Raw genomic sequence first — 227,377 nt, 5'->3', positions numbered from 1 at the left:
CGGCATCAACCCCCTTCAGCGGCGAAGATACCAGCGGTTCGGATGTCGCCAGCGCGATCCCCTCATAGGCGCGGGTGGCGGAAATGCGATCAAGAACATCGGTGTTCAGCCGGGTAAGTGCCCGGTATTGCCAATCGGGCCGCGCGGAAAGGAAAACGACGCCGTTCTCATCGGCAAGGGCCACATCTGCATCGGCGGCACGCCAGATGTCCTCTAACGGGCGCAAGTCCAGCTTGACGACCAGAACGCCTTGGGTGTCTGCCGCATCGATCCGGGTTGAAAGGAAATATCCCGGTACGCCGGTTGTGACCCCGATTGCGTAGAACTGACCCTGTCCTGTTTCCAGCGCTTCCTGAAAATAGGGGCGGAACGCGTAATTCTGCCCGACGAAACTGCCCGGCCGGTTCCAGTTCGACGCGGCAATCGTGTCGCCCTGCGCGTTGATCAGAAACAGATCGCCCGCCTGGGCATGTACGGCGACCGTTTCCAGATAGGTGTTTGCGGCTTGCAGCGGGCCTGTCCCGGCCAGCGCATTGCGGACACGAACATCCTCGGCCGCGACAGCGGGAAGGGATCGCAGGCGTTCCACTTCTGTCTCGACAGCGCGCGCGGTCAAAAGCAAGGTCTGGTCCAGTTCGGTGCGCGCTGCCCGCAGGGCAAGGTGCTGCGCGGCAATCCAAACCAGTACCGCGGCAAGACCTGCAACCAGAAGCGGCCGGATCAGTGTCATGGTGTCAGGTTTCCGATGCGTGTCCCATCCCTGCCGGATTTGCCGGTTAGGTCTTTTCCTGACGCGCCTGCGCCCAGTTCATGCCCAGCAAAAGAACGATCAGAACCGTTCCTGCAATCTCGACCGTAAGGTCGGGCCAGAACAGTGCCACCACACCCGGCACCAGCAGCAGCCGCATCCAGACCGGTATCGGACGCCACAAGAACCCTTCCAGTACCGCAGCAAAGGCCACGAGGCCCAGAATGGCAATGACGCCACTGAACAGCACGTAGGGCAGCGGGCCGCCAAGGATGATTTCCTCGTTGAAGACCATGAACAGCGGTATCAGATAAAGGCCTTTGGCGTATTTCCATGCTTGAACGCTGGTCTCCATGGGTTTCGATCCCGCAATCGCGGCCCCGGCAAAGCCGGCCAGCGCGACAGGCGGTGTCACATTGCTGTCTTGTGAATACCAGAACACCACCAGATGCGCGATCAAAACCGGCACGCCAAACTGTTCGGTCAAAGCCGGACCAACCAGAATGATAAGCACGATATAGGCAGCAGTAACCGGCAGGCCCATACCAAGGATCAGGCTGGCAAGAAGCACGAGGATCAGTGCCAGAACAAGGTTGCCGCCCGAGAAGGCGATCATCATGGCCGAGAATTTAAGCCCCAGCCCCGTCAGGCCGACAACGCCAACGATAATGCCTGCCACGGCACAAGCCACCGAAACAGCGACCGCGTTGCGCGCACCCAGATCAAGGGCCTCAAGTGTCAGCGCGATACCACGGCGGCAAAGCGCAACGAAACCTGCCAGTGTCGGCCCTGACGCTGCGAAGGTCCACAGCGCCCGCGCCGAGGCGGCGGCGATGATCGACAGGATGGCATAGAAACCAACCCGCATGGGCGAATAGCCCGCAACCAGCAACGCCACCAGCGCGACCAGCGGCAAAAGGAAATGCCAGCCCTCCGCCATTACTGCGCGTACGCTTGGCAATTCTTCGGCGGTCAGGCCGGTCATCCCTTGTTTGACCGCCGCGATATGAACCAGCAGATAGACCGTGCCGAAATAGAGGATCGCGGGAAAGATCGAAACCAGCACGATATCGACATACGGCACGCGGGTGAATTCGCTCATCAGAAAGGCGCCTGCGCCCATCAGGGGCGGCATGATCTGTCCGCCGGTCGAGGCCGCCGCCTCGATCCCGCCGGCCTGTGCGGGCCGGTAGCCCAGTTTTTTCATCAGGGGGATGGTGAAGGCGCCGGTTGTGACTACGTTTGCGATCGCCGAGCCGGAAATCGATCCCATACCCGCACTGGCGATGACTGCCGCCTTGGCAGGGCCGCCCCGCTGTTTGCCTGCGGCGGCATAGGCCAGATCGATAAAGAATTTGCCGGCACCGGTAACCTCAAGAAAGGCCCCGAACAAAACAAAGATAAAAACGAACGTTGCCGCCACACCCAGCGGGATGCCGAAAATCCCTTCGGCCCCCAGTGTCATCTGGCTGGCAACACGATCAAGCGAATAGCCGCGATGATTGAGGATGCCGGGCATCCAATCGGCCAGAAACGGCAATTCTCCCCGGTTGCCCGCAAAGGCGTAGGCGATAAAGAAGGCGCCGATCAGCGTCATGCCAAGCCCCACGGCGCGGCGCGCGGCCTCGAGCACGACAATAATGGTCAGGACCCCGATCCAGACATCGATGTCGCGGGGAAAAACCTGATTGGCGATGGTATCAATATTGATCGGAACCCAGGCGCCCGCAAGCACACCCAGCAGGATCAAGGTTCCGTCGATGACCCAGCCCAGCACGCCGCGTGCCTTGTGGCGGCCGAAAACCGGATAGATCAGGAAGCAGAGAACAAGAACGAAACCCAGGTGGATCGGCCGTTGGAAAAACAGGCCCAAAGGTTGCACACCGGCCGCGTAAAGCTGAAACAGCGACAGCGCGATCCCGATCACCGTGATGGCACGCAGCACGATCCGCGGCGGCGTCACCTCTGGCGGGCTGATTTCGGTTGTTGCAGTCATTTGTCCACGTCTCCTGTTAGTGCGATCTGCACTCGTTCGCGCGGGGCAACCGCCGAGAGGGATACGATTTGTTCACCCACCTGTAACCGGTGGTCGACGCTAGCAAGTCCGGGGCGCAGGATATAGGCGTCACCGGGCACCGGTTCGTCGATATTCAGGATGAAATACCCGCCGGCACCGTCTGAAACCTGCCTGCCGCGACCGGGGATATGGCCTAGTCCGGCCGCAAAATCAGGCAGGTGCGACTGCACCAGGACCATGCGACCCTCGCGGTTTTCGTAGCAGTCCGAGACTTCGAACCCTTCGACGGAATGATGCCACAACACGCACCACCCTGTGCCTTCGGGTACTTTGATGCGCGCGATCTCGGTTCCGTCATCGGCGCGGGTGGCAACAAGGTCTTGGGCGGCAGCAGTCACAGGCAAAAAGAGGAGGGCACAAAGCCCTCCTCGGATCGCGGGTGTCATTCGCGCAGGTCATCCGGCACGTTCGCGCCGACCTCGTCGTAATACCGCAGCGCACCGGGGTGCAGCGGGATTGGCGTTGCGCCCATCGTGAACTCGATTGTGGTCTCGTTGGCCGCGGGGTGCACGGCCTGAAGCTCGGCGATGTTTTCGAACATGGCTTTTGTCAGCGCATAGGCCAGATCATCCGACATCTCGGACGAAACGGTCAGCACGTTGGGGATGCCAAGAACCACGATGTCGTCTGCCACACCGTTATAGCTGCCGCCGGGCAGGGTGGTTGTCGCAAAAGTCGCATCTGCGGCCATTGCGGCGTCAAGTTCGGCCTGCGTCAGCGCGATGATGACGATGTCTTGCGTGGTGGCAAGGTTCAGGATCGACGATGTGGGCGCGCCCACGGACCAGAACCCGGCATCGATATCGCCGTTGGCCAGCGCATCTGCGGTTTCGTTGAAATTCAGGCGCTGTTCTTCGATGTCATCATAGGTGATGCCGTTCGCCTCAAGAATGGCGGCGGTGTTGACCTCGGTGCCCGATCCCGGCGCGCCGATCGATACGCGTTTGCCGCGAAGGTCTGCAAGCGTCGTGATCCCGCTGCTTTCCAGAGCCACGATATGCACCATGTTGGCATAGAGCGAGGCAAGCCCGCGCACCATATCGAGTTGCTGGCCTTCGAATTTTCCGGTTCCGGTGTAGGCCTGCGCAACAGTATCGGCCAGCGCGATCGCCAGATCAGCATCGCCGGTGGCGATCAGTCCCATGTTTTCAACCGATGCGCCGGTGACTTCTGCCGTCGCGGAATAGCCTTCGATGTGGTTGTTGATGATTTCGGCCAGACCGCCGCCGACCGGATAATAGGTTCCGCCCGTACCGCCTGTTGCGATTGAAAGCTGATCCTGCGCCACAGCGGGCGCGCCAAGGCTCATCCCGACAATCGCTGCCGTTCCAATCAAGCCCAATGGCCAGTGAAATACGTCTTTTAGCATGTAATCCTCCCAGATCCGGCAAATTGCCTGTGATGTCCCGCGACTCTTCCGCGGGTCCGTGCTAGTTTATCAAATTGCAAAAGCGATGGGGCTGTTTTCGGCGGGAACAATGCAACTTCTTCGCAATAAATCGCCAGCTCTGGCGCAGAATTCTGCCACCGAAATATGCGATGGGTCACACTGGCGCATGGGGTTTAATGGCTGGCGGAAGTGGCCGTTCCACACCGGACTGTCCGGTGTGATGATTCCGCGTTCTGCCCCTAGCATCAACACAATCGGGTTCGCTCAGGCCTTCTGTTTGACTTGCGGTCGGAGTGATTGGATTGCGGGCAAGCGCCCGAGGGATCTGGCTAATTTTTCTCGGAATTTGCAAGACGCGGCGATTTCAGGTTAGCATGAGAAACAACCCGGGCGTGTTCGGCAAAGGACAAAGGAGTGCGTAGCCCGAGGTTGTTAGATTGGGATCCGATCCGCACTCAAATGGAGGGCTGACGTGTTCAAATTGATTTTGGCACCGGTTGATATCGCGCATGCAGATAAACTTGGTAATGCGCTGACCTGTGCGGCAGATCTTGCGAAGATGTATGGCGCATCGCTGGGTTATGTGGGTGTCACGTCTTCAGCACCAAGCAGCGTGGCGCGCACACCGGGAGAGTATAGCCGGAAGCTGCAGAACTTCGCGAAATCGCATTCGGACAAGCACGGGATCGAGATTACGGCACATACCGAGATCGCACATGATCCGACAGTTGAAGTTGATGATGCCCTGATGCGGGCCATCGACAAGACCGGCGCTGACCTTGTTGTCATGGCCAGCCATGTGCCGGGTGCGCTGGAATATATATGGCCGTCCAACGGCGGGAAACTGGCCGAGCATGCGAAATGTTCGGTGATGCTGGTGCGCGCTTGAGAGCACGTCTTGCAGCGGCGCAAATTTGAATACTCTGTCTTAAAGGGAGGTCGACAATGGCCGATGAAATGACCAATCAGGGAATACCTGCGCCGGAAGGTGACGCGCATATCATCGAAACCGACTACGAGATCGGTCAGGATAATATCGAAACAAAGATCGGGCCTTTCGGTCTGGATATTCACAATCCGGTGTTTCTGATTTCTGGGCTGTCCATTGTGGTTTTCGTGTTTTTTGCACTGGCCCTGCCAGCGCAGGCCGAAGCAATTTTTGGCGCACTGCGGCCTTGGTTAACCTCGACATTTGCATGGTTTTTCCTCGGCGCCGGCAATATTTTCGTCATTTTCTGTCTGTTCCTGATCGTCAGCCCCTTTGGCTCCGTCCGGCTGGGCGGCAAGGATGCAACGCCGGATTACGGATATCCGGGCTGGTTCGCGATGCTGTTCGCTGCCGGTATGGGGATCGGGCTGATGTTCTATGGTGTGTCCGAACCAATGAGTCATTTTTCGACCTCGCTTGGCGGTATCACGGAAGAGGGCGGGGTACGCACCGACTGGGCGCCATTGGGTGGCGCTGCGGGCGACGCGCAAGCCGCCATCAGTCTGGGTATGGCGGCCACGATCTATCACTGGGGTTTGCACCCTTGGGGCATGTATGCCGTTGTGGCGCTGGCTTTGGCGCTCTTTACCTATAACAAGGGTCTTCCGCTGACGATCCGCTCGGCCTTTTACCCTATTCTTGGCGAACGTGTGTGGGGATGGTGGGGACATGTGATCGACATTCTTGCCGTCTTTGCGACCCTCTTCGGTCTGGCCACATCGCTGGGTTATGGTGCGACACAGGCGAATGCCGGTCTTAACCTGCTGTTTGGCATACCTGTGGGGGTCACAACCGAAGTGGTGCTGATCAGCGCAATCACCGCCGTTGCACTGATATCGGTGGTCCGCGGGTTGGACGGCGGCGTCAAGGTGCTGTCAGAGATCAATATGGGGCTGGCCTTCATTCTTCTGCTGTTTGTGCTGCTGGTCGGGCCTACGGCTGCGATCCTGGCGATTTTCTGGGATTCAATCGTGTCTTACACGCAGAACGTTCTGCCGCTGTCACAACCCTTCGGGCGGGAGGACGCCAACTATTCCCAGGGCTGGACATCGTTTTACTGGGCGTGGTGGATTTCCTGGTCGCCTTTCGTGGGCATGTTCATCGCGCGGGTCAGCCGCGGGCGCACAGTGCGCGAGTTCATTATCTGCGTATTACTGATCCCGACCTTTGTCTGTGTGTTGTGGATGAGCGTATTCGGCGGCACCGCGATCACCCAGTTCGTCAACGATGGGGTAACAGCCGTCAGTGAGGCGCCGCTTGAACTGAAACTGTTTGAGATGCTCAAGGAGCTTCCGCTGGCGTCGATTACATCCTTCATCGGTATCATTCTGGTGGTTGTATTCTTCGTGACCTCTTCGGATTCGGGATCATTGGTGATCGATACCATCACGGCGGGCGGCAAAATCGATGCGCCCGTTACCCAGCGGGTCTTCTGGTGCTGCTTTGAAGGCGCGGTGGCGATTGCCTTGCTGATCGGGGGCGGTCTGGCCTCGTTGCAGGCGGCTGTCCTGTCTACAGGTCTGCCTTTCACGGTCGTTCTGCTTTTGATGTGCTGGGCGGTGTTCAAAGGCCTTGTCGAAGAACGCCGCGCAATGTGAGGCAAAAGAGGCCTGATAATCTGCGCCGCAACCTGCGCACCGCCCGGATCACGCAATGGCCCGGACGGGGCGCAGAGCGGTGATTGGTGCAGCCTACGGCGAATGACTGGTCAGAGCCCATTTTTGCACGATGCTGCGCGGCGAACGAATGTCCGCAATGAACCCAAATTACCGGATGCTGTACCCGGCACGAATGACCGGATAGAGCCCAATGTGTCGTGTGTCACGGTTTGCACTAATGTCCGCTTTCGGTCTCAAATTCGATGTTCAGTTTGGACTACGCTGCAGCTACAAGCGCTCGCCCAATTTTCTCAACATGCACGTAAATCCGTGCCGCAGCTCCGCCAAATACATTTCTGTTGGGAAAGGCCTTTCGTACTTCAACCAACGGACTTGCCTTCTTCGAGAGGTGTCTTTGGCGGAGCGCGACGTCAATCTTAAGCCTCCGGGGCGATGTTTTGGTTGAAGCGAAACCGGTTTTGCGGATCGTATTTGGTTTTTACCGCGACAAGCCGTTCATAGTTTGGACCGAAACTGGTCCGCGTCAGTGCGGCGTTGTCCTCACCATGGCCTGCAAAATTCAGATATGCGCGCCCATGATGTCCAAAGCGTTCGGAATTGGACCAGCCCTCACGGGCCCAGGCGATGTTGGCCTCATCATCGGCGGGATTGGACCAGACACCATCCAGTGAATACATCCACCCCATGGACCGATCGCCGAACGCGGTCGCCTCCGCTGATACATTCGCAGTCGCCCCGCCGAAATTCCACAGCGACGAGAGTGTGTTATCCGACGGCGCGGCGATTGCGTTGGCCATGGCCAGATCAATCATCTCATCTGTCAGGTCAGTCAGGTAGCGGGCTTTCCAGTAACAGCGAAAGTCTCCGGCGGGCATGAGCGTGTCAAACAGCTGCTGCACGTCGCAGTAGTTCATTCGCCCGGAAAAGTCGGCCGACAATTCGCCAAGCTCACGAAGAGGCTGAAGAAGCGCCTCACCTTCAGCGGCGTCACCGTTGTACACGCAGGCGAGCGTCACGATCCGCTTCCCCCAGTGTTCCTCGGGGAAATCCTCGCCCCCTGCGGTGGCAAACTCGCAAAGCGATCCAACTCTGTCACCGTGTTTGGCCATGAAGTCGCGCCATGCCCGAACTGGCTCGGGCCCGTCTTCGACGAGATAGATTGGGGCTGCGAACATGACCTCCGGGCCGCAAGTGTGCAGCGCGAATTCGAACTGCACGACGACACCGAAATTGCCGCCCCCGCCCTGCAGAGCCCAGAGCAGTTCTGGGTTCTCGTCGGAACTCGTATGGATCAGATCGCCGTCTGCCGTAACAACGTCAGCGGCCACAAGATTGTCGATCGACAAACCGTGTTGAGCGCGCAGCCAGCCAATGCCCCCCGATAGCGTCAGTCCTGCGACGCCCGTGTCGGAAATCAAGCCACCCGGTGTCGCAAGTCCATGTACCTGGGTTGCGGCATCTACATCACGCCACAAAGCGCCGCCCTGAACCTTTGCCAGACGGGCAGAGGCATCAACTGTCACACCCCGCATAAGCGAAAGGTCGATCATGACACCACCGTCGCAGACCGCATGCCCTGCAACATTGTGTCCGCCACCTCGAATGGCAATGGGCAGGTCATGGGCTACCGCGAGCTTGACTGCGGCCTGCACGTCGCCGGCTGTCCTGCACTGGGCGATCAACGCAGGGCGGCGATCAATCATCGCATTCCAGACACCTCGCGCATCGTCAAATCGTGCGTCTTCGGGGCCAATCAACTCGCCGCCAAATGCATGCCCCGGCATATCTAATGTGTTCAGTAAGTCTTCCACTTTGTGCATCCTTTCCAAAACCTGAACCCAGACTAGCGCACCCTATCCGCCGGACAGAGTGGCATTGCCGCCAAAGAAGGGGCATACTGGACACGTGACCAAGCCAGATTTGCCAATACCGTGCATAATTGGACAAGGATGTAACATGACCCCGCCTAGCAAGCCCCTGATCGTGCTGCTCGCTGCACCAGAAACCTCATCGTCCGTTCTCTACGGATTATATGATGTCTTGCTATCGGTAGGTGCCGTTTACCCTGAATTGATATCAGGATCGCCGGGTGACGAACTACTGGACATCAAAATTGTGTCGGCAGACGGAAAGCCATTTCATTGCATCGGAAATATTCCGGTTGAACCGCACATAGCGACCAACAGTCTGGGCACACCTGATGCCGTCGTTGTGTGCGACATGTATACGTCGATCTATGACGTGCCGAAGGAGCGATATCCCCGGGAAATTGCCTGGTTGCGAGACATGCACAGGGACGGCGCGTTGATAACGTCGGTCTGCTCGGGCTCGCTCCTTTTGGCGGAGGCGGGGCTTTTGGACGGGCGCGAGGCGACAGCCCATTGGGCATATCGGGATATGTTCCAACGCCATTACCCTAAAGTTGCCTTTCGCAATGAGTCCATCTTGTGCCTGTCAGCCGAAGCTGACCGCATTGTGACGGCAGGTGGGGTCAGCGCCTACCATGATCTGGCAATCTATCTGATCGCCAAGTTTTGCGGTTACAAGCATGCCATCGAGACAGCAAAAGTGTTTCTGATCAGCGGCCACTCCGAAGGCCAGTCTCCATATTCAGTGATGACCCGTCCGATGGAAACCTCGGATGCGCAAATCTCTGATTGCCAAGTTTGGATCGCGAACAATTACAACGTGACCAAGCCGGTCGAAAAAATGGTTGAGCGATCAGGTCTGAACCCTCGGACTTTTTCACGCCGGTTTCGGTCCGTTACTGGTTTCCCCCCGATTGAATATGTTCAGGCGCTCAGAATAGAAGAAGCAAAGCAGATGCTGGAAACTGATGCCAAATCTGTAGATGATGTCGGTGGTTCAGTCGGGTACGAAGACCCAGCTTCCTTCCGTCGGGTGTTCAAACGCGGCGTGGGCCTGTCTCCGGCTGCATACCGCAAAAAATTCCAGCGTATTTCACAAATTGCTAGGCCAATTGCCACAAGGTGATTCCGAGAACCTCTTTGCTGACAAGATTGACATGATCTTGATGCACAGAAGCTTTCAAAGCAGTCATTGGCGCACGCGCAGCTAAAGGCAATTTTGTCCGCATTGCAGCCGCTGGCGTCGAATGCAGCAAAAGACCGGCCTGACCCTATCACTGTCGTCGACATCAGCCGCAACACTGCAAGACCCGCAACATGCTCAACGGATCACGAAGACTGACTGTTTGGCATGGCGTGCCACGCGGGCGGCGTTTGATCCCAGAAGATAGTCTTTCAGTTCGGGATTGTGCGCGCCGACAACGATAGCATCCACATTCAGCTTGCGCGCGGTTTTCAGAATCTGGTCGTAGATTTTTCCCCGCGCCACGTGCAATTGGGGCCCAAGCTCTGGCGGAACGTTGCTTTGCGCCCAGGCCCGCAGCGCCGCGCGCGAGGCTTCCACCGCAGTTTCGTTGTGATCGGCTTTCAAAGAGGCGCTGACAATCGCCATGCCGTCATCTGGAACAACATTCAGGATATGCAGACTGGCGCCCTGACTGGTTACCATCTCGACCGCGGCCTTGGTGCAGCGCACCGCGCCATCCGGATCGTTGATGTCAAGGGCAAGTAAAATTGACTTGAACATGGTATCCTCCTCAGAACGCGGGTTGGGTGGCACGGCGGCTTTGGATCAGCACGATGCCCATCAGCAGGATCAAGGCAGGGATGAAGAACAGTTCTTTGGGCAGACGCTCATTCTCGATCTGTACCTGCGTGACCTGAACGGGAGTGTCGCCGTAGAAATCATACTCGTTGCCCAGGCTTTCAAAAAAGGGCGTACCGGGAAAAGGTTCGTCCATTGCAAGCGTATCGCCGTCGGGCAGGATCGTGAGACCCTGCGCAGAAAGTGCGCCTTCGGCGTCATCTGCAATGGCGGGCAGTGTGATGGTCGTTGGCCGGATCGCAGCCGTGTCGAAATCGGGCCCTTCCACGATCACCCGCAACTCCTTGCCGGTTTCTGCACTGGCCATCAACTCGAGCGCGGCAGGTCCGCTGGCCGAGGTGTATTTGTCGCTGACCTGATCAAGGAAGAAATCAGGCCGGAACAGCATGAAGGCGATGAAGAGCAGAACAACGGTTTCCCATATTCGGCTTTTGGCGATGAAATAGCCCTGGGTTGCCGCCGCGAACAGCAGCATCGCAATCAGCGATATGAAGAACACCAGAATAGCCTTGGCAAAGCCCACATCAATCAGCAGCAGATCGGTGTTGAAGATAAACAGGAACGGCAAGAGCGCCGTGCGAATATCATAGGAAAAGCCCTGCACACCGGTTTTTATCGGATCGCCCCGGCTTATGGCCGCGGCGGCATAAGCTGCCAAGCCCACAGGGGGCGTATCATCCGCCAGAATGCCAAAGTAGAACACGAAAAGGTGCACGGCAATCAGCGGAAAGATAAAGCCCGCCTGCGCGCCCACCGAGACGATAACCGGCGCCATGAGCGAAGACACAACGATATAATTGGCGGTAGTCGGCAAGCCCATTCCAAGGATGAGTGACATGATCGCCACGAGGATCAGAAGAACCCAGATGTTGCCGCCGGCGATCACCTCGATGACCTGACCGATCACCTGATGCGCGCCTGTAAGGCTTATCGTGCCAACGATGATGCCCGCGGCCCCCGTGGCCACACCGATCCCGATCATGTTGCGTGCGCCAAGGATCAGGCCCTGGACGAAATCGTTCCAGCCGGCCACGGTTGAACCGCCAAGACCTTCGCCGCGAAACATCGCCTTGAGCGGACGGTGTGTCAGCGCGACAATGATCATGAACACTGTAGCCCAAAAGGCCGAAAGCGAAGGCGACAGGCGTTCAAGGCTGTCGGTGCGCACCATAAGGTTCCAGACCAGAATGAAGATCGGCAACGCGAAATACGCGCCACCCAAAAGGGTCGGCGTCAGGCGCGGCGCTTCCAACGGTCCGTCGGGATCATCCATCGCCACATCCGGATAGCGCGAGGCGTAGTACACCAGAACGACATAGAGCAGCGCCACAACCACAAGGCCGCCATAGACGCTTTCTGTCATGAACCCGTCGAGCACGCCGCGCAGAAGGATCATAGCGTAGGTCAGCGCGCCGAGGAACAAGAAGCCCGAGAGAAAGAGTATGAGGATCAACACAGGACCGATATGCCGGCCTGCTTTCTTAAGGCCCTGCATCTGCATTTTCAGCGCTTCCAGATGCACAATGTAAAGCAGCGCGATATAGCTGATCACCGCCGGCAGAAAGGCGTGTTTGACCACGTCGATATAGGGGATGTTCACATATTCAACCATCAGAAAGGCAGCCGCGCCCATCACAGGCGGTGTAAGCTGGCCGTTCGTGGAAGACGCGACTTCCACAGCGCCCGCCTTTTCGGCCGGAAAGCCGATGCGCTTCATCAGCGGGATGGTGAATGTGCCGGTTGTGACTGTATTTGAAATCGAACTGCCCGAGATCATCCCGGTGAGCATCGATGACAGGACCGAAGCCTTTGCCGGCCCGCCACGCAGGGCGCCAAGCAGTGCAATGGCAACCTTGATGAACCAGCTGCCGCCACCGGCGCGGTCCAGCAATGCGCCAAACAGTACAAAGAGAAAGATCATGGTTGTCGAAACACCCAGCGCCACGCCAAAGACGCCTTCGGTCTGCATCCAGTAGTGGCCAAGCGCCTTGGACAGGGATGCGCCACCATAGTTGGTAATATTGCGGGCCCATTCCGAATAGCCGCCGAAAAAGGCGAAAGCCACGAATGCACCGGCAATGATCACCAGCGGCAGGCCAAGTGAGCGGTACACAGCCGTGAACAGAACCAGCATGCCGATCGCTGAAACGGTGATGTCTGTCGAACTCCACAAACCCGGTCGATCACCGATTTCAAAGCGAAAAACGATCAGGTAGAGGCAAGAGGCGACGCCAAGGATGATCAGCACCCAGTCATAGGCCGGGATGCGATCCTTGGGAGAAGATTTGAAAAGCGGGAAAGCCAGCGTTGCCAGCATGATAGCAAAGGCGAGGTGCACAAAACGCGCCTGTGCGACAATATTGGCAAAGAAGTTCATCCCGGTGGCCTGAGCCAGAACACCGGGTACTTTGGACGCGATGTAAAGCTGAAACAGGGACCAGACGATACAGGTTCCGATAATCAACTTGGCCTGCCAGGCCGCCGATGGATTGCGGGCGCCAGTATCAGCCTCGGCCACCATATCGTCCGCAGACGGTGCGTTTTGCATCTCAGCCATACTGTCCCCCGTTTGGCTATTTTCTTTTGTTATGAAAACAGGATCACCCGGCCCAAGCCGGATGATCCTTTTTTGGGTCGCGCAATTCTACTCGATCAGGCCGAGTTCTTTATACGCTTTCATTGCGCCATCATGCAGCGGAGCGCTAAGCCCGTCTTTTACCATCTGCGCAGGCTCAAGATTGGCAAAGGCAGGGTGCAGGCCACGGAAATCGTCGATGTTTTCCATGACCGATTTGGCAACAATATAGACAACATCTTCCGGAACATCGGCCGAAGTCACGAAGGTTGCGCCAACACCGAAGGTTACGGTGTCTGAATCAGTTCCTTGATACATGCCGCCCGGGATTGTCGCGACACGGTAGAACGGGTTGTCGGCGACAAGCTTGTCGATCGGTGCACCTGTCACGCTGACCAGTTTGGCATCGCATGTTGTGGTGGCTTCCTTGATGGCGGCGGCGGGATGGCCGATCGTGTAGATCATCGCGTCAATGTTGCCATCGCAAAGCTGCTTGGCCATTTCCGAGCCTTTGTATTCCGTCGCAAGACCCAGATCGTCCATGCCAATGCCAAAGGCATCCATCACAACTTCCATCGTGGCGCGCTGGCCCGAACCGGGGTTGCCCACGTTGACGCGCTTGCCCTTGATGCCCTCAAAGCTGTCGATGTCGCTGTCACCGCGCACGATCAGTGTAAAGGGTTCGGGGTGAACCGACATCACGGCGCGAATTTCGGGGAAAGGATTGTCCGCAAATTTCGATGTGCCGTTATAGGCGTGGTATTGCCAGTCAGATTGCGCGACGCCAAATTCCAGTTCGCCCGCCTTGATCGTGTTGATGTTGTAGACAGATCCACCTGTGGATTCGACAGCGCAGCGGATGCCATGCTCTTTGCGCGATTTATTGACCAAGCGGCAGATCGCGCCGCCTGTCGGGTAATAAACGCCGGTGACGCCGCCAGTGCCGATCGAGATGAACTGTTGTGCGACGACCATCGATGCTGCGGTCATTGCGCCAAGCAGCACGGCACCGCCGATTTTCAGTTGTTTACGCATGTGTGTAGTCTCCCTAGTTTTAGTTTCACTCGGACCAGTATTCCCCGAGTTCCTGGTTTTTCGCGTCGACCCTTTGGATCGCAGCGGTTGCATCTGCCTCAGAGCCGGCGACAATCATGGCGATCAATGTTTCGATCAACACGAGTGTCACCGCATATGAGGAGAAGAATTGCGGGCTTTCTGAAGGAACAACAAAGCCATAATTTGCACTGGAGAAAGCCGGGCACTTGTAAGAATCAGTGACGAGGATCACGTCAGCCCCGACATCACGCGCCTGCCTTGCCGCGATCACGGCGCGCTGCGCAAAAGGGTTTTTTGTGACGATAAACACCACGTCACCCTGTCCGAGCGCCGCAATGCGTGAACCCAGAGAATCGCCCGAACGCCCGGCGAGGTACCAGTTGGGTGCAAAGTAATGCGCCAGATAAGCCATATATTCGGCAATCCCCGTTGAGGCCAGCGCCCCGAACAGAACAACCTGTCGCGCCTCGCGCATCAGCTTGGCCACATCGGCCAATCGCGCTTCGTCGGTCTGGGCGGCAAAGCTGCGTATATTGCCGATGCAGGCCTCGCTTTGGCGTTGAAGCATTGTTCTGACCAGCGACGGATCAGCGCGCAGTTTCTCGGCCTTGTCGGAAAGGCTGGTCACGTGCAGGCCCAACGAACGCCGCGAGGCTTCTTTCATGTCTTCGAATGTGGCGTATCCCAACGCGCGTGCCAGACGCGAGAAGGTCGCGGGTGAGACTTTGCTGTCAGAGGAAATCGCGCGCAGGCTGCGGCTGGCAATATCCAGCGGATTGGCCAGAACAAAGTCGGCCGCTTTTCGCAGTTGTCCGGACAAGCCGGAATAGCGTTCCGACACCCGTTCCTGAAGCGATTGTTGCTGTCCCATGATCCCCCTTTGAAACACAGGCTGGCAAGTGTTTCACGCATTGTCAATCGCTGAAATATATGTTTCAACGACCCCATGCCCTTCACAATGGGCTTTGGGCCACGATCAAAATGCGCGCCAGACTTCTTCTTGATCCCTTCATCATGGTAGCGCCTTATGGTGCGCGCCCAGACAAGCCGGATCGCCCCAAGGCACCGACGGGCATGGATGAAATCGCGCCTGAGATTCGCAGTATTGCTGCTGCCTTCACCTCACTCAGGGCTGCACCGCACAGCGCTACGCAAAAGAAAGCCTTCGCCTCATGACACATGTATTCCCACGCAATTCCAAAGCGCCGCCGATTAAAGTCGCGCGCGGCGACGGTGCGTATCTTTATGACACAAACGGCAAGGCCTATCTGAATTGCGGGGATGCGGCGGTATCGTGCTTGGGCCATGGCGATCCGCACGTCACGCAGGCGATAAAAGATCAACTGGATCAGGTGGCTTTCGCGCATTCGGGGTTCTTCACCTCGGAACCTGCAGAACGGCTTGCGGACAAGCTCATATCGCTGGCGCCGGGCGCGTTGGACCGTGTTTATTTCGTCTCCGGCGGGTCCGAAGCAATGGAAGCGGCGCTGAAACTGGCGCGTCAGTATTATCTTGAAATTGGCCAGCCAAACCGTCATCGCGTCATCGCACGGCGGCAAAGCTATCATGGCAACACGCTTGGCGCGCTTGCCACGGGTGGCAATGCATGGCGCCGCGCGCAATTCGCGCCCATGCTGATGGATGTCACGCATGTCGCCCCCTGTTATGCCTATCGCGGAATACAAGAAGGCGAAACAGAAGCCGCCTATGTGGACCGGCTTCTGCTTGAAATCGAAGATCAAATTCAGGCGCTTGGCGGCGAAACGGTTATGGCTTTTGTCGCGGAACCGGTGGTCGGGGCCACGCTTGGGGCGGTGCCGCCCGTTGGTGATTACTTCGCCCGCGTGCGCGCACTGTGCGATCGCTATGGTATCTTGCTGATCCTTGATGAGGTGATGTGTGGCATGGGGCGCACCGGCACGCTTTTTGCCTGCGAACAGTTTGGGGCTGATCCTGATATCTGCGCGATCGCCAAGGGGTTGGGCGGCGGCTATCAACCTATCGGGGCCACGTTGTGTACCAAGGAAATCCATGACGCCATCCGGGACGGTACAGGTTTTTTCCAGCACGGGCACACCTATCTGGGCCATCCGGCGGCCTGCGCTGCAGGCCTTGCCGTGCTGGAACGCCTTGTGGATGACGATGTTCTTGGACGCGTCAACACAGCGGGGATAAAGTTGCAAACGGCTCTGCAAACCCGATTTGGGCAGCACCCGCATGTGGGTGACATCAGGGGCGTGGGGCTGTTTCAGGGCATTGAACTGGTCTCGGACCGCGCCAGCAAAGACCCGTTTCCGCACAGTGAAAAACGACACGCGAGGATCAAGGCGGCCGCATTTGATGCCGGCCTGATCTGTTATCCGATGGGCGGAACGATTGACGGGAAAAGCGGCGATCACGTGCTTATTGCCCCTCCGTTCATTATTACCGAGGCGCAGGTGGACGAACTTGTAGAGAAGTTGGCAAGTTCACTGGAGACTGCCCTTCCCAATTGAGTTCCTTGTCTTTGTGGACTCAAGGTTGCTCAGGTACATTTGGTCTATTCGGGTTAGCGGAAAAAACAGTCGTATGCTGTGGAATAAATCTTCCTAAATGCCTTTGTCGTGCGACTTCAGAACATCAGGGTAATTGGATGGGAAGCGCCAGATTATATCGTTCGGTTCACGTACGAGCCCGCGTTCTGCCGGGTTTTTGTCGGTCAGAAGTGATATGAACAGGTCGCTGCTCGCCCATGGAGACGACTGAAAGTACCAGTGGCCGTTGCCGGTGTCGGCGGCTTCGGCATCTGTCACATCTATCACGTGAAGATTGTCGAGACTGGCCAGCCCTTTGATCAATCCAGGTTCCACTACACCCGTTTCAGAGGTCTGGCCGATACGCTGCCTGCCATAAATGAACTTCGAGACCGCAAGGGCAGAATCCGTTTGGGACTGATAAAAGGTAACGTCCTCGACTGCATCCAGAAGACCGTCTTCGAGCGATTGAGGCCCAAAGTGCCGCGATCAAATCTCGGACGGCCGAAATTACTATTGGTAAAACAAAGCCCGAAAGCGCAATTGCAAGACGCGGCTAATGCGGCCTTGGAGGCCAAATCGCGAATTGAGTATTCCCGTCGGTCAGCCCCGACGAATTTCCAACAGGTACTTGATGCGATCTAGATGTCTTTCACCAGCCGCAGTGCGTCGTAAATCGCAGCATGTGTATTGCGCGCTGAAACAGCATCACCGATGCGGAAAAGCTGGAATGCACCGTCAGGATTGCGCATTGTCTTTTGTGCCTCGCCCGCGATCAGCGCGTCGTGATCCACGGCCCCTTTGTTGGTGCTGAAAGGCTTGAGGTCAAAGTAAAGCTCGTCCAGCGGCATGGTACCATAATTCACGACGATCTGGTCATAGTCCCGGGTTTCGGTGTGATCGCTGTAATCGGTGCCGATTGTCGCGGTCAGCTTGTTTCCCCTGCGAACGACGCCCGTCAGCCGCCGGGTCACGGTAAAGACCACGTCTTTATCCTGCAAACTGCGCATGTAGGGCACCAGGTTCATCGCCATGACTTCGGGCGAAAACGTGCGGTCGGGCGTCATGATCTCGACCTTGAGGCCGGCGGCGGCTGCCACCTCGGCGGCCTGCAGGGCCGGGTGATCGCCGCTTTCATCGTAAATCAGAACGTCGCCTGCCGGTTTGACATCGCCCGAAATGATATCCCAGGCAGAGATCATATGGTCCGCCTCGCGCCCGGTTTCGAAAAGCTCCAGATTGGGCAAGCCGCCTGTCGCGACGATCACCACATCAGGCTTTTCGGCGCGCACCTCTTCGACCTCGGCCCAGGTGTTGAAGTGAAAAACCACATCGCGCGCGGCGCATTGCGCCATCCGCCAGTCAATGATGCCGATCATTTCCCGCCGCCGCGGGTTCTGCGCGGTCAGGCGGATTTGCCCCCCGGGTTCCGGCTGCGCCTCAAACACCACCACGTCATGTCCGCGTTCGGCTGCCACGCGGGCGGCCTCCAACCCGGCGGGGCCGGCACCGATGATCACCACTTTGCGCGCAACGGGGGCGGGGTCGATCTGATGTGGCATCGAAAGCTCGCGCCCCGTCGCCGCATTGTGAATGCAAAGTGCGTCGCCTGCCTGATAGATCCGGTCAAGGCAGTAAGTCGCGCCGACGCAGGGTCTGATGTCTTCTTCGCGCCCTTCCATGATCTTTTTCACGATATGCGGATCGGCCATGTGCGCGCGCGTCATGCCCACCATGTCAAGCTGTCCCGATTGCACGGCGTGGCGCGCGGTGGCGACATCCGGGATACGCGCGGCATGAAAGGTCGGCATGCCGGTTGCTTTGCGGACTGCGCCCGCAAAATCAAGGTGAGGCGCGCTTGGCATACCCTGAACCGGGATCACATCGGTCATCGCCGGGTCGGTATGAATACGCCCCCGGATTACGTTGAGAAAATCAAGCTGGCCTGTGGCGGCAAGCGTCTTGGAAATCTCGATCCCTTCCTGCGGTGTGATCCCGCCTTTCTGGGCCTCATCCGCAGTATAGCGAAAACCAACGATAAATTCATCGCCCACCCGCTTGCGGATCGCAGCCAGCACATCAAGGGGAAAGCGCAGGCGATTTTCCAGCGTATCCGCACCGTAAGGTCCGGTCAGATCATTTGTCAGCGGAGACCAGAACTGATCCAGCAGATGGCCATAGACCTGCAATTCGATCCCGTCCATTCCTCCGGCTTTCATGCGTTCCGCAGCATCGGCAAAATCGCCTATGATCCGCTCGATGTCCCAGTCTTCGATCAGCTTTGGGAACGCACGATGTGCGGGTTCGCGGTGTTTCGAGGACGACACCGATGGCAGCCAGTCCCCTTTGTTCCAGGCTGTGCGGCGTCCCAGATGTGTCAGCTGGATCATCACGGCACAATCGTGCGCGTGGCAGGCATCCGTGAGGTTGCGTATCCATGGCACCACCTCGTCGCGATAGGCGAGGATGTTGTTGAAGACCGGCGGGCTGTCTTTTGACACCGCGGCCGATCCGGCGGTCATGGTCAATGCAACGCCGGCCTTTGCCCGTTCCGCATGATAGGCGCGGTACCGGTCCTTTGGCATCCCGTCTTCGGGATAGGCCGGTTCATGGCTGGTCGTCATGATGCGGTTCTTCAGTGTCAGATGCTTGAGCTGAAAGGGTTGGAGCAGAGGGTCTTTGGACATGATCGGGCTTTCGAAGTGCTTGTTGTGAATTTCCTGCGGGCACAGGTCTGGCGGGGTCCGTGTTCCTGACGACTTGCATCGCATTAGAACCTTGCCGGATCAATCCATTCGGTCCAAGCTTTGTTTTCGAGCATACACGCCGGCCGCCTTATCAGCCGCAAACTGAGAGTAAGACCGAGCAATTATCGCTCATAGTCAAACTGCCGGCTGTCTCGAACGGTCCGGTGACGGACAGGATTGCGCTGGGGTTAGCTGGACGGAACCTCCCAAAAGATTTTTAGCAGATCTTGATGCAAAAGGTAGCAACGAACCGCAGACCGATAGCTTTGCTCAGAAAACCCCCATACCAAGACCCGCACCCATTGCGGAGCCCAGATCGCGACAAAGGGCGAGTTGCTCTTCGGGAATGGTTTTGTCGGCCAGAATTTCGTCCGGCGTTTGGGCATGGGTGCAGATAATGAGATGCGGCTGCACTTCGCGAAGGCGCCACCCCTGCGCAATGCGCGCGGTTTGGCGCGCAGCGTTTTCGCCATCGGACCCCGCACAGACCATCTGGGCATAGGGCCGACCCTCAATCCGACCCAGAACCGGATAATAGCACCGATCGAAAAAGTCCTTCATGATGCCTGCAATTGCCGCCAGATTTTCCGGCGCGCAAAATATGTAGCCATCGGCCTGCAGCAGATCATCAGGTTCTGCGTCACGCGCAGTCTTCAGGTCAGTATTGACCTCTTTTTTCGCGGCGATTGCCGCAGCCTCGGCCATTTGCCGGCTGCCGCCGGTTTTGGAATGATAGACGATGAGTAGCTTGGTCATGATAGGATAAACGTATACGCCTGCCTGCCGACTTCCAAGATGCCGCGTGGAGCGGGATCGCACCCAACAACGAGAATGATATTCGTATTGCAGATTTCGGACTGGCAGAGTTTCCGCGAAGACATGCGCCATCAGTTTTTGCAGGAGGTGGAGCAATCAACTTTTCTGAAACTGAGTTTTCGACGCATTTGCTATCGCGTGCCAGGTTGTTGACCTGCATCAACGCTGCCGCGATCCGGATCGCGCATCTTGTCCGGTGTAGAGAAAAGGAGTCTGGAAATGCTGAACGTTTCGAAACCATCGGCCAATCGTTTAGATCTCGAGCTTTCGGGAGCTATTGATGCAGAAGAAATGCGCTCGGCGCTTGATCATCTTATTGAGCAATCGGAAGGCATCGAGAACGGCAGGATGCTTTACACGATTTCTAACTTCGAGATGCCGACCTTGGGTGCCATGGCCGTTGAATTCCAGAAGTTGCCAAATCTGTTCAGCTTGATTGGCAAGTTCGACAAATGTGCGGTGCTTTCGGATACCGCCTGGATCCGGACTGCCGCCGAGATCGAGGGTGCCGTGATCCCGTCACTTGAGATCAAGAGCTTTCCGCTTTCTGACAAGAAAGCCGCAGAAGACTGGCTGGAAGACCGGGGCACGGGCGAAAGCGAAGAAGAAGAGAATTTTCCCGTCTGAAACGGCTCCTGCAAAGTCATCATCCTTTTAGCGCTGATCTCAGATAAAAAGACTGGAGCGATCATGGTGGCCCCTATGCGCCGTTTTGTTTCGCGTTCATGTCGGTCTAGCCGCCGTTTGTAACCGTCACTTGTGGGTTATCAGGTCTGACCCGGGAAAGTTCCGGAAGTCTCGGATCAGACATCCGTCTGTCTTTACGGACTTTTGAAATGGAACAAGAAGGCCCTGTTTCACGTTTATCAACAGTAAGCTATTCAGGAGACCCGCAATGTCCGCGCCAAATACAAATGTCGAAAAGCAGAAACGCCGTCACTGGCCTGTCCTTTGGGGGATCGGAGCAGTCGTGGTATTCGCGGCCATTCTATTTCTCATGAATGTCTATTCCTCCCTGGACGACGATGCCGACTGGGTGGATGACGACGCCCAGATGATCGACGAGTCTGCGCCGACGGTCGGGAACTGACTTACGCCTTCTGATCAGAACGCGAATGTATAATCGGAACTATTCAGTGGCCCGATAGTTGTGTTCGAAAGAATTACATTGGAGATTATCATGAAACGGATCACCACTGCCCTATCCCTGACAACGCTGATTGTCGCTGTTCCGGCCTTTGCGGCATCGAACACGTCGAAAGATTGTGAGGCCAAATATTCAGAAGTGTCCGAAACCTGGACGACAGCGCAATCCCAAGAAACAAAACCAGAGGACGTTACAGTACCGACGACCGAGGGCACTGTCGAGGTCACAAACAGCGACGCCAAGCCAACAGAGAACTGGTTTGGCAAACCGCCAAGCGACAAGACGATTGACGGATACCTCGCCGCTGCGAAAGAGGCGATGGACGCTGGCGATGAGGCGGCATGTCTGGCACAACTGAAGAATATTGAGGATGCAATGGCTGCCGAAGTCCAACAATCGACTTCTGATTAAAGCGATCTTCATAGCGAACGACCTCGGTGATCGCGAAATCAATGGACGCTGCGGCTTGATCGAATAGCAGCGTTTCTTTCGAAAAAAGATCACATATCCGTCTCACTGGAAACAGCGATCTGCCAAGCCCCCGAAAACACGGGTACTTTGCGCGGTAAAATCTCAGCGTCTGTTTTTAATGAAGTGTTTGGCTGTGCTGCCAGTCTTAAGCTAGCCAATCTCGGGTCTGATTTCCCTGTTTGCAGCGAATTAACAGGGAAATGATTATAATTGCGCCTGATTAACAGGATGATTGGGGATGATCTTTGCGATAGAGTGTGATTTTAGTTCGCAATAACAGATAGTTGTGGGTAAAAAACAATCTTTCCTGTTAATGTGCGGAACAGGGCGTAAGAATAACGGAACAGGGCCTGTTGTTTGACCGAACAGCTGGTCAGATTGCGCGTAACAGGGGAATGTGTGCCATGATCCGAAGTATCGTGAACGGGGCACGAGCAACATATTGGGGTTGTCGGCACCAATATACTTTGGTCATCCCACCCCTTAGAATAAGCGGGCGCGCACCGGCGATTGCAGACAAAGGTTTTTGGCGATGACACAGCATGACGACAGCCGACCGCTTACCATCACGTATCGAAAGATCAATGCGATCAGCCCGGACCCTCGCAATGCGCGAACCCATCCCAAGCGGCAAATCGAGCAGATCAAAGCTTCGATCACCGAATTCGGTTTCGCAAATCCCATACTAATTGATGCCGATGGCCTGATCATTGCCGGTCATGGGCGCCTTCGTGCCGCCAAGGACTTGGGGCTCGACGAGGTCCCAACGATCGTTTTGAGTGGTTTGACCGAGGCGCAGACACGCGCACTGCGATTGGCCGATAACAAGATTGCATTGGGCGCAGGTTGGGATCTGGAGCTCTTGAAAGATGAACTGTTTGATCTCTCGTCGGCAGAACTGGATATCGATGTTTCTCTCACAGGCTTTTCTGTGGGAGAAGTGGATGTGATCCTTGCGGACGAGACCGATCCGGATGAAGAGACTATTCCGGCGGTACCCGTGGAACCGCGCACGCGGATTGGTGATATCTGGGAGTTGGGTGAGCATCGGATCGGGTGTGGCGACGGGCGTGATCTGGAGTTTCTCAAAGAGGTTGTAGGGCAGGGCGCCGCGGTGGATGCCGCCTTTCTAGATCCGCCCTATAACGTCAAGATCAGCGGCCATGCAAATGCCAAGGGGCGTCACCGCGAGTTCGCCATGGCCTCTGGAGAAATGACCGAAGTGGCATTTCGTACGTTTTTAGAAGAAACTCTTGAAGCTTGTGCGGCGGTGTCGCGCAGCGGTGCGGTTCATTTTGTCTGCATGGATTGGCGGCATATTGATTAACTATCCCAAGCGGGTGCAAAGGTCTACGACAGCAGGCTGAACATTTGTGTGTGGAACAAGTCCAACGCCGGTATGGGATCACTCTACCGATCCAAGCATGAGCTGGTATTTGTCTATCGGGTCGGTTCGGAGCAACATCTGAACAATGTCGAGTTGGGCAAACACGGTCGCAACCGGACCAATGTCTGGAACTATGCCTCCGCTAACTCGCTGGCAGGCAGCCGGAGCGAAGATCTTGCCCTGCATCCGACCGTAAAGCCCACGGCGATGGTCGCGCACGCGATCCAGGACGTCACAAGGCGGGGTGATCTGGTTCTTGATATCTTCCTGGGGTCGGGCACGACCTTGATTGCCACCGAGCGCGTTGGTCGGAAGTTCCGGGGCGTCGAGCTGGATCCCGGATATGTGGACGTGGCCATCGAGCGCTGGCGCGCCATGACCAACAAGGAACCCAAGTTGCTGAACAGGGCTGGTGCATGACCGCCGATGATGGATCAAAGAAGCCGTCTAACAAGACCCGTTTCAAGAAGGGGCAAAGCGGCAATCCTAAAGGACGCCCGAAGGATGGCGCGCCCGCGCCAACAGGCTCGGCATTCGAGGTCGTCTTCGACCGAACACTGACCATCCGCAAGGACGGGATCGCGCAGGACGTCAGTGTCGAAGAGGCACTTCAGCATCAGACCTACGAAATCGCCAATGAGAAGCCTGCGTCGGGTGGCATTTCAAAGTATCGCATTCTTGCCGCGCCAGCCTCTCGGAGAAGTTCATCCAAAGAGGTCGAGACGCATGGGGCGTGATCCGAACCCCGAACGCCCCGTAACGCTCAAGCAATGGGAGGCGGTCTTTGGATCGCCTCCACCGCCATATCTGTCCGTGCGCTTTATGCAGAAGGCCCTGGCCTATGAAACGCAATGTAAAGCGCTGGGTGGAATGCCAGCTGTAACCAGACGTGCGTTAAAACGCATCTCCAAGGGGGAGCCCGCATGTTCCGCGCGCGCCATCAGACTGCAACCAGGCGCGCACCTCGTTCGGGAATGGAATGGCCGCGTGTATCAGGTGCACGTGGTTGACGGTGGCTTTGAACTGGATGGCAAAATGTGGAAGTCGCTCTCGGCCATCGCCAAGCACATCACCGGGGTGACGTGGTCGGGTCCGCGCTTCTTCGGGTTGAACAGCCCTGCAGGGCGGCGGACATGAACAGGCTCCGCTGCGCCATCTACACGCGCAAGTCATCAGAGGATGGGCTGGAACAGGAGTTCAACTCGCTGGATGCACAGCGTGAAGCCTGTGCCGCTTATATCGCCAGTCAGAAGCACGAAGGCTGGGTGCTGCTGCCGGAACACTATGATGATGGCGGGCTTTCCGGCGGGTCTCTGGAACGACCGGCGCTACAAAAGCTGCTGCAGGATATCGCCGACGGCCGGGTGGACCAGATCATCGTCTACAAGATCGACCGCCTGACGCGGTCGCTCGCTGACTTCTCGAAGATCGTGGATACGCTGGATGCGGCGCAAGCCTCGTTTGTCTCGGTCACCCAGTCCTTCAACACGGCGACCAGCATGGGGCGCCTGACGCTGAATATGCTGCTGTCGTTTGCGCAATTCGAGCGAGAAGTCACAGCGGAGCGGATCCGCGACAAGATCGCAGCCTCAAAACGCCGGGGCCTTTGGATGGGCGGGCAGGTGCCGCTTGGCTATGATGCGGATGGCAGGACGTTGAAGGTCAACGAGGCCGAAGCTCCGATGATCCGAACGCTGTACGATCTCTATGAGCAGCTCGGAACGGTCCGGAATGTAAAACATGCGGCTGACCGGTTGGGGTTGCGCAGTCGGCAGAGGAAGGGTTCAAATGGATCTATAACAGGCGGGATCAGCTTTGATCGCGGCCCTATCCACCACCTGCTGACGAACCCCGTCTACGCGGGCCGCATCCGTCACAAGACAGAAGTGCACGATGGCCAGCATGAGGCGATCATCGATCCGGACCGTTGGGATCAGATCCAGCAGGTGCTGCAGAGCGGTGCTGCGAAGGGCAGGGCGCGTAAAACCGCGAAGCAGAGATCATTGCTGTGCGGTGAGTTGTTCGATGAGACGGGCGACCGGCTGACGCCATCGCATTCAAAGACAAAGGCAGGCGTCCGGCTTCGATACTATGTCTCACACCGATTGATTAAAAACAGCGGGGAAGGAAACCTCGACGGCTGGCGGTTGCCCGCTCAGGAGTTGGAGGTCAAAGTTGCCGATGTCGTGCGCCAGCATATGTCAAAGGCATGCTTTGTCGGTGGTGTCCTCCCAAATGCCTCTGCCGAAGCGATCAGAACAGCGCGTATTGTGGTGCACAGCATTTTCATAGGTCGACAACCGAAAGGCCCGCGCGCTTGCGGTACACTCAATCCAATGCCTAAGTGAACCATGTGAGCGATAGACAGTCGCCGCGACAACACCATTTTTCCGGAACTCCTGGATCGCGAATGCATAATCGTGGACCAGAGCCCTGATTGGAAAAATGCGTCAAGATTTTGAAAAGCTCTGAAGTAATATCGAAGTGGGTTTTGTGCCAATGACAATTAGAAATCAGCGTATTTTGGCCACCATACCAGAACAGGGCAGCGGCATCGAATACGGGCCATTGCACCGAACCTTGGTTCCTAAATCTGGGTCTCGATCCATACGGTATGTCGATTTCGCACCTCGAGATGTTTTGGTAAAAAAGTATGAAAGCGATCCGAATGTCGACGTTGAACTAATTCCGGATATCGACATAGTAACGGATGGTCGTAGAGTTGACGAATTCATTGATCCGGATAGCCTTGATTTTGTCGTTGCCTCGCACATCGCAGAGCATGTCCCTGATTTGGTCGGATGGATTCAAGCCAACTTAAACATTCTGCGGATCGGCGGACGGATCGCAATTGCTTTTCCGGACCGACGATACTGCTTCGATCTTGCCAAACAACCGTCACAAACATCGGATTTGATCGCGGCCTATCTGGAAGAGCGGACCAGACCATCGTTCCAGCAACAATGCGATCATTTCTTCAATATCCGACAGGTTACACCTTCGCAGGTTTGGAACGGCGAAGTGACACCGAAAACCGCACCCTTAATTCACCAACCACACAAAGCGGTCGACATATTACGCGCTTTGCAAAAGCGTTCTGATTATGTGGATGTTCACTGCTGGAAATTCAGTGATACGGAATTTTTTGATACGATCAACACTGTCCGGGCATTGTTCGATTTGCCCTTCCAGATTGTCAGTCTTTTCCCGACCCAGTGTGGCACAACGGAGTTCTACGCGACGCTTGAAAAGACTTGAGAGCGACCTTAGTGGACATACGGCCTGCAAGGGCGCTGTCAGACGGATTAGAACTCGTATCAGTTTGACTCAGAATCCAGGAACTTATGTGGCAAAAAGCTGACGCCACCCAGTCAGAGTAGTGGCTCGGCTGATCGTGAAATCGTCTCTGCTAGAGCGCTCGCACTCCTGATTGAAATGGGTGCAGACGGAGGCATGAATGGTGGCGATTTCTTTGGAGATCCCAAAGGACAGTCGTGCGCGGCAGTCTGAACCAAGGCCCGCCAAGAAGATTTAAACGTGGTAAGTTTCGTGGAGGAGCGTGCGAGCTTAAATCGAATTACTTCGGAAAAATCGTCATACATGCTACGCAAGCACGCCGCCCCCACTCCACTTTAAATTGTGGCAAAACTATGTCTATCCCGTTCTAGGAAACAATCTGTTTTCAAAACGCGACTTATAGTGCTGATTTTCTTCATGTGGTTCGGGGTCAAAATGGAATCTCGAACGGCTCAAAGTGGCAATACTGGAATTGACGGTTTTCGACACTTCGCCCCCAATTATCAACTGGCGCAAGGTGCAGCGAACGTCAGCCTGGTGAAAGCAGTCGTTCAAAAGCAAAGCTTCGAATTTCCCGTTGTGAACGGCTGCTTAACGCGACGAACCGGTCATCAGAGAAAAACTGTCGAATGCTTGCTTCGAGCCCAATTCGACTGATGCTGCGAGATACGTGCACACCTGCAATTCGGCAGAAAGCGGACATTCTTTGCGTTTGCGAGAAATTCCAAGAAACGGATAGGTATTTGATCAATTCTAAACTATTTCTGATCCCGCCATTCGCAACAATCAGCGCGCGATAAATCATAGTCGCGAACGTCAGAGCTTGTAACTTGGTAGCAACTGGAATGCATCCCGCAGTGCATTACCCCATCCGGTCGCAATCGTTTGATACACTTCATCCTCTTCATTGATCCGTTTCGTGCGTCCCGTATCAAAGGACTCGTTTTCATACACCTGCAGATCGAACGGTAACCCAACCGAAAGGTTTGATTTTACAGTGGAATCGAAGGACACTAACAACAGCTTTATGGCATCATCGAAGTCCATTTGATGGTCATAGGCGCGGACAAGTATCGGTTTACCATACTTCGTTTCACCGATCTGAAAGAACGGGGTATCTTCGGTTATTTCTATAAAATTGCCTTCCGGATATATCATGAAAATCGTCGGTTTGCCGCCCTTGATTTGGCCGCCCAGAATTATTGATGCACCAAATTGATCGTCAGACGTTTGACCCGAGGTGGAAGAACCCGCGATAACTTCGCGCAAGGTGGCACCGACCAAACGCGCCACTTGAAACATGGTCGGTTCTCGAAGGATGCTTGGATTACGATCCTGTTCGGATACGGAACGTTCTTCCAGCAAGCTGATGAGAGACTGCGTGGTCGCCAGATTTCCTGCCGTCATGATTGTGATCGCGCGCTCGTCCGGCACCTGCCAAGTGAACATTTTTCTGCTGACCGCAAAATTGTCGACGCCAGCGCTGGTGCGGGTGTCGGCCATAAAAACAAGCCCGCGGTCCAGTCGCATTCCGATGCAATATGTCATTTCTTCTATCCATTGGAAAACCCAAGCATCTCTTTACTGCTGGACCTGCAAAGATACCATGAGAGTTTCATCCGCGTTGCCTATGCGCAGCCCCTCTATGGGGGCGGCATCACGTGCGTCGCGACCAACAGCGATGCGCACGTATCTTTCATCCGGCGACACTCCGTTTGAGACGTCAAAGCCAACCCATCCGAGACCCTTGATACAGACCTCCGCCCAAGCGTGGGTTGCGTCCTGAACCACCTGTTCGTTGATCATTAGGTAGCCGCTAACATAACGCGCTGGCAGCCCGGACAGTCGCGCCGCGGCGATAAAGATTTGCGCGTGGTCCTGACAGACGCCGCTGTCACCAAGCAGCGCGTCTTCGGCACGCGTGTCCACTGCAGTGCTACCGGTTTTGTAGGGCAAGGCCTTTAGTATCGCCGCAGAAAGCGTGTGCAGACTGGCGAGTTGCATATTGAGGTCAAACGAGACCTTCGGCAGCGCCTTGATCGCGGCCCCCGGTTGTGTGAGAGGGGTTGGCTGGCAAAAGTGCCAAAGCGGCGCGCGGCCATAAACGGGGCCAAGCACGCCCGTGTCGTTGAGCGTTTTCACGTGCCCGCTTGCGCGAATGCTCAGCACGGTTTCGCTCGGCTCGATGCTTACCAGATCGACGTGGTTGCCATAGTGATCAACGTAGCTCGTCTCAATCTTGCCGCCCGTGATTTCTACCGACCAATCCACAACTTCTTGCATGACAGAAGACAAAGGATATAGCCGCACCTTTTGCAGCGCGTATTCCACGGGCGCGCTGTAGGCATACTCGGTCGTGTGGCTGATGCTGAGATCCATTATCCTGTATATCTATAGTCGACTTCGATCTGCTGCGCGAGGTTCGCGGTGCTGTCTATCAGCGCGTTGACAAACTCGTGCAGCCCCTCATTAAAGATAGAATTGATGTCTCTGTTTACCAACTGCGAACACAATGCGTTGGCCAAGTCATGTGACGCAGGTGTTGTTCCGTATTCTTCAGCCAGGTGCGACAGGCTGTTGACGATCTGCCCAGCACAGAATGCAAGCGACCTTGGCATGCGTCGATCCAGAATTAGGAATTCGGCGATTGCGGAGGCAGTGAAGTCCTCCTCTACCGCCCAACGGAACGCACGATGGGCCGAAACAGAGCGCAGGATGGTCTCCCATTGCACATTGTCCAGCCTACTGCCGACAAAAGACGGAGCAGGCAGCAGCGAATAGTATTTCACGTCAATAATACGCGCGGTGTTGTCCATCCGCTCGACGAAGGTGCCAAGGCGGCAAAAATCATAGATATCATTGCGTAGCATCGTTCCGTGCAATGCCCCACGCACCAGCCCTGATTGCTGACGGATGGTCGCAAGAACCGCAGGCAGTTCTGTCTGAGGTATCTCGTCTTTCAAGAGATCTGTGAACAGCATCCAAGACTCGTTAACTGAGGACCATACTTCTGTCGTCAATGCGGTCCGAACCATTCTGGCATTGTCCCGAGCAGATTTAATGATCGACAGAACTGAACTAGGGTTGGTGGGTTCGCGAAGCAGAAAATTGACCACTTGTGCGCTGTCATAACCGTCGCAAGCCGCCTCATAGGCAGATTGGGCGGCCAGTGTCGTGATCACCGATTGCCACTCCGCTTCAGCAGTGGTCGACCGCGTCAATGCGATGCGAAAGCCAGCTTCTATCAAGCGCGCAGTGTTCTCTGCCCGCTCAAGTGAGCGGAACATCCAGTAAAGTCCGCCTGCGGTTTTGCCCAGCATATTAGTCTTCCAATACCCAAGTGTCTTTGGTGCCACCGCCTTGGCTTGAATTGACCACGAGCGACCCTTCTGTCAGAGCCACACGGGTCAGTCCGCCGGGGGTAATGTTCACACCCTTAGGCGACATCAGCGCAAAGGGACGCAGATCAACGTGACGGGGCGCAAGGCCACTTTCTGTAAATATCGGAACTGTGGACAGCGAAAGCGTTGGTTGCGCGATGTAATTGTCGGGCCGCGCGCGCAGTTTGTCGGCGAAATCGGACAGCTCTTTTTTACTGGCCGCCGGGCCAACCAACATTCCATAGCCGCCTGAGCCATGCACTTCTTTCACCACCAGATCGGCGAGGTTATCCAGCACGTATTTTAACTGCTGCGGCTCCGAACAGCGGAAGGTATGCACGTTTTTGAGGACTGCAGGTTCGCCCGTATAGAACTTGATGATATCAGGAAGGTAGCTATAGACAGCTTTGTCATCCGCCACCCCCGTTCCCGGCGCATTGGCGATCGTGATATTCCCCGCACGATAAACATCTATGATGCCCGGCACTCCCAACATGGAGCTGGAATTAAACGTTAACGGATCGAGATATTCATCATCCACCCGACGATAGATTACGTCGATCGTCTTGTATCCTTTAGTGGTCCGCATGGCGACATGTCCGTCAACGATACGCAAGTCATGCCCTTCGACCAGCTCCACACCCATTTGATCGGCCAGAAAGCTATGTTCATAATAGGCGGAATTATAAATGCCCGGCGTCAGGATCGCCACGCAAGGCCGATCCGCGCAGCCAGCGGGCGCAGAGGCTTCAAGCGAGCGGCGCAAGTTCTTAGGATAATCGCTTACAGATTGCACCCGGATGCTACTGAAAAGTTCCGGGAACATCTGCAGCATGGTTTCGCGGTTTTCCAGCATGTAGCTAACACCCGAAGGCGTGCGCGCGTTGTCTTCAAGGACATAAAAATCGTCCTCGCCGGTGCGCACAATGTCGGTGCCAACGATATGAGTATAGACGTCTCCCGGCGGGCTGAAATCAATCATCTGCGGCAAGAAAGCGTCATTCTGCGCGATTAGTTCCGTCGGGATAATACCTGCCCGCAGGATTTCTTGACGGTTATAAATGTCATGCAAAAACGCGTTGATCGCATAGACACGCTGTTCAATCCCTTGCGACAACTTTGTCCATTCGCGCGAAGAGATAATCCGTGGGACCAAATCGAAAGGGATCAATCGTTCCTCGGCATCCTGTTGACCGTAAACGTTAAACGTAATGCCTGAGCGCCGAAAAAAAGCCTCAGCCTCTAGTGATTTCGTAGCGAGTCGGCCGTTGTTCTGCTTGGCAAACCACTCATCATAGCCTGAGTATGGGGAGCGAGGGACCCCAGAGGCGTGCATTTCACTGAAAGGGGCCGCGTCTGTTTTCATGAGTTAACCTTAGAAGATTGCCAGGGTTATGCAACGCGATGACCATTTAGGGGGGGGTGGAAATTTCTGATGCTGAATTCTTAGCCATTTGCAATGTTTGATATGCACCTCTTTAGGCACGCAAAGATCTGCCCCTTTTGAGTGGTCCAGTTTGAAAGTTAGTGCATGATTGGTCTGGTTGCCATCGGGACGATGGTTTCCGGAGCCGGTGGGCGGTAGCCCAAAGCACTATCTGGTCGTTTGGTGTTGTAGTGTTTCCTCCATTGTTCGATCAGGATTTGTGCTTCGCGAAGCGAGTAGAAGACCTCACCATTCAACAGCTCATCCCGGAGCCTTGCGTTGAAGCTTTCGCAATATCCGTTCTCCCAGGGCGACCCCGGTTCGATGTAAGCGGTATTGGCCCCGACGGCTGCAATCCAGTCTCAGACGGCCTGAGCAATGAACTCGGGGCTCAAAATCCTCTCCAGCCTTATCGGCTGTTCCACCGCAGCGTCGTGCGTTTTGTGGCGGTGATTTTGAAGGCGCAGAGCGAGATGCGGCGGCCGCTTCGGATTTGCGGCCAAACGAAGCCGGTCACATGAAAATGCGTGCGCTAGCGCTGAAGGAACTGCAATTGGCGGAGCAAGCCGAAGCCTGCCTCATCGCAGCGCGTAAGTTTTCTTCGGAGCCCACCCAAGCACATGATCACGGACATACGGCCCATGCCCACGCCCATTGACACACGCCTTTTAACTCTGACTCAGTGGCTGTCACCCGCCTTTCCGACAGGGGCCTTCGCCTATTCGCATGGCATCGAAACTGCGATCCACAAAGGCTGGATTGCCGACGAGAACTGTCTGGAAAACTGGCTGCGTGATTGCCTGAAGGATGGCTCGGGGCGCGCTGATGCGATCTGGCTGCGGCTTGCCCATTCCTCGGACGATCCCTTGGAGATCGACGCCAAAGCGCGCTCCTTTGCCGTTGCCCAAGAACGCCTGCGCGAGGCTGACAGACAAGGTGCCGCCTTTGTCGCCACGGTGAACGCAGTTTGGGACTTGGACCTTCTCGAGATGATCTTGCCCGTTGCCGTCGGCCGCGCCGCCCGGTTGACAGGGCTCGACGTCGATGCGACCGTCGCGCTCTATTTACAGGCCTTTGTGACAAACCTCGCCTCGGCGGCCATCCGCCTCAGCCCGATTGGACAGACCGCTGGTCAACGGGTGATTCAAAGACTGCAAGTTCTCTGCCTTGAAGTCGCTGAAGAGACGAAAACCGTCGATGCGGACGACGTTTATAGCAACGCCTTTTTCTCTGACATCGCATCCATGGTCCACGAAATCCTCGAACCAAGGCTGTTCCAATCATGATGAAACTCAATGGTCCCCTGCGAATTGGCATCGGTGGTCCGGTCGGCGCGGGAAAAACCACACTAACCGCGCGTCTGGCCGAACTTTTAAAGGACAATCACTCGATCGGCGTCATCACAAATGACATATATACCCAAGAGGACGCCGACGCTTTGATGCGTATGCAAATCCTGCCTTCAGATCGGGTGATTGGTGTCGAAACCGGCGGCTGCCCCCATACGGCCATTCGTGAAGACGCCTCGATCAACCTTGCCGCCGTGGCAGAGATGCGCCAGCGTCACCCTGACGTCGAGGTCGTCCTGATTGAATCGGGAGGCGACAACCTTTCGGCGACCTTCAGTCCCGAGCTTGCTGATCTTACGATCTATGTCATTGATGTCGCGGCCGGCGAAAATATCCCGCGCAAGGGTGGTCCCGCCATCACCCGATCCGATATCCTTGTCATCAACAAGACTGACCTCGCACCGCATGTTGGTGCCTCGCTGGACGTGATGCGCACAGACGCCGAGGTGATCTCCCAGTGGTATTCGCGTGCTTGAAGACGGGACAAGGGTCAGATCAGGTTGTATCGCACCTCAGATCACTGTCGGGCATTTGACGCCTCGTCGAAAGACCGATTCCATATAAGCAGGATCAAAGGAACATCAACCAAAACGCTTGCAGGGGAGGGCTTTTTATACATTTTCCCCCTGCTTGGATCCATAGGCGCTGATGTCAGACAGTTCACATTCGTCTAGCAGAACCCAGTAGTAAGCAACTTGGTATAGCGGCCATTGTCGCGGCTTTTATTCGAACAATGAGCTCCTAATACTGTCACCTTCGGACATACGACTAAGGAGGAACTCGTTCCAGTAACCGCTTTGCGGACGAAGCCGCCGTTTCACCATTGTAGCAGCCCAGGTTTTTGAATTTCGAAGCCTTTTGCGGATGGAAACACAGTGCGCATGTTAGCAATGATTTCTATTTCGCTTTCCAACATGGGTTGGATTGAGTCCCACCAGTTTTTGAAGGCGGAGGTATCCCGATGAGCCTGTACAGCAGCCTCATCCCTAAATACTTCGTAAAAATAGAAACGGTTCGGATCGGCGGCATCCACCATGACCTGAAATTGAAAAACCCCTAGTTCTTCACTGACCACACTTTGTGCTTCAAAGATACTCGCGTCCAAAAAGGCTTGTCTGCATTCGGGCCTGATGTTGATCGCGAATAAGTTTCCATGCATTGCGTCAGACATACTTGTTCCCCATTACTTGTCCACGGTCCACTGCCTGGCTAAGGCCGCAGCACGTGCTCATCACGATCATCAATCATTTTTTCTTTAATTTCTAGCTTATCCCGCCTTCCGGCTGGCGTCAGCTTTATTCCAGCCCAGAGAGTTGGACAACTCAAGCGACATAGCCTTCAGTATTCGACCAATTTCTTCTCGCTTTGTACCGCTCAACACCCGCACAGAAGCTGTGGAGCCGATAGAGAGCGTGGCGCCGGGTCCCGTTTCGGCCAAGATGGTCGCGACTGAGCAGATTCCGCGTTCGAGCTCCTCCAAGCATTCGGCATATCCGCGTTTACGAATAATTTCGAATTCCTTCTCTAAATCCTGAAGGCAGGTGATGGTACTGTCCGTGTACTTTTTTAGCTGTCCTTTCAGTTTCCTCTTTGACAACAGCTCGGGTGAGAATGCAGCAATCGCTTTGGAGCACGAACAGGCGTGCAAAGGCCGTTTGCCTACGCCGGGATGCATATAGGACACGCCGTTCTCAGGGGTGGCCACATGTATGATTTCAACCCGATCTCCACGTAGTCGCGAAAGAAAGAATGCTGCGCCGTGATCCGTCGCGGCTAAGGCCAGAACTGGCGCGATCACTTCCACTAGTGCCTTATCAGAAAGGTCTCGGTGCGTGATCCGCTTTAAGCGAGTACCAATGATGAATTGTCCGCGTGTAGATGACGCCAGCAGTCCGACAGAGACAAGGTCCTGTACTAACCTGTAGGCAGATGGTTTGGGCAAGTCGGCATGCACGCAAATCTCGGCTACGGTTGCTGCGCCCTTCTGTCCGACAATTTCGAGAATGCTAGTCAAGCGTTCCAGGTGCATAATTTTTGCCTTGTGAGAATCTATTTATCGAACTACGAGACTCGAAGCGGAATCGCAAGGGAGGAATGTGATGATGGACGGTGCATGTTGCGGCCCGGGCTATGCAAGCCCGGCAGAGGCCATCAAGGCCCCACGCGAAAAACTGCTTTATACGATTGCCATCTACACCGGGACCGGCATTCAGAAGCCGGACTATCTTGCAACGGTTGACGCGGATCCCGACAGCCCGACCTATTCACAAGTCATTCACCGGCTGGAAATGCCCGGCATCGGAGATGAGCTACACCACATGGGGTGGAACGCCTGCTCGTCCTGCAATGACGACGCGGGGATGAGCCGCAAATACCTGCTGGTGCCGGGTGTGCGGTCCAACAACATCCACGTCATCGACACGGCTACCGATCCCTATGCGCCGCGCCTTCACAAGGTCATCGACGGGGCGGAGATAAAGTCAAAGACTAATCTCAGCGGCCCCCACACCGTGCATTGCCTCGGGAGTGAAATCATCATTTCGTTCCTTGGTGACGCGAATGGCGAAGCGCCGGGCGGCTACCTGCATCTTAACAAAGAATTCGAGATTCAGGGCCGCTGGGAAGAAACCATGGGCGACATCCCGTTTTCCTACGACTTCTGGTACCAGCCACGGCACAACGTCATGGTGTCTTCCGAGTGGGCCGCGCCCAACACCTTTATGCCGGGCTTCGATCTGGAAGAGGTCGGGCACCTGAAATACGGCCGCCGCCTGCACATCTGGGATTTCGAAGCTCGTAAACCGGTCGAAACCATGTATCTGGGTGAAGATGGGCTGATCCCGCTGGAGGTCAAATTCCTTCATGACCCTGACAGCAGCCATGGTTTCTGTGGCGCGGCCTTGTCGACCAACGTGATCCATTTCTGGAAATCAGAGGCGGGCAAGTGGGAATGGGAGAAGATCATCGACGTTGATAACGAACCGCATCCTGAATGGCCCATTCCGGTGCCGGGCGTGATGTCAGCGATCCTCGTGTCGATGGACGACAAGTATCTCTACCTCAACAACTGGCTACACGGCGACATGCGCCAGTATGATATCAGCGATCCGCACAACCCGGTGCTGACCGGTCAGGTCTGGATGGGCGGCCTGCTGGGCAAGGCACCCATGGTCAATGGCGTCAAGGTCGCGGGTGGACCGCAGATGTACCAACTCTCGCTCGACGGTAAGCGGCTCTATGTCACGACATCGCTGTTCTCGACATGGGATAACCAGTTCTACCCCGAGATCCGCACGCAGGGCGGTGTCATGCTGATGATTGATTGCGACGTGGAAAACGGAGGCATGAAGATAAACGAGGAATTCGTTGTCGATTTCGGTCAGGAGCCCAACGGGCCCAGCCGCTGCCACGAAACCCGCTACCCCGGTGGCGATTGTACAAGCGACATTTGGCTGTGAGCGCGACGCGCACCATAACAATCGCCAATAGGAGCGACGCGAACTATCAAGTCGAAACGCGCCGCCCGCTGTTGGAGACATTGCGCGAGCAAGGGGTAGATCTGCCCTATGGCTGTAAGTATGGCGGCTGCATAACATGTGCGGCCAAGCTGACCAAAGGTGAGGTCGATCAGCGGCGTCAGGTGGCGCTCAACAACCGACAAATCAACAATGGTTATGTCCTGCTCTGCGTCGCCCGTGCCGTCACCGACTGCACGTTGGAGATTGGCGTCGAAAGTCACGACAAACTTTACCGGAACCCCTTTCTCGACCCGCTGGAGCCACATGAGCTTAAGGCGGACATTGCCACCCCCAAGGAGCGTTGAAATGCCTGCAACCGCGCTTGATGACCTTTACGACTACGACCAGAAATACCTCGCTGACATCCTGAAGTCGGTCAAAACCATCGCGATGGTCGGTGCCAGCGCGGACAAGACCAAATTCAGTTATGGGGTGCTGCGCGTGCTGCATGAAACCGGCTACGATATGATCCCAGTGAATCCGAACCCAAATCTGACCGAGATTCGCGGCATTCCGGTAGTTCATTCGCTCGAAGAGATTAATCGCCCCGTTGATATGGTCGAAGTCTTTCGTCCCAAGGAAGAACTTTATGCCATTACCCAAAAGGCGATTGCCATCGGGGCCAAGGTAATCTGGGGGCAGATCGGTGTTTACGACGATGCCGCTGCGAAGCTGGCCGAGGACGCAGGGCTCAAGGTGGTGATGAACCGCTGCCCCAAGATCGAGCTGTTCCGCCCGTTCTGGAAGCCGCGTCTCGATCTGGCGATATAAAGACAAACGGCCTCTCACGCGGCGCGTGCGAATTTGGTTGCCCGGCGCTGGCGATAGACTGGCATTTGAGCGCTCTGGTCGCGAAGTACAGAAACTTACGGAAAGGGAAAGGCATTATGGCCCAAAACATCACCAAGAGTTCCAAAGACTTGGTCAAGGCTGCACTGGCCGCCGTCCCTGCGATCAGTGCGGAAGACGCGCTGTCGCTGGAGGGCAGTTCGGATCACGTGTTTGTTGACCTGCGCGACGGAACCGAACAGGCCAAAACCGGCATCATCCCCGGTGCCGTGGCCTCGTCCCGCGGCTTGATGGAATTTCACGTTGATCCCGAAAGCCCCGCCCACAAGCCCGAATTCAATCAGGACAAAACTTATGTTTTTTACTGCGCCTCCGGCGGACGGTCTGCCATGGCAGCGCTGGTGGCCATGGAGATGGGCCTCTCGCCGGTTGTCAACCTGTCCGGCGGCGTTGGCGCTTGGAAAAAAGCCGGGGGCACATTGGAGTAAATCATGGATGGTACAATGGAAAACAATCAACTCATCCTGCTCTCGGACCAGGACGGTATCTGTGTTCTGACGTTGAACGCTCCCAAATCGATAAACGCCCTTTCAGAGGCGATACTGGCTGCAATGTCCGACATGCTGGACGCAATCGCGGCGGACGGTAGCATCAAGGTTGTGATCCTGCGCAGTGGCGGCAACCATTTCTGCGCAGGCCACAACCTGAAGGAAATGACCGCACACCGCGCCGACGAAGACGGTGGGTTCCAGTATTTTCAGGACCTCTTTGCCAAGTGCTCGGCGATGATGTTACGCGTCGTTCGTCTGCCACAGCCCGTGATAGCCGAGATCAAGGGAATCGCCACTGCGGCGGGCTGCCAGTTGGTGGCGTCCTGCGATCTGGCCGTGGCCGCAGAGGATGCGACATTCGCCACGTCGGGCGTGAATATCGGCCTTTTCTGCTCCACGCCAATGGTTGCGCTATCGCGCAACGTGCCGCGCAAGATGGCGATGGAAATGCTGCTGATGGGTGAGTTTCTGCCTGCCACCCGCGTCGCCGAGATGGGTCTTGTTAATCGTGTCGTGCCATTGGCAGAAGTCGAGGCGAAGACCATGGAAATGGCCCGCATCATTGCCGACAAATCACCTTCTGCTGTCAAGATCGGCAAGCGTGCCTTTTATGAGCAGGCCGAAATGTCGCTGGAAGAGGCCTATGCCTTTGCAGGCCGCACTATGGCCGAGAACATGATGGCGCGCGACGCCGAGGTCGGAATCGGTGCTTTCACCCGCAAGGAACCCATGCCAGAATGGACAGGCGAATGACGTTTGATGGGCCGGAGCTGGCGCGCAATGCCGCTAATCACACGGCACTGTCCCCCGTTTCGATCCTCAAGCGCGTTGAGCGGGTACACCCGGAACTGCCCGCGCAGATCCACGGATCGATCCGGCGCAACTGGGGTGAGGTCGCGGAGCGGTGCAAGCGGCTGGCCTCGGCTTTGGCCAAACGTGGTATCGGCAAGGGCGACACCGTTGCCCTGATCGCGCCGAACATCCCAGAGGCGCTGGAATGCGCGCTGGCGTTGCCGATGCTGGGCGCGGTTCTGAACGCGAACAACACGAGGCTCGATGCCGAAACCATCTGCTATATCTTGGATCATGGCGAGGCAAAGGTCTTGCTGGTGGATACCGAATTGTCAGCGATGGCCGCCGAGGCGGTCGCCCAGTCGGGTCGAGATCTTCTGATCGTGGATATCGAAGACAGCGAAGGACCTGGCGGCGACAGGATAGGTGCTCTCAGCTATGACGACCTGCTGGCCGAGGGCGATCCGGACTTCGCCTATACTCTGCCAGATGATGAGTGGGACGCGCTGGCGCTGAACTACACCTCCGGTACGACAGGGCGGCCCAAGGGCGTCGTCTATTCCCACCGCGGCGCATGGACGAATGCGGTCAACAACGTTGTCACCTGGGAAATGTCGCATCACCCTGTCTATCTTTGGACGCTGCCGCTGTTTCACTGCAATGGCTGGTGCTTCCCGTGGACGATCACCATGCTGGCCGGTACCCATGTATTCCTGCGCGCGCCGCGTGCTGACGCAATTTATGATGCTCTTGCCGATCATGGTGTGACCCACCTGTGCGGTGCTCCGATCATCATGTCGATGATCAGCGGTGCGGAACAGAAACGCGACTTCCCGCAGAAGGTAAAAATGATGACCGCCGCCGCGCCGCCGCCTGCCAGCGTCATAAAGGGGATGGAGGCGATGGGCATCTCCATCACCCATGTCTACGGGCTGACCGAGGTGTATGGCCCGGCAGTGGTTTGCGCTGAAAAGCCTATTTGGGCCGACCTGCCTGCACAGGAAAAGGCCGAACTAAAGGCGCGACAAGGCGTGGCTTATGAGCTGGAGGAAGACGTTCTGGTTCTCGACCCAGAGACAGGCTCGCCCGTCCCTTGGGACACTCAGACGCTGGGTGAGGTCGTGTTTCGCGGCAATATTGTGATGAAGGGCTACCTGAAGGCTCCTGAGGAAACGGCGAAGGCTTTCAAGGACGGCTGGTTCTGGTCGGGCGACATCGCGGTGCAGCATTCCGATGGATACATCGAGATCCGCGACCGCTCCAAGGATATCATCATCTCGGGAGGCGAGAACATCTCCTCCATCGAGGTGGAAAAAGCGCTCTATTCACATCCCGCCGTCAGTCTTGTCGCTGTTGTGGCAATGCCTGATGAAAAATGGGGCGAAGTGCCCTGCGCCTTTGTCGAACTGTCGGGCAAGGCGACCGAAGAAGAACTGCTGGCCCATGCCAAAACCCGCCTTGCCGGATACATGCGCCCCAAGAAAGTCATTTTTGGCGAATTACCGAAAACCACCACCGGAAAAATCCGCAAAAACGAACTCCGCGATCTGGTCCGCTCGAAACGCTGACCCTTACCTCTGATTGGATACCCATTATGAGCACGAACTACGAACTCAGCTTTGCCAATTTCAGCTTTAGCACTCAGGTCCGGGAATCTGGCATTGTCAGACAAAACCAGCTTGAGCCGGGCAGGGCGGTTTCGTAGCCTCACCGGATGACCTAACCTGATCCATTTCGCTACTTCAAAACCAGTCCCGAAATCATCCGCCTGGCGTTTATGCTCTATGTCCGGTTCCCGCTGTCGCTGCGCAACGTGGAAGATCTGCTGCATGAACGCGGCATCGATGTCAGTCATGAAGCGGTGAGATGCTGGTGGCATCGCTTCGGTCCAATGTTCGCGGCGGAGATCCGAAAACGGCGGGTTGCTGGCGTGAAATCGAGCAAGTGGCGTTGGCATCTTGACGAGATGTTCGTGAAGATCAACGGCGAGCGACATTATCTTTGGCAGGCCGTCGATCATCAAGGCGAAGTTTTGGAAAGCTACGTCAAAAAGGTGCGCGATAAGAAAGCTGCCTTGAAATTCTTAAAGAAAGCAATGCGTAAGTACGGCAATCCTGAAGTTATAGTGACGGACGGGCTGGCATCGTACGGCGCTGCGCTCAAAGAGATTGGCGTCGCAGACAAGCAGAAAACAGGCCGCTGGCTGAATAACCGAGTGGAAAATTCACATCTGCCTTTCCGACGACGAGAACGGGCGATGCTCCGCTTCCGGCGCATGCGAAGTTTGCAGAAATTCGCCGCCGTTCACGCTTCCGTCTACAATCATTTCAATCAGGAACGCAGCCTTTCAAATCGAACGAATTTCAAACTCAACCGTGCCGCCGCTCTGGCTGAGTGGCGCGGTCTCTTTGTGAATTAATGGACAGTGTCGCTGTCCTTGCAGAGACGGGTTCGAATTGGTCTGACACCACCTCTCCAATTGCGGCCAAACAATAATTGAGGCCTTTTTGGCGTACCAGCCTCGTGTCTCGCGCAAATTATCTGGTTCGCGGCCTTTGTTTCAGGCAAGTGTTGGAAAACGCAACACCCGACAAAGGGAAGAGACAGCTTGGACTACGGTCTTTTGATGGGTGCGCTGGGTGTGCTTTTCCTGGCAGGACTGGTGGCTGACCAGCTTGGTCACGCTACCCGCTTGCCGCGTGTGACGATGCTTTTGCTATTGGGTTTGCTGGTCGGCCAATCTGGCTTCGACCTATTGCCCGAAACATCAACTGAATGGTTCGAACCGCTTTCAATAATCGCGCTGACAATGGTTGCGTTTTTGCTCGGCAGTGAGTTAACTGGGGAGAACCTGTCGAGACACGGGCGTGCAATCTTTGCAATCTCGCTGTGTGTCGTTTTGGGGACTACAATAATCGTCTGGGGCGGCCTCACGCTGCTTGGCCTGAATCCAGGACTCGCACTTTTGCTGGGTGCAATCGCGACCGCCACGGCTCCCGCCGCTATCGCTGATGTCATCCATCAATCAGGGATTCGAAACGGTTTTTCGGAAACTCTAAGCGGTATTGTGGCAATCGACGATGTTTGGGGCCTCGTGGTGTTCAGTTTTTGCCTTGCTCTCGTGCATACGTCTGATGGCTGGTCTGAACCCCTTCTGGGTGTGGTGCGTGATATCGGTGGCGCGATCCTTCTTGGGGCCGCCGTGGGAGTGCCAGCGGCCTATTTCACAGGACGGCTCAAGCCGGGGGAACCGCTTCAAACCGAAGCCATAGGCGTGGTGTTTTTGACAGCGGGGATATCGATACTGTTGGAGGTGTCTTTCCTGATCGCCGGAATGACCGCAGGTGCAGTAATCGCGAATTTCGCGCGACACCATGAACGCGCATTCAGTGAAATCGAGCATATTCAATGGCCGTTCATGCTGCTCTTTTTCCTGCTCGCCGGGGCCTCCCTAAAAGTGGACGCCCTGTGGTCGTTAGGGTGGATCACCGTGGCTTATGTAGCGTTGCGTATCGTTTCGCGCCTGATGGCCGGTGAAATAGGAGCACGAATAGGGCGAGTTCCGGTCACAGAGCGGCACGCTTACGGGCCCGCTCTCTTACCGCAAGCTGGGGTTGCGGTAGGTATGGCGCTGGTCGCGGCCGAGGCGATCCCGCAATGGGGCTCGACGATCATGACGCTCACAGTTGCTGCCACTGTAATATTTGAAATCATCGGCCCACCGTGCACGCTGTTGGCCCTTCGTCATGTTGAGTCTAACAATAAATCAAACGACTGACGGAAGGTTTCGTAAGAGCGAAGTAGACCAAAACCGCCATTTAGCTTGAAAGGCCGTGCTCGTTCAGCATCGGCAAAAAGTGGTGCAGTTAAGCAACACGCACGATCGCGACAAGACTAGCCTCTGCAACCTTCACGTAGTGCCCTCAAACCAGCGCAGGTGCACTCAAATTAGTAAGTCGCTGGCCAAGCTCTTCGCTTCACGTTTCCAATACCGGCTGCCTCGTTTTGTGATACGACCCAGGATGGTGCGCCCGCCGGTGCTGTGTTGTCGCGGAACGAGCCCCAGCCAAGCCGCAAAATCTCGCCCCCGATCATAAGCCTCGCCGGTCCCGACAGCTGCAACCACAGCCGTTGAGATGATTGGCCCGATGCCCGGAATGGTCATCAGACGTTGGCAGCTTTCCTCGGTCTCGCTGACCTCTTTGATTTCAGATGTGGTCATATCGATCCGTTTATCCAGCCATATCCAATCCTGTTGGAGCCCCAGGATCAATCTCCGCATCCGCAAGGACATCTCGTCGCCGCGATTGCTAAGAATGGCTTCGAGCGAGGCGCGCAGAGCCGCGACACTACGTCGGACAGTGATCCCCTGTTCGATCAGAAAGGCCCGGATCTGATTCATTGCTGCTGTCCGACGTGACACAAGCCGTGACCGAACGCGATGCAGCGCCTGGAGATCAAGCTGCTCCTGCGTCTTCTCCGATACCGTCTTGAGATTGGGACGCAAAGCGGCTTCTGCAATAGCTTCAGCGTCATTGTAGTCGTTCTTCTGGCCCTTGTTGAAAGGCTTCACATAAATCGCGGGAATGATCCGGGGCTCGAACCCCATCTTGCTCAGCGTTCGGCTGTCCGCCCAGACGGATGTTTCGTTGCCGTGCAGCAGTTCGTCCCAGACCTGGCTATCGTGGGTCTTGGCAGTGGTGGTCTCCAGGCTGTGGACGATGCCGCTGTCTGCATCGACGCCAACATGGGCCTTCATGCCGAAGTACCAGTCATTACCCTTCTTGGTGGATGACATCTCGGGATCGCGGGCCTTGGCTTCATTCTTGGTCGAGGACGGCGCATCGATGATCGTCGCATCCACCAACGTGCCAGAGCGCAGCGTGACGCCCTTGTCGGCAAGATAGGCATTCACCTCGGCAAACAGCTTCTCGGTCAGCTGATGCTTCTCCAGCAGGTGCCGGAAGTTCAGGATCGTTGTTTCGTCGGGGATGCGGTCATCGCCAAGCTCGATACCGGCAAACCGGCGCATGGCCTCGCTGTCATACAGGCTCTCTTCGGCCATCGGATCGCTCAGCGCGTACCAGCTCTGAAGGAAATACACTCGCAGCATCGTCTCCAGTGGCATCGGTGGCCGACCACCCTTTGACCCAACCTTCGGATAGTGCGGCTCGATCAGCGCCAACAGACGACCCCAAGGCACCACCGCATCCATCTCCGACAGGAACTTCTCGCGGCGCGTCACCTTCTTCTTCACCGCATCACCAAGGCCGGGAATGGCAGGCTGTTTGGGCATCGGCGGGCTCCTCTCTCATCCGCAGAAACCATACCAAATCACGCCAAAATGGGGGAGTTCTTCAGAGATTCCTTAATCTCCCATTCTTCCGCAGCCAATTCCGCGGCTGCTTTTTCAAGGAATTCCGGGGCAGCCCATTCGAACACGTCAAAGTCGTTTTCGATGTAGCCGTGGCTCAGCATGAAGTCCTTGTTGATCTGGAGGGCTTCAAGGTTGTACGGCGAAAGTGTCGGCACCATATCCACGTGCTTGATGCCGTTGTAGGTATCCTCGGCATCAAGGTAGTAGGTTCCCTTGTTGAGGATGACCGCCGCCGCGTGTTTGTGCTCATTGGACCAGCGCCCAACTTTAATCATGGCCTTCATCATCGCGACAATGATTTCAGGGTGCTCTTGGCAGGCAACATCGGAAACCGTCATGGTTGCGGGCACATTCGCCCCCTGCAACGTCCAATCGGGATAGTTGGCAAGGTTCTCAATAGCCTTCACCTTGCTCGTTTGCTCCTGAAGATGCTGGAACACCTTGCTTTGGGTGTAGATTGCGTCGATTTTGCCTTCAAGGAGCGGCATTTCCAGTGGGCGGAACCCCAAGTCATGTTTGATGTCGCGCTTGAGCCACAGCTCCGACGGGTTTTCCATCGGCGTAAGCATTTCTGGCTTGTCGTACCAATCGTCAGGGTATGGAAAATCAACGATCTCTACGTCATCGCGGGTCATGCCATTCATTCGCAGCATCAGTTCGATGCCTTGCTCTTCTTGAAAGCGCCACCAGTCATTCTTGATGACATTCATACTTCTAGAAAGGCCAATTCTCTTACCTTTCAAATCTGTCATACGGTAGATGTCGTCTCTAGACCGAACCAGCATGCATCCACCCTCGTAGACATGCGTTGTCCCAATTAGCTTGGTGCGACGGATGTCGGCCTGCGTGTGGATTGCCGGACCACATCCACCATAGCGCATCAGATTGTCCAGATTGTGGACGTAGTGTGGATACCAGTCGTTCTCGACGGTGGACCGAAGGTATTTATAAGCGACGCCAATTTTCTTCAGTTCCTCTTTCACCCAACCAATTTCCTGATCCACATTGCTGGGCGAAATCAGGGGGCAGTTTGTGTAGTAGAACTCGTTCCAGTCGACCTCGACAGAACGCATTTCTTTTCCCTTGATTGTCATCGTCGCCATTTTGCACTCCTCCTCTCGTTTTACGTTTTTTCCGCAGCTACCGCGTCAAAATGATGCGAACCATGCGTTGACCAGATGCGTATAAGCCGAACCACCACTGACCTTCGCTCACCTCAATTGACCGTGAGAGCCCTTTCTCAGGCATATGCCACTTTGGTGTGCATGGGCTTTAGCGCATAGCCATGACCCAAGATTACCCTGTGAAGGTGGTCACAGGGAACGACAGGAAGGGACAAAGAATAGACATTTTGGGACACTGGCGATATCTTAAGTTTATGCCCCTTTCGTTTGCCTCACCCAAATCGTTGCTCCGCATCTCCACGGTCCATGGCTTGCCGGATGTGCTGCGTGACCTAGGAAAGGATCCATCAATCATCCTTAATGACTTGGGCTTTGAGAAAACTCTCTTTGACCATGCCGACAATCGCATAACACTCGCTGAGCGTGGCAGACTACTTGAGAGTTGTGCGAAGGCGGCGGGATGTCCACATTTTGGCCTATTGGTTGGTGAGAGGGATGGCCTTGACCAACTTGGAATAGTGGGCCTTCTGGCGCGGCATGCACCCGACGTCGGGACCGCACTGCGGCGACTGATCCGACACTTCCATCTCCAGGCGCAGGGAGTTGATATCGGCCTCGCTGTCGATGGTGGGCGGGCACTTTTCTCCTATGCAATCGCTGAAAAAGGCGTCGCCGGGATCGATCAGGCCGGCGATGGAGCCGTCGCGGCACAATTCAACATCATGCGCGAACTCTGCGGTCCAGATTTTAAGGCGCTTGCAGGGTGGTTTGTTCGCCCGCCGCCTAACAACAAAGAGCCCTACCGCGACTTCTTTCAAATAAGTTTGAAGTTTGATGCTCCAATGTATGGCCTGGAATTCTCATCAAGTTGGCTCACGCGCCGCCTGCCTTCGACGGATGAGGCGCTCGCGCAGCTTATCGCTGAGAAAGTATCAACGTTAGAGAAGCAGAAACCCGAAGATTTTCTGGAGAGCGTACGAAGATTGATACAGACTGCATTGGCCTTTAACCATGTGGATGCAAAGCATATTGCGTCAATGCTTGGTATGCACGTTCGAACCTATGCGCGCCGTTTGAGGGTTAACGGTACAAGCCATCAAGAGTTGCTGGATCAGACACGAATGGCCTTGGCATTTAGGTTGCTCGAACACTCAGCCAAAGATATCACCGAGATATCTGAATTGCTAGGATACTCTGAGGCTCGTGCCTTTATCCGAGCGTTCAAGCGCTGGACCGCGACCACGCCTGCACGGTGGCGAAGACACCAGGCAGCATAAATGGGCTGTGAAGCTTCGGATGAGTTTGACCAGGTTTTCAGAAGTGGAGATTCCTTGCTTGGGACAGCGTAGAACTTCGCTCGCGAGGGCAGGTGTGCAGTAGTCGCATCAGGCGGCTTAGTCCGCTGTGTGAATTTGTGCACAATGCGGCGAATGGTAGGTTTGAAATGCTCGGCGAGCGTATCAGCACGATGTATATCGACAAGCTTGACGGCAAGATCGGTGGCGATTTCTTCGACAAGATGGCGGGCCAATGGCGCGAGGAACAGCGGCGCTTGCAGCACGACATCGAACGTCACGAGGAGGCCGAGCAGTCCTACATGGACGAAGGCGTGCGGATTCTCGAACTCGCCCGCAATGCGCAAGCCCTGTTCGAACGGCAGCCCGCCCGCGAAAAGCGCCGCCTGCTCAACTTCGTACTTTCGAACTGCTCTTGGGAGAATGGTGAGGTGGTCGCCACCTTCCGTCAACCCTTTGATCTCTTGGCGGAAACTACGGCCACTGCCGACCGTTCAAGTGCGGGCAACGGCGTCAATTCATCGAAAAACGAGATTTGGCTGGGATGGTAGGATTCGAACCTACGATCTACTGTACCAAAAACAGTTGCCCTACCGCTAGGCCACATCCCAACACAGGTGGCTAATTACGCCCGAACATCTGGCAATTCAAGAGCACATTCGTAAAAATTTCGAAGTTACTCTTCCCGCGCGTCGAGTTTCAAAAGGTCTTCTGTATTCTGGTCGTTTCGTTCGTCGTTGATGATGTGTTCCAATTCGCCTTCCGCATCGGCTTTTACATTTTCAACAGTGATTTCCGGTTTTGCAGCAGGTGCCGTTGCCTCGGGTTTCGGGGCGGTTTTCGTGTCCTGGTCGAAATTGACAACACGATAGGTCGGTTCGGGCATTTCAATGCCGGCATTTTCAAAGGCGGTCAGGGCAACGCGCATGGCTTCTCCGCGCGCCAGGACAAAGCTGGTTTCGGTCTGGTCGATCCACGCGGCCAGTTGCAACACAACGGTACTGTCGCCGAGGTTTTCGACCCACACATTCGCCGCCGGTGTGTCCAGCACAAAGGGCAGCCCCTGTAAGGTATCCAGCGCTAGTTGCCGTGCCATGGACAGATCGGTGCCATAAGCCACACCCAGATCAAACACGAACCGGCGTTCGGGATTGCGCGAATAATTGACGATGCGGCTTTTGAAAACGGTCGCGTTCGGTATCCGGATGTGGTTGCCGTCAAAGGACAAAAGGATGGTCGCGCGACTGGTCAGGCGGATCACATTGCCGGTATCACCTTCGATTTCAACCGTGTCGTTGGGGCGAAACGGCTGGCGGATCGACAGCATGATCGATGCTATGAAGTTTTCGACAGTATCCTTGACGGCAAAGCCGATTGCCAGACCAACGATACCGGCGGCCCCCAATATGGTCGACAGCAATGCGCTTGCCCCGATGATATCAAGCGCGACCACCAGACCCGCCAGAACAAAGGCCAGCCGTACCAGTTGGCGATAGATATCAGCGATAAATGCGTTGGGCGCGATCCTTTCCCAAGGGCGTTTCAGGCGAGCAAGTGCAAATCCGAGGAAAACAACGGCGGCAAAGGCGATCAGGGCCACGCCGGCCAACGGCAGAAAGGCTACAAACTGGTTCAGCCGTGCCATAAAACGCTGTGCGGCCGGGTTCAGCCGTTCCACCACATCGGTGGTTTCAACGACTTCGTTTTCTATCGCCACAACACCCGCCACCCGGCCTGCGATCGTGTTCAGGCGCGTGGCGGTTTCGCCGTCCAGCGTTGTGCCGCGCAGGGTGACGATGCCGGACGATACGGTTACCGTGACGTTTTCAAACCCGTCGAGTTCCGCCAGAATTCCGCGAATGCGATTGGCAATTGCGGCGTCCTGCGTCGCGCTGTCTTCTACAGATATCGTGCCTTCGGGCTGGATCGTCGTTTGCGCAGACGCAACGCCAGAAAGGACAACAAACAACACTACCCAGAAGAAACGCATTTGAAATGCCCGTATCGGCGTCAGGAATGCAGTAAGCCTAGCGCAGGTATGCGGCAGTATAAACCGGTTCGATGGTGTCAAAGTGCTGTTTTGACAAGAACAGCCCCGGCGCGATGTCCGGCGGCCACCATATCATGAGCCTTGGCACAACCGGCCAGATCAAAGACTTGATCTATCGGACAGGTCAACGCGCCATCGGACAGGGCATCGCCCAGTCGCGCAATTGCAGCAGAACGCTGGGTATCTGTCAGGATGTAGATCAGCGCCATTTCCAAGGTAACGGCCTTGAACATCAGCGGATAGAAGGGAAGAGCGGGCTCCATCTTCTTGGCAGAGCCGTAACAGACTATGGTGCCGTTTTCGGCGATGACGGTCGCATCCAGTTCTGCGTTGACGCCAAATTCAACTTCGATGATGCGCTTTACCGGGCCCTTGGCGGCTTCCAGCACCTGATTGGCCAGATCGGGGGCGGTGTAATCCAGAACGGTATCGGCCCCGGCATCCAGAATCCGCTGGTGCGCGCGGGGGTGGGCCGTGGCGATCACATGGGCACCACCCCATTTTGCCAGCTGGACGGCCAGAAATCCGACGGTTCCGGCGCCGCCCTGTATCAGCAGGGTTTTTCCAGCGACGTCACCGCCACTGAATACGGTGTGGACCGCAGTCAATCCCGGAATGCCAAGGCACGCGCCGGTTTCAAAAGACACGTCATCGCCAAGCGGGACGGCCTGTTGCGCCGGCAAGGTGCAAAATTCGGCCGCTGTTCCGAAGGCGCGGCGCCACTGGGCGTTCCAGACCCAGACCCGACTGCCGATCCGGTCGCGGTTCACGCCTTCGCCTACGGCGCTGATGATGCCGGCACCGTCACTGTGCGGAATGATCATCGGATAAGGCAATTCGGTGACACCCGCACGCGCACCGGCGCGCGCCTTGACGTCGGACGGGTTGACCCCTGAAAACCGCATTTCAATCTGTACTTCGCCCGCGGCAGGAGGTTCGGCCGCCATGTCTTGCAGGTGCAACACGTCCTTTGCAGACCCAAAACGCGTGTAGGTGATTGCTTTCAATTGAACCTCCTTCAGGTCGGGTCACATCATCGGATTCGGCGCACACTAGCAATGCGCGAGTGAATTGCTAGTCTGTTGCCAGCAGAAAGGAACAGCCGATGCAAGCCTTGCGCACACCTGACGCGCGGTTAGATAACCTGTCCGATTATCCATTTGCGCCGCATTATGTTGATGTACCTGACCCTGATGGCGGCAGGTTGCGATTGCATTATCTGGATGAAGGATCATCGCTCGCAGCGCCTGTTCTGGCCCTGCACGGAGAGCCGACTTGGTCTTATCTTTACCGCCATATGATCCCGATCTGGGTGCAGGCCGGGCATCGGGTGATTGCGCCTGATCTGATCGGTTTTGGACGGTCCGACAAACCTGCGGATCGCAGCGATTATACATATCAGAGGCATGTCGACTGGATGTCCGCCTTTGTTCAGGGCCTGAACCTGACCGGCATCACGCTGGTCTGTCAGGAATGGGGCGGATTGATCGGTTTGCGCCTTGTGGCGGATATGCCGGACAGGTTCGCCCGCGTTGTCGCCGCCAATACCGCTTTGCCAACCGGAGATCACCCGATGAACAAGGCGTTCCTGAACTGGCGCGCGTATTCGCAGGACACCCCTGTGTTTCGCAGTGGCCGCATCGTTTCGGGCGGAACGCAATCGAAACTGACCAAGGCGGAAGAAGCGGCCTATGACGCGCCGTTTCCCGATGCCAGCTACCTCGCGGGTGCCCGCGAATTTCCGATGCTTGTGCCGTGCCGGCCGGACGATCCCGCGTCACAGCCAAACCGCGTGGCGTGGGAAGGGTTGCGCCAGTTTGACAAACCGTTCCTGACCGCATTCGGGGCGGATGACAGGGTTATGGCCGGTATTGAAAAGGTGTTTCAGAAAAAGGTGCCGGGCGCGCAAGGCCAGTCCCACGTGATTTTGCCGGATGCCGGCCATTTTCTGCAGGAAGACGTGGGGCCGGAACTTGCCTCGATCGTAAACCGCTTTATCAGCGGGTAAGGCGCTTAATCCCGGATCTCATCTGGTGCCACGCCCCAAAGCGCGTCTTTTTTGGCCCATCCTTTGAAGCCACCGGATGACAGGCGGCACCAGTCCGGGTTGCATTCGCCCAGCCGCGCCACCACACCCAGTTCAAGCGCGGCCGTAATCGGCGTCGTCTCATCCGGACGGCTGTGAAGGGTCAGCATATCCTTATCAATGATCACGGTGCGATTGCCCGACAGCAAAGAATAGTGAATCCACCCGCCAATTCCGTCACGATCCTGAACGCGACGCCAGTGACCGTATTCGGCTGTGATTTCCAGCGGCATATCACGGCGCGTAAACACCCAGTCGATCCGATGGCTGAGCGAAGGACCGCGCCGAACGTTGCCTTCTGCGGCTTTCATCGAAACAAACCGCGGCAGCGGCAGATTGGTAACGGGGCCTCTGACAGCCACGTCGCCAGATTGCGCCAGTGTTGCCGAAGCCGCGCCAAGACCAGTGACCAGACACAGCATCAACGCGATGGCACGACCCAAAGGCCTGCGCATGGTTATGCCGGAAAAAGTGCCTGAATTCATGTCTGACCGTCGATTTCTGTGCGAGGTTCTTGTGCCCCGTCTTTACATCGGCCACCATGCCACAAAGCGGGTGAACAAGGAAAGCCCGAGGAAGGATAATGATGCCAACAGAACGTCTGAGTGTTGTTGTGACGCGACGGTTGCCCGAAGCGGTAGAAACAAGATTGTCTGAACTGTTCAACGTGCGCCTGCGCAGCGATGATACACCGATGAGCAGGACAGAAATGATCGAGGCGCTGCAAAACGCGGATGTTCTCGTGCCCACGATCACCGATACCATCGACAATGCGTTGATCACGCAGGCGGGTGACCGGTTGAAACTGATCGCGAACTATGGCGCAGGGGTTGACCATATCGATGTGGCAACCGCGCGCCAGCGTGGCATTCTGGTGTCAAACACACCGGGTGTTCTGACCGATGACACCGCCGACATGACGATGGCGCTGATTCTGGCCGTCACGCGCCGCATTCCCGAAGGTCTGGCCCTGATGCAGTCCGGAGAATGGACGGGCTGGGCGCCAACGGCCCTTTTGGGCGGGCGCGTCGGTGGGAAACGGCTTGGTATTCTGGGAATGGGCCGCATCGGACAGGCCGTTGCAAGACGTGCGCGGGCCTTTGGCATGCAAATCCATTACCACAACCGCAAACGGTTGCGCCCCGAAGTCGAAGATGCGCTGGAAGCGACCTATTGGGACAGTCTGGATCAGATGGTGGCGCGCATGGACGTGATCAGTATCAATTGCCCGCACACGCCCAGCACCTTCCACCTGATGAATGCGCGGCGTCTGAAGCTTTTGAAACCCTCGGCTGTCATCGTCAACACGTCACGCGGCGAAGTGATTGATGAAAACGCGCTGACCCGCATGCTGCGCGCCGGTGAAATCGCGGGTGCCGGTCTTGATGTCTACGAACACGGAACCGAAATAAATCCCCGATTGCGCGAACTCAAGAACGTGGTGCTGTTGCCGCATATGGGGTCGGCCACGCGCGAAGGGCGCGCTGAAATGGGGGAAAAGGTTCTGATCAATATCAAAACCTTTGACGACGGACATCGCCCGCCCGATCAGGTCGTACCGTCCATGCTGTAGCAAACGCCCTGAACGAAAGGACGACCCGATGCGCCTCACTATGACGTTCCTTTGCCTTTTGCTTGCCAGCGCGGGATGGGCACAACAGACGGCCGATTCCGTGCAACCGGAAAGCAGTATTGCCGGTGTGTTCGAAACATCATCCGATGTTGTCCAGCGGGCGCTGGCTGCCAAGTCGTCGGGTGAACCGGTACAATCTGATGCGTGGATGGTGGCCGCTGCCAACCCTCTGGCGGTCGAGGCCGGCGCCCGTATCTTGCGCGCAGGTGGAAATGCCGCTGATGCAATGGTGGCGGTGCAAGCCGTTCTGGGTCTGGTTGAGCCGCAATCCTCGGGCCTTGGCGGTGGTGCGTTTCTGGTCTGGTATGATGCAGCCAGTGGCAAGCTGACAACGCTGGACGGGCGCGAAACCGCGCCTTTGGCGGCCACACCGACCCTGTTTCAGGATGATAAGGGTGAACCGCTCGGGTTTTTTGATGCGGTTGTGGGCGGCAGATCGGTCGGAACGCCGGGCACGCCTGCCTTGATGGCGCTTGCCCATCAGAAATGGGGCAGGTTGGATTGGGCGCAACTGCTGGCGGAAGCTACGGAACTTGCACGAAACGGATTTACCGTTTCGCCGCGCCTTGCCGGTCTGGTGGATCAGGATGCTGAACGCTTGTCGCGATTTGCGACAACTGCGGCCTATTTTCTGCCGGGTGGAACGCCGATTAAGGCGGGTGATGTTCTGAAAAACCCTGAATATGCCAATACCTTGCAAGCGTTGGCCAACGCAGGTGTGCTTGCCTTTTACAGCGGATCGCTTGCGGGTAGTATCGTCGATACCGTGCGGTCGGCCCCCGGCAACCCCGGTGTGTTGTCGACACTTGATCTTGCGGTTTACGCCGTCAAGGAACGCGAGGCCGTCTGCGCCCGATATCGGGTCTATCAGGTCTGCGGTATGGGCCCGCCTTCGTCCGGGGCGCTGACAGTAGGCCAGATACTGGGCATGCTGGAGCCGTTTGATCTGGCCGCGCTGGGGGCAAAGAACCCCGAAAGCTGGCGTCTGATCGGCGATGCATCTCGTTTGGCTTTTGCGGATCGGGGCCGCTTCATGGCCGACAGTGATTTTGTTCCCGTCCCGACCAACGGGCTTGTCGCACCGGGCTATCTGGCACAGCGCGCGAAACAGCTAGGCGGGCCGATGGCATTGACCGATGTGGGCCCCGGCAGCCCCGAATTCGATCATGCCCTGAACTGGGCCGATGATACATCAATCGAATTCCCGTCCACCTCGCATATTTCGATCGTGGACGGACAGGGCAATGTCCTGTCGATGACCACAACCATCGAAAATGCCTTTGGATCGCGGCTTATGGTTGGTGGGTTTCTTCTGAACAATGAATTGACCGATTTCTCGTTTCGCACCCATGTCGATGGTGTTCCGATTGCGAACCGGCTGGAGCCGGGAAAACGTCCGCGTTCCTCGATGGCGCCAACGATTGTTCTGAAAGATGGCAAACCGGTTCTGGCTGTCGGGTCACCGGGGGGAAGCCGGATCATTGGCTATGTTGCCAAAACGATTATTGCGCATCTGGATTGGGGACTGGATGTGCAACAGGCGGTCTCGTTGCCGCATGCGATAAACCGCTTCGGCACATTTGATCTGGAAGATAGCACCGACGCGGTCGCGCTTCAGGGCGCGTTGGAGAGCATCGGGTTTGACGTATCTGTGCGTGATCTCAATTCGGGATTACACGCGATTTCAATCGGCGATCAATTGACGGGCGGTGCCGACCCGCGCCGCGAAGGCATTGCGCTGGGCGAATGATCGCGGTTTAGGGGGAACGCATGGTTCAGGCGACAACATTACCGCGTAACGAAGATGGTATCAGCACGGCGCTGGGCATTCTGAAACAGCGCTTTGGCGAGCAGTTTCACACCAGTCAATCCATGCGCGAACAGCACGCGCACACAACGACATGGATCACAAACCAGTCCCCTGATGCGGTGGTCTTTCCCTCCAGCACGTCAGAGGTGGCGGGAATCATCGAAATCTGTGCGGCCCATAATGTGCCGGTGGTTCCCTTTGGAACGGGCACGTCTCTGGAAGGCCATGTGAATGCCCCGGCGGGGGGCATTTCTGTGGATGTCAGCAACATGAACCGCATTCTGGCGGTCAACGCCGAAGATCTGGATTGTGTGGTGCAACCCGGTGTCACGCGCGAACAACTGAACACTCATTTGCGCGATCAGGGCCTGTTTTTCCCGATTGATCCCGGTGCCAATGCTTCACTGGGCGGCATGGCGTCCACGCGCGCATCAGGCACAAATGCCGTGCGCTATGGCACGATGCGCGACAATGTCATGGCGCTTGAGGCGGTGATGGCCGATGCAACGGTGATCCGAACCGCAACGCGCGCCCGCAAATCTTCGGCCGGTTATGATCTGACGCGGTTGCTGGTCGGGTCCGAAGGCACATTGGGCCTGATTACGGAAATCACCCTGAAACTGCACGGCATCCCCGAAGCGATATCTTCGGCGCGCTGTTCCTTTCCAACGGTCGATGCGGCCTGTCAGGCGGTGATTGCGGTGATCCAGTGCGGCATTCCGGTGGCGCGGATCGAATTGCTGGATGCCCTGACGGTGCAGGCGGTGAACGCCTATTCAAACCTTGATCTGCCGCACACGCCACTGCTGCTGCTGGAGTTTCATGGCTCTGAGGCAAGCGTTGTCGAACAATCGCAAAGCTTTGGCGACATCGCGGAAGAGTTCGGCGCCAGCGATTATACCGCAACGCGCACGACGGAAGAACGCAACGCGCTCTGGCAGGCCCGCCATGATGCCTACTGGGCGACGTTGAAACTGCGTCCCGGCGCACAAGGCATTTCGACAGACGTTTGTGTGCCGATTTCACGGCTTGCCGAATGCGTGGATAAGGCACAATCCCGATTGGCTGAACTGGGCATTCTGGCCCCGATCGTCGGCCATGTCGGGGATGGCAATTTTCACTGTCTTTTGCTGATCGACCGCGACAATCCGGCAGAGGTGGCCAAGGCGGACGGATTTGTCGGCTGGCTGAATGATCTTGCCATTTCAATGGGCGGAACCTGTACGGGGGAGCATGGTATCGGACAGGGCAAGATACCCTATCTGGTCAAGGAACTGGGGCCGGCAACGCGTTACATGCAGGCGATCAAGACGGCGCTTGATCCGCAAGGGATCATGAACCCCGGCAAGATATTCGTGTCCGATTAAAAGCAGATATGTGCGTGAAAGCGCACAGGCTTCTTTTTGCCAAAAATACGGATACACACCAGTCGCCACGGGCAGCCGGCAAATTGCAAGGCGGTGACGCGGAATGCATTTTTGCGCGCGCAGGTCGGTTTCGCGCATTCATGGGTCGGGGGAACCGTGTGGTGCGGCAGGGCGGTTTGGCATTGTGGCGCCAACATACTCTTTAGGGAATCGCGGAATTATGAAAACGCAGGTCAAAGCATTGGTCGTCGGCGGCGGGGCCGTCGGGACATCTATTGCCTATCATCTGGCCAAGGCCGGTTGGGACGATGTCATGTTGCTGGAACGCGACGAGTTGACATCGGGATCAACATGGCATGCTGCGGGGTTGCTCCCGTTGTTCAACATGTCCTTTGCGACAACGCATATTCACAAGTATTCCGTGGACTTCTACAAATCGCTCGAGGCAGAAACAGGTCTGAACGCCGGGTTTGCGGTTGTCGGAAACCTTCGTATGGCGCAGACAGACGAACGCATGGACGAATACATGCTTTATGCGTCGACTGCTGAAACCTGTGATGTTCCCTATCAATGGCTGACCCCGGACGAGATCAAGGCGCGCTGGCCGCTGATCCGCACCGACGACCTCAAGGGCGCGCTTTATCATCACACGGACGGGTACATTAACCCCGCGGACGTGACGCAGGCGATGGCCAAGGGCGCGCGTCAGCGCGGCGTGATGATAGAACGCAAATGGCAGGCCGACGCGTTCCACTGGACCGGTACACATTGGGAAGTGACCTGTTCCAAGATGGTCGAAAAGGGTGGCAATCTGGTGGTGTCAGACGAACAGATCGTCATCACCGCCGAACATGTTGTCACCGCTAGCGGCAACCACGCACAGCGCACTGCCAAGATGCTGGGAATCCGGATGCCCGCCATTCCGGTCGAACACCAGTTCATCGTGATGGATCAGGATCCGGATCTGGTGAAGTACCGTGCCGAAGGTGGTGCGGAACATCCGGTTGTGCGGGATGCCGATGCGCAATCTTATGTGCGCGAGGAACGGGGCGGCTGGATTCTGGGCGTTTACGAAAAAAATGCGCCTGCCTGTTTCGAATATGGCGTGCCCGACAGTTTCCGCGCCGATCTGTTCCCGCTTGATCTGGAGCGGATCGAAAACCAGTACATGGCAATGATCCACCGCATACCGTCCTGCGAGGAAAGCGGACTGAAGGACGATTTCAACGGCCCGATCTGTTACACGCCGGATGGCAATCCGCTGGTCGGACCGGCACCGGGGCTGCGCAATATGTGGCTGGCCGAAGGATTTTCCTTCGGGATCACGGCGGCCGGTGGCACAGGCTATTATCTGGCGCAGATGATGGTGGATGGCGAGGCCGAGATCGATATGGCCGCGCTGGATCCCAAGCGTTATTCCAGCACCTGGATGACAACCGAATTTGCCGCGCGCAAAAACGAAGAATGCTACGATCACGTCTACATTCTGCACCATCCCGACGAAGAACGCCCCGCCTGCCGCCCGTTGCGCACATCGCCTGCCTATGACCGGCAAAAGGCGCGTGGCGCCCAGTTCGGATTTGTGAACGGGTGGGAGCGGCCAAATTATTTTGGCCCGCTGGATGCGCCGGAAAATTTCGATCACGATGCGCGTTCGTTCCGTCGCGGCGGCTGGTGGCAATATGCCGTGGACGAGGCCAAGGCGGTGCGCGAAGGGGTGGGCCTGATTGATGCCACCGCGTTCACCAAACATGTGGTAAAAGGGCCGGGCGCTACTGCGTTCTTGGACTGGTTCACCTGCAACAAACTGCCGCGTGTGGGCCGGATCAACCTGACCTATGCGCTGACGGCGGCGGGCACCACACGCACTGAATACACCATCGTGCGACTGAAAGAGCACGAGTATTATCTGGTGTCCGCGGGTGCATGGACAGAATATGACGCCGATTTCCTGCGCAAGGCCGCCGAGGACAAGGCGGACGCGTTCGGGTACATCGAAATTCAGGATGTGACCACGCAATGGGGTGTTTTCGCCATTGCCGGACCGAAATCGCGTGATGTTCTGGCCGAGGTAATCAAGGATGGCGATCCGGCCACGGCGCTGTCGAACAAGCGTTTCCCCTGGCTTTCGGCGCAACGGATCGAACTTGGTATGTGTCCGGTGAATGCAATCCGCGTGGCATATACCGGCGAACTGGGCTGGGAATTGCATCACCCGATCGAAATGCAGAACTATCTGTTCGATCTGCTTGAAAAGGCGGGCGAAAAACACGGTATGAAACTGGTCGGAGCACGGGCGCAAAACTGGTTGCGTCAGGAAAAATCTTACCGCGCCTTCGGCACCGAACTGGGCCGGGATGCGACCCCAATCGAAGCGGATCTGCCAAGATTTGTCGATCTGTCCAAGGACTTTCACGGCAAGGCCGCGATGGAAAAAATCGGCATCCGTTCGAAATGCGTGACCTTGCTGATCGACGGACCTGACGATGCAGACCCGTGGGGACGCGAGGCGCTGTACCACGGCGATACCCGTGTCGGGCGTTTGACGTCGGGCGGATATTCCGTGGCGTTCGAAAAATCCATCGGCATGGGCTATGTCCCGCCGGAACTGGCTGTGGCCGGCACCACGCTGAAGGTTAAAATGCTTGACCAGCTTTGGGACGCGACGATCACCGAAGACAGCCCTTATGATCCGTCAAACGCGACCATTCGCATCGACGGATAGCCGACCCGCCTAAGACGCCACAGGAATACGGCCCCGACTATTCATCGGGGCCGTTTCAACATCACGCCTTCAACGCGTCGTAACAGGCCAGCGCCTTGGCCGCGTACATCAGCGACGGGCCACCACCCATCTGGATGCTCATCGACAGCACATCGCTGATTTCTTCGCGGGTGGCCCCGGCTTTGACCAGCGCTTCGGTATGCAGGGTGATACAGGGTTCGCACCGGTCTGCGATGGAAATCCCCAAGGCGATGAATTCCTTGACCTTGTAGTCCAGAACACCTCCGTCCTTGGCCGCTTTGCCCAAGGCACCGAATGCCTTGGCGGTGTCAGGGATTGCGCCGTTCAGATTGCGCAGTTCGGTGCGAGTGTCGTCCAGTTTGTCTTGCCAGCTCATATCGTGATCCTGTTTGCCATTTGGTCAGGAAATGAATGCGCAAAACGGAATGTGATCGCCTTGATCTAAGTCACGCAGGGCGAACAAAAATCAGGGCAAGGTTGTTGGCAGGCATTTCGATGGCCGCGCGCAAGTCCAAACCTGCGGACTGGGCAAGATCGATCACATCGAAATCATCCTTGTAGCCGATATCCGGATCCTGAGAGACAAGGCTGTCATGAAATGACAGGTCACCCTGGCTGGTGAACTCTCCGGCGCGGGTGAATGGCCCGTAAACAAAGAACAAGCCTTGCGCGGCCAGGGCCTTTGCACTTTCACGGATCAGAATCTCTGTTTCCGCGTGACTGATCAGGTGAAGCAGATTGATCAAAAGGATCAGGGATGAACCGGCATGTTCTGCAGCCCATCCGGGGTGCGTGGCATCCAGACGTTGCGCGCGGCGCACGTTGGATACCTGCGCTTCTGCGATATAGGCATTGATGCTTGCGAGACGATCATCTGCGATATCGGTCGGTTGCCAGACAAGATCGGGCCGAACTGCCGCAAAGCGCAGAACATGCTGTCCGGTGCCGCTGGCGATTTCCAAAGCGCGGCCGTCTTTTGGCGCATAGATCCCGATCACGTCACATAATGCATCCGCATTGCGCAAAGCCGCCGGCGCTGACAATTTTTCGCCCAAGGCCGCGTGCGCAATGCTGGCCGTGTGCGGTGGCTTGCGTTCAGGCATCAGGAAAACCGTGCCGGCGACAGGGCGGCAACGGTCTGCGCATCCAGCACCGGTTGCACGCCTGTGACCAGATCGGCGACCAGTTGCGATGCCGCCGGTGCTGTCTGAAACCCGTATCCCCCTTGTGCTGCGCACCAGACGAAATCTGGTTGAACCGGATCGCGGCCCAGCACCAGTGTTCTGTCGGGGGCAAAACTGCGCAGTCCCGCCCAGTTGGTTTCAACCCGGGTGACCGGGGTTGTTACCATCTCTTCATAGCGGGCAAGACCTTCGGCCAGCACCATATCGTCGGCGTAGGCATCATGGGGTTCAACCGGGTCTTCGTCTGCGGGCGAGACAAGCAGTTTTCCGGCATCCGGCTTGGCGTACCATGTTTCACCTGCACCAAAGAACATGGGCCAGCCTGAAACATCATGCCCGCCGGGGGCCGGAAGGCGTGCCATGGAACGGCGATGGGGGGTGATCCCCAGCGGGGCAATGCCTGCCATCCTTGCAATCGTGTCGGCCCATGCGCCTGCCGCATTTACCAGAATGTCGGCGCGGTGCGTTTGTGTGTTTGTGGTAACGATCCATTTTCCGTTGGCGCGCGTGATCTGCGAGACCGTCTCGCCGGTCAGAACCTTTCCACCGGCCTGACGGACCGTGCGGGCAAAATCCTGTATCATCCTGTCTGTGTCCAGATCCCATGCCTCGGCGTGGTATCCGGCGCGCACAATCCTGTCCTTGTTCAGGATCGGCACAAGTTCGCATGTCTCGGACGGGGTCAGAACGTCCAGATCCAGCGCAACCCGATCCGCTTCAAACTGCGCATCATCGGCTTCCCGTGCCAGTATCAGCAACCCGCGCGGCGATATGTATCCCCCGTTTGCCGTTCTGTGATAATCCGCACTGGCGACGCTTAACGCGACGGTCGGGGGTAGGCCATAGTTGGCCTCGAACAGAGCCGCCGACCGGCCCGAGGCGTGATAGCCCAGCGCGCTTTCACCTTCCAGAACGGTCACGGTGCCATGTGGCGCAAGCCGCGCGGCGGCCGAAACACCGGCAATACCGCCCCCGATTACAATAATGTCGCTCATATCCTGCCTTCAGTGTACAGCGGTGGAACGGCAAATGGGTTGCATGGTCTTGGCGTTGCCGCAACCGTTAACGTTGTTTTTAGCGATCTGCGCCAGCAACGTCAGGTGCTTTCTGTGCGGCTTAGACGTTGAACTTGCAGGCCAAGGGGATATAGACAGCAGAACTTGGCCAGAAAGGCGAACTGCTCACATGACAATGCTAGGCACTTTTATCAAACCGATGCATCCGGAGGGCCGGAAATTCGTGGCTATCTTTGCCGCAATCACGGTTTTTCTGTTTCTGCTGACGCCGGTTCTGGGATGGATTGGTGTCTTGCTAACGGTGTGGTGCTACTATTTCTTTCGTGACCCCGCACGAACGACACCGGTACGCGACGGGTTGATCATCAGCCCGGCAGACGGTGTCGTATCCCTGATCGAACCCGCCGTACCCCCAGCTGAGTTGGGCATGCCAGACGCGCCGCTGACGCGTGTCAGTGTTTTCATGAACGTCTTCAACTGCCACGTTAACCGCGCGCCGATTGGCGGCCGGATCGTCGCGGTGGCCTATCGCCCGGGCAAGTTTCTCAATGCGTCGCTGGACAAGGCAAGCGCGGACAACGAACGCAATTCGCTGTGCATTGAACTTCAAGACGGGCGCCAGATTGCAGTGGTTCAGATTGCCGGACTGGTGGCGCGCCGGATTGTGTGTTTCGTGGACAAAGGGCGCGCGATTGATACGGGCGAAAGGTTTGGCCTTATCCGGTTTGGATCGCGCGTGGATGTGTATTTGCCGGATGGTGTGGCCCCGATGGTCAGCGTCGGGCAAAGCATGGTTGCGGGTGAAACGGTTCTGGCGGATCTGGCGTCAACCGAAACAGCGCGCACCGCGCGGACGGGGTGAAGCATGTCTTTTGAAGGACCGCCCACTAAAACCGAAATGCCGATCGTTCAACTGCTACCCAATCTGGTGACGCTTGCAGCGATTTGCGCCGGGCTTACCGCCATCCGGTTCGGGTTTCAGGGCCAGTTTTCGACGGCCGTCCTGTTGATCCTTGCGGCTTGCGTACTGGATGGTATCGACGGGCGTCTGGCCCGTCTGCTGAATTGCGAAAGCCCCATGGGCGCCGAGCTAGACTCGCTTGCCGACTTTCTGAATTTCGGGGTGGCGACCCCCATTCTGATATATCTGTTTACCTTACAGGATATGCCAAAGGCGGGTTGGTTTGCCGTGCTGCTGTTTTCGGTCTGCTGCGTGATCCGTCTGGCGCGGTTCAATGTTGGCAAAAAGACAGACATTGATGCCAAGAACGGCAAATACTTTGTCGGGGTGCCGGCACCGGCGGGCGCGATGCTGATCCTGTTGCCGCTTTTCCTGTCGTTTCTGGATGATGACGGCGCGCATCTGCCCAACGAGGTGATATTCGTCTGGATGGCCACTGTCGGTTTGCTGATGATCAGCCGCATCCCGACCTATTCGTTCAAATTCATGACCGTATCGCGGGAAAACGTGAAGTATTTCCTGCTTGGCTTTGCCTGTGTTGTTGCGGCCCTGCTGAATTATCTGTGGCTTACCCTTTCAATTGTTGCTGCGGCTTATTTCGTCAGCGTCTTGTGGGCATGGCTTTCATCATGGCGCCGCGCCGCAGATTAGGCGCGCCAATAAAAAAGGCCCCGTTTCGCAACGGGGCCTTTTCTGCAAAGCGTTTGGTATCCCGGATTAGTTCGGGATGTCGCCTTCGATCCCTTCAACATAGAAGTTCATGCCAGCCAGTGTGCCATCATCGGCCACTTCGCCTTCGGCCAGCCAGTCGGAGCCGTCCTGTTTCTTGATCGGGCCTGTGAACGGATGGTATGACCCGTCCGCAATAGCGGCCTTCATTGCCAGCGCTTCGGCTTTCACGTCTGCGGGTACTGCATCGGAAATCTCGCCGATACCAACCATGCCCGGGCCAATACCGTCCCATGTGTCCATGCTTTCCCATGTCCCGTCCATCACGGCCTTGGTGCGCGCGATGTAGTAAGGTGCCCAATCATCGATAATGGATGAAACACGCGGGAACGGGGCATATTCGCCCATGTCCGAAGCCTGACCAAAGGTCACTACGTTGCCGGCTGCCTGCGCCGCTGCCTGAGGGGCTGTTGAATCCGTGTGTTGCAAGACCACGTCGGCGCCCTGTTCAATCAAAACCTTGGCCGCATCCGCCTCTTTTGCCGGATCAAACCAAGTGTAGGCCCAGATGATCTTGAATTCGACGTCAGGGTTTACCTTCTTGGCGTGGATATAGGCGCTGTTGATACCGCGGATCACTTCGGGGATCGGATAGGAGCCGATATAACCGATGATATTCGATTTGGTCATCTTTCCGGCAATGTGGCCCTGAATGGCACGGCCTTCGTAGAACCGCGCGGAATATGTGGAAACGTTGTCCGCGCGTTTGTAACCGGTCGCATGTTCGAATTTCACGTCCGGAAATTTCTTGGCCACGTTGATCGTCGGGTCCATGTATCCGAACGAGGTTGTGAAAATCAGATCGGCGCCGTCCAGTGCCATTTGCGTCATCACCCGCTCGGCATCCGGGCCTTCAGGAACACTTTCGACAAATACGGTTTCAACCGCATCGCCGAATTCTTCTTCGACAGCCAAACGGCCCTTATTGTGTTCATATGTCCAGCCGCCATCGCCGACGGGCCCGACAAAGACGAAACCGACCTTGGTCTTGTCTTGCGCCATTGCGCCGGTGGCCAGACCCAGCGCGACAACGGCACCGGTCAGGAGTTTTGTGAGTTTCATTTAGACTTCCCCATTTTGTAAGTTGGCCCCATGAACCGGGGCATCGTTGTGCCCCTAGTGTGAGGCGTGGAAATTACGGCCAAGCGAGGCAGGTGCGCTGCTTTTGTCCGCGGAAAGGATCACCAGAACCAGAATGGTTATCAGATACGGTGACATTGCCAGATATTCGACAGGAATGGCAACGCCTGCCGCCTGAAGATTCAGCTGAACCACGGTGACACCGCCAAACAAATAGGCACCCAGCAACGCCCGCCACGGTTTCCAGCTTGCAAACACCACCAGCGCAAGCGCAATCCAACCCACACCGGCCGTCATGCCCTCTGTCCACTGTGGCACCCGGATCAGGCTGATGTAAGCGCCGCCAAGGCCCGCGCAGGCGCCGCCAAACATGATCGCCATGAAACGGATGCGCACCACCTTGTATCCAAGTGCATGCGCGGCATCATGGCTTTCGCCGACCGCGCGCAGGATCAGACCGGCGCGGGTGAACTTCAGCATGGCCCACACGACAGCCGTCAGGGCGATGCCGAAATACAGGATCGGATCATGACCAAAAAGGATAGGGCCGATCACGGGCAGATCGCTGATCACCGGGATATCCAGACGTGCCGTGGGCGGCGGTTTGACACCGACATAGCCCTGACCCAAAAGCGCGGACAGGCCAAGCCCGAACAGTGTAAGCGCCAGCCCTGACGCCACCTGATTGGCCAGCGCCACTTGCGTCAACAGCGCAAACAGAACAGACAGTAGCGCGCCGCCGATTGCCGCGGCGAAGAACCCCAGTATCGGTGATCCGGTTTCAACCGCGATGGCAAAACCGCTGATGGCTCCGACGATCATCATGCCTTCGACACCCAGATTAAGCACACCGGATTTTTCGACAACCAGCTCGCCGATGGCGGCCAGCAGGATAGGCGTTGCCGCGACCATAAGGGATGCGATCAGAAGAACAGGATTGATGGCTGACAGGTCCATTAGGCAACCTCCCCTTGGCGCAACCGGATGCGGTAATTTGTCAGAAGATCAAAGGCCAGCAGGAAAAACAAAAGCATCCCCTGAAAGACCTGAATGGCGGCGGCGGGCAGTTGCAGATTGGATTGTGCGATCTCGCCGCCGATATAGGTAAGCGCCATCAGCAATCCGGCCAGCAAAATGCCCACCGGATGCAGCCGGCCCAGAAAGGCCACGATGATCGCGGTAAAACCGTACCCTGCGTTAAAGTCGATGCTGACCACACCGGATGGGCCCGACACTTCGAACAATCCCGCCAACCCGGCCAGCGCGCCGGATGCGCCCAGACAGAACAGGATCAGGCGCGCCGGGTTCACGCCGCCAAACCGTGCGGCGCGCGGCGCCTGACCTGTCAGTTTGATCTGAAACCCAAGCATGTGCCGGTTCAGCAGCACATAGGCGAAAATCACCGCGATAAAGGCCGCGACAACCCCCCAGTGCATACCGGACCCTGCGATAATCTCGGCATTATGCGCACTTTCATATTGTTGCAGGTTGCGACTGCCCGGAAAGCCGAACCCTTCGGGATTTTTCAGCAATCCCAAAGACATCGATGCCAGCAACTGTTCGGCCACATAAACCAGCATCAGAGAGACCAGAATTTCATTGGTGCCGAATTTCACCTTCAGAATCGCCGGAATCATTGCCCAGGCCCATCCGCCAAACGCACCACCAATCACCATCAGGGGAAAGATGTACCAGGCTTCCAGCGGATAAAAGGCAAGGCCCACGCCCGCGCCGACCAGAGCGCCGATAATGTATTGGCCTTCTGCACCGATGTTCCAAATGCCGGCGCGAAATCCCAGTGACAATCCGATGGCAATCAGGATCAGGGGCGCACCCTTGATCAGCAATTGCGGACGGTAGAAAAACGCGAATTCCCCAAACAGCGGATCCCAGAATATCGTTCGAATGGCGATAAACGGATTGTTCCCCAGCGCCCAGAACAGCAGGCCGCCAAACACCATGGTTGCCAGCACCGCCACGAGGGGCGTCGCCATCGACCATGCACGCGATGGCAGCGGGCGTTTAACAAGATGGATCATCGGGCACCTCCGGTGCTTCTTCTGTTCAGAAATATCCCCGCCGGAGGCGTCTTTGATCGGCGCCACTTCAGGTCAGTAACAGGCTCAAACATGGGCCACCTCCATCCCGTGGGCCCCGCCCATCATCATTCCGATCTCTTCCACGGTCAGACCCGCAGCAGGGCGGATATCAGACAAACGCCCTTCGTTCAGGGCAGCGAACCGGTCGGAAATTTCCATCAGTTCATCCAGATCCTGCGAAATGACAACCAGTGCTGCCCCGCCTGCGGCCAAATCCAGCAAGGCTTGCCGGATTGCAGCCGCCGCAGAGGCATCCACCCCCCATGTCGGCTGGTTCACCACCAGAACTTCGGGGCGCTGCAACACCTCGCGCCCGATCACGAATTTTTGCAGGTTGCCCCCCGACAGCGCCCGCGCCGCGTTGGCGGCACCCGGCGTGCGGACATCAAAATCCTTGATAATGCGCTCGGCAAATTCCTGCGCCTTGCCCCATTTCAGAAACCCGTTATTCACCAGCTTCTCGCGCACAGCACCTGTCAGCATGGCATTTTCGATCAGGCTCATATCGGGTGCTGCGGCATGACCCAGCCGTTCTTCGGGCGCGCTCAGCAGTCCCTGGCGGCGACGTTGCGCCGGCCCCATCTGGCCGATGCCAATGCCATGCATCTGCACCATGTCCGGATCTGTTCTGATCTCGCCAGACAGCGCGGCCAGAAGTTCGTCCTGCCCGTTTCCCGCAACCCCGCCAAGCCCCAGAATTTCGCCTGCCTGAACCGCAAAGCTGATATTCTTAAGGGATGTACCAAAGGCACCGGGGGATTTCGCGCTCAGGTTTTTCAGTTCCAGTGCGACCGCTCCCATGTCGCGCCCGGCACGTGTCGGCGTTTTCAGGATCGTGCCGACCATCATTTCGGCCATGTCGCGTGCGGTTGTATCGGCTGGCGTGCATTCGCCAACGACCTTTCCCAGACGCAACACGGTTGCATGGTCACAAAGCGCGCGGATTTCTTCCAGTTTGTGCGAGATATACAGAATTGCGGTGCCTTCGGCACTCAGCTTGCGCAGGGTCTGGAACAGGATATCGACCTCTTGCGGGGTCAGAACCGATGTCGGCTCATCCATGATCAACAGTTTCGGATCCTGCAGCAGGCAGCGGATGATCTCAACGCGCTGACGTTCGCCTGCTGAAAGATCACCGACAACACGGTAGGGATCAAGAGGCAGGCCATAGCGTTCTGACACGTCTTGGATCTGGGTGGCCAGATCCCGCATCTTTGGCGGGTTTTCCATGCCCAGGGCGATGTTTTCGGCCACGTTCAGCGCATCGAACAGCGAAAAATGCTGGAACACCATCGCAACACCGCTGGCGCGGGCTGCGCGCGGTTCGGGGGGCGCAAAATCGGCTCCGTTCATTTCCATCGTGCCGCTGTCGGGTTTGACAAGGCCATAAATCATTTTGACCAGCGTTGATTTTCCGGCTCCGTTTTCACCCAGCAAGGCGTGGACCTCGCCAACACCGATGTCAAAAGACACATCGCTGTTGGCCACAACACCGGGATAGGCCTTGGTCAGCCCGCGGATACGCAGCAGGGTATCGGATGGTTTCTTTGTCACGCGCGTCTCTCCTGTCGGGAGGTGTCATTTCGGTTTTCTGTTATGAAATCAGCGGCTACGCCAATCGCGATCCGCGCCGGATGTTTACCCAGTTCCGGGTCCCCGATCGGGCATGTGATCGCGTCGATCTGCGCCGGGCTGTGCCCCAGCGCGGCAAGCCGTTTGCGAAACCGTGCCCACTTGGTTTTCGATCCGATCAGGCCACAGAATCCAAAGCCCCGCAGCAACAGGCGATGACACAGTTCCAGATCAAGCGTGTGGGAATAGGTCAGGATCAGATGGCTTGCGTCCTCTGGGGCGTGTTCAGCCAGACGGGCCGGATCGGCCGCGGGCACAACGCTTATATGATCAGGGATGTCCGCTGGAAACCGGTCTGCGCCGGTGTCGATCCATGTCATTGCCAGATCGGGCAGGGGGGCCAGCACCGCGACGATCGCGCGGCCCACATGCCCTGCACCCCAGATCCAAACGCTGCGTTCGGCGCGATGTGCAGGCTCGATAAACCATCCCTGAACCAGTTGTGGCGTAGGACGGACCCCTTGATTGCGCGCGTCCGCCAACATCCGTTTTACGGCCAGTGGCATGTCGCCCGGTCCACGCGCGATCACTTCATTGTCCAGCGTTTCAATCCGTGCCGCATCGTAAAATTCGGTCAACACCCGCACCGCACCGCCACAGCATTGGCCCATGTCGGGGCCCAGCGCGTGGCGGGTCAACGTGTCGCTGGTCAAATTGCGGCTGGCGCGGGCCAGTTCGTATTCCAGCGCTCCGCCGCCGATGGTGCCGGATTGCCCGTCCGCCCAAACCAGCATGGCGGCGCCGACTTCGCGCGGAGAAGATCCCTTGACCTCGGCCAGCACGATGCGGGCCACGTGCCCGTGGCGTGCAACCGCATCGCGCAGGGATTGTACGTCAAACGCCATTCTGCACCGCCTTGAGCGTGCTGAAAACACACTCTGCAGTTGCCGGCGCATCCAGTGCCGGATACCGGTCGCCGCTGGTGCTGATGGCATCGCTCAGCGCCATGAATGCCGATATCCCCAGCATAAAGGGCGGTTCGCCGACTGCCTTGGACCGGTACACCGTATCCTCGCGGTTTTCTGCATCCCACAATGCGACATTGAACTGGTCGGGACGATCCGAACAGGCCGGGATCTTGTAGGTCGATGGGGCGTGGGTGCGCAATCTGCCCTGATCGTCCCAGACAAGGTGTTCCGTCGTCAGCCAGCCGGCCCCCTGCACATAAGCGCCTTCGACCTGCCCGATATCCAGTGCAGGGTTCAAGGATGCGCCTGCATCATGCAGGATATCGGCCCGCAATATCCGGTTTTCACCGGTCAGGGTGTCGATCACCACTTCGGTCACAGCCGCGCCATAGGCAAAATAGAAAAACGGCCTGCCCGTGCCCTTGATCCGGTCCCAGTCCAGATCGGGTGTCTTGTAAAACCCGGTGGCCGACAGGCTGATCCGGTTCTGATAGGCCAGCATTGCCGCCTCGGCAAAGGTATAGCGCGTGCCGCCCACATGCACATGACCATCTTCAAACCGGACCTGTTCTGACGTGCTTTGATGCAGTTCGGCCAGAAACGCGCTCATCCTGTCGCGGATCGTGTCACAGGCCGCCTTTACCGCCATACCGTTCAGATCACTGCCCGAAGAGGCTGCCGTTGCCGACGTGTTGGGCACTTTGGCCGTATCCGTGGCCGTGATCTTGATCTTGTCCACATCCACTCCGAACCGCGCGGCGGCCACCTGCGCCACCTTCTGAAACAGACCCTGACCCATTTCGGTGCCGCCGTGGTTCATGTGCACCGATCCGTCCTGATAGACATGCACCAGTGCACCCGCCTGATTAAGATGGGTCAGGGTAAAGGAAATCCCGAATTTCACCGGTGTGAGCGCAATGCCTTTCTTCAACACGGGGCTCGACGCGTTCCATTCGGCAATGGCCGCGCGCCGGGCTTCATAATCCGAGGATGCGACCAGTGCGTCGGTCATCTCGTGCAAGATGAAATCCGTGACCGGCATGTGATAGGGTGTTGTCTGCGCTTCTGACCCTTTGGTTTTCATCTTTTCGGAAATACTTCCGCCGGAGGCATCTGTGCTCAACTCCCGCGCCGCCTTGTAATAGTTCGCGCGCCGCACGGCCAGCGGGTCCAGCCCCAGATGGTGGGCGATATGGTCAATCACACGTTCAATTCCCAAGACCCCCTGCGGCCCGCCAAATCCGCGAAAGGCGGTGGCCGACTGGGTGTTGGTTTTCAACCGGTGGCTTTCAATCCGTGCGGCCGGCAGATGATAGGCGTTGTCCGCATGCAGCATGGCGCGGTCTGCCACCGGAAGCGACAGGTCCAGCGCCCAGCCGCAGCGCGCGTATTGCACGAATTCAACACCATCGATGCGCCCCTGATCGTCAAACCCGGCGCGATAGGAAATGCGGAAATCGTGGCGTTTACCTGTTATCACCATGTCATCGTCGCGGTCATAGCGCATCTTGCATGGTTTGCCGGTCAGCTTTGCCGCAACCGCACAGGCGACGGCCAGCGCGTTACCCTGGCTTTCCTTGCCGCCAAATCCGCCGCCCATGCGGCGTGTTTCAACCCGTACGCCGTGCATCGGAACGCCGATGGCATTGGCCACCTTGTGCTGAATTTCGGTGGGGTGCTGGGTTGAGGAGTGGATCAGCATATCGCCGTCTTCCTGCGGCAACGCCAGCGCTGCCTGACCTTCCAGATAGAAATGTTCCTGCCCGCCCATTTCGATGGTGCCATCGATCCTGTGGGCCGCATTGGCTATGGCGCTGTTTGCATCGCCTTTGCTGTAGATGCGTGGCCCGTCTTCAAAGATTGATCCTGCTGCAATTGCGTCGTCGATGGTCAAAACGGGTTTGGTTTCTTCGTAAGTTACGTCACCCAACCGGGCCGCCTTGCGTGCGGCCAGATGGCTGGTTGCAACCACGGCGAACAAAGGCTGGCCGACATAGTGCACAGTGCCTGTGGCCAGTAATGGTTCATCATGAATGGACGGCGATACATCATTCTCAAACGGCAGATCATCGGCTGTCAGCACGGCGACAACGCCCTGTGCCGCACGTACGGCGGACAAATCCATCGATGTGATCTTGCCCTTGGCGACCTTACTCAGACCAAAAGCCAGATGCAGCGTGCCCGACGGGGTCGGGATATCGTCGACATAGCGCGCCGCCCCTGTCACATGCAGGCGCGCGGCGTCGTGGGGCAGGGGCTTGGCAACACTCATGATGTTACCTCAAGCACGGATGTGGCTGTGCCCTGAGCTTCGTTGAAATACCGTACCAGCATGTTTTTCGCGGTTTCCAGCCGGTATCCCGCCGAAGCGCGCATATCGCTGAGCGGTTCGAAATCCTGCGCGAATGCGGCGGTAGCTGTCTGGATCGTGTCTGTCGTCCAGGGCTGGCCGATCAGGGCAGCTTCGGCACGGGCTGCGCGTTTTGGAATTCCTGCCATCCCACCAAATGCGATTCTGGCGGATTTGATCTGTCCGTCTTCGGCCGAGATGTTAAAGCATCCGCAGACGGCTGAAATATCCTGATCAAACCGTTTGCTCAGCTTGTAACAGCGCAGCCTGTCCTGGCCGCGCGGGATAATGATCGTTTCCACAAATTCGCCCGGTGCGCGGTCCTGCTTGCCATAATCGACAAAGAAATCTTCCATCGCCATTTCGCGCCGCACATCCCCTTTGCGCAGAACAAGCGTTGCGCCGATCGCGATCAGGGCCGGCGGGTTATCTCCGATGGGGGATCCGTTGGCGATGTTCCCGCCCAGAGTGGCCGCATTGCGCACCTGTTCGGATCCGTAGCGCCGGATCATTTCGGCGTAAGACGGGTAATGCAATTGCATGGTTTCGCCAAGTTCCGTCATGGTCACAGCGGCCCCGACGCGGATCGTGTCATCGGTAATGTCAAACCGCTTCAGATCCCAGCAGCGGTTCAGAAACGCCACATTCCCCAGATCCCGCAATTGTTTTGTGACCCACAGGCCAACATCCGTGGCCCCGGCGATCAATGTGCCGTCGGGGTGTGCCTGATACCACGCCGCCAGCGCATCGCTGCTTTCCGGGGCAAAAGCTTGCGGTGACGCGTCCAGCGTTTCGGGCTGGTCGTCCAGCCACTCTGGCGGGTCTGCATCTTCGACAGATTGCGCGGCACGGATGATCGGGGCGTATCCGGTGCAGCGGCACAGGTTGCCCGCCAGAACGTTGTCATGATCCGTGCGTCCCTGCGTATGACCGACCACCATCGATGTGATAAAGCCCGGCGTGCAAAACCCGCATTGTGATCCGTGGCAGTCGATCATGGCCTGTTGGACCGGGTGCAATTCACCGTTTGATCCCTGCATGCCTTCGACCGTGCGTATGGCACGGCCGTGCAACTGGGGCAAAAACAGGATGCAGGCGTTCAGTGCCTTGTGGCCCCTGTTATCGACAACCATCACGGTGCAAGCGCCGCAATCGCCTTCATTGCAGCCTTCTTTTGTGCCGGTCAGGCCCCGGTCTTCACGCAGCCAATCCAGCAATGTCATGGTGGGGTCCACACCCGACAGCGCAACAGGACTCCCGTTCAGAAGAAAAGTAATGTCCACTTTTGAAACTCGTCGCTTTACCCCGTTGGACTTACAGCAGCAGACGATCCTTTGATGCGACGTAAAAAGATGTCTGTGTCTTGTTTTTGTTCTCTCACGTTAGGGACCGATAGGGCAATCTGGCAAGAAAAACATATCAGCCGCGGGGCCATCTTGTTCGATCCGGTCGAACGCGCAGGCGCTGGTTTGGGCAATTAGTCGCTTGAAAACAGGTATTTGCCGCTTTCGCAATTATTTGTGAAATCAACAGCACTTTCTTGAAAAGCGGAATAATCAGAGAAACTTTCCTGTGTGGCTTCCTTTTTTGAACATGCCCCTTTCGTTCGGACGACCGTTCGGGATAGCGTGCTGTCATGTCAGACAGCCCCCGATTCATCCACCTGCGCGTTCACACCGAATACTCCCTTCTGGAAGGGGCCGTGCGGTTGAAAAAGCTGCCTGATCTGTGCCGCGCAGCCCAGATGCCGGCCGTTGCGATCACCGATACCAACAACATGTTTGCCGCGCTCGAGTTTTCCGTTGCGGCCAGCGGTGCGGGCATCCAGCCGATTATCGGGTGTCAGGTGGATCTGGCCTATCAGATTACCCTGCCCGGTGAACGGGTCAAACCACCTGCGCCGCTTGTGTTGCTTGCTCAATCCGAGGTCGGATACGAAAATCTGATGAAGCTGAACACCTGCCTGTATGTCGGCAAGGGGGATCAGTTGCCCCAGGTCACGCTTGAGGAGCTTGAGGCGCATTCAAAAGGTCTGATTTGTCTGTCCGGTGGGCCTGACGGACCTGTCGGACGGTTGTTGCAAGCCAATCAGCGCCCCGCCGCCGAGGCGCTGATGACGCAACTGGCAAAGATGTTTGATAGCCGCCTTTATGTCGAATTGCAGCGCCATCCGGGGGAAGACGGGCAACCTGAAAACGAACGGCTGACCGAACGCGGGTTTGTTGAAATGGCCTATGCGATGGATCTGCCGCTGGTGGCGACCAACGATGTCTATTTTCCCAAATCAGACATGTACGAAGCCCATGATGCGCTGATCTGCATTGCCGACGGCGCTTATGTCGATCAGCAACAGGATCGCCGCCGCCTGACCGCGCAGCATTATTTCAAATCCCAGCAGGAAATGGTGACGCTGTTCGCTGATTTGCCGGAAGCGATTGAAAACACGGTCGAAATCGCGCAACGCTGCGCGTTTCAGGCTTATCGCCGTGATCCGATCCTGCCCAAATTCGCCGATGACGAGGTCGAGGAATTGCGACGGCAGGCGCAGGACGGGTTGAAAGAACGCCTTAAGGTTATTCCCCACGCGGCCAGCGTGGAAGAGTATGAAAAACGGCTTGAATTTGAGCTGGGCATTATCGAGGGCATGGGCTTTCCCGGCTATTTCCTGATCGTTGCCGATTTCATCAAATGGGCCAAGGATCACGATATTCCTGTCGGTCCGGGGCGCGGGTCCGGTGCGGGATCGCTGGTGGCTTATGCGTTGACCATCACCGATCTGGACCCGTTGCGCTATTCGTTGCTGTTTGAACGGTTTCTGAACCCTGAACGTGTCAGCATGCCTGATTTCGATATCGATTTCTGTATGGATCGCCGCGAAGAGGTGATCCAGTACGTGCAGGGCAAATACGGGCGTGATCGCGTGGGTCAGATCATCACGTTCGGGGCGCTGCTGTCCAAGGCGGCGGTACGTGACATCGGGCGCGTGTTGCAGATGCCTTACGGGCAGGTGGATCGTCTTTCCAAGATGATCCCGGTCGAAGGTGTCAAACCCGTCAGTATCGAAAAGGCGCTGAAAGACGAACCGCGCCTGCGCGAAGAGGCCCGCAACGAAGAGGTTGTCGCGCGGTTGCTGGAATATGGCCAGCAGGTCGAAGGTTTGCTGCGCAATGCATCAACGCACGCTGCCGGTGTCGTAATTGGCGACAGGCCGCTGGATGCGCTGGTGCCGCTCTATCAGGATCCGCGATCCGATATGCCTGCGACGCAGTTCAATATGAAATGGGTGGAACAGGCCGGACTGGTCAAGTTCGACTTTCTGGGTCTGAAAACCCTGACCGTGATCCAGAATGCGCTGGACCTGATCAAGGCATCGGGGCGGCATCTGCACATCGCGGCGGACGGGACAGAGCTATATGACCCGCCCGAAGTTGCGATTGACGATATCGGGGCGATCCCGCTGGATGACGAGGCATCTTACAAGCTTTATGCCGCAGCCAAAACGGTTGCGGTGTTTCAGGTGGAAAGTTCAGGCATGATGGATGCCCTGAAGCGGATGAAACCCACCTGTATTGAAGATATTGTGGCGCTTGTGGCGCTGTACCGGCCCGGCCCGATGGAAAACATTCCGACCTATTGCGAGGTCAAGAACGGGTTGAAGGAACGGGAGAACCTGCACCCCACTATTGATCATATTCTGGACGAGACCCAGGGCATCATCGTTTATCAGGAACAGGTGATGCAGATCGCGCAGGATATGGCGGGCTACAGCCTTGGCGGTGCCGACCTGTTGCGCCGCGCGATGGGCAAGAAAATTCAGGAAGCGATGGATGCGGAACGTCCCAAGTTTCTGAAGGGATCGGCCGTAAACGGGGTGGATGAACCCAAGGCGATCGAAGTCTGGAACCTGCTGGATAAATTCGCCAATTACGGGTTCAACAAATCCCACGCCGCCGCCTATGCCGTTGTCAGTTATCAGACCGCTTGGCTCAAGGCGAACCATCCGGTTGAATTCATGGCCGGTGTGATGAACTGCGATCTTCATCAGGCCGAAAAGCTGGCAGTCTATTTCGAAGAAGTGCGCAAGGGGCTGAACCTGCCGTGGGTGCCGCCTTGCGTCAACCGGTCTGAACCGACGTTTACTGTGGTTGACGGGGCGCTGGTATATGCGCTGGGCGCGTTGAAGAACGTTGGCGTCGAGGCGATGAAACTGATCACCGAAGGCCGTCGCGTTGACGGTGTGGAAAAACCCTTTTCCACATTGTTCGATCTGGCGCGGCGGGTTGATCTGAAGCGGGTCGGCAAACGCCCGCTGGAAATGCTGGCACGCTCGGGTGCTTTTGATCAACTCGACAGCAACCGCCGCCGCGTCTTTGATGCGCTTGATCCCCTGGTTGCCTATTCGGCGGCGATCCATGAACAAAAGGCATCAAATCAGGTGTCGTTGTTTGGTGAAGCGGGCGATGATCTGCCCGAACCGCGCCTGATGCCGGTAGAAGACTGGTTGCCGGCCGAACGTCTGAACGAAGAATTCAAGGCCATCGGGTTTTATCTGTCCGGCCACCCGCTGGATGACTACATGGGTCCCTTGAAGCGCAAGGGCGTGATGACGCTGGACGATGTTCGGGCGCGCGCTGAAAGCGGGCCGCATCTGGCCAAAATGGCCGGCGTTGTGGCGGGGCGGCAGGAACGAAAATCGGCCCGCGGAAACCGTTTTGCCTTTGCGCAGCTTTCAGACACCACCGGCGCCTACGAAGTGACGCTGTTTTCGGATACGCTTGAACTGGCGCGGGATCATCTGGAAACCGGATCAAAGGTTGTGATCACCGTCGAGGCGACGATGGAAAGCGACCAGTTGAAATTGCTGGGCCGTTCGGTCGCGCCGATTGACGCGGCTGTCGCCGATATCGGCGGCATGGGCCTGCGTATTTTCGTTGATGACCCCGCCGCGATCACATCGGTTGCATCGGTTCTGGATGGTGCGATCAAGGCGACGAAAACGGGCAGCAAGGGGCCGATACAGTTCTGTCTGATGAACCCTGAACTGCCCGGAGAAGTCGATATTGATCTGGGGCAGGATTTTCCTGTGACGCCGCAGATCAAGGGCGCCATCAAAAGCCTTGGCGGCGTTCTGGAAGTTGAGGAAATCTGATCTACAGCCGCCGTTTTTTGCCTCAGGATGGACAAAACAGCGGGTTTTAGGCTAAACACCCGCCTTGTTAACCACAAAAGTGGGACCTGGGGTGTATCAAAAAGCAATTCTTGCGTCCGTTTGTCTGGCGCTGACAGCCTGTGGCGATCCGCTTGCGGATTTTGAACGGCTGTCGGATGTGCCCTTGGCCGAAGACCCGACCGGCGCCCAGATCGTAACTCATGAAGCAGACACGCCGCCTGCACTTTTCGGCGGGCTGTTTTCACGCGCATCCGCAGACACCGCAGCAACGGAAAGCGATGCTTCGACGGCAGGCGACACATTTTTGCTGGTCCGCAGCACTGCGGATGCGTCTGAGGTACCTTTGGGCAGCGCGCTGCCATTCGGGCAGGTGGCCAGCGTCTGTGCCGCCAAGGGCACGAAACTGGGAAAAGAGATCGACAGGTTCCCAAAACGCGGATCAGGCTATCGGCTTTATGATACGAACCCGACAACAACAGCGCCGCGCACCTTTTATGTGACGGGTTTTCGTGACGGCTGCCCGCGCCAGTTTACCGCCGCGCTGGCCATTTTCGGGGCTCCGTCGATGCATGAACAATTGCGCTATGGCCTGCCGAGTGACGAATACCCCTATAGCGACACCGACAAGGCTTATGAGGGGATCAAGGCCAGAATGTGCGGCAAACCGAAGGGCAAACCCTGCGGTTCCAGAATCAAATCAGTTGAACGCAACACGGTATTCATCAGCACCTATGAACGGTTTGGGGATACGGCGCGCTGGTCCGATATGCTGGTTCACAACGGTGCCGTTCTGGCCAAAACGATCAAATCGAACTGAACATTCAGTAATGCGGCGGCTTTTCGTCGGCCAGCGCCACAGCGCCGGTTTCAGAGGCTTCACGCTCGCCCTCGCGCTGCATCAACATGGCAACGCGGCGTGTCAAGGCCGCAATTTCCGTTTCCTGCCGCGCGACAACGTCGCTTAGATCATCCAGCGCGCGGGTCAGGTGGGCAATCTGTTCTTCTAGATGTTGCATCTGCGGCGCTTAACATAGCGCTGCGCCACCGCCAAGTGGGCGCGGATATGCGCCAGCCTGTTGCTCCTGCGCGCCCCATCCGGTAGAGGGCGAGGCGAACCAACCCCCGCAAGGACCAGAGCATGGCCAAGGTTAAAAAACAGCCCCGCCCCAAGGCCGAACCGCCCAAGGGATTCCGCGACTATTTCGGGGCCGAGGTTACGACCCGTGCCGATATGCTGCGCCAGATTGCCGAGGTCTATCATCGCTATGGTTTCGACGCGCTGGAAAGCAGCGCTGTGGAAACGGTAGAAGCGCTGGGCAAGTTCCTTCCCGATGTGGACCGCCCCAATGAGGGCGTTTTTGCATGGCAGGAAGATGGCGATGACAGCGGTGACTGGCTGGCGCTGCGCTATGATCTGACGGCCCCGCTGGCGCGGGTTTATGCCCAGCACCGCAATGATCTGCCAACCCCCTACCGCCGCTATGCAATGGGCCCCGTCTGGCGCAATGAAAAGCCGGGGCCGGGGCGGTTTCGCCAGTTTTACCAATGCGATGCGGATACGGTTGGCAGTGCGTCCATGGCTGCGGATGCCGAAATTTGCGCCATGCTGAGCGATACGTTGGAGGCTGTCGGTATCCCGCGCGGGGATTATGTGATCCGCATCAACAACCGCAAGGTTTTGAACGGGGTGATGGAAGTGGCGGGTGTTCTGGACCCGTCCGATCCTGAAAAATTCGCGCATGAACGCGGTATCGTGCTGCGCGCGATTGATAAGCTGGACCGGCTGGGCATTGACGGTGTGCGTGCGCTTTTGGGTGAAGGGCGCAAGGACGAAAGCGGTGATTTTACCAAGGGGGCGGGACTTGCTGAACGACAGGTAGACCTAATCATGTTGTTTGTCTCTGCTTCAGATGCCGTTGCGGGAAAACTTAAAGCAAATGCGCAGGGCTGGGACGGTCACAACTTACTGGAAAAGGGTTACACTGATGCAAGTGAACAAAAATCTGGATTTGCGTGGAATATTGAAGTCGTAAACCACCTGAGTGTGATTGTTGGCAATTCAACCACAGGGCAGCAAGGCGTCGATGAACTTGAACAGATCGCCGGTCTTCTCGCCGCCCAAGGCTACGGCCCCGACCGTATCATCATCGACCCGTCTGTTGTGCGCGGCCTTGGCTATTACACCGGCCCCGTTTACGAGGCTGAACTGACCTTTGACATTCAGGATGAAAAGGGGCGCACCCGGAATTTTGGATCGGTCGCGGGGGGCGGGCGTTATGACGATCTGGTCAAACGCTTCACCGGTCAGGAAGTGCCTGCAACCGGGATTTCCATCGGGGTGGACCGTCTGTTGGCGGCGCTGCACGCCAAGGGACGGATTGAAACAGCGGCGCAGGGGCCGGTGGTTGTGACCGTGATGGATCGTGACCGGATGGCCGATTATCAGGCCATGGTCGCCGAGTTGCGCCAGGCCAATATCCGCGCCGAAGTATATCTGGGCAATCCGAAGAATTTCGGCAACCAGCTGAAATATGCAGACAAACGCGCCAGTCCGGTCGCCATTATCGAAGGTGGCGACGAAAAGGAAAAAGGCGTTGTGCAGATCAAGGATCTGATCCTTGGCGCGAAGATCGCACAAAACGCGACACTGGAAGAATGGAAAGAACGCCCCAGCCAGTTTGAAGTGCCGCGCGACCAGTTGATCGCAAAGGTGCGCGAAATATTGGACGGCCAGGGCTGATGCCCTCCCGCGCCGCCACATTGGCCCGCGCCGCGGATTTGCGCGCGCGGTTTGAAACGGCAGGGGCCGTGCCAGTGGAAACGCCTATCCTGCAACCGGCGGGCACCTTGCTGGACCTATACGGAGAAGACATCCGCGCGCGGGCTTATGTCACGTCTGACGCATTGCGCGGCGAACAGATGTTGCGGCCTGATTTCACCGTGCCGGTGGTGCAGATGCATATGGCCCACGGGGCGGAACCGGCGCGCTACACCTATGCGGGCGAAGTGTTCCGCCGTCAGGAACAGGACCCCGACCGCCCCAATGAATATGTGCAGGTCGGATACGAGGTGTTCGACCGTGCCAATCCGGCAGGTGCGGATGCCGAAGTGTTTGCCCTGATCGCCGACATTCTTGCGCCTTTGTCGCTGCGTGCGGTGACAGGCGATATCGGCTTGCTGATGGCTGCCGTGCAAGGCTTGCAAACAAGCGATGCGCGCAAGGCGGCGCTGCTGCGCCATATCTGGCGCCCGCGCCGGTTTCGCGCCCTGCTGGATCGGTTTTCAGGCAAAACGCCTGCCCCGAAAACACGCAGCGCATTGTTGAAGAAAAAAGACCCGCTGGCCAAATCCGGCCCAGTGATCGGGCTGCGCAGCGTGCCCGAGATCAAGGCGCGCATCGCCGCCCTGCGCGAAGACGCGGCCACAGCGCCGATTTCAAGCGGCGAGGTGGAGTTGATCGACGCGGTTCTTGCCGTGCGTGAAACATCGCCTTTCGCGCTGGAGCAATTGCGCGATATTGCGGTTGATCTGCCCGCCATCGGCGCTGCCGTGGGGCGGATGCAGGAACGGCTGGACGCGCTGGATGCACGCGGTATCCCGATCGGACAACTGGAATTCGATGCCAGCTATGGCCGCACGCTGATGGAATATTATGACGGGTTCGTTTTCGGGTTCTATGCCGCAACACGCCCCGATTTGCCTGCGGTGTCCAGTGGCGGGCGCTATGATGCGCTGACGCGGCAACTGGGGCAGGGTGCGGAAATTCCCGCCGTCGGCGGCGTCATGCGCCCGGGTCTGATACTGGAACTGGAGGCGGCGACATGAGCGTCAAGCTGGGTGTGCCGTCCAAGGGACGGTTGATGGAAAAGACCTTTGACTGGTTCGGCAAACGCGGGATTATCCTGTCGCGCAGCGGATCCGACCGTGAATATGCGGGCGCAGTGGGCGGCATTGACGGGGTTGAACTGGTATTGCTGTCTGCGGGCGAAATCCCGCGTGAACTGGCCGCGGGGCGCATCCATCTGGGCGTGACCGGCACCGATCTGGTGCGCGAAAAACTGGCCCGCTGGGAACAGCAGGTCGAAGAGGTTGATCCGCTTGGCTTTGGCGAGGCGGATCTTATTCTGGCGGTGCCCAAGGCGTGGGTGGATGTGGATACGCTGGATGATCTGGACGGGGCGGCGGCGGCGTTTCGGGCCGTGCACGGTTTCCGGATGCGGATTGCCACCAAATACCATCGCCTTGTGCGTGACTTTCTGCGCGATAACGGCGTGGCCGATTATGCGCTTGTCGACAGTCAGGGCGCGACCGAAGGCACCGTGAAGAACGAAACCGCCGAAGCGATTGCCGATATCACGTCGACAGGTGAAACCCTGCGCGCCAATCATCTGAAACTGCTGGGCGACGGGTTGATCCTGAAATCACAGGCAACGCTGTTTCGCAGCCGCACGGCACCATTGTCGAACGCGGATCGCAAAACGCTGAAATCCCTGATGGATCAATTGGGCGCCTGACGCCTAAAGCACCCCGATTTCGGCCAGCGCGCGGTTCAGTTCCGGTGGCAGAACCTCTTCGGTCTTGCGCCCTTTGGGCAGGTCGGGCGGCGCGTCGCCGGGCGGCAGATAGCGCCAGCCCTGAAACGGACGTTTAATGGCCGACTGGGTGCGGTGCAACTCAGGCTCCAGCACGATGGCGCAGCGCCGGATGCCATCCTGACCGATCACCTCGTCCAGCCGCAGGATGCGCTGGCGGCACTGGATCAGCCCCTTGATCACCCAATAGATCGATCCGCCGTTCAGGATCTCGGCCTCGCGTTTGGGCCACATGCGGGTAACGTGGCGCGGCAAACCATCGGTGGTCTGCGCCCGCTTGGTGCGGTGCCAGTCGGCCAGATCCTCGACATTTTCGGTGCCGACCGACAATTTTATAAGATTTACGTACTTATCCACAGAGTCGTCCCCAAGCCACACCCCATATAGTAGGTCATTCCAGAGCCAGTGCAAACTGTTGTGCAGATTGGCCTGTTCGCGGTAAGGTGTACGCCCGCCATCCCGAAGGAATCGCCCGATGACCCGTTTCGCTGCCCCCATTGCCGAGCAAATCTGGGATATGAAGTACCGTTTCAAGGACGGTGACGGCACGCCGCGCGATCTGACAGTGGAAGACACTTGGCGCCGGATTGCCCGCGATCTGGCGCAGGTCGAGGACGACCCGAAGGCGTGGGAAGACAAGTTTTACGCCGCTTTGGAAGATTTCAAATACCTGCCCGCCGGTCGTATCACCGCCGGGGCGGGCACGGCGCGGCGCGTGACCCTGTTCAACTGCTTTGTCATGGGCACGATCCCTGACAGCATGGGCGGCATTTTCGAAATGCTGAAAGAAGCGGCGCTGACGATGCAGCAGGGTGGCGGCATCGGTTATGATTTCAGCACCATCCGCCCCAAAGGCGCCGATGTTCTGGGCGTTTCGGCGGATGCATCCGGCCCGCTTTCGTTCATGGATGTGTGGGATGCGATGTGTCGCACGATCATGTCGGCGGGCAGCCGCCGCGGCGCGATGATGGCGACGATGCGCTGCGATCACCCCGACATTCAGGATTTCATCACCGCCAAATCCGATCCGGCACGGTTGCGCATGTTCAATGTGTCGGTTCTGATCACCGATGCATTCATGGACGCGGTCAAGACCGACGGCCCCTGGGATTTGCAGTTTGATGGCAAGGTCTATCACACGGTTCAGGCGCGCGATCTGTGGAACCGGATCATGCAATCGACCTATGATTATGCCGAACCGGGCGTGATCTTTATCGACCGGATCAATGCGGCCAACAACCTGAACTATTGCGAAACCATCGCCGCAACAAACCCGTGCGGGGAACAGCCGCTGCCGCCCTATGGCGCCTGCCTGCTGGGATCGATCAACATGGCGCGGCTGGTATCGGAACCGTTCGGGGAAAATGCCGCGCTGGACGAAACCGCGATGACCGATCTGGTCGCCACCGCCGTGCGGATGATGGACAATGTCGTGGATGTGTCCAAGTTCCCGCTTGAGGCGCAGGCGCGGGAAGCACAGGCCAAACGTCGGATCGGGCTGGGTGTGACCGGGCTTGCCGATGCGCTTTTGATGGTGGGTTTGCGCTATGGTTCGGACGAGGCGGCGCGCCAGACCGAGGACTGGCTGCACGCGATCGCCCGCGCCGCCTATCTGGCGTCAGTGCAACTGGCCAAGGAAAAGGGCGCATTTCCATTGTTTGACGCGGAAAAATATCTTGCGACCGGCCATATGCAGGCGATGGACGATGATGTGCGCGATGCAATCCGCGCACATGGTATCCGCAATGCGCTGCTGACCAGTATCGCGCCGACCGGAACGATCAGCCTTTATGCGGGGAATGTCAGTTCCGGGATCGAACCGGTCTTTGCCTATGCCTACACCCGCAAGGTGTTGCAAAAGGACGGTTCGCGCACGCAAGAGGAAGTGGTGGATTACGCGGTGCGGATGTGGCGCGAGAAATTTGGTGATGCGGATCTGCCGGAGTATTTCGTGAACGCCCAGACACTGGCGCCTCTGGATCATGTGAAAATGCAGGCGGCGGCGCAGAAATGGGTCGATTCATCGATTTCCAAGACCATCAACTGCCCCGAGGATATTTCGTTCGAGGCGTTCAAGGACGTCTACATGGCGGCGTGGGACAGCGGGTGCAAGGGATGCACCACATACCGGCCGAATGATGTGACGGGATCGGTTTTGAGTATTTCTGGACAAATGAAGGATTTGCCGGACCTCGCAACATCTGCCGAGCGGTTGAAATGGGCGCAGGAAAAGGCGGGTTTCAAAACACAGAAAGAAGCGGCTGAAGCCATTGGAGTTGCTCGCAGCAGGTACTCCAACTGGGTAACGCCGAATGTCGACCAGCAGTTATCCAAGGAGGGCGCAGAAGCTGTTGCAAACGCATTTAACATCGATGCTGGTTGGCTTTTGTTTGGATCAAATGATGCCCCCGAAGTCATCACCTCGGACCCGGGCGAACCGCAGCAGCCGCATGGCGATGTGATCTACATGTCCGAACCGCTGGACCGGCCCAGCGAGCTTGAGGGCAACACCTACAAGGTGAAATGGCCCGACAGCGAACACGCGCTGTACATCACAATCAACGATATCGTCATCAACGGCCATCGCCGTCCGTTCGAAGTGTTTATCAACTCCAAGAATATGGAACATTTCGCGTGGACCGTGGCGCTGACGCGGATGGTGTCGGCCGTATTCCGGCGCGGCGGGGATGTATCTTTCGTGGTGGAGGAACTGAAAGCGGTGTTTGATCCGCGCGGTGGCGCGTGGATGGGGGGCAAATACATCCCGTCCATTCTGGCAGCGATCGGCGGCGTGATCGAACAGCATATGATCGCGACAGGGTTCATCGCCGGCGAAGGCATGGGGCTGAAGGTGGACCCGAAGGCCAAGGTTGTGGGGCTGGATGCGCCGCGCGGCAAGGCGTGCCCGAGTTGCGGCCAGTTCGAAATGCACATGCAGGAAGGGTGCATGACCTGCGGCGCCTGCGGCCATTCCAAATGCGGATGAGGGCAATGTGACAGACCTGAACCTCACGCCGCATTAAGGCATCCGCGCAACACCTTTGATTTCTGACACAAATCCGGACTTTTCGCGACGAATCACTTGCGCTAGGGTCTTTTCAATAAAAAAAGACGAGGCGGACATACAGGCGATGAAGACGGGCTTTCGAGGCACGTTTGTCATATCCTGGTCGCAGACCGAGGTGGATGGGCTTGAAGCGGCCCCTGTACAGTCGCTGACTGTGGGGGCGGCGTGGGCGTGGCGCGGAGACGCGGTGCGTGTGGACGGACCATCGGACCTTTTGCGGCTGGATCGGGCGGACGGAGAGACAAACCTGCGCAAGCGGGCGGCACATATGGTGCGCAAGCTGGTAGGCGCGGCCGTTTCCCACACGTCAAATCTGGACGAGATCGAGGTGGACGAGCCGCTGATGGACAGCAGTTTTGTCGTGACGGACGGGGCGCAAAGCTACACGGTGACAGTGATCGAAGTTGGCCCGGGCGCGCGCCCGCTGTTGATGTTTCTGGACGAAATGCCGCCGCGCAATACCGATCTGTGGATCGTGCACCACACGCTTGATACTTCGATGATGAGTCCGATGGGGCCGGCGACGGGCGGGGTGATCTGCTTTACCCCCGGTACGCGGATTGAAACACCAGACGGACCGCGCCGCGTGGAAGAGTTGCGCGAAGGCGACCGGGTGAGCACCAAGGACAATGGCGCGCAGGATATCGCATGGATCGGCAGCCGCCGGATGACGGGCGCGCGGCTTTTTGCAATGCCCAAACTGCGCCCGATCCGGATCCGGGCCGGCGCACTGGGTGTCGAGCGGCCGGATCAGGAATTTCTGGTGTCGCCGGAACATCGCATGCTGATCAAGGGCGATATCGCGCAGGCGCTGTTCAACACGCCCGAGGTGCTGGTATCGGCCAAGGATCTGATCAACGGCAACACCATTTCCGTTGATCTTTTTGTGCGGGAAGTAACCTATATCCACCTTCTGCTGCCGCGCCATCAGGTCATCTGGGCCAATGGCGTGGAAACCGAAAGCTTTCATCCGGCGAATACGGCGCTTTCGACGCTGGAACACGGGGATCGTGTGCGTTTGCTATCAGAATACCCCGATCTTGAATATGATCCCCACACCTATGGCAGCTATGCACGGCGCAATCTTTCGACGTCCGAAGCGGCCATACTGGCCCATAGCGCGGCATAACGCGGACAGGGTGTTGACTCTGTCTTGGGCGCGCGTATAAGCGCGGCTTCATTGGTGTTGGTGGCCCCCGCAAGGGGATGCCTGTCGGGGAAAACCCAGAGGACAACGCCCTTCATAGTCGCCGGTCCCTCGGCGTCGTCTTAAGAAGGAGATCAGCCGTGACAAAACGCACGTCTGCCAAACATAAACTTGACCGCCGGATGGGCGAAAACATCTGGGGTCGCCCCAAATCCCCCGTCAATCGCCGTGAATACGGCCCCGGCCAGCACGGCCAGCGCCGCAAGGGCAAATTGTCCGATTTCGGCATCCAGCTGCGCGCCAAGCAAAAGCTGAAGGGCTATTACGGCGATCTGACAGAAAAACAGTTCCGCCGCATTTACGGAGAAGCCGAGCGCGTCAAAGGTGACACCGGTGAAAACCTGATCGGTCTGCTGGAACGTCGTCTGGATGCGGTTGTGTATCGTGCGAAATTTGTGGCCACCGTCTTTGCGGCGCGCCAGTTCGTGAACCACGGCCATGTCCGCGTGAACGGCAAAAAGGTCAACATCCCGTCCTACCGTGTGAAAGAGGGCGACGTGATCGAAGTGCGTGACCGCTCCAAGCAGATGGCGGCGGTTCTGGAAGCGATCCAGCTGGCCGAGCGCGATGTGCCGGATTATCTGGACGTCGACACAAACAAGCTGACCGCGACATTCGTGCGCACGCCCAGCCTGGGTGATGTGCCTTATCCGGTCATCATGGAACCAAACCTCGTGGTCGAATTTTACGCCAAGAACTAACCGTTTCTGCGTAACGCATTACAAAGGCCGCGATGGATTACCATCGCGGCCTTTTTCCGTTTTGGGATGGCATTGCCGGATTTCCATTGTAAGAACGGCGCGTAACAAGGATGCTGCCGCATGACAAAAATCACCCCGCAACCGGGAATAATGAAGATTGCCCTGTATCAGGGTGGGGCCGCGCATGTCGAAGGCATGTCGAACGCCGTCAAACTGTCATCGAATGAAAACCCGTTGGGGGCGTCAGATGCTGCGACGGATGCCTACCGTCGCGCCGCCTATGATCTGCACCGGTATCCGTCTAGTGATCATCTGGCCCTGCGCACGGCCATCGCCGAGGTTCTGGGCCTGGATGCGAACCGCATAATCTGCGGTGCGGGATCTGACGAGATCATCGCGTTCCTGTGTCAGGCTTATGCCGGCCCGGGGGACGAGGTTATTCACACGGAACACGGTTTCGCGATGTACCGGATTTCCGCGCTGGCTGCCGGCGCCACACCGGTTGAGGTGAAGGAACGGGATCGGGTGACAGATGTGCAGGCAATTCTGGCGGCCTGTACAGATCGCACGAAGCTGGTGTTTATTGCCAATCCGAACAATCCCACCGGAACGATGATCGGAATTTCCGAAATCGAACGATTGGCCAATGGTCTGCCTGCGCAAACGCTGCTGGTGCTGGATGGGGCTTACGCTGAATATGTTGACGGATACGACGGCGGCGCTGCATTGGTGGACCGTCACGAGAATATCGTGATGACGCGCACCTTTTCTAAGCTTTACGGTTTGGGCGGATTGCGTATCGGTTGGGGGTATGGCCCTGCTGGCATCATCGACGTTCTCAATCGCGTGCGCGGACCGTTCAACCTGTCAAATGCCGCGCTGGCCGCGGCCGAAGCTGCGATCCGTGATGTTTCGTTCGCCAATCAGTGCCGCGCTGAAAACACCCGTTGGCGTGCCTGGCTGGCCGAAGCGCTGGCAGAACACGGTGTGCCGTCTGATACATCCTGCGCCAATTTCATTCTGGCACGCTTTGCATCCCAGGAAGAAGCGCAGGCCTGTGATGCCTACCTGCAATCGCAGGGGCTGATTGTGCGTCAGGTGGCCGGTTACAAGCTGCCCAATTGTTTGCGGATTACCGTCGGAGACGAACGCGCCTGCCGGCGTGTTGCCCATGCTGTGGGACAGTTCAAAGGGGGCGCAAGATGAGCGTGATTTATGACCGCATCGCACTGATCGGGTTGGGATTGATCGCGTCTTCGATGTTCTGGGGGATCAAACGGGCCGGGCTGGCGCGGGAAGTGACCGGTTATTCCAGATCGCAGGAAACCAGAGAAACCGCGCGCCGCATCGGCCTGTGTGACAGGGTGTGCGACAGCGCGGTTGACGCCGTCAAGGATGCGGATCTGGTGGTTCTGTGCGTGCCGCCCGGTGCCATGGGCGCAGCTGCCGAGGAAATTGCACCGGCGTTAAAGCCGGGGGCCACGGTTACCGATGTCGGCTCCGTCAAGCGCGAGATCATCAACGCGGTTCAGCCGCACATTCCGGACGCGGTGCATTTCGTACCCGCGCATCCGTTGGCAGGTACGGAACATTCCGGCCCGGAATCCGGATTTGCCGAACTTTTTGACAATCGGTGGTGCCTGATCGTTCCCATCGAAGGGTCTGATCCCGATGCGGTTCAGCGTCTGACCGATTTGTGGCTGGGTCTGGGATCTTATGTCGAAACGATGGATGCGGATCATCACGATCTGGTTGTGGCCGTCACGTCGCACGCACCGCACCTGATTGCCTACACGATGGTCGGCGTGGCCGATGATCTGCGACGCGTCACAGATAGCGAAGTGATCAAGTTTTCTGCCGGGGGTTTCCGTGATTTTACGCGCATTGCGGCCAGCGATCCGACCATGTGGCGCGATGTTTTTCTGAACAACAAAGACGCAACGCTGGAAATTCTGGGCCGCTTCACCGAAGAGCTGTTCGCGCTTCAACGTGCAATCCGAATGGGCGATGGTGAGCATTTGCATGCGTATTTCACCCGCACGCGCAGCATCAGACGCGGCATTGTCGAAGCGGGTCAGGATACGGATGCACCGGATTTCGGCCGCGCCAAAAAGAAATCATGAAGGGCCTGATCTTCATCCTTATGCTGTGGGCCGGTCTGGCACAGGCTGCCCCGGACGTGTCGCCGCGTCCGGTCGCGCGCGGCAGTTTTGATCCGGTGCGTGCTGACCCCGTACCGGTGCGCCCCAAATTGCGGCCGGTTTCGGAACAGATCATTGCAACGCGCAATGTGGGATTGGCGACGATAGACCTTCCGATTTCATTGCGCCCGTTTGCCCGTTCGCCCGAACTGGAACAAAAGGTCATGGGCAAGCGCCGTGCCTTGAAAAAGGGGGCAATGTGCGGTGAAACCGCGCTTCAGGGCGAAGTTGTCGGCTTTGTGCCCAGTGAAACCAAGGGATGCGGTATCAAGGATGCGGTGCGCATCCGGTCGGTTTCGGGGATCGTGCTAAGCCAGGCGGCGCTGATCGATTGCCCCACGGCGCAAGCCCTGCGCAAATGGGTCGACAAAGGTTTGACACCCGCGCTTAAGTCACGTGGGAATGTCGCCCAGATCAAGGTGGCGGCGCACTATGCGTGCCGGACACGCAACAGCCAGCGGGGCACACGCATTTCAGAGCACGGTAAAGGCCGGGCAATCGACATCTCGGGGTTTGTGATGCAGGACGGATCCGAAATCACGGTGCTGAAAGGGTGGCGTGATGACAGCACCAGCCGCGCAATGCGCAAGATGCACAAGGCGGCGTGCGGTCCCTTTGGGACGGTTCTTGGCCCGCAAGCCGACAGGTTTCATCAGGACCATTTCCATTTCGATACCGCGCGGTATCGCAGCGGAACCTTTTGCCGCTAGCGCAGGAAAAATCTTGGGGCGGGGCCAACCGGAACCGGGCCCAAAAAGATGTAGCCGTCGCGCAAACCCAGTTCCACATCCAGCGTTTCGCTGTTGCCGCTGAGTTTTGCAAGCAATCCCACCACGTCTTCTGTAGCGTCGATGATCTTTGGCGACACGCTGCCGGACTGTTTGGCAAGAGCAAGCATGTCGCGCCAGTTGTCGGCCTTGATTGCGACCTGTCCGGTCGGCATGCTGCCGGCATCAATGTCAATTGCGCCTGTGGCCAGCAACCGCAATTCGCCCCAATGGCCCTCAAGCAGCTTGAGCGCGATTGCGCGCGGTTGCGGGCGTGACTGTTCCAGCGCTGTCCTGTCCCAGACGCGATCAAACGTGACCGTCATGTCCAATGCCAGTGTATCAAAGACCAGAGGCCAGGAATCGGGTAACCGCATCGCGGCGCGCGGGATGCTGCCGGGCTGAAAGCCGGTGGCAGACATGTTCATCCGGTATTGTTCAGGGCGCTCGGTCTGTTGCGCCGAAATGACCAGATCGGATGCCCCGAACAGGGTGCCGCCTTCTTGCACGACCCCCCATTGTCCTGCCAGAAGCGACAGGTCCTGAACCTCAAGCTGAGTGCCCGGTTTCAGGCGCAAGCTGGCTGTTGTCTCTGTCGTTGTCAGATCCAGTGACTGATCCAGATAGGACAGGCGTTGGGGCGTCTGCGGAAAGGTGATCGTCACATGCCCGGGCCACCAGGTTGGTGCACTGAGTGTCAGATCATCTGCCTGCCACGCAACGCCCGTGCCCGGATCCGCCAGTGCTGGCTGGTCCAGCGCCGTTGTTACCCTTAGCGGATAGCCGGTTGTCGTGGCGTTGGCGTATTCTGCCTGCCATCCGTTGGCGCGCTGGCCATCAAACCATGCCGCCAGTCCGCTGCGGATCCCATAGGCCGTCAAAGCCCAGTACCCGGACCAAAGCACCGCCGCCAAAACAAGAATTTTCACGATCAACTTCACTTGCACACCTTTTCCCTGCCGTCGGATTGTTATTTATAGGCGCTGACAGGGAAGGGCCAGCAACATGACACTCTGGGTATTCGGATACGGATCACTGCTTTGGAATCCCGGCTTTGACGTGGCAGAGCAACAGATGGCGACGCTGCATAACTATGCGCGCTCATTTTGTATGCGATCAATCCACCACCGCGGAAGCGAGGCAGAGCCCGGGCTGGTTCTGGCGCTGGACGAGGTGCAAAATGCAAGATGCGAAGGCGTTGCGCTGGCCGTTCCGGACGGGCAGGACGAGGCCGTGCTGACATATTTGCGCGAACGCGAACTGATCTCGTCAGCCTATCTTGAAAAGATGCTGGATGTGACGTTGCAGGATGGTCGTCAGGTGACGGCGGTGGCTTATGTGATCGACGCGGATCATGTGCAGTATTGCGGTAACCTGCCACTTGAGGAGCAGGCCCAGATCATTGCGCGCGCTGTGGGCGGGCGTGGCCCCAATACCGAATATCTGTACAATACATGGGACCATCTGTTGGGTCTTGGCCTGCACGATCCCGATCTGGAATGGCTGTCGCGGCGGGTCCGTGCGCTGGCCACATAAACCCTTGGCGCTGCCTGCCGTTTATCTGTAGGGTTCGGGCAGAGCAGAACAAGTGTCAGGACCGCATCAGATGGCGCCGACAGGCCGTGATATAAGACCCCAGTTTTCACAACCCGTTCGTCAGATCCTGCTGATGCTGATCGTGCTGGGCCTGTCCGGCTTTGGCGCGTTTGTCGCATTGCCGCGTGTTTTGCCGGTGTTTCAGGCCAACCCCTATCTGAACGGCTTTATTCTGATGGTGTTCCTGATCGGGGTTGTGTCTTGTTTCTGGCAGGTGTTGCAACTGATCGGATCGGTGCGCTGGATCGAAAGTTTTGCCAGCGATGTGATGGTCCAGAACGTCAAGGCGCCCCCGATGCTGGCACCGTTGGCGGCCCTTTTGCGCACCCGCGGCGCGCGGATGCAGGTGGGCGCATCTTCGACCCGGTCCATTCTTGATTCCGTTGCAACACGGATCGATGAGGCCCGCGAGATCACGCGCTATATCGTCAATTTGCTGATTTTCCTTGGCCTTTTGGGCACGTTCTACGGATTGGCAACCACGGTTCCGGCGATGGTCGATACGATCCGCAGCCTTGCCCCCGAAGAAGGCGAGGCCGGGGTCGAGGTGTTCAATCGCCTGATGACAGGTCTGGAGGACCAGTTGGGCGGCATGGGCGTTGCGTTTTCGTCGTCTTTGCTGGGTCTGGCCGGATCGCTGATCGTGGGGCTGCTGGAACTGTTCGCAGGTCATGGCCAGAACCGGTTTTACCGCGAACTGGAAGAATGGCTGTCTTCGATCACCCGTGTCGGATTTTCATCCGGCGACGAAGGCGGCGGTGATCACGGCGTGATGGCGGGTGTTCTGGAAAACCTGAACGAACAGATGGAAGCGCTGCAACAGATGTTCACCCAGTCCGATATCAGCCGGTCGATGGTGGATGAAAAGCTGGGGTCTGTGGCGGATGCGATGCAGGGACTGACCGCGCAGATGGACGGAGGCGCCAGTGCCACAGCCGCGCTGGAACGCGTCGCGGACGGGCAGGAGCGTCTGATCGAAATGATGATCGCGCACGGCCCCGGAGAAGGGCTGGACGCGGAAAGCCGGATGCGCCTGCGGTCGATCGACGTGCAGATGTTGCGTATTTTGGAAGAGATTTCTGCGGGCCGTCAGGAAGCGATGTCGGAACTGCGCACAGATATCGCATCGCTTAGCCGGGCGATCACGCAATCGCGTTCGCTGGTGCGGATGCGCAAACCCACAGACCCGCAGGAGAAATAACCGATGGCCTTGTCGCGGCGCACAGGCCAGCGGTTTCAGGGCTCGATCTGGCCCGGCTTTGTTGATGCAATGACAGGCCTGTTGCTGGTTATGATGTTCGTGCTGACCATTTTCATGGTGGTGCAATTCGTGCTGCGCGAAACGATTTCGGGACAGGAAAGCGAACTGGATATCCTGTCGTCCGAAGTTGCGGCGCTGGCGCAGGCATTGGGTCTGGAAGAACGGCGTGGCCAACAGCTTCAGGCGCGCATGGGCGCGCTGACCGAAACGCTGAACAACCGAACAAGCGAATTGCAAAGACAGGCGGCGCTGATCGCCAGTCTGACCAGCGAACGTGACAGTCAGGCCGCAGCGCTTGAAGATGCGCAGACCCGTATCACCAGCTTTGAGGCGCAGGTTGCGACCCTGTTATCCCAGCGTGAAGATGCGTTGGGCACAATTGCCACGCTGGAAAGCGAACAGGATCGGCTTCTGTCCGAGAAAGAACAATTGCTGGCAGAGCAAGGCCGGCTGATGTCGGAACAGGACGCGCTGAATTTGGCCTTGGCACAGTCCCGTTCCGAGGTTGATGCCCAAAGCGAGGCGGCGCGTCTGGCCGCCGCCCGCCGCGAGGCGCTCGAGGCGCTGGTGGCTGATCTGCGCGCGCAAAACGCTGATGCAACGGCGCAGGCAGATGCGCTCAGCACGCAGTTGGATGAAACGCAACAAGCCCTGAGCGAGGAAGAAGCCGCGCGTCTGGCCGAAGCGGCGGCGGCCGAGGCCTTGCGTAAGCGTCTGGAAAACGCGGATGCCGAACTGACCGCGATGACCCTGTCGCTTGAGGCGCAACGGCAAGAGGCCGAAGATACGCTGACCTTGTTGGCCGCCGCGCGCGCCGCACAAGAAGAACTGGACGCGCGTCTGTTGGCGGCGCTGGGCGAAGTGGACACATTAAAATCCGATACCGCCGCTGACGTGCAGGCGCTGAAAGACCAGTTGAGCGAAATGATGGCGGCGCGACTGGCCGCTGAAGAAGAGGCCGATACCCAACAAAGCCTGGCCGAACGACGCGCCGCCTTGCTGGCGGCGGCCAACCAGACGCTAGCACAGGAAGAGGCCGCATCTGCAGAAAGCCAGCGCCAGACCGAATTGCTGAACCAGCAGGTCGCGGCCCTGCGGAACCAGCTGGGCGAATTGCAATCCCTGCTGGATGAGGCGCGCGCCCGCGATGTGGCGGCCAATGTGCAATTGGAATCGCTGGGTGCAGAGTTGAACACGGCGCTGGCCCGCGTCGCCGCCGAAGAACGCAAGCGCCGCCTGCTGGAAGAGGCCGAGCGGATCCGGCTTGAAGAAGATCGCAAGCGGCTGGAAGCAGAACGCAACCAGCTGGTTGACCAGACACAGGATTTGCAGAAATACCGGTCCGAGTTTTTTGGCCGTCTGCGGGACGTTCTGGGCAATCAGGAAGGCGTGCGGATCGAAGGCGACCGTTTTGTGTTCTCGTCCGAGGTGCTGTTTCCGCCCGCCAGTGCCACATTGTCTGATGAAGGCCAGCAGGAGATCGCCAAGATCGCCACGATCCTGCAAAGCGTGGCCGACGATATTCCGCCCGAAATCGACTGGGTGATCCGCGTCGACGGACATACGGACAACCAACCGTTGTCGGGCTTTGGCGAATTTGCCGACAACTGGGAGTTAAGTCAGGCCCGCGCGCTTTCTGTTGTGCGCTACATGACAGGCAGTTTGGGTATTCCGCCGGATCGGCTGTCTGCGAACGGTTTTGGTGAATTCCAGCCCGTCAACACCGCAGACACACCAGAGGCTTATGCCCAGAACCGCCGGATCGAATTGAAGTTCACCGAAAAATAGAACCTAGGCGCAGGGTTCTGCCAATATTTGCATTGCCACCTGTGCCTCGCTTGACAGTTTCGCGCTTTGCGCCGTTTCCAGAACCAACGCCTTGCCGGTCGGGACGATCTGCCTAAAGGGCTGAACAAGATCGCCTGCGTCCAGCGCAGCTTGCACAAGACAGCGATGGCCCATCAGAACGCCGGCGCCGTTGCGTGCTTCCTCCAGTGCTAGGCTGTAAAGGGAAAACTGCGGACCACTTGCGATATTGGAAAGGAAACATCCGGTATGGTCAGCCCATAGTGCCCAATCGCCAAACCAAGTCGCATCATGCAACAGCACTTGGGAAGACAGTTGGTCTGGTGTGGTCAGATGCGCTGCAATTTCGGGGCTGCACACCGGAAAAATGACGTCAGGACAGATCACTGTTTCGCCCGCGCAGTGCGACGGTTTTCTTATGAACAGGCTAAGGTCAAACAACTCGCGGTCCAGGTTGGGCGGCGTTTCTACGGCAGACACCGACAATTTCAACCCGGGCAAGGCCGCGCGCAGGCGGGGCAATCGCGGGGCCAACCACAACTGAGCGATACTGGGCAGCAGAGCCAGATGCAGGGTGGGTTGTGGCGTTGTTGCGCGCAAGGCCCTTACGGCGTGGCCCAGTTCGTCAAAAGCCGCGGAAAACTGCGGCAAAAGATCGGCGCCTGTCTTGGTCAGCCGAACCCCTTGCGAACGGCGTTCAAAAAGAAGTGTCCCTGTCCACCCCTCCAGCGTGCTGATGTGCTGAGAAATAGCACCGGGTGTGACACCCAATTCTTCTGCAGCGCGGGCAAAACCGCCCATTCGACCGGCCGCCTCAAAGGCGCGTAATGCGTTCAACGGTGGGCCTTTCGGGCGGGGTGGGGAAACTGACATAATCTAGCCTTAGTTTTTCTAATGACAAAAATACATAATCTGGTTTGCGTCCGGCGCATAGTAATTTCAAAATGAGTCAGACCTTAGGAGACATCCCATGAAACTTGCCCCCCGAGATTGGGTTCCCACCGAATGTGAAGCCCGCGTTCAGGACATAGCGCAGCGCACCCGGCCAGCGCCGTCGCGTGACGTCGCCGCGCGGATCACGGCACTGGCTGCGGAAAACCGGAAAATCCACGAGGTTGATTGCTTTAACCTGAACCCGGCCACAAACGTGATGAACCCCAAGGCCGAGGCATTGTTGGCCTCGGGTATCGGGTCGCGTCCGTCGCTGGGATATCCTGGTGACAAATATGAAATGGGCCTTGAGGCGATAGAAGAGATCGAGGTGATTGCCGCCGAGCTTTGTGCCGAAGTGTTTGACGCGAAATTTGCCGAAATACGCGTTCCGTCGGGTGCGATTGCAAATTTGTGCGGGTTTATGGCCACCTGCAAACCGGGTGATACGATCATCGTTCCCCCCGCATCAATTGGCGGGCACGTCACCCATCACAGCGCAGGATGCGCCGGCCTATACGGGTTGCGCAGTGTGGAGGCCCCGATCAATGCCGATGGCTACACGCTGGACGTAGACGCCCTGCGCGATCTTGCACGGGCTGAACGCCCCAAACTGATCACAGTGGGCGGCAGCCTGAACCTGTTCGAACACCCTGTTGCCGAAGTGCGCGCCATCGCGGACGAAACCGGTGCCAAGGTTTTGTTCGATGCGGCCCATCAATGCGGGATCATCGCGGGCAAGGCATGGAAGAACCCGCTGCATGAGGGCGCGCATCTGATGACGATGAGCACCTACAAAAGCCTGGGCGGTCCGGCAGGCGGGCTGATCGTGAGCAATGACGCGGAACTGGCGCGCGCGCTGGATGCCATTGCGTTTCCGGGCATGACTGCGAATTTCGATGCTGCGAAGTCGGCTGCGCTGGCCGTGGGAATGCTGGATTGGCGCGATCGCGGGCCTGCCTATGCGGCTGAAATGATCGCTGTGTCCAGAGCGTTCGCCGGTGCGCTGGACCGTGCAGGATTGCCGGTGTTTGCCAAGGATCGCGGATTTACCCGTTCGCACCAGTTCGCCATTGCAGCGGCGGATTTTGGTGGCGGGCAGGCAGCATCGAAAACCTTGCGCAAGGCAGGGTTTCTGGCCTGCGGGATCGGGTTGCCGATTGCACCGGTTGCCGGCGACATGAACGGCCTGCGTATCGGCACACCGGAACTGGTGCGCTGGGGGGTAGGCGTGCAGCATGTTGATGAACTGGCTGATCTGATCGCGACAGCCCTGCGTTCAAACGCCCCGGAACACCTGGCCGCCCGCACATCGGCGTTTCGGCAAAGGTTTGACCGGTTGCACTTTGTCAACTGAACCAAAGGCACGGTTGCCAAAACCGGCTGTGCTTTCTAATCTGGGCTTCAGGTCACAGACAACAACGGGAGGGCACCAGCTGAACATGCGCATCATCCGCCGACTTCAGCATGGTCCCCGCCAAGCCCTGTAAATCCGTTTGCAGGGCTGGCCCGGGAACACATACCCCACTGGTCCGCCTAAAACCGCGCTTTGCGGCGTTCTTTTTATGACCAGAGATCAACATGACACTTATCAACACAAATGCTTTGGGCGTGACCCTTGGCTTTCCCTTGTTTGCAGACCTGAACCTGACCATCTCAAAAGGCGACCGGATCGGGCTGGTGGCTGCGAACGGTCAGGGGAAATCAACATTGCTGGCCGTGCTGGCCGGAACCCTTGAAAACACCAGCGGCGATATAACCCGTGCGCGCGGATTGCGCGTTGCCCATGTCGCACAATACGTGCCCGAAGATGCCCTGAAGCTGACCTTTCATGAACTGGTGCTGGCCGCCTTGCCGCCGGAACAGGCCGATTATGAAAGCTGGCGGGTCGATGTGGTGCTGGATGAACTGACAGTGCCCTATGAACTGCACCACACGCTGCTAAGTGAACTGAGTGGTGGATGGCAGCGAACCGCACTGCTTGCCGCAGCTTGGATCACCGCGCCGGATGTTCTGTTGCTGGACGAGCCGACAAACCATCTGGATTTGCACCGCATCGCCTTGTTGCAAGATTGGCTGCGGGCCCTGCCGCGCGAAATGCCCGTTGTCATCACATCGCATGATCGCGCTTTTCTGGATGCCACGACCAACCGCACATTGTTCCTGCGGGCGGAACGGTCGCGGGTTTTTCAACTGCCGTTCACGGCTGCGCGCACCGCACTGGAAGAGGCCGACGCGGCAGATGCGCGCCGTTTTGCCAACGATCTGAACAAGGCGCAGCAATTGCGCAAACAGGCGGCAAAGCTGAAAAATATCGGCATCAATTCCGGTTCCGACCTGTTGGTGACCAAAACCAAACAACTGACAGAGCGCGCGGAAAAGATGGAGGCGGCGGCCAAACCGGCCCATCAGGACCGCAGTGCGGGCGACATCAGGCTGGTGAACAGCGGCACACACGCCAAGGCGCTGTTCACTTTCGAAGATGTTGCGGTTGAAACACCGGACGGGCGGCTGCTCTACCGCACCGGACGAAAGTGGCTTAGTCAGGGTGATCGCGTTGTGGTGCTGGGAGCCAACGGGACGGGCAAGACACAGCTTGTCCGGTTGATCTGGCAGGCGCTGAAAGGTGACAGCGACGTGATTAAATGCGCGCCATCGGTTGTGTCCGCCTATTCCGACCAGCATCTGAGCCAGTTGGATGATGCCGACACGCCAATGACAGCCGTTGCCGGACAGTTTGATGTGGGCGACCAGCGGGCACGTGGTTTGCTGGCCGGTGCGGGCGTGTCCATTGCGATGCAGGACACCAGGATCGGGGCATTGTCGGGCGGGCAGAAGGCACGACTGGCCATGCTGGTGTTACGGTTGAAGAACCCGAATTTCTATTTGCTGGACGAACCAACGAACCATCTGGACATTGAAGGGCAGGAGACGCTGGAAGCCGAACTGATTGCACACGGAGCATCCTGCCTGCTGGTCAGCCATGACCGCAGTTTCCTGCGAAACGTGGGCAACAGGTTCTGGTGGATCAAGCGCAACACGCTGATCGAAGTCGATGACCCCGAAGCGTTTCTGTCCCGGGAGATGGGCGGGGAATAGCGCGGGTACTGCCGCGTTGATAAATAAAAAAACGCTGCCGGGGTCAAACCTCGGCAGCGTTTGTTTCTTTGGTTATCGCGAGCGACGCCGCGACAGTTCTATTCCGCTGTCAAAAGCGGCGGCTTGTTACCGGACAGGCGCGGATTTTCCGGGCCTTCGATGGTCAGATGCAATTTGCCGTCTTTCAGGCCAACCTTGACCAGACCGCCTTTGGCAAGTTTGCCAAACAGCAGTTCTTCGGCCAGCGGTTTCTTGATGTTTTCCTGAATGACACGGCCCAGAGGACGCGCCCCCATTTTGTCATCATAACCCTTGTCGGCCAACCATTCCGCAGCGGGTTTGGTCAGTTCGATATGAACATTGCGATCCATCAGTTGCGCTTCGAGTTGCAGTACGAATTTCTCGACCACTTGCAGGATTACATCCTTGGGCAGCGGCGCGAAACTGATCACAGCGTCCAGACGGTTACGGAATTCCGGCGTGAACGTGCGTTCGATCGCGGCAGTGTCTTCGCCGGTGCGACGGTCACGGCCAAATCCGATGGCCTCTTTCGCCTGTTCTGCCGCGCCCGCATTTGACGTCATGATCAGAACGACATTCCGGAAATCCACCGTGCGACCGTTGTGATCGGTCAGTTTGCCGTGATCCATCACCTGCAACAGGATGTTATAGACATCCGGGTGGGCCTTTTCCATTTCGTCCAGCAACAATACGCAGTGCGGGTGCTGATCGACACCGTCGGTCAACATACCGCCCTGATCAAACCCGACATAACCGGGGGGCGCACCGATCAGGCGCGAAACGGCGTGTTTTTCCATGTATTCGGACATGTCAAAGCGCAGCAGTTCAACGCCCAGCACATCGGCCAGTTGTTTCGCCACTTCGGTTTTGCCTACACCCGTCGGCCCTGCGAACAGGTAGTTGCCAATGGGTTTTTCCGGTTCGCGCAGGCCCGCGCGGGCCAGTTTGATCGCGGATGACAATGCCTCGATCGCCTTGTCCTGTCCGAAAACCACGCGCTTCAACGATCCTTCCAGATCTTTCAGCACGGCGGCATCGTCTTTCGACACGTTTTTCGGCGGGATCCGGGCAATCTTGGCGACAACGGCCTCGACCTCTTTTGTGCCAATCGTCTTGCGCCGCTTTGCCGCGACCACGAGGTGCTGCGCTGCGCCGGCTTCGTCGATCACGTCGATTGCGCTGTCGGGCAGTTTGCGGTCGTTGATATAGCGTGCCGCCAGTTCGACACTCGTCTTGATGGCGTCGGCGGTGTATTTGACACCGTGATGTTCTTCGAAATAGGGCTTCAATCCTTTCAGGATTTTCACAGCATCCTCGACCGTTGGTTCGGACACGTCGATCTTCTGGAACCGGCGGCTAAGTGCGCGATCCTTTTCGAAATGCTGGCGGAACTCCTTGTAGGTGGTGCTGCCCATTGTACGCAGCTTGCCGCCCTGCAAGGCCGGTTTCAGCAGGTTGGACGCATCCATCGCGCCACCTGATGTTGCGCCCGCGCCGATCACCGTGTGGATTTCATCAATGAAAAGCACCGCGTCCTTGTGTCCTTCCAGTTCGGACACAACCGCTTTCAGCCGTTCTTCGAAATCGCCGCGATACCGTGTTCCGGCCAGAAGCGCGCCCATATCAAGCGAATAGATCGTTGTATTTGCCAGAACCTCGGGCGTTTCGCCGGACACGATTTTACGCGCCAGACCTTCGGCAATCGCGGTTTTGCCCACGCCCGGATCACCCACCAGAAGCGGGTTGTTCTTGCGGCGGCGGCACAACACCTGAATGCAACGTTCGACTTCGGCATCGCGACCGATCAGCGGATCAATGTCGCCTTCGCGGGACTTGGCGTTCAGATCAACGCAGTATTTCGCCAGCGCGCTTTCTTTTTGCTCGCCTTCCGTCACGCCCTGAGGCTCTTCTTCGGTTTCCGGCGCGCCCGAAACGGGCCGCGCTTCGCCGAACGCGGGATCTTTGGCAACGCCATGGGCGATGAAGTTCACCGCATCATACCGCGTCATGTCCTGTTCCTGCAGGAAGTACGCGGCATTGCTTTCACGTTCCGCGAATATCGCGACCAGAACATTCGCACCCGTTACTTCGGTACGACCCGAGGACTGGACGTGGATCGCCGCGCGCTGGATCACGCGTTGGAACGCGGCAGTCGGCACAGCTTCGGACCCGTCGATCTGGGTCACAAGGTTTGACAGATCATCGTCGATGAATTCGTTGAGTGTGGTACGCAGTTCGTCGATGTCGACGCTGCACGCTTTCATCACCCGCGTGGCATCGGGTTCGTCCAGCAGCGCCAGAAGCAAGTGTTCCAGAGTTGCGAATTCGTGACGCCGCGCGTTGGCCAGCGCCAAAGCGGAATGGATTGCCTGTTCTAGTGTATTCGAGAATGAAGGCACTTTGTGCTCCTCTTGTATTCTGGGCCGGGTAGGACTGTTTTGCGGTATCGCCCCGAACCAACCATGACCTCATACTGTTAGAGTTTGGTTGATCCGTTCCCGGCTTCAAGTTTTTTCTTTGGTTTTGCGGTAACAAAACACGTGATTGCGTCTTTTCTGTGCGTCAAAGACGCATCAAAATCGGTCTTTTCGTGCCCGAATTTCGGTAAAAACTGCTGCTGGATCTGCCCCTTGCATACCCAGATGGGCCTGCACGGATGGAACAGCGGCCCGAAGGAACGGGTTTGTAGCCAGTTCCAACGCCAAAGCCGAAGGCACGGTGGGAGTTTGGGCGGCACGGGCCGCGGTGATTGCTTCACTGCGAGATATAAGCGCGGGATTGTCGGGTTCAATGGTCAAAGCGAACGCGGCGTTGGCGGCAGTGTATTCGTGGCCTGAATAAACTATGGTTTCCGCAGGAAGTGCCGCCAGCTTGGACAGGCTGGCCCACATCTGCGGTCCGGTGCCTTCAAACAGACGCCCGCACCCCAGTGCCATAAGGCTGTCCGCGGTGAACACCGCCGCGCTTTGAGGAAAGTGAAAGGCGATGTGCCCTACGGTGTGGCCGGATACATTAATCACGTATCCGGTATCTGCGCCGATACGCACCGTGTCGCCTTCCGCGACTTCGATATTCAGGTCAGGCAGGCGATGGGAATCTGCCGCGGCGCCTATCACTTTTGCATCGGGGTAAGCGGCAAGCACCGCGCCCAACCCCTGCACGTGATCGTCATGGTGGTGCGTGATCAGGACATGGGTCAGTTTCCAGTTGCGTTGCGTCAATGCGGCCAGGATGGGCGCGGCTTCGGGAATATCGACCAGTGCGGTTTCGCCTGAAACCGGATCGTGGGCCAGAAACGCGTAATTGTCCTGCAAGCAGGGGATCGTGATGATATCAAGAGGCATGGTGTTTCGCCTTTTCGTTGCTACATTGAGGTCAGAGTGACGGAACCAAACGAAAGCTGCAATGCATCTTGATGTGCAAGACCTGCGGAATTTCTACTATCGCAGCGCTTTGGGGCGCGCGGCCCAAAAGGCTGTGCGCGACCGGATGCTGGAGTTCTGGCCCGAGGCCAAAGGGCAGACAGTTGCAGGGTTCGGTTTCGCCGCACCGTTGCTGCGTCCGTATCTGGCGGATGCGCGTCGCGTCACGGCGCTGATGCCAGCACCGCAAGGCGTTATGGCGTGGCCCGCAGGGATGCCCAATGTTGCAGTGCTGACCGAGGAAACATTGTGGCCGATCGAAACCGGGCACATTGACAAGCTAGTATTGATGCACGGGCTGGAAACTTCGGAACACCCATCCGAACTTCTTGAGGAATGTTGGCGCGTGCTGGGGCCGGGGGGCAAGGCGTTGTTTATCGTTCCGAACCGCGCCGGTCTTTGGTCGCGCAGTGACAAGACGCCGTTCGGGTTCGGGCGGCCATATACGCTGAGCCAGCTGGAAACGCAGTTGAAGAAACATCATTTTCTTCCCGAAACACATGGTGCGGCCCTTTATCAGCCACCGTCAACACGGCGATTCTGGCGCAAGGCGGCTGATCTTTGTGAACGGGTCGGGCGCAAGGCACCTGTTGCCATTGCCGGTGGTGTCTTGATGGTCGAGGCGACAAAGAGGGTGCACCCGCCGACCGGTACGGTGATCCGGGATACCGCGCGAAACGCGCTGGGCGTTCTGGAAGGGATGAAGGAACGGGCCCCCAAACCGGTTTGAGACTGGTGCGAAACAGGGCAAAGAATCGTATCAGGCCAGCGGGCGCGCCTGCTGACAGGGGATGCCGCTGATACGCACCAAACCGTCGAATCCTTGCGGATCGCAACAAAAAAACTTGCAAAATCTGTTGCGCAAACCGTCGCAGGCGGGCTAAAGCCCTTTTTTTATAGGGCGCAGAGCATTTTGATGTTATCGCTATACCATGTTGCGGGGTGAGGTTGGCTCTGCTACATCCACGCTGATTTTGACGCTTTGGTGGGTATCAGGGCGCGCTAACCTCCTCGGGCCGCGCATACAGTCGCGCGGAAAGGGGCCAGATGTCGGAAGGGTCGACGTGTCTGAACCAGCTTCGATTTCATCAAGCATCGCTTCACGCTATGCTGCAGCCGTTTTTGAACTTGCTACTGAATCCAAATCTATCGCCAAGATCGAATCCGATCTGACTGGCCTGAGTGATGCTTTGGCGGGCAGCGACGATTTCAACGCGCTGATACATTCGCCGATTTACACCCGCGATGAACAGACCGGCGCCATAGCCGCGATTGCCAAGAAGATGTCCCTGACACCATTGATGGCAAACACGCTGGCCGTGATGGCGCAAAAACGCCGGCTTTTCGTGCTGCCACAACTGGTGCAATCCCTGCGCAACCTGATCGCCGAAAGCAAAGGTGAAGTAGGCGCAGATGTGACAAGTGCAAAGGCGCTGACAAAGGCGCAAACAGACAAGCTTGCCAAAACGCTGAAAGCGCAATTTGGCAAAACCGTAAATATCAATGCGACCGTCGATGAAAGTCTGATCGGCGGTCTTGTCGTCAAGGTTGGTTCGAAAATGATCGATACGTCGATCCGTTCCAAACTCAATTCCCTCCAGAACGCAATGAAAGAGGTCGGATAAATGGGTATCCAAGCAGCAGAAATTTCTGCGATCCTGAAAGACCAGATCAAGAACTTTGGTCAAGAAGCAGAAGTCGCCGAAGTCGGCCGTGTGTTGAGCGTTGGTGACGGGATTGCCCGTGTCTACGGTCTGGATAACGTGCAGGCCGGTGAAATGGTCGAATTTCCCGGTGGCATTCAGGGCATGGCCCTGAACCTTGAAGCTGACAATGTCGGCGTTGTGATCTTCGGGTCCGATCGTGACATCAAGGAAGGCGACACCGTCAAGCGCACGAATTCCATCGTGGACGTTCCAATCGGTGACGAACTGCTGGGCCGCGTTGTGGATGGTCTGGGTAATCCGATCGACGGCAAGGGCCCGATCAAGGCGAAAAAACGTGGCGTTGCCGACGTGAAGGCGCCGGGTATCATCCCGCGCAAGTCGGTTCACGAACCGATGGCAACCGGATTGAAATCGGTTGACGCGATGATCCCGATTGGCCGTGGCCAGCGCGAACTTATCATTGGTGACCGTCAGACAGGTAAAACAGCCGTGGCGCTGGATACGATCCTGAACCAGAAGTCGATCAACGACGCTGCCGGAAAAGACGAAAGCAAGAAGCTTTACTGCGTTTATGTTGCGATCGGCCAAAAGCGGTCGACCGTGGCGCAGCTGGTCAAGAAGCTGGAAGAAACCGGCGCGATCAAATACTCGATCGTTGTGGCCGCAACCGCGTCCGAACCGGCACCGATGCAGTTTCTGGCACCCTATTCGGCAACAGCGATGGCCGAACATTTCCGCGACAATGGCCGTCATGCGCTGATCGTGTACGATGACCTGTCCAAACAGGCCGTGTCCTATCGCCAGATGTCCCTGCTGCTGCGCCGCCCGCCCGGCCGCGAAGCCTATCCGGGTGACGTTTTCTATCTTCACTCGCGTTTGCTGGAACGCTCGGCGAAACTGGGTGATGACGCGGGCAACGGATCGCTGACGGCGCTGCCGATCATTGAAACGCAAGGGGGTGACGTGTCGGCCTTTATTCCGACCAACGTGATTTCGATCACAGATGGTCAGATTTTCCTTGAAACCGAACTGTTCTATCAGGGCATCCGCCCGGCTGTGAACACTGGTCTGTCGGTTTCGCGTGTGGGATCTTCGGCACAAACCAACGCAATGAAATCTGTTGCGGGCCCGGTCAAGCTGGAACTGGCGCAATATCGTGAAATGGCGGCGTTCGCGCAGTTCGGTTCCGATCTTGATGCTGCGACACAGCAGTTGCTGAACCGTGGCGCGCGTCTGACAGAGCTGATGAAGCAGCCGCAGTATTCGCCGCTGACCAACGCAGAAATCGTCTGTGTGATCTTTGCCGGAACCAAAGGCTATCTTGATAAAATCTCGGTCAAGAATGTTGGTCGCTTCGAAGCGGGCCTGCTGGGGCACTTGCGTGGTAAGCACAAGGACCTTCTGGACATGATCACCAACGAAGACCCCAAAATCAAAGGGGACGTCGAGGACAAGATCAAGGCTGCGCTGGACGAATTCGCCGCTGACTTCGCTTAAGGGAGGGATGCAGGCCAATGCCAAGTCTTAAGGACCTTAAAAACAGGATCGAGTCGGTCAAATCGACCCGCAAGATCACCAAGGCGATGCAGATGGTTGCCGCGGCCAAGTTGCGCCGCGCGCAAGAGGCTGCGGAGCAGTCGCGCCCATACACGGAACGCTTTAATGCCGTGATGGGTGGCCTTGCGGCGTCTGTCGGGAAATCGGATAACGCGCCGCTGTTGTTGCGTGGAACGGGATCCGACCAGACGCACCTTCTGGTTGTGATGACGTCAGAGCGTGGGCTGTGCGGCGGGTTCAACACCAACATCGCCAAAATGGCTCGGGTGCGTGCGGGTGAATTGCTGCAACAAGGCAAGACCGTCAAGATCCTGACAGTCGGCAAAAAAGGCCGCGACCAGTTGAAACGCGAATATGGTTCACATTTTGTGGGCCATGTCGATCTGAGCGAAGTCAAACGTGTCGGCTATGTCGATGCGCAAAATATCGCCAAGGACGTACTGGCCCGTTTTGACGCCGGCGAGTTTGATGTGGCGACGATCTTTTTCTCAGAGTTCCAAAACGTTGTGACGCAGATTCCGACGCAAAAGCAGGTTATTCCCGCTGCGTTCGAAACGGATGCTGATGATGTTGCAACTGGGTACGAGTATGAACCCAGCGAAGAGGAAATTCTGGCCGATCTGCTGCCGCGCGGTGTTGCGACACAGATTTTTGCAGCCTTGCTTGAAAACGGGGCGTCCGAACAGGGCGCGCGGATGTCTGCTATGGACAACGCCACGCGCAACGCGGGCGAGATGATTGACAAGCTGACGATCCAATATAACCGGTCGCGTCAGGCTGTGATCACGAATGAACTGATTGAAATTATTTCGGGCGCGGAAGCGCTCTAACGAGAACCGGAGACAAACGACATGGCAAATGCAGTCGGAAAAATCACCCAAGTTATCGGCGCCGTCGTCGACGTGCAGTTTGGCGATCATCTGCCAGAGATTCTGAACGCCCTGACCACCGACAACAACGGCAAGACGCTTGTGCTGGAAGTGGCGCAACACCTTGGTGAAAACACAGTGCGCACGATCGCGATGGACGCCACAGAAGGCTTGGTGCGCGGTCAGAAAGTAACCGACACGGACGGTCCGATTTCGGTGCCGGTCGGAAACGCGACCCTGGGCCGCATCCTGAACGTTGTTGGCGAACCCGTGGATGAACAAGGTCCGGTCAAGTCGAAAGAAACACGTTCGATTCACCAGGACGCCCCCGCATTTTCTGAACAGGCGACTGAATCGCTGGTTCTGGCCACTGGGATCAAGGTGATTGACCTGCTGGCCCCCTACGCAAAGGGCGGAAAAATCGGCCTGTTTGGTGGTGCCGGTGTGGGCAAAACGGTTCTGATCATGGAACTGATCAACAACATCGCCAAAGTGCACTCGGGCTTTTCCGTGTTCGCGGGTGTTGGTGAACGGACCCGTGAAGGCAACGACCTTTATCACGAGATGATCGAATCCGGCGTTATCGTTCCGGACAATCTTGAAGAGTCCAAAGTGGCGCTGGTCTACGGCCAGATGAACGAGCCTCCCGGAGCGCGGATGCGTGTGGCCCTGACGGGTCTGACGCTGGCGGAACAGTTCCGCGACCAGTCGGGAACCGACGTTCTGTTCTTCGTGGACAACATCTTCCGCTTTACGCAGGCGGGTTCCGAGGTTTCGGCCCTGCTTGGCCGTATTCCTTCTGCGGTTGGATACCAGCCAACGCTGGCCACCGACATGGGTGCGATGCAGGAACGTATTACATCGACCAAGGCCGGTTCGATCACATCCGTGCAAGCCGTTTACGTGCCTGCGGATGACCTTACCGACCCGGCGCCGGCAACTTCGTTTGCGCACCTTGATGCGACAACGGTTCTGTCGCGTGCGATTTCCGAACTTGGTATCTACCCCGCGGTTGACCCGCTGGATTCCACGTCGCGTCTGATGGACCCTGCTGTTGTTGGTGAAGAACATTACGGCGTTGCCCGTGACGTTCAGGGTATCCTGCAGCGCTACAAATCCCTGCAGGATATCATTGCGATCCTGGGCATGGACGAACTGAGCGAAGAAGACAAACTGACCGTTGCACGCGCGCGGAAAATTCAGCGTTTCCTGAGCCAGCCGTTCGACGTGGCCAAGGTGTTTACCGGTGCAGACGGCAAACAGGTGCCGCTGGAAGAAACCATTCAGTCGTTTAAAGCGGTTGTGGCCGGCGAATATGATCACCTGCCCGAAGGTGCCTTCTATATGGTTGGCGGCATCGAGGAAGTGATTGCAAAAGCCGAAAAAATGGCGGCTGACGCCGCTTAAGGAGAGCTGAACCGATGGCAGACACAATGCAATTCGATCTGGTGTCACCAGAGCGCCGCCTTGCGTCGCTTCAGGTTGCATCGGTGCAAATTCCCGGCGCGGACGGGGACATGACGGCGATGCCGGATCATGCGCCCGTCATCACCACGTTGCGTCCCGGTGTTCTGAGCGTGAACGGCCCGTCGGGCACGACCGAATATCTTGTGACCGGCGGCTTTGCGGAAATCTCTTCCGAAGGCGCTTCGGTGCTTGCTGAAAAGGCGATGGAGGTCTCCGAAGTCAAGGCGGCGGATATCGATGCGCTGGTCGCGGAAGCCACTGAAAGTGCGGCCGGATTGTCTGGTGAAGCCAAGGATGCGGCGGATAAGTTGCTGGCGGATCTGGCAGCTTTGCGGACAGCGGTGGGCGTTTAAGCGCTGACCGGGTATGCAGCCCTGTAACAGTTTCAAGGCCCTGCCGGTTGCGGCGGGGCCTTTTGTTATTGCGGATGCGAGTTGTATCGAATTGTTGAAAATGCGATTTTTGTGCAAAGATAATCAGGAACATTGACATGAAGACCCTTCTGAAAAAAGCTGTGCCACCTTCTCTCAAGCGGTATGCCGCGGAAAGAAAGCGATCACACGCGCGGGCAGCGTTGAAACGGATTTCAGCACGGGGTGTGACAGTGAAAACCGTGATTGATGTGGGTGCATCCGATGGGCGGTGGTCCCTGGCCGCCATGGATTATTTTCCCGACGCAAACTATCTTCTGGTCGAAGCAAATCCGGTGCATCAGCCAGCGCTGGAAACCTTTTGTCGCGTACATGCGCAGGCTAATACGAACTTGCCGCCGCGAGTGATAAGACGGGGACGCTCCGTTTCGACGGGAGCGTTCCGTTTGGAGGGTCGGCTGATCCGGAAAATCCGGAAACGGCCATTGAAGTAAAGGCCGTGCGTCTGGATGATTTCGCAGCTCCGAACGGGCCATATGAAGCCCCGTTCTTCCTGAAGCTGGACACCCACGGGCACGAAGTCCCTATTCTAGAAGGCGCTGAAAACGTGCTGGCCAAGGCTTCACTGGTCGTGATCGAAGTGTATTGTTATCAGCTTACCCCCACATCACTGCTGTTTGACGAAATGGTGGCCTATATGCGGGCCAAGGGCTTTGGGGTGGTCGATATGTCCGATCCTTTGTGGCGCCCGCAAGACAAATGTTTCTGGCAGATTGACCTGTATTTCGAACCGCTGACGATGCCGTATTTGCAGAAAAACACATACGTATAAGGCTGTTTCACGCTGGTACGCTATTTTTCAGGCGTGATAGTTCCGCGAAACATACCTTTTTAAAGGCCCAATTTTGTCCAAATCCGCGGATAATCTGGCGGTCGGGCAATGATTGACTGGTTTTATGAAACGATTGCGCAACCACCTGGTTGGTATCGATCAGGGTGAAACGGCTATGTTCTCGGAGTTTGAGAACGGAGGCACCATGTGGACCGGAACCGGCCCGCGTGAGCGCCGCAAAACCGTTGCGTTTTCGGAAAGTTTCCGTGTCCCCCCCGCGGTTCATGTTTCGATTTCGCTGTGGGATGTGGACGCGGAACAGAATATCCGTGCTGACTTATCCGCCGACAACATCACCGAAATCGGGTTCGATCTGGTGTTTCGTACATGGGCCGACACCCGTGTCGCGCGCATCCGGGCCGCCTGGATGGCGATGGGCGAGTTGGCGCATGCGGATGATTGGGAACTGTACTAGGGCAAGGCGTGCAATTCCCACTCAGCTGACCAGTGCTTGTCTTCCAAGAACCCCTCCACTAAGTTTTGATCATGTGTTTTCGGCGAGGGGCTGAACATTTTGGATTTTTACAAGAATTTTGCATTCTTCGGCGATTTTCTGCGTCCTGTTCAAACTGATAAGCCATTGATCCGGGTGGGCGATTTCAAGGATGGTGGATATCTCGTACCAAACGATTTCTCAGGTATTTCGGCGTGTTACTCCCCCGGTGTTTCCGCGCAATCTTCTTTTGAATTCGATATCGCCAAACACGGAATCCCATCATTCATGGCAGATGCTTCGGTTGATGCGCCGCCGATTGATGTACCGGGCGGGCAGTTTGTAAAAAAGTTTCTGGGACCCGAGGATGACGGTGAATTCATGTCGCTTGCGAGTTGGGTGAACCAGACCGATCCGGACTCCGACTCTGATCTACTGCTGCAAATGGATATAGAAGGCGCGGAATACAAAACACTGGCGGCAACGCCAGCGGAAGTCTTGCAAAGGTTCAGGATCATCGTGATCGAGTTGCATCATATCCCTTCAAGCCTGACAAAGCCTGCCTTTTTCAACCGGGCAAAGGCGATGATTGATGCGCTTTCCCCCGATTTCCAGTCGGTTCATCTGCATCCCAACAATGTGTCAGGTGTTGTGGAAATTGAAGCGGTTCAAATTCCCCGAGTCGTGGAAGCCACATTTCTGCGCCGTGACCGCGTTGTCAACGCACGGCCCGTATCAGGGTTGCCTAATGCGCTGGATTGTCGGCACAACCCGCATCGTCCTGCGTTAACACTACCCCAAGAATGGATATCTCAACCGACCGGTTGATAAACCGGGCCTTCGTCTAGCCGAGCGCGTACATTCCGTCATAAATCGGCTCAAGCGTTTCGGCATCAAACAAGGATGAGACAGACGTTCCGTTCCAGATGTTCAGGATCGCCTGCGCGAACAGGGGGGCGGTGGGCACGATACGGATGTTTGCGGCGCTTTTTACCGCTGCCGTGGGCTGAATAGAGTCGGTGATAACCAGAGATTTCATTACCGAATTTGTCACACGTTCCACAGCGGGTCCGGACATGACACCGTGCGTGATATAGGAATGCACTTCCTTCGCGCCGTTTTCCAACAGCACTTCGGCCGCCTTGCACAGCGTTCCGGCCGTGTCGCACATGTCATCTACGATCAGGCATACCTTGTCTTTCACGTTGCCGATTACCGTCATTTCAGCGATTTCGCCGGGTTTTTCGCGGCGTTTGTCAACGATCGCCAGCGGCGAATTGATCCGCTTGGCCAGTTCCCGCGCGCGGGCCACGCCGCCCACATCCGGGGACACAACGGCCAGATCGTCCATCCGGCCTTTGAACTGCGTCTGGATATCCAGCGCAAAAATGGGGGACGCATAAAGGTTATCGACCGGAATATCGAAAAACCCCTGAATCTGTGCCGCGTGCAGATCCATCGTCAGTACCCGTTCAATTCCCGCCTCGACCAGCATGTTCGCAACCAGTTTCGCAGAAATCGGCGTGCGTGCCTTGGTGCGTCTGTCCTGGCGGGCATATCCGAAATAGGGCAGAACAGCAGTAATGCGCGCTGCCGAAGACCGGCGCAGCGCATCTGACATGATCAGCAGTTCCATCAGATTGTCATTGGCTGGGTTCGAGGTCGGCTGAATGATGAACATATCCTCGCCGCGCACGTTTTCGTACACTTCGACAAATATTTCGCCGTCATTGAACCGTTCAACGCGGGCATCGACCAGCCCGACATTGGACCCGCGATACATGCTCATGCGGCGGGCGATGGCTTTGGCCAGAGGCAGGTTTGCATTCCCCGCGATCATCTTGGGTTCGACTATGGCTGGCATTTGATGGATTCCCCGTGGCAGCGGTGGTTATGTGACAGAATCGTGATGTTGACACCGCTTAGCACGGCCTTACGGTCCGTCCAAGATTTAGGGGAGCAAGAGAGACAAGATGGCCCATATAGATTACTTTTTCGCAACGATTTCGCCCTTCACCTATCTGTCCGGTACAAGACCGGCCGAAATCGCTGAAAAACACGGCGCAACCATCACGTACAAGCCGCTGGATATCATGAGGCTGTTTGCGCGCACCGGTGGCATCCCGCCCAAGGACCGGCATATCTCGCGTCAGGAATACAGGTTGCAGGAAATCCCGCGCCGCGCTGCGCGTGCGGGCAAACCGATCAATCCCAAGCCAGCGTTCTGGCCGACCAATCCGGCACCTTCGTCTTATGCGATCATTGCAGCGCAATCGGCAGGCGGTGGTGATCTTTCAAAACTGGTTGCGTCGCTGACAGCCGCCTGTTGGGCCGAAGAAAAAGACGTGGCACAGGATGATGTGATCAAGGCCTGTTTGTCAGAGGCGGGGTTTGATCCGTCGCTTGCTGACAGCGGGTTGCTGGCAGGGGCGGAAACTTATGCCGCCAATCTGGAAGAGGCGGTGAACCGCGGGGCGTTCGGCGCGCCGTTTTTCATCACCGATGATGATCAGCGGTTCTGGGGCGAAGACCGTCTGGATGATCTGGAAGCGCATCTGGCTGCACGCGGCTGATGCCAACGGGTGAATTGGGCGGGCATCCCGCCTATTGGCATATGTACCCTGACGGGCCACGCGATGTTCTGGCGATACATTGCTCGCTGGCGCATTCGGGGGCGTGGACTGGACTGGCGCAGCAGTTGCAGGACATCGCATCAATCACCGCCTACGATCTGCCGATGCACGGACGATCGGGCGACTGGGATGGTCATTCAGACCTGCATGATGTTGCGACCGAAATGGGCGCGGCAATGCTGACGCACGGGATGGACCTTGTCGGCCATTCCTTCGGCGCGACGGTCGCCCTGCGGCTGGCAACGCTTTTCCCTGATCGGGTGCGCAGTCTGACATTGGTTGAACCGGTGTTTTTTGCGGCGGCCAAGGCGATCGCCCCGGACGCTTATGACGCCTATATCGCAGAAGAGCGGGCCATGTTTGGCAATCTGGACGCCAACAAAGAAAGTGTGACGCGCAATTTTGTGCGGGCGTGGGGGGATGGGCGGCGCTGGTTTGATCTGCCGGCCCAGACACGGTCTTACCTGTGTGATCGGATCATCTTTATCCCGGCGACAAACAACAGCCTGAACCTCGATGTTCACGGTCTGCTTGCCCCCGGTGTGATCGAACGGGCGGCGATGCCCGCGCTGCTGGTTCAAGGGGCTGCTGCCCATCCGATCATGGATGTGATTTGTCAGGCTCTGGCGCAGCGATTGCCGGATGCAACGCGCGTCACAATTCCGGGGGCAGGGCATATGGCCCCGATCACCCATGCAGGTCTGGTCGCAGATTCAATCCGTGACCTGTTCTCGCACGCGCCCTAACCCTTCAATATGTCCACGAACCGGTCGATCTGGTCATGTGTGATCGACCAGTCGCAGACCAGTCGCGCGGTCAGCAACTCTTCGGGATCATTTCCGTCAAGCTGGCCTTCCCAGACATAATAGATGGCCCCGGCATCGTGCAGACGCTGGTGCGCTGCACGTGGAAAATCGGCAAAAATCATATTGGCCTGCGGTTCATACAGCAGTTGCGCACCCGCATTGGCTAACCCGTTGGCCAAACGCGCGCAATTGGCATTGGCCGCGCGCGCACTGTCCAGCCACAGATCATCGCGCAAATAGGCTGCCATCTGCGCCGACAGGTAGCGATGTTTGGAAAACAGATGCGCGCCGCGCTTGCGCCGCAATTCGAATTCCCACGCCTTGGAAGGATCGAACAGGATCACCGCCTCGACCCCCATAAGGCCGTTCTTGGTGCCGCCAAAGCTGACCACGTCCACACCGGCCTTCCACGTCATGTCGGCGGCGCTGCACCCCAGCGCAACCTGTGCGTTGGCGAAACGCGCGCCGTCCAGATGTACCGGCACATCAAACGATTTTGCCACATCGCACAGCGCTCTGATCTCATCCAGAGTGTATACCGATCCACGTTCGGTCACTTGTGTGATCGAAACCGGCCCGCGTTGTGCGCCGTGCACGCCACGTGTTTCTTCGCGCCCGATGGCCGCGTTCAGGGCCTGTGCGCTCATCTTGTCGCGATCGCCGACAAGGGTCAGCTTGGCCCCGCCGGAATAGAACTCCGGCGCGTTGCACTCGTCTTCCTGAATATGGGCCACGGGCGAACAGAACACGGTTTGCCAGGGTTGGCCAATCGTGGCCAGCGCGATGGAATTGGCGGCCGTTCCGGTGGCCACCAGATAGATCGCGGCCTCTGGCGCTTCGAAGATTTCGCGCAGGCGGGTGCGCACGTCCTGCATGATGGGATCGGCACCATACGGCTTTGCAAAGCCTTCATTGGCTGTGGCCAGTGCGTCCATAACCTGTGGATGCACGCGCCCCGCGTTGTCAGATGCAAAAAACATCAGGTCGGCTCCTCGATAATATAGTCTTCCCACTCGTCTTCGGGGGTTTCAAACTCGCTGACCGTGATGTCCTGCGCGGATACGCCGGCATCATGAACGGTTTGGGGGTCACCCGAAATCAGGGGATGCCAGTCAAACAACGGTTTACCCTCCCACAATAGTCTGTAGGCGCAGGTTTGTGGCATCCAGTAGGCGTGCGTATCCAGATTGTCCGGTTTCAGAACAATGCATTCCGGCACGAACTGGTGGCGGATATCATATTGCGCGCATCGGCATGTCTCGTCATCAAACAAACGGCAGGCGACGCGCGTCAGAGCAACCTCGCCTGTGTCTTCGTCTTCAAGTTTGTTGAGACAGCATTTGCCGCAACCGTCACACAGCGCCTCCCATTCGGGCTGTGTCATCCGGTTCAGGGGTTTGAACTCCCAGAACCGCCTGGCCAGCCCGTCGCGTTCGATCGGGTCTTTCATAAGGCGTCCAGAATGCTACGCGCCCGGGCACAGTCCGCTTTCATCTGGTCTGTCAGCGCGTCAAGTGAATCGAATTTCTGTTCGCCACGCAGGTATTCGACCAGAGCGACTGAAAGATGTGCACCATATAAATCACCGGAGAAATCGAACAGAAACGTTTCCAGATTGGCGCGGTTTTCCCCGAACATCGGGCGCACGCCAAGGGACGCCGCGCCTTTATATTCGCCCTTGTGAGGGCCATCCAGAACATCCACCAGAACCGCATAAACGCCATATGCAGGCGGGTGCAGCCCGTCGATCGACATATTGGCCGTGGGATATCCCAGATCACGCCCACGCTGTTCCCCGCTGATGACGGGGCCTTCGATGCGATGCCAGTGCCCCAGCATGGCTGCCGCGTCGCGTGGCCGTGCATCGCTTAGCGCCTGACGGATCGCCGTGGATGACACGCGCGCAACGCCCTGCTGGATCAGCGGCGAAATCGTCACGCCAAATCCCATGTCCTGCCCGAACCGCACCAGATCCTGCGCATTGCCGGCCCTGCCTTTGCCAAAACAGAAATCCGGTCCGACGATGATATGGCACAGGCCCAGACCGTCACAGATCACGTTGCGGGCAAATTCTTCGGGGCTCAGCCCGGCAAGTCCGGCGTTAAAGTTCAATTCATACAGCAGATCGACGCCCAGTTTTTCCAACCGGCTTGCGCGCGCCTCGCTGCCCATCAATCGAAACGGCTTAGCGTCCGGGGCAAAGAAAGCACGCGGATGCGGTTCAAACGTCACAATACCCAGTGGCGCATCAGGCACAGTTTTTCTGGCAAGATCGATAACCGCCTGATGGCCCAGATGGACACCGTCAAAATTGCCGATAGCGGCACAGGCGCCGCGATCCTGCGGCTCGACAAATTGATAATCCCGGACAATTCTCATGGCGCTTGGGTAGCCGCCTGTTTGCACGGACGCAAGACGCAGTTGCACCCGGGTGCGTCATCGCACGGCGCCATTTTCATCTTTTCATAAATACTTGTTCCTTACGCAGCCCGGATCGGGACGCGCGGTGTGGAACGCCGGGGCCGGATCAGTCGAACTTGCGCGACGGTGCCAGAACGGTGGCCTCGCCGATCAGAACCTTTTTGCCGTCAACCAGACAGCGGCAATCCAGTTTGACGCGGCGCTTTGAAAAGTCGATATCGATCACTTCCACCTCGGCTTGAACCCTGTCGCCGGGGCGGACAGGTGCCAGAAATTTCAGGGTCTGGCCCATGTAAACCGTGCCGTGACCCGGCAATTGTTCTCCGATCACCGCAGAAATCAGGCCAGCCGTCAGCATGCCATGCGCAATCCGTCCCTCAAATATCGTATCCTGAGCGTATTCATCATCCAGATGAACCGGATTACGGTCTGTCGATACTTGTGCGAACAGTTCAATGTCATGGTCGGTCACGACCTTCTGCAACGAGCGGATCATGCCCATTTCAATGTCTTCGATACAGATCGTGCCGCGGGGCATGTTGTCCAACATATCGCCCTCCTGAATTCCGAAAGTAATATTAGGGCCTGTTTTGGGGCCGATTGCGTAACTTTATTACTTTGCAGATGCAGAAAGGCAAGCTTTTTTTGACTACCGCAGTTTTCCGATTGCATAGGTCGGATTGGACATTTCCTTTTCAAGATAAGCGGTTAGCGCATCCGGGTCCGGCTGGTGCGACGTTTTGGTTTCTATGGCCGCCAGCCCGCCAGTGATGAAAAGAGAATCGATATCTTCACCCATTGCGCCACGAATATCGGTCAGAATGCCGTCTCCGATGCCCAGAATCGCGTTGTCGCGGGGCAAATTCCCGATTTCGGCCAGTCTGCGGCGGGCCAGATCGTAGATTGGTGGGTGGGGTTTGCCGAAATACAGGCTTTCGCCGCCCATTTCGGTGTAAAGCTGCGCCAATGCTCCGGCGCACCATTCGCGCACTTCACCCCGATCCACGACGATATCAGGGTTTGCGCACAAAAGTTTCAGACCTTTTTGCTTTGCGTACAGAAAGTCGGGGCGGTTCACATCCGGGTCGGCCATCGGGTCGAACGGTCCGCAACATACAATCCCGTCGGCCTGATCCAGCGGGACGCGTTTTATGTCGACAGGATTGTCCAATAGATGGATCGGTTCGAAAAATGCAGCATCTCTGTCCCATTCACCCATGAAATAGACATTTTTGCCAACCGCACCCTGAAACATCGCCGATCGCGCGGAATCCCCGGATGTTGCAATGGTGTCCCAGGCATCATCGGGCACGCCGAAGGATTTCATCTGGCTTGCGACACCAGCGCGGGGTTTGGGCGAATTTGTGACCAGAACAACAGCGCCCCCTTTGGCGCGATACGCCTGCAATGCCGCAACAGCCTCGGGCAACGCTTTCACGCCATCATGAACGCACCCCCACAGATCCACAAACAGGGCCTCATAAGTGTCAGAGATGTCGGACAGGGCAGAGATAATCTGGGTCATTCAAACCTCGGGATTTGGACAAAGGGGAAGGCGCCTGTTCTGCATAAAAGAACCATCAGGCCGGGGCCACCAGAAATATCCCGCCCGGACCACATGGGGCGCATTTGGAACACTGGCGATGTTTTGCGCAGGGAGCGGTCATACGGACTCTTCAAAAATGGGGCGTGTCGTGGCAGACTGTTGTCAATAAGCCAAAAAGGCAGCAGGCATTGGAACAGACGTATCCGAAAGGCTGGTTTGATGTCGCGCCAGAGGCATATGCCGATCTGGGTGCGATGCTGTATTTGTCGGGTCTGACAAAAACCCATAACAAACGGTCTTTGACACAGGCGATTTACGCTTTTGAAACGCCGCTGCGCCTGCGCCAGTATCATATCTTTCGACAAAACGGGTTTCCGCGCGGGTTCGTAACGTTTGCAGGCCTGTCGGATGATGCGGAGCGGAAGTATGCGATCGAAGGCAAGCCTTTGACCGACAAGGATTTCGCCAGCGGTTCGTCCTTCTGGATCGTGGATATGGTCGCGCCTTTTGGTCAGATCCGTCAAATTGTTGACATACTGAAGCGTGAAATTCCCCACGAAAGAGTCCGTACCAATCGAATGGACAGTGACCTGACGCGCGAACGGATCGTCGAGTGGACCAGAACAGAAGACGGAACGGTACACATGCATCTTTACAAGAAAGCGGCGTTCAAACGTTTGCTGGATCGCGGGGCGTGATCTGATGGTATCGGTAGCCCCGCCTGGCGCGATTGATATCGATATCACCGGTGACAGCACCGGGTTTGTCACGGGTGAGCCACCCAATGACGCGACCGGCGATCTTGACGCCACTGTCACGTTCAATAATCCCGGTTGGAGCCTGTGGTTCACCACATGGGATATTTCCGATGACCCCGGGATCGGGACGGCCACGATCGATGGCACGACCGGCGAATGGACTTATGTCGTTGATCCGGTCGAGTTTGACGCATTGGACAACGGAGAGATCGTTTCAGACACGTTTGAAGTCACGTTCACGGCCTTTGCATTCCCGCCGGGGGGCGGGATCAACAACCAGACGGAAACGTTGCTGGTCACAGTGACGATCGAGGGCGTATGCTTTTGTGCGGGAACGCTTATCGACACACCGTCCGGGGCCGTTGCGGTTCAGGATTTGAATGTCGGGGATCTGGTGGCCACGGTTGACCACGGCCCACAACATGTCCGGTGGATCGAAAGCAGTGCTGTATCGGTTCAGGACCTGAATGAAAAAACGGCGCTGCGCCCGGTCCGGATTGCAGCGGGCGCGTTAGGGGCCGGGGTGCCGCAACGTGATCTTTTTGTGTCCCAGCAGCACCGCATTCTAATGGCGGGGCCGGCAGTAGAGTTGTTGTTTGGCGAAGCCGAAGTGCTGGTGCCGGCGAAAAGCCTGATCAACTGGCCTGAGATCGAGATTGTCACGCCCGTTACACCTGTTGAATACTTTCACATCTTGCTGGACCGTCACGAGGTGTTGTTGGCCGAAGGGGCCAAAGCCGAGAGCCTGTATTTGGGCGAAGAGGCGCTGAGTGCGATGGGGTCCGAAGGATTGCAGGAACTGGCGGCAATCTTTGCCGATACCCCCGGTGCGATGCCCACCGGATTTGGCGCAGCGGCGCGGAAAATGCTTAAGGAATTTGAGGCCGCAATGCTTCAGCCGGTTTAAGACCTGTTGGTTGCCGCAGCAAAAAGGGCGCGCCGATCAAATCATGCACGCCCCGTTTGTCTGCATTGAAAGGTTAAACCTTCAGGTTCGGGATAATCTGTTTCTTGCGGCTCATGATCCCCGGAAGAACTACGCTGTCGCCGGTTGCATCCGCGTTAAAGCTTTTCTTGGCGACATTGCGCACCAGATCATTGGGTACCAAAAGCGTTGCTTCTTCGTTCAGGATATCGACAACAAACAGCAACACCTGATCGGCGCCGTCTTCCTGTGCGACACCTGTCATCGCGGCCATCAGCGCATTCTTGCGGTCAAGAACCATTTGGGGCGAAGTGGTTTCCAGAACCGATACGCGGAACTGTTTTCCGCCAACTTCGTATTCCTTGGAATCCATGCGCAGCAATTCCGCTTCGGAAAAGGAAGAAACGTCCGATTTCGCCGCGAACATTTCGGCCGCGTATTCGGGGATCGACAGGCCAAGATCAGCGGCAAGCGACTCAGCCAGCGCCTTGTCAGTCGGCGTTGTTGTCGGGCTGCGGAATTCAAGAGTGTCTGACAGGATACAGGTCAGCATGGCGCCTTTGGCCCAGTCGGGCATCTTGGCGGCGTCATCCCCCATCAGATCGTGCATCAGCGTGGCGGTGCAGGCCAGCGGACGGATGGTGATATCAATCGGGCCTTTGGTTTCCAGCCCGCCGACCAGTTTGTGATGGTCGATGATTGCCAGAATGTCGGCATCGTTGATGTTGTCGGGCAATTCGGCGGGGTTGTTGGTGTCTACGATCACCACCGGTGTGTCGGCTTTCAGATCCGACATGATCGCCGGTTTTGGAAGATCCCAGCGTTTCAGCATGAACGCGGCCTCTGTATTGGGTTCGCCCAACAGGACAGCTTCGGCCTTTTCGCCCTTGATTTCGTTCAGATACCAGGCCCAGATAATCGGGCTGCCGGTGCTGTCTGTGTCTGGGGATTTGTGTCCGAATACTTGGATGGTCATAACGTGTGTTCCTGAAATAAGGGTCGGATTTGGCCGCCTTATACGGGGGCGAAATCAGGTTGTCACGGTGTGGATGGGGACAAATGGACGCTGCCCGCAACATCGCCTAGTCTGCCGTGTATGAACCGCGAAAGTGATCTCTATCCGCCGATTAAGGCTCTGCTAGAACGGCAGGGTTATACCGTCAAGGGCGAAGTCGGGGCGGCGGATCTGGTGGCGCGGCGCGGCGATGACCCGCCTGTCATCGTCGAATTGAAATTGCGGTTCAGTCTGAGCCTGTTTCATCAGGCCATTGCCCGCCTGGCCATCACGGATCAGGTGTATCTGGGGGTGCCCAAACCCAGTGGCAAAACCGCCAAGCGTGCCACCAAGGACAATCTGGCGCTTTGCCGCCGATTGGGGCTTGGCCTGATTGTCGTGCGCGATGGCAAGCGGGCCGAAGTGTTATGCGACCCAGGGCCTTACGCACCGCGCAAGTCAAGGAAACGCACGAACCGCCTGTTGAAAGAGTTTGACCGGCTGGACGGGGACCCCAACGCAGGCGGGGCCACGCGGTTCGGTATCGTCACCGGATACAGACAAGAAGCGCTGCGCTGTGCGGCCCATCTGGCAGAGCATGGACCCAGCAAGGGATCGGATGTGGCCCGTGCCGTGCAGGTGTCTGTGGCAACGCGGATCATGGCCGACAACCATTACGGCTGGTTCGAACGGGTGCGCACGGGTGTTTACCGGCTTACCGATCAAGGCGCGGACGGGTTAAAACACTGGGCCTATAGCTGGGGCGATGATGGCGTTGATTAAAACGTCTGACGCGTCAGGGCGTAACCTGCGTTTTCCAGCAATTGCAGAACGCCATTTTCGCCCATGAGGTGCGCGCCGCCAACGGCAACAACAATCAAATCGCCTGATGCCCCCTCAATTATTGGCATCCATGCGGCATTACGCTGGATCAGCAACAGGTCTTCCAGTTCGCCGAACAGCGCGTCAACCTCGGCTGTTGGCAGGTCAAGTAGGGTGTGGGCCAGATAACGCGAAAACTCCCATGCTTCTGCGGGGCTTTGTTCGAAATAGGTTTCCTTGAGAGTGAAAAGAGCATCTTCGGACACTTGATCCGGCATCACGCTCAGGGTCAGCATCCTGATCTGTTCTTCCAGCGTGTCGCCATTGAACAAGCCGAACAGCATATCGAACGGTTCCAGCGCGCGCATCGGCACGTTGGCTGCGGTTGCGATATCACCGATCATATGATCAAGACCGCGCGCCCCTGCGACAGCCTCTTGCATGGCGCAACCGGGAATGCCCATCAGCAAAGACAGATACCATGGCTGGAATTTCGAGGCCATGAACGGCGGGATGCGACGGGATGCTGCCGCTGCGGACAAGCGTTGCCAATCTTCTTCCGGCATCAGTTCGGGCAGGGTGGGGCCGTCGGTCAGAAAAACCAGCGCAGGATTTGTGGTGATCGCCGCTTGCAGTTTCTTTTCTTCTTCCGGCGTCGCTTCAAGCAGGATCAGGTCTGCGCTTTCGATCAGGGGCCGCAATCCGTCCATCACCGGTTCCAGCCGAGGATCATAGACATGGATGGTGCCGATCACATGGACTGTCCGCGCGTCTTTGACCGCACGCCAGTGATTGCCGGTGGCAAACGGGATGTTCTGGACGTTGCGGGCCAGATCATCGGCTTCGCCTTGGGGCATCTGCAAGCGCAAGTCGCCTCCGCCACATTGTGCGGCAGCGATCAAAGGCACAGCCAGAAACAGCAGTGTCACGGCAAAACGAAAGATCATGGCAATTCCTTGAAATTCAACGAACTCAAGGCTACGTGCGAAGATAACAAAGCTCAACAGAAAGCAATGTTGAACTTGTTCAAATTTTTGTCGCTCGCAGCTTGACTCGGGCCTCCGGCATCCTTAGCTACACCTCGTTATCACTCGCATGGGGTGAGTGATAACGGCCCTTCGGACTGCGAAGGGTCAATGGGAGAAACTTTGAGCCTTAAGGAGCTGCAAAGATGGCATTGAAACCGCTTCATGACCGTGTGCTGGTTCGCCGCACAGAAAGCGAAGAGAAAACCAAGGGCGGATTGATCATCCCCGATAGCGCAAAAGAAAAGCCCAGCGAAGGCGAAGTTGTCGCCACAGGCGAAGGCGCGCGCAAAGACAGCGGCGAACTGATCGAAATGGCTGTAAAAGCCGGTGACAAAATCCTGTTCGGCAAATGGTCGGGCACCGAGGTCACACTCGACGGCGAAGAGCTGCTTATGATGAAAGAAAGCGACATCATGGGGATCATCTCCTAAGTCGCGCACCTTCTATTCAATGAAACACTAGACATTCAGGAGCATTCAAATGGCTGCTAAGGACGTCAAATTCGACACAGATGCCCGCAACAAGATTCTGCGCGGCGTAAATATTCTGGCGGATGCCGTAAAGGTAACGCTGGGCCCCAAAGGCCGTAACGTGGTTTTGGACAAATCCTTTGGCGCACCGCGCATCACCAAAGACGGTGTATCGGTTGCCAAGGAAATCGAACTGGAAGACAAGTTCGAAAACATGGGCGCGCAAATGGTCAAAGAAGTGGCCAGCCGCACCAATGACGAAGCAGGCGACGGTACCACAACCGCGACTGTTCTGGCTCAGGCCATCGTCAAAGAAGGCATGAAATCGGTTGCCGCCGGCATGAACCCGATGGATCTGAAGCGCGGCATCGATCTGGCAACAGCCCGTGTTGTCGAAGCGATCAAAGCAGCGGCGCGCGACGTGTCCGACAGTGCGGAAGTTGCGCAAGTCGGAACAATTTCCGCCAACGGCGAAGCGGAAATCGGCCAGCAAATCGCAGATGCGATGCAAAAAGTCGGCAACGAAGGCGTGATCACCGTTGAAGAGAACAAAGGTCTGGAAACAGAAACCGATGTTGTCGAAGGCATGCAATTCGACCGTGGCTATCTCAGCCCCTATTTTGTCACCAATGCGGACAAAATGACTGTCGAACTGGAAGACGCGATCATCCTGCTGCACGAAAAGAAACTGTCGTCGCTGCAGCCAATGGTTCCCCTGCTGGAGCAGGTCATCCAGTCGCAGAAGCCACTGTTGATCATTTCGGAAGATGTCGAAGGCGAAGCGCTGGCAACTCTGGTTGTGAACAAACTGCGCGGCGGTTTGAAAATCGCAGCTGTCAAAGCACCCGGTTTCGGCGATCGCCGCAAAGCGATGTTGCAGGACCTTGCGATTTTGACAGGTGGTCAGGTGATTTCCGAAGATCTGGGCATGAAGCTTGAATCCGTCACAATGGACATGCTGGGTTCTGCGAAGAAAGTGCAGATCACCAAGGATGAAACCACCATCGTTGACGGCAATGGCGCCAAAGCCGAGATCGAGGCACGTGTTGCCCAGATCCGCGGCCAGATCGAAGAAACCACTTCCGATTACGACCGTGAAAAACTGCAAGAGCGCGTTGCCAAACTGGCAGGCGGTGTTGCTGTGATCCGTGTTGGCGGCATGACCGAAGTCGAAGTGAAAGAGCGCAAGGACCGCGTTGACGATGCCCTGAACGCGACCCGCGCGGCCGTGCAGGAAGGTATCGTTGTCGGTGGTGGCGTTGCACTGATCCAGGCGGCGAAGAAACTGGACGGACTGGAAGGCGCAAATGCCGACCAGAACATCGGTATCAACATCGTTCGCAAGGCACTTGAAGCACCGCTGCGTCAGATCGCCGAAAACTCGGGCGTGGACGGTTCGGTTGTTGCTGGCAAGATCCGCGAAAGCAATGACCCGTCGTTCGGCTTTAACGCGCAGACCGAAGAATATGGCGACATGTTCAAGTTCGGCGTGATTGACCCGGCCAAGGTCGTGCGCACAGCACTGCAAGACGCCGCTTCGATCGCTGGTCTGCTGATCACAACCGAAGCAATGGTTGCTGACAAGCCTGCCAAAGACAATGCAGGTGGCGGCGGCATGCCCGATATGGGCGGCATGGGCGGCATGGGCGGCATGATGTAAGCCAGCCTTTGGCACTGTGAAGTAAGGGAAAGGCCCGCCGGATTGGCGGGCCTTTTTCCGTTTGGCACCGCATCTATCGCGCTGCTGCGGCGCGCAAGATTTACGGTGGCGAAACATGCCACCCAAGCCAAAGGCAAATTGCGCCCTGTGCCGGTTCGCGTATGGTAAACCAACAAACCGAAACAGGGGGCACATAGATGGGTGACAGGCTTGGCGTTGTGGGTCTTGGCCGGATGGGTCGCGCAATAGCGCAGCGTCTGGCGGGGCAAGGTGCGGACGTTGCCGCGTGGACACGTTCAGGCATCAGCACTGCCGAGGCAGCGCGCTGGGGTGTGACGCCTTGCATGACGCTGGCTGATCTGGTCACTCGGTCAGATGTCATTTTGCTTAGCTTGTTCGATGAAAGCGCCGTGCGCGACGTGATGCATTCCCTGCTGGAATCAGAGATTTCAGGCAAGTTGATCATTGATACATCAACGGTCGCACCAAAGGTTCTTCAGGAGTATCTGGACAGAACCGTTTCGGCTGCCGGGTCTTTGATGGACGCACCCATATCGGGCGGACCTGAACTGGTTCTGGCGGGACAGTGCGGCGTCTTTGCCGGTGGAACCGCACAGGATTTCGCTCGCGCCGCGCCTGTCCTTTCGATGATTGCAGGGCAGGTGCATCACGTGGGGCCGTTGGGCAGCGGGCTGGCCATGAAAATCGTGAACAACAGCGTGTTGCAAGGGCTTTGGGCGGTCTTGGTGGATGTGATGCAGATCGCAAAACGATCTGGTTTGGCGCTGGATCAGGTCATGCCGGTGCTGGCGGGCGGGCCTGCCGGCGCGCCCATGCTGGCTGGACGCGTGCCTAGAATTCTGGGGCAGGATAAATCTGTCGGCTTTGATATTGATGGCGCCAGCAAGGATGCGGACGTGTTCGTAAGCGCCGCGCATGATCTGGGCCTTGATGTACCAACATTGCAGATCGCGCAGGAATGCTGGCGCGCCGCACAGGCAGGCGGGCAGGGACCCGACGATATTGCTGCGTTGATTTCAACTGCCTACGAAAAGGCCTGAGCCCGTGCGCCTGATCTTGCTGACCACCCTGACCATGATGGCCTTTGCTGCGAATTCCGTGCTGAACCGCATGGCAGTAGACGGAATGCACATTGATCCGGGCAGTTTTGCGTTGATCCGCGTTGTTTCGGGTGCGGTCATGTTGGGTATGATCCTGACGGTGCGCGGTGGCCCCGTACAGATGCAATGGCGCCCGCGATTGATCGGGGCCTTTTCGCTGTCGGTTTATATGGTGGGTTTTTCCCTGGCGTATCTGACACTGGACGCCGGGCTGGGCGCACTGATCCTGTTTGGCACGGTCCAGATCACCATGCTGGGGCATGCTGCGCGCCAACCAGGGGGATTACGCCGCCAACAACTGGTTGGCGCGGCACTGGCGTTTGGCGGGTTGGTCTATGTGCTTTGGCCCGGGCTCGGTGGACCACCCTATCTGAGTGGCGCGATGATGATGATTGCAGCGGGGCTGGGCTGGGCCGTTTACACGATAGCAGGGCGCAGCGCGACCGATGCGCTGGGTGCGACAGCTGCCAATTTCCTGATCGCGGTTCCGTTGCTGACATTGCTTCTGGTCGGGGGCGGCACATCAGTCACGTTGATCGGCGCCGGTCTGGCCATCGTTTCGGGGGCCGTTACATCCGGTTTGGGATATGCGCTGTGGTACAGTATTCTGCCCAGGCTGGACACCGGGGTTGCCGCTGTCGTGCAGCTTAGCGTGCCGGTGATCGCCATTATCGGCGGCGTTTTGTTTCTGGGCGAGGCGCTGACCCTGCGCCTTGTTTTGGCATCGATCGTCGTGCTGGGGGGGATTGCAATTGCCGTTACCACGTCACCTGTTCAAGCGGATCGTAAAGCGGCGCCTGCGCAGGACTGAACGCCAGCAGGCCAAGGCTGTCGGGTTTGTGGGGCAGGGCCGCCAGTTCGATGGCAGTGACCCACCGCCGGTCCGTGACGATGCCTTCGGGGTCGCACCAGTCATCGGATAAGTCTGCGGTTTCAACGGTACAGCGGAAAAACACCTCGACCTGATGAAAGCCGCTGTCAGGATCATGAAATTCGTTGATCATGCAGGGTGCGCCGACACGCACGCGCAATCCGGTTTCCTCGTGCACTTCGCGCGCCAGATTATCGGGCAAGGACTGGCCCGCGTCGGCACCGCCACCGGGCGCGCACATCAGGGGGCTTTTGCCGTCGGGCCATGCGTTCACAACCAGCAGGCGGTTTTCGTGTACTATGATGGCGCGGGTGGCCAATCGGACGGTTGTGGGGCGCATCACGGGCCTTTCATCGATAAGCGTGCACAAGAGGCCTTTTGTAGCGCTGCGTTTGCGACTATCTCAACCCCATGCGGATGGTGTTTGCCTTTTTGATGTTATGGCCCGGTGTTGCGGCGGCGGATTGCGTCGTTTTGCTGCACGGGCTGGCGCGTACGGATACGTCTTTCGTGTTGATGGAAACCGTGCTTGAGGCAAACGGCTATTCCGTCGTGAATGCCCAATACCCGTCAACCGAAGCATTGGTTCAGACTTTGGTGGCCGAAACCCTGCCAAAAGCGATTGCACAATGCGATGATGACACGGTGCATTTCGTGACCCATTCAATGGGTGGCATTCTGGTGCGCCAGTTTTTTCTGTACGACAAACCCGCCAAACTGGGGCGCGTCGTCATGTTGGGGCCACCCAATCAGGGCAGCGAACTGGTTGATATGTTCGATGATTACAAATCCTTTGGCTGGTTCAATGGCCCGGCCGGCAAACAATTGGGCACCGGACCCGACAGCCTGCCGCGCAAATTGCCGCCTGTCGATTTCGAACTGGGGGTCATCGCAGGTGATCAATCGCTGAACCCGTTTTTTTCCAGCGTGATCGAAGGCCCGGATGACGGCAAGGTCAGTGTTGCATCGACCAAGGTTGCCGGTATGGCGGATCATATCGTTTTGCCTGTGACGCACACGTTCATGATGAACAATCCGACCGTGATTGCCGAAGTGATCTTTTTTCTGGAAAACGGGCGCTTTGATCCGGATGTGTCCTGGACCGATGTTGCCCGGGAAACGGCGATCGGCATCGGGTGCGAGGCCGGAATATGTCTGGATGGTGCGCGCGGTTCCGAAACGCCCCCGGATGAAACAACGGGTAATCCATCCGGTCCGCCAGACGATGGGAACTGATGTTTGTTTTTCCATTCAGGGTGCCAGTGTGCTGCGCCCCGATGGCGTTTGCGACAACGCCGAACTGCATCTTGAAAGCGGTTTGATCTGCGCGGATGCGCAACGGCGCAAGATTGATTTGCGTGGTTATCTGGTGCTGCCGGGCATTGTGGACATTCACGGCGACGGGTTCGAGCGGCACCTTGCCCCGCGCCGTGGGGCGATGAAACAAACGGCGGAAGGGCTGATCGCGGCCGAGGCCGAGTTGGCCGCAAATGGCATCACCACAGGTGTCATGGCCCAGTTTCTGAGTTGGGAAGGCGGATTGCGTGGTGCGGCATTTGCCGATCAGGTCTTGTGTGCCATCCGCGACACCAGAGCCAGCCATGTTACGGACCTGATACCGCAGTTGCGGTTTGAGACTCATCTGTTGGATGAATACGCCAGTCTGCCCGAAGACATTGCGCGCTGGCAGGTGCCTTACGTTGTCTTCAACGATCATCTGCCCCATGACAGGTTGGCAGCGGGTAAACGCCCCCCACGTCTGACAGGGCAGGCGCTCAAGGCGGGACGCAGCCCCGAGGCGCACCTTGCGTTGATCGAGGGCCTGTTCGCGCGCACGCACGAAGTCGGCGCGGCGCTGGACCAGTTATGCGCTGATTTGCGGGCGCGCGGCATCCGGATGGGAAGCCATGACGATGCAAAACAACAGGGTCGCAGGCAATGGCACGACAGGGGCGTGCATATCGCGGAATTTCCCGAAACGGTCGAGGCTGCGGAAACCGCAAAGGCCGCTGGTGACGCTGTTATTCTGGGGGCGCCGAATGTGGTGCGGGGTGGTTCGCATAACGGCAACGCCAGCGCCGTGGATCTTATTGCAATGGGATTGTGCGATGCGCTGGCATCGGATTACCATTATCCCTCGCCCCGCCGCGCGGCGCTGATGCTGGCGGCCAGCGGCCTTACCGATCTGGCGGGTGCATGGCATCTGGTGTCTGCGGGGCCAGCGCGTGTTCTGGGATTGACCGATCGCGGCACGCTGGTTTCGGGGCAGCGCGCGGATCTGGTGGTGCTGGAACAAGGTTCACACCGGGTTGTGGCAACCATGGCTGCGGGGCGGTTCAGCTATCTGTCCGGTGATGTTGCGACGCGGTTCATGGCTGCATAACGCGACAGTCAGACCGGCATTGCCGGGGCCATTCAGGTTTTGGTACGGACAACCCGATTGACGTGGCCCATTTTGCGACCCGGTTTGGTTTCGGCCTTTCCGTAGAGATGCAGGGCGGTGTCCGGTTCTTTGGCCAGCAACGGCACACGATCCATATCGTGGCCAATCAGATTTTCCATCACGATATCTGCAAACCTTTGCCCGTCGCCCAAGGGCCAGCCGGCAATCGCGCGAATGTGCTGTTCAAACTGATCCGTGGTGCAGCCGTTTTGTGTCCAGTGGCCCGAATTGTGTACGCGCGGCGCGATTTCATTGACGATCAGGCCCTGAGACGTGACGAACAATTCAACGCCAAGTACGCCCACATAATCGAGTGCATTCAATATGTTCGCGGCCAGAAGAATGGCATCTGTGCGTTGCGAAGCGCTCAGCCTTGCGGGCACGGTTGTTGTGTGCAGGATACCATCGCGGTGCACGTTTTCGCCCGGATCAAAACAGGCCACATCACCATGTACCCCACGGGCGGCAATAACCGAGACTTCGTAAGAAAAATCAACGAACCCTTCCAGAATGGACGGCGCACCGGCCATATCATCCATGGCTTGCGCAACATCATCGGGCGATTTGATCCGCGCCTGCCCTTTGCCGTCATATCCAAAGCGGCGGGTCTTCAGGATGGCGGGCGCGCCAATTGTCGCGAGTGCAGCGGACAAGGTTTCTGCATCGGTTATGTCGGCAAAGGGGGCGGTTTTCAGACCCAAACCTTGCAGGAACGTTTTTTCGGTCAGCCTGTCCTGTGAGACGCGCAGCGCCTCGCGCCCGGGTCGGATCGGGCGGTGGGATTCCAGAATATCCAAAGCCGCTGTCGGGATGTTTTCGAATTCGTAGGTGATCACGTCGACTGCGTTGGCAAATTTGATCAGCGCATCGCTGTCTTCATACGCCGCTTGGGTGACGCAATGTGCAACATCGCCGGCGGGCGGGTTTGCGCCCGGTTCGAATATGTGGGTTCTAAAGCCGAGTCGCGCGGCAGCAACGGACAGCATACGGCCCAGTTGACCGCCCCCCAGAATTCCGATGGTCGCGCCTGTCTTCAGTGTCTCAGTCATCTTGGGGCACATCCGGGATCGAAGCAGAAAGTGCGGCGCGCCATGCATCAAGCCGCGTGGCTAGTTCTGCATCCAGAAGAGCCAGAATGCCAGCCGCCATCAATCCTGCATTGGCTGCACCGGGTGCGCCGATTGCCATGGTCGCCACCGGATAACCGCGTGGCATTTGCAGGATCGAATACAATGAATCCACACCCGAAAGTGCGCGGGTCTGAACCGGAACGCCAATCACCGGAACGCGGGTTTTCGATGCCATCATACCGGGCAAATGTGCGGCTCCGCCTGCGCCGGCGATAATCACCTGCAAACCGCGTTCTACGGCCGTTTTGCCATAGTCCCACAACCGGTCCGGCGTGCGGTGGGCCGACACGATGCGCGCCTCATAAGGGATATCCAGCGCGTCCAGAATGTCTGCCGCTTCTTTCATCGTGGCCCAATCCGACTGGCTGCCCATGATCAGGCCAACATGAGGAGATGTCATCGCGGCTATGCCTTTCGCCCAAAGTAAGAGCGGGCACTATAGCCAACGCAGGCAAGGGTGCAATCGGGTTTGCGCCTGCAAGGCAGCGGCTATTCAGGCAATGATATCGGGCGTCAGGCGGTCTTCGATCAGGGCGATTGTATCTTTCAGGCGCAATTTGCGTTTTTTCAGCCGTTGCAGGGTCAACTGGTCGGCCGTTCCCTTTTCAACAAGCGCTGCTATCGCATCATCAAGATCGCGATGTTCGCGCCGGAACACAGCCAGTTCCACCCGCAACACATCGTCGGTTTTCATTGAGATATCGATTGGGGCGTTCATCGCTGCCTGATTCCCGGTATTTGTCGGACAACCCAAGATAGTCATTCATTGTGATTTGGCAAAGACCTTGTCTGGCGCGATGTTTGACCCCATGTTTCTATCAAAGCGGTTGCCGAAACGGGGCCGCAACACACCGTCGCTTTTGCAAAGGACGCTTATATGACGAAACTGACACTTGGGGGGTATCCCCATCTGCTGGGGTTCGAGCAACTGGAACGTTTGCTGGAACGTACTGCAAAATCCGGAAACGAAGGCTATCCGCCGTTCAATATCGAACAGACTTCGGATTACTCTTATCGCATAACGCTGGCCGTGGCCGGGTTTGGTGAACATGATCTGTCGATCACCGTGGAAGACCGCCAACTGGTCATTCGGGGCCGCCAAAGCGAAGATAATGACGGTCGCGTGTTTTTGCATCGGGGTATTGCAGCGCGACAATTCCAACGCTCGTTTGTGCTGGCTGATGGCGTAGACGTCGGCGAGGCGATTATGGAAAACGGTTTGCTGCATGTCGATCTGACCCGCTCGAAACCGGAAACTATTGTACAGACGATTGCGATCAAGAAAGGGTAAGCCATGAACAGTCCATTTGAATTACCGGAAAGCGATAGCCGGATCGTCTATGTGAAAACCGTCGAGGTGGCTGACCTTCCGGATGCTGTGCGGCGTGAAGCAGGCGATCTGGAACATTTGTATGCCGTACACCGCGAAGACGGGGAACAACTTGCCCTTGTCGCAGACCGCAAACTGGCCTTTGTGTTGGCGCGTCAGCATGATCTTGCGCCAGTGGCGGTTCACTAAGAACGGTAAATCCGGGCGCGCTTTCGCCATATGACGCGAACATGATCTTGTGATTGCGCGGTGCGCCCGGTCGTTGCCAACGTGATGCCTTTTGCGCTAGCACGGCGCAAAGGATGCGGCACATGCAAGACCAGACCCCCGCAGTTGCGATATTGCCTTATGGCCAATCCCCGGGGGGGCATCTGGATCAGTTTCCGGCAGACGAACTGCATTGGCCAATTGGCCAGCCGGACAGGATGCGCGGCCAGCCGGCAAGTGCCTTGGCGTCCACAGACCATCTGATTGTCTACCCAAGGACCAGCACCCATTTTCGACCGGCCTTTGGCACGCGTGCGCAAGTGTCGATGATGGTTGTTGAACCCGAAGCGATCCATGCAAAACATCTTTGGTTGTTACGCTTTTCCCACCGGCGTTTTTTTCGTGTGCTCAGTTACAACGACGCATTGCTGGCGCAAATACCGAACGGCGTTTTTGTACCCTATGGCACCACGTGGGTGCCGGACTGGCGCGACTTGACGCTCCGGAAAACAAAATTAACGTCTCTCATCGCCTCGGCCAAACGCAGCCAGCAGGGCCATCGCCTGCGTCACCAGATCGTTCAGATGGTAAATGACGAAGGGTTTGACGTCGATATTCTGGGACGCGGTTACCAGCCTTTTGCGCAAAAATCAGACGGGCTTTTGCCCTATCGGTATTCTGTCATTATCGAAAACATTCAGGAACCAAACTACTTTACCGAAAAGCTGATAGATGCGGTTCTGTGTGAAACGGTACCGATTTATTGGGGCTGCCCGAATCTGGACAAGTTCATGGATGTGTCCGGCATGATCCTGTGCCGCGACGCCGAAGAGATCAGGCAGGCGCTGCAACATGCTTCGCCGGAAGATTACCAAAAGCGTCTGCCTGCGTTGCGTGCCGTCAAAGACGTCGCTGATACGTATGGCGATCTTGAAAAACGGGCCGCGCAGGCATTGCTGAACAGTCTTTAGGCTGCCAGACCGTCGCGCAATACGCGGCGCAAAATCTTGCCGGATGCGGATTTCGGTATGGCGTCGATGAATGAGACGTGGCGCACCTGCTTGTAATGCGAAAGATGCTCGGCCACGTGCGCCTTGACCTCGTCTTCGTTCAGAGACTGCCCGGAGGTCAACACGACAAAGGCCATCGGAACCTCGCCCGCTTCGTCATCGGGAATGCCGATCACGGCGGCGTCTGCGATTGCGTCATGTGCCATCAAAGTTGCCTCAAGCTCGGCCGGGGCAACCTGAAAGCCTTTGTATTTTATCAATTCTTTCAGGCGATCCCGGATGAACAGGAACCCTTCGTTATCAAAGCATGCGATATCACCAGTGCGCAGCCAGCCATCCTTGTCGATGGTCTGGGCGGTTGCGTCTGGATTGTTAAGATACCCTTTCATCACCTGCGGGCCGCGCACCCACAATTCACCTTCCTGGTTCGGGCCAAGGTTCTGCCCGCTTTCAAGGTCGACGATCCTGCATTCCGTATTGGGAAGGGTCTGACCGCATGCGCCCTCTTTGGGGTTATGTGGCGACATGACATGGGATCCGGGGCTTAATTCGGTCATGCCATATGCCTGGACGGCGATACAGTTCAGGCGGTTGGCCACGGCATTTGCTAGGTCTGCGCCCAGGGGCGCTGCGGCTGATCCGACATATTCGACCGACGACAGATCAAACTGGTCGATCATCGGGTGTTTGGCCAGCGCAATTGCAACTGGCGGAACAACCCAAAGCGCGCGTGCCTTGTGGTCTTGCGTCAGTCGCAGGAACAATTCCAGATCAAAGCGGGGCATGGTGATGATGCACGCCCCTGCCGCAAGGTATGAATTCAGAAGCACCATCATTCCGTAAATGTGAAAAAACGGCAGGAAAGCGGGCGTTGTGTCGCCTTCTTTCATATCCGCAACCGCCAGCACCTGATCCAGATTAACGACAAGGTTCCGGTGGGTCAGCATGACACCCTTCGGCAAGCCGGTGGTGCCCGATGAATAGGGCAGAACAACCACATGATCGTTCACGTCCACAGGCACCTGTTCGATCAGGGGCGGCCCCATCAAATCATCCAAAGGTGTTGCACTTTCACTCGTTCCGATGACCACGATTTCCTTGACGCCGGTGCCGTCAACGGCCGCCTTTGCAATGTCAAGAAACGCCGGGATTGTGAGCAGCATTTCGGAATTGGAATCAATCAGCTGATGCCGGGCTTCGTTTGCTGTATAGGTCGGGTTTATGGTTGTGATTGTTCCGCCCGCCCAAGCCACGGCATGAAACACGACAGCATAGGCCGGCATATTGGGGGCCATGATAGCGATGGTGTGGCCCTTGCCGAAACCACGCTCTGTCAACCCGCCGGCAAGGCTTTGGATATCAGAGATCAATTGACCCGCGCGCACCTGTTCGCCGCTGACGCCGTCAATAATGACAATTGCATCCGGTCGCGTTTCCAGCCCTTCGAAAACGCGCTGTGTGATCGTCCGGTCAACAAGCGGAAGATCTGCCATCGGGCTTTTGTAGATTGTCATGTGAACCCCCATTTTTTACCAAATATGACACAGTTTTCAGCTGTGCTGGCAAAAAATTTTCGGGGTACAATAGGCCCCCCGCCCGGCTGGGCGAAGGGCCTTGGAAATCAGGCTTTGATCAAGCCCATGCTTTCAAGTTTCAACAAAACCTGATGGGCGCAGTTGTCAACGTCGACATTTTCGGTTTCCACGCTGAGTTCCGGGTTTTGCGGAACATCGTAGGGATCGGAAATGCCGGTGAACTCCTTGATCTTGCCTTCGCGTGCCAGCTTGTAGAGACCCTTGCGGTCACGGCGTTCGCATTCTTCGATGGACGTGGCCACGTGAACTTCGACGAAGGCGCCGAAAGATTCAATGTCTTCACGCACAGCGCGGCGTGTTGTGGCATAGGGGGCGATCGGTGCGCAGATTGCGATGCCGCCGTTCTTGGTGATCTCGCTTGCGACATAGCCGATGCGGCGAATGTTCAGATCGCGGTGTTCCTTGGAAAAACCCAGTTCGGAGCTCAGGTTCTTACGGACAACATCACCATCCAGCAGTGTTACGGGGCGACCGCCCATTTCCATCAGCTTGACCATCAAGGCATTGGCGATAGTGGATTTTCCCGACCCCGAAAAACCGGTGAAAAACACGGTAAAACCTTGTTTGGAACGGGCAGGGCGCGTGCGGCGCAGTTCTGTCACAACCTCGGGAAAGGAAAACCATTCTGGAATTTCCAGCCCTTCGGCCAGCCGGCGGCGCAATTCGGTGCCGGAAATATCCAGAACCGTGTCGCCTTCGGGAACTTCATTGGCGGGATAATATTGCGCTTTTTCCTGCACATAGACCATGTGTTTGAAATCAACCATTTCAAGGCCGATCTCTTCCTCGTGGGTTTTGAACAGGTCCTGCGCGTCATAAGGGCCGTAAAAATCTTCGCCCTTTGAATTCTTGCCGGGGCCTGCATGATCGCGGCCAACGATAAAGTGGGTGCAGCCATGATTGGCGCGGATCAGACCATGCCAGACGGCTTCGCGCGGCCCAGCCATCCGCATCGCCAGATTCAGCAAAGACATACTGGTGGTGGCAGCCGGGTACTGGTCCAGCACGGCTTCGTAGCAGCGCACGCGGGTGAAATGATCGACGTCGCCCGGCTTTGTCATGCCGACAACCGGATGGATCAGCAGGTTGGCCTGCGCTTCGCGCGCGGCGCGGAATGTCAGTTCCTGATGGGCGCGGTGCAAAGGATTGCGGGTTTGGAACGCCACGATACGGCGCCAGCCGACCTTGCGGAAGTAGGCGCGCAATTCGTTCGGTGTATCGCGACGCGCACGGAAATCATAATGGACAGGCTGTTGGATGCCGGTCACAGGGCCACCCAGGTAAATCTTGCCTGCCTGATTGTGCAAGTAGTTCACGGCCGGATGCGCATCGTCGTCAGCGCCAAACACCATTTCCGCCTCGCGGGCCTTGTCTGGCGTCCAGCGGTCTGTGACGGTCATTGTGGCCAGAATAACGCCTTCGGCATCACGCAGCGCAATGTCCTGTCCGACCTCGATGCTTTCCGCGAATTTTTCGTTCACATCCAGCGTAATCGGCATCGGCCAAAGCGCGCCGCTTTGCAGACGCATGTTTTCAACGACTGAATTGTAATCGTCCTCGCCGAGAAAGCCCTTGAGCGGATTGAACCCGCCATTCATCAAAAGCTCCAAATCGCAAACCTGTCTGGGGGACAGATCCCAGCTGATCAGATTGCCTGCCTCCACCTTCAATTTCTGGGCGGATTCATATGAAACATAAAGCTCGGGAATAGGAGCGAGGTTACTCAACATCGTCATAGGATACTCTTTCGTTTTAACAACCGACTGGCGTAATTGCCCGTTCGCGCGCGGCTTAGCCGGTGATCATGGCAAAAGTCTAGCGTGATACGGTAATTCTTGGGGCGTTGTGGTAAATTGGCGCGCCCAGTGCACATTCACTCTTCGTTTTCAGCCAGAAATCGCTCGGCCTCAAGCGCGGCCATGCAGCCCATGCCTGCGCTGGTGACGGCCTGACGATATTTATAATCGGTCAGATCGCCCGCAGCAAAGACGCCGGGGATCGAGGTGGCGGTGCTGTCAGGCTTGGTCACGACATAGCCACCCATGTGGGTTTCCAGTACATCCTTGACCAGTTCATTCGCCGGCGCGTGTCCGATGGCGACAAACACCCCCTTGGCGGGAATTTCGGTAATTTCACCTGTTTTGGTATGTTTGACCCGAACCGCTTCGACACCCAAAGGCGCGTCCGTACCGATGACCTCTTCCAGTGTATGGAACCAGAGGGGTTCGATTTTCGGGTTTTTCATCAACCTGTCGATCAGGATGGCTTCGGCGCGCAATTCGTCGCGCCGGTGGACCAAAGTTACCTTTGACGCGAAATTGGTCAGGAAAAGCGCTTCTTCCACCGCAGTATTGCCGCCGCCGATTACCACGATTTCCTGCCCGCGATAGAAGAAGCCGTCGCAAGTGGCGCAGGCGCTCACGCCAAATCCCTTGAATTTCTCTTCCGAGGGCAAACCCAGCCATTTCGCACGGGCGCCGGTGGCCAGAATAATCGCGTCTGCCACGTACACTGTGCCGCTGTCCGATTGTGCTACAAAGGGGCGTTTGGAAAAATCGACTGACGTGATGATGTCGCCGATAATCTCGCAGCCCATCGCCTTGGCATGATCCTGCATGCGAATCATAAGATCGGGGCCTTGCACTTCGGTATCGCCCGGCCAGTTTTCCACTTCGGTCGTGGTTGTCAGTTGTCCGCCGGGTTCGATGCCCTGCACCAGTATCGGGTTCAGCATCGCACGCGAGGCATAAACGCCCGCCGTGTATCCCGCAGGGCCGGACCCGATGATCAGAACTTTGGTTTTGCGTGTTTCGGCCATGTGTTTTTCCCCGGTATAGATTTACGTGCTGGCAGCGGCCCGTTGCATATAGCGGCCCGGTCCGGGGGCGAAAAGCCCTTAAATCTGTCTGTATTGCATGGCTGCCCTGCATGTGCGAAAGCGCGTGGTGTTAAGAATGTTGCGCGCAGACGAAAGATTATTGCGCGCACCTGCGGTAGTGCTATAACAAACGCAAATTCCACTGGGGGTAACATGGCCGGAACGCGCCTTGATCCGATTGATCGCAAGATTTTGGCCGAATTGCAGGCTGACGGGCGCATGACCAATGTCGAATTGGCCAAGCGGGTCGGCATTTCTGCACCGCCGTGTTTGCGCCGGGTGCGCACATTGGAAGAAAACGGCTTTATCCGCGGGTATCATGCAGATGTGGATGCCCGCGAACTGGGCTTTGAAGTGCAGGTTTTTGCGATGGTCGGCCTGCAAAGCCAGGCCGAAGTCGATCTGCGCGCTTTTGAACAGCGCTGTCGCGAGTGGCCGCTGGTGCGCGAATGCCATATGCTGAACGGCGAAGTGGATTTCATACTGAAATGCGTCGCGCCCGACCTCAGCACTTTTCAGACATTTCTGACATCCGGTCTGTTAACAACTCCGAATGTGGCCAGTGTTAAAACATCGCTGGTTATTCGCGGGGCCAAGGATGAACCCGGCGTACCGTTCGACGTACTGGAAGCGCGTTTGGAAAAATCTGCCTGAACTGCGTCAGATCGCAGAAGCATCGTGATAACGGGCACCCGGCGCGTGCGGGTAGATCATCGGGCCAAAATCGGCGAGGTGGTGTATGTGATCAAACATCGACAGATAAATCTGGCGCAGGTTGTGTGACACTTCAGTCGATGCGCCAGTACCGGGGTGGTAGCTTTCCACTTCAAGCCCACCGGCAAAAATGATCGCATGATGTTTCAGGCAAAGATGAAACAGTTCGATCGGGGCGGGGGGCGTGACGTCAATCACGTTTTCCCCGTCAACGAAACCGCGCAGGGGGGTCAGCATTTTTTGCGCCCCGGCAGATGCGCGCAAATGATCAGGCGTATGCAGAATACGTGCCGCAGGCCCGGCCATCATGTAAGAGCTTGGGCGCGAGATGCCAAAAGCATCTGCCATCACCCGCGTCATATGGGTGATGCTGCTTTGGGATGACGGGCGGTCGGGGCGAAATGTCGTGGATCCGATCCACTGGACAGGGGATGCGTTTCCGCGGCCTGTCAAAATCTCGTCTCCGGGTAGCAGGTCTTCGATCGCCACTTCGCCGGTCGGCGTGGAAATCAGCGTGCCGCGGGCGAAAGCAGACACTGCTGCCTCGAAAAGCGGAATGGCGGGCGCGATGTGGGACGATGTTTCGATATCGCCGCGTGCATTCAGACAGGCGACTTCGTAGCGGCGCAGTGCGGGCGCTGCCTGCTGCGAAGACCGCCCGTCGAATGCACTGGGGCGCGGTTTCCGGCCATACATCGCCGGATTGATACTGGTACCAGCCGGAGAGACGGCTGCGGAGGGTTCCGCCCGAGAGAAGGCGGTGGAGGGACGCACCGAAGCTTCGGCGCTTGTGGGGGTCTTCATGCGATTACCTTTGCAGGTTATTCGCTTCTTTCGCCGGCCCCCACCGGATCAACGACAGAAGCAAAAGTTAGCTTCAATGTCTTGCGTTAGACTTAAAGTCGTCCGGATTCGGGTAAACTGTCAAAATTTTCGAACCATTGTTTTTCAAAACGGAAACAATTGTCGGGAAATGCATTTTTTGTTTCCTGTTGCTGCGAATGGCTTGCCATAATTTGGCCAAGCGGCTGGTTCGGCACAAAAAAACCGCCTCCGAATCAACGGAGGCGGGTTTCCACTCGTACTCGGGTCACAGGTAACACCTGCGCCTCGCAAGGCACCTGACCCGAGTGTAACGGGGCATGTGCCGTCAGGCGGTTTTCACTTTGGCCAATGGCGCGGAACGCTTGGCAATGAATGCAGCGCGGCGTGCGCCGCGAGCCCAGGGCATGCATACTTCTGTGGATGCGGCTGCCGCGGTCACTGATTTGATGAACCGTTTATTCGTTTTCATGATCTGCTCCTTGCTCTCAATAGGGACATGACGTCTTGATGCGTCCTGATTGCGAACAGAATGCCCGCGTAATAGGGCAAGGATTTGACGACAACGGATTTTATTGAAAAATCTTCTGGCACACCTTCCTGAATAACGCAGCCGTTGTGGCGAAGGCTTTACTGAACTGAAAACATTACGAAAAAATAAACGCGATCAGGGAATACCACGAGATTTTAGTGTTTCAGCTCAAGCAATAGGGCGTCAAATAGGCATGAACCGCCACGGTACTGCCCCAGTTCAAAGTGAAATGGCAGCGATCAGGCGTCCGTAATCCGCTTCCTTGGCGTGTACGCTGCGCCGATAGGAAAAAAAACGGTCCGCATCCGTATATGTGCAATGGCGTGTCCATTCCGCATGTCCGACACCCGCGCGCCTTAGCCTGTGCAGGCCAAATGCGGGAAGATCAAATTGCATCCGATCGCCCGCGCCATTGGCAAAGAAGCGCGCGTTGTCGTGATCATCGGCCAGGAATTCATCCAGAAAATCCGGCCCGACCTCGTAAGCAGACTGGCTGATACATGGGCCTATTGCGGCGTTTATGTTTTCGCGATTTGCACCCAAGGCTTCCATCGCTTCGATCGTCGCTTCCAGAATACCGTCCAATGCGCCGCGCCATCCTGCATGGGCTGCACCGATAATGCCGGCCTTTGGATCGTGAAACAAAACCGGCTGGCAGTCGGCCGACAATACGGAAAGCGCCAGTCCGGGCGTCGCGGTAACCATCGCGTCGGCGCGCGGTTTTTCGGACAGGGGGTCGGTCAGGGTCACGACATCTGTGGAATGAACCTGATGCACAGATACCAGATGGTCATGGGCAACGTTCATCGCGTCCGCCACGCGCGCCCGGTTGATCGCTACCATGTCGGATTGATCCGAACTGCCCGCGCCGCAATTCAATCCAGAAAAAACCCCCGAAGATGCCCCGCCACGCCGCGTGAAAAACCCATGGCGGGCAGGGGTCAAAGCATCTGCGGTAATGATTTCAAGCGTCATGGATCCAGTCCGGGCGGGGGCGGGCCGTTTGTCGGGAACAGGCCCAGCGTCTTGAACAGGTTTCCCATTTCTGTCGGGTGCGTCAACCTGTGATGGGCTACGATCACGTCCTTGCGCGCCTGACAGCCGGTTTTGGCCAGTGCTTCTGCACGTTGCGAGATGCCAAGCCGTTCCAGAAAGATGCCCTGGGGGGTGACGCGTGTATGGGCACAGGGCACGTCCGCGCATAACGCTTCGAAGTCGACATGTGCCGTCAGATCGGCCTGACCGGGGGCCGACAGGGGATCGACATATTCATGCGCTCTTACGGCCTGCAACGTGTCGCCCAATGTCCGCCAGTCGCCATAGTCAATGATCAATCCCGCACCGCCAAAGGTTTCGATCCGGTGCCCGATATCATCCAGAATGGCCTGCGCGGGGCGGCAGGTTTCGATCAGATCGCCGTCTTTGGTATCTTCCAGACGATGATCCAGATCCGCCCATTTACCGGGCGGCCCCAGCCCAAAGGCAAGTTTTCCGTCAGGGGCGCCGATGCAGCGTTCACGCCACCCCGGTCCGGTGCGCACAAACTGGCGAATGGGCAGAGCATCAATAAATTCGTTCGCGACAAGAAAAAGTGGCGCATCCGGCAAGTGATTGGTTGTTTCGATCCAGTGTACGGCGCTGCCCAGCAACATGTCCCGTTGCTTTTGTCGTAGCACGGGGCTGGCTTCGATCAGGGTGATCTGCGCGGCGTCCAGAAAACCGGGGACGGATTTCGTGGCCCGCAGGATATCGGCCATGAGCGTCCCCCGTCCGGGGCCAAGTTCGGCCAGTGTGAAGGGGGCAGGGCACCCCTGATCCATCCAAGCCTGAGCCAGAGCCAGCCCGATCAGTTCGCCGAACATCTGGCTGATCTCGGGCGCGGTCGTAAAGTCGCCCGCTGCGCCCAAAGGATCACGGGTTGTGTAATAGCCCAGCGTTGGGTGCAACAAACAATCCGTCATGTATTCAGCGACGCTAAGCGGCCCTTCGCGGGCAATTCGATCCAGTAAATGCGCCTCAAGCGTCATGGTGTCGCCGTGCGTTTCTGATCAGATACACCCCCAGCACGATCATCGGCAGGGACAACAATTGCCCCATCGTCAGGCCGTACCCCCCGATATGCAACGCAAGGCCCAACGGATTGCCCGGGGTGATGAACTGTGCATCCGGCTGGCGGACAAACTCGACCGCAAACCGGGCCAGACCATAGCCGGCAAAGAATGCGCCTGCGATGCGCCCGGGCGATTTCAACCCGTCGCGCCGCCAGACCAGCCAGATCAGGACAGCGCCAAGGATCAGACCTTCCAGCACGGCCTCGTAAAGTTGCGATGGGTGGCGGGCGCACAGGCCTATCACGCCATCACATGACTGGGCCGCTTCACCGGGAAACACAACGCCCCAAGGCAGATCGGTCGGGCGGCCCCACAATTCGGCATTGATGAAGTTGGCAAGCCGTCCCAGCAACAAACCCGGCGGTACACCCAGCGCCATGATGTCGGCAGCGGACAATTTGCTGATGTTGTGGCGCTTTGTGTAAAGAAATCCGGCAAGTATGACACCCAGCAGACCACCGTGAAAGGACATGCCGCCTTGCCAGACCTGCAGGATCAGCGCCGGGTTTTGCAGGTAGTAACCCGCCTGATAAAACAGAACATAACCTAGCCGGCCGCCCAGAATGACGCCCAGTATCACCCAAGTCAGCAAATCTTCGATCTGCTGCGGGGTCATCACTGCCTTGTTGTGGGCCCATAGTTGTGGTGTTCGAACGGCGCGCAACACCAGACGCCAGCCCGCAACGATACCCACGATATAGGCCAGCGCGTACCAGCGCAGCGCCAGATGGAAGCCAAAGATGTCGATGGCAAAAATCTCGGGCGAGATGTCAGGAAAGGGAAGAACAGCGTGCATATGCGTCTGAATGCCTTTGGCCGTGCGGGGAAGTCAACCTTGTGGTCGATGCGCACAATGCCCATATAGATCGCAACGGTAAAGGAGTGCACGCAAATGCAGACCCGCAACAAAATCATGGACGATATTTCGCAGTTGATGACCAATGCGATGGGCGTGGCGCAAGGCGCAAAGGACGAGGCGGAAACGGCTATGTCTTCGATGATCGATCGCTGGTTGGCCGATCGCGATTTCGTGACCCGCGAAGAATTCGATGCGGTCCGCGCAATGGCGCAAAAAGCGCGGGAAGAGAATGAGGCACTGAAGGCGCGGCTTGATGCGCTTGAGGCCAAAGGCTGAGCCGCAGCGCCGTTTGCGCGTTCATTTCGTGATCTGAAACAGTGAGGCTGGAGCTGTCCATATTGTGGGCAGTTTTCCGACCTATCCACAACTTATTGCGGCTGTCCCCAAAATTGGGGGTTGCCAGATGCAGTTGCACACTCCACCATATATAGTATGGGACCGGGGGTTCGCCCCGGCCCGTAGAGCAGGCACCTAGCGCTTGGGGCGCTGCCGCCCCACATCGCTAGAAGCGATCATAAGAGGTGGCACCATGGCCCTTTCCGAGCAGTATCTGGAAGAAGACCTTCACCCTATCGACATCGTCGAACATCTGGCCGAACACCACGAATGGGATTTCGATCGTATTGGTGATGACCAGATCGCCATGGCGGTCGAGGGACAATGGCGGACCTATTCGATCACGCTGGCTTGGTCCGGCTATGACGAGACTTTGCGAATGGTGTGCTCTTTCGAAATGGAGCCGCCAGAAGACAAGCTACCGCAGCTTTACGAGTTGCTGAATTCGGTGAACGATCAATGCTGGGCCGGGGCGTTTACCTACTGGCCCGAGCAGAAGCTGATGGTTTACCGGTACGGCTTGGTTCTGTCCGGCGGGCAGGTCGCCGGTCCGGATCAGATTGACACGATGATAGGCGCCGCAGTGAACAGCGCAGAACGCTACTACCCGGCTGTGCAGCTTGCAGTCTGGGGCGGGAAAACTGTCCGCCAGGCGATGCAGGTCGCCATTGCAGAGGCCTACGGGCGCGCGTAAAACTGCCCCCTGAACGGCACGCCGGATCAGGGGGCAACTATGAACATGAAAATCGTGGCAGACCGGGGCCTTGTGCTGCTGGGCTGTGGAAAAATGGGGTCTGCGATGCTTGCCGGATGGCTGGCCGGCGGATTGCCCCCTCAATCGGTCTGGGTGAATGATCCTTACCCATCGGATTGGCTGAAACGGCAAGGCGTGCATCTGAACACTGATCTGCCCAACGCTCCGGCCATCGTTCTGGTGGCTGTCAAGCCGCAAATGATGGCCGAAGCATTGCCGACACTGGCGCAGATGGGCAACGGCGCAACCTTGTTCGTGTCCGTCGCTGCGGGAACGCCGATAGCGTTCTACGAACGGGTTCTGGGCGCGGATACCCCGGTGATCCGCGCCATGCCGAACACACCTGCGGCAATCGGAAAGGGGATTACGGCATTGATCGGTAACGCAAATGCGGATGCGTCAAGCATGGCGCTGGCCGAAGCGTTGTTGCAGGCTGTCGGGCAGACCGTCCGCCTGGAAAGCGAAGCGCAGATGGATGCGGTGACAGGCGTCAGCGGGTCAGGCCCCGCCTATGTGTTTCATCTGATCGAAACACTTGCGGCAGGTGGTGAGGCGCAGGGATTGCCCGCAGATCTTGCCATGCAGTTGGCCAAGGCCACTGTCGCGGGGGCCGGTGCGCTTGCTGAAGCCGCCGAAGAAACGCCCGCACAATTGCGGGTAAATGTGACCAGCCCCAACGGCACGACCCAAGCTGCGCTTGAGGTTCTGATGGATGAAAAACAAGGTTTTCCCGCCTTGTTGCCCAGGGCTGTCAAGGCAGCGAGCGAAAGATCGAAGGAGTTGTCGGGTGGCTGAGATTGATTTTGAAGACTTCCTGAAAGTGGATATTCGCGTCGGTCGCATCGTGCGCGCCGAACCCTTTCCCGAAGCGCGCAAACCGGCTTTCAAGCTGTGGATTGATTTCGGCGAAGAGATCGGCGAACGAAAAAGTTCGGCCCAGATCACAAAGCACTATGATCCCGACACCCTGATCGGGAAATCGGTCATGGCCGTGGTCAATTTTCCGCCCCGCCAGATCGGACCGGTCAGATCGGAGGTACTGGTGCTGGGCGTATCGGACAATAACGGGGATATTGTTCTGATCGCGCCGGACAAGGACGTCCCCTTGGGCGCGCGGATGCACTGATGGATATCTTGATATCTCGCCCGTTGCCTTCGGCGGTTCTGGATGCGCTCGAGCCGGATTTCAACGTGGCCGTGCGGGCGCAAACCACACCCCTGACACCTGATGAACTGCGCAAGGCTTTAACCGATTACGACGCGGTCATGCCAACATTGGGAGATTTGTTCTCGGCCGAGGTTTTTGCCGATGTTCCAACGCCCCGCTGCCGGTTGCTGGCCAATTTCGGTGTCGGATACAACCATCTGGATGTAAGTGCCGCCAGAGCGGCTGGTGTGCTGGTGTCCAACACGCCGGGGGCTGTCACCGATGCCACCGCCGATATCGCGATGACACTGATGCTGATGGCTGCAAGACGCGCGGGCGAAGGCGAACGGCTTGTGCGATCTGGTCAATGGGAAGGCTGGCACCCGACACAGATGCTGGGGCTTCACCTGAGCGGAAAAACCGTTGGTATCGTCGGCATGGGCCGGATCGGTCAGGCTATTTCGCAACGCTGCCATTTCGGGTTCGGAATGCAGGTAAAATATTTCAACCGAAGCGAAAAAACGCTGAGTTTTCCGGCAGAACGTATCGCCACTCTGACAGATCTGGCCGCGCAGGTTGATGTTCTGGTGCTGGCTGTACCGGCGGGGGCCGCAACACATCATCTGGTTGATGGGAACATTCTTCAGGCAATGCGGTCCAGCGCACATCTGATCAACATTGCCCGCGGTGACGTGATCGACGAAAACGCTTTGATTACAGCGCTAGAGGACGGCCAGATCGCCGGTGCCGGGCTTGATGTTTATGAATTCGAACCCAAGGTGCCCAAAGCGCTGATCGCGTTGGAAAACGCGGTTCTGCTGCCGCATCTCGGGACATCGGCACTCGAGGTGCGTGTATCGATGGGGATGATGGTGGTGGATAATCTACGCGCGTTCAAAGACGGCAAGCCGCTGCCAAATCCGGTGTGACATCAGACAGGTGCGTCGCCGGTGGCGGCGCGCCAATGTCGTCGGCACAGCGACACATAGGTTTCATTTCCGCCGATCTGTACCTGTGCCCCGTCGGTCACTACCTTACCGTTTGCGTCCTGCCGGATCACCATCGTTGCCTTTTTTCCGCAATGGCAGATGGTGCGCACTTCACGCATTTCGTCAGACAGGGCCAGCAATTCGGCAGAACCGGGAAACAGCGCGCCGCGAAAATCGACCCGCAGCCCGTAGCACATGACCGGCACGTTCAGATCGTCGACGGCACGGGCCAGTTGCCACACCTGATCTTTCTCAAGAAACTGGGCTTCGTCCACAAACACGCAGGCAACGGGGCCGAATTGCATCCGTGATTGCAGTTTCGCAAACAGATCTTCGCCCGGAGCAAATGTGTCTGCAGGTTCTCCTATGCCGATCCGCGATGCGATTCGTCCCTCTCCGGCGCGTTTGTCGAACTGGGCGGTCAAAAGATAGGTCTGCATACCGCGCTCGCGATAGTTATGCGCAGCCTGCAACAGAACCGTCGATTTACCGGCATTCATGGTGGAAAAATGAAAATACAGCTTGGCCATGCGCCCAGTTACGATGATCGGCCCCGCCCGGCAAGTCTATCCAGGGTGGGGCCGATGCTGGTGTCGCAAAATGCGATGGGAACAGAACCGTTACAAACTCTATTGTCACCAAACAACGCATCCAAGGGGGACACCGGCAGGAACCGCCGGATGCAAGGAAACGTCTCTGGTTCAATAGACCCGCGCATCACCTGCCCAAAAGCCGGACATGCCGACCCTTACAAACAGGTAACGCGACGGGCCCCACCCTGAAACCGATGTAGTGGGCACCGGCAACTCGTACCTTCCCGAAAACCTATGGGACGGTTTATAAATGACATTTCCCTTGAAACAGATTAATGGGAAAAGACTTTACGGTTTCCCCGCTTGGGGTCTTGTATCGGGGTTGTAACAGGGAGCGTTGTATGGCCGGTATTGGCAGTTATCTGAAAAAGCACACAGAAGCTTTGGTGAAAGATGTGGGAATTGAACCCGCCTGCACCTTAACAGGAAAATCCAAGGCGACATTGGGGCGCTATTATTCAGACAATCCCGAACACGCGGACCGGTTTATGCCAATTGATGCCGTTGCCCTGCTGGAAGAGGCATCGGCCTATCCTCATGTCACTTCGGCACTGGCCGAACTGAAAGGGATTACCCTGTCTTATGATGACAGGCGTCCCAATGAACAACGCAAAGGCGGGATCAATACGGATGTCATCGCGTTAAGCCAGCGCTTTGCGATGCTGATGGCCGAGTACCAGCAATCCATCGAAGACGGGATTATCACCATCAACGAAGCCAAGCGTTTGCTGAAAGAAACGTCGATGCTGCAACAGGTTCTGATCGATATGAAGTTGCACCTGGAAGAAGAAAGCGGCTGACCCTGTACGTCAGTCGCGGCGTTTCACGATGACCGACCCGACCGAATAGCCTGCGCCGAAAGAACAGATCACGCCCAGATCACCATCCGCCAGATCGTTAGAGAATTTCGAAAAGGCGATGATGGAACCGGCCGATGATGTATTGGCGTAGTCTTGCAGGATGTTGGGCTGTTCGCCCGGTTCCGGCGCGCGGCCCAATACTTTCTTGCCGATGAAATCATTCATCGTTTTGTTGGCCTGATGCAGCCAAAGCCGTTTAAGATCAGATGCTTTTATGTTTTCGGCGTCCATGTGGGCCGCGATGTGCGCGCTGACCATGGGCAGCACTTCCTTGAACACTTTGCGGCCGTTCTGCATGAATTGCATGTCGCGCCTGTCTTTTGTGCCATCGGGGCGCGAGCGGCGCAAAAAGCCGTTGTTGTTGCGGATGTTGTTGGAAAATTCAGTGGCGCAGCGGGTCGAGATGATCTCGAAGCAGGGGCCGCCCGCCAGGTCGGCGCGTTCAATCAAGGTGGCCGTCGCGACATCGCCAAAAATGAAATGGCAATCGCGGTCGCGCCATTCAAGATGGGCGCTGCAAATCTCGGGGTTGATGACCAGTGCGCTGCGGATGCTGCCGGATTTGATCATGTCCGCAGCGGCCTGAATTCCGAAGGTTGCAGATGAACACGCGACATTCATGTCAAAGGCAAAACCGGCACAGCCAAGCAGGTTCTGGATTTCGACCGCAATGGCCGGATAGGCGCGTTCCATATTCGAAGCGGCGCAAATGACCAGATCGACTTCGGATGCGGATCGACCCGCCTGAGCCAGCGCTTTTTGCGCGGCATCAACGCCCATTTCCGCCATCAGGGATGGTTCTTCATCGCTGCGCTGGCGCAGCAGCGGGTGCATGATCTCGGGATCCAGAACGCCCGACTTGTCGATCACGTAGCGCTGTTTGATGCCGCTGGCCTTTACAATGAACTCTTCGGAAGAATGTTCCTTGGCCTCTGTCGTGCCGGCCGCAATCTCATCTGCGTGTCGGACATTGAACAGGTCCGCATAGGCGTTAAAGGCGGCCACCAGTTCGGCATTGGTGATGATTTCACTGGGGGTGAACACCCCGGTGCCGGTAATGGCAGCTTTGTACATGAAGTGGCCCTTGCGTGAGTTTCAGGCAGAGTAATGCCCCTGTCTGGGGGGCGCAAGTTGCGTTGGCCCGGCGGTGGTGTTCGCCGAGTGGTCACGTTTGGGTCGGCGCGTGCGCAGAAGCCTTATTGTGTCGCTTCCAGAGACAGTTTTTGCATCAGGCATTTATTGAGTATTAATAGATGGTTAATTGGGCGAAAATAGCACATCATTTCGCCATATTTGGAACACAAATGCTTCTTTTTCAGGAACAGCACGGATATAAATAAGCGTTAGAGCATTCGATTCGTTTGCGTTTGCTTTGGTAATGAGTGTCAAAGGATTAGTGTTATGAGTATTATGAAGTTTGCCGCATCGACGGCTGTGGCCGCCCTGATTTCAACAACAGCCTGGGCCGGCACAATCTCCACACTTGAATATAACGGGTCTGCCGCTGGCTATCGCACGGTCACGCTTGATGCGGTTCCGGTTACGGTTGCGAACAACCTGACAAATGTTTCTGCCGGCGGGTTCGATATGAACGACACGACCGGCGGTCTTGGCAGCAGCTTTATCGCGTGGTGTCTGGATCTTGGCGCCTTCTTGGGCACAAGCGGGTCGCATGACTATATGCACACGTCCAGCCCGTTCCAGAACGGTGGCGTGAACCTGATGAACGCCGGTATCGCGCGCATTCAGGCGATGTTTAATGCCAATTACGGCAATCCTCTGGTTACGACGGATCGTGATACAACCGCCGGGTTCCAACTGGCATTGTGGGAACTGGTGTATGACACCGACTACGACATCGAAACCGGTGCTTTCCAGGCCAGCGCAAGCGATGCGGTCGAAGATATTGCAGGTGAATTCCTGACGGCGGCCCAAAACTACATTGGCGGCGACCGCTGGCGCCTGACGTTCCTTGAAAGCATGGGCCAGGGCAGCGCGCGCAAGCAGAACCTTGTCACCGTGTCGCCTGTGCCGCTTCCGGCCAGTGGCATCATGCTGATCGCAGCGGTCGGTGGATTGGTCGCAGCCCGCAAGCGCCGCAAGGCCGCGTAAACGCGATTGCCATAGAATTAGAACAAGGGCTGCCCCAGTGGGCGGCCCTTTTTTTCGTCAGCCGCTATCTGGTTGGCACGGAATACAGCACATACCCATCGCGCCGCGCCACTTCGATGGCGCCGGTGTCGGTGACAAAGACGCCCAGATTTTCAGTTGTTTCCGGGCAACCAACAAAATCTGCCGCATCGTCAAGAAACTGGTTGGTATACGCGTCCTCGCCGATGCGGCGGCAGGCATCCCCGCTAAACCGGTACCCGTCGCCAAAAAAGGGCAGGGTCGTTTCAGGCGGCGGGGTTGGTTCCTGCGCGCAGGCAGCGACAAGCAAGGCAACAGGCAAGGCAAGAAACGGGCGCATTGGGAAAACTCCTTTGAAGTGACACAAAGCAGTTTAGCATGGGTTTTGAAAAAGCGGATAGGGCTCGGCAAAGTCTTGCGCGTGTAATTTACGGGGCACAGAACCGAACCTGACTGCGGATAATTCCGCAGACCGGCAAAGACCAAACGTTTGCAGAGTTCAAATCAGCCCTGCAACGGCTTCACGCCAACATCCCCGTCCGCCTGTGCGCGGATTGCCAGCGCGGCAGCGTGTGAACCGGCCGCCGTGGTGAAATAGGGGATGCGGTCAAACAATGCGACCGAGCGGATGGATTTGGAATCCTCGACCGCCTGCGCGCCCTCGGTCGAGTTCATCACCAGTTGGACACGGCCATCCTTCATCATGTCAACGATGTCCGGGCGGCCTTCGTAGACCTTGTTGACGACGCTGCACTCCACGCCCTGTTCCGCCAGCCAGCTTTGGGTGCCACGTGTGGCGACAAGGCTAAAGCCAAGGCCGGTCAGGATTTGTGCCGCCTCAAGCATATCCGGTGTCTTGTCGGCGTCCTTGATCGACAGAAACGCACAGCCCGATGTTGGCAGGCTCATGCCTGCGCCCATCTGCGCCTTGAGAAACGCGCGCGGGAAATCGCGATCCCAGCCCATCACTTCGCCGGTGCTGCGCATTTCCGGGCCCAGAATTGTATCGACGCCGGGAAAGCGGGCAAAGGGCAGAACGGCCTCTTTCACCGAAAACCACGGCATGTTGGGATCGGCAAGGCTGAGCGGGTCGCCCAGCGGCAACACGTCATCATAAGCGGCATTGGCATCATAGGGCGCGCGTTGCGGGAAATCGGCCAGCTTTTCGCCCGCCATGATCCGCGCCGCGATAGAGGCAATGGCGGAATCCGTGGCCTTGGCGACAAACGGAACGGTCCGGCTTGCACGCGGGTTCACCTCGATCAGATACACTTCGCCGTCCTTGACAGCGAACTGGATATTCATCAGGCCGACAACATTCAGCGCACGGGCCAGCGCATGTGTCTGATTGTGCAATTCGGCAATGATGTCGGGGGCCAGCGAATAGGGCGGCAGTGAACAGGCGCTGTCGCCAGAATGAACGCCCGCCTCTTCGATATGTTGCATGATACCGGCGACATGCACGTCAGTGCCGTCACAGATCGCATCAACATCGCATTCCACAGCGCCGGACAGATAGCTGTCCAACAGCACGGGGCTGGACCCCGAAACAACCACAGCTTCGGAAATATAGCGTTCCAGCTGTGCCTGATCGCGCACGATCTCCATCGCACGCCCGCCCAGAACGTAAGAGGGGCGGATGACCAGAGGAAACCCGATATCTTTTGCGATTTCAAAGGCCTGAGCATCGGTTGATGCGATGCCGTTATGCGGTTGCTTCAGGCCAAGCCCTTGCACCAGTTGCTGGAAACGTTCGCGGTCTTCCGCCAGATCAATGGCATCGGGGGTTGTCCCAAGGATCGGGATGCCTTCGTCTTGCAACGCATTTGCAAGTTTCAAAGGTGTCTGGCCACCGAATTGCACGATCACGCCGTGCAACGTGCCGTTTTCCTGTTCGACCCGCAGGATTTCCATCACATGTTCAAAGGTCAGCGGCTCGAAATAAAGCCGGTCAGATGTGTCATAATCAGTCGATACTGTTTCCGGATTGCAATTGACCATGATGGTTTCGTAACCGGCATCGGTCAGCGCATAACATGCATGGACGCAGCAGTAATCGAATTCGATCCCTTGGCCGATCCGGTTGGGTCCACCACCCAGAATGACCACTTTTTTCCGGTCCGACGGGCGCGCCTCGCATTCGACTTCTCCGAACACGGGCGTTTCGTAGGTCGAATACATGTACGGGGTCTGCGCCTCGAATTCGGCAGCGCAGGTATCGATCCGTTTAAAGCAGGCGACAACGCCCGCAGCGCTGCGCGCCTTGCGCACCGCCTGTTCGGATTTGCCTGCCAGCTTGGCAAGGCGTGCATCGGTGAATCCCATCATCTTGAGGTGGCGCAGGCCCTGTTCGTCATCGGGCAGGCCGTTTTCGCGCACTTTGGCCTCTTCATCGATGATTTCGCGAATGCGCGCCAGAAACCACGGATCAAACATCGTAACCGCATGGATATCCTGATCAGAGGTTCCCAAACGCATGGCTTGCGCGATAACCCGGATGCGATCTGGCGTTTGCTGGCTCAGCGCTTTGGTGATGGCGGCAGGATCAGGTGCGCCGGGTATGTCAATCTCATCAAATCCGGTCAGGCCGGTTTCCATCGAGGCCAGCGCCTTTTGCATGGATTCATGAATTGTGCGCCCGATCGACATGGCTTCGCCGACGGATTTCATCGCCGTGGTCAGGTGCGGTTCTGATCCGGGGAATTTTTCGAATGCAAAGCGCGGAATTTTGGTCACGACGTAGTCGATCGTCGGTTCAAAGCTGGCAGGCGTGACTTTGGTGATATCGTTGTCCAACTCGTCCAGCGTATAGCCGACGGCCAGTTTGGCCGCGACCTTGGCAATCGGAAATCCCGTTGCCTTTGAGGCCAGCGCGGAGGAGCGGGACACCCGCGGGTTCATTTCGATCACAACCATACGACCATCCACCGGGTTGACGGCCCATTGCACGTTCGATCCGCCGGTTTCCACGCCAATCTCGCGCAGCACGGCAATCGAGTGATTGCGCATGATCTGGTATTCCTTGTCGGTCAGCGTAAGTGCTGGCGCAACGGTGATCGAGTCGCCGGTATGCACGCCCATCGGATCGACGTTTTCGATGGAACAGATGATGATGGCGTTGTCGGCTGTATCGCGCACCACCTCCATTTCGAATTCTTTCCAGCCCAGCAGGGATTCATCGATCAGGATTTGCCCGACAGGCGATGCATCCATGCCCGAACGGCAGTAAAATTCGTAATCGTCGCGGTTGTAGGCCACACCGCCGCCCGAACCGCCCATGGTAAAGGCAGGACGGATAATGGCCGGTAGGCCGATGTCATCCAGCGCTTCCAGCGCAATGCGCACCCCAGCGGCCAGATCCTTGGATCCATCGGCCTTTTTAGGCGCGGTTGCGATGGTGGCTTTGGGATTTTCAATGCCCAGACGATCCATTGCTTCGCGAAACAATTTGCGGTCTTCGGCCATTTCGATGGCTTCGCGCTTGGCGCCGATCATTTCGACGTTGTACTTGGCCAGCACACCCATTTCTTCCAGTGCAAGCGCAGTGTTTAGCCCGGTCTGCCCGCCCATCGTGGGCAGCAATGCATCAGGGCGTTCCTTTTCGATGATCTTGGCCACAATCTCGGGGGTGATCGGTTCGATATAAGTGGCATCCGCCATGCCCGGATCTGTCATGATGGTGGCCGGGTTGGAATTGACCAGAATAACCCGATACCCTTCTTCGCGCAGGGCCTTGCAGGCTTGCGCGCCGGAATAGTCGAATTCGCAGGCCTGTCCGATTACGATTGGCCCTGCTCCGATGATCATAATCGACTTGATGTCGGTTCTCTTCGGCATGGCAGCGGCCCCTTTTTTGACAGATGTGCGGTTTACATCGGATTTCCGGACACGCCCCCAAGCGCGTCCAAATTGTCGTGGGTTATAGGCATGAAGGGGGCAGGTGCAAGGGGGAATACAAAAGCTTTTGCGTTCATTCATGTGGCGCCAATGCAGCGCGCCTGTGGAGCGCGTGATTTTCAGTGGCGCGCGGCAGGCGCCGCTGTGACGCGGGCGGGAACGATTGGCAACAAAAAGAAGCGGATGTGCGGCTTATTGTGCGGCGTGATGCAGGCGGGGGATGTGACCGGAATAAAGGTAGTCGCGCGTCAGTGGCACAGCATCGCGCTGATGCGACAGCTGAAACTGAAACACGGCCTGCTGTTGTTCTTCAAAGGCCATGATGCACACTGTCAGGTAGTAGCGCCACATACGGACGAACCGATCATCGTAAAGCGCGCGAACCTGATCGATTTGCGCATCAAACCGGTTGCGCCAGTGGCGCAGGGTCTTGGCATAGTGCAGGCGCCAGACCTCGATATCGCACGTCCAGAGGCCGGATCGTTCCATTGCCGGGGCAAGTTCGGACATGGAAGGTACGTAGCCACCCGGAAAGATGTATTTGTGGATCCAGGGCGAATGGGCAATCGGCGGCCCGCAGCGCCCGATTGTATGGATCAGCGCAACACCATCCGGCGCAAGCAGCGCATTGATCTTGTCAAAGTAATCCCGGTAATGGGGAACACCGACATGTTCCAGCATGCCGACACTGACAATCCGATCAAACGGGCCGGTCAGGTCGCGATAATCCATCAGCCGGATCGTAATCCGGTCAGATAGCCCGGCCTGTGTGACGCGGGTTCTGGCCGTTTCCAGCTGGTTTTCGGACAATGTCACTCCGGTGACTTTTACACCGTAGTCGCGCGCCAGAGTCAGTGCCATGCCCCCCCAGCCACAGCCGATGTCAAGAACATGCTGGCCTGGTGATAAAAGCAGCTTTTGCGCGATGTGGGATTTCTTGGCGCTTTGGGCGTCGTTCAGGCTCATCCCGTCGTCGGCGAAATACGCACAGGAATATTGCATGTCGTCATCCAGAAACAGCCGGTAAAGATCATCGGATATGTCATAGTGATGCGCGACGTTGGATTTGGCACTGTGAGCAGTGTTACGTTGCACCAGATCTCGCATGGCAAAACGCGCGCGATCCAGAATGCGGATCCAGAACGGAAACGCATCGGGGCGGCGATTGCGCAGAATTAGACGCAACAAATCGCCCAACGCATCGTTCTTTATGGTGATCTGCCGGTTCATATATCCTTCGCCCAAGGCCAGTTCCGGCGTAAGGCACAGGGCGCGTAGAATTTTGTGATCGTGCAATATCAGCAATACGGGTGGTCCGCTGCCGTCGCCGTAGCTTTGCGTGCGGCCATCGGGGTAGGTGATCTGCAAATGACCCGTCTGGATCAACCGCTTGATCATCGTGTCAAAAACCGGTTCCCACATATCGCCCCCTTTCATCCGGTTCCCCGTTTTGCGGGGTCTGGATTGAAAACGTTCGGTTTCGGCGCGCTAATATACACCCAAACAACAAATTTTCCAATTCCGGGTTGCCCCAACGCCGTGGTGCGCTTGACTTCTACGCGCAACCAAGGTGTATCGGCGCGACGCCGTTGACCCCGAAGGGAACCGATCAGATGCATGCCTATCGCAGCCACACCTGTGCCGCTTTAACCGCTGATAACGTCGGCGATACCGTTCGCCTGTCCGGATGGGTGCATCGTGTGCGTGATCACGGTGGCCTTTTGTTCATTGATCTGCGCGACCATTACGGCATCACTCAGGTGATGGCAGACCCCGACAGCCCGGTTTTTGCCGAGATCGAAAAGGTGCGCAGCGAATGGTGTATCCGGATTGATGGAAACGTGATGGCGCGCGACCCGTCATTGGTGAACCCCAAGCTGCCCACTGGCGAGATCGAGGTATTTATACGGGATATCGAAATCCTGGGACGCGCCGAGGAACTGCCTTTGATGGTATTCGGCGACCAGGAATATCCTGAAGAAACCCGCCTGCGTTACCGGTATCTTGATCTGCGGCGCGAAAAGCTGCAGCAGAACATGAAGCTGCGATCAGATGTTGTTGCGTCGATGCGCAAACGGATGTGGGACAGCGGTTTCCGCGAATACCAGACCCCGATCATCACGGCCAGCAGCCCGGAAGGTGCGCGTGATTTTCTGGTGCCGTCGCGGCTGCATCCGGGTAAATTCTATGCCCTGCCGCAGGCGCCGCAGCAGTTCAAACAGCTGATCATGGTCAGCGGCTTTGACAAGTATTTCCAGATCGCGCCGTGCTTTCGCGATGAAGACCCGCGCGCGGATCGTTCGCCCACCGATTTCTATCAACTCGACCTCGAGATGAGCTTTGTCGAGCAGCAGGATGTGTTTGACACGATCCAGCCGGTTCTGACCGGTGTGTTCGAAGATTTCGGCGGGGGGCGCAAGGTGGATCAGCACTGGCCGCAAATCTCCTATCGGGATGCGGCGCTGTGGTACGGTACGGACAAACCGGATTTGCGCAACCCGATCAAGATGCAGGTGGTCAGTGAGCACTTTGCCGGTTCGGGTTTTGCAATTTTCGCCAAATTGCTGGAACAGGAAGGCACTGAAATTCGCGCCATTCCCGCGCAAGGCGGCGGGTCGCGCAAATTTTGCGACCGCATGAACGCGTTTGCGCAAAAAGAAGGCCTGCCCGGTATGGGTTATATCTTCTGGCGTGATCAGGGCGAGGGAATGGAAGCCGCGGGCCCGCTGGCCAAAAACATAGGGCCGGAACGCACCGAGGCGCTGCGCCGGCAACTGGGTCTGGGTGTCGGGGATGCCGCGTTTTTCCTTGGCGGCAAACCCAAAACCTTTGAAGCGGTCGCAGGGCGCGCGCGGGTCGAGATCGGGAATGAATTGGGCCTGACCGATAAGGACAGGTTCGCCTTTGCCTGGATCGTCGATTTCCCGATTTACGAACGTGACGAAGAAACCGGCAAGATCGATTTCGAACACAACCCGTTTTCGATGCCGCAGGGCGGAATGGACGCGTTGAATGGTGATCCGCTTGAGGTTCTGGGATACCAGTATGATCTGGCGTGCAATGGCTATGAACTGGTCAGCGGCGCGATCCGTAACCACAAACCCGAAATCATGTTCAAGGCGTTCGAGATCGCCGGTTATGGCGCGGACGAAGTGCGCAAGCGCTTTGGCGGTATGGTCAACGCGTTTCAGTATGGCGCACCGCCTCACGGCGGCTGTGCGGCGGGCATTGACCGGATTGTCATGTTGCTGGCGGACGAGGCGAACATTCGCGAAGTTATCATGTTCCCGATGAACCAGCGCGCCGAAGACCTGATGATGAATGCGCCGTCTGACCCGATGAGCGATCAGTTGATGGAACTGGGGTTGCGGATCATTCCGCAGGACTAGGGCGTATTGAAGGCTTGGCGTGTCCGCTTTTTCAATCTAGCGTCGCGCCATGATGGGGAAATCCAAATCCGATACGGCCCGCCCTTTGGGTGCGCCTGTGCCCAACTGGCATGTTCCGCCCGAACCGGACAGAACTGCTGTTCTTAAGGGGCGGTATTGCCGGCTGGAACCGCTGGATGCAGAACGTCACGCGGCGTTGTTGTTTCGCGCCTATGAAGGGCATGACAGCCTTTGGGATTATCTGCCTTACGGCCCGTTTTCGTCGGCGTCGCAATACCATCGCTGGGTGCGCGAAACGGTGGCAGATCAGGCGCATCTGTTTTATGCGGTTTTCGATCTTGAAACGGAAATTTGCGGTGGTGTCCTCAGCTTTTTGCGGATTGCGCCGGCTGCCGGTTCGATTGAAGTGGGCAACATCAATTTTTCACCTGCGCTACAACGCACGCGGGCAGCGACTGAAGCGCTGTTCCTGACAATGCAGTGGGCATTTGAAGCCGGATATCGCAGGTTCGAATGGAAATGCAATGCGCTGAACGCGCCGTCTCGGGCGGCGGGTCAGCGGTTGGGGCTCAGCTTTGAGGGAGTTTTCCGGCAGGCACTGGTCGTCAAGGGGCGCAATCGCGATACCGCGTGGTTTGCGGCAATCGATGCAGAGTGGCCGGCGCTGAAAGAAGCGTTCGGTATGTGGCTTGATCGGGCGAATTTTGATGCCGACGGTCACCAGATTGAACGTTTAAGCGATCTGACCGGTTTGGTCCGGGTAACATCCGATCCGACACTGTAAGCGCGTCATCCTCTGGTAATTCGATCCAACACTTTCGCACGCTGTCACATGGCGATTTTCTGATCCAGCCGGTCCTGTACCAGCCCGGCGATCTGTGCGGTGTTTGCCGCCACCGGGCGGCCTTGGGAACGGGCGCGTGCAAGCGCCTTGGCGGCATTGTGCAAAGGGGCATCATTTGCACTATGGGCGACGCCGCTGACAAACTGCGCGATGTAATCCAGTGTCGCATCATCGGCGTTTTCGCCCAGCACCTCTGCGACATGGGCCATGTCATCGCGATATGCGATGGGATCGGGCACCACTGTTTCATCCGGCACAACGCGCAGCCCTGCAGGGCGTCGGTCTTGTGGCATGCGCGCCAGTACCATGTTCTGAAACAGCGCCAGTGACGTGATCGGTTTGGGCATAAAGCCGTCCGCACCTGCAATCCGCGCGACAGCCCTGCCATTTTCGTCACCGGATGTCGCGAAAATGGCGGCAACGCGCGGGGTGGCCTCGCACAACTCGCGGATCAGATCGGCGCCGGAGCCATCGGGCAGCCCCAGATCAATGATCGCCACAGACGGGCGATAAACCTTGAGGTGGCGGCGGGCGGATCGCAGGCAATCGGCGCGACGGATGCGCGCACCGCTGCGCAGACATAACAGGCGCATCGCCTCGCAGGCAAAGCGGCTGTCTTCGACAACAAGAACGGTCAACCCGGTCAACGGACGCGATGCAGTAGGCGCAGCGGGCGCAACGATAAATGGGGCCATTTCATCCATGAGCAGATTCCTTTTGAGCAGCGGCAGATGGACAATCGTTATGCAGACTTGCCTAACAGTGGGTTAACGAAGGCGTGCGATTTGCCGCTGCCGGATAGGCTTGCCCTTGGGCGGGGTGGGCGGCATAAGCATCCGCAACCTGTTATCTTTTCCATCAAGGAGACTGCCATGATCGGACGTCTGAACCATGTTGCCATTGCCGTGCCCGATCTTGAGGCGGCTTCGGCCCAATATCGCGACGCGCTGGGCGCACAAGTGGGCGCTCCGCAGGATGAACCGGATCACGGTGTGACGGTTGTGTTCATCGAACTGCCGAACACCAAGATCGAGCTGTTGTATCCGCTGGGTGAAAACAGCCCGATCCAGGGCTTTCTGGACAAGAACCCGTCAGGCGGCATTCATCACGTGTGTTACGAGGTCGACGATATTCTGGCCGCGCGTGATCATCTGACCGCCAGCGGCGCACGTGTTCTGGGCACCGGAGAGCCCAAGATCGGGGCGCATGGAAAGCCTGTCCTGTTCCTGCATCCCAAGGATTTCAACGGCTGTCTGGTCGAGCTGGAGCAGGTCTGAACCATGGGTATAACCTCGGCCATCGTGCTATATGCCGTTTTCTGGTTCCTGACCTTTCTGGTCGTGCTGCCAATCCGTGTCAAAACCCAGGGCGATCTGGGCAATATCGTTCCGGGGACACATGCGGGTGCGCCCGAGGTTCATAATCTGAAGAAAAAGGCGTGGATCACCACCGGTGTTGCCTTTGTTCTATGGGTAATCGTGGCCGGTATCATCCTGTCGGGATGGATCAGCGTGCGCGATCTTGACTGGTTCGGGCGGATGGGTCCGACGCAATAATCGCATGATACAAATGCGTGAACGTTGCGGCCCCTAAAATCGGGATCAGCAGATTGATCACGGGTACGGACAGGGGCATCGCCATCAATGTTCCGGCCAGCCAGATTTTTCCGCTGTGACGGGCGCGCAGGGCGTTGGCCTTGTCCCGGTCCAACCTGCGCATCGCGGCCAGGGTAAAATATTCGCGCCCCAGCAAGAAACCGTTCATCCCCCAGAAGATGAAAAGCGCGACCGGCGAAAGCACGATGTAAAGAATAATCGCCAGAATATTGGCGGTGATCAGAACCCCCAGAAAATTGACCGTGTCTCGCACCGCATCCCAAAACGGCACTGGCTGCGCGGGCGGTAGGAGCGGATAGGATTTGTCTTCGACAGCCTGTGCGACTTCGTCCAGAAACATGGACGTGATTGCCGACGCGACCGGCACCATCAGAAACACTGACAGGACCAGCATCAATAGAACAGAGGACCAGCTGACCAGATCGTCGATCCAGGTGACTTCTCCGATCAGCGGCAGGAACACCTGTTCACCAATCAGCCAGTCAAGCAGCGCAACAAAGCCTGCTGTTGCGCCGATCAGAAGTGCCAGTGTCAGGCCAATGCCCATCCAAAGAACGCGGCGAAAGCGGGGATCGCCAAGCTGCGCCAACGCCTTGAAGAACGCGTTAAGGATCATGTGTCTTGCCAGGTCGTGATGGCGTCCAGATCGGGGCGGGGGCGTTCGGGCGGTGCGGAGGTTTCGGTGCCGATATGGATGAAACCCGCAATCCGCTCATGCGCTTCAAGCGCCAGCCCTTCGGTCATGAACGTGCGATCATGCGACGGCCAGCCCGACAGCCAGTTCGCGCCCCAGCCAGAGGCAAGCGCCGCGTTCAGAAGGGCCAGGCATACCGCGCCGGTTGAATAGGTCTGTTCCAGCGGCGGGATCTTGTCGGACGGTTTGGGGCTTTCGATCACGGCAACAGCCAGATGGCCGGTGCGGATGGGCGCGTGACCTTTGTAAATCTGGTCATCTGGCAGGCCCAACGCATGTCCACGCGCCTCGGCCAGACCAGCAAGGCGCAAAATGGCGGTGCGGTTCAGCACGATAAATCGCCACGGCTCCAGTTTGCCATGGTCGGGCGTGCGCGCGGCGGCCGTCAGGATCGGCAGAAGCTCGGCGCGCGATGGCACCGGCAAGCCCAGCGTTTTGGCCGGACGCGAGCGCCGGTTCAGCAGAAAGTCCAGTGCAGCAGAGTTTGGATCGGGCATAAGGGCGCCTTTTAGAATGCGATGGATCGATCTTGGGCATGCCTTGCCGGAATTCAAGGTGTAACCGGGGCAGATGCACAAACCGGTGTTGCATCGCAGGGGATTACGCTCCGCCCTTTTCAGGCGGGGCGGTCCGGTTATTCGGTCGGGCCGAGGGCGGACAAACCTTTCAGGATATCAATGGCATAGGCCAGTTGATAATCTTCTTCGCGCAGGTCTGCGGCGGCTTGGGCTTTTTCACGGTCAGCTTCAATCTGGCGGCGCTGATCTTCGGTCAGGCTGTCATTGTTCAGGCTGCCCCGCAAATCGGCCTCTGTGCGGCTGAAGCGGTTTGTTTCCTCTTCTTCCTCTTCGGCGTTCGGGTCACGACGGGGTTGTGCGACGATGATATCGGGCGAAACCCCCAGCGCCTGAATGGAACGACCCGACGGTGTGTAATACCGCGCGGTTGTCAGACGCATTGCACCTTCACCACGCAGCGGCATCACGGTCTGTACCGATCCTTTGCCAAAGCTTTTGGTGCCCACGATGATGGCGCGACGATGATCCTGCAACGCGCCCGCCACGATTTCCGAAGCAGATGCAGATCCGCCATTGATCAAAACAACAATCGGTTTGCCCATCGCCAGATCACCGGGGCGCGCGTTAAAGCGATCGCCGTCTTCCGGGTTGCGCCCGCGCGTGCTGACGATCTCGCCGCTTTCAAGAAACGCATCCGAAACGGATATCGCCTCGTTCAACAGGCCGCCCGGGTTATTGCGCAGATCCAGCACAATGCCGTTGACGTTGTCCATACCGCCCGCAGCTTCGACCTGCTCGGCCAGTCCCGCTTCCAGGTTGGGAGTGGTCTGATCGTTGAATGTCGTGATCCGCAGAACAACGGTATCGCCCTGAATACGACTGCGCACCGCGACCAGTTTGATGGTGTCGCGAATGATCGACACGTCGAACGGCTCGGGTTCGCCCTCGCGCACGACAGTGATCAGGATTTCCGAACCGACAGGTCCGCGCATCATATCCACAGCTTCATCCAGGGTCAGACCCAGAACGCTTTCACCATCGACATGTGTGATGAAGTCGCCGGATTCGATACCGGCCTCGTCTGCGGGGGTGCCATCAATGGGCGACACCACCTTAACAAAGCCTTCTTCCTGTGTGACTTCGATGCCCAGGCCGCCGAATTCGCCGCGTGTCTGAACCTGCATGGCACTGGCATCTTCCGGCGACAGATAGCTTGAATGGGGATCAAGCGATGTCAGCATGCCGTCAATGGCAGCTTCGATCAGTTCACCTGCATCCACCTCTTCCACATATTGCGCGCGGATGCGTTCGAATATGTCGCCAAACAGATCAAGCTGCTCGTATACATTTACGGTTTTTGCCGCTTCCTGCGCCACCAGCGGGCCCGCAATCTGGGTTGCAGCGACAACACCTGCCAATGTACCGCCAATTGCGGCCATAGCGAATTTCTTCATCTTGATCATCCATCCTTTTCGGTTTGGAACCACGTTTCCGGGTCCACGGGCTGATTGCCCTTTCTCACTTCTATATAGAGCGTTTCTGAACGGTCAGTTCCAGTGCCTTCACCGCTTAGTGACAGGATTGCACCAATTTCGGGCGTTTCTCCCCCCATCAGACCGACAGGCGCGTCCTGTGGAATGACCTGACCAACCTCTCCGAACACCTGATCCAGCCCGGCCAGCACAAACAGCATGTCAGACTGCGGTTCGAGAATCACCACATTGCCCAGATCGAGCAAGGGTCCGAGATAGCGGATCGTCGCTGCCGTCGGGCTGGTGACCAGCGCGCGGGGACGGGTGGCAAGGATCAGGCCCGGGCGTTTGATCCCGGCGGCGTCCGGTTGTCCGGCACGATGCAAAATGCGCCCCTGAACAGGCAATTTCAGCGTGCCTTGCTGGATCGAGATATCTGTATCAGGATCACTGACCTGATCGGCGTTGATTTCGACCAGCCCGCTGGCAAACGCATCCAGCGTTTCGGTCGAAGCGATCAGAACGGCGGTACGCACCGGATCTTCGGTAAAGCGTTGCGGCAGATCGGTGCGGTTTGCCACAGCCTGACTCAGCTTCAGGCGCGCCTCTTGCACGCCGTTCAACCCTTCCAGCAGGTTATCCGCGCTGTTTTGCTGCAACAGGCGCAGGGTACGGACTTCGTCCAGATCGCGGCGCAGGTCTGCCGCGCGGGCGTTCAGTGCGGGGGTCACTTCGGAAAGGATCATGCCGGAACGCGCAGTTCCTATGGGGCCGGACGGGTGCAGCAGCAGAACGGGAGACGGGGTGTTTCCGATTGTTTGCAACGCGGCCAGCAGGGCCGCGATTTCGGTATTGCGCGCCTCAAGCTGAAGGTTCAGTTGTGCTTCGCGGGTCGTGGCGCGGCGTAAACCTTCACGCATCGCCTCAAGCCCGCTTTCATAGGCTTTCACGGTTTCAGTCAGGGCGCGGATGCGATCACGTGCGCTGTCCGCCTCTTGCAATGAAACCGATGCCGCCTCAAGCGCGTCAGCCGCCGCGCGGGCATCTGCTGACAGATCACTTTGTGCCAGCGACATGCAGGGCCAAAGCAGGGCCGTGATCAGGGCAATCACACGTTTCATTTGATCAGGCTCTTGCCGGTCATTTCGACCGGTGTTTCCAGTTGCATCAACTCCAGCAGAGTTGGCGCGATGTCTGATAGCCGACCTTGCCTAAGCTGCGCGCCTTCGGGGCCGCCGATCAGGGCAACGGGCACCGGGTTCAGGGTATGTGCCGTGTGCGGGCCACCTGTTTCAGGGTCGATCATCGTTTCGCAATTGCCGTGATCCGCCGTAAGGATCATGGCGCCGCCCGCCTGTTCCAGCGCCGCAACCACACGGGCCAAACCCTGATCCACCGCTTCGCAGGCGGCGATGGCGGCGTCCAGATCGCCGGTATGGCCGACCATGTCGGGATTGGCGTAGTTTGTGACGATCAGATCGTAATCGTCCTGAATGGCCTGCACAAACTGATCCGTCACATCGGGTGCGGACATTTCTGGCTGCAGATCATAGGTTGCCACTTTGGGCGATTGCGGCATGAAGCGGTCTTCGCCGGTTTCGGGCATTTCCTTGCCGCCGTTCAGAAAAAACGTCACATGCGGATATTTTTCGGTTTCCGCCAACCGGAACTGGCGCAACCCATGCGCGGCGACCCAAGCCCCCAGCGTGTTGACGATTTCGGCCTTGGGATAGGCCGTGGTCATGAAGGCGTTATGGGCTTGGGAGTAGTCGACCATGCCCAGCATCGCCGCCCATTTTGGCCGTTGACCAACCTCGAACGCGTCAAAATCCGGCTGGCCAAGCGCCGCCAGAATCTCTCGGGCGCGATCGGCGCGAAAGTTGAGGCAGAACAGCCCGTCCCCATCTGTGGCGCCCGCGTACCCGTTCAGGACGCTGGGGGTTATGAATTCGTCTGTTTCGCCGCGCGCATAAGCTTCGGCAATGGCGGTTGTAGCATCGGCGCAGGGATGCCCTTGCCCGTAAAGGATGGCGTCACTGGCGGATTTGACACGATCCCACCGATTGTCGCGATCCATCGCAAAATAGCGCCCGGTCAGGGTTGCGATCTGCACACCTGCGGGCAATCCGCCCAGCAATTCGGTCACAAAAGGCGCGGCTGATTTTGGCGCAACGTCGCGGCCATCGGTCCAAAGGTGCAGGATAACGGGAACGCCCGCATCCCTTAGCGCCCGTGCAGCGGCCTGAATATGGGCCAGATGCCCATGTACACCGCCATCGGACACAACGCCCAACAAATGCGCAGAGCCGCCGGTGTTTTTAAGGGTTTCGACAAAATCCAACAACGCGGCATTACTGAAAAAACTGCCGTCTTCGATGGCCAGATCAATCATCCCCAGATCCATCGCCACAACCCGTCCGGCCCCGATATTGGTATGGCCGACTTCGGAATTGCCCATCTGGCCGCTGGGCAGACCCACGTCGGGGCCATGGGTGGTAAGAACATTGTGGGGGCAGGTCGCCATGATCCTGTCGAATGTCGGGGTGTGGGCCAGCGCCGGCGCATTGCCTGTCGTTTCGGCCCGCTGCCCCCAGCCATCCAGAATGCACAACACAACGGGTTTGGGGGCAGGCATGTAGAAGGCTCCGGTGGATTGTTTTGCGCCTTCTACCGTGTCCGCCGCTTGGGGTGAACCGCTTTTTCAGGACCGGCGTTGTGCTGCCTGCAAATTACAGGGGTTGCGCTCCGGGGGTAAGGATATGGCGCAGCAATGCCACCGGATGCGCCCGCAGGCTTAGACGCATGGCAACGTAATCCTCGACCACCTGTTCGCCCATCGTCATTTCGGGAAGATTGGCGGCGGGTTCAACGATGCCTTCGCCTTCGATATCGCCTGCGAACAGCGGCAGGGGAGTGTCGGTTGTGATCGCCTTGGCCTCCCACAGGGCGGCGCGGCGGGACAGGTCCAGCCCGGCGAACACGTCCGCTTCGGCCAGCCGTGCCAGCACCGGCGGCGACAGCCCTGCGCGGCGCCACACATCCTGCACCGAACGATACCCGTTGCCGCGCGCCGCCGTGATCCAGCAGGCGTCTTCCTCGCTTAGCCCCTTGATCTGGCGAAACCCCAGGCGCAGGGCCAGACCGCCATGCCCGTCGGGCTCCATCACGTTGTCCCAGTAGCTGGAATTGATACATATCGGGCGTACAGTCACATCATGTTCGCGGGCATCGCGCACGATCTGGGCGGGGGCATAAAAGCCCATGGGCTGGGAATTCAGCAAAGCACAGGCAAAAATGCCCGGATGGTGGCATTTTATCCAGGCAGAGGCATAGACCAGCAGCGCAAAAGACGCCGCGTGGCTTTCGGGAAATCCGTAAGAGCCGAACCCCTCGATCTGGCTGAAACAGCGGTCGGCGAAATCTTCATCATAACCGTTACGCTTCATGCCGCGCAGGAACAGGTTGCGAAATTCGCTGACATTGCCGTGTTTCTTGAACGTGGCCAGCGAGCGGCGCAACCGGTCGGCCTGATCGGGGGTGAAGCCTGCACCGACAATGGCGATCTGCATCGCCTGTTCCTGAAACAGCGGCACACCCAGCGTCTTGCCCAACACGTCGCCCAAAGCGTCTGATGGAAAGCTGACCGCCTCTTCGCCATTGCGCCGCCGGATGTAGGGATGCACCATATCGCCCTGAATGGGGCCGGGCCGGATGATGGCCACTTCGATCACCAGATCGTAGAAATTGCGCGGACGCATCCGCGGCAGAAAATTCATCTGCGCGCGGCTTTCGACCTGAAATACCCCGATGCTGTCGGCGCGGCACAGCATATCATAGACTTGGGGATCTTCGGGGGGCAGGGTGGCCAGCGTATGATCGATCTGGTGATGCTGGTGCAGCAGATCAAACGCCTTGCGGATACAGGTCAGCATTCCAAGGCTCAGGACATCGACCTTGAGAATGCCCAATGTGTCGATGTCATCCTTGTCCCAGCAGATCACCGTGCGCCCCTCCATCGTGGCGTTTTCGATCGGAACCAGTTCATCCAGCCTGCCTTGGGTGATGACAAAGCCGCCGACATGCTGGGACAGATGGCGGGGAAAGCCGTTGATCTCATGAACCAGATCCAGCATTTGCCGCAGCCGCCGGTCGGCCGGATCAAGACCGATCTCGCGCATGCGTTCCTCCTCCAGCCCCTTGGTGCTGAAAAAACCCCAAAGCTGAGAGCTGAGCGCTGAAATGGTATCTTCACTCAGCCCCATGGCGCGTCCGACTTCGCGGATGGCGCGTTTGCCGCGATAATGCACGACGGTGGCGCACAGGCCCGCACGATGGCGGCCATAGCGTTCATAAATATGCTGGATCACCTCTTCGCGGCGTTCATGTTCGAAATCGACATCAATATCAGGCGGTTCATCCCGCGCTTCGGATACGAACCGTTCAAAGACCATGGTCCCGATCTCGGGGCTGACGGATGTGATGCCAAGACAATAGCACACCACCGAATTCGCAGCCGACCCGCGCCCCTGACACAGGATGTTGCGCGAACGGGCAAAGGCCACGATGTCGCGCACTGTCAGGAAATAAGGTTCGTATTTAAGCTTGCTGATCAGATTCAGTTCGTGCTGCAACATCGCGCGCACCTTATCGGATGCCCCGCCCGGATAACGCCAGCGCAGCCCGTCGGAGGCCAACCGCGCCAGCCGTTGTGCCGGTGTTTCCTGCGCCGTGCCTTCTGATGGGTATTCATAACGCAACTGGTCAAGGCTGAAGCCCAGTCTGGTGCCGAGGGTATAGGCCCGTTCCACCGCGTCTTCGTGGCCTTGGAACAGGTGCCGCATTTCGGGTTCGGATCGCAGGCGCTGTTCGGCGTTTGCCAGTGCGTCGCGTCCCAGATCGTCCACCTTTCGCCCAAGGCGCACGGCTGTCAGTACATCGGCCAATTTGCGCCGCGCGCCGTGATGCATCCGTGGCGCGGCGCTGGCCAGGGTGGGCAGGTTCAATGCGCTGGCCTGCCGGGTCAGCGCGGCAAAACGGGCGCTGTCCTGCCCGTCATAATGCGGGCAAAGCAGTATATGCAGGCGGTCGGGGGCGTGTGTCTTGATCTGCCGCGCCGCCGGCTCCCAATCCCCCTGTGGCCAGATCAGCAATTCCAGCCCTTCGCTGCGGTCCAGCAAATCTGCCAGTTGCAGATCGCAATCGCCCTTGGTGGTGCGCAACCGGCCTGTGGACAGAATACGGCACAGATTTCCCCATCCGGTCCGGTCTGTTGGCAACACCGTCACGGGGGGCGCATCGGTAAATACCAGCCGCGCGGCAGGGATCAGACGCGGGGCATTATACACCGGAAACGACTGCGGTTTGGGCAGATGAGCGGGGCAGGGCGGCCCGATCAGCCCGTTCGCGGCGTCCCAGTCCTGCCGTGCGCGCACCAGCCGCATGATATGACGCGCTTCGGTGTGGGCACGCACGATCCCGGCCACCGAATTGTCATCGGCAATGGCAATGGCGGGCAGATCAAGGGTCGCCGCCCGGCGGATATATTCCTCGGGGTGGGACGCGCCTGTCAGGAACGTGAAATTGGACGTGATCGATAATTCTGTGAACATGGAAATCCATTTTATTCACCTTTTGTTCTTTTTCCGAGTCCTTTTGTGATTTGCGCAGGAAACGGGTCGCGCGGGCCTCAAAACCTGTGGCACACCATGACGAAAGGAGAGTGCCATGATCACATTTTCAGCCCTGCCAACCGATATCGTCCGTGCTTATCAATCCGGTGCGCCGGATGCCTATGGCGCGCCTGCCGAACGTGCTGTTTCAAATGGGGCCGGCAATCCGTGCCGTCATTGCTTGCGCAACATTCCCGAAGGGGCCGATATGCTGATTCTGGCGCATCGTCCGTTCGACGGGTTGCACCCTTACGCCGAAACCGGCCCGATTTTCCTGTGTGCCGAACCGTGCGAACGGCACACCGACAGCACTGCCCTGCCGCCGGTTCTTACCACATCGCCGGATTATCTGATCAAAGGATATGGCCGCGATGACCGGATCGTTTACGGAACAGGTGCTGTGGTGGCGACGACCAGACTGGCAGAACATGCGACCCGCATTCTGGACGACCCCAAGGTGGCCTATGTCCATGTCCGCTCGGCCCGCAACAATTGTTATCAGGCGCGTGTAGAGCGCAAAGCCTGATCTGCAAGCGGCTACATCGTTTCCAGACAATGCCGGCGAAACGCACGTTTGAGCATGTCCAGTTCGGCGCGCAACAGGTCCATTTCGGCGCGGATGTCATCCCCCAACGCGTCCCCGGCAATCAGGCAGAACTGGCCCAGTTGATCCTTGGTTCTGCTATCGTGGATCAGAAAGGTTTGCACACCATCCGAAATCGCATCGGCGGGCACCGGAATACGCAATCGCCATAACCCGGCGTCCTGATCCTCGACAATTTCGACGTCTGCGACGACTTGGGCCAGATGCGTGACTTGGACATCCGGCACCGTGTTGTTGCCGGATTTCGGGGTCAAAACACCTTCCCAGATCCCCTGAATCATGCGGGTCTTCGTCAGTTCAAAATCGCTCATTCCGGCCTCAATCAAAGGGCTGCGCGGGGGCGGCGGTTAAAGGTAAGATCGCGGATGACCACCTGGTTCATTTCCGGACCTTCAAAGATCAGATCAAGCCACGCCTTTTCGATGCGCTTTTCATTCAGTTTGGAATAGGCCAGATCAAACTCGACCATGACATCCTGTTCGTGCAGGGGCAGTTCGCGCACGATCTGTTCCGTGTTCGGCCCGTGTTTGATGTTGAGGCGGGCAAAAATTTCCAGCGGCTTTTCGATTTCCAGAATTGTATCCATCCGCAACAGATGTGTGCGTTTCAATCCCGCCACGGCCGCCTGTGGCAGATCAATGACCAGTGACAGAAACGAGCCGTCAAATTTGAAAACGTCCAACCGTACACCGTAAGGGGCAAGATCGGCCTCGCGCTGGTTGCGCAACTGGCGCAGGGTCAGTTCAGAATAGGCGCAGTCGTGAAACAGCGTCACCTCGTTGCCCAGCATGGATTTGGTCTGCACAGAAGACATGCCGGCCTGCGCCAGCGGCCCGCGCCACAGTTCGGGGCGCCATGCCCAGTCGGCATCGTGGGGTTTGGGAAACGTGGTCGATCCGACACTGGGCAAGGCCAGCCGATTTTCCGCCTTGTGAATCAAGCTGTCCAGATGGGATCGCATCAGCCGGGCCTGCTGGCGTTGCGCCCGCAGCGTGCTTAAATTCGTATCGCCAGCATGGCTGGCCGCCCGCGCCCAGCGGCGCATTTCACGCCGGTACAATATCTTGTCGATCAAGCTGTCGCCCTTGTACGCCATACGTTGTCTTATTGCCTTTTGCCGATGACTTGTCAGCACTTAACGGAACGTTTCCGGCCAAATAAACCGACAATTGTTCAATCTGCGCGTTTTGTTCAGTTTGTGTTGCTGGATACGGGTGTCGGCGCTGCAATGCGCTGGTTGGCCGAGTTGGATTTCGTTTGCGTGGCAAGCGCGTTCAGAATGGCTGCGCCCCTGGGGCCGCTGGCCTTGCCGTCGACCGGTGCGTAAAGGGCAAGCCCGACCATGACATCATTCACCAGAAACGCGCCGCGCCAATGCGTGTCGCTAAAGCCTTGCAAACCGGTTTCGCCACGGGACTGAACCAGCGCAACGCCTTTTTGATCTTTCGCCTGAAGCACCTGCGCATTGTCCAGAACTGAAACAAGGTCAGCGGCGCGTGGCGCTGGTGTGCCCGCTTTCTGGGTGACGACAGTTGCGGTAATCAACGCCAGGGGCACATTTGCAGTCCTGCCTGCCCCGCCCAGCGTGTCGCAGCGTGCGATCAGCGCAAAACCGGGCTTCAGCGATCCGGCATCAATGCAATAGCCCGGCGGCGCCGTCAGGGCGATGGCCCCGTCGCCCATTACAGCGGCGCGCAAAGCCGAGTCGGGTTGCGGCGGTGTCGTTGACAAAAATCCCATTTCCGAGGCTGGAACACAGGCCGCCAGCGCAAGACTGGCGGCCAGAACCAGACCGCGATCAAAGGTCCATATAGACATGCTTTTCGGCCTTGCCGCCTGGATGGGTCACTGCGCCTTTGTAGGTTTCACCAACCAGTTGGGCGTATTTCCAAAGTGCGCCGCTGGCGTAGATCGTGTCACGCGGGCCTTTCCAGTCGGCTTTGCGCGCGGCCAGTTCTTCGTCGCTCAGTGCAACTGTCAGTGCGCCGTTGGGCGCATCGATCGTGATCATGTCACCATCTTTGAGCAGGGCAATCGGCCCGCCATGCGCCGCCTCGGGGCCGACATGGCCCACGCAAAAGCCACGTGTCGCGCCAGAGAACCGCCCGTCTGTGATCAGCGCAACCTTTTTGCCCATGCCCTGGCCGGACAAGGCAGCGGTTGTGGCCAGCATTTCACGCATGCCGGGGCCGCCTGCAGGGCCTTCATTGCGGATGACCAGCACTTCGCCTTCCTTGTAGGTGCGTGCCTTGACGGCTTCGAACGCGTCTTCTTCACATTCGAACACGCGGGCGGGGCCGGTGAACACGATTTCTTCGTCCGACATGCCGGCAATCTTCACAATCGCACCGCCGGGGGCCAGATTGCCTTTGAGGCCGACGACGCCGCCGGTTTTGCTGATCGGCTTTTCAACCGGATAGATCACGCGGCCATCCGCCTCGCGGTCGATCTTGTCCAGTTCCTCGCCCATCGAATAACCGGTTACGGTCATGCAGTCTTCGTGGATCAGGCCAGCCTTGCGCAATTGCTTCATGACCACGGGAACACCGCCCGCTTCGTACATGTCCTTGGCCACATATTGGCCACCCGGTTTCAGATCGACGAAATAGGGCGTGTCGCGGAAAATCTCGCACACGTCATCCAGAAAGAAATCGATCCCGGCTTCGTGCGCCATGGCAGGCAGGTGCAGACCGGCATTGGTTGATCCGCCGGTACAGGCCACGATGCGGGCGGCGTTTTCCAAAGATTTGCGGGTGACGATGTCGCGCGCGCGAATGTTTTTCTCAAGCAGGTTCATCACAGCCTCGCCCGAGGCGATCGCATACTGGTCGCGCGATTCATAGGGCGCGGGCGCGCCGGCGCTGTTGGGCAGGGCAAGGCCGATTGCTTCGGATACGCAGGCCATCGTGTTGGCCGTGAACTGGCCACCGCACGCGCCCGCCGACGGGCAGGCAACACGTTCCAGAACCGCCAGCTGTTCATCCGAATAGTTGCCGGCCTGATGCTGGCCGACCGCTTCGAATACATCCTGAACGGTGACATCTTTGCCGTCCAGACGGCCCGGCAGGATTGAGCCGCCGTAGATGAACACCGACGGCACGTTCAGACGGATCATCGCCATCATCATGCCGGGCAGCGATTTGTCGCAGCCCGCAAGGCCGACAATCGCATCGTAACAATGGCCGCGCATGGTCAGTTCCACGGTGTCGGCAATCGCTTCGCGGCTGGCAAGGGAAGAGCGCATGCCCTCATGGCCCATTGCGATCCCGTCTGTCACCGTGATTGTCGTAAACTCGCGCGGTGTACCGCTGCCAGTTTTCACGCCCAGCTTCACAGCCTGTGCCTGACGGTTCAGCGCAATGTTACAAGGGGCCGCTTCGTTCCAGCACGTGGCAACGCCAACCAGAGGCTGATGGATTTCCTCGTCGCCCAATCCCATTGCATAATAATACGACCGATGCGGCGCGCGCGCCGGTCCTTCTGTCACGTGACGGCTGGGCAGGCGGGATTTATCGAAGTGGCGCTTTTGCATGTTGGGGACTCCCTGAAAACTGGTTTTTATCGGAATACCCAAGGGTCCGGACCACCGCAAGGCCATTGCCTTGTTCCGGCACGATCCTTGCAATGGGCGTCTGTGATCGCTAACTCACTATTCCGGCACTGGTTCTGTAAAACTGATCAAGAGTCCGGCGCACCCAGATCGGAGTTGGCCTGATGGATCGTACCTTGTTCGCGTTTATCTGGAAGTATTCCAAACGTGACCAGATCATTCTTTTGCTAGTAACGCTGCTGACCTTTCCGTTTCTTTACGCGACCCTGGAATTACCCAAGCGGATCATCAACGATGCGATCGGTGCCACGTTCAGCACCTTTGATGCATACGGCGTGGAACTGACCCAGGTCGAGTTTCTGCTGCTTTTGTGTTTTGCGTTTCTTGCGGCGGTTCTGGCGCACGGATTGCTGAAAATGCGATTGAACACGATGAAAGGCGTCTTGTCCGAACGCCTGTTGCGCCGGTTCCGCTATCAATTGATCAGCCGAATCCTGCGCTTTCCCCGGCCGTATTTCCGGCGCACATCCCAAGGCGAACTAGTGTCCATGATCACATCCGAAGCCGAACCGATGGGCGGGCTGATGGGGGATGCGGTGGCGCAACCGGTGTTTCAGGCGGGCCAGATGCTGACGATTCTGTTTTTCCTTTTTGTCCAAAGTTTCTGGTTCGGGTTGGCCTCTGTTGCCCTGATCCCCTTGCAGGCATGGCTTATTCCGATGCTGCAACGCCAGATCAACCAGTTGAACAAGGCGCGCATCGGAGAAGTGCGGCATCTGGCGTCCGAAATCGGGGAAAGCGCGGCCGGCATCGGTGATTTGCGGATCAACGGCGGCTGGCGATACCGTCTGGCCGGATTTACGGACAGGTTGGGCCGTCTGTTCGATATCCGGTTTCAGATCTATCAGAAAAAATTCTTTATGAAGTTTCTGAACAACTTCATCACGCAGTTGACGCCGTTCTTTTTCTTTTCTGTCGGTGGGTACCTTGTGATCAAGGGTGAAATCACGGTGGGCGCCCTTGTTGCGGCTTTGGCGGCTTACAAGGATCTGTCCGCACCCTGGCGCGAGCTGTTGTTGTATTACAATCAGGTGCAGGACATGTCCCTGCGCTGGCTGTTGATTGCAGAACGGTTTGCTCCCAAGGGCATGATTGATGAATCGCTTTTTGTTGGCCGTCCGGACGAAATTCCGCGGCTCTCCGGTGCGATCTCTCTCAAGGATGTTACGGTGCGAGACGGGGACGGGAACCCGGTGCTGGAAGATATCAATCTGGATATTCCCGCGCATGCCCGCGTGGCCGTCAAATCGTCAAGCCAGGTCGAACGAACGGCTTTTGCCGAATTGCTGACGCGCGAAGTGATTCCATCGCGCGGCAAAGTGATGATCGGCGATCAGGACCTGAACGAATTTCATCAGGCCGTGATTGCGGCGCGGATCGGTTATGCCCATTCTCAGCCCTATTTGTTCGATGGCACATTGGGGGAAAACCTGCTGATGCCCCTGAACGTGATGCCGCATGGCTTTGCCTTCGCGGATGAAAAGAAGGAATCCGAGGCAAAGCGTACAGGCAACAGCGTTGACCCGTTCGAGGCCGACTGGCTTGATCCTTCCCTTGCAGGCCTGTCCAGCCCGGACGAAATCGGTGCGTGGTGGTTCAAACTGGTTGAAACGATGGGGCTGGACGATGGCATGTTCCGTCGTAGCGTGCGGTCCACATTTGATCCCGAACGACATCCCGATCTGGCAAAGGCGGTGGTAGATCTGCGGCCCGTCGTGGCTGAGCGGTTGAAAGAGGCCGATCTGGATCAATACGTTTACCATTTCGATCCCGACAGTTTTAATCCGTCGATCCCGCTTGGGGGCAATCTTATGTTTGCGTCCCCGTTGCAGGATATCAGCCAGACCGGGCTTGCTGCGAACACCAAATTCATGACGCTTGTGGATGAACAGGGGCTTGCAAACGACGGCATCGCGATTTCTCAGGCTGTGATCGACACTCTGGATCAGACCTTTGGCAGGGACGGCACCGATCACCCCCTGTTCCGGATGCTGGGGATCGAGGAAGACCTGTACGAAACACTGATCCAGATTGCCGAAAAGCGCCGCACGCAGGGGGCAGAAAGCCTGACCGCAGAAGAAAACGCGCTTATGCTGACGGTTCCTTTCGCGTTGACCGCGGAACAGATCGGCCCAAGTTTTCCGGATCGCTACAAGCGCAAGATTGTCGAAATTCGCAAGACACGCGCCGCCGCCCTGCGCGAACAGGTTCAGGATATTTTTGTCGAGATTTCACCCGATACATACCTGCCGCGCCTGACGTTGATGGAAAACGCGCTTTACGGGCGGATATCGCGCGTTGCAGGGGCCTATGCGGAAGAAATCGAAGATGTTGTCGCCACCGTCCTTCTGGAAAACGGACTGAAGCGCAAAGTGTCTGAAACGATCTATGATCTGGAAACGGGTCTGGGCGGCGCCAATCTGCCCAAGGTCATTCAGGAACGCGCCGCGTTCAGTCGCGCCGGCATTAAACGCCCGGACATCCTGATCTTGGATCGCGCGCTGGCCAGCCACGATGACAAAAGCCGCGTTACCACCCGCGAAAAGTTGCGCGAACTGCTGCCCGATACAACACAGATTTTCATGGAAGCGGAATTCAGAAACCCCGACAGCTACGATATTTTCGTCGAGATAAAGAACGGGCGGATCGGGACGGTTTCGGACCATGATTCAAGTTTTGACACTCTTGCCGGTTCAGATGATTTGCAACGCAAACAGCGCATCATCGCCAATACCGAACTGTTTTCCCGTCTGGATCGAAAAAACCAACGCCTGTTGGCGTTCAGTGCGCAATGGTACGAGGCCAAGGCGGGACAGCGTATTTTTTCGGTCGGACAAAGGGCAGACGCCGCGTATCTGTGTTTGTCGGGTACAGCGGAATTGCACTGGCCCGAAAGCGATGGCAGCAAAAGGCCGATTTCAACGGTTCTGCCGGGGCGCGTGATCGGCGATCTGGCGATCGTACTGAACGAGCCGCGTACCCTTGACCTGATCGCAGTGACAGATGCGAGGTTCCTGCGTATCGGCGCACAGGAATACCGCGCAGTCATCGAAAGTGACCCGGCGGTGGCGATGAACCTGCTACAGACAGTTGCAGGACATTTGAATGGCGCAGCGGAACGGTTGCGCCATGCGGGCATCAGCCCCGAAGACGAGGCCGAACGAACAGAGGCGCGGTAAACCAAGGCACCGATGAACATCTTGCAGTTATCATACGCGCGCCATGAATGGCTGGTTGCGCCGGCGCGAGCCCAGTCAGAGCTTTGGCGGCTGGTCTTGGGGCTTGCGCTGGGCGCCTTCGTCATGACGGGTTTGAACATCTTGTTTCTGACAGGTGTCGAAACCGCGATGCCGCCTGAAAAAATGGGTGATTTTCTGGAAGGGATGCAAACCGCAACGACGCCGCTGACGGCGCTGGTGTCGCTCGCAAGCTTCGGGTTCATGACGGCAGGTGTCTGCGCTGCTGCCTTTGTCATGCACGGACGTGCGCCTTCGGGCCTGATTGGCCCGTGGCGGATCGCACATGCTGATTTCTGGGCGGTGCTGAAGGCGCTGGTAATCCTGAATGCTGTTATCCTGATCTTGCCACCCTGGGGCATGGACCAGCCTTTGGTGCCAAACCTGCCCGTTGGAACATGGGTTGCACTGCTTCCACTTTCTCTGGCTGTGGTGCTGATCCAGACCAGTGCCGAAGAAATCCTGTTTCGCGGATATGTACAGCAGCAACTGGCCGCACGGTTCAAAAGCCCGTGGATATGGATGGTTTTGCCATCTGCCCTGTTCGGGCTGGCCCACTATGTTCCAGCCGAAACAGGTGCGAATGCAGGGCTTATTGCGCTTTGGGCGGCGTGTTTCGGGCTGCTGATGGCAGACCTGACGGCCAGATCAGGCACATTGGGTCCGGCCATCGCGGTGCATTTTGTCACCAATGTATCGGCGTTGCTGTTTACGTCCCTGCCGGACACCCTGTCGGGGCTTTCGCTTTATACCGTTCCGTTTTCTATGGCGGACGAGGCGGCATTGCGGGTTTGGCTCCCGGTTGATTTTGCGATTATGATCGTGTCGTGGCTTGCAGCACGACTGGCTTTGCGGCGCTGATTGCATTTATTGGCGCAGGGCCTTATCTGAATTCCGACACAGGCCAGACAAGGCAGAGAAATGAACTGGATTACAAACTACGTCCGGCCACGGATCAATTCGATTTTTTCGCGGCGCGAAACGCCCGAAAACCTTTGGCATAAATGCGATGAATGCGGATCGATGCTGTTTCATCGGGAATTGTCCGACAATCTGAATGTCTGCACCAATTGCGGCCACCACATGGCGATTTCGCCGCGGGACCGTTTTGACAGATTGTTCGATGGCGGCATTTACAGCGAAGTCTCTGTGCCGGCGCCCAAGGTTGACCCGCTGCAGTTTCGTGATCAGAAAAAATATCCGGACCGGATGAAGGCGGCGCAAAAGGCGACCGGTGAAAAAGAAGCGATGCTTGTTGCATCCGGAGAAATCGGCCGGACCCCGATTGTGGCTGCGGCGCAGGATTTTTCCTTTATGGCGGGCTCTATGGGTATGTATGTGGGCAATGCCATCATTGCGGCTGCCGAACAGGCGGTGAAACTGAAACGTCCCCTGATCCTGTTTTCTGCGGCAGGCGGCGCGCGTATGCAGGAAGGTATCCTGTCCCTGATGCAGATGCCGCGTACGACAGTTGCAGTGCAGATGCTGAAAGAGGCGGGATTGCCCTATATCGTGGTGCTGACCCATCCCACTACCGGGGGTGTGACCGCGTCTTATGCGATGCTGGGCGACGTGCATATCGCTGAACCCAACGCGTTGATCTGCTTTGCCGGGCCACGCGTGATTGAACAGACCATTCGTGAAAAACTGCCTGACGGGTTCCAGCGCGCGGAATATCTGCTGGATCACGGCATGCTGGATCGCGTGACATCGCGCACCGAACTGCGCGAAGAACTGATCACGATCACCCGCATGCTTTTGGGGCTGACACCGGCAATCAAAGGTGATCTGCCCGCGCCGGATGCGCCTGATGCGCCGGATAGCAAGGGCAAGGATGCGCCAGAAAAACCCAAGGCTGACAAAGCGAAATGAACGCTGACAGTTCGGACATCATCCTGCAACGGATGATGGCGCTTCACCCAAAAATCATGGATTTGACGCTGGATCGCATGTGGCGCCTGCTTGTCGCGCTGGATAATCCGCAGGAAAAACTGCCACCTGTCATTCATGTGGCGGGGACCAATGGCAAAGGCTCCACGCTGGCCATGATTCGCGCCGGTATGGAAGGCGCGGGTCTGTCGGCGCATGTTTATACCTCGCCGCATCTGGCCCGGTTCCACGAACGCATCAGGCTGGCAGGCAATCTGATTTCCGAGCCTGATCTGACGGTTGCGCTGGATGAATGTTACGCCGCCAACAACGGCGAAATGATTACCTATTTCGAAATCACAACCTGTGCCGCCTTGCTGGCATTTTCGCGTGTTCCAGCTGATTATACCCTGCTTGAGGTTGGATTGGGCGGGCGGCTGGATGCCACCAACGTGATTGCAAATCCGGCACTTACCATCATCACACCGGTTTCGATGGATCACGAACAGTATCTGGGCGATACGATTGCCAAAATCGCCTTTGAAAAGGCCGGGATCATCAAACGCGGAGTGCCGTGTGTTGTCGGGCCGCAAACGGAAGACGCGCTTGGCGTGATCGAGGATGTCGCCGCGCGCAAGGGGGCACCGCTTCTGGTTTACGGCCAGCACTGGCATGTCGCGCGCGAAAGGGACAGATTGATCTATCAGGATGAAACGGGCCTGCGTGATTTGCCGCTGCCCAATCTTCTGGGCAAGCACCAGATCGAAAACGCGGGTGCTGCGCTGGCGGCGTTGCGCCATCTTGATCTGGGCGATGCCGCCTGCGAGGCAGCTGTGACCAACGCATATTGGCCGGCGCGGATGCAGCGCCTGACGGATGGCCCGCTTTCGCGTGTCGCACCCAATGCCGAGCTTTGGCTTGATGGCGGTCACAATCCCGCCGCCGGTCATGCCATTGCCGATCTGCTGTCAGGCTTGCCGCCACGTCCGACTTACCTGATTTGCGGGATGCTGAACACCAAGGACATAGCAGGTTATTTGCGCCCCATGGCGGCACAGGCTGAAACCCTGATTGCGGTTTCCATCCCGGGTGAGGCGAATACACTGGATGCTAAAGATACGGCAGAGGTGGCAACTCGGGTCGGCATGACGGCGAAAACCGCGATGTCTGTCAAAGACGCGCTGACCCAGATCGCGCAGCAGGATCCCGAGGCGCGCGTGGTGATTTGCGGGTCATTGTATCTGGCGGGTTCGGTTCTGCGCGAAAACGGCTAGGTCAACGCTTCAGCGGCCCCAGTCTTCGGCCTGCATTTCGCGCAACCGAGAGGCTGTGCGTTCAAATTCAAACGTGCCTTCGCCTTCGACATAAAGCAATTCCGGTTCGGCGGCCGCGGAGCACACCAGCCGCACTCCGGCCTCGTATAATGCATCGATCAATGTGACGAACCGCTTGGCCTCGTTGAAATTGGATCGTGACAGGCGCGGGATGTCTTCAAGCACCAGCACTTTGGCGGTTTCCGCCAGCGCCAGATAATCGGCTGCTCCCAATGGTTTGCCGCACAGATCGTAAAACGTGGCGCGGGCCACGCCATTGCGGAACGCAGGTATTTCAACCTCGCGGCCTTTGACGTGCAGTGTCAGGGGGGTGGCGGGGCCGCCCGTCAGATCCTGCCACACGGCGCTGATCGCGGCACGGGCTTCGGTGTTGATCGGTGTGAAATAGACCTGCGCCCCTTCCAGACGGTTCTGGCGGTAATCGGTCGGGCTGGACAATTCCCATACCACCATCTTGTCTTTCAGAAGCTCGATAAAAGGCAGAAACAACTGCCGGTTCAGACCGTCCTTGTAAAGATCATCCGGCACGCGGTTGGACGTGGTGACAATCACAACCCCTGCCGCGAACAGCGCCTCGAACAGGCGCCCGACGATCATGGCATCGGTGATATCGGTAATCTGCATCTCATCGAACGCCAGCAGCCGGACCTGTGCTGCAACATCCGCTGCAACCGGCGCAATCGCGTCTTCCACGCCGGATTTTCGGGCAACATGCATAGCAGCGTGAATTTCCTGCATGAAGGCATGGAAATGGACCCGCCGCACGGCGATATCAGCGTCTTGCAGAGTTTCCACAAACAAATCCATCAGCATGGATTTGCCGCGCCCGACACCGCCCCAGATATAAAGACCTTTTGGCGGTGGCGGTGCCTTTTTGAACAGGCTCTTGCGCACCGGTTCGGCCAGCGCGGCGCGCATACGTTCGAATTCGGGCAACACGGCCTCTTGCGCTGGATCGGCGTGTAAAGTGCCGTCCGCGATTTTGGCTGCATAATGATCCTGAACGCGCGTCATCAGATCGGGATAACGTGGCGGTGGACAATTGGAAAGTGTGTGTTCGGCGCGCCGCAAAAGAGAGTCATTAGAATTTCTGATGTGAAACGGCAAATTTATTGATTTGACCGCTGCACGCCAAACAACAAAGCTGCCCAAAGCGAGCAGGAGCATGACATGCAGACCAGTGCACGGTTATTCAATCCGGTTCTGATTGTCGGCTGCGTCATTATCATCGTGAGTTTCGGCATCAGGGCGACATTCGGTGTTTTCCAGATTCCCGTGGCCGCGGAACTGGGTTGGCTGCGCACCGAGTTTTCGCTTGCCATCGCGATCCAGAATCTGGCGTGGGGTATCGGGCAGCCGATATTCGGTGCGATCGCCGAAAAGATCGGTGACAAACGCGCCATCGTGATCGGGGCGCTGGTTTATGCTTTGGGTCTGGTGCTGACCGCCTTTTCCACATCGCCGCTGGGCCACCAGATCTATGCCTGGCTGATCGGATTCGGTATCGCGGGGACCGGGTTCGGGGTTATTCTGGCCGTTGTCGGGCGGGCGGCCACGGATGAAAACCGTTCCATGTCGCTTGCGATTGCGGCGGCGGCAGGCAGTTTCGGGCAGATCGTCGGGCCGCCGGGGGCGGAATGGCTGCTTGGCCTGATGTCATGGCAGACAACGTTTATCGTGTTTTCCGGCCTGATCCTTGCGACACTGTTCACCTTGCCGTTTTTAAGCGCGCCCCAACCCGTGAACAAGGCCGAGATTGAGCGATCAATGGGTGCGGTTCTGGGGCAGGCGTTTCGCGATCCGTCTTATATCCTGATTTTTGTAGGGTTCTTCAGTTGCGGGTATCAGGTGGCATTCATCACGGCGCATTTCCCTGCCTTTGTCACGGAACTCTGCGGCCCGATCGAACCGGGCGGGATGCTGTATTCCATGGGGATCACAACCACATCGGCGCTGGGCGCGATTTCGATTTCGTTGATCGGTGCGGCCAATATCGTGGGAACTCTTATGGCAGGGTGGGCCGGCAGCCGCTTGCCCAAGAAATATCTTCTGGCCGGTATTTACGTTGGGCGTACGATTGTTGCGGCTGTGTTTATCATGTTTCCGATCACGCCACTGACAGTCATCGTTTTTTCAGTGACGATGGGCATGTTGTGGCTGGCCACGGTGCCGCTGACATCCGGGCTTGTCGCCTATATTTACGGGGTTCGGTACATGGGCACGCTTTATGGGTTTGTGTTTCTCAGCCACCAGATCGGTAGTTTTCTGGGGGTCTGGCTGGGCGGACGATTGTATGACGTGTACGGGGATTACACACTTGTCTGGTGGATCGGTGTTGGCGTCGGCGCCTTCAGCGCCATCGTTCACCTGCCGATCAGGGAAAAGCCTGTTCACGACCTTCAGTCAGCCTGATTTCTGATCCGTCAGGACAGCCCTTCGCGTAACACATCGCTCATCGCGGCCAGAACAGCATCTGTATGGGTGTAAGTCAGGCCATGGCCGGCATCTTCAATCACTTCCTGACGGGCGTTCCTGCTCCACTCGGTCAGTTTTCCGACGGCACTTAGCGGGATGACATCATCGTGGCGGCCCCACACTGCCAGAACCGGAATACCGGCTGAATGAATGATGCGATGTTCGTCTTCAAGCGGTACGGCCAGAATGCCACGTAGACTGCTCAGGACGGCAGGTACAAAGCCCTGATATTTCAATTCCGCCTTTTGAAGGGTCGTTATATTCTCAACTGAACTGGGCAGATTCTTTTCCGTGTTCACGCCTTTGCGGTGGAAATATGGAAACAGCGCAAGCATCAGCCATTCGCCCGCGATCCGGGTGCGGACACAAAAATCGTACAATCTGTTCCGAATAATGGCGATGCCAGCAGGGGCAATCAGGATCAGGTGCCGGATATTTTCAGGGTGACTGGCGGTAAAGGACGCAACGATCGCTCCGCCCATGGAATAGCCCAACAGTGTAATGTCGTCGCTGACCGCCTGATCTTCCAGAAGATCTTCCAGTTGTGTGTTGAAGAATTGGCCGGTTTGAAGCCCGGGGGGGCGATCCGAATACCCGCGCCCGTAAAGATCGTAGATCAACACGCGATACCCCATCAAAGCAAGGCCCCGCCCCATACCACGCCACACATAGGACGGTGTTGTCAGCCCGTGTACACAGACGGCCACCGGACCGCGGACAGGGCCCAGCCATTCATAATGTGTGACACCTTGGGATAGTGTAACAAAGCGTCCCGGGGCGGCCTTGCGTTCCTCCGGGCCCATTTTGCGGCACATTTCCTCGCGGGCGAAAGGCAGTGCGACAAGTGCCCCCAGAATGATCAGCAGCACGCCCCAGAAGAAAATCATGCAGCGGCCATCCATTTTTCCAGAATGTAGCGGCTTGTCATCAGGTCCAGATGTGCGCCGCCACCGTTCTTGAAAAGGGTGATATCGTCTTCTGATGTGCGCTTGAACGCGCCCATGTCGTAATAGTCGGCCACCAGATCGGATTTCGTGATCACACCGGCCTCGATCGGGATTTTCAACTCTCCGATGTGGCCGATTGTCGTGTCATAGCTGTCTACAAAAATCCGGGCGCGCTTCAGCGCGGTATCATCCGCTTCGCGCATGTCCGGGCGGTAGGCTCCGATCATGTTCAGGTGCTGGCCCGGTTGCAGCCACTCACCCTTGATCAGCGGGGTTGTGGACATCGTCGCCGTCACGATGATGTCTGCGCGGCGCACGGCATCCTCCAGATCGGTGACAACTGTCAGGTTCGGCAAATCTGCGGCCATGGCTTGCGCAGTCGCGGTCGTGCGGTTCCATATCTCGAACCTTGCGTCCTTAAAGGCGGGGCCAAAGGCGGCGTGAACCGAACGGCCCACTGTGCCCGCGCCAACGATCAGGATTGTCTTGCTGTCGGCGCGCGCCAGTTTTTGGGCGGCCAGCAGGCTGTCCCCGACAGTTTTCCATTTTGTCACCAGATGGAAATCGATCAGCGCCTCTAGCATGCCTGTTTCATCGGCATAAAGACAGACAGCGCCATTGATCATCGGCCTGCCTTGCGCGGGGTTGTCAGGATAGATGGTGGCGGATTTCACGGCGACGCCCATGCCGTCGATCCACGCGGCGCGCGACAGCAACGTGTCCTTGCCCCGATAGAGAAACGTATCGCCGATATCGGCCTTTGGCAGCTTATGGCCCTGTTCCAGAGCGAGCGCCAGTTCCGACCAGTCCAGCAGGGCATCGCCGGCCTCGAAAGGGATTTGTGTCAGGGTCATCTTATGCGGCCTCCCTTGGGGTCAATAATCCATGGCTGACAAGCGCATCAGCCCAGCCTTGCGGGCCATCGAACAAATGCGTCTGCCATCCGCGCGATGCAGCCATCGTGATGTTGTCGGTCCGGTCATCGGCGAACAGCAGCGCAGAAGGCTCTATGCCACAATCCGCTTCTACCATCCGGTAGATTTCGGGATCCGGTTTGATCACCTTCATGTGGCCCGAAATATACTGGCGGTCGAATTCCGTCAGAAACGGATATTGCGTGGCTGCGTAATCAAAGCTCTGGATGCCGAAATTGGTCAGGGAAAACACCGGAATACCTTTGGCGCGCAGTGCCGATTTAAGACGTACCGAATGATCAATCGCGGGCGAGGCCAGTTCTATCCAGTGATCGTGCCACATCCTAATTTCAGTGCGCCATTCCGGGTATTCTTCGGCGGTGGCATAAATGGTTTCGGTAAAGTGCCCGCCCAGATCAACCCTGTCGTTCATGCCGTGCAGGTCCACTTCGGCGAACATGGCTTGGCGGCGGTCGGCGCCGATCACGCGATCGTAAAACCGTTCCGGTTGCCATTCGATCAACACGTTTCCGATGTCAAAGATCACCGCTTTTGGTTGCATTTCCGTCCTGCTTTCAAGGGTCGCCATGGCGATTGTGTCATGCGGGTCCGCCCCGCGCTGCGGCGCGTAATTCGCGTTCCAGCGCCTCCAGAAAACGGGAGCGGTCGGCCTTTGTAAAGCCTTTCCCGCCGCCTGCGCGAAACGGATCGGCGGCGCGCAAATCGGCCATCAGATCCCGCGTGGCCAGCACGTTGCCTATGTTGGCCTGTGTCAGCGCTTCGCCATTGTGTTTCAGAACACGCGCCCCGGCCTCGACGCATTTGGCGGCCAGCGGGATGTCTCCGGTGATAACCACATCGCCTGCGCCGCAGCGATCGGCAATCCACATGTCGGCGACATCGGGGCCGGCATCAACAATGATGTTCTGAACCAGCGGGTTTTGCGACGGGCGCAGGCCGCCATTGGATACAAAAAAAACCTGCATGCCGTGGCGTGTCGCAACTTTTTCGGCTTCGGCTTTCACCGGGCAGGCATCGGCATCCACATAGATGGCCATATTGTTCAGTGCTCCGTTTTTTGCGGCGTCAACATCCGTTGAACAGGTCAACAGCGTGTATTCAGTAACCTTCAGGCGGCGTAAAGCGCCTGTGCGTGAAACGCCATGTGATCTTCCATGAACGTCGATACGAAGAAATAACTGTGGTCATAGCCTTTCTGCATCCGCAATGTCGCTTCTTGCCGACGTTCCGCGCAGGCGGCGGCAAATGCCTCTGGTTTCAGAAGATCGATGAACTGGTCGTCGGTGCCGGTATCAATCAGGATAGGGCCGTCAAATCCTGTCTTTTGCATCAACAGCGTTGCGTCATGATCTGCCCAAAGGCTGTGATCTTTGCCCAGATAGGCCGACAATTGTTTGCGGCCCCAATCGCTGGCTGTCGGATTGCAGATTGGCGCAAAGGCAGAAACAGAGCGGAACCGCCCGGGCAGGCCCATCGCAAGGGTCAATGCGCCGTGGCCGCCCATGGAATGGCCGGTAATGGCCTGACGGTCCATATCGACGGCGAAATGTTCGCCGATCAGCGCGGGAAGTTCCTGTGCGATATAGCTGTGCATCTGGAAATGGGGTGCCCAAGGGTCTTGGGTCGCGTCCACGTAAAACCCGGCCCCCTTGCCAAGATCATACGCCTCGTCGTCCGCCACATCCTCGCCCCGCGGCGAGGTGTCGGGAAACACCAGCGCGATGCCCTGTTCGGCGGCCCAGGTTTGCGCGCCCGCCTTGACCATTGCGTTTTCATGGGTGCACGTCAGGCCCGACAGGTACCACAACACTGGCACCGGCCCGTCCGCGGCCTCTTCCGGCAGGAACAGTCCGAATGTCATGTCGCAGGCGCAGACATCGGATGTGTGGGTGTAAACACCTTGGCGGCCGTTAAAGCACCGGTTTTCTGATACAGTTTTCATCCTGTCATCCCTTTCTGTGTTCCCCTATCGCTATCGGGTGATGTGCGATGCAGCAAGGGTTGAACGGCAGGTCATTGCCGCCCAAACGCAGGTTTTCAGGGCGCAACCCATGCAATCACGGCCGAAACGGTGACGATGCTGACGGCGGTCGACAGAAGAATGGCTGCCGAAACACGGTGCGGCGCAACGCCGTAATGCTGCGCCAGAATATAGACATTTCCGGCCACGGGCAGGGCCGCAGCCGAGATGACAACAGCGGCCGAATAGGCATCGATCGGAAAGATAAACAGGACGGCAACGGCCACGAATGCCGGGTGCAGCACCAGTTTGCAAAAGGTCAGCCATGCTGCAACTTCGATGCGTTCGGCGGATTTGGACGCCAGAGATGCACCGATGGCAAACAGCGCGCCCGGGGTTGCGGCGCCACCGAGTATGGCCAGAAAATCGTTCATCGGGGCGGGGATCGGAAGCGAAAAGGACGACCACAAAAGACCCAGTACAATCGATACGATCATCGGATTCTTGATCAGGCCGACACCGATTGTGCGAAAGATGCCAAGGCTCATGCGGCCATCGCGCCCGCCGGTGATAAGAATCACGATCAGGCTTGAAAACACGATCAGATCAACCGCCAAGACAAGCATGACCGGACCTGCCGCGTCCGGGCCTAAAAGCAGAACCAGCATGGGAATGCCCAGAAAGCCGACATTGCCGATCACGGCGCATTGCGCCTCGATCGCGGCGGTTTCAATGTTCAGGCGACGGATAAACGCCACCATGGTGGCAATTCCGTAGACAAAGGCCGTGGCCCACAGGTATCCCGCGATCAGCTTGCCGTTAAAGACCTCGGACAGGGACAGGTTTGCGGCAAATCTGAACAACATGGCCGACAGTGCAAAATAAAACACGAATTTGGTCAGATAGGCGGTGGCTTCCTCGGTGAAGAACCGCGTTTTTCCGGCCCAGAATCCCAACCCGATCAGTGCAAAAAACGGCAATGTTTTCAGAAATATCTCGACCATGGGTCATGCAGTATATTTTGCGTGCTCCGCCTGCAAGCCCGCCTAGCCGCTGCCGATCAGCACACCTGCGGCAAAGACCAGCGCGCCCCCCAGAACCACCTGAAACGCAGCACGGAAAAACGGGGTATCCATGTACTTGTTCTGGATCCATGCAATTGCCCACAGCTCGATAAACACGACGATGCAGGCGATGATGGTCGCCGTCCAGAAATCCGGAATCAGATAGGGCAGGGCGTGGCCCAGCCCGCCGACCGTTGTCATGATACCCGACGCAAACCCGCGTTTCAAAGGAGAGCCGCGCCCCGACAGTTCACCGTCATCAGACGCAGCTTCGGTGAACCCCATTGAAATACCGGCGCCCACAGACGCCGCCAGCCCGACCAGAAAGGTTGTCCAGGTGTCCTGGGTGGCAAAGGCCACGGCAAAGATCGGGGCCAGCGTGGATACCGATCCGTCCATCAGCCCCGCAAGGCCCGGTTGCACCCATGTCAGAATGAACTGGCGCTTGGCGGTCGCATCTTCGCTGTCGCGTGCATCGCCCCCCAGATGTTTGTCTTCCAGTTCTCCGGCGACTGTCTGATGGCCTGCTTCGGCAGCGGCCAGATCGCCCAGCAGTTTGCGCGTGGCGGCATCCTGTGTTTTTGCGGCGGCATTCAGATAAAACCGTTCCGCATCGCGTTCCATCGCTTCGGCTTCGGCGCGGATGCGCTCCAGCCCCAGGTTTTCAACCAACCAGACGGGCCGCCGTGTATAATATCCTGCAACATGTTCGCGCCGGATCAACGGGATGGTCGATCCAAACCGTTTTTCATGCAATGCGATCAGGCGGGCGCGGTGCCCGTCTTCTTCCTTGGCCATGCCGTCAAAGACGGCGGCACTGTCAGGGAAATCAGCGCGCAGGGTTTCCGCGTAGCCGCGATAGATTTGCGCATCGTCTTCTTCGGACGAAATCGCCAAAGCGATGATTTCCTGTTCGGACAGGTCCGAAAAACGTTTGCGCTGCGATAGGAACCGCATGGTTCGCTCCTGTAATTTAGAATTGTTCTAATGTTATTCCGCTGCGAATTCGGGTCAAGTGCGAAATCAATTTTGAGGTGTTGTTGAAAGTGAACCCGTCAGTTTAAACTGTCAGCTACCAAAGAAGGGGATACCATGGGTGAAGCCGTCGATATTGTGCGCAAGGGCCGCAAATACGATCAGGTCGTTGCAGGGGCACGGCAGGTGTTTATGGCCGATGGTTTCGAAGGCGCCAGTGTAGATGACATCGCCAAAGCTGCCGGTGTGTCAAAGGCCACGCTTTACAGCTATTTTCCCGATAAACGGCTGCTGTTCATGGAGGTGGCCACGATCGAATGTGACCGGATGGCAAATGAAGCTGTCGAACAGATCGAGGCCAGCAAGGAGCCGCGTGCGGCGCTGACTGTTGCCGCATCAAAGCTGGTGCCCTTCCTGCTGTCGGATTTCTCGCAAAGTGTGTTTCGCATTTGTGTTGCCGAGCGCGACAGGTTTCCCGAACTTGGTCGCGCATTCTATGCCGCCGGCCCCAAAATGGGGCATGACCGGTTGGCGGAATACATGCGCGGCGCTGTCGAGCGCGGAGAACTGGACATCGAAGATGTCGGCATGGCGGCCGACCAGTTTTCCGAATTGTGCAAGGCAAAGCTGTGGATACGGGCGGTGTTCGGGATCCAGTCAGAGTTTTCAAAGGCGGAAATCGCGCAAGTTATTGAAAATGCGGTAGACACGTTTCTGGCGCGGTACGGGGTCTGAAGGCTAGGTTTTGGTCCGTATTTTCAACGTGTTGTCGATTTCCTTGACTTCGAATGTGCCTGCTTTGCGGGCAAGTGTGCTTAGGTTGGGGCATCCATAGGCACGTGGATCAAATGACGGGTCATTTGCGTTTAACTGTTTTCCCACCTGACCCAGCGGCACCCAGCCGCCATCGGCGCCCGCGGCTTCGATGGCAGATCTCAAAAGTGGCCGGGCCTTGGATGGCGGGTTGCTTTTCTCTTTTTCCGTTGCTGCCTGCTCGTCCGTGGCAACCAGATTTTCAACCAGAATGAATTTTTTGTACGCTTTTCGCAAAGCGGCAGGGGTTTTGCTTTCGCCAATTCCAAAAACATCAATTCCCTGCTCGCGGATACGACTAGCCAGTCTGGTAAAATCGCTGTCGGACGAGATGATCACGAAGCCGTCGAAGCGACCGGAATGCAGGATATCCATGGCATCAATGACCAATGCTATGTCCGAGGCGTTTCTTTTGGTCGCGCCGGCAAATTGCTGATGGGGAATAATGGCGTGTGATGCCAGTATTTCCTTGGTCCAGCCTTGCGGGCCGCCGCCCTGAAAGTCACCATAGATACGGCGGATGCTGGCTTCGCCCATCGATGCGATCTCAAGAAAGATCGCATCTGCGTGTTTCGCCGACATATTGTCAGCGTCGATCAGCACGGCCAGAAGCGGTGTATCGCGCAGGCTCAAAACTCTACGACCGCCCTTATGCTTTCGCCCTTGTGCATCAGCTCGAACCCTTCGTTGATCTGGTCCAGTGTCAGCTTGTGGGTGATCATCGGGTCGATCTCGATTTTGCCGCTCATGTACCAATCAACGATTTTCGGCACATCGGTGCGCCCCTTGGCGCCGCCAAAGGCGGTGCCGCGCCAAACGCGGCCCGTGACCAGTTGGAAGGGGCGGGTCGAGATTTCGGCACCCGCGGGGGCCACGCCGATGATGATGCTTTCTCCCCAGCCCTTGTGCGCCGCCTCGAGCGCGGTGCGCATGACGGTTGTGTTGCCGGTGGCATCAAACGTGTAATCGGCACCGCCACCTGTCAGTTCGACCAGATGCGCAACCAGATCGCCCTTGACCTTGGTGGGGTTCACAAAGTCGGTCATGCCGAAATAGGTGCCGACCTTGGCCTTGTCGTCGTTCAGATCGACACCCACCACCTGATCGGCCCCGGCAAGGCGCAGGCCCTGAATGACGTTCAGGCCAATGCCGCCCAGTCCGAAAACCACACAACGTGCGCCGATTTCGACCTTGGCCGTATTGATCACCGCGCCGATACCCGTGGTGACACCGCAGCCGATGTAACAGATCTTGTCGAATGGCGCGTCCTTGCGCACTTTGGCCAGCGCAATTTCCGGCACGACGGTGTGGTTGGCAAAGGTCGAACAGCCCATGTAGTGGTGGATCGGTGTGCCATCCAGCATCGAAAACCGCGTGGTGCCATCGGGCAGCAGGCCCTGGCCCTGCGTGACCCGGATTTTCTGGCAAAGATTGGTCTTGCCCGACAGGCAGTATTCGCATTCGCGGCACTCGGGCGTGTAAAGCGGGATCACGTGATCGCCCGGTTCCAATGTGGTGACGCCTTCGCCCACTTCCAGCACAACACCGGCACCTTCGTGGCCCAGAATCGCGGGGAATATCCCTTCGGGGTCATCGCCAGAACGGGTGAATTCATCGGTGTGGCACAGGCCGGTGGCCTTGATTTCAACCAGAACCTCGCCCTTGCGCGGGCCTTCAAGGTTCACTTCCATTATCTCAAGCGGTTTGCCGGCTTCCACGGCAACGGCGGCACGGGTGCGCATGTTGTATCCTCCCCTTTTTCTGTTGTGGCGACCCTGTGACAAACGCGGCGGTATTTCAACTGTTTGCTTCCGGAAAATAACCCAAGCGGCAGTTTTCTGTTGGTTCTGGCGGGGTGGGTTGTGCGCCGGCTGGCCTCGACTCGGGGGGCGACTCGCTCTAGATAGAATGAGAACAAAAATAGAACATTTGTGATCTGATGCCGCAATCCCGTGTCCTGTCCCTGTGGTTTCCGCGCCTTGGTGCGGAACGGCTGATGCGCCGTGCGCGCGGGCTGTGGGATATGCCATTGGCGGTGGTGACCGAAACGCAGAACATGCAGGTTCTGTCTTCGCTGAACGGGCAGGCGTTGCAGGCGGGCCTGAAGGTGGGGCAGCCGGTGCGCGATGCCCATGCCATGTGTCTGGGGCTGATCACGCGGTTGCAGGATCGCGAGGCCGAAGCTGCCTTTCTGACTGTTTTGCGGCGTTGGGCCGGAAAATTCAGCCCGTGGGTCGCTGAACACCCGCCCGATGGTCTGGTGATCGATCTGACAGGGTGTGCGCATCTGTTTGGCGGGGAAACGGCGCTGTTGCAGGTGGTTCAGGATGATTGCGCCGATCTGGGATTGCATGTGCGGTGCGGTATAGCAGACACATTGGGGGCCGCCTGGGCGCTTGCACGTTATGCAGGGCAGGCCACCGGATCACATCGCAGCGGCGATGCCATCGACCAGGAGGCGCGCGCGACCCGTTCGCGGGCCGGAAAGCGGCGGCACTGGACCAAAGGCGGGGCGGCACCGGCAGGCGCGCCGGCGCTGCTGGCCGGATCTGGGTGCATTGCGCCCCCCGGCCAGAATTACAGCGCGCTCAGCCCGCTTCCGGTTGCCGCACTCAGGCTGGACGGGGACACCACCGCGCAATTGTCGCATCTGGGGCTGCGCCGGGTCGGCGATCTGTTGGGCCAGCCGCGTGCCGGTCTGGCGCGCAGGTTCGGGCGCGGGCTGGTGTTGCGGCTGGATCAGGCGATGGGCAGCGCCCCGGAGCCGATTTCACCGGCACGCGCGCCGGATCATTTTGCCGTGCGCCTGACACTGCCTGATCCCATCGGGCTGATGGATGATCTTGTTGCGGGGCTGGACAGGGTGTTGCCGCGGTTGTGCGATCATTTGAAGGCAAAGGAACGCGGTGCGCGTGTGGTGCGCTTACAGGTATTCCGGGCCGATCAGGGGGTGCAATCGGTCGAAGTTGCGCTGGCGCGGGCTTCGTCCAGCCCCGACCGTATCCGCCCGCTGCTGGTGATGAAACTGGACCGGATAGAGGCCGGTTTCGGGATCGATATGTTGCGCATTGAGGCGCTGCAAACCGAGGCGCTGCACAATCGCACGGCGGTGGGCCATCTTGAGGCGGGGCGCGCTGTGAACGCGCGTTTGGCGGCCAACACCGCGCTGGATGATCTGATCGGGCGGATCGGGGCGCGGGTCGGGCTTGACGCGATCACGCGCTTGCACCCCGCGGCAAGCCATATTCCGGAAAAAACCCAAAAGATCATGGCGGCGGCATGGTCTGCCGCTGATACGAACTGGCCCGATCAGGGGCCGCGCCGTCCGGTGCTGATGTGGCGCCCCGAACCCGTGCGCGCACCGGACCAGCCTGCGGTTCCGGCGACGTTTCGATGGCGCGGGCGCACGCTGCATCTGGCCTGTGCCACCGGGCCGGAACGGATCGCGCCGGAATGGTGGCTGGATGATCCCGACTGGCGCAGCGGAGTGCGCGATTACTGGGTTGTCACCACCCGGAATGGGGAACGGTTATGGCTGTTCTACGGGCATGGCGGCACGATGTCGGCCGGCTGGTTCTGTCAGGGCAGTTTCGCCTGACGTTTATCCGGCCAGCCCCAGTTGCCGCGCCATATCCGACACCTGTTCGCGCAGAAACGCATCAAAGCGCGCAGAGGGTTGGCGCACATCGAAGGTCTTTGCCAGCGGATCCGGTGCGGTGCGTTTGCTGTCTGACAAGGCTTCGAGTGTGGCATGGGCGCAGAACGGCACGTACACTTCCGAATATCCGCCCTCATGCACCAGAACAAGACGCCCGTTGCACAGGGCTTCGGCGGCATCCCTGATCCGCAATGTCATCTGCCTGAACGTGTCAGCCGTGGCCAGCATCCGCGCCATCGGATCAATTGCCGATGCATCAAAACCGCAGGCCACGATGATGATATCGGGCTGGAACCGGTCCAGTGCGGGGCGCACGATTTCGTCCATCGCCGCCAGATAGGCGGTGTGGCCGGTGCCGGCGGGCAGCGGCACATTGATGTTATACCCGTCACCCGCGCCGGTGCCGCGATCGGCGATCGCCCCGGTATCCAGCGGGTAATTGCCTTCCTGATGCAGGCTGATTGTCAGCACATCGTCGCGATCAAAGAAAATCGCTTCGGTCCCATTGCCGTGGTGCACATCCCAATCCAGCACGGCAAATTTCTGCCCCAGCCCCTTGGCGCGTGCCGCTTCGATTGCGATGGCGATGTTGGCCAGCAGGCAGAACCCGTTGGGATAATCGGGCAGGCAATGATGCCCCGGCGGGCGCGACAGGGCATAGGCATTGTCAATCTCGCCGCGCAGAACGGACTCGACCGCGGCAACGGACAAACCGGCAGACAGGGCGGCGATGTCGTATCCGCCTTTGGCAAACGGTGTGCGCAGACCCAGCTCGCCACCACCCGCGTCCGACAGGGTTTTGAATTCATCAATGTAGTGCGCCGGATGCACCCGCAGCAGATCGTCCCGGCTGGCCGGTTGCGCGCCGCGCATGTCCAGATCTTGCGTGATGCCCGTCACTTCCATCAGATTTTTCAGGCGGCGCTTGGTTTCCGGGTTTTCCGGTATGCCGCCTGCCGCCAGCGGTTGCACCAGATCGCCCACCGGCAGCGTGTAGGCATAATTGCCCCCGCCGTGCCAGAAACACCGTTCATCCCAGAAAAATCCTGTGCTCATCTTAACCTCATGCCATTGATCGTTTCGGATATGCCGTGTCAGCCCCGTTTTGGCATCGAACGGTACACACCTTCCGGCAAATTCAACGCGGCAGCAAGATCGCGCACCTGCACATGTGACAAGGTGATGCGCCTGACCGTGTCGTGGCGCGGATCAAACTGTTCGATGGTCACGCATTCTTCGAACGCGTGTACGGCAACGTCTTCCTGCAAGGGGGCGGCACCTTCGTCCACAAGGGTGATCACGGTGGCGTCAAATTCGTGCTCGATGGAAAACATGGCGCACCTTTCTGTGTGTCAAACGGAAGCGTCGACCGTGTTATCAGGACTGGCGGCCAATGCAACGCGTGCTAAAATAAGCAGAACTGATTGGTGGACTGAATCGATGCGTAGATGGCTGATGTCTTTGGGGGTTCTGGCAACCCTCGCCGCGTGCGGCGAGGTGGTCGTGACAACCAATACACCCACATCCCAGACACAGCAGGCACAACCTGCCGCGCCGGTCGCGCCTGCACTAAGTGCGGATGCGGCCGGGCGCACATTTGCGCGCGTGGTCGGCACGGTTGAACCGGTGGCCGAACGGGAATGCCGCGCGCGCACCCGCGGGGTGAATTGCGATTTCAGGATTGTCGTGGATGATCGCCCGGGGCAACCCTCTAACGCCTTCCAGACACTGGATAAAAACGGCAGGCCCGTGGTGGCATTCACGATTGCGCTGATCCGGGATGCGCGCAACGCGGACGAGCTTGCCTTTGTGCTTGGGCATGAAACGGCCCACCATATCGCAGGCCATCTGGCGCGCCAGCGCGACAATGCGATGGCCGGTGCCGTGATTTTCGCCGGGCTGGCCACGTTAACAGGTGCCGATCCGGCCAGCGTTCAGACGGCGCAGGATCTGGGCGCCACCGTGGGCGCACGCAGCTATTCAAAGGAATTCGAACTTGAGGCCGACGCGCTGGGCACGATCATCACGGCCCGTGCTGGCTATGATCCACTGCGCGGTGCTCTGTTCTTTACCCGCATTCCCGACCCGGGAGACCGCTTTTTGGGCACACATCCGCCGAATGCAGCACGGATCGAAACGGTTCGCCGGACGGCCGCACAGCTATAATTCCCTTAAAATTGCACAAAATTGCGACGCTGGTGCCCCGCCGGCGGGTACCATCCTTGATCTGAGTCAAGGCGCGTTACCGCGCGGTTCTCTTAGTATGGGTCTTAATGTAAGGTCCACAACAGGGGCGAAACGCCAATGCAACACGAAAACGTATTGAAACGACACGCGGCCTTGGTCGATCATATGGCCACAGCGCGCGGTGTTGATCTGGAAGAGGCCACGATGCGTGGCGACGTTCAGATAGAAGAGATCAGCGACGCGGTATTGCGGTGCACGGGATGCTCCAATCCTGATCATTGCGATCAGTGGCTGGCACAGCAGGAGGGGGTCGCGGACAAATCCCCCAGCTATTGCCGCAACACCGATCTGATCGAACGACTGCTGCCCTAACCCATTCTCCTTATGAGGCTGGCGCTGGCGTCAGGCGCTGGGGCGTCTGAGTTGGCGGAGCTTTGGATAAAGAAGAAACCCGGATATGACGAACATTCTTAAACTTGGACATCCGGAGCGCCATTTCTGGCTGACCCGGTCTGTCGCCCGTGTGATGGGGCTGAATCTGAGTGAGTGTATTCATTCCGGTCATCTGAGCGCACAGGATTACAGTGCGATGGTTACACACTGCCGTACCTGCGCGCATGCCGATGCCTGCGAACGCTGGCTGGCCCGGCAATTCGACGAGTCCGAGACCGGACCCAAAGACTGTGTCAACGCAGACATCCTTTGCCAACTCCGGCAGAAAACAAGCCGCAGGCGACCCTCATAGCTTTGAATGTGAACCGTCGCACAATGGCGATTTGGTCGAATGTTTGCACCCACAGAAAAACGCCTTTTTGTCTGCGTCGGCCTCGTATTTGATCGGGGTGATGGTGGTATCTTTGTGCGATCCGTCACAAAACGGCTGTTTTGACGATTTGCCGCAGGCGCACCAGAAATAGGTTTTTCCGGCGATCACTTCGACAGCATAGGGTGCCTTTTGGGCGATAATAGGGGCGTCAGACATGGGATACCTCTTGTTTGATGATTCCAATCTAGCGGAGCACCGAAAAAATGACAGTCTCGTGTCCGTGAATTCGATCTACTTGTCAGCGTTTTCGCCGCGCCGTAGGATCAGGGGCAATAGAGATTTAAAGGCCGGCACGGATCAATCCGCTGCCGTGTCGAAAAATGGGGAGAACGAAATGAAGATCAGGTTGATCGGGGCCATTGCCGCCCTGTCCATGTTATGTGCCACTATAAGTCTGGCAGGGTCGGTCACATTGACACCCGCCGATCCGCAACCCGCCAGACTGAAGGAAGGGCTGGCGGTGAATTACGGGTATCCCTCCAACAAGATCAGAACGCTGGTGGACGCTTCGGCGGCAATCAACAGCAGCGGCAAGCGGGGCAAACCGCTGGCCGGGCTATCCTACCCGAATACAACCGAAGGCGATCTGGTGATGACGGCGCGGCGTGAATATCAGGTGGCGGCGGATATCAACGGCTATATCAAATTCGATGCACCCGGCAGCTATGATATCGATTTCCTGACCAATGACGGCCTACAGGTCTGGATCGGCGGCCAGCAGGTGGCGCTTTATGATGGCATTCACGGATGCGAAACCACCCGCGTGACAACCGTAGATGTGCCCGAGGCCGGCTGGTACGAGCTCAAGGCGCTGTATTTCCAGAAAGAAGGCACATCCTGCCTGATGATGCGCATGGGATCCGGCGGCGGCGGCGCGCTGGCGCAGGTGCCAAATGGGGCGTTTGGCTACAAGAAGTAGGGATATTTGATCTTACAGGGATCATTTTTCCAGAGCCCGCCTAGTAATAGGCGGGCTTTTTGCTGCGAGAAACCGCAAGGGTGGAACCTGTTTCCAGTGAAACTAGTGGATACTCAAAGAATGGTTGGTTTGTTCCGTTTGGCTTTCGTTCAACATCAAACAACCTTCCCCCACAAATCATATTCCCCCGCTTCATCCACCTGAACCGAAACGATATCTCCGGGTTTCAATCCCTCGAACCCTTCGTCGATGAACAGGTTGCCGTCGATTTCCGGCGCGTCGGCCATGGTGCGGCAGGTGGCGGCGTCGGTGTCGACGTCGTCCACGATCACATCGATCAAGCGGCCCACCTTGGCGGCAAGTTTCGCCTCGGAAATCGCCTGTGCTTTTTCCATGAAGCGATCCCAGCGGTCTTGTTTCACCTCGGGCGGAACATGATCCGGCAGCGCGTTTGAGCGCGCACCGGCAACGTTTTCGTATTGAAAGCACCCGACACGATCCAGTTGCGCCTCGTCCATCCAGTCCAGCAGGGTCTGGAATTCGGCCTCGGTTTCGCCCGGATAGCCGACGATAAAGGTGCTGCGCAGGGTGATGTCGGGGCAGATGCTGCGCCAGTTCGCGATCTCGTCCAGCGTTCTGGCACCCGCGGCAGGCCGCGCCATGCGGCGTAACACATCGGGATGCGCGTGCTGGAACGGGATATCCAGATAGGGCAGCACACCATTGGCGGGGTCCGCCATCAGCGGGATCAGATCGCGCACATGCGGGTAGGGATAGACGTAATGCAGCCGCACCCACGCACCCAACTGGCCCAGTTCGCGGGTCAGATCGGTGATGTGGCTGCGCACCTCACCGTCTTTCCACGGGTTCAGATCATATTTGCGGTCCAGCCCGTAGGCCGATGTATCCTGTGATATCACAAGCAGTTCACGCACGCCGGCCTGCACCAGTTTTTCCGCCTCGCGCAGAACCGCATGGGCGGGGCGGCTGGCCAGTTTGCCACGCATATCGGGAATGATGCAGAACTTGCACTTGTGATTGCACCCTTCTGAAATCTTGAGATAGCTGTAATGGCGCGGGGTCAGCGACACGCCAGAGGCCGGCAGCAGATCGACAAACGGGTCGGGGCTGGGTGGCACGGCGGCGTGTACCGCATCCAGAACCTGCTCGTATTGGTGCGGGCCCGTCACCGCCAAAATATTGGGGTGGTGTTCGCGAATGTAATCGGGTTCCGCACCCAGACAGCCGGTCACGATCACCTTGCCGTTTTCTTTCAGCGCTTCGCCGATGGCATCCAGACTTTCCGCCTTGGCGCTGTCCAGAAAGCCGCAGGTGTTCACGATAACGGCGTCCGCGCCCGCATAATCGGGCGAAACACCGTAGCCTTCCGCGCGCAGGCGGGTCAGGATCCGTTCGCTGTCCACCAATGCCTTGGGGCAACCAAGCGAGACCATGCCAATGCTTGGCTGGTCGCTGCGTTTGGCCTGTGGCAACAGGGCGGCGGGGGCGATATCGGGGCGCATATCTGGCGGGTTCGTGCTCATCCCCGCGCTATACGCGATCCGTGATCGCGCGGGAAGAGGTCAACCTTGCGATACCGCCTGATGCGGTCTACCTCTGGTTCATCAACAAGGAGTATCGCAATGCGGTGGTTGATACGTCTGGCCGGTGTTCTGCTTTTGATTGCCGGTGTTGCTGTCGGGTCTGTCCTGCTGCTGCCCGGTGACAGGATCGCCCGGATCGCTTCGGATCAGATCAGGGCGCAGACGGGGCGCGATCTGGTATTTACCGGCGACACGCAGGTGACGTTGTGGCCGGTTCTGGGGATTGTGACAGGTCCGGTTGCCTTTGCGAACGCGAGCTGGTCGGATCAGGGGCCGATGTTTACCGCAGACAGCCTGGCGATCGGGGTCAACACTGCCGGTTTGTTTGGCGGAGATGTGCGTATTACCAAGGTGGACGCGGAAAATCCGGTTGTCCGACTTGAACAACGCGCAGACGGGCGCGCGAACTGGTTGTTCAGACCGGCATCACCGACCCCGTCCAACGTGCCAGCGCCCGCCAATCCGGACCCGAATGCAGACAAGAATGAATTCGTTCTGGAACATCTGGATGTTAGAAATGCCCGTCTGATTTACGCGGTCGAAGGTCAGGACACGATTGATATCGCCAATGTTGACCTGTCGCTGATCTGGCCTGAACCTGCCGGAGCGGCACAGTTTGACGCCACAGCGCGCCCAACCGGCGTGCCGCTGTCCATAAAGGTTGAAATTGACAAATTCGCGGAGTGGAGTCAGGGCCAGCCGCAGCCGGTTTCCGTCGCTGTTTCAGGGCCGGGGGGCGCTGTATCCTTTGAAGGTGTCGCCGGTATTCTGGGCGAACTGGCGGGCCAGACCAAGATCACCACACCGGATACCGGCGGATTTCTGAACGCTTTGGGGGTTGGGCCGGTTGATGTGCCGCAGGGATTGGGCCGCAAAGCCGATATCAGCGCCAACGTGACCCTCATACGCGATGGTGTTCTGGCGTTGCGCGATGCGGTGATGAACCTTGATGGCAACAGTTTGCGCGCCGAGGCGGATATTCAACTTGGCGACGTGCCGCAGATCAACGCCCGCCTGTCTGCCGGCAGGCTGGATGTTTCGGGCCTGAACGCTGGTGCGGGCGCACCCGCGGCATCGTCTGCTGGAACCGCACCTGCGACCCCATCGAGCTGGTCGACAACGCCGATTGATGCCAGCGTCCTGTCCACCTTTGAGGGAGTCATCGCGCTGAGCGCCGAAGCCATCGATTTCGGATCTCTGAAACTTGATGCGACCCGGATGGACCTTCGGGTGGATCGCTCGCGCGCCGTTGTGACGCTTGAAGAAGTGCTTGCCTATGACGGGCGCATTGCGGGCGAAATCGTGCTGAACAATCGCAACGGGTTTTCGACGGGCGGTGCCTTTCAGGGCACGGGCATTGCGCTCAACGGGGTGTTGTCTGACATGGCAGGCTGGAAGCGGCTTACCGGGCAAGCGGATATCCGGCTCGCGTTTCTGGGGGTCGGCCAATCGGTTGACCAGATCATGCGCAATCTGTCCGGCGAAGGCACCCTTTCGGTCGGGCGCGGCACGATCTCGGGCCTTGATCTGGACCGGTTGATCAGGTCAGGCGACGGCGGCGGTGGAACCACGGTGTTTGATAGTCTGACAGCGTCAATAGTCATGAAGAACGGTGATGTCCTGAACGATGACCTGCTGTTGATCCTGCCCCAGATTGAAACCCGCGGTGCCGGGCGTATCGGGTTGGGTGCAAAGGATATCGATTACCTGATCACCCCTGTCGCGGTACGCGCACGTTCGGGAAACGGGTTCGCGATTCCCGTACGGATTTCCGGCCCGTGGGCTGCACCCCGGATCATTCCCGATGTGGGCGCAGCATTGGAGTTGAATTTCGAACAGGAACGCAAGGCGCTTGAAAGTGAGGTCAGGCAAGAGGTGGAGCGCACGTTGCAAAAAGAACTGGGTATCGTGACCGAAGAAGGCCAGACCACCGAAGAGGCTATTCAGGACAAGCTGGAACAGGAACTGGGCCGCAGCCTGAAAAAGCTGTTCGACTGACATTTTTTTTGCCCCAAATACGGGCTTTCGTCAGGGGGTTATGTCCTGATCCAAAGCCTGAATCTGACCAATCCGTTTTCAGATCGTCTGATCGTAATCGCCGACCGAGGCTTCGGTGCGGATAACCGCGTCTATGTCAGCAAATATGGCCCGCATTTCCGCATCACTTTCGGGGCTTTCGCAGACAACAACCAGATTGGGCGTGTTGGACGAGGCCCGCACCAGCCCCCACGCGCCGTTGTCCAGAATGACGCGTGCCCCGTTAACGGTGACAACCTCTTTGATGGCGCGGCCCGCCAGCGGTTCGCCCGCGTCTGCCTTGGCGACCAGTTTGGCCACCAGACGATCCAGCGTCGCGTATTTTTCCGTGTCGGCGCAATAAGGTGACATGGTGGGCGTTGCCCAGGTTTGCGGTAGGGCGCGGCGCAGATCAGACATGGATTTATCCGGGTTTCGGTTCATCAGCTTGCAAATCTCGACAGCGACGCGCAGGCCGCAATCATATCCACGCCCGATCGGTTCAGCCAGAAAGTAGTGCCCGGATTTCTCAAAGCCGGCCAGCGCCCCGATTTCCTTGACCCGCCGTTTCATGTGCGAATGCCCTGTCTTCCAGTAATCTGCCTTGACCCCGTTTGCGATCAGTTCCGGATCGGACGCGAACAACCCGGTCGATTTCACATCGGCGACAAAGGTGGCGTTGGGGTAAATCTTGCTCAGATCGCGCGCCATGATGACACCGACCTTGTCCGCGAATATCTCCTCGCCCTCGTCGTCGACCACGCCGCATCGGTCGCCGTCGCCATCAAAGCCAAGCGCGAAATCCGCCTTCGATGCTTTGACGCTGTCAGCCATGTCATGCAGCATTTCCATGGCTTCGGGGTTGGGGTTGTAGTGCGGGAAGGAATAATCCAGCGTGTTGTGGCTTTCGACAACTTCGACCCCGATCCGGCGGAACAGGTCGGGCGCAAAGGCGCAGGCGGTGCCGTTGCCCGTTGCACAAACAACTTTCAGCTTGCGGGACATTTTGAAATCACCGGCAAGATCGTCCAGATAGGCCTCTTTCACGCCATCGACAAATTCATAAGCGCCGCCGGGGCGGGCCTGCCCGCGCCCTTCAAGAACAATGTCGCGCAACTCCGACATTTCATTGGGGCCGTGGGTCAGCGGACGGTCAAACCCCATTTTCACGCCGGTCCATCCGTTGGGATTATGGCTGGCCGTCACCATCGCGACGGCAGGCACATCCAGATAGAACTGTGAAAAATAGGCCATTGGGGACACGGCAGGGCCGATATCCTTGACCGAGATACCGGCCTGCATCAGCCCGAGGATCAGGGCATTCTTGATGCTGAGCGAATAGTCGCGGTAATCATTTGCCACGGCAATTTCGGGTTTGATCCCGCGCGCGTGCATCTGTGTGCCCAACCCAAGCCCCAACGCAGTGATCCCCGGCAGGTTGATTTCGTCCGGGTATTTCCAGCGCGCATCATATTCGCGAAACCCCGTTGGGGTAATCATCGGGTCTTTCAGAAAATCCCATGTATTGGGTGTGACGGTCGGGGCCGGTTTTTTCACTGGTAATGCTCGCTTTTTCGAATGGTCAGATCAAAATGGGGTTGGCTTTGGCCAGCTTGTCCAATTGCATCAGCACATTGATCAAGGCCGGCATCTGATCCAGATAGATCATGTTGGGGCCGTCACTTGGTGACTTGTCCGGGTCTTCATGGGTTTCGATGAATACTGCGGCAACGCCGATCGCAACGGCCGCGCGGGCCATGACGGGCGCAAATTCGCGCTGACCACCGGAGCTGCCGCCCTGGCCGCCCGGTTGTTGCACCGAATGGGTCGCGTCCATCACGACAGGATATCCGGTTTTTGCCATCTGCGGCAGCGACCGCATGTCTGCGACCAGCGTGTTATAGCCAAATGTTGTGCCGCGCTCTGTCAGCAGTATGCGCTTGTTTCCGGTGCTTTCGATCTTGGTAACAATGTTGCCCATTTCCCAAGGCGCAAGAAACTGGCCCTTTTTGACATTGATCGCGGCCCCTGTTTTCCCGGCCGCCAACAGCATATCGGTCTGACGGCACAGAAACGCAGGAATTTGCAGAATGTCGACAGCCTCTGCAGCGGGGGCGCATTGGGCTTCGTTGTGGACATCCGTTAACACAGGCACCCCGATTGCATCGCGCACGCCCTGCAACACGGCCAGCCCTTCATCCATGCCCAGCCCGCGAATACCCGTCAGGGAGGTGCGGTTTGCCTTGTCATAAGAGGCTTTGAACACATATTGCGCACCTGCCGCATCGCAGGCCTCTTTCATTTTGCCGGCAATCATCTGCGCGTGATCAGCGCTTTCCAGCTGGCAGGGGCCGGCGATAACGGTCAGCGGGCAATCGTTTCCGATTGTCAGATCGTTAATTTTTACATGTGTCATGGGTTAGGATGTTACCTGTTCGCGCAAGATGGATGCGGTAAGTGAAATCATAAGATAAATGCCTGCGAAGATCAGGAAGGCAAGAATGGTGTTTTCGAAGGCGCGGGGGTAACTCGGGTCTTCCGATGGAACCGGCTGCACCGAGATTGTCAGATAGCGGACCTGTCGGCTGGCTTCCATACGGGTCTGTTCGACCGATTGCAGCGCCGATTGCAGCAGCAGATCGCGGGTGGCAAGATCGGCCTGCGCCATCTGGATGTTCAGCGCCAACTGCGCCAGAGAGTTTTCACCCTGGCTGGCATCGGTCATCTTGGCGTTCAGTTCTACCAGTTGGTCCTGCAGGCGGCGAACATCGCCCTGCGCACCTTCCACGCGGCTTTGGTTGGGTCGGCTGTTGTCCAGCAGGGCCGCCAGTTGAAGCTCTTTTTCAAGAAGCTGTATTTCGACGGTGTTGATTTGACCGCGCAGCGAAGCAATGACGCCTTCAGGGTCAAGAACCGCGCCCTGTTGCTGAAGCGTGACCAATTGTTCCTGCGCGGCGCGCCGTTCCAGCACAGCGTTTTCAAAGCTTTGCTGGGCATCCTTCATCTGGTCGCCGCGTTTTTGTTGTGTCAGGTTGTTCACCCGCTCTTCGGCATAGGCGATCAGCTTTTTGGAAAACAGCGTGGCTGTATCAGGATCGGATGCCGCAACCTCAAGCCGGATCACGCCCTCTGTCGGATCATATCCGATTTTCACGTTTTTCTTATAGGTTTTATACGCTTCCTCGGCCGATGGATTTTCGTTCATGCGTTGGATCGGATCAATCGAGGGTTGCGTGAAGTGGGATTTGAACCCTGCGTCCGCATCCAGACGCAACATCGCATCTTTGGATTGCAGGTAGGATTGGACCGCAATGCTGTCCTGATTGGTCGCGAACTGGGTTCCCGAAAGAAGCCCGCCAAGGCCTGAACCGCCACCGGTATTGTCCGCCTGCAAGATCAGAAATTCGGATTTCGTTGCGTACATCGGCGTGGCGATGACGAAAAAGTACCATCCGGCAAGGAAGGTCGGAAGAAAAACAAAGAAGGACAGGCGTGTCAGCAGCAGGGCCAGTTTGCGGCGCCGCCGGCGGGCAATGTCCCGCTGGATTTCGGTGATTTCCTTGACGCGTTTTTCAGACGGGCTCAGCCCGGTGGATGGCAATGTTTGCTTGTGCGTCGGTACTGTCTGGGGCAATTGAACTTTCGTACCTTCAGACCCTGCGCCGCCTCTTTGGGCGCGCAGCGCATCCAGCATATTGCCGGGGCCACCATCGCGCTGTTCGGCGCCGGCCCGCGGCACAACCAGTTCCAGCAGGTTGGATCGCTGAAACGGATCGATGCCCTGCAACCGCAACAACCGCACAGCATCAAAATCGGATGTCGGGGCAAGGTTGTGTTTTTGTGCAACGCGGCGCGCCATGCGCAACTGGCGACCGGTCAGACCCTCGCGCTTGATCGCATCCAGATCGGGGCTTGGCTGATCGGTATCCTGCATCTGATCATCTGTGCGCGCACTGGTCTGGTGCTGCAAATCTGACCGGTAGGCGTCCGCAGTCTGCGGCATGCGTTCGGTACCGTCGTGCGGGTTCGACGACGTACTGTTTTCCACGCCGCCAGATTGCGTTGGGGGTGTCCGTCGGATGCGGAATTTTCTAGCTTTGGGTTTGGTAGTCATAAAGCTGTTTCGCCTCTTCGAGCGTGTCAAAAATTTTAAGCTGACCATCCACCAGAACAGCCGCAGATCGTGCGAATTTTTCAAGCGTCTCCGCCTGATGAGATACAATTACAATGGTCGTTGTGCGCAAGCGTTCCTGCAAGATTTCACCGGCCTTGCGATTGAATTCCACATCAGTCGTGGATGGCATACCCTCGTCGATCAGGTAGATATCAAAATCCAGCGCCAACATCAGCGAAAAACAGAACCGTGCGCGCATGCCCGCCGAATAGGTGCCAAGCGGTTGTTCGAAATACTCATCCAGATTGCACAGCCAACGGCAGAAGCTTTCGACATAATCAGGATCAAGTCCGTACATCCGGGCAATATACCGGCTGTTTTCGACAGCCGAAACCTTGCTGATCACGCCGCCCATGAAACCCAATGGAAACGAGATCTTGCATGACCGCCGGATTTCGCCCTCGTCGGGTTTTTCTAGTCCCGCCATCATGTTGATCAGGGTGGTCTTGCCGGTGCCGTTCGGTGCCAGAATGCCCAGTGAATTGCCCAGTTCCACGCGAAAGGACACGCGGTCAAGGATCACCTTGCGCTGTGTGCCCGTCCAGAAGGACTTGCTGACATTTTCAAACTCAAGCATCAATGCTCCGGCGCTGCCCGTGTCGGCCCGTGGTTCCGTGCCATCCTCTCTAACAGAGGTTTATTAACGTCTTATTGGACGATTTTGACGCCATTATGTCGAACCTCGGCGTAGAAGTACAATGCCAATGCTGCAACGGAGGCTTTAAAACAGGCCCGAATTGGCAAAATTGTGCCGTTTGGGGCTCTGTTTCTGGCGCGGATGCTGCCTTTCCCGCTTAATTCCGGGCCGTTGTGTCACTGGACCTTCAACCATTGCAGTATGGCATTGATGGGGAGGCACGGCTTGCGGTATCCACGCCGCATGCCCGATCTGGTAGAAGAAATCCGTGCGTGCCGCATATGTGCAGACAGGTTTGCCGCGACGGCCACAGCGCATCAGCCACGTCCGGTTCCCTGGTTTGATCCGGGTGCCGGAATACTGATCGCAGGTCAGGCGCCGGGGGCGAAAGTACACCAGTCAGGTCGTCCTTTCACCGATCCGTCGGGGAACCGTTTGCGATCTTGGCTCGGTCTGGACGAGCCGGAATTTTATGACAGGTCACGCATTGCAATCGTGCCGATGGCCTTTTGCTTTCCGGGGTATAATGCAAATGGACATGATCTGCCGCCACCGCCCGTTTGTGCGCAAACCTGGCACGCGCGTGTGATGAAGGCGCTGCCTGCCATCAGGCTGACGGTGCTGGTGGGGGCCGCCGCGCATCGCTGGCATCTGGGTGCAAAAACGACCGTTACCCAGACGGTAAGGTCATGGCAGACCCATGCGCCACGCATCTTTGCCTTGCCTCATCCGTCATGGCGCAATACCGCGTGGATCAGAAAGAATCCGTGGTTCGAAGCGGATGTCTTGCCGGCGCTTCAGGCCCGCGTAAAAGAGGTTTTGAATGACTGAAACAACCCCGCTTGATCTGGCCCACGCAGCGATGGAAGCCGCGCAGGACGACGACGCCCTGCGCTTGCGGTTCTTTGAACGGCTGGCAGATGCCGAACTGTTTGTACTTCTGAAATCCGAAGCAGACGGGGATGCAATCGAACCTGAATTGTTCGATGTGGACGGCAGCCAGTACGTACTGGTGTTTGACCGCGAGGCGCGACTAAGCGCATTTGTCGGCCAGGCAGCCCCCTATGCAGCCCTGTCAGGGCGGGGCGTCGCGAATATGCTGGCATCGGCGCAAATGGGTTTGGGATTGAACCTTGATGTGGCACCGTCTTCGATCCTGATCCCGCCTGCCGCAGTGCTTTGGCTGCATCAGACCCTGGGTCAGGCGCCACAGGAAATCGAAGCGCGGATATCTGGTTATTCTGCCCCTGCCGGATTGCCGGATGTTCTGATCAAGGCGCTGGATGCCAAGCTGGCAACGGCACGCGGGTTGGCGGCCAGCGCCTATCTGGTTTCGGTATCCTACGAAGATGGCGGGCAGGGGCATCTTCTGGGGTTTGTCGATGCGCTGGACGGGGCAGAGGCCGCACTGGCCAAGGCGACCAACGAAGCGTTGACCTTTTCCGGTATCGAAGCCGGCGCAATCGATGTCGGTTTCTTTGCCGCCAGCGATCCGGCTGCAGCGCATATGGCGCGCTACGGGTTGCGCTTTGATCTGCCGGTTGCTGCGACCGAGGTGCAAGTGAACAGACCGGCCCCCGGGTCTGACCCGGACAAGCCGCCCCTGTTGCGATGAACCGGTCCTTACATTTGAAAGACAGGTAAAATGGGATTGGTACTGGATGTCGTGGCGCGGACCGCGTTGTTGCCCGTGTTGATCGCACAGGCGGTGTCTGTTCGCAAAAAAGCAATGAAACTGCCCGAACCTCCGGGTGCGCGAAGGGGGCAGTTGGGCGACGGCCCTGATCTGAAACTTCTGATTGTCGGAGATTCCTCGGCCGCCGGCGTTGGCGTGGAAACGCAGCAAGAGGCCCTTTCGGGTCAGGTGACAACGCAATTGGCCGGCACCTATTGTGTTGACTGGTGTCTGGTCACAAGAACCGGATTTACAACGCGGGATACTATTCGCCACCTGCAAGGGCAGAACGATAAAACCTATGATGTGATCGTTGTGGCGCTGGGTGTGAATGACGTGACCCGCCTGCTGCCTTTGGGTCTTTGGCGCAAACAGGTTGAACAGCTTGCCGGCCTGCTTCGGGTTCAGTTCGGCGCGCAGCATATTTGCTTTTCCGGAGTGCCGCCGATGGGTGGGTTTCCGCTGTTGCCAAACCCGCTGCGTTGGGTTCTGGGGCGCCATTCGATCCGGCTGGATCAGGGATTGCGCCGTTTCGTTGCGGCGCAGCCGGATTGTTCCTACGTCGCGCTTGATTTGCCACTGGATCAAAGCGCAATGGCGATTGACGGGTTTCATCCCGGCGCACAAGTCTATGCCGCGTGGGCAGACCGTATCAGTGCCGCAATCATTGAGCGTCAAAGCAAGGATGATTTGCAGCGGTCAGGGGAAATTGTCAGCCAAGTTCGCTGATCTGGTATTGCGACCGCGCCAGCCATTCAGGCGCAATTTCCACACCCCATCCGGGTGCATCCGTGACCGTCGCCTGTCCATCTTTTATGTCATAGGGCGAGTTTACGAACAGCCCGTCCTGCCACGGATAATAATCGGACCCTTCGATCGAGAATTCGAGGTATTTTCCCGCGTTCGGAATGGCGCGCAACAGGTGCATCGTGAACAGCGTGACCAATGACATGTTGGCGCAATGGGGGGTAACGGGCAGGCCCGCCGCCTGCGCCATGCGCACAACCCGCATGGTCCGGCACATTCCGCCCAGATACAGAATGTCAGGCTGCACAATATCCACTGCGCGCATGTCGATCATCCGGCGCCATGTGGGCAGGTCGCAATCCTGTTCGCCGCCCGTCACATCAATATCCAGCGCATCGGTGACCTGTTTGGTTTGTTCCAGTTCCCAATAGGGGCATGGTTCTTCAAAGTGCGAAAATCCATGGTCTTGCAACATATGCCCGACTTCGATTGCGCGGTCGGGGGAATAGCAGCTGTTGGCATCAATCAACAGCGCGGCGTCATCTCCCATGGCACGGCGCATGGTCGGAATAATCTCTTCCGTGCGGCCCGGCCATTCATCCCTGTTGCGTCCCACTTCCGCCCCTGCGCGCACCTTGAATGCGTCAAAGCCGTGCACGTCGCGCAGTTTCTTCATGCGCTCGGCCTCGTCTTTCGGGGTGATGTCGCGTTTCATGGATGACGCGTAGGCGCGGATTGAACCCGGCGTGCCACCCAGCAACTCCGCTACGCTTTTGCCCTGCTGCTTGCCGCGCATATCCCAGATCGCCGTATCCAGCCCTGCCATGGAACGGCGCAGGTATGATCCCGGAAACTTGTGCTCGCGCTCGGCCACGATATCCAGAAGATCGTCCAGATCGGTCGTGTCCTGTCCAAGGGTCCAAGGCGCAACCTGACGGTGCAAGACCTGCGTTGTAATATCGGAATGATAGGTCGAAACCTGCCCCCAGCCTTGCGAACCGTCTTCGGCTGTGACTCGCACAAAGCCGACAAATTCGGTGCTGAAGGTTTCTATCGATTTGATCTTCATTCTGTTCCCCTTTCAGGAATGTGCGTCTGCCTGGATCAGGTCGGCGGCCTTTTCGCCAACCATGATCGCGGGAGCATTGGTATTGCCTGTGGGAATAGTCGGGAAAATCGAAGCATCCGCAACCCGAAGCGCCTCAATTCCATGCACGCGCAGGCGTTCGTCAACAACCGATTGTGCAGGATCGGTGCCCATTCTGCACGTGCTGCACTGGTGGAAAACCGTCCAGGATTTTTCGCGCACAAAAGCCAGCAAATCGTCATCCGACGTCAGATCGGGGCCGGGCGAAATTTCTTCTTCGATCACGGCCTGCATCGCGGGAGTGTCGGCGATCTGGCGCATCAGTCGGTGGCCGGCGACCATGACATCACGATCATATTGCGTGTCCAGATAATTGCAGTGGATTTCCGGCGCGACATTCGGATCAGACGACCGGATTTGCAGATACCCGGCGCTGGTTGGCTTGCAGGGATTGAACCCCAGCAGAAAGCCCGGAAACGGATCCGGCGCCATCAAAGGGCGCGTGCCCACCGGCGCGCGGGTATAGCTGACAGGTGAAAAATAAAGTTGCAGGTCCGGGCGGTCTGCACCCTTCATGACCCGCACGAACCCGCCGCCCTGATTAAGGCTGAGCGACAATGGCCCCTTGCGGCGCAAAAGATAGTCCAGCCCGACGCGGACCTTGCCGGAAAGCGGACCCAGTTGCTGGTTCAGGCTGGGAACTTTTGCGCGGTAATGGTTGTCGCCGCCCAGATGATCCTGCAGGTTGCGGCCCACCTGTTCCGAGGCGTGGACAATTGTAATGCCCTGATCACGCAGAACATTTTGGGGGCCGATGCCGGAAAGTTGCAGCAATTGCGGGGAATTGATCGCGCCGCCGCACAGGATCACCTCGCGCCGGGCGCGCAGGGTTTCGATCTGACCTTTCCGTTCATACTCGATGCCAACCGCGCGTTTGTTTTCGATCAGGACACGCCGCGCCAGGCACCGGGTTCTGATATCAAGATTGGCCCTTTTGCGTGCGGGCCACAGATAGCTGCGCGCGGCAGAGGCGCGAACCCCGTTTTTCGTGGTAATCTGGTAGCAGGTCGCGCCTTCCATGTCGGGCCCGTTGTAATCGGGGTTCAGTGGAAAACCGGCTTCGCCCGCAGCCTTCAGATAGGTATTAGTAAGCGGATGTGCTTCTTTTGACATATCGTAGACGGACAGCGGACCGCCCGTGCCGCGTATATTGTCAGAACCGCCTGACCAGTCTTCCATACGCCGGAACACTGGCGCGACGTCAGCCCAACCCCATCCGGGTGCGGTTTTATTCCAGTCTTCGTAATCCGATTTATGGCCGCGTACATAGACCATCGCATTGATCGAGCTTGAGCCGCCAAGAACCCTGCCACGTGGCAGGTACATCTTTTGTCCGTTGCGGTTCGGGTCGGGTTCGCTCTGGTATTTCCAGTTGACGCGCGCATCATAAAAAACCTTGCCGTATCCGATTGGCAGGCGTGTCCAGATCGAGGTATCCCAATCGCCGGCTTCCAGAAGAGCGACGGTGGTTTTGCCGTCTTGTGTCAATCGGTTGACCAGAGCGGACCCGGCAGATCCCGCACCAACAATTACATAGTCAAATTCAGTCAATTTTGCCCTCTGGGATTTCGCGGTCAGATATCGGTTTGAACCGCCATACAGAACGAAACTCAAAGCGCGCAACCCTGTCTCCGTCAAGATGGCTCAATAGCGACATATCGTGGATTTTACTGCACACCGTCAGGGTATTCGCAACGGGCGCGCCACAACTGGTTTTGTTGCTCTGGTAAAGTCCCGCGTTCTGCGGGATAGGGGAAAGGTATGGATATCCTCTCTGGTTCTCTTCTTGATCTGCTTGTGCCCGCGTTTGCGTTGTTTGTGGCGGGAACCGTGAAAGGCACGATTGGTATCGGGCTGCCGACAACGGCACTTGGGATCATGACCATCGTGATGGCACCGCGGATCGCGATTGCCTATCTGCTGGTTCCGATGCTGGTGTCCAATGCCTGGCAGGTGCACCGTGCCGGTCAGGCCAGACAAACCGCGCTGCGGTACCTGCCGTTTGCCGTGGCCCTTGTGATCGGGGTCTGGGTCACGATCTATCTGACCTATGATGTATCCGACCGGATATTGTTTGGTGTGCTTGGCGGTGCGATCGTTCTGTTCGTGCTGATCAATGTGACAGCATGGGCGCCCTATATACCTGATCGGCTTGCCCGTCCGATGCAGTATCTGCTGGGCACAATTGCCGGTGTTCTGGGCGGTCTGACCTCAGTCTGGGCGCCGCCGATGGTGATCTATCTGACCGCACGCAAAGTGCCGATGGCCGAGTTTGTGCGGGCCAGCGGTCTGCTGATCTTTATCGGCAGCGTGCCCCTTGCAGCAGGTTATTTTGCGCAGGGGCTGGTGGACATTCGAACATTTGGCGCGTCGGTTGCCTTGCTGGTGCCGACATTCGCCGGATTTCTGATCGGCGAACGGTTTCGCGGCCGCGCGGACGAGGTTACGTTGCGCCGGATCCTTTTATCCGTGTTCTTTCTTATGGGTCTGAACCTGATCCGACGCTCTGTTTTCGGCTGAGACACCCGGCTTTTCAGGATCGCAGCGCCGCCCGGTTCTTCAACGTTGTGCGGGAAATCGCGATCACGGTTACAATCGTCAGCAACCAGAAGAACCACGTAATCGGCCCGCGAAACAGGATTGACGGGTTGCTGCCCGACATCAACATGGACTGGCGGAAATTATCCTCCAGAAGCGGGCCCAGAATAAACGCAATCAGGAAAGGGGCGGCAGGTACGCGGTAGCGCATCATCGCGAACCCGACCCAGCCCATCGCAAACATAACGCCCACGTCAAACAGGTTGTTGTTCACGGCGAAGACCCCATAGATGCACAGCACCAGAACGGAGGGGATCAGGATGCGCTTGGGCACGTCTGCCACGTATTTGAAGCCGCGGATGGCAACGGTTCCGACAAAGAACAGGAAGACGGAGCTGACAATCAACCCGATGAACAGGCCGTAGATGATGTCGACGTTCAGAATGAACATCATCGGGCCGGGTTGTAGCCCGTGGATCATGAATGCGCCGATGATGATTGCCGTGATCACATCCCCCGGCACACCCAGAGCAAGCAGCGGAATTAGCGTGGCCCCCGCGACACCGTTATTGCCGGCTTCGGATGCGGCAACGCCTTCGATTTCGCCCTTGCCAAAGTTTTCCTTGTGAGGTGATTTCCGGCGCGCCTCGGAATAACTGAGAAACGCGGAAGGTGCCGCGCCGATACCCGGAATAGAGCCAAGAAACACACCGATCATGCTGCCACGCACGATGGATTTGAAGCAGCGCCTGTAGTCGGCAAAACTGACCCAGTTCTTTCCCAGACTGCGCGCCTTGCCGACATGGGCTGTCGGATTCCAGGCCATCGCGATGATTTCCGGAATGGCGAACAACCCGATCAGAACCGCAATAAAGTTCAATCCACCCATCATGTTCGGATTGCCAAAGGTAAACCGGTTCGTGCCATAAATCAGGTCAAGGCCGATGGTGGCCAGCAACAGGCCCAACAGAGCCGACAAGGCACCCCGCAACAGGCTATCGCCCGATACACCGGCAATGATCGTCAGGGAAAAGAGGATCAGCGCGAAGAACTCGGGCGGTCCGAAACTGAGGGCAAAAGACGCAAGCCATCCGGCAAACAGGATCAGCGCAAGGTTTGAAATGACATCCGCAGTGCAAGACGCCCAAAGCGCCATCCCCAGCGCCCGCCCGGCCTCGCCCTTTTCGGCCATCGGGTAGCCATCAAGAATGGTTGCCGACGAGGCGGGCGTTCCGGGTGTCTTGATCAGGATCGCCGGTATCGATCCACCGAAAATTCCACCCTTGTAGACGCCCAAAAGCAGCAGGATGCCGGTGATCGGCTGCAAGGCGAATGTGAAGGGCAGGGTAAGCGCCACGGCCATCGTGGCCGACATGCCGGGTATGGCACCGCCGATCACACCGATCACGATCCCGCAGAACAGGGCAAAGAACGATTCGAAATTTCCGACCAGCGAAAGGCCGGCAAGGATGCTGTCTGCAAAGCTCATGGCAGTCTCACAAAGTTGCCTTGGGGGATCGCGACCCCGGCCACGTGGGCAAAAAATGCATAAAGAACCAGCGGTACGGCAACAGCACATACAATGGCTGCAACGGGATGCCGTGTCTTGACCAGAAAGGCACTGGCGACAAACACCAGCATACAGGTCCAGACCATACCCGCGCGCGGCAGCGCATACATGGTGACCAGCATGATCGCAGCCATTCCCAACAGGCGCAATCTTGCGGCCTTCGTGCTGTCCGCAAGGTTTTCAGGTTCATCCGCTTCGGGCGCGGCGCGACGCCAGTCCAGCAACAAGCCCAGCCCCACTATTCCGGTCAGAATGGCCAGCGTGGCAGGCCAGAATATCGGCGACATGATCAGAAAACGGACATTGCTGGGCGACGATACCCATGTGGGAATTGCGACGGCCAGCAGGAAAACACAGGCGATACATGCCCCGATGCCCAGGTGCAGCTGAATTGTCTTGTTGCTCATCTTCGTTCCACCCCGATGAAAAACGCCAGACCCGGTCAGGTCTGGCGAATTTCACTTTGCCATTTCAGTCTGACCGATGATCAACCTTCGATCCGCATGCCCAGTTCGTCAACCAGGGCGCGGAAGGTTTCATACTGCGTCTGGATGAAATCATTTGCTTCGACCGGATCCATGAAATCGATCACGGAGCCGCGCGCCGTCATCTTTTCAAGAAAATCGGCGTCTTGTGTGGCTTCGGCCATCCATGCGCCCCATTTTTCGGCGACGTCGTCGGGCAGATCGTCAGGGCCGGCGATGCCGGTCCATCCAACCAGTTGATGCAGGCTGGGTTTGCCCAGATCGGCCGCGGTTGGTGCATCAAAGCCGACAACGGGTTCCGGCGTTGTCACCAGAATGGGTTTCAACTGACCGTTGGCGATAAAGCTGGCCACCGCCGAAGAGTTTGTGCACAGGAACGTGGCTGTGCCGTTCAGCACAGCGGTAGCCGCCGCGCCGCCGCCCTTTTGCGGAATATGTGTGGCCTGATTAAGCGGATCGGCAACGCCGAATTCCTTCAGCACCATAACGGCGGCAAGATGCAACAGAGAGCCAACGCCGGACGAACTGTAGCTGACGCCGCCTTCGTTCACTTTTGCGATCAGGTCATCCATCGAATTGATGCCCGAAGCCGGCGTGACAGCGCACGCGACCGGGTTGATTTCGTAAACGGTAACAAAGCGGAAATCATCCAGCGTATAAGGCAGGGTTGCCTTCATCGCCGGATTGACGGAATGGGATCCGACGCGCGCGAACAGCATTGTGTAACCGTCGCCTTTTGCGTTCTGTACCGCAACCGATCCGGTTGCGCCGCCTGCGCCGGTGACATTGGCCATGATCAGCGGTTTGCCAACGACATTGCCCAGCGGTTCCGCGATTGTGCGGGCCGAGATATCTGTTGCGCCCCCTGCACCGTAGGGAATGACCATATTGATCGGGCGTTCGGGGTATTCTGCCAGCGCTGTCGTCGCGGCCAGCCCAAGACCCAGGGCACCGATTGCGCCTAGAAATGTACTTTTCATTTTTTCCTCCCTGTTTTTTTACAGCTTCACCTTATTGGCAACTGATGTGAACCCTTGACTTTTTATATTGTTAAGACAAGCTTTTAATAAGCAATAAAGTCTTACAAATTTCGATACTTTTGCTTACATTTCAGAGCGTGAAGGGGCGGGGAATGTCGATCAGAATGCTGCGGACGCTGATCGCCGTAGCCGAACACAAAACGTTCAGTGCCGCCGCTGACTCTGTTCTGGTGACGCACGCGGCTGTCAGCCAGCAAATGCGTGCACTGGAAATCGAGTTGAATGTGGCATTGTTCGATCGTTCCAAACGCACCCCCGAACTGACGCAGTCGGGCCGCGCCATTGTCGCCAAGGCGCGCCAGATCGTTCACGATTATGACAATCTTGTCGCTGCCGCGCTGGGGGATCAGGGGGTGCGGGGCGAAGTTGTTCTTGGCGCGTTGCCCACGATGCTGACCGGCCTTGCGCCCTTGGCGATGGCCATTTTGAAACAACCCTTTCCTGAGTTGCGGGTGCGCATCCAGCCAGGTCTGACATCCGCATTGCTGACGCAGATCGAACGGGGCGCTATTGATGCGGGTGTCGTTTCGCGCCCCGCAGCATTGCCGGTTGGATTGGAATTCTTGCATATTGCTGATGAACCCATGCAGCTGTTGGCGTCGCTTGAAACAAAAAGCGATGATCCGTTCGAGCTGTTGCAAAAGCATTCGTTTATTCGGTTCAATCGCGAAGCCGTGGTCGGGACCCTGATCGAAGCTTGGATCCAGTCCAAAAGGCTGATCGTGCAGGAAACGATGGAACTGGACAGCCTCGAGGCGATTTCCAGCATGGTCTATGCGAATCTTGGTGTTTCCATCGTCCCCGTGCATTCGGTTCAACCCGTCAATGCCCTGCCGATCAAGCGCCTTTCCCTTGGTGATGATGCACCGGTGCGCCAGATCGGGCTGGCATACAAGAAAGACAGTTTGCGCCAGCGCGTCATTGACGAACTTCACAAAGCTTTCCTGCACGCGATCGAAATCGGCGAGTTCAGGCCGCTTCCACCCCGACCGGAAAACGCAGAATGACCGTTGAAATACTTGTTCTGCTGATCCTCGGTGCCAGTGCGGGCGGGCTTATAAACGGGTTGGCCGGTTTTGGTACAGCGCTTTTTGCCTTGGGGTTTTTCCTGAACATCATGCCGCCGGTACAGGCCGTTGCAATTGTGGTTGTGCTGTCTGTTGTCAGCGGGTTTCAAGGCGTCTGGATCGTGCGCCACGCAATTTTCGACAATCCGCGTCGCCTTTTGCGTTTCTTGGTGCCGGCGCTGTTCGGCATCCCACTTGGCGTCGCGGCGCTGGCTTATATTGAACCACACTCGCTTAAAATCATCATCGCCGTATTCCTGCTGATTTATGGGGGGTTCTTCAGCCTGCGCAGCACACTGCCACGGATCGAACGGCGCACGCCGGTTATTGACGGCCTGATCGGCTTTGCCGGCGGGGTGCTGGGGGGCACGGCCTCGCTTTCGGGGGCGTTGCCAACAATGTGGTGTTCCATACGGCCCTGGCCAAAATCGGAAACACGCGCTGTGTTGCAGCCGTTCAACGTGGTGGTTCTGTCGCTGACTGCACTTATGCTTGCATTGCAGGGGGCTTACACAAAGCAAACGCTGTTCTATCTTGCGGTCGCGCTGCCGGCGGCAATGATCGCTGCACAACTGGGTATTGCGATTTTCAAACGCCTGTCTGACGATCAGTTTCGCAGAATGCTGATCGGGCTGACCTTTGTGTCCGGTACAATCCTGCTGGTGCGTGAACTGTTTTGACGCGTGGTGATGCGATGATCCAATTGCTGACTTGAAAGGAAACAGGGGTGAAGATTGAACGTATTGCCGTGTCCGTGTTTCGCGTCCCAATCGAAATACCTGTTGCCACGTCTTTTGGCATCATGCGCGACCGGCCCGCGGTTTTCGTTCAACTGACCGCTGAGGACGGAGCCTTTGGCTGGGGCGAAATTTTCGCCAACTGGCCCGCTGCCGGGGCCGAGCACCGGGCGCGCCTGTTGATGCTGGATATTGCCGATCTCGTGTTTGAAAGCCGTGCGGATACCCCTGAAATCACTTGGGAAACACTGACACATCAAACCCGTATTCGGGCGCTGCAAGCCGGAGAGTGGGGACCGTTCCAGCAGGTGCTTGCCGGGCTGGATACGGCCCTGCATGACATGGCGGCGCGGCGCGCTGGTCTGTCGTTGGCGCGTTATCTGAACCCGTCCGCGGCAGAGGCTGTGCCGTGTTATGCCAGCGGCATTGCATCGTCCAAGGCAGCCGCGCAGGTTGCCTGTGCCCGCGCCGACGGATTTGGTGCCTTCAAGATCAAGGTCGGGTTCAATGATGTCACCGATCTGGAAACGCTGGGCGCGGTGTCGGATGATCTGGGCAGCGGCGAACGGCTGTTTGCTGATGCCAATCAGGCCTGGGATGTGCCCCGCGCCGTGGCCTTCATGCAGCAGGCCGACGCATTTGGGCTTGGATGGATCGAAGAACCCATTCCGGCAGACAGCCCGCGTTCAAATTGGGTGGCCCTTGCCGACAACATAAAAACACCGATTGCCGTTGGGGAAAACATTGCTGGTGATGTTGCGTTTACGCAGGCAATCGAGGCGGGCCATTTCGCCTATCTGCAACCGGATGTGGCGAAATGGGGTGGCGTCACCGGATGTTTGCGCGTTGCGCGCACCGCATTGCAGGCCGGGCGGTTCTATTGCCCGCATTTTCTGGGGGGCGGTATCGGGCTGCGGGCTTCGGCGCATGTGTTGGCGGCTGCGGGTGGGCCGGGGGTGCTGGAAGTGGATGTAAACCCGAACCCGCTGCGTGACGCTTTTGAAGGCGAAGCTATGTCAGGTGGTGACTGGACGCTGGGCACTGCCGCCGGACTGGGTATCGAAACCCTGCCGCAAGCCCTTGGGCCATATCAAACATTGTCGCTGGAAAAAACGCGCGTGTCCTGAACGTGCAATCCGAAAGGAAGCAAACTTATGTATACCTTGTATCTTTCGAAAGGTAGTTCCGCCCTTGCAGCCCATATCCTGCTTGAAGAAATCGGTGCGCCCTATGACACGGTTGTCGTATCTATACCGGACAAGGCGCATCTGACGCCGGATTATCTGGCGATCAATCCAAAAGGGCGGGTGCCTGCGTTGCAAACACCCCAAGGGGTGCTGACGGAAAACACTGCCATTCTGGCGTATCTCACGCAAGCGCATCCGGAACACGCACTGGCCCCGACCGATACGTTTGCATTTGCGCAGGCGCAGGCGTTGAACAGCTACATTTCTTCCACCTTGCACGTGGCCTTTGCACACAAGGCCCGCGCTGCGCGCTGGGCCGATGATCCGGTTGCGATCGCGGCGATGCAGGCCAAGGTTGCACCCAACATCGCAGAAGGCGCGCAGTTTGTCGAAGATCACCTGATAAAGGGACCATGGGCGCTGGGAGAGCGGTATTCCATGTGCGACCCCTATCTGTTTCTGGTGCACAGATGGATGGCGGCATCACAGGTTGAACTGGCAGATTACCCCAGACTTAACGCGCATAACAAAGCAATGCGGGCCCGCCCCGCTGTGCAGGCTGCACTGGCACAACACGGGCTTTAGCCGATGACCTCGTCTGACCTGTCGTCGGTTTCGCCATAGCGTTTCAAAACAGCCGGTTTGGTACCCTCGTAAACCCGTTCAAGGTTCTGTGCGATCTTGGCGTTTTCGCGTTCAAACAGGCAATCACCGTTCAGGTCTGATGCAACGATAAAAGGGCCCATCTTGTTGCATTTTATCACCCACATCGCCTGGGCCAGCCCCAGTTCTTCGTTCCAGTGGACCGCTTCGACATTTTCAACACCACGCCCCAGCAACGCGCCGGTGCCGTAGCCGACAGTAGACAGATAAATTGCCCCATTGGGGACAAAGTATTCCTTGTAGTCCTTTGATGTCATTCCACCTTTGCCGATGATCAGTTTCGCGCCCGTCTTGGCCATCCATTCCGGCAACCATTTGGCAAACCGGAACGACGCAGTGGCGGTCACCGCGCCCATTTCAAAAGACCCGTCCGGATTGATCCGAGCAGCCGGCGAACAGTGGAAATTCGCAGCGCTTTGTGAGGGCAGTTCCATCGGGATATTGGCCTGATCTTCAAGCGCGCGCATGTAAACGCCTTCACGCGCAGTATACATCAACCCGTCCAGATAGACGATGTCGCCAAGGCGCAGGTCTGCAATGGCTTCGGGTGTGGGGGTGGTGGACAGCCGTATTTCACGGGGTTTCATCGAGCCGCTCCTTTGGGTGGAACCGTTGTTTGCACGGAAATTACAGCGTCATGATGCAAAGTCGCAATTTGATCCGGAGAATACCCCAGTTCGCAAAGAATTGAAACGGTATCGCGGCCTTGCACTGGTGCCGGTTCAAGTGTTTCGACTTGCCACGGGGCTGTAAACGCAAGGCTTGGCACTTTGAAAGTGCGCCCCAGTTCGGCCACCGCCAAATCGCCCCACGCGCGCGAGTTTTGCATTTGCGGATGGTCCATGATTTCCGCCAGAGTCCTGATCCGTGCTGCTGGCACGTGGGCGGCTGACAAAACATCCTCCCAGTGATCGGCGCTGCGCCGCAACAAGGTATCGCGCAGCACTCGTTGCACATCAGCGGGGTCTGAAACATCTGCCAACCCTTCCTGATCTATGGCCTTGCATAAACGCAGTGCTTGCGCGGGGTTGTTTGCGGTAATGACCAGTTGTCCGTTGGACGTTTCAAACCGTCCTGAAAATGGTGAATCCGAAAACGCACGGTTGCCGTCCAGCCCGCGCAACTGGCCTGTCGCTTGATGGTGAAGCGCGTAAGCACCCATCATTGTCGTGATTGCATCCAGCATGGAAATTTGAAGATGCTGGGCTGTTTCCGGCGTCTTCGCCCTTTGTAAAAATGCAGCCAGAATCGCTGTAATCAGTGTTTGACCGGCGACATAATCTACAATTGGCAAGCCGACACGCATCGGGCCGCTTTGATCCGTGCCTGTCATCGCCATTAACCCGCTGATTCCTTGAAGGATATGGTCATAGGCAGGCCTGTTTGCCAGTGGTCCGCTTGGGCCGAAGCCGGACAGGCTGGCGTAGATAATATCCGGCTTCAACGCCGTGCAAGGTTCAAACCCTATACCCAAACGGTCGACCACTCCGGGGCGGAAATTTTCAGTGATGACGTCCGCTGTGACAAGTAGATCAAAGAATACCTGACGCCCTTTTTTTGATTTCAGGTCAATCACGACAGAACGTTTACCAGCGTTCTGGCTTAGGAAAGACGCACCCAAACCAGCGGCTTTCATCGCATCGGTTCCACCGTGAGCCCGTACAAAATCGTCACCTGCCGGGCGTTCCACGCGTATAACATCTGCCCCCATCATCGCCAGTTGCCCAGTCGCAAACGGACCAGCAAGAACGTGGGTCAGGTCCAGAACACGGATACCGTCTAGCGGTCTTGTCTGTTTCATTCTTTTGTTGGTCCCAAGATCATTCCGCCGCCTCCATCGCGGATTCCCAATCGACCGTTTCGCGGCGTTGATAATCTGTAAACCAGTCGGGGTCAGTGCGGTATTCCACGCGCCCGTCGGCAAACACCCGCGCCACGGCGCGGCGGGATGACAGGCAAAATGCGTGCACAGACATCTGCATGCCCCCGGTGTGGCAGTATCCCACTTCAATGTTGCAATCGATCACCATGTTCTTGCCGACAAAGCCCATCGCGCCCATACCGATGGAATTGCCCAGTTCCTTGAACTCGTCCTCCAATTCGGCGATGCGCGGATCCGCATTGCGGCTTCCGACGACGCGCAGACAGGCGGCGCGCTTGCCCAATACCATGCAGGTGTCCTTGCACCCGCCCAGCCCGATGCCGATAATCGCGGGCTGGCAGGCCAATCCGCGTTTGCCAAAGGCGACCAGACTGTCGAGGTAAAAGCGCTTGATCCCCTGTATGCCGTCCGAGGGAAACAGCATCCGGTAATCCGTGCCAAATAATCCGCCCTTGTGAACGGTGATCAGATCAATCCATTCGCCGCCGGGTTCATAGCCATATTCGATTTCGGGGGCACCGATGCCGACGTTGTTGTTGTGGTCGGTGCGCCAAAGCGGATGCACCCGGTTGGGGCGCAGGGGCACGCCGTTGGTGGCGTTGGCCGTCGCACGGCGCAACGCAGCCTCAAGCGCGATGGGTCCGCCCTCGATCTGGGTATCGTTGCCCATTTTCACGTACCAGCGCGGTGTGCCGGTATCACCGCACATGGCGCGGCGGTCTTCCTTGGCGGCCTTGTAGTTTTCCAGCATCGCCTGCAGCACAAAGGATGACAGATCGCCGTCTTCGGTTTTTGCGGCAGCTTTCAACCCGTCCAGATAATCCTGCGGGATTTCGATTGCGGCCTTGTCCATTAGGGTTTCAGCGGTTTTCTGGATCAGGTCGATGGGGATCATTGGGCAGCCACCAGTGTTTCGGGTTCATCATCGGGCAATATCGTCTCGCCGGGGCGGACGATGGTGAATTCTACCGGCTTGCGGGTCACGTCTATGTCCTTGCCATTTTGCGTCGCCACAGTGAAATAACTGTCTTCCATCGCGCCGGGATCGGGAAAATCCTCGCGGTAGTGGGCGCCGCGCGAATTTTCGCGCGCCAGCCCTGCTTTGGTGATGACGGTGGATATATCACAAAGTGACCGCAAATTCAGCCAGTCATGCCATGTGAGGTTGAAGGCAAGATTATCTGCCGCCACGCCGACGTCCATCAGGTTTTCCGAGATTTCTGCGATCCGTTCCAAGCCGCGCGCCATGCCGGTTGCGGTGCGCATCACGCCAACATCGTCCCACATGGCCTCTTGCAATTGCTTGCGCAGCGGCAGGACAAGATCAGGTGCGCGTGTCAGCGGATGACAGGCCCGTTCGATTTCGGCGGCCAGCACATCTTCGTCGGGCTCGCGCAGTGCGGTCATGGACCGGATGTCGGCACCCATCACGTCGCCGGCAATTCCGCCATATACAGTCGAATTGGCGACCCCGTTGCCACCCAGCCGGTTTGATCCATGGGCACCGCCGGCATCCTCGCCTGCGACATAAAGCCCTTCCATGGCGGTGCGGGTGTCCACATCAACGACGACACCCCCCATAAAGTAATGCGCCGTCGGCACCACCTCGACCAGACCGGCGGCCAGATCAAAGCCGCTGTCTTCGCAGCGTTTGACCATGCCCTTGAATTTCTGACGCACAGTGTCGAGGCCAAGATGCGCCATCGAAATGAACACGCCTTCCTGTTCCGGATTGTTGTTCTTGCGCATCTCGGCATAGATGCCGCGGCTTACAACATCGCGGGTCGCGCGTTCGCCCTTGGCGTCATAATCAAACATGAACCGCGCACCGTTGTGATTGATCAATTGCCCGCCCGCGCCGCGCAGGCCTTCTTCCAGCACGGTGCCGGTCATGCGGGTGTGATCGCCGGCCAAAAGGCCGGTCGGGTGAAACTGCACCATTTCCATATCGCGCAGGGGCAGTCCGACACGCAGCGCCATGGCCAGCCCGTCCATCGTCTTGTCGCCTGACGGGGTGTGGTATTTGTACATGGTCGGGCCGCCGCCTGTGGCCATCAACACGGTTTTCGCGCGTACGAACCGAAACCCGCCTGTGCGCATGTCGATCATCAGAACGCCCGCCAGCGCGCTGCCATCCCTGGTCGGGATCAGGCCAATGGCGCGGTGTTCCTGCAGTTTTTCGACCGGTCGGGACAGAACCTGTTCCATAAGCCGGTTGATAATCTCGATCCCGGTCAGATCGCCCTTGTGCACGGTGCGATCGGCGGTTTGACCGGCAAAGGCCTTTTGATGCAGCGTGCCATCCGGATTGCGATCAAAAAAACAGCCGATTTCGTTTTCCAGTTCGCGAATACGCACAACCGCCTGCTCACACAGCCGCCACGCCATATCCTGATCGGGCAGCCATTTGCCGCCCTGTATCGTATCCATAAAATGACGCTCTACCGTGTCGCCACCGCCCAGCGCCACGTTATAGCCGCCCTGCACCATGCGGGTGCAGCCGCATTTTCCGATCAGCCCTTTGACAGCAATGGTGATTTTTGTGCCTTCCGGCGCGCTTTGATGGGCGTGCAGCGCCGCAAACAGGCCCGCGCCTCCGGTTCCCAAAATCAGGATATCGGTGTCGTGCCGTTCGATCCTTGGATTGAATGTCATTAGCTACACCACCTGCAAAAAGAATGATCCGGAAATCAGGAATGCGATGCCCACAGCCGCCGCCGCCCAGGTTTTCTGTGCTCCGCTCCACGGCAGCCATTCCAGTGCCATCAGGCGCAGGCCGCCGAACATATGAACAGCCAGCAGGAACACCAGACCGAATTCTGCAAGTTTTACCATGGGCTGGTCCGAGAACTGCAAAAACGCATCCAGCCGGTCGGGTTGGGTCAGCGCAAGCGACAGAACCCAGAAATGCAGCGGCAGGAACAGGGCCAGCCCCAGCCCGGAAAGACGGTGCAGCACAAAGGCCAGCCAAAGCGGGTGGGCACGGGCAGGGCGGATCATAGCCATGTAACCGCCACCACGGCACGCGCGCCCAGTGCGAACAGCCCCAGCCCGATCCCCCACGACACGACATTCAGCGCGCCGGCCTTCAGGCCAAGCCATTCGTGGCAAATGACGCGAAGCCCGATGGCTGCATGTATGGATACGGCCAGAACAAAACTGCCATAAAACAGGAACCAGAAAAGTGACCCCTGGGTGCGTCCCAGAATTTCGGCTGCGCTCAGCCCGCCCTGGACCGCATAGATCATTACCGCGATATGGCCCAGCACAAGCGGGGCCATCATCAGCGCGGTGATCCGCTGCGCCATATAAAGCCGAAGGTCCATCATCAGGTTCGCCTTTTGAAAAAGGATCTGGCGGTTTCGCGTTTCAGCCCCGCTATCGCGGACATGGGATCAAGATCATTGGGGCAATAATGCGTGCAACTGCCCATGGAATGGCAGTTATGACAGCCGCCATTGCCGGACACGGCATCAAGGATCACCTGTTTCTGGGCGTCCTTGGCATCGTTATAAAGCGTCCACGCCCGTTGAAGGGCCGCTGGCCCCAGATAATCCGCGTTGCCCGCCACGGTGTCACAGGCCGCGTAACAGACCGAACAATTGATACATTCGATCCCGGCGTTGGCCGTGACGCGATCGGGGGTTAGGGGATCGATCTGTTCGATCGGATCTGACCTGTCGCGTGTCGGGTGGTGCAGCCCTTCGGCGGCGATCCACTTGTCAAAGAACGGGTCCATATCGGCGACCAGATCCTTGATCACCGGCAGATTGCGCAGGGGGGCGATATCTACCCTGTCGTTTTCCGTTACCTTTTTCACATGGGTGCGGCAAGTCCAGCGTGGCTGTCCGTTCACCATCATCGCGCAGCTGCCGCACATGCCAACGCGGCACGCAAACCGGTAGCTGAGTGTCGGATCGGCGTTTTGCTGGATCCATGACACAACATCCAGAACCGTCTGGTTGTCGTGGGCCGGTACCTTGAACGTGTCTTTATGGCCGCCTTTCGCATCACCGCGGCTGACTGTGACGTGCAGGTACGTTTTTTGCGTTGCCACAGACCGCCTCCTTGGGGTTCGCTACGAATGTTCGGCACCCTTGGTTATAAGCAAGAGTTAAACTGACAAAAAGGAATTAGTATTTATGTTTTGCGTAAGAAAGTCTTACGAATTGGCTTGGAAAGGGCAGGCATGACCCAGTCTGATTTGCAAACTCACTTGCGCGCGCGGTTCGCGGAAGACCTTGATCTTGACGAACTGACAGGATCGGCGCGTGAAACGATCACGAAAATGGCGGCACGCGCATCGTGCCGGTCGTTCCGAAAGGATCCGGTTGCGGATGAAACCCTGCGGATGTTGTGTGCGGTTGCAATGTCCGCGCCCTCCAAAAGTGATCTGCAACAACGCGACATTATCGTTTTGCGCGATTCTGCGGTGGTGTCGGCGGTCAAGGAATTGCTAGCGGCGCAAAGCTGGATCGCGGGCGCGCCGTCGCTTTTGGTGTTTTGTGGCAATAACCGGCGGCAACGCCAGTTGCATGCGCGCTGGAACCGCCCGTTCGCGAATGATCATCTGGATGCGTTATTCAACGCGAGTGTGGATGCCGGCATTGCCCTGTCCGCCTGTGTTACGGCGACCGAGGCGATGGGACTGGGATGCTGCCCGATCAGCACGATCCGAAACGATGCGCAAGCGGTCAGCGACCTGTTGAAGCTGCCCGATCATGTTTTTCCGGTTGCTGCGCTGGCGGTAGGTTTCCCCGAAACCCATGGCCGGATCAGCCCGCGCCTGCCGCTGTCGGTGACGGTGCATTGGGACAGGTTTGACGAAAGCGGGATTACGCAGGCATTGGACGCATATGACGCTTTGCGCGCCCAGCCCGGTAAAAAGGTTTCGCAGCGCGACACGGCAACCTTTGGTCATTCAGACCCCTATGTCTGGTCCGACGGCAAAACCCGTCAGTATGCCAAACCCGAGCGGGAAGATTTCGGCGCTTTCATACGAAGCAAAGGGTTCAAGCTGGAGTGACAGCAACCGCATGGCGGGGAACGATCCGATTCAGGGGTCCGCGCAGTCAGGAATACCGTGTTTTCAATTGGTCGAAACATGGCTCTATCCGCGACGCCCGGTTCATTTCATGGGTTCGAACAGCCGAACCCGGAGGTGTCTCCTTGGCTTGCCGGTGCTTCATATCCGCAAAGAACACATGAACAATCACGAGAGTTTGACCTCGCTCAATAGGGCGGCCCCGTCAGTGTGTTAGACTAGAAAGATCAAGCAATCCTGATTGAGAAAGGCGATGGAGAACCTCGAAGCATTTCGATCAGCCAACAAGCGCTTTGAAGCCATGATGTGCTTCGATATTCACTCGGGGCGTTACGTGTCGGTCAATTTGTTTCTTGCCGTTGTCAGTTTCGCGACCACTTTCAGTTCCGTTTTTGGCCGCTGGTCAATGCTGCTTTGGGGCTTTGCAGGTCATCTCATACTCTCGTGGTTCTCGCTTTCCCAAGACTTTTCGCCGCTGTCGGAAGCAGGATTGAAACGGATTTGGGCACGTCCCGAATACAATTCGGAGGGTAACCACTATGGGTGATGAAAAAACACAGACTTGGGATGCGATTGTTATCGGGTCCGGCATGGGCGGTATGACCGCGGCCGCCGCACTAGCCAAAATGGGCCACAAGGTCTTGCTTTTGGAGCAGTACAAGACACTGGGCGGACTGACGCACAGCTTTTCGCGCGAGGGATTTTCCTGGGATGTCGGGATTCATTATCTCGGCTGTGTCGCGCCCGGCGACCGGGAACGGGTATTTATCGACTGGCTGTCGCACACCCCCATGGAATTCGAACCCATGGGGGCGGTTTATGACAACCTGCATCTTGCGGATACCGCGCCCTTAGCGCTGTCACGCCCCTATGAGGCACAGGAGCGCGACCTGAAGGATCGCTTTCCCGACGAGGCCGAAGCGATCGAAGCCTGGACTGCCGCGCTGCGCGCAGGGCGGGAAGTCATGTACTCGATCGCGTCAACCCGCGCCATGCCTGACTTTGTTGGCCACATGATTGAGTGGTGGAACCATCGGGCCATTAACAAATGGTGTGCCCGCACAACCCAGGAGGTGGTCGACAGTATCACGCAAAACAAAGATCTGGCCGCTGCTTTTACCGCGCAATGGGGGGACCACGGAGGCCGCCCAAAAAAGGCAAGTTTTGCCATGCATGCGCTGGTTTGCGGTTCTTTTCTGGAAAGCGGTGCATGGTATCCTGTGGGTGGCGGCAAGGCTTTTGCTGAGCATCTGGTACCTACGATCACGCAAGCAGGTGGAGAAGCCCGCGCGGGTGTGAAGGTTGACAAGCTGCTGGTCGAAAAAAACGGGGTCGTCGGGGTGCGCACATCCGAGGGAGAGGAAATCCGTTCGGATGTCGTCATATCCAACATCGGTGCGCGCGAAACGGTCAATCATTTACTGCCTGCAGGCTTCGGACCCGAAGACTGGATCGGCAAAATTCAGGCGCTGCCAGCCTCGATTGCCCACTTCAACCTGTTTTTGGGTTTTGAGGGTGACGTGAAAGAGGCCGGAGCCACACGGTCTAACCACTGGATCTATCCGACAGGAGAGGTAGACGTGATGTGGACAGATGCGCCGGAAGGCGATCCGCCCAGCTTTTTTGTCTCGTTTGCGTCCCTGAAAGACCCAAGCCACGATCCCGGCCCCAAGCAAAAATATGCGGGCGAAATGGTCGTCTGGGCCGATTGGAACAGTGTCGCCCGATGGGCGGGCCTTCCTTCGGGTGCACGCGGCGCAGAGTACAAAGCCATGAAACAACGGGTCGAGGACAAAATGTTCGCGCTGTTCAAGAAGAGTTTTCCCGATCTGGCGGAACTTGTCGTCTTTCGTGAGCTTTCGACGCCTTTGGCGACGGCGTCGATTACCGGCCACCACGAAGGCCGTTTCTATGGGCTTGACGGAACGCCAGAACGCGTACTGAGCGATGCGCTCAATGCCAAGACCCCGATCAAAGGGCTATATCTCTCCGGGCAAGACGTGGTCAGTCAGGGTATTCAAGGCGCTCTTTGGGGCGGGATACTTTGTGCTGCCAGCGTTGATCCAAGAATTTTCAAACAGGTAAGACGCTGATCTGCCGGACTTGGACCTTATTGGGGCAGGTGACCGAAAAACCTCAATACAGCCGGTCATGAACGCCGCGCAGTCGCCATTCGGAGCTCTGGTCTTGAGCGCGACAGTGTTCGAACAGGAAAACCCTATGCCAGAGCATTATATTCTGCCCGTCGCGTAACAGTTGGGGGAAATTGGTGGAGCCTAGCGGGATCGAACCGCTGACCTCCTGCATGCCATGCAGGCGCTCTCCCAGCTGAGCTAAGGCCCCAATGTGCCAGACGTGTCTGGCATGCGCCGCTGTCTAGGCGCTTGCGCGGGCCGGATCAAGCGAAAAAATCCGCCCCTGCGCAGCATTTTTCTAGTCTGACGATCAGTCGTCGTCATCCGCCGCGACATCGGCGATTTCATCCAGCGAAACATCATCATCGTCGTCGTCGTCTTCCAGCAGATCATCATCCAGATCCACTTCGACGTCGTCGTCATCTACCAGCAGTTCATCATCATCGGATGCCTCTGCCTGTTTCGCCTTTGTTGTGGCCGCGTCTTCCGCATCAGCTGCGATCATCCGGCTTTTGCCGTTTTCCATTTCGACCTTTTCGCCGGTGTACGGGCTGACGATCGGCACTTGGTTCAGGTCGTAAAAGCGTTTGCCGGTTGTCGGGCAAATACGCTTAACACCCCATTCTTCCTTGGGCATGTGTAATCCCCTTTAAAAATATCATGAGTCTTGTCGACGATTCCGGCCAAGTGCCATATGAGGCAGGCAGTGTCAAAGCCTTTACGCGCAACCGAGACCACCGATGACAGATCATTCCCTTCCCGGCAATCCGCCAATTCCGCTGCTGTTTCGCCGTTCCGCCCGGGCCCGGCGCATTTCACTGCGCATTTCGCAACTGGACGGGCGCGTGACGCTGACCCTGCCCAAACGCTGCGCCGAGCGTGAAGCTCTTGAATTTGCAGCGGAGAAAGAACGGTGGATTCGCAAACATCTGGATGCGCGCAGCCCCGATACCGTTATCGGGTTGGGCGCAACCCTGCCATTTCAGGGCGCGATGTTCGAAATTGTTGCTGGGCAGGGGCGATCTGTTCTGGTCTCGGACGGGAAAATCGCTGTTCCCGGGCCGCCTGATCGTGTGCCGGCGCGCCTGTCCGGTTTCCTGAAACAGACTGCCCGCACTCGATTGGCCCATGCGTCTGATTACTATGCATCGAAACTGGGCCGGCCCTATGCCAAGCTGACCATCCGCGATACACGATCCCGCTGGGGGTCGTGTTCCGCAGAAGGGGGGCTGATGTATTCATGGCGACTGATCCTGGCCCCGACCCAGGTGCTGAATTACGTCGCGGCGCACGAAGTGGCCCATTTGCAGGAAATGAACCATTCAGAGCGTTTCTGGGATGTCGTGCAATCGCTTTACGGCGCGTACGAAGCTCCGCGCGGTTGGTTGCGTCGGGAAGGGGCCGGCCTGCACCAGTACCGGTTTTAAAAGAGATTCGAGGGAGAGATCACGCGACAGATTGACCTTTTTCCGGTTTGTGATCACAAATAGCGCATGATGATCAATCCCCGCCCGGCCGAAGCGACGCCAGCAGCCCACGATACCGTTTACCGGCGGTTGCGGACCCGTATCATGTATGGCGAAATCGCCCCCGGCAGCGCGCTGACATTACGCGGGATCGGAAAAGAGTACGGGGTTTCGATGACGCCCGCGCGCGAAGCCGTGCGCAGGCTGGTGGCCGAGGGTGCGTTGTTTCTGTCAGCGTCGGGGCGCGTTTCGACACCGGAACTGACAAGTGAACGGATCGAAGAACTGGCCGCTTTGCGTGCCTTGCTGGAAGTCGAACTTGCCAGCCGCGCCCTGCCGCGCGCGCATATGGCCCTGATCGACCGGATGCAGGCAATTGATGCCACCATTGCCGAGGCTGTCCTGAACCGCGATTCGGTCGGTTACATCCGCACAAATCTGGAGTTTCACCGCACGCTCTACCTGCGTGCACAGGCGCCGGCCATTCTGGCGATGGCAGAAACCGTCTGGTTGCAGATGGGGCCAACGATGCGCGCGCTTTACGGTCGGCTGCGCCGGACGGAACCCCCGCAATACCACCGCCTGATCCTGGCGGCGTTAAAGGCCGGGGACGAACCGGGATTGCGTCTGGCTGTCCGGTCGGATGTGACACAGGGATTGCGGATGCTGACCAGTTAAAGGGCAGGAGCCTCCGGCGGGGATATTTTCAAACAGAAGAAGATATCGGTGCTGACAGATTGCCCTTGGTGCACAAAGCGACATAACATCCCCGCAACGCATTGTGACAACATTTCGCTAAATCCTTGGGAGGACTATCATGACACATCTGACACGCCGTTCGACGCTGGGCCTGATGGGGGCGGCTGCAACGGCACCGCTGTTGGGCGCGCCGGCCTATGCCAGCACGAAACTGAATGTGGGCGCGTTGCGCTTTACCAGCCACGCGGCCAGTTTCGTCGCATTCGAGCGAGGATATTTCAGCGATGAAGGTCTGGATGTCGAATTCCGGTTCTTCGAGGCCGCCCAGCCGATGGCGGTGGCGATTGCATCAGGGGACGCGGATTATGCCGTGACAGCGATTTCCGGCGGTTTGATTTCCCTGGCAGAAAAAGGCGCGGCCAAGGTGATTGGCGGCGCGTTAAGCGAAGAAGCCGGCATTGACGGGCAGAAAATCCTGGCCTCGGATGCGGCGTTTCAGGCCGGACTGACATCTCCCGCGATGCTGGATGGCAAAAGCTTTGGGGTGACGCAACCGGGGTCTTCGTTTCATTACATGGGCGCCAAGATCAGTGGCGCTGAAGGGGCGAGCGTGCGGTTTACGCCGCTGCAAAAAGTGGGCGCCATCATTGGCGCACTGAAGTCGGGGCAGGTTGATGCGTGGTCGATCGTGCCGCACATCGCCAAACCGCTGGCTGCTTCGGGCGCAGTGCATATCATTGGCGATGTCGCCGATTATCTGCCCGGATATCAGGTGACAACCGTGTTCACATCGGCGGCCAATGCGGCGAATGAGCGGGCCAAGACCGAGGCTTTCCTGCGCGCCTTTTCGCGCGGTGCGGACGATTTCAACGCAGCCCTTGTTGATAAAACAGCCGGGGACGATGCCGCCGAAGACATGGCGAAGCTGGTTCACAAATACGTCTATACAGACCGTCCCTATGAAAAGGCCAAGCCATCAATCGTCAACGGCGCGATGCGGATCAACGCGGGCGCTGCGCTGAACATGGCGTCGGTGAAGGATCAGGTCGACTGGTTCAAATCAGAAGGCCTGATCAAGGATGATATCACGGTCGATACACTGGTTGATCCGTCTTATGTCGAGGCGGTGTAAGCCGGACCTTTGGACCTGACGCTTCAGAACATCACGCACCGCTACGGAGACGTGGCGGTGCTGGATGATATTTCGCTGGACATTCCAGCGGGCCAGATTGTGTGTATCATCGGACCGTCCGGATGTGGAAAATCGACGCTGCTGCGTTTGATCGGCGGGCTGGAACGTGCGGATCAGGGCAAGATCTTGCAACTGGGCGAACCGCCAGCCGGCTGTCTGAACCCGCTGACCTTTGTCTTTCAGGATTTTGCGCTGCTGCCCTGGCGGGATGTGGCGGGCAACGTTTCCCTGGTTCTGGAAGATCACGGGTTGGGCCAAAGCAAGACGGACGCCATTGTTGCGGATGTTCTGGCGCGCACCAAACTGGGCGATTTTCGCAAGGCCCTGCCGCGCCAGTTGTCGGGCGGGATGAAGCAGCGCGTGGCGATTGCCCGCGCGCTGGCGGTGAACCCTGCCGTGATGTTGCTGGACGAACCATTGTCGGCGCTCGATGCACAAACGCGCGAATTGCTGATGGAGGATCTGATCGCGTTGTGGACGCGGGCGCCGTTCACCGGTGTTTATGTCACCCACAATCTGGCCGAAGCGGTGCGCCTTGGTCATCGGGTTGTCGTTCTTTCGCGCCGTCCGGGGCGTATCCGCGAGGTGATCGATATAGATTTGCCACTGGAAGACCGGCATATGAACCACCCCGAGCTTGAAGTGCATCAGGCGCGGCTTTGGACGCTGATGAAAGAGGAAGCAGCGGCGGCGGATCAGGAATTGTTGCATGTCTAGCGGCACCCCCGTTCCGTTTCGTGGCGGCGGGTTTCGCCCGACCGGCAAGCGCGGCGTCGGCATAGCTGTCTTTGTTGTCCTTGTCCTGATCATCGAATGGGGCACGCGCGCGGGCTGGATCAGCAATCTGACCCTGCCACGGCCCAGCGATGTGGCCGCAACATTTGTCGATCTCTGGCAAAGCGGGATGCTGTGGCAGCACCTTTGGCCATCTTTGACGCGGTTGCTGGTCGGGGGCGCCTTGGGAATTTCGGCAGGTGTCGGCATTGGCGTTCTGATTGGATTGTTCAGTTACATCCGTGCCGGGCTGGTGCCCTTAGTGGCCGCAATATTCCCGATCCCGAAAATTGCGTTGTTGCCGCTGTTTGTGATCTGGTTCGGAATTGACGAAGCTTCGAAATACGCCCTGATCGCATTGGGGACGTTTACACCGACAGTTGTGGCAACCTATGGCGCTGTCGACAATGTCGACCGCACATTGGTGCGGATGGGGCAGAGTTTCGGTCTTGGGTGGTGGTCCATCGTGCGCAAGATCGTGCTGCCGGGGGCGTTGCCCGGTATCCTGTCGGGGCTGCGTGTCAGCGTGGCAATCGGGATTATCCTGCTGGTGGCGGCGGAAATGCTGGGGGCCGAATATGGCATCGGCGCTTACATTCTACAGGCCGGTGCCTTGTACGACCTGGAACGGTTATTTGCAGGTGTTGTGATCCTGTCGGTTCTGGGCGTCACCACCAGCGCCATGATCGGGGCCGTTGAACGCCGCGTCTTGCGCTGGCGCAGTTAGGTACCAATCACGCTGCAAGCCCCTTGGATCCCATATCCAGATATTTGCGACGTCTGTCACTGATCAGGTCTTTGGGTTTCTGATCGCTCAGTTCATCCAGCATGGACAGGATTTCGGAATTGACGGATTTCATTGCCGTGACAGCATCGCGATGCGCGCCGCCCTTGGGTTCGGGAATGATGCGGTCGGCCACACCCAACTGGATCAGGTCCTGTGCGGTCAGGCGCAGGGCTTCGGCGGCTTCGCGCATCTTTTCCGCATCCTTCCACAGGATCGAGGCACAGCCTTCGGGCGAAATGACCGAATAAACGGAATGTTCCAACATCGCCACACGATTGGCCGTGGCAAAGGCAACGGCCCCGCCCGATCCGCCTTCGCCGATGATCACGCTGATCAGAGGCACTCCGATTTGCAGGCATTTTTCGGTCGCGCGGGCAATCGCTTCGGACTGGCCGCGTTCTTCGGCGCCCTTGCCGGGATATGCGCCGGGCGTATCGACAAGGGTGATCACCGGCAGGCCGAACTTGCCCGCCATTTCCATCAGGCGGATGGCCTTGCGGTATCCTTCGGGGCGCGCCATGCCGAAATTGCGTTCGATGCGGGATTTTGTATCGTTGCCCTTTTCATGGCCGATCACCATCACCGGGCGTCCGTCGATGCGGGCCAGCCCGCCCATCACGGCGTGATCATCGGCAAAGTTCCGATCGCCGGCAAGTGGCGTGTATTCGCTGAACATCGCGTTGATGTAGTCGCGGCAATGCGGGCGGTCGGGGTGGCGCGCCACCTGACACTTGCGCCAAGGGGTAAGCGATTTGTAAAGATCGGTCAGCATATCGGCGGCTTTTTTGTCCAGCGCCTTGGCTTCGTCCGCGACATCCATTTCCTTGTTTGCCCGCCCCAGGGCGCGCAATTCCTCGGCCTTGCCTTCGATTTCGGCCAGCGGTTTTTCGAAATCCAGATAATGGGTCATGCGGCGCTCCTTGACGGTCACGGACCTTTATATGGCGGGCAATGCGCGCCTTTGCAATCCGGTTTGCCCGATGACGGGCAGCGTTACGGGAACAGGACAGGATAAAGCGATGCAACCAGCAGGGCCGCCATGGACCAGTTGAACATGACAAGGCGGCGCGGGTTTGTCAGGATTCGCGCCATTTGCTGTCCCAGCAACGTCCACGTGCTGACCGACGGCAGATTGATGGCCCCGAACACCGCCGCGACAAGCAGGATTGCGGCGTAGGTATTTGATGGCATGTAAACCGTCACGGCCGTGACGGCCATGGTCCATGCCTTGGG

The 227,377-nt window shown here is 57.6% G+C and carries 218 protein-coding genes, 2 tRNA genes and 4 pseudogenes (2 of these 224 only partly in view); 112 read left to right on the top strand and 112 right to left on the bottom strand.

Annotation, left to right across the window (positions count from 1 at the left end):
• The 4 genes in view from C1J05_RS17370 to C1J05_RS17355 are tightly spaced (at most 46 nt apart) and all read right to left on the bottom strand, a layout consistent with a single transcriptional unit that may run on beyond the window.
• Positions 1-730, bottom strand: the 5' portion of a protein-coding gene (locus C1J05_RS17370; protein ID WP_114871351.1) for a sensor histidine kinase. 1,010 nt of this gene lie to the left of the window's left edge; the window shows 730 of its 1,740 coding nt (coding positions 1-730); the start codon lies at positions 728-730; the stop codon falls past the left edge of the window.
• 46 nt (positions 731-776) lie between these two features.
• Positions 777-2,744 (bottom strand): TRAP transporter permease, encoded by a 1,968-nt coding sequence (locus tag C1J05_RS17365; protein ID WP_114871350.1) that lies wholly within the window; start codon positions 2,742-2,744, stop codon positions 777-779.
• Positions 2,741-3,211, bottom strand: coding sequence for a DUF1850 domain-containing protein (locus C1J05_RS17360; protein WP_114871349.1), 471 nt, complete (start codon positions 3,209-3,211; stop codon positions 2,741-2,743). The genes C1J05_RS17365 and C1J05_RS17360 overlap by 4 nt, the downstream gene beginning before the upstream one ends.
• Positions 3,208-4,194: a TAXI family TRAP transporter solute-binding subunit gene (locus C1J05_RS17355; protein WP_114871348.1), complete on the bottom strand. Its 987-nt coding sequence runs from the start codon at positions 4,192-4,194 to the stop codon at positions 3,208-3,210. The genes C1J05_RS17360 and C1J05_RS17355 overlap by 4 nt, the downstream gene beginning before the upstream one ends.
• A gap of 493 nt (positions 4,195-4,687) precedes the next feature.
• Here C1J05_RS17355 and C1J05_RS17350 point away from each other — a divergent pair, with 493 nt between their 5' ends.
• Positions 4,688-5,104 carry a universal stress protein gene (locus tag C1J05_RS17350; protein ID WP_114871347.1) on the top strand — a complete coding sequence of 139 codons (417 nt, stop codon included), beginning with the start codon at positions 4,688-4,690 and terminating at the stop codon, positions 5,102-5,104.
• A gap of 56 nt (positions 5,105-5,160) precedes the next feature.
• Positions 5,161-6,801, top strand: coding sequence for a BCCT family transporter (locus tag C1J05_RS17345; RefSeq protein ID WP_114871346.1), 1,641 nt, complete (start codon positions 5,161-5,163; stop codon positions 6,799-6,801).
• Between the two features lie 437 nt (positions 6,802-7,238).
• On the opposite strand, the gene C1J05_RS17340 is transcribed toward C1J05_RS17345, so the two are convergent.
• A complete protein-coding gene (locus tag C1J05_RS17340; RefSeq protein WP_205388986.1) occupies positions 7,239-8,633 on the bottom strand; it encodes an FAD-binding oxidoreductase in 1,395 nt (464 codons plus the stop codon).
• A gap of 145 nt (positions 8,634-8,778) precedes the next feature.
• On the opposite strand from C1J05_RS17340, the gene C1J05_RS17335 reads away from it, so the two are divergent.
• A complete protein-coding gene (locus C1J05_RS17335; protein ID WP_114871344.1) occupies positions 8,779-9,816 on the top strand; it encodes a GlxA family transcriptional regulator in 1,038 nt (345 codons plus the stop codon).
• A gap of 195 nt (positions 9,817-10,011) precedes the next feature.
• On the opposite strand, the gene C1J05_RS17330 is transcribed toward C1J05_RS17335, so the two are convergent.
• The 4 genes from C1J05_RS17330 to C1J05_RS17315 form a co-directional block, all read right to left on the bottom strand.
• Positions 10,012-10,437, bottom strand: a complete 426-nt coding sequence (locus C1J05_RS17330; RefSeq protein ID WP_114871343.1) for a universal stress protein — start codon at positions 10,435-10,437, stop codon at positions 10,012-10,014.
• A gap of 10 nt (positions 10,438-10,447) precedes the next feature.
• On the bottom strand, positions 10,448-13,072 hold the full coding sequence (locus tag C1J05_RS17325) for a TRAP transporter permease (RefSeq protein ID WP_441351670.1): 2,625 nt from the start codon (positions 13,070-13,072) through the stop codon (positions 10,448-10,450).
• A gap of 87 nt (positions 13,073-13,159) precedes the next feature.
• Positions 13,160-14,125: a TAXI family TRAP transporter solute-binding subunit gene (locus C1J05_RS17320; RefSeq protein ID WP_114871342.1), complete on the bottom strand. Its 966-nt coding sequence runs from the start codon at positions 14,123-14,125 to the stop codon at positions 13,160-13,162.
• 25 nt (positions 14,126-14,150) lie between these two features.
• On the bottom strand, positions 14,151-15,017 hold the full coding sequence (locus tag C1J05_RS17315; protein WP_114871341.1) for a MurR/RpiR family transcriptional regulator: 867 nt from the start codon (positions 15,015-15,017) through the stop codon (positions 14,151-14,153).
• A 301-nt stretch (positions 15,018-15,318) separates the two neighbouring features.
• Here C1J05_RS17315 and C1J05_RS17305 point away from each other — a divergent pair, with 301 nt between their 5' ends.
• On the top strand, positions 15,319-16,641 hold the full coding sequence (locus C1J05_RS17305) for an aspartate aminotransferase family protein (protein WP_114871339.1): 1,323 nt from the start codon (positions 15,319-15,321) through the stop codon (positions 16,639-16,641).
• A 93-nt stretch (positions 16,642-16,734) separates the two neighbouring features.
• On the opposite strand, the gene C1J05_RS22195 is transcribed toward C1J05_RS17305, so the two are convergent.
• The 3 genes from C1J05_RS22195 to C1J05_RS17290 all read right to left on the bottom strand — a co-directional run bounded on the left by C1J05_RS22195 (position 16,735) and on the right by C1J05_RS17290 (position 20,162).
• Complete coding sequence (locus C1J05_RS22195) at positions 16,735-17,040, bottom strand: hypothetical protein (protein WP_368073749.1); 306 nt, start codon at positions 17,038-17,040, stop codon at positions 16,735-16,737.
• A 260-nt stretch (positions 17,041-17,300) separates the two neighbouring features.
• Positions 17,301-19,346 (bottom strand): NADH:flavin oxidoreductase, encoded by a 2,046-nt coding sequence (locus C1J05_RS17295; RefSeq protein WP_114872413.1) that lies wholly within the window; start codon positions 19,344-19,346, stop codon positions 17,301-17,303.
• A gap of 330 nt (positions 19,347-19,676) precedes the next feature.
• The gene (locus C1J05_RS17290) at positions 19,677-20,162 is read right to left on the bottom strand and encodes a flavodoxin family protein (RefSeq protein WP_114871337.1); all 486 of its coding nucleotides are present in this window, start codon (positions 20,160-20,162) and stop codon (positions 19,677-19,679) included.
• Positions 20,163-20,441: 279 nt separating this feature from the next.
• Here C1J05_RS17290 and C1J05_RS17285 point away from each other — a divergent pair, with 279 nt between their 5' ends.
• The 9 genes from C1J05_RS17285 (at position 20,442) to C1J05_RS17250 (ending at position 26,485) form a co-directional block, all read left to right on the top strand.
• Entirely contained in the window at positions 20,442-20,849 is a 408-nt protein-coding gene (locus tag C1J05_RS17285; protein ID WP_114871336.1) for an STAS/SEC14 domain-containing protein, read from the top strand.
• 268 nt (positions 20,850-21,117) lie between these two features.
• A complete protein-coding gene (locus C1J05_RS17280) occupies positions 21,118-21,312 on the top strand; it encodes a hypothetical protein (RefSeq protein WP_114871335.1) in 195 nt (64 codons plus the stop codon).
• Positions 21,313-21,402: 90 nt separating this feature from the next.
• The gene (locus tag C1J05_RS17275; protein ID WP_114871334.1) at positions 21,403-21,780 is read left to right on the top strand and encodes a hypothetical protein; all 378 of its coding nucleotides are present in this window, start codon (positions 21,403-21,405) and stop codon (positions 21,778-21,780) included.
• Between the two features lie 592 nt (positions 21,781-22,372).
• Complete coding sequence (locus tag C1J05_RS21950) at positions 22,373-23,167, top strand: ParB/Srx family N-terminal domain-containing protein (RefSeq protein WP_254684806.1); 795 nt, start codon at positions 22,373-22,375, stop codon at positions 23,165-23,167.
• Positions 23,168-23,239: 72 nt separating this feature from the next.
• Positions 23,240-23,647 (top strand): site-specific DNA-methyltransferase, encoded by a 408-nt coding sequence (locus C1J05_RS21945; protein WP_254684638.1) that lies wholly within the window; start codon positions 23,240-23,242, stop codon positions 23,645-23,647.
• On the top strand, positions 23,644-23,964 hold the full coding sequence (locus C1J05_RS17265) for a DUF5681 domain-containing protein (protein WP_114871333.1): 321 nt from the start codon (positions 23,644-23,646) through the stop codon (positions 23,962-23,964). Before C1J05_RS21945 ends, C1J05_RS17265 begins: the two co-directional genes overlap by 4 nt.
• A complete protein-coding gene (locus C1J05_RS17260) occupies positions 23,954-24,364 on the top strand; it encodes a DUF2924 domain-containing protein (protein ID WP_114871332.1) in 411 nt (136 codons plus the stop codon). Before C1J05_RS17265 ends, C1J05_RS17260 begins: the two co-directional genes overlap by 11 nt.
• A complete protein-coding gene (locus C1J05_RS17255) occupies positions 24,361-25,575 on the top strand; it encodes a recombinase family protein (RefSeq protein WP_114871331.1) in 1,215 nt (404 codons plus the stop codon). Before C1J05_RS17260 ends, C1J05_RS17255 begins: the two co-directional genes overlap by 4 nt.
• A 151-nt stretch (positions 25,576-25,726) precedes the next feature.
• On the top strand, positions 25,727-26,485 hold the full coding sequence (locus tag C1J05_RS17250; protein ID WP_205388985.1) for a hypothetical protein: 759 nt from the start codon (positions 25,727-25,729) through the stop codon (positions 26,483-26,485).
• Between the two features lie 855 nt (positions 26,486-27,340).
• Here the strand turns inward: C1J05_RS17250 and C1J05_RS17245 are convergent.
• From C1J05_RS17245 to C1J05_RS17225, 5 genes and pseudogenes are all read right to left on the bottom strand, one after another.
• Positions 27,341-28,072 carry a peptidase gene (locus tag C1J05_RS17245; protein ID WP_114871329.1) on the bottom strand — a complete coding sequence of 244 codons (732 nt, stop codon included), beginning with the start codon at positions 28,070-28,072 and terminating at the stop codon, positions 27,341-27,343.
• A gap of 33 nt (positions 28,073-28,105) precedes the next feature.
• Complete coding sequence (locus tag C1J05_RS17240; protein WP_114871328.1) at positions 28,106-28,903, bottom strand: transglutaminase family protein; 798 nt, start codon at positions 28,901-28,903, stop codon at positions 28,106-28,108.
• The gene (locus C1J05_RS17235; protein ID WP_114871327.1) at positions 28,903-29,844 is read right to left on the bottom strand and encodes an alpha-E domain-containing protein; all 942 of its coding nucleotides are present in this window, start codon (positions 29,842-29,844) and stop codon (positions 28,903-28,905) included. The genes C1J05_RS17240 and C1J05_RS17235 overlap by 1 nt, the downstream gene beginning before the upstream one ends.
• A 1-nt stretch (position 29,845) precedes the next feature.
• Positions 29,846-31,270 carry a circularly permuted type 2 ATP-grasp protein gene (locus tag C1J05_RS17230; RefSeq protein WP_114871326.1) on the bottom strand — a complete coding sequence of 475 codons (1,425 nt, stop codon included), beginning with the start codon at positions 31,268-31,270 and terminating at the stop codon, positions 29,846-29,848.
• A 158-nt stretch (positions 31,271-31,428) separates the two neighbouring features.
• A pseudogene (locus C1J05_RS17225) lies at positions 31,429-31,719 on the bottom strand (integrase core domain-containing protein); the annotation flags it as partial.
• Between the two features lie 252 nt (positions 31,720-31,971).
• Here C1J05_RS17225 and C1J05_RS17220 point away from each other — a divergent pair.
• Together C1J05_RS17220 and ureG are read left to right on the top strand one after the other, a co-directional pair.
• Entirely contained in the window at positions 31,972-32,616 is a 645-nt protein-coding gene (locus C1J05_RS17220; protein ID WP_114872412.1) for an urease accessory protein UreF, read from the top strand.
• Complete coding sequence (ureG, locus tag C1J05_RS17215) at positions 32,613-33,155, top strand: urease accessory protein UreG (protein WP_441351669.1); 543 nt, start codon at positions 32,613-32,615, stop codon at positions 33,153-33,155. Before C1J05_RS17220 ends, ureG begins: the two co-directional genes overlap by 4 nt.
• A gap of 341 nt (positions 33,156-33,496) precedes the next feature.
• Here the strand turns inward: ureG and C1J05_RS17210 are convergent, their stop codons facing one another.
• Together C1J05_RS17210 and C1J05_RS17205 are read right to left on the bottom strand one after the other, a co-directional pair.
• A complete protein-coding gene (locus C1J05_RS17210; protein ID WP_114871325.1) occupies positions 33,497-33,850 on the bottom strand; it encodes a putative quinol monooxygenase in 354 nt (117 codons plus the stop codon).
• Between the two features lie 96 nt (positions 33,851-33,946).
• Entirely contained in the window at positions 33,947-34,708 is a 762-nt protein-coding gene (locus tag C1J05_RS17205; RefSeq protein ID WP_114871324.1) for an IclR family transcriptional regulator, read from the bottom strand.
• A gap of 70 nt (positions 34,709-34,778) precedes the next feature.
• Between C1J05_RS17205 and C1J05_RS17200 the strand changes: the two genes are divergently transcribed.
• The 8 genes from C1J05_RS17200 to C1J05_RS17165 all read left to right on the top strand — a co-directional run bounded on the left by C1J05_RS17200 (position 34,779) and on the right by C1J05_RS17165 (position 42,107).
• Entirely contained in the window at positions 34,779-36,137 is a 1,359-nt protein-coding gene (locus C1J05_RS17200; RefSeq protein ID WP_114871323.1) for a selenium-binding family protein, read from the top strand.
• A complete protein-coding gene (locus C1J05_RS17195; protein ID WP_114871322.1) occupies positions 36,134-36,502 on the top strand; it encodes a 2Fe-2S iron-sulfur cluster-binding protein in 369 nt (122 codons plus the stop codon). Before C1J05_RS17200 ends, C1J05_RS17195 begins: the two co-directional genes overlap by 4 nt.
• Before the next feature lies 1 nt (position 36,503).
• Positions 36,504-36,968, top strand: a complete 465-nt coding sequence (locus C1J05_RS17190) for a CoA-binding protein (protein WP_114871321.1) — start codon at positions 36,504-36,506, stop codon at positions 36,966-36,968.
• A 116-nt stretch (positions 36,969-37,084) separates the two neighbouring features.
• Positions 37,085-37,474 (top strand): rhodanese-like domain-containing protein, encoded by a 390-nt coding sequence (locus C1J05_RS17185; protein WP_114871320.1) that lies wholly within the window; start codon positions 37,085-37,087, stop codon positions 37,472-37,474.
• A 3-nt stretch (positions 37,475-37,477) separates the two neighbouring features.
• Positions 37,478-38,290 (top strand): enoyl-CoA hydratase, encoded by an 813-nt coding sequence (locus C1J05_RS17180; RefSeq protein ID WP_254684637.1) that lies wholly within the window; start codon positions 37,478-37,480, stop codon positions 38,288-38,290.
• The gene (locus C1J05_RS17175; RefSeq protein WP_114871319.1) at positions 38,287-39,897 is read left to right on the top strand and encodes an AMP-binding protein; all 1,611 of its coding nucleotides are present in this window, start codon (positions 38,287-38,289) and stop codon (positions 39,895-39,897) included. The genes C1J05_RS17180 and C1J05_RS17175 overlap by 4 nt, the downstream gene beginning before the upstream one ends.
• A gap of 209 nt (positions 39,898-40,106) precedes the next feature.
• Positions 40,107-40,748 (top strand): IS6 family transposase, encoded by a 642-nt coding sequence (locus C1J05_RS17170; RefSeq protein WP_254684636.1) that lies wholly within the window; start codon positions 40,107-40,109, stop codon positions 40,746-40,748.
• 189 nt (positions 40,749-40,937) lie between these two features.
• Positions 40,938-42,107: a cation:proton antiporter gene (locus tag C1J05_RS17165; protein ID WP_114871317.1), complete on the top strand. Its 1,170-nt coding sequence runs from the start codon at positions 40,938-40,940 to the stop codon at positions 42,105-42,107.
• Between the two features lie 168 nt (positions 42,108-42,275).
• Here C1J05_RS17165 and C1J05_RS21765 read toward each other — a convergent pair.
• The 3 genes and pseudogenes from C1J05_RS21765 to C1J05_RS17155 form a co-directional block, all read right to left on the bottom strand.
• A pseudogene (locus C1J05_RS21765) lies at positions 42,276-42,956 on the bottom strand (IS110 family transposase); the annotation flags it as partial.
• Positions 42,954-43,625, bottom strand: a pseudogene (locus C1J05_RS21760) (IS5 family transposase); the annotation flags it as partial. The pseudogenes C1J05_RS21760 and C1J05_RS21765, both read right to left, overlap by 3 nt.
• Positions 43,626-43,663: 38 nt before the next feature.
• The gene (locus C1J05_RS17155) at positions 43,664-44,809 is read right to left on the bottom strand and encodes an ABC transporter substrate-binding protein (RefSeq protein WP_114871315.1); all 1,146 of its coding nucleotides are present in this window, start codon (positions 44,807-44,809) and stop codon (positions 43,664-43,666) included.
• Between the two features lie 182 nt (positions 44,810-44,991).
• On the opposite strand from C1J05_RS17155, the gene C1J05_RS17150 reads away from it, so the two are divergent.
• Positions 44,992-46,107: an AraC family transcriptional regulator gene (locus C1J05_RS17150; RefSeq protein WP_114871314.1), complete on the top strand. Its 1,116-nt coding sequence runs from the start codon at positions 44,992-44,994 to the stop codon at positions 46,105-46,107.
• A gap of 167 nt (positions 46,108-46,274) precedes the next feature.
• Positions 46,275-46,676, top strand: a complete 402-nt coding sequence (locus tag C1J05_RS17145; protein ID WP_205388983.1) for a hypothetical protein — start codon at positions 46,275-46,277, stop codon at positions 46,674-46,676.
• Here C1J05_RS17145 and C1J05_RS17140 read toward each other — a convergent pair.
• The 3 genes from C1J05_RS17140 to C1J05_RS17130 all read right to left on the bottom strand — a co-directional run bounded on the left by C1J05_RS17140 (position 46,662) and on the right by C1J05_RS17130 (position 49,182).
• Positions 46,662-46,736 (bottom strand) — tRNA-Gln (locus C1J05_RS17140). The two genes, C1J05_RS17145 and C1J05_RS17140, sit on opposite strands and share 15 nt — an antisense overlap.
• Positions 46,737-46,801: 65 nt before the next feature.
• Positions 46,802-48,115: a mechanosensitive ion channel family protein gene (locus tag C1J05_RS17135; RefSeq protein ID WP_114871313.1), complete on the bottom strand. Its 1,314-nt coding sequence runs from the start codon at positions 48,113-48,115 to the stop codon at positions 46,802-46,804.
• 77 nt (positions 48,116-48,192) lie between these two features.
• Positions 48,193-49,182, bottom strand: a complete 990-nt coding sequence (locus C1J05_RS17130) for an NADPH:quinone reductase (RefSeq protein WP_114871312.1) — start codon at positions 49,180-49,182, stop codon at positions 48,193-48,195.
• A 98-nt stretch (positions 49,183-49,280) separates the two neighbouring features.
• On the opposite strand from C1J05_RS17130, the gene C1J05_RS17125 reads away from it, so the two are divergent.
• Positions 49,281-50,183 carry a haloalkane dehalogenase gene (locus C1J05_RS17125; RefSeq protein WP_114871311.1) on the top strand — a complete coding sequence of 301 codons (903 nt, stop codon included), beginning with the start codon at positions 49,281-49,283 and terminating at the stop codon, positions 50,181-50,183.
• Between the two features lie 5 nt (positions 50,184-50,188).
• Here the strand turns inward: C1J05_RS17125 and C1J05_RS17120 are convergent, their stop codons facing one another.
• Positions 50,189-50,746 (bottom strand): SH3 domain-containing protein, encoded by a 558-nt coding sequence (locus tag C1J05_RS17120; protein WP_254684635.1) that lies wholly within the window; start codon positions 50,744-50,746, stop codon positions 50,189-50,191.
• Between the two features lie 101 nt (positions 50,747-50,847).
• Between C1J05_RS17120 and C1J05_RS17115 the strand changes: the two genes are divergently transcribed.
• From C1J05_RS17115 to C1J05_RS17095, 4 genes are all read left to right on the top strand, one after another.
• Positions 50,848-51,834 (top strand): 2-hydroxyacid dehydrogenase, encoded by a 987-nt coding sequence (locus C1J05_RS17115; RefSeq protein WP_114872409.1) that lies wholly within the window; start codon positions 50,848-50,850, stop codon positions 51,832-51,834.
• Between the two features lie 28 nt (positions 51,835-51,862).
• Positions 51,863-53,644: a gamma-glutamyltransferase gene (gene ggt / locus C1J05_RS17110; protein WP_114871310.1), complete on the top strand. Its 1,782-nt coding sequence runs from the start codon at positions 51,863-51,865 to the stop codon at positions 53,642-53,644.
• A 20-nt stretch (positions 53,645-53,664) separates the two neighbouring features.
• Entirely contained in the window at positions 53,665-55,071 is a 1,407-nt protein-coding gene (locus tag C1J05_RS17105) for an FAD-binding oxidoreductase (protein WP_114871309.1), read from the top strand.
• A gap of 220 nt (positions 55,072-55,291) precedes the next feature.
• A complete protein-coding gene (locus C1J05_RS17095; RefSeq protein ID WP_114871307.1) occupies positions 55,292-57,796 on the top strand; it encodes a GcvT family protein in 2,505 nt (834 codons plus the stop codon).
• Positions 57,797-57,857: 61 nt separating this feature from the next.
• On the opposite strand, the gene C1J05_RS17090 is transcribed toward C1J05_RS17095, so the two are convergent.
• The 3 genes from C1J05_RS17090 to C1J05_RS17080 form a co-directional block, all read right to left on the bottom strand.
• Entirely contained in the window at positions 57,858-58,193 is a 336-nt protein-coding gene (locus C1J05_RS17090) for a carboxymuconolactone decarboxylase family protein (protein ID WP_114871306.1), read from the bottom strand.
• Positions 58,194-58,263: 70 nt separating this feature from the next.
• Positions 58,264-58,920 (bottom strand): DUF938 domain-containing protein, encoded by a 657-nt coding sequence (locus C1J05_RS17085; protein WP_114871305.1) that lies wholly within the window; start codon positions 58,918-58,920, stop codon positions 58,264-58,266.
• Positions 58,920-59,996 carry an NAD(P)/FAD-dependent oxidoreductase gene (locus C1J05_RS17080; RefSeq protein WP_114871304.1) on the bottom strand — a complete coding sequence of 359 codons (1,077 nt, stop codon included), beginning with the start codon at positions 59,994-59,996 and terminating at the stop codon, positions 58,920-58,922. Before C1J05_RS17080 ends, C1J05_RS17085 begins: the two co-directional genes overlap by 1 nt.
• A 190-nt stretch (positions 59,997-60,186) precedes the next feature.
• Here C1J05_RS17080 and C1J05_RS17075 point away from each other — a divergent pair, with 190 nt between their 5' ends.
• Positions 60,187-60,879, top strand: coding sequence for a phosphatidylserine decarboxylase (locus C1J05_RS17075; RefSeq protein ID WP_114871303.1), 693 nt, complete (start codon positions 60,187-60,189; stop codon positions 60,877-60,879).
• Between the two features lie 3 nt (positions 60,880-60,882).
• Entirely contained in the window at positions 60,883-61,629 is a 747-nt protein-coding gene (gene pssA / locus C1J05_RS17070) for a CDP-diacylglycerol--serine O-phosphatidyltransferase (protein ID WP_114871302.1), read from the top strand.
• A 66-nt stretch (positions 61,630-61,695) separates the two neighbouring features.
• Here the strand turns inward: pssA and C1J05_RS17065 are convergent, their stop codons facing one another.
• The 7 genes from C1J05_RS17065 to xdhA all read right to left on the bottom strand — a co-directional run bounded on the left by C1J05_RS17065 (position 61,696) and on the right by xdhA (position 71,059).
• Positions 61,696-62,769 carry a BMP family ABC transporter substrate-binding protein gene (locus C1J05_RS17065; RefSeq protein ID WP_114871301.1) on the bottom strand — a complete coding sequence of 358 codons (1,074 nt, stop codon included), beginning with the start codon at positions 62,767-62,769 and terminating at the stop codon, positions 61,696-61,698.
• A gap of 54 nt (positions 62,770-62,823) precedes the next feature.
• Positions 62,824-63,744 carry an ABC transporter permease gene (locus tag C1J05_RS17060; RefSeq protein WP_114871300.1) on the bottom strand — a complete coding sequence of 307 codons (921 nt, stop codon included), beginning with the start codon at positions 63,742-63,744 and terminating at the stop codon, positions 62,824-62,826.
• Positions 63,744-64,826 (bottom strand): ABC transporter permease, encoded by a 1,083-nt coding sequence (locus C1J05_RS17055; RefSeq protein WP_114871299.1) that lies wholly within the window; start codon positions 64,824-64,826, stop codon positions 63,744-63,746. The genes C1J05_RS17060 and C1J05_RS17055 overlap by 1 nt, the downstream gene beginning before the upstream one ends.
• Positions 64,827-64,910: 84 nt before the next feature.
• The gene (locus tag C1J05_RS17050; protein ID WP_114871298.1) at positions 64,911-66,440 is read right to left on the bottom strand and encodes an ABC transporter ATP-binding protein; all 1,530 of its coding nucleotides are present in this window, start codon (positions 66,438-66,440) and stop codon (positions 64,911-64,913) included.
• Positions 66,437-67,363 carry a xanthine dehydrogenase accessory protein XdhC gene (gene xdhC, locus C1J05_RS17045; RefSeq protein ID WP_114871297.1) on the bottom strand — a complete coding sequence of 309 codons (927 nt, stop codon included), beginning with the start codon at positions 67,361-67,363 and terminating at the stop codon, positions 66,437-66,439. Before xdhC ends, C1J05_RS17050 begins: the two co-directional genes overlap by 4 nt.
• On the bottom strand, positions 67,353-69,698 hold the full coding sequence (gene xdhB, locus C1J05_RS17040; RefSeq protein WP_114871296.1) for a xanthine dehydrogenase molybdopterin binding subunit: 2,346 nt from the start codon (positions 69,696-69,698) through the stop codon (positions 67,353-67,355). Before xdhB ends, xdhC begins: the two co-directional genes overlap by 11 nt.
• A complete protein-coding gene (gene xdhA / locus C1J05_RS17035) occupies positions 69,695-71,059 on the bottom strand; it encodes a xanthine dehydrogenase small subunit (protein ID WP_114871295.1) in 1,365 nt (454 codons plus the stop codon). The genes xdhB and xdhA overlap by 4 nt, the downstream gene beginning before the upstream one ends.
• Positions 71,060-71,412: 353 nt before the next feature.
• Here xdhA and dnaE point away from each other — a divergent pair, with 353 nt between their 5' ends.
• Together dnaE and C1J05_RS17025 are read left to right on the top strand one after the other, a co-directional pair.
• A complete protein-coding gene (gene dnaE, locus C1J05_RS17030) occupies positions 71,413-74,925 on the top strand; it encodes a DNA polymerase III subunit alpha (protein ID WP_114871294.1) in 3,513 nt (1,170 codons plus the stop codon).
• A gap of 91 nt (positions 74,926-75,016) precedes the next feature.
• Entirely contained in the window at positions 75,017-75,763 is a 747-nt protein-coding gene (locus C1J05_RS17025) for a hypothetical protein (protein WP_114871293.1), read from the top strand.
• 4 nt (positions 75,764-75,767) lie between these two features.
• Here C1J05_RS17025 and C1J05_RS17020 read toward each other — a convergent pair whose 3' ends face one another.
• Positions 75,768-75,962, bottom strand: coding sequence for a SlyX family protein (locus tag C1J05_RS17020; RefSeq protein WP_114871292.1), 195 nt, complete (start codon positions 75,960-75,962; stop codon positions 75,768-75,770).
• A 122-nt stretch (positions 75,963-76,084) separates the two neighbouring features.
• On the opposite strand from C1J05_RS17020, the gene hisS reads away from it, so the two are divergent.
• Genes hisS through hisG form a run of 3 tightly spaced genes read left to right on the top strand, consistent with a single transcriptional unit; the run spans position 76,085 to position 79,460 of the window.
• Positions 76,085-77,686, top strand: coding sequence for a histidine--tRNA ligase (gene hisS / locus C1J05_RS17015; RefSeq protein WP_114871291.1), 1,602 nt, complete (start codon positions 76,085-76,087; stop codon positions 77,684-77,686).
• Positions 77,686-78,771, top strand: a complete 1,086-nt coding sequence (locus C1J05_RS17010) for an ATP phosphoribosyltransferase regulatory subunit (RefSeq protein ID WP_114871290.1) — start codon at positions 77,686-77,688, stop codon at positions 78,769-78,771. The genes hisS and C1J05_RS17010 overlap by 1 nt, the downstream gene beginning before the upstream one ends.
• Positions 78,768-79,460 carry an ATP phosphoribosyltransferase gene (gene hisG / locus C1J05_RS17005; RefSeq protein ID WP_114871289.1) on the top strand — a complete coding sequence of 231 codons (693 nt, stop codon included), beginning with the start codon at positions 78,768-78,770 and terminating at the stop codon, positions 79,458-79,460. The genes C1J05_RS17010 and hisG overlap by 4 nt, the downstream gene beginning before the upstream one ends.
• Positions 79,461-79,463: 3 nt before the next feature.
• Here hisG and C1J05_RS17000 read toward each other — a convergent pair whose 3' ends face one another.
• Positions 79,464-79,895 (bottom strand): DUF1489 family protein, encoded by a 432-nt coding sequence (locus C1J05_RS17000; RefSeq protein ID WP_114872408.1) that lies wholly within the window; start codon positions 79,893-79,895, stop codon positions 79,464-79,466.
• Positions 79,896-80,013: 118 nt separating this feature from the next.
• Here C1J05_RS17000 and C1J05_RS16995 point away from each other — a divergent pair, with 118 nt between their 5' ends.
• From C1J05_RS16995 to C1J05_RS16970, 6 genes are all read left to right on the top strand, one after another.
• A complete protein-coding gene (locus tag C1J05_RS16995; protein WP_114871288.1) occupies positions 80,014-82,524 on the top strand; it encodes an adenosylcobalamin-dependent ribonucleoside-diphosphate reductase in 2,511 nt (836 codons plus the stop codon).
• Positions 82,525-82,669: 145 nt separating this feature from the next.
• Positions 82,670-83,734 carry a Hint domain-containing protein gene (locus C1J05_RS16990; RefSeq protein ID WP_114871287.1) on the top strand — a complete coding sequence of 355 codons (1,065 nt, stop codon included), beginning with the start codon at positions 82,670-82,672 and terminating at the stop codon, positions 83,732-83,734.
• 158 nt (positions 83,735-83,892) lie between these two features.
• Positions 83,893-84,513, top strand: coding sequence for a 30S ribosomal protein S4 (gene rpsD, locus C1J05_RS16985; RefSeq protein WP_114871286.1), 621 nt, complete (start codon positions 83,893-83,895; stop codon positions 84,511-84,513).
• A gap of 120 nt (positions 84,514-84,633) precedes the next feature.
• Positions 84,634-85,719 carry a histidinol-phosphate transaminase gene (gene hisC, locus C1J05_RS16980; protein WP_114871285.1) on the top strand — a complete coding sequence of 362 codons (1,086 nt, stop codon included), beginning with the start codon at positions 84,634-84,636 and terminating at the stop codon, positions 85,717-85,719.
• Positions 85,716-86,636: a prephenate/arogenate dehydrogenase family protein gene (locus C1J05_RS16975; protein WP_114871284.1), complete on the top strand. Its 921-nt coding sequence runs from the start codon at positions 85,716-85,718 to the stop codon at positions 86,634-86,636. The genes hisC and C1J05_RS16975 overlap by 4 nt, the downstream gene beginning before the upstream one ends.
• On the top strand, positions 86,633-87,424 hold the full coding sequence (locus tag C1J05_RS16970; RefSeq protein WP_114871283.1) for an extensin-like domain-containing protein: 792 nt from the start codon (positions 86,633-86,635) through the stop codon (positions 87,422-87,424). Before C1J05_RS16975 ends, C1J05_RS16970 begins: the two co-directional genes overlap by 4 nt.
• Here the strand turns inward: C1J05_RS16970 and C1J05_RS16965 are convergent.
• Complete coding sequence (locus tag C1J05_RS16965) at positions 87,421-88,410, bottom strand: DUF2125 domain-containing protein (RefSeq protein ID WP_205388981.1); 990 nt, start codon at positions 88,408-88,410, stop codon at positions 87,421-87,423. The two genes, C1J05_RS16970 and C1J05_RS16965, sit on opposite strands and share 4 nt — an antisense overlap.
• Positions 88,411-88,486: 76 nt before the next feature.
• On the opposite strand from C1J05_RS16965, the gene C1J05_RS16960 reads away from it, so the two are divergent.
• The 3 genes from C1J05_RS16960 to C1J05_RS16950 all read left to right on the top strand — a co-directional run bounded on the left by C1J05_RS16960 (position 88,487) and on the right by C1J05_RS16950 (position 92,126).
• A complete protein-coding gene (locus tag C1J05_RS16960) occupies positions 88,487-89,017 on the top strand; it encodes a gamma-glutamylcyclotransferase (protein ID WP_114871281.1) in 531 nt (176 codons plus the stop codon).
• A 70-nt stretch (positions 89,018-89,087) separates the two neighbouring features.
• Positions 89,088-90,278: a biopolymer transporter ExbB gene (locus C1J05_RS16955; protein WP_114871280.1), complete on the top strand. Its 1,191-nt coding sequence runs from the start codon at positions 89,088-89,090 to the stop codon at positions 90,276-90,278.
• Between the two features lie 3 nt (positions 90,279-90,281).
• Positions 90,282-92,126, top strand: a complete 1,845-nt coding sequence (locus tag C1J05_RS16950) for a peptidoglycan -binding protein (protein WP_114871279.1) — start codon at positions 90,282-90,284, stop codon at positions 92,124-92,126.
• 3 nt (positions 92,127-92,129) lie between these two features.
• Here C1J05_RS16950 and C1J05_RS16945 read toward each other — a convergent pair whose 3' ends face one another.
• Positions 92,130-93,017 carry a LysR family transcriptional regulator gene (locus C1J05_RS16945; protein WP_114871278.1) on the bottom strand — a complete coding sequence of 296 codons (888 nt, stop codon included), beginning with the start codon at positions 93,015-93,017 and terminating at the stop codon, positions 92,130-92,132.
• Between the two features lie 97 nt (positions 93,018-93,114).
• Here C1J05_RS16945 and glyA point away from each other — a divergent pair, with 97 nt between their 5' ends.
• Both glyA and C1J05_RS16935 read left to right on the top strand, forming a co-directional pair.
• The gene (glyA, locus tag C1J05_RS16940; RefSeq protein ID WP_114871277.1) at positions 93,115-94,431 is read left to right on the top strand and encodes a serine hydroxymethyltransferase; all 1,317 of its coding nucleotides are present in this window, start codon (positions 93,115-93,117) and stop codon (positions 94,429-94,431) included.
• Between the two features lie 224 nt (positions 94,432-94,655).
• The gene (locus C1J05_RS16935) at positions 94,656-96,173 is read left to right on the top strand and encodes an ABC-F family ATP-binding cassette domain-containing protein (RefSeq protein WP_114871276.1); all 1,518 of its coding nucleotides are present in this window, start codon (positions 94,656-94,658) and stop codon (positions 96,171-96,173) included.
• Positions 96,174-96,271: 98 nt separating this feature from the next.
• Here the strand turns inward: C1J05_RS16935 and clpA are convergent, their stop codons facing one another.
• Positions 96,272-98,593 (bottom strand): ATP-dependent Clp protease ATP-binding subunit ClpA, encoded by a 2,322-nt coding sequence (clpA, locus tag C1J05_RS16930; protein WP_114871275.1) that lies wholly within the window; start codon positions 98,591-98,593, stop codon positions 96,272-96,274.
• A 174-nt stretch (positions 98,594-98,767) separates the two neighbouring features.
• Complete coding sequence (gloB, locus tag C1J05_RS16925) at positions 98,768-99,538, bottom strand: hydroxyacylglutathione hydrolase (protein ID WP_114871274.1); 771 nt, start codon at positions 99,536-99,538, stop codon at positions 98,768-98,770.
• A 61-nt stretch (positions 99,539-99,599) separates the two neighbouring features.
• Here gloB and C1J05_RS16920 point away from each other — a divergent pair, with 61 nt between their 5' ends.
• The 9 genes and pseudogenes from C1J05_RS16920 (at position 99,600) to C1J05_RS16875 (ending at position 107,700) form a co-directional block, all read left to right on the top strand.
• Positions 99,600-100,346: a class I SAM-dependent methyltransferase gene (locus tag C1J05_RS16920; RefSeq protein ID WP_114871273.1), complete on the top strand. Its 747-nt coding sequence runs from the start codon at positions 99,600-99,602 to the stop codon at positions 100,344-100,346.
• Positions 100,347-100,680: 334 nt separating this feature from the next.
• Positions 100,681-101,241 (top strand): F0F1 ATP synthase subunit delta, encoded by a 561-nt coding sequence (locus tag C1J05_RS16915; protein WP_114871272.1) that lies wholly within the window; start codon positions 100,681-100,683, stop codon positions 101,239-101,241.
• On the top strand, positions 101,242-102,780 hold the full coding sequence (atpA, locus tag C1J05_RS16910; RefSeq protein ID WP_114871271.1) for a F0F1 ATP synthase subunit alpha: 1,539 nt from the start codon (positions 101,242-101,244) through the stop codon (positions 102,778-102,780).
• 17 nt (positions 102,781-102,797) lie between these two features.
• On the top strand, positions 102,798-103,670 hold the full coding sequence (locus C1J05_RS16905; RefSeq protein WP_114871270.1) for a F0F1 ATP synthase subunit gamma: 873 nt from the start codon (positions 102,798-102,800) through the stop codon (positions 103,668-103,670).
• A gap of 21 nt (positions 103,671-103,691) precedes the next feature.
• Entirely contained in the window at positions 103,692-105,116 is a 1,425-nt protein-coding gene (gene atpD / locus C1J05_RS16900) for a F0F1 ATP synthase subunit beta (RefSeq protein WP_114871269.1), read from the top strand.
• 14 nt (positions 105,117-105,130) lie between these two features.
• Positions 105,131-105,529 (top strand): F0F1 ATP synthase subunit epsilon, encoded by a 399-nt coding sequence (locus C1J05_RS16895; RefSeq protein ID WP_114871268.1) that lies wholly within the window; start codon positions 105,131-105,133, stop codon positions 105,527-105,529.
• Between the two features lie 472 nt (positions 105,530-106,001).
• A pseudogene (locus C1J05_RS16885) lies at positions 106,002-106,379 on the top strand (FkbM family methyltransferase); the annotation flags it as partial.
• Between the two features lie 124 nt (positions 106,380-106,503).
• Positions 106,504-106,854, top strand: coding sequence for an H-type lectin domain-containing protein (locus C1J05_RS16880; RefSeq protein WP_114871265.1), 351 nt, complete (start codon positions 106,504-106,506; stop codon positions 106,852-106,854).
• A 99-nt stretch (positions 106,855-106,953) separates the two neighbouring features.
• Entirely contained in the window at positions 106,954-107,700 is a 747-nt protein-coding gene (locus C1J05_RS16875) for an FkbM family methyltransferase (protein ID WP_114871264.1), read from the top strand.
• A 16-nt stretch (positions 107,701-107,716) separates the two neighbouring features.
• Here C1J05_RS16875 and C1J05_RS16870 read toward each other — a convergent pair whose 3' ends face one another.
• Positions 107,717-108,736, bottom strand: coding sequence for a ribose-phosphate pyrophosphokinase (locus C1J05_RS16870; RefSeq protein ID WP_114871263.1), 1,020 nt, complete (start codon positions 108,734-108,736; stop codon positions 107,717-107,719).
• A gap of 109 nt (positions 108,737-108,845) precedes the next feature.
• On the opposite strand from C1J05_RS16870, the gene C1J05_RS16865 reads away from it, so the two are divergent.
• Positions 108,846-109,445 carry a 2-hydroxychromene-2-carboxylate isomerase gene (locus tag C1J05_RS16865; RefSeq protein WP_114871262.1) on the top strand — a complete coding sequence of 200 codons (600 nt, stop codon included), beginning with the start codon at positions 108,846-108,848 and terminating at the stop codon, positions 109,443-109,445.
• Entirely contained in the window at positions 109,445-110,251 is an 807-nt protein-coding gene (locus tag C1J05_RS16860; RefSeq protein WP_254684634.1) for an alpha/beta fold hydrolase, read from the top strand. Before C1J05_RS16865 ends, C1J05_RS16860 begins: the two co-directional genes overlap by 1 nt.
• On the opposite strand, the gene C1J05_RS16855 is transcribed toward C1J05_RS16860, so the two are convergent.
• The 5 genes from C1J05_RS16855 to C1J05_RS16835 form a co-directional block, all read right to left on the bottom strand.
• On the bottom strand, positions 110,248-111,291 hold the full coding sequence (locus C1J05_RS16855) for a threonine aldolase family protein (protein WP_114871261.1): 1,044 nt from the start codon (positions 111,289-111,291) through the stop codon (positions 110,248-110,250). The two genes, C1J05_RS16860 and C1J05_RS16855, sit on opposite strands and share 4 nt — an antisense overlap.
• A complete protein-coding gene (locus C1J05_RS16850; protein ID WP_114871260.1) occupies positions 111,291-111,761 on the bottom strand; it encodes a YcgN family cysteine cluster protein in 471 nt (156 codons plus the stop codon). Before C1J05_RS16850 ends, C1J05_RS16855 begins: the two co-directional genes overlap by 1 nt.
• Positions 111,758-112,690 carry a bifunctional riboflavin kinase/FAD synthetase gene (locus C1J05_RS16845; protein ID WP_114871259.1) on the bottom strand — a complete coding sequence of 311 codons (933 nt, stop codon included), beginning with the start codon at positions 112,688-112,690 and terminating at the stop codon, positions 111,758-111,760. Before C1J05_RS16845 ends, C1J05_RS16850 begins: the two co-directional genes overlap by 4 nt.
• Positions 112,691-112,838: 148 nt before the next feature.
• Positions 112,839-113,282: a MaoC family dehydratase gene (locus C1J05_RS16840; protein ID WP_114871258.1), complete on the bottom strand. Its 444-nt coding sequence runs from the start codon at positions 113,280-113,282 to the stop codon at positions 112,839-112,841.
• A 99-nt stretch (positions 113,283-113,381) separates the two neighbouring features.
• On the bottom strand, positions 113,382-114,257 hold the full coding sequence (locus tag C1J05_RS16835) for a TIGR01459 family HAD-type hydrolase (RefSeq protein ID WP_114871257.1): 876 nt from the start codon (positions 114,255-114,257) through the stop codon (positions 113,382-113,384).
• A 209-nt stretch (positions 114,258-114,466) separates the two neighbouring features.
• Between C1J05_RS16835 and C1J05_RS16830 the strand changes: the two genes are divergently transcribed.
• Positions 114,467-114,976, top strand: coding sequence for a toxin-activating lysine-acyltransferase (locus C1J05_RS16830; protein ID WP_114871256.1), 510 nt, complete (start codon positions 114,467-114,469; stop codon positions 114,974-114,976).
• Between the two features lie 4 nt (positions 114,977-114,980).
• Entirely contained in the window at positions 114,981-115,943 is a 963-nt protein-coding gene (locus C1J05_RS16825; RefSeq protein WP_114871255.1) for a Hint domain-containing protein, read from the top strand.
• Positions 115,944-116,016: 73 nt separating this feature from the next.
• On the opposite strand, the gene C1J05_RS16820 is transcribed toward C1J05_RS16825, so the two are convergent.
• The gene (locus C1J05_RS16820) at positions 116,017-116,937 is read right to left on the bottom strand and encodes a manganese-dependent inorganic pyrophosphatase (RefSeq protein ID WP_114871254.1); all 921 of its coding nucleotides are present in this window, start codon (positions 116,935-116,937) and stop codon (positions 116,017-116,019) included.
• Between the two features lie 120 nt (positions 116,938-117,057).
• Here C1J05_RS16820 and C1J05_RS16815 point away from each other — a divergent pair, with 120 nt between their 5' ends.
• Positions 117,058-117,738 carry a DUF2161 domain-containing phosphodiesterase gene (locus C1J05_RS16815; RefSeq protein WP_114871253.1) on the top strand — a complete coding sequence of 227 codons (681 nt, stop codon included), beginning with the start codon at positions 117,058-117,060 and terminating at the stop codon, positions 117,736-117,738.
• On the opposite strand, the gene C1J05_RS16810 is transcribed toward C1J05_RS16815, so the two are convergent.
• Positions 117,735-118,724 (bottom strand): TraB/GumN family protein, encoded by a 990-nt coding sequence (locus tag C1J05_RS16810; RefSeq protein WP_114871252.1) that lies wholly within the window; start codon positions 118,722-118,724, stop codon positions 117,735-117,737. The two genes, C1J05_RS16815 and C1J05_RS16810, sit on opposite strands and share 4 nt — an antisense overlap.
• A 224-nt stretch (positions 118,725-118,948) precedes the next feature.
• Between C1J05_RS16810 and groES the strand changes: the two genes are divergently transcribed.
• The 4 genes from groES to C1J05_RS16790 all read left to right on the top strand — a co-directional run bounded on the left by groES (position 118,949) and on the right by C1J05_RS16790 (position 122,867).
• Positions 118,949-119,236, top strand: a complete 288-nt coding sequence (gene groES, locus C1J05_RS16805; RefSeq protein WP_114871251.1) for a co-chaperone GroES — start codon at positions 118,949-118,951, stop codon at positions 119,234-119,236.
• Between the two features lie 49 nt (positions 119,237-119,285).
• Complete coding sequence (groL, locus tag C1J05_RS16800; RefSeq protein ID WP_114871250.1) at positions 119,286-120,935, top strand: chaperonin GroEL; 1,650 nt, start codon at positions 119,286-119,288, stop codon at positions 120,933-120,935.
• Positions 120,936-121,132: 197 nt separating this feature from the next.
• Positions 121,133-121,996 (top strand): NAD(P)-dependent oxidoreductase, encoded by an 864-nt coding sequence (locus C1J05_RS16795; protein ID WP_114871249.1) that lies wholly within the window; start codon positions 121,133-121,135, stop codon positions 121,994-121,996.
• Positions 121,997-122,000: 4 nt separating this feature from the next.
• Positions 122,001-122,867: a DMT family transporter gene (locus C1J05_RS16790; RefSeq protein WP_114871248.1), complete on the top strand. Its 867-nt coding sequence runs from the start codon at positions 122,001-122,003 to the stop codon at positions 122,865-122,867.
• Here C1J05_RS16790 and C1J05_RS16785 read toward each other — a convergent pair.
• Complete coding sequence (locus C1J05_RS16785) at positions 122,815-123,267, bottom strand: NUDIX domain-containing protein (RefSeq protein ID WP_114872406.1); 453 nt, start codon at positions 123,265-123,267, stop codon at positions 122,815-122,817. The two genes, C1J05_RS16790 and C1J05_RS16785, sit on opposite strands and share 53 nt — an antisense overlap.
• Before the next feature lie 95 nt (positions 123,268-123,362).
• On the opposite strand from C1J05_RS16785, the gene C1J05_RS16780 reads away from it, so the two are divergent.
• Positions 123,363-124,163 (top strand): esterase/lipase family protein, encoded by an 801-nt coding sequence (locus C1J05_RS16780; RefSeq protein WP_433990452.1) that lies wholly within the window; start codon positions 123,363-123,365, stop codon positions 124,161-124,163.
• Positions 124,117-125,310, top strand: coding sequence for an alpha-D-ribose 1-methylphosphonate 5-triphosphate diphosphatase (locus C1J05_RS16775; protein WP_254684632.1), 1,194 nt, complete (start codon positions 124,117-124,119; stop codon positions 125,308-125,310). The genes C1J05_RS16780 and C1J05_RS16775 overlap by 47 nt, the downstream gene beginning before the upstream one ends.
• Before the next feature lie 32 nt (positions 125,311-125,342).
• Here the strand turns inward: C1J05_RS16775 and C1J05_RS16770 are convergent, their stop codons facing one another.
• The 3 genes from C1J05_RS16770 to C1J05_RS16760 all read right to left on the bottom strand — a co-directional run bounded on the left by C1J05_RS16770 (position 125,343) and on the right by C1J05_RS16760 (position 127,218).
• On the bottom strand, positions 125,343-126,419 hold the full coding sequence (locus C1J05_RS16770) for a 5-(carboxyamino)imidazole ribonucleotide synthase (protein WP_114871246.1): 1,077 nt from the start codon (positions 126,417-126,419) through the stop codon (positions 125,343-125,345).
• A complete protein-coding gene (purE, locus tag C1J05_RS16765) occupies positions 126,412-126,900 on the bottom strand; it encodes a 5-(carboxyamino)imidazole ribonucleotide mutase (RefSeq protein ID WP_114871245.1) in 489 nt (162 codons plus the stop codon). Before purE ends, C1J05_RS16770 begins: the two co-directional genes overlap by 8 nt.
• A gap of 93 nt (positions 126,901-126,993) precedes the next feature.
• Entirely contained in the window at positions 126,994-127,218 is a 225-nt protein-coding gene (locus tag C1J05_RS16760; RefSeq protein ID WP_114871244.1) for a YdcH family protein, read from the bottom strand.
• Positions 127,219-127,377: 159 nt separating this feature from the next.
• Between C1J05_RS16760 and C1J05_RS16755 the strand changes: the two genes are divergently transcribed.
• The 3 genes from C1J05_RS16755 to C1J05_RS16745 all read left to right on the top strand — a co-directional run bounded on the left by C1J05_RS16755 (position 127,378) and on the right by C1J05_RS16745 (position 129,008).
• Positions 127,378-127,791, top strand: a complete 414-nt coding sequence (locus tag C1J05_RS16755; RefSeq protein WP_114871243.1) for an Hsp20 family protein — start codon at positions 127,378-127,380, stop codon at positions 127,789-127,791.
• A gap of 3 nt (positions 127,792-127,794) precedes the next feature.
• Positions 127,795-128,019 (top strand): DUF1150 family protein, encoded by a 225-nt coding sequence (locus C1J05_RS16750; RefSeq protein WP_114871242.1) that lies wholly within the window; start codon positions 127,795-127,797, stop codon positions 128,017-128,019.
• Positions 128,020-128,141: 122 nt separating this feature from the next.
• Positions 128,142-129,008 carry a glycosyltransferase family 10 domain-containing protein gene (locus tag C1J05_RS16745; protein ID WP_114872405.1) on the top strand — a complete coding sequence of 289 codons (867 nt, stop codon included), beginning with the start codon at positions 128,142-128,144 and terminating at the stop codon, positions 129,006-129,008.
• Here C1J05_RS16745 and C1J05_RS16740 read toward each other — a convergent pair.
• The 3 genes from C1J05_RS16740 to trxB all read right to left on the bottom strand — a co-directional run bounded on the left by C1J05_RS16740 (position 129,005) and on the right by trxB (position 133,460).
• On the bottom strand, positions 129,005-130,561 hold the full coding sequence (locus tag C1J05_RS16740) for an AMP-binding protein (RefSeq protein WP_114871241.1): 1,557 nt from the start codon (positions 130,559-130,561) through the stop codon (positions 129,005-129,007). The two genes, C1J05_RS16745 and C1J05_RS16740, sit on opposite strands and share 4 nt — an antisense overlap.
• A gap of 107 nt (positions 130,562-130,668) precedes the next feature.
• Entirely contained in the window at positions 130,669-132,378 is a 1,710-nt protein-coding gene (locus tag C1J05_RS16735) for a bifunctional sulfate adenylyltransferase/adenylylsulfate kinase (RefSeq protein ID WP_114871240.1), read from the bottom strand.
• 137 nt (positions 132,379-132,515) lie between these two features.
• On the bottom strand, positions 132,516-133,460 hold the full coding sequence (gene trxB, locus C1J05_RS16730; RefSeq protein WP_114871239.1) for a thioredoxin-disulfide reductase: 945 nt from the start codon (positions 133,458-133,460) through the stop codon (positions 132,516-132,518).
• Positions 133,461-133,673: 213 nt separating this feature from the next.
• On the opposite strand from trxB, the gene C1J05_RS16725 reads away from it, so the two are divergent.
• Positions 133,674-134,174, top strand: coding sequence for an Lrp/AsnC family transcriptional regulator (locus C1J05_RS16725; protein WP_114871238.1), 501 nt, complete (start codon positions 133,674-133,676; stop codon positions 134,172-134,174).
• Positions 134,175-134,180: 6 nt separating this feature from the next.
• On the opposite strand, the gene C1J05_RS16720 is transcribed toward C1J05_RS16725, so the two are convergent.
• The 5 genes from C1J05_RS16720 to lgt form a co-directional block, all read right to left on the bottom strand.
• Positions 134,181-135,038 carry a Hint domain-containing protein gene (locus C1J05_RS16720; protein WP_254684631.1) on the bottom strand — a complete coding sequence of 286 codons (858 nt, stop codon included), beginning with the start codon at positions 135,036-135,038 and terminating at the stop codon, positions 134,181-134,183.
• 346 nt (positions 135,039-135,384) lie between these two features.
• Entirely contained in the window at positions 135,385-135,528 is a 144-nt protein-coding gene (locus tag C1J05_RS21755; protein ID WP_205388977.1) for a hypothetical protein, read from the bottom strand.
• 279 nt (positions 135,529-135,807) lie between these two features.
• A complete protein-coding gene (pgeF, locus tag C1J05_RS16715; RefSeq protein WP_114871236.1) occupies positions 135,808-136,563 on the bottom strand; it encodes a peptidoglycan editing factor PgeF in 756 nt (251 codons plus the stop codon).
• Complete coding sequence (locus tag C1J05_RS16710; RefSeq protein ID WP_114871235.1) at positions 136,560-137,615, bottom strand: class I SAM-dependent methyltransferase; 1,056 nt, start codon at positions 137,613-137,615, stop codon at positions 136,560-136,562. Before C1J05_RS16710 ends, pgeF begins: the two co-directional genes overlap by 4 nt.
• On the bottom strand, positions 137,605-138,495 hold the full coding sequence (lgt, locus tag C1J05_RS16705) for a prolipoprotein diacylglyceryl transferase (protein ID WP_114871234.1): 891 nt from the start codon (positions 138,493-138,495) through the stop codon (positions 137,605-137,607). The genes C1J05_RS16710 and lgt overlap by 11 nt, the downstream gene beginning before the upstream one ends.
• 96 nt (positions 138,496-138,591) lie before the next feature.
• Here lgt and C1J05_RS16700 point away from each other — a divergent pair, with 96 nt between their 5' ends.
• The 5 genes from C1J05_RS16700 to C1J05_RS16680 all read left to right on the top strand — a co-directional run bounded on the left by C1J05_RS16700 (position 138,592) and on the right by C1J05_RS16680 (position 141,724).
• Complete coding sequence (locus C1J05_RS16700; RefSeq protein WP_114871233.1) at positions 138,592-138,834, top strand: accessory factor UbiK family protein; 243 nt, start codon at positions 138,592-138,594, stop codon at positions 138,832-138,834.
• Between the two features lie 253 nt (positions 138,835-139,087).
• Positions 139,088-139,588 (top strand): YbjN domain-containing protein, encoded by a 501-nt coding sequence (locus tag C1J05_RS16695; RefSeq protein ID WP_114871232.1) that lies wholly within the window; start codon positions 139,088-139,090, stop codon positions 139,586-139,588.
• 39 nt (positions 139,589-139,627) lie between these two features.
• Entirely contained in the window at positions 139,628-140,443 is an 816-nt protein-coding gene (gene proC / locus C1J05_RS16690; protein ID WP_114871231.1) for a pyrroline-5-carboxylate reductase, read from the top strand.
• Complete coding sequence (locus C1J05_RS16685; protein WP_114871230.1) at positions 140,436-140,774, top strand: tRNA-binding protein; 339 nt, start codon at positions 140,436-140,438, stop codon at positions 140,772-140,774. Before proC ends, C1J05_RS16685 begins: the two co-directional genes overlap by 8 nt.
• On the top strand, positions 140,774-141,724 hold the full coding sequence (locus tag C1J05_RS16680) for a 2-hydroxyacid dehydrogenase (RefSeq protein WP_114871229.1): 951 nt from the start codon (positions 140,774-140,776) through the stop codon (positions 141,722-141,724). Before C1J05_RS16685 ends, C1J05_RS16680 begins: the two co-directional genes overlap by 1 nt.
• A gap of 2 nt (positions 141,725-141,726) precedes the next feature.
• Here C1J05_RS16680 and C1J05_RS16675 read toward each other — a convergent pair whose 3' ends face one another.
• A complete protein-coding gene (locus tag C1J05_RS16675) occupies positions 141,727-142,314 on the bottom strand; it encodes a thymidine kinase (protein ID WP_114871228.1) in 588 nt (195 codons plus the stop codon).
• 404 nt (positions 142,315-142,718) lie between these two features.
• Here C1J05_RS16675 and C1J05_RS16670 point away from each other — a divergent pair, with 404 nt between their 5' ends.
• Positions 142,719-143,177, top strand: a complete 459-nt coding sequence (locus C1J05_RS16670) for a hypothetical protein (RefSeq protein ID WP_114871227.1) — start codon at positions 142,719-142,721, stop codon at positions 143,175-143,177.
• 9 nt (positions 143,178-143,186) lie between these two features.
• Here C1J05_RS16670 and C1J05_RS16665 read toward each other — a convergent pair whose 3' ends face one another.
• On the bottom strand, positions 143,187-144,311 hold the full coding sequence (locus C1J05_RS16665; protein ID WP_114871226.1) for a beta-ketoacyl-ACP synthase III: 1,125 nt from the start codon (positions 144,309-144,311) through the stop codon (positions 143,187-143,189).
• Between the two features lie 327 nt (positions 144,312-144,638).
• Between C1J05_RS16665 and C1J05_RS21940 the strand changes: the two genes are divergently transcribed.
• Positions 144,639-145,349: a VPLPA-CTERM sorting domain-containing protein gene (locus tag C1J05_RS21940; protein ID WP_254684630.1), complete on the top strand. Its 711-nt coding sequence runs from the start codon at positions 144,639-144,641 to the stop codon at positions 145,347-145,349.
• A gap of 64 nt (positions 145,350-145,413) precedes the next feature.
• Here the strand turns inward: C1J05_RS21940 and C1J05_RS16655 are convergent, their stop codons facing one another.
• The 3 genes from C1J05_RS16655 to C1J05_RS16645 form a co-directional block, all read right to left on the bottom strand.
• Positions 145,414-145,707, bottom strand: a complete 294-nt coding sequence (locus C1J05_RS16655) for a hypothetical protein (RefSeq protein WP_114871225.1) — start codon at positions 145,705-145,707, stop codon at positions 145,414-145,416.
• 164 nt (positions 145,708-145,871) lie between these two features.
• Positions 145,872-149,204 carry a carbamoyl-phosphate synthase large subunit gene (carB, locus tag C1J05_RS16650; protein WP_114871224.1) on the bottom strand — a complete coding sequence of 1,111 codons (3,333 nt, stop codon included), beginning with the start codon at positions 149,202-149,204 and terminating at the stop codon, positions 145,872-145,874.
• A gap of 252 nt (positions 149,205-149,456) precedes the next feature.
• Positions 149,457-150,701, bottom strand: a complete 1,245-nt coding sequence (locus C1J05_RS16645) for a class I SAM-dependent methyltransferase (protein WP_368073715.1) — start codon at positions 150,699-150,701, stop codon at positions 149,457-149,459.
• 176 nt (positions 150,702-150,877) lie between these two features.
• Here C1J05_RS16645 and aspS point away from each other — a divergent pair, with 176 nt between their 5' ends.
• Both aspS and C1J05_RS16635 read left to right on the top strand, forming a co-directional pair.
• A complete protein-coding gene (aspS, locus tag C1J05_RS16640; protein ID WP_114872402.1) occupies positions 150,878-152,653 on the top strand; it encodes an aspartate--tRNA ligase in 1,776 nt (591 codons plus the stop codon).
• 52 nt (positions 152,654-152,705) lie between these two features.
• Positions 152,706-153,437: a GNAT family N-acetyltransferase gene (locus C1J05_RS16635; RefSeq protein ID WP_114872401.1), complete on the top strand. Its 732-nt coding sequence runs from the start codon at positions 152,706-152,708 to the stop codon at positions 153,435-153,437.
• A gap of 44 nt (positions 153,438-153,481) precedes the next feature.
• On the opposite strand, the gene C1J05_RS16630 is transcribed toward C1J05_RS16635, so the two are convergent.
• Positions 153,482-154,201 (bottom strand): response regulator, encoded by a 720-nt coding sequence (locus C1J05_RS16630; RefSeq protein ID WP_114871223.1) that lies wholly within the window; start codon positions 154,199-154,201, stop codon positions 153,482-153,484.
• Positions 154,202-154,369: 168 nt separating this feature from the next.
• On the opposite strand from C1J05_RS16630, the gene mce reads away from it, so the two are divergent.
• Together mce and C1J05_RS16620 are read left to right on the top strand one after the other, a co-directional pair.
• Positions 154,370-154,774 (top strand): methylmalonyl-CoA epimerase, encoded by a 405-nt coding sequence (gene mce, locus C1J05_RS16625; RefSeq protein ID WP_114872400.1) that lies wholly within the window; start codon positions 154,370-154,372, stop codon positions 154,772-154,774.
• Positions 154,775-154,777: 3 nt separating this feature from the next.
• The gene (locus C1J05_RS16620; protein WP_114871222.1) at positions 154,778-155,053 is read left to right on the top strand and encodes a DUF1467 family protein; all 276 of its coding nucleotides are present in this window, start codon (positions 154,778-154,780) and stop codon (positions 155,051-155,053) included.
• Here the strand turns inward: C1J05_RS16620 and C1J05_RS16615 are convergent.
• The 6 genes from C1J05_RS16615 to C1J05_RS16590 form a co-directional block, all read right to left on the bottom strand.
• Positions 155,004-155,729, bottom strand: a complete 726-nt coding sequence (locus C1J05_RS16615; RefSeq protein ID WP_114871221.1) for an EI24 domain-containing protein — start codon at positions 155,727-155,729, stop codon at positions 155,004-155,006. The two genes, C1J05_RS16620 and C1J05_RS16615, sit on opposite strands and share 50 nt — an antisense overlap.
• Positions 155,726-156,304: a nitroreductase family protein gene (locus C1J05_RS16610; protein ID WP_114871220.1), complete on the bottom strand. Its 579-nt coding sequence runs from the start codon at positions 156,302-156,304 to the stop codon at positions 155,726-155,728. The genes C1J05_RS16615 and C1J05_RS16610 overlap by 4 nt, the downstream gene beginning before the upstream one ends.
• Positions 156,305-156,441: 137 nt before the next feature.
• Entirely contained in the window at positions 156,442-157,779 is a 1,338-nt protein-coding gene (locus C1J05_RS16605; RefSeq protein WP_114872399.1) for a S41 family peptidase, read from the bottom strand.
• A 5-nt stretch (positions 157,780-157,784) separates the two neighbouring features.
• Positions 157,785-158,918, bottom strand: coding sequence for a murein hydrolase activator EnvC family protein (locus C1J05_RS16600; protein ID WP_114871219.1), 1,134 nt, complete (start codon positions 158,916-158,918; stop codon positions 157,785-157,787).
• A complete protein-coding gene (gene gpmI, locus C1J05_RS16595) occupies positions 158,915-160,432 on the bottom strand; it encodes a 2,3-bisphosphoglycerate-independent phosphoglycerate mutase (RefSeq protein ID WP_114871218.1) in 1,518 nt (505 codons plus the stop codon). Before gpmI ends, C1J05_RS16600 begins: the two co-directional genes overlap by 4 nt.
• Positions 160,433-160,526: 94 nt before the next feature.
• Positions 160,527-163,406, bottom strand: coding sequence for an error-prone DNA polymerase (locus C1J05_RS16590; RefSeq protein ID WP_114871217.1), 2,880 nt, complete (start codon positions 163,404-163,406; stop codon positions 160,527-160,529).
• Between the two features lie 115 nt (positions 163,407-163,521).
• On the opposite strand from C1J05_RS16590, the gene C1J05_RS16585 reads away from it, so the two are divergent.
• The gene (locus C1J05_RS16585; protein WP_114871216.1) at positions 163,522-163,992 is read left to right on the top strand and encodes a DUF1203 domain-containing protein; all 471 of its coding nucleotides are present in this window, start codon (positions 163,522-163,524) and stop codon (positions 163,990-163,992) included.
• Positions 163,993-164,003: 11 nt separating this feature from the next.
• Here the strand turns inward: C1J05_RS16585 and C1J05_RS16580 are convergent, their stop codons facing one another.
• The 4 genes from C1J05_RS16580 to ilvD all read right to left on the bottom strand — a co-directional run bounded on the left by C1J05_RS16580 (position 164,004) and on the right by ilvD (position 167,602).
• Entirely contained in the window at positions 164,004-164,381 is a 378-nt protein-coding gene (locus tag C1J05_RS16580; protein ID WP_114871215.1) for a hypothetical protein, read from the bottom strand.
• A gap of 11 nt (positions 164,382-164,392) precedes the next feature.
• Positions 164,393-165,166: a DUF6478 family protein gene (locus C1J05_RS16575; protein WP_114871214.1), complete on the bottom strand. Its 774-nt coding sequence runs from the start codon at positions 165,164-165,166 to the stop codon at positions 164,393-164,395.
• A 95-nt stretch (positions 165,167-165,261) separates the two neighbouring features.
• Entirely contained in the window at positions 165,262-165,888 is a 627-nt protein-coding gene (locus C1J05_RS16570) for a hypothetical protein (protein WP_114871213.1), read from the bottom strand.
• Positions 165,869-167,602, bottom strand: coding sequence for a dihydroxy-acid dehydratase (ilvD, locus tag C1J05_RS16565; RefSeq protein WP_114871212.1), 1,734 nt, complete (start codon positions 167,600-167,602; stop codon positions 165,869-165,871). Before ilvD ends, C1J05_RS16570 begins: the two co-directional genes overlap by 20 nt.
• Before the next feature lie 182 nt (positions 167,603-167,784).
• Between ilvD and C1J05_RS16560 the strand changes: the two genes are divergently transcribed.
• From C1J05_RS16560 to C1J05_RS16545, 4 genes are read left to right on the top strand one after another with little or no spacing between them, the layout of a single operon-like run.
• Positions 167,785-170,859: an ABC transporter transmembrane domain-containing protein gene (locus C1J05_RS16560; protein WP_114871211.1), complete on the top strand. Its 3,075-nt coding sequence runs from the start codon at positions 167,785-167,787 to the stop codon at positions 170,857-170,859.
• Positions 170,860-170,880: 21 nt separating this feature from the next.
• Entirely contained in the window at positions 170,881-171,777 is an 897-nt protein-coding gene (locus C1J05_RS16555; protein ID WP_433988631.1) for a lysostaphin resistance A-like protein, read from the top strand.
• 60 nt (positions 171,778-171,837) lie between these two features.
• On the top strand, positions 171,838-172,788 hold the full coding sequence (gene accD, locus C1J05_RS16550) for an acetyl-CoA carboxylase, carboxyltransferase subunit beta (RefSeq protein ID WP_114871209.1): 951 nt from the start codon (positions 171,838-171,840) through the stop codon (positions 172,786-172,788).
• A complete protein-coding gene (locus C1J05_RS16545; RefSeq protein ID WP_114871208.1) occupies positions 172,785-174,059 on the top strand; it encodes a bifunctional folylpolyglutamate synthase/dihydrofolate synthase in 1,275 nt (424 codons plus the stop codon). Before accD ends, C1J05_RS16545 begins: the two co-directional genes overlap by 4 nt.
• Positions 174,060-174,068: 9 nt before the next feature.
• On the opposite strand, the gene zapE is transcribed toward C1J05_RS16545, so the two are convergent.
• Complete coding sequence (gene zapE, locus C1J05_RS16540) at positions 174,069-175,133, bottom strand: cell division protein ZapE (protein WP_114871207.1); 1,065 nt, start codon at positions 175,131-175,133, stop codon at positions 174,069-174,071.
• Positions 175,134-175,289: 156 nt separating this feature from the next.
• On the opposite strand from zapE, the gene C1J05_RS16535 reads away from it, so the two are divergent.
• The gene (locus C1J05_RS16535) at positions 175,290-176,531 is read left to right on the top strand and encodes an MFS transporter (protein WP_114871206.1); all 1,242 of its coding nucleotides are present in this window, start codon (positions 175,290-175,292) and stop codon (positions 176,529-176,531) included.
• Positions 176,532-176,542: 11 nt separating this feature from the next.
• Here C1J05_RS16535 and C1J05_RS16530 read toward each other — a convergent pair whose 3' ends face one another.
• The 7 genes from C1J05_RS16530 to mbfA form a co-directional block, all read right to left on the bottom strand.
• The gene (locus C1J05_RS16530; RefSeq protein WP_114872398.1) at positions 176,543-177,481 is read right to left on the bottom strand and encodes an alpha/beta fold hydrolase; all 939 of its coding nucleotides are present in this window, start codon (positions 177,479-177,481) and stop codon (positions 176,543-176,545) included.
• Entirely contained in the window at positions 177,478-178,395 is a 918-nt protein-coding gene (locus C1J05_RS16525; RefSeq protein WP_114871205.1) for an ornithine cyclodeaminase family protein, read from the bottom strand. The genes C1J05_RS16530 and C1J05_RS16525 overlap by 4 nt, the downstream gene beginning before the upstream one ends.
• Before the next feature lies 1 nt (position 178,396).
• The gene (locus C1J05_RS16520) at positions 178,397-179,017 is read right to left on the bottom strand and encodes an HAD family hydrolase (RefSeq protein WP_114872397.1); all 621 of its coding nucleotides are present in this window, start codon (positions 179,015-179,017) and stop codon (positions 178,397-178,399) included.
• A gap of 37 nt (positions 179,018-179,054) precedes the next feature.
• Positions 179,055-179,513 (bottom strand): YaiI/YqxD family protein, encoded by a 459-nt coding sequence (locus C1J05_RS16515; RefSeq protein ID WP_114872396.1) that lies wholly within the window; start codon positions 179,511-179,513, stop codon positions 179,055-179,057.
• A gap of 71 nt (positions 179,514-179,584) precedes the next feature.
• On the bottom strand, positions 179,585-180,418 hold the full coding sequence (gene fghA / locus C1J05_RS16510) for an S-formylglutathione hydrolase (RefSeq protein ID WP_114871204.1): 834 nt from the start codon (positions 180,416-180,418) through the stop codon (positions 179,585-179,587).
• Positions 180,419-180,513: 95 nt separating this feature from the next.
• Positions 180,514-181,440 (bottom strand): AEC family transporter, encoded by a 927-nt coding sequence (locus C1J05_RS16505; RefSeq protein ID WP_114871203.1) that lies wholly within the window; start codon positions 181,438-181,440, stop codon positions 180,514-180,516.
• Between the two features lie 42 nt (positions 181,441-181,482).
• Positions 181,483-182,457, bottom strand: a complete 975-nt coding sequence (mbfA, locus tag C1J05_RS16500; protein ID WP_114871202.1) for an iron exporter MbfA — start codon at positions 182,455-182,457, stop codon at positions 181,483-181,485.
• 135 nt (positions 182,458-182,592) lie between these two features.
• Between mbfA and C1J05_RS16495 the strand changes: the two genes are divergently transcribed.
• Positions 182,593-183,210 carry a TetR/AcrR family transcriptional regulator gene (locus C1J05_RS16495; RefSeq protein WP_114871201.1) on the top strand — a complete coding sequence of 206 codons (618 nt, stop codon included), beginning with the start codon at positions 182,593-182,595 and terminating at the stop codon, positions 183,208-183,210.
• A 3-nt stretch (positions 183,211-183,213) separates the two neighbouring features.
• Here the strand turns inward: C1J05_RS16495 and C1J05_RS16490 are convergent, their stop codons facing one another.
• Both C1J05_RS16490 and C1J05_RS16485 read right to left on the bottom strand, forming a co-directional pair.
• Positions 183,214-183,921 carry an NYN domain-containing protein gene (locus C1J05_RS16490; protein ID WP_302622780.1) on the bottom strand — a complete coding sequence of 236 codons (708 nt, stop codon included), beginning with the start codon at positions 183,919-183,921 and terminating at the stop codon, positions 183,214-183,216.
• The gene (locus C1J05_RS16485; RefSeq protein ID WP_114871200.1) at positions 183,918-185,030 is read right to left on the bottom strand and encodes an S-(hydroxymethyl)glutathione dehydrogenase/class III alcohol dehydrogenase; all 1,113 of its coding nucleotides are present in this window, start codon (positions 185,028-185,030) and stop codon (positions 183,918-183,920) included. The genes C1J05_RS16490 and C1J05_RS16485 overlap by 4 nt, the downstream gene beginning before the upstream one ends.
• A gap of 197 nt (positions 185,031-185,227) precedes the next feature.
• Between C1J05_RS16485 and C1J05_RS16480 the strand changes: the two genes are divergently transcribed.
• Positions 185,228-186,886, top strand: coding sequence for a Y-family DNA polymerase (locus C1J05_RS16480; protein ID WP_114871199.1), 1,659 nt, complete (start codon positions 185,228-185,230; stop codon positions 186,884-186,886).
• 3 nt (positions 186,887-186,889) lie between these two features.
• Here C1J05_RS16480 and C1J05_RS16475 read toward each other — a convergent pair whose 3' ends face one another.
• Together C1J05_RS16475 and C1J05_RS16470 are read right to left on the bottom strand one after the other, a co-directional pair.
• Positions 186,890-188,002, bottom strand: a complete 1,113-nt coding sequence (locus C1J05_RS16475; protein ID WP_114871198.1) for a class II histone deacetylase — start codon at positions 188,000-188,002, stop codon at positions 186,890-186,892.
• Between the two features lie 38 nt (positions 188,003-188,040).
• On the bottom strand, positions 188,041-188,280 hold the full coding sequence (locus tag C1J05_RS16470; protein ID WP_114871197.1) for a hypothetical protein: 240 nt from the start codon (positions 188,278-188,280) through the stop codon (positions 188,041-188,043).
• A gap of 106 nt (positions 188,281-188,386) precedes the next feature.
• On the opposite strand from C1J05_RS16470, the gene C1J05_RS16465 reads away from it, so the two are divergent.
• From C1J05_RS16465 to C1J05_RS21935, 3 genes are all read left to right on the top strand, one after another.
• Positions 188,387-189,112, top strand: coding sequence for a M48 family metallopeptidase (locus C1J05_RS16465; protein ID WP_114872394.1), 726 nt, complete (start codon positions 188,387-188,389; stop codon positions 189,110-189,112).
• 138 nt (positions 189,113-189,250) lie between these two features.
• Entirely contained in the window at positions 189,251-189,505 is a 255-nt protein-coding gene (locus C1J05_RS16460) for a DUF6455 family protein (RefSeq protein WP_114871196.1), read from the top strand.
• A gap of 85 nt (positions 189,506-189,590) precedes the next feature.
• Positions 189,591-189,878, top strand: coding sequence for a DUF6455 family protein (locus tag C1J05_RS21935; protein ID WP_114871195.1), 288 nt, complete (start codon positions 189,591-189,593; stop codon positions 189,876-189,878).
• Here the strand turns inward: C1J05_RS21935 and C1J05_RS16450 are convergent.
• A complete protein-coding gene (locus C1J05_RS16450) occupies positions 189,873-190,115 on the bottom strand; it encodes a CDGSH iron-sulfur domain-containing protein (RefSeq protein WP_114871194.1) in 243 nt (80 codons plus the stop codon). The genes C1J05_RS21935 and C1J05_RS16450 overlap by 6 nt on opposite strands.
• A 178-nt stretch (positions 190,116-190,293) precedes the next feature.
• Between C1J05_RS16450 and C1J05_RS16445 the strand changes: the two genes are divergently transcribed.
• A complete protein-coding gene (locus tag C1J05_RS16445; RefSeq protein WP_114872393.1) occupies positions 190,294-190,878 on the top strand; it encodes a PA14 domain-containing protein in 585 nt (194 codons plus the stop codon).
• Positions 190,879-191,033: 155 nt separating this feature from the next.
• On the opposite strand, the gene rimO is transcribed toward C1J05_RS16445, so the two are convergent.
• The gene (gene rimO, locus C1J05_RS16440; protein ID WP_114871193.1) at positions 191,034-192,422 is read right to left on the bottom strand and encodes a 30S ribosomal protein S12 methylthiotransferase RimO; all 1,389 of its coding nucleotides are present in this window, start codon (positions 192,420-192,422) and stop codon (positions 191,034-191,036) included.
• 99 nt (positions 192,423-192,521) lie between these two features.
• On the opposite strand from rimO, the gene C1J05_RS16435 reads away from it, so the two are divergent.
• Positions 192,522-194,480, top strand: coding sequence for an AsmA family protein (locus C1J05_RS16435; RefSeq protein ID WP_162798117.1), 1,959 nt, complete (start codon positions 192,522-192,524; stop codon positions 194,478-194,480).
• 78 nt (positions 194,481-194,558) lie between these two features.
• On the opposite strand, the gene C1J05_RS16430 is transcribed toward C1J05_RS16435, so the two are convergent.
• The 4 genes from C1J05_RS16430 to C1J05_RS16415 are packed head-to-tail and all read right to left on the bottom strand — an operon-like array spanning position 194,559 to position 199,249.
• Entirely contained in the window at positions 194,559-196,055 is a 1,497-nt protein-coding gene (locus C1J05_RS16430) for a phosphomannomutase/phosphoglucomutase (protein WP_254684629.1), read from the bottom strand.
• Between the two features lie 25 nt (positions 196,056-196,080).
• On the bottom strand, positions 196,081-196,914 hold the full coding sequence (kdsA, locus tag C1J05_RS16425; protein ID WP_114871191.1) for a 3-deoxy-8-phosphooctulonate synthase: 834 nt from the start codon (positions 196,912-196,914) through the stop codon (positions 196,081-196,083).
• 3 nt (positions 196,915-196,917) lie between these two features.
• A complete protein-coding gene (locus C1J05_RS16420; RefSeq protein ID WP_114871190.1) occupies positions 196,918-198,612 on the bottom strand; it encodes a capsule biosynthesis protein in 1,695 nt (564 codons plus the stop codon).
• A complete protein-coding gene (locus C1J05_RS16415; RefSeq protein ID WP_114871189.1) occupies positions 198,590-199,249 on the bottom strand; it encodes an ABC transporter ATP-binding protein in 660 nt (219 codons plus the stop codon). Before C1J05_RS16415 ends, C1J05_RS16420 begins: the two co-directional genes overlap by 23 nt.
• 303 nt (positions 199,250-199,552) lie before the next feature.
• Here C1J05_RS16415 and C1J05_RS16410 point away from each other — a divergent pair, with 303 nt between their 5' ends.
• Genes C1J05_RS16410 through C1J05_RS16400 form a run of 3 tightly spaced genes read left to right on the top strand, consistent with a single transcriptional unit; the run spans position 199,553 to position 201,713 of the window.
• Entirely contained in the window at positions 199,553-200,140 is a 588-nt protein-coding gene (locus C1J05_RS16410; protein WP_114871188.1) for a uracil-DNA glycosylase family protein, read from the top strand.
• On the top strand, positions 200,133-200,924 hold the full coding sequence (locus tag C1J05_RS16405; protein WP_114871187.1) for an SseB family protein: 792 nt from the start codon (positions 200,133-200,135) through the stop codon (positions 200,922-200,924). Before C1J05_RS16410 ends, C1J05_RS16405 begins: the two co-directional genes overlap by 8 nt.
• A gap of 30 nt (positions 200,925-200,954) precedes the next feature.
• On the top strand, positions 200,955-201,713 hold the full coding sequence (locus C1J05_RS16400) for an SGNH/GDSL hydrolase family protein (protein WP_114871186.1): 759 nt from the start codon (positions 200,955-200,957) through the stop codon (positions 201,711-201,713).
• Here C1J05_RS16400 and C1J05_RS16395 read toward each other — a convergent pair.
• On the bottom strand, positions 201,697-202,800 hold the full coding sequence (locus C1J05_RS16395) for a mandelate racemase/muconate lactonizing enzyme family protein (RefSeq protein WP_114871185.1): 1,104 nt from the start codon (positions 202,798-202,800) through the stop codon (positions 201,697-201,699). The two genes, C1J05_RS16400 and C1J05_RS16395, sit on opposite strands and share 17 nt — an antisense overlap.
• Positions 202,801-202,812: 12 nt before the next feature.
• On the bottom strand, positions 202,813-204,429 hold the full coding sequence (locus C1J05_RS16390) for a GMC family oxidoreductase (RefSeq protein WP_114872391.1): 1,617 nt from the start codon (positions 204,427-204,429) through the stop codon (positions 202,813-202,815).
• 210 nt (positions 204,430-204,639) lie between these two features.
• Between C1J05_RS16390 and C1J05_RS16385 the strand changes: the two genes are divergently transcribed.
• Entirely contained in the window at positions 204,640-205,398 is a 759-nt protein-coding gene (locus C1J05_RS16385) for a sulfite exporter TauE/SafE family protein (protein ID WP_114871184.1), read from the top strand.
• Between the two features lie 13 nt (positions 205,399-205,411).
• Here the strand turns inward: C1J05_RS16385 and C1J05_RS16380 are convergent, their stop codons facing one another.
• The 3 genes from C1J05_RS16380 to C1J05_RS16370 form a co-directional block, all read right to left on the bottom strand.
• A complete protein-coding gene (locus tag C1J05_RS16380) occupies positions 205,412-206,905 on the bottom strand; it encodes a tripartite tricarboxylate transporter permease (RefSeq protein ID WP_114871183.1) in 1,494 nt (497 codons plus the stop codon).
• Complete coding sequence (locus C1J05_RS16375; protein ID WP_114871182.1) at positions 206,902-207,393, bottom strand: tripartite tricarboxylate transporter TctB family protein; 492 nt, start codon at positions 207,391-207,393, stop codon at positions 206,902-206,904. Before C1J05_RS16375 ends, C1J05_RS16380 begins: the two co-directional genes overlap by 4 nt.
• A gap of 80 nt (positions 207,394-207,473) precedes the next feature.
• The gene (locus C1J05_RS16370) at positions 207,474-208,451 is read right to left on the bottom strand and encodes a Bug family tripartite tricarboxylate transporter substrate binding protein (protein ID WP_114871181.1); all 978 of its coding nucleotides are present in this window, start codon (positions 208,449-208,451) and stop codon (positions 207,474-207,476) included.
• A 152-nt stretch (positions 208,452-208,603) separates the two neighbouring features.
• On the opposite strand from C1J05_RS16370, the gene C1J05_RS16365 reads away from it, so the two are divergent.
• From C1J05_RS16365 to C1J05_RS16350, 4 genes are read left to right on the top strand one after another with little or no spacing between them, the layout of a single operon-like run.
• Positions 208,604-209,518 (top strand): LysR family transcriptional regulator, encoded by a 915-nt coding sequence (locus C1J05_RS16365; protein WP_114871180.1) that lies wholly within the window; start codon positions 208,604-208,606, stop codon positions 209,516-209,518.
• Positions 209,515-210,258 carry a sulfite exporter TauE/SafE family protein gene (locus tag C1J05_RS16360; protein WP_114871179.1) on the top strand — a complete coding sequence of 248 codons (744 nt, stop codon included), beginning with the start codon at positions 209,515-209,517 and terminating at the stop codon, positions 210,256-210,258. The genes C1J05_RS16365 and C1J05_RS16360 overlap by 4 nt, the downstream gene beginning before the upstream one ends.
• Positions 210,259-210,305: 47 nt before the next feature.
• Positions 210,306-211,442: a mandelate racemase/muconate lactonizing enzyme family protein gene (locus C1J05_RS16355; RefSeq protein WP_114871178.1), complete on the top strand. Its 1,137-nt coding sequence runs from the start codon at positions 210,306-210,308 to the stop codon at positions 211,440-211,442.
• 27 nt (positions 211,443-211,469) lie between these two features.
• Positions 211,470-212,087, top strand: a complete 618-nt coding sequence (locus tag C1J05_RS16350) for a glutathione S-transferase family protein (RefSeq protein WP_114871177.1) — start codon at positions 211,470-211,472, stop codon at positions 212,085-212,087.
• Here C1J05_RS16350 and C1J05_RS16345 read toward each other — a convergent pair.
• The 7 genes from C1J05_RS16345 to C1J05_RS16315 are packed head-to-tail and all read right to left on the bottom strand — an operon-like array spanning position 212,084 to position 218,104.
• Positions 212,084-212,752: a fumarate hydratase C-terminal domain-containing protein gene (locus C1J05_RS16345; protein WP_114871176.1), complete on the bottom strand. Its 669-nt coding sequence runs from the start codon at positions 212,750-212,752 to the stop codon at positions 212,084-212,086. The genes C1J05_RS16350 and C1J05_RS16345 overlap by 4 nt on opposite strands.
• On the bottom strand, positions 212,749-213,966 hold the full coding sequence (locus C1J05_RS16340) for a CaiB/BaiF CoA transferase family protein (protein WP_114871175.1): 1,218 nt from the start codon (positions 213,964-213,966) through the stop codon (positions 212,749-212,751). The genes C1J05_RS16345 and C1J05_RS16340 overlap by 4 nt, the downstream gene beginning before the upstream one ends.
• 19 nt (positions 213,967-213,985) lie before the next feature.
• Positions 213,986-214,942, bottom strand: coding sequence for a fumarate hydratase (locus C1J05_RS16335; protein ID WP_114871174.1), 957 nt, complete (start codon positions 214,940-214,942; stop codon positions 213,986-213,988).
• Positions 214,939-216,702, bottom strand: a complete 1,764-nt coding sequence (locus tag C1J05_RS16330) for an L-aspartate oxidase (RefSeq protein ID WP_114871173.1) — start codon at positions 216,700-216,702, stop codon at positions 214,939-214,941. Before C1J05_RS16330 ends, C1J05_RS16335 begins: the two co-directional genes overlap by 4 nt.
• Before the next feature lie 3 nt (positions 216,703-216,705).
• Positions 216,706-217,047: a succinate dehydrogenase, cytochrome b556 subunit gene (gene sdhC / locus C1J05_RS16325; protein WP_114871172.1), complete on the bottom strand. Its 342-nt coding sequence runs from the start codon at positions 217,045-217,047 to the stop codon at positions 216,706-216,708.
• Positions 217,044-217,376, bottom strand: a complete 333-nt coding sequence (locus C1J05_RS16320) for a succinate dehydrogenase (RefSeq protein ID WP_114871171.1) — start codon at positions 217,374-217,376, stop codon at positions 217,044-217,046. Before C1J05_RS16320 ends, sdhC begins: the two co-directional genes overlap by 4 nt.
• Positions 217,376-218,104 carry a succinate dehydrogenase/fumarate reductase iron-sulfur subunit gene (locus C1J05_RS16315; protein ID WP_114871170.1) on the bottom strand — a complete coding sequence of 243 codons (729 nt, stop codon included), beginning with the start codon at positions 218,102-218,104 and terminating at the stop codon, positions 217,376-217,378. Before C1J05_RS16315 ends, C1J05_RS16320 begins: the two co-directional genes overlap by 1 nt.
• 132 nt (positions 218,105-218,236) lie before the next feature.
• Between C1J05_RS16315 and C1J05_RS16310 the strand changes: the two genes are divergently transcribed.
• From C1J05_RS16310 to C1J05_RS16300, 3 genes are all read left to right on the top strand, one after another.
• Positions 218,237-219,073 (top strand): nitroreductase family protein, encoded by an 837-nt coding sequence (locus C1J05_RS16310; protein ID WP_114871169.1) that lies wholly within the window; start codon positions 218,237-218,239, stop codon positions 219,071-219,073.
• Between the two features lie 259 nt (positions 219,074-219,332).
• Complete coding sequence (locus C1J05_RS16305; RefSeq protein ID WP_205388975.1) at positions 219,333-219,638, top strand: 2TM domain-containing protein; 306 nt, start codon at positions 219,333-219,335, stop codon at positions 219,636-219,638.
• Positions 219,631-221,184 carry a phytoene desaturase family protein gene (locus tag C1J05_RS16300; protein ID WP_114871167.1) on the top strand — a complete coding sequence of 518 codons (1,554 nt, stop codon included), beginning with the start codon at positions 219,631-219,633 and terminating at the stop codon, positions 221,182-221,184. Before C1J05_RS16305 ends, C1J05_RS16300 begins: the two co-directional genes overlap by 8 nt.
• A gap of 174 nt (positions 221,185-221,358) precedes the next feature.
• Here the strand turns inward: C1J05_RS16300 and C1J05_RS16295 are convergent.
• Positions 221,359-221,434, bottom strand: a tRNA-Ala gene (locus C1J05_RS16295).
• A 102-nt stretch (positions 221,435-221,536) separates the two neighbouring features.
• Positions 221,537-221,863 carry a TIGR02300 family protein gene (locus C1J05_RS16290; RefSeq protein ID WP_114871166.1) on the bottom strand — a complete coding sequence of 109 codons (327 nt, stop codon included), beginning with the start codon at positions 221,861-221,863 and terminating at the stop codon, positions 221,537-221,539.
• Positions 221,864-221,966: 103 nt separating this feature from the next.
• On the opposite strand from C1J05_RS16290, the gene C1J05_RS16285 reads away from it, so the two are divergent.
• The 5 genes from C1J05_RS16285 (at position 221,967) to C1J05_RS16265 (ending at position 226,084) form a co-directional block, all read left to right on the top strand.
• Positions 221,967-222,653 (top strand): M48 family metallopeptidase, encoded by a 687-nt coding sequence (locus tag C1J05_RS16285; RefSeq protein WP_114871165.1) that lies wholly within the window; start codon positions 221,967-221,969, stop codon positions 222,651-222,653.
• Between the two features lie 66 nt (positions 222,654-222,719).
• Positions 222,720-223,370: a GntR family transcriptional regulator gene (locus tag C1J05_RS16280; RefSeq protein WP_114871164.1), complete on the top strand. Its 651-nt coding sequence runs from the start codon at positions 222,720-222,722 to the stop codon at positions 223,368-223,370.
• A gap of 139 nt (positions 223,371-223,509) precedes the next feature.
• Positions 223,510-224,523, top strand: coding sequence for an ABC transporter substrate-binding protein (locus tag C1J05_RS16275; protein ID WP_114871163.1), 1,014 nt, complete (start codon positions 223,510-223,512; stop codon positions 224,521-224,523).
• Positions 224,524-224,532: 9 nt separating this feature from the next.
• The gene (locus C1J05_RS16270; protein WP_114871162.1) at positions 224,533-225,300 is read left to right on the top strand and encodes an ABC transporter ATP-binding protein; all 768 of its coding nucleotides are present in this window, start codon (positions 224,533-224,535) and stop codon (positions 225,298-225,300) included.
• Entirely contained in the window at positions 225,293-226,084 is a 792-nt protein-coding gene (locus C1J05_RS16265) for an ABC transporter permease (RefSeq protein WP_114871161.1), read from the top strand. Before C1J05_RS16270 ends, C1J05_RS16265 begins: the two co-directional genes overlap by 8 nt.
• 7 nt (positions 226,085-226,091) lie before the next feature.
• On the opposite strand, the gene C1J05_RS16260 is transcribed toward C1J05_RS16265, so the two are convergent.
• Together C1J05_RS16260 and C1J05_RS16255 are read right to left on the bottom strand one after the other, a co-directional pair.
• Positions 226,092-227,054 (bottom strand): acetyl-CoA carboxylase carboxyltransferase subunit alpha, encoded by a 963-nt coding sequence (locus C1J05_RS16260; RefSeq protein WP_114872390.1) that lies wholly within the window; start codon positions 227,052-227,054, stop codon positions 226,092-226,094.
• Positions 227,055-227,137: 83 nt separating this feature from the next.
• Positions 227,138-227,377, bottom strand: the 3' end of a protein-coding gene (locus tag C1J05_RS16255; protein WP_114871160.1) for a LysE family translocator. The gene runs 354 nt beyond the window's last position; 240 of the gene's 594 nt are visible here — the last part of the coding sequence; its start codon lies off the right edge, out of view; its stop codon occupies positions 227,138-227,140.

Source organism: Sulfitobacter sp. JL08 (assembly GCF_003352045.1).
Taxonomy (GTDB): Bacteria; Pseudomonadota; Alphaproteobacteria; order Rhodobacterales; family Rhodobacteraceae; genus JL08.
The sequence above is the reverse complement of the archived record's forward strand: the minus strand, read 5'-3'. Positions and strand labels throughout refer to the sequence as shown.

Bases quoted from the DNA above. Each gene is read 5' to 3' on its own strand.
- C1J05_RS16520 (WP_114872397.1), bottom strand. From the start codon at position 179,017: ATGCAACCAAAAGCGGTGATCTTTGACATCGGAAACGTGTTGATCGAA.
- C1J05_RS17175 (WP_114871319.1), top strand. From the start codon at position 38,287: ATGACGTTTGATGGGCCGGAGCTGGCGCGCAATGCCGCTAATCACACG.
- C1J05_RS17255 (WP_114871331.1), top strand. From the start codon at position 24,361: ATGAACAGGCTCCGCTGCGCCATCTACACGCGCAAGTCATCAGAGGAT.
- C1J05_RS17155 (WP_114871315.1), bottom strand. From the start codon at position 44,809: ATGGCGACGATGACAATCAAGGGAAAAGAAATGCGTTCTGTCGAGGTC.
- C1J05_RS16340 (WP_114871175.1), bottom strand. From the start codon at position 213,966: ATGAAACAGACAAGACCGCTAGACGGTATCCGTGTTCTGGACCTGACC.
- C1J05_RS16360 (WP_114871179.1), top strand. From the start codon at position 209,515: ATGACCGTTGAAATACTTGTTCTGCTGATCCTCGGTGCCAGTGCGGGC.
- ilvD (WP_114871212.1), bottom strand. From the start codon at position 167,602: ATGCAAAAGCGCCACTTCGATAAATCCCGCCTGCCCAGCCGTCACGTG.
- C1J05_RS16770 (WP_114871246.1), bottom strand. From the start codon at position 126,419: ATGACTGAGACACTGAAGACAGGCGCGACCATCGGAATTCTGGGGGGC.
- C1J05_RS16630 (WP_114871223.1), bottom strand. From the start codon at position 154,201: ATGGATGAAATGGCCCCATTTATCGTTGCGCCCGCTGCGCCTACTGCA.
- C1J05_RS16545 (WP_114871208.1), top strand. From the start codon at position 172,785: ATGAACGCTGACAGTTCGGACATCATCCTGCAACGGATGATGGCGCTT.
- C1J05_RS16975 (WP_114871284.1), top strand. From the start codon at position 85,716: ATGAGCGTGATTTATGACCGCATCGCACTGATCGGGTTGGGATTGATC.
- pssA (WP_114871302.1), top strand. From the start codon at position 60,883: ATGTCTTTTGAAGGACCGCCCACTAAAACCGAAATGCCGATCGTTCAA.
- C1J05_RS17305 (WP_114871339.1), top strand. From the start codon at position 15,319: ATGACACATGTATTCCCACGCAATTCCAAAGCGCCGCCGATTAAAGTC.
- C1J05_RS16470 (WP_114871197.1), bottom strand. From the start codon at position 188,280: ATGTTTTCCATCGAGCACGAATTTGACGCCACCGTGATCACCCTTGTG.
- C1J05_RS16265 (WP_114871161.1), top strand. From the start codon at position 225,293: ATGTCTAGCGGCACCCCCGTTCCGTTTCGTGGCGGCGGGTTTCGCCCG.
- C1J05_RS16920 (WP_114871273.1), top strand. From the start codon at position 99,600: ATGCATCTTGATGTGCAAGACCTGCGGAATTTCTACTATCGCAGCGCT.
- C1J05_RS17265 (WP_114871333.1), top strand. From the start codon at position 23,644: ATGACCGCCGATGATGGATCAAAGAAGCCGTCTAACAAGACCCGTTTC.
- C1J05_RS17125 (WP_114871311.1), top strand. From the start codon at position 49,281: ATGCAAGCCTTGCGCACACCTGACGCGCGGTTAGATAACCTGTCCGAT.
- atpD (WP_114871269.1), top strand. From the start codon at position 103,692: ATGGCAAATGCAGTCGGAAAAATCACCCAAGTTATCGGCGCCGTCGTC.
- C1J05_RS17345 (WP_114871346.1), top strand. From the start codon at position 5,161: ATGGCCGATGAAATGACCAATCAGGGAATACCTGCGCCGGAAGGTGAC.
- C1J05_RS21755 (WP_205388977.1), bottom strand. From the start codon at position 135,528: ATGAAAACGAATAAACGGTTCATCAAATCAGTGACCGCGGCAGCCGCA.
- zapE (WP_114871207.1), bottom strand. From the start codon at position 175,133: ATGACGCGCGTTCAGGATCATTATGCAGCCAAAATCGCGGACGGCACT.
- proC (WP_114871231.1), top strand. From the start codon at position 139,628: ATGAACATGAAAATCGTGGCAGACCGGGGCCTTGTGCTGCTGGGCTGT.
- C1J05_RS16575 (WP_114871214.1), bottom strand. From the start codon at position 165,166: ATGGCGTACAAGGGCGACAGCTTGATCGACAAGATATTGTACCGGCGT.
- mce (WP_114872400.1), top strand. From the start codon at position 154,370: ATGATCGGACGTCTGAACCATGTTGCCATTGCCGTGCCCGATCTTGAG.
- C1J05_RS17205 (WP_114871324.1), bottom strand. From the start codon at position 34,708: ATGCACCTGGAACGCTTGACTAGCATTCTCGAAATTGTCGGACAGAAG.
- C1J05_RS16530 (WP_114872398.1), bottom strand. From the start codon at position 177,481: ATGATTTTCTTCTGGGGCGTGCTGCTGATCATTCTGGGGGCACTTGTC.
- C1J05_RS16735 (WP_114871240.1), bottom strand. From the start codon at position 132,378: ATGACGATGTTGAGTAACCTCGCTCCTATTCCCGAGCTTTATGTTTCA.
- C1J05_RS16615 (WP_114871221.1), bottom strand. From the start codon at position 155,729: ATGATCCTTAACGCGTTCTTCAAGGCGTTGGCGCAGCTTGGCGATCCC.
- C1J05_RS16710 (WP_114871235.1), bottom strand. From the start codon at position 137,615: ATGACGCTTGAGGCGCATTTACTGGATCGAATTGCCCGCGAAGGGCCG.
- C1J05_RS16260 (WP_114872390.1), bottom strand. From the start codon at position 227,054: ATGACCCATTATCTGGATTTCGAAAAACCGCTGGCCGAAATCGAAGGC.
- C1J05_RS16815 (WP_114871253.1), top strand. From the start codon at position 117,058: ATGAACCGCGAAAGTGATCTCTATCCGCCGATTAAGGCTCTGCTAGAA.
- C1J05_RS17065 (WP_114871301.1), bottom strand. From the start codon at position 62,769: ATGAAACTCACAAAACTCCTGACCGGTGCCGTTGTCGCGCTGGGTCTG.
- C1J05_RS17150 (WP_114871314.1), top strand. From the start codon at position 44,992: ATGACCCAAGATTACCCTGTGAAGGTGGTCACAGGGAACGACAGGAAG.
- C1J05_RS17275 (WP_114871334.1), top strand. From the start codon at position 21,403: ATGAAACGGATCACCACTGCCCTATCCCTGACAACGCTGATTGTCGCT.
- C1J05_RS16825 (WP_114871255.1), top strand. From the start codon at position 114,981: ATGGTATCGGTAGCCCCGCCTGGCGCGATTGATATCGATATCACCGGT.
- C1J05_RS16810 (WP_114871252.1), bottom strand. From the start codon at position 118,724: ATGATCTTTCGTTTTGCCGTGACACTGCTGTTTCTGGCTGTGCCTTTG.
- C1J05_RS16320 (WP_114871171.1), bottom strand. From the start codon at position 217,376: ATGATGGACCTTCGGCTTTATATGGCGCAGCGGATCACCGCGCTGATG.
- C1J05_RS16285 (WP_114871165.1), top strand. From the start codon at position 221,967: ATGACAGATCATTCCCTTCCCGGCAATCCGCCAATTCCGCTGCTGTTT.
- C1J05_RS16850 (WP_114871260.1), bottom strand. From the start codon at position 111,761: ATGAAAGACCCGATCGAACGCGACGGGCTGGCCAGGCGGTTCTGGGAG.
- C1J05_RS17010 (WP_114871290.1), top strand. From the start codon at position 77,686: ATGCCCTCCCGCGCCGCCACATTGGCCCGCGCCGCGGATTTGCGCGCG.
- gloB (WP_114871274.1), bottom strand. From the start codon at position 99,538: ATGCCTCTTGATATCATCACGATCCCCTGCTTGCAGGACAATTACGCG.
- C1J05_RS16310 (WP_114871169.1), top strand. From the start codon at position 218,237: ATGACCCAGTCTGATTTGCAAACTCACTTGCGCGCGCGGTTCGCGGAA.
- pgeF (WP_114871236.1), bottom strand. From the start codon at position 136,563: ATGACGCTTGAAATCATTACCGCAGATGCTTTGACCCCTGCCCGCCAT.
- gpmI (WP_114871218.1), bottom strand. From the start codon at position 160,432: ATGCCTGCCCCCAAACCCGTTGTGTTGTGCATTCTGGATGGCTGGGGG.
- C1J05_RS16450 (WP_114871194.1), bottom strand. From the start codon at position 190,115: ATGTCTGACGCCCCTATTATCGCCCAAAAGGCACCCTATGCTGTCGAA.
- C1J05_RS16460 (WP_114871196.1), top strand. From the start codon at position 189,251: ATGCAACACGAAAACGTATTGAAACGACACGCGGCCTTGGTCGATCAT.
- groL (WP_114871250.1), top strand. From the start codon at position 119,286: ATGGCTGCTAAGGACGTCAAATTCGACACAGATGCCCGCAACAAGATT.
- C1J05_RS16350 (WP_114871177.1), top strand. From the start codon at position 211,470: ATGTATACCTTGTATCTTTCGAAAGGTAGTTCCGCCCTTGCAGCCCAT.
- C1J05_RS17115 (WP_114872409.1), top strand. From the start codon at position 50,848: ATGCCAACAGAACGTCTGAGTGTTGTTGTGACGCGACGGTTGCCCGAA.
- C1J05_RS16750 (WP_114871242.1), top strand. From the start codon at position 127,795: ATGAACAGTCCATTTGAATTACCGGAAAGCGATAGCCGGATCGTCTAT.
- C1J05_RS16590 (WP_114871217.1), bottom strand. From the start codon at position 163,406: ATGTTCACAGAATTATCGATCACGTCCAATTTCACGTTCCTGACAGGC.
- C1J05_RS17295 (WP_114872413.1), bottom strand. From the start codon at position 19,346: ATGTCCAAAGACCCTCTGCTCCAACCCTTTCAGCTCAAGCATCTGACA.
- C1J05_RS16610 (WP_114871220.1), bottom strand. From the start codon at position 156,304: ATGCCCGATCCAAACTCTGCTGCACTGGACTTTCTGCTGAACCGGCGC.
- C1J05_RS17315 (WP_114871341.1), bottom strand. From the start codon at position 15,017: ATGGGACAGCAACAATCGCTTCAGGAACGGGTGTCGGAACGCTATTCC.
- ureG (WP_441351669.1), top strand. From the start codon at position 32,613: ATGATGAAACTCAATGGTCCCCTGCGAATTGGCATCGGTGGTCCGGTC.
- hisC (WP_114871285.1), top strand. From the start codon at position 84,634: ATGACAAAAATCACCCCGCAACCGGGAATAATGAAGATTGCCCTGTAT.
- C1J05_RS17335 (WP_114871344.1), top strand. From the start codon at position 8,779: ATGACCCCGCCTAGCAAGCCCCTGATCGTGCTGCTCGCTGCACCAGAA.
- C1J05_RS16280 (WP_114871164.1), top strand. From the start codon at position 222,720: ATGATGATCAATCCCCGCCCGGCCGAAGCGACGCCAGCAGCCCACGAT.
- C1J05_RS16665 (WP_114871226.1), bottom strand. From the start codon at position 144,311: ATGTACAAAGCTGCCATTACCGGCACCGGGGTGTTCACCCCCAGTGAA.
- dnaE (WP_114871294.1), top strand. From the start codon at position 71,413: ATGTCAGACAGCCCCCGATTCATCCACCTGCGCGTTCACACCGAATAC.
- C1J05_RS17135 (WP_114871313.1), bottom strand. From the start codon at position 48,115: ATGCGTTTCTTCTGGGTAGTGTTGTTTGTTGTCCTTTCTGGCGTTGCG.
- hisG (WP_114871289.1), top strand. From the start codon at position 78,768: ATGAGCGTCAAGCTGGGTGTGCCGTCCAAGGGACGGTTGATGGAAAAG.
- hisS (WP_114871291.1), top strand. From the start codon at position 76,085: ATGGCCAAGGTTAAAAAACAGCCCCGCCCCAAGGCCGAACCGCCCAAG.
- C1J05_RS21950 (WP_254684806.1), top strand. From the start codon at position 22,373: ATGACACAGCATGACGACAGCCGACCGCTTACCATCACGTATCGAAAG.
- C1J05_RS17060 (WP_114871300.1), bottom strand. From the start codon at position 63,744: ATGGACCTGTCAGCCATCAATCCTGTTCTTCTGATCGCATCCCTTATG.
- C1J05_RS16600 (WP_114871219.1), bottom strand. From the start codon at position 158,918: ATGAAACGTGTGATTGCCCTGATCACGGCCCTGCTTTGGCCCTGCATG.
- C1J05_RS21940 (WP_254684630.1), top strand. From the start codon at position 144,639: ATGAGTATTATGAAGTTTGCCGCATCGACGGCTGTGGCCGCCCTGATT.
- C1J05_RS16740 (WP_114871241.1), bottom strand. From the start codon at position 130,561: ATGACAATCTACAAAAGCCCGATGGCAGATCTTCCGCTTGTTGACCGG.
- C1J05_RS16870 (WP_114871263.1), bottom strand. From the start codon at position 108,736: ATGCCAGCCATAGTCGAACCCAAGATGATCGCGGGGAATGCAAACCTG.
- C1J05_RS16495 (WP_114871201.1), top strand. From the start codon at position 182,593: ATGGGTGAAGCCGTCGATATTGTGCGCAAGGGCCGCAAATACGATCAG.
- C1J05_RS17250 (WP_205388985.1), top strand. From the start codon at position 25,727: ATGACAATTAGAAATCAGCGTATTTTGGCCACCATACCAGAACAGGGC.
- C1J05_RS16860 (WP_254684634.1), top strand. From the start codon at position 109,445: ATGCCAACGGGTGAATTGGGCGGGCATCCCGCCTATTGGCATATGTAC.
- C1J05_RS17220 (WP_114872412.1), top strand. From the start codon at position 31,972: ATGCCCACGCCCATTGACACACGCCTTTTAACTCTGACTCAGTGGCTG.
- C1J05_RS17105 (WP_114871309.1), top strand. From the start codon at position 53,665: ATGGTTCAGGCGACAACATTACCGCGTAACGAAGATGGTATCAGCACG.
- C1J05_RS17240 (WP_114871328.1), bottom strand. From the start codon at position 28,903: ATGGATCTCAGCATCAGCCACACGACCGAGTATGCCTACAGCGCGCCC.
- groES (WP_114871251.1), top strand. From the start codon at position 118,949: ATGGCATTGAAACCGCTTCATGACCGTGTGCTGGTTCGCCGCACAGAA.
- C1J05_RS16840 (WP_114871258.1), bottom strand. From the start codon at position 113,282: ATGTTGGACAACATGCCCCGCGGCACGATCTGTATCGAAGACATTGAA.
- xdhB (WP_114871296.1), bottom strand. From the start codon at position 69,698: ATGAGTGTTGCCAAGCCCCTGCCCCACGACGCCGCGCGCCTGCATGTG.
- C1J05_RS16775 (WP_254684632.1), top strand. From the start codon at position 124,117: ATGAAACAACGGGTAATCCATCCGGTCCGCCAGACGATGGGAACTGAT.
- C1J05_RS16420 (WP_114871190.1), bottom strand. From the start codon at position 198,612: ATGACTACCAAACCCAAAGCTAGAAAATTCCGCATCCGACGGACACCC.
- C1J05_RS17280 (WP_114871335.1), top strand. From the start codon at position 21,118: ATGTCCGCGCCAAATACAAATGTCGAAAAGCAGAAACGCCGTCACTGG.
- atpA (WP_114871271.1), top strand. From the start codon at position 101,242: ATGGGTATCCAAGCAGCAGAAATTTCTGCGATCCTGAAAGACCAGATC.
- C1J05_RS16380 (WP_114871183.1), bottom strand. From the start codon at position 206,905: ATGAGCTTTGCAGACAGCATCCTTGCCGGCCTTTCGCTGGTCGGAAAT.
- C1J05_RS16695 (WP_114871232.1), top strand. From the start codon at position 139,088: ATGGCCCTTTCCGAGCAGTATCTGGAAGAAGACCTTCACCCTATCGAC.
- C1J05_RS16570 (WP_114871213.1), bottom strand. From the start codon at position 165,888: ATGTCTATATGGACCTTTGATCGCGGTCTGGTTCTGGCCGCCAGTCTT.
- C1J05_RS16400 (WP_114871186.1), top strand. From the start codon at position 200,955: ATGGGATTGGTACTGGATGTCGTGGCGCGGACCGCGTTGTTGCCCGTG.
- lgt (WP_114871234.1), bottom strand. From the start codon at position 138,495: ATGCACGCTGTTCTTCCCTTTCCTGACATCTCGCCCGAGATTTTTGCC.
- C1J05_RS16410 (WP_114871188.1), top strand. From the start codon at position 199,553: ATGCCCGATCTGGTAGAAGAAATCCGTGCGTGCCGCATATGTGCAGAC.
- C1J05_RS16945 (WP_114871278.1), bottom strand. From the start codon at position 93,017: ATGTCAGTTTCCCCACCCCGCCCGAAAGGCCCACCGTTGAACGCATTA.
- C1J05_RS16675 (WP_114871228.1), bottom strand. From the start codon at position 142,314: ATGGCCAAGCTGTATTTTCATTTTTCCACCATGAATGCCGGTAAATCG.
- C1J05_RS17085 (WP_114871305.1), bottom strand. From the start codon at position 58,920: ATGCCTGAACGCAAGCCACCGCACACGGCCAGCATTGCGCACGCGGCC.
- C1J05_RS16475 (WP_114871198.1), bottom strand. From the start codon at position 188,002: ATGAGCACAGGATTTTTCTGGGATGAACGGTGTTTCTGGCACGGCGGG.
- C1J05_RS16780 (WP_433990452.1), top strand. From the start codon at position 123,363: ATGTTATGGCCCGGTGTTGCGGCGGCGGATTGCGTCGTTTTGCTGCAC.
- C1J05_RS17075 (WP_114871303.1), top strand. From the start codon at position 60,187: ATGACAATGCTAGGCACTTTTATCAAACCGATGCATCCGGAGGGCCGG.
- C1J05_RS16970 (WP_114871283.1), top strand. From the start codon at position 86,633: ATGAAGGGCCTGATCTTCATCCTTATGCTGTGGGCCGGTCTGGCACAG.
- C1J05_RS17200 (WP_114871323.1), top strand. From the start codon at position 34,779: ATGATGGACGGTGCATGTTGCGGCCCGGGCTATGCAAGCCCGGCAGAG.
- C1J05_RS16820 (WP_114871254.1), bottom strand. From the start codon at position 116,937: ATGACCATCCAAGTATTCGGACACAAATCCCCAGACACAGACAGCACC.
- C1J05_RS16300 (WP_114871167.1), top strand. From the start codon at position 219,631: ATGGGTGATGAAAAAACACAGACTTGGGATGCGATTGTTATCGGGTCC.
- C1J05_RS17090 (WP_114871306.1), bottom strand. From the start codon at position 58,193: ATGAGCTGGCAAGACAAACTGGACGACACTCGCACCGAACTGCGCAAT.
- C1J05_RS17285 (WP_114871336.1), top strand. From the start codon at position 20,442: ATGCTGAACGTTTCGAAACCATCGGCCAATCGTTTAGATCTCGAGCTT.
- C1J05_RS17170 (WP_254684636.1), top strand. From the start codon at position 40,107: ATGCTCTATGTCCGGTTCCCGCTGTCGCTGCGCAACGTGGAAGATCTG.
- C1J05_RS16290 (WP_114871166.1), bottom strand. From the start codon at position 221,863: ATGCCCAAGGAAGAATGGGGTGTTAAGCGTATTTGCCCGACAACCGGC.
- C1J05_RS21935 (WP_114871195.1), top strand. From the start codon at position 189,591: ATGACGAACATTCTTAAACTTGGACATCCGGAGCGCCATTTCTGGCTG.
- C1J05_RS16760 (WP_114871244.1), bottom strand. From the start codon at position 127,218: ATGAACGCCCCAATCGATATCTCAATGAAAACCGACGATGTGTTGCGG.
- C1J05_RS16515 (WP_114872396.1), bottom strand. From the start codon at position 179,513: ATGGCCATCTATGTGGATGCCGATGCCTGCCCGGTGAAAGCCGAAGCC.
- C1J05_RS16845 (WP_114871259.1), bottom strand. From the start codon at position 112,690: ATGAGAATTGTCCGGGATTATCAATTTGTCGAGCCGCAGGATCGCGGC.
- ggt (WP_114871310.1), top strand. From the start codon at position 51,863: ATGCGCCTCACTATGACGTTCCTTTGCCTTTTGCTTGCCAGCGCGGGA.
- C1J05_RS16935 (WP_114871276.1), top strand. From the start codon at position 94,656: ATGACACTTATCAACACAAATGCTTTGGGCGTGACCCTTGGCTTTCCC.
- C1J05_RS16950 (WP_114871279.1), top strand. From the start codon at position 90,282: ATGGCCTTGTCGCGGCGCACAGGCCAGCGGTTTCAGGGCTCGATCTGG.
- carB (WP_114871224.1), bottom strand. From the start codon at position 149,204: ATGCCGAAGAGAACCGACATCAAGTCGATTATGATCATCGGAGCAGGG.
- C1J05_RS17360 (WP_114871349.1), bottom strand. From the start codon at position 3,211: ATGACACCCGCGATCCGAGGAGGGCTTTGTGCCCTCCTCTTTTTGCCT.
- C1J05_RS21945 (WP_254684638.1), top strand. From the start codon at position 23,240: ATGGGATCACTCTACCGATCCAAGCATGAGCTGGTATTTGTCTATCGG.
- C1J05_RS16670 (WP_114871227.1), top strand. From the start codon at position 142,719: ATGGCCGGTATTGGCAGTTATCTGAAAAAGCACACAGAAGCTTTGGTG.
- C1J05_RS17365 (WP_114871350.1), bottom strand. From the start codon at position 2,744: ATGACTGCAACAACCGAAATCAGCCCGCCAGAGGTGACGCCGCCGCGG.
- C1J05_RS17120 (WP_254684635.1), bottom strand. From the start codon at position 50,746: ATGAATTCAGGCACTTTTTCCGGCATAACCATGCGCAGGCCTTTGGGT.
- C1J05_RS17080 (WP_114871304.1), bottom strand. From the start codon at position 59,996: ATGAGCGACATTATTGTAATCGGGGGCGGTATTGCCGGTGTTTCGGCC.
- C1J05_RS16585 (WP_114871216.1), top strand. From the start codon at position 163,522: ATGATCACATTTTCAGCCCTGCCAACCGATATCGTCCGTGCTTATCAA.
- C1J05_RS17095 (WP_114871307.1), top strand. From the start codon at position 55,292: ATGAAAACGCAGGTCAAAGCATTGGTCGTCGGCGGCGGGGCCGTCGGG.
- C1J05_RS16755 (WP_114871243.1), top strand. From the start codon at position 127,378: ATGACGAAACTGACACTTGGGGGGTATCCCCATCTGCTGGGGTTCGAG.
- C1J05_RS16655 (WP_114871225.1), bottom strand. From the start codon at position 145,707: ATGCGCCCGTTTCTTGCCTTGCCTGTTGCCTTGCTTGTCGCTGCCTGC.
- C1J05_RS16505 (WP_114871203.1), bottom strand. From the start codon at position 181,440: ATGGTCGAGATATTTCTGAAAACATTGCCGTTTTTTGCACTGATCGGG.
- C1J05_RS16375 (WP_114871182.1), bottom strand. From the start codon at position 207,393: ATGAGCAACAAGACAATTCAGCTGCACCTGGGCATCGGGGCATGTATC.
- C1J05_RS16620 (WP_114871222.1), top strand. From the start codon at position 154,778: ATGGGTATAACCTCGGCCATCGTGCTATATGCCGTTTTCTGGTTCCTG.
- C1J05_RS16960 (WP_114871281.1), top strand. From the start codon at position 88,487: ATGACACTCTGGGTATTCGGATACGGATCACTGCTTTGGAATCCCGGC.
- C1J05_RS16480 (WP_114871199.1), top strand. From the start codon at position 185,228: ATGCCGCAATCCCGTGTCCTGTCCCTGTGGTTTCCGCGCCTTGGTGCG.
- C1J05_RS16855 (WP_114871261.1), bottom strand. From the start codon at position 111,291: ATGTTTTTTGCATCTGACAACGCGGGGCGCGTGCATCCACAGGTTATG.
- C1J05_RS16990 (WP_114871287.1), top strand. From the start codon at position 82,670: ATGAAGACGGGCTTTCGAGGCACGTTTGTCATATCCTGGTCGCAGACC.
- C1J05_RS16580 (WP_114871215.1), bottom strand. From the start codon at position 164,381: ATGAGCGATTTTGAACTGACGAAGACCCGCATGATTCAGGGGATCTGG.
- C1J05_RS16275 (WP_114871163.1), top strand. From the start codon at position 223,510: ATGACACATCTGACACGCCGTTCGACGCTGGGCCTGATGGGGGCGGCT.
- C1J05_RS16370 (WP_114871181.1), bottom strand. From the start codon at position 208,451: ATGAAAAGTACATTTCTAGGCGCAATCGGTGCCCTGGGTCTTGGGCTG.
- C1J05_RS17020 (WP_114871292.1), bottom strand. From the start codon at position 75,962: ATGCAACATCTAGAAGAACAGATTGCCCACCTGACCCGCGCGCTGGAT.
- C1J05_RS17320 (WP_114871342.1), bottom strand. From the start codon at position 14,125: ATGCGTAAACAACTGAAAATCGGCGGTGCCGTGCTGCTTGGCGCAATG.
- C1J05_RS17190 (WP_114871321.1), top strand. From the start codon at position 36,504: ATGCCTGCAACCGCGCTTGATGACCTTTACGACTACGACCAGAAATAC.
- C1J05_RS16465 (WP_114872394.1), top strand. From the start codon at position 188,387: ATGCGTAGATGGCTGATGTCTTTGGGGGTTCTGGCAACCCTCGCCGCG.
- C1J05_RS16525 (WP_114871205.1), bottom strand. From the start codon at position 178,395: ATGACCCTGACACAAATCCCTTTCGAGGCCGGCGATGCCCTGCTGGAC.
- purE (WP_114871245.1), bottom strand. From the start codon at position 126,900: ATGACATCTCCTCATGTTGGCCTGATCATGGGCAGCCAGTCGGATTGG.
- kdsA (WP_114871191.1), bottom strand. From the start codon at position 196,914: ATGACACATGTAAAAATTAACGATCTGACAATCGGAAACGATTGCCCG.
- C1J05_RS17355 (WP_114871348.1), bottom strand. From the start codon at position 4,194: ATGCTAAAAGACGTATTTCACTGGCCATTGGGCTTGATTGGAACGGCA.
- C1J05_RS17230 (WP_114871326.1), bottom strand. From the start codon at position 31,270: ATGAAAACAGACGCGGCCCCTTTCAGTGAAATGCACGCCTCTGGGGTC.
- C1J05_RS16535 (WP_114871206.1), top strand. From the start codon at position 175,290: ATGCAGACCAGTGCACGGTTATTCAATCCGGTTCTGATTGTCGGCTGC.
- C1J05_RS17325 (WP_441351670.1), bottom strand. From the start codon at position 13,072: ATGGCTGAGATGCAAAACGCACCGTCTGCGGACGATATGGTGGCCGAG.
- C1J05_RS17145 (WP_205388983.1), top strand. From the start codon at position 46,275: ATGCTCGGCGAGCGTATCAGCACGATGTATATCGACAAGCTTGACGGC.
- C1J05_RS16680 (WP_114871229.1), top strand. From the start codon at position 140,774: ATGGATATCTTGATATCTCGCCCGTTGCCTTCGGCGGTTCTGGATGCG.
- C1J05_RS17260 (WP_114871332.1), top strand. From the start codon at position 23,954: ATGGGGCGTGATCCGAACCCCGAACGCCCCGTAACGCTCAAGCAATGG.
- C1J05_RS16335 (WP_114871174.1), bottom strand. From the start codon at position 214,942: ATGATCCCCATCGACCTGATCCAGAAAACCGCTGAAACCCTAATGGAC.
- C1J05_RS16365 (WP_114871180.1), top strand. From the start codon at position 208,604: ATGTCGATCAGAATGCTGCGGACGCTGATCGCCGTAGCCGAACACAAA.
- C1J05_RS16720 (WP_254684631.1), bottom strand. From the start codon at position 135,038: ATGAAGACCCCCACAAGCGCCGAAGCTTCGGTGCGTCCCTCCACCGCC.
- aspS (WP_114872402.1), top strand. From the start codon at position 150,878: ATGCATGCCTATCGCAGCCACACCTGTGCCGCTTTAACCGCTGATAAC.
- sdhC (WP_114871172.1), bottom strand. From the start codon at position 217,047: ATGATCCGCCCTGCCCGTGCCCACCCGCTTTGGCTGGCCTTTGTGCTG.
- fghA (WP_114871204.1), bottom strand. From the start codon at position 180,418: ATGAAAACTGTATCAGAAAACCGGTGCTTTAACGGCCGCCAAGGTGTT.
- C1J05_RS16895 (WP_114871268.1), top strand. From the start codon at position 105,131: ATGGCAGACACAATGCAATTCGATCTGGTGTCACCAGAGCGCCGCCTT.
- rimO (WP_114871193.1), bottom strand. From the start codon at position 192,422: ATGAGCACGAACCCGCCAGATATGCGCCCCGATATCGCCCCCGCCGCC.
- C1J05_RS17210 (WP_114871325.1), bottom strand. From the start codon at position 33,850: ATGTCTGACGCAATGCATGGAAACTTATTCGCGATCAACATCAGGCCC.
- C1J05_RS17245 (WP_114871329.1), bottom strand. From the start codon at position 28,072: ATGACATATTGCATCGGAATGCGACTGGACCGCGGGCTTGTTTTTATG.
- C1J05_RS17235 (WP_114871327.1), bottom strand. From the start codon at position 29,844: ATGCTGGGCAAAACCGCAGGCGGACTTTACTGGATGTTCCGCTCACTT.
- mbfA (WP_114871202.1), bottom strand. From the start codon at position 182,457: ATGCGGTTCCTATCGCAGCGCAAACGTTTTTCGGACCTGTCCGAACAG.
- glyA (WP_114871277.1), top strand. From the start codon at position 93,115: ATGAAACTTGCCCCCCGAGATTGGGTTCCCACCGAATGTGAAGCCCGC.
- C1J05_RS17290 (WP_114871337.1), bottom strand. From the start codon at position 20,162: ATGACCAAGCTACTCATCGTCTATCATTCCAAAACCGGCGGCAGCCGG.
- C1J05_RS16795 (WP_114871249.1), top strand. From the start codon at position 121,133: ATGGGTGACAGGCTTGGCGTTGTGGGTCTTGGCCGGATGGGTCGCGCA.
- C1J05_RS16880 (WP_114871265.1), top strand. From the start codon at position 106,504: ATGAAACGATTGCGCAACCACCTGGTTGGTATCGATCAGGGTGAAACG.
- C1J05_RS16865 (WP_114871262.1), top strand. From the start codon at position 108,846: ATGGCCCATATAGATTACTTTTTCGCAACGATTTCGCCCTTCACCTAT.
- C1J05_RS17330 (WP_114871343.1), bottom strand. From the start codon at position 10,437: ATGTTCAAGTCAATTTTACTTGCCCTTGACATCAACGATCCGGATGGC.
- C1J05_RS16835 (WP_114871257.1), bottom strand. From the start codon at position 114,257: ATGACCCAGATTATCTCTGCCCTGTCCGACATCTCTGACACTTATGAG.
- C1J05_RS16405 (WP_114871187.1), top strand. From the start codon at position 200,133: ATGACTGAAACAACCCCGCTTGATCTGGCCCACGCAGCGATGGAAGCC.
- C1J05_RS16395 (WP_114871185.1), bottom strand. From the start codon at position 202,800: ATGAAGATCAAATCGATAGAAACCTTCAGCACCGAATTTGTCGGCTTT.
- C1J05_RS16785 (WP_114872406.1), bottom strand. From the start codon at position 123,267: ATGCGCCCCACAACCGTCCGATTGGCCACCCGCGCCATCATAGTACAC.
- C1J05_RS16385 (WP_114871184.1), top strand. From the start codon at position 204,640: ATGGATATCCTCTCTGGTTCTCTTCTTGATCTGCTTGTGCCCGCGTTT.
- C1J05_RS17055 (WP_114871299.1), bottom strand. From the start codon at position 64,826: ATGATCCATCTTGTTAAACGCCCGCTGCCATCGCGTGCATGGTCGATG.
- C1J05_RS16635 (WP_114872401.1), top strand. From the start codon at position 152,706: ATGGGGAAATCCAAATCCGATACGGCCCGCCCTTTGGGTGCGCCTGTG.
- xdhC (WP_114871297.1), bottom strand. From the start codon at position 67,363: ATGGCGTTTGACGTACAATCCCTGCGCGATGCGGTTGCACGCCACGGG.
- C1J05_RS16745 (WP_114872405.1), top strand. From the start codon at position 128,142: ATGCAAGACCAGACCCCCGCAGTTGCGATATTGCCTTATGGCCAATCC.
- C1J05_RS16955 (WP_114871280.1), top strand. From the start codon at position 89,088: ATGGCGCCGACAGGCCGTGATATAAGACCCCAGTTTTCACAACCCGTT.
- C1J05_RS17180 (WP_254684637.1), top strand. From the start codon at position 37,478: ATGGATGGTACAATGGAAAACAATCAACTCATCCTGCTCTCGGACCAG.
- C1J05_RS16345 (WP_114871176.1), bottom strand. From the start codon at position 212,752: ATGAAACCCCGTGAAATACGGCTGTCCACCACCCCCACACCCGAAGCC.
- C1J05_RS16645 (WP_368073715.1), bottom strand. From the start codon at position 150,701: ATGAAAGGGGGCGATATGTGGGAACCGGTTTTTGACACGATGATCAAG.
- C1J05_RS16995 (WP_114871288.1), top strand. From the start codon at position 80,014: ATGACCCGTTTCGCTGCCCCCATTGCCGAGCAAATCTGGGATATGAAG.
- C1J05_RS16560 (WP_114871211.1), top strand. From the start codon at position 167,785: ATGGATCGTACCTTGTTCGCGTTTATCTGGAAGTATTCCAAACGTGAC.
- C1J05_RS16905 (WP_114871270.1), top strand. From the start codon at position 102,798: ATGCCAAGTCTTAAGGACCTTAAAAACAGGATCGAGTCGGTCAAATCG.
- C1J05_RS16435 (WP_162798117.1), top strand. From the start codon at position 192,522: ATGCGGTGGTTGATACGTCTGGCCGGTGTTCTGCTTTTGATTGCCGGT.
- C1J05_RS16330 (WP_114871173.1), bottom strand. From the start codon at position 216,702: ATGACATTCAATCCAAGGATCGAACGGCACGACACCGATATCCTGATT.
- C1J05_RS17185 (WP_114871320.1), top strand. From the start codon at position 37,085: ATGGCCCAAAACATCACCAAGAGTTCCAAAGACTTGGTCAAGGCTGCA.
- trxB (WP_114871239.1), bottom strand. From the start codon at position 133,460: ATGGCCGAAACACGCAAAACCAAAGTTCTGATCATCGGGTCCGGCCCT.
- C1J05_RS16485 (WP_114871200.1), bottom strand. From the start codon at position 185,030: ATGCGCACCCGTGCCGCCGTTGCCGTGGAAGCCGGCAAACCGCTTGAG.
- C1J05_RS16725 (WP_114871238.1), top strand. From the start codon at position 133,674: ATGGCCGGAACGCGCCTTGATCCGATTGATCGCAAGATTTTGGCCGAA.
- C1J05_RS16700 (WP_114871233.1), top strand. From the start codon at position 138,592: ATGCAGACCCGCAACAAAATCATGGACGATATTTCGCAGTTGATGACC.
- C1J05_RS16605 (WP_114872399.1), bottom strand. From the start codon at position 157,779: ATGAAGAAATTCGCTATGGCCGCAATTGGCGGTACATTGGCAGGTGTT.
- accD (WP_114871209.1), top strand. From the start codon at position 171,838: ATGAACTGGATTACAAACTACGTCCGGCCACGGATCAATTCGATTTTT.
- C1J05_RS16415 (WP_114871189.1), bottom strand. From the start codon at position 199,249: ATGCTTGAGTTTGAAAATGTCAGCAAGTCCTTCTGGACGGGCACACAG.
- C1J05_RS16445 (WP_114872393.1), top strand. From the start codon at position 190,294: ATGAAGATCAGGTTGATCGGGGCCATTGCCGCCCTGTCCATGTTATGT.